General features: G+C 63.0%; 227 protein-coding genes, 3 tRNA genes and 1 riboswitch (2 of these 231 only partly in view). Of the genes, 117 read left to right on the top strand and 113 right to left on the bottom strand.

All coding sequences use genetic code 11. From position 1 onward, the window contains the following. Both ACR0IR_RS11500 and ACR0IR_RS11505 read right to left on the bottom strand, forming a co-directional pair. Nucleotides 1-780 carry the 5' portion of a leucyl aminopeptidase family protein gene (locus ACR0IR_RS11500; RefSeq protein ID WP_170364006.1) on the bottom strand. Its footprint begins 603 nt before the window's first position, so only the first 780 of its 1383 coding nucleotides appear in the window; its start codon is at nt 778-780; its stop codon lies off the left edge, out of view. A 61-nt stretch (nt 781-841) separates the two neighbouring features. After that, nucleotides 842-1231: a hypothetical protein gene (locus ACR0IR_RS11505; RefSeq protein ID WP_170340773.1), complete on the bottom strand. Its 390-nt coding sequence runs from the start codon at nt 1229-1231 to the stop codon at nt 842-844. Nucleotides 1232-1373: 142 nt separating this feature from the next. Between ACR0IR_RS11505 and ACR0IR_RS11510 the strand changes: the two genes are divergently transcribed. The 5 genes from ACR0IR_RS11510 (at nt 1374) to ACR0IR_RS11530 (ending at nt 5819) form a co-directional block, all read left to right on the top strand. Continuing rightward, nucleotides 1374-2024, top strand: a complete 651-nt coding sequence (locus tag ACR0IR_RS11510; protein ID WP_170364007.1) for a carbonic anhydrase — start codon at nt 1374-1376, stop codon at nt 2022-2024. A gap of 61 nt (nt 2025-2085) precedes the next feature. After that, nucleotides 2086-3063: a sodium-dependent bicarbonate transport family permease gene (locus ACR0IR_RS11515; RefSeq protein WP_170340783.1), complete on the top strand. Its 978-nt coding sequence runs from the start codon at nt 2086-2088 to the stop codon at nt 3061-3063. 4 nt (nt 3064-3067) lie between these two features. Further along, on the top strand, nt 3068-3379 hold the full coding sequence (locus tag ACR0IR_RS11520; RefSeq protein WP_093963956.1) for a P-II family nitrogen regulator: 312 nt from the start codon (nt 3068-3070) through the stop codon (nt 3377-3379). A 7-nt stretch (nt 3380-3386) separates the two neighbouring features. Then, a complete protein-coding gene (locus ACR0IR_RS11525; RefSeq protein ID WP_254441565.1) occupies nt 3387-3737 on the top strand; it encodes an SGNH hydrolase domain-containing protein in 351 nt (116 codons plus the stop codon). Nucleotides 3738-3899: 162 nt separating this feature from the next. Further along, nucleotides 3900-5819, top strand: a complete 1920-nt coding sequence (locus ACR0IR_RS11530) for a DUF3604 domain-containing protein (RefSeq protein WP_170364009.1) — start codon at nt 3900-3902, stop codon at nt 5817-5819. A gap of 52 nt (nt 5820-5871) precedes the next feature. On the opposite strand, the gene ACR0IR_RS11535 is transcribed toward ACR0IR_RS11530, so the two are convergent. The 4 genes from ACR0IR_RS11535 to ACR0IR_RS11550 all read right to left on the bottom strand — a co-directional run bounded on the left by ACR0IR_RS11535 (nt 5872) and on the right by ACR0IR_RS11550 (nt 10132). After that, on the bottom strand, nt 5872-6294 hold the full coding sequence (locus ACR0IR_RS11535; protein ID WP_170364010.1) for a hypothetical protein: 423 nt from the start codon (nt 6292-6294) through the stop codon (nt 5872-5874). 487 nt (nt 6295-6781) lie between these two features. Beyond that, a complete protein-coding gene (locus tag ACR0IR_RS11540; RefSeq protein WP_170340798.1) occupies nt 6782-7804 on the bottom strand; it encodes an aspartate-semialdehyde dehydrogenase in 1023 nt (340 codons plus the stop codon). A gap of 103 nt (nt 7805-7907) precedes the next feature. After that, on the bottom strand, nt 7908-8939 hold the full coding sequence (locus tag ACR0IR_RS11545) for a glycosyltransferase family 4 protein (RefSeq protein WP_170364011.1): 1032 nt from the start codon (nt 8937-8939) through the stop codon (nt 7908-7910). Nucleotides 8940-8959: 20 nt separating this feature from the next. Next, complete coding sequence (locus ACR0IR_RS11550; protein WP_170364395.1) at nt 8960-10132, bottom strand: MFS transporter; 1173 nt, start codon at nt 10130-10132, stop codon at nt 8960-8962. 136 nt (nt 10133-10268) lie between these two features. On the opposite strand from ACR0IR_RS11550, the gene ACR0IR_RS11555 reads away from it, so the two are divergent. After that, nucleotides 10269-11411, top strand: coding sequence for a DUF3095 domain-containing protein (locus ACR0IR_RS11555; RefSeq protein ID WP_170364012.1), 1143 nt, complete (start codon nt 10269-10271; stop codon nt 11409-11411). A 7-nt stretch (nt 11412-11418) separates the two neighbouring features. Here ACR0IR_RS11555 and ACR0IR_RS11560 read toward each other — a convergent pair whose 3' ends face one another. Both ACR0IR_RS11560 and ACR0IR_RS11565 read right to left on the bottom strand, forming a co-directional pair. Beyond that, complete coding sequence (locus ACR0IR_RS11560) at nt 11419-12186, bottom strand: HpcH/HpaI aldolase family protein (RefSeq protein WP_170364013.1); 768 nt, start codon at nt 12184-12186, stop codon at nt 11419-11421. Continuing rightward, nucleotides 12186-13619, bottom strand: coding sequence for a pyridoxal phosphate-dependent decarboxylase family protein (locus tag ACR0IR_RS11565; protein ID WP_170364014.1), 1434 nt, complete (start codon nt 13617-13619; stop codon nt 12186-12188). The genes ACR0IR_RS11560 and ACR0IR_RS11565 overlap by 1 nt, the downstream gene beginning before the upstream one ends. Before the next feature lie 776 nt (nt 13620-14395). Between ACR0IR_RS11565 and ACR0IR_RS11570 the strand changes: the two genes are divergently transcribed. Continuing rightward, nucleotides 14396-15094: a fumarylacetoacetate hydrolase family protein gene (locus tag ACR0IR_RS11570; RefSeq protein WP_170364015.1), complete on the top strand. Its 699-nt coding sequence runs from the start codon at nt 14396-14398 to the stop codon at nt 15092-15094. Between the two features lie 24 nt (nt 15095-15118). On the opposite strand, the gene ACR0IR_RS11575 is transcribed toward ACR0IR_RS11570, so the two are convergent. Both ACR0IR_RS11575 and ACR0IR_RS11580 read right to left on the bottom strand, forming a co-directional pair. Next, entirely contained in the window at nt 15119-16363 is a 1245-nt protein-coding gene (locus ACR0IR_RS11575) for a winged helix-turn-helix domain-containing protein (RefSeq protein ID WP_170364016.1), read from the bottom strand. Further along, a complete protein-coding gene (locus ACR0IR_RS11580; protein WP_170342776.1) occupies nt 16338-17363 on the bottom strand; it encodes a LacI family DNA-binding transcriptional regulator in 1026 nt (341 codons plus the stop codon). Before ACR0IR_RS11580 ends, ACR0IR_RS11575 begins: the two co-directional genes overlap by 26 nt. A gap of 114 nt (nt 17364-17477) precedes the next feature. On the opposite strand from ACR0IR_RS11580, the gene ACR0IR_RS11585 reads away from it, so the two are divergent. Continuing rightward, nucleotides 17478-17554: transfer RNA gene (locus tag ACR0IR_RS11585), tRNA-Arg, on the top strand. Between the two features lie 586 nt (nt 17555-18140). On the opposite strand, the gene ACR0IR_RS11590 is transcribed toward ACR0IR_RS11585, so the two are convergent. Continuing rightward, nucleotides 18141-19526 carry a peptidase M16 family protein gene (locus tag ACR0IR_RS11590; RefSeq protein WP_480779113.1) on the bottom strand — a complete coding sequence of 462 codons (1386 nt, stop codon included), beginning with the start codon at nt 19524-19526 and terminating at the stop codon, nt 18141-18143. Between the two features lies 1 nt (nt 19527). Further along, nucleotides 19528-20697, bottom strand: coding sequence for a M16 family metallopeptidase (locus tag ACR0IR_RS11595; protein ID WP_480779114.1), 1170 nt, complete (start codon nt 20695-20697; stop codon nt 19528-19530). 437 nt (nt 20698-21134) lie between these two features. Here ACR0IR_RS11595 and ACR0IR_RS11600 point away from each other — a divergent pair, with 437 nt between their 5' ends. Together ACR0IR_RS11600 and ACR0IR_RS11605 are read left to right on the top strand one after the other, a co-directional pair. Continuing rightward, the gene (locus tag ACR0IR_RS11600; protein ID WP_170364017.1) at nt 21135-22460 is read left to right on the top strand and encodes a sensor histidine kinase; all 1326 of its coding nucleotides are present in this window, start codon (nt 21135-21137) and stop codon (nt 22458-22460) included. Beyond that, nucleotides 22457-23113: a response regulator gene (locus tag ACR0IR_RS11605; RefSeq protein ID WP_093963999.1), complete on the top strand. Its 657-nt coding sequence runs from the start codon at nt 22457-22459 to the stop codon at nt 23111-23113. The genes ACR0IR_RS11600 and ACR0IR_RS11605 overlap by 4 nt, the downstream gene beginning before the upstream one ends. A gap of 61 nt (nt 23114-23174) precedes the next feature. Here ACR0IR_RS11605 and ACR0IR_RS11610 read toward each other — a convergent pair whose 3' ends face one another. The 3 genes from ACR0IR_RS11610 to ACR0IR_RS11620 all read right to left on the bottom strand — a co-directional run bounded on the left by ACR0IR_RS11610 (nt 23175) and on the right by ACR0IR_RS11620 (nt 25494). Continuing rightward, nucleotides 23175-23903 (bottom strand): hypothetical protein, encoded by a 729-nt coding sequence (locus ACR0IR_RS11610; RefSeq protein ID WP_480779115.1) that lies wholly within the window; start codon nt 23901-23903, stop codon nt 23175-23177. Nucleotides 23904-24104: 201 nt separating this feature from the next. After that, entirely contained in the window at nt 24105-25013 is a 909-nt protein-coding gene (locus tag ACR0IR_RS11615) for a c-type cytochrome (RefSeq protein ID WP_170364018.1), read from the bottom strand. 13 nt (nt 25014-25026) lie between these two features. Next, complete coding sequence (locus ACR0IR_RS11620) at nt 25027-25494, bottom strand: c-type cytochrome (RefSeq protein WP_170364019.1); 468 nt, start codon at nt 25492-25494, stop codon at nt 25027-25029. Nucleotides 25495-25580: 86 nt separating this feature from the next. Here ACR0IR_RS11620 and ACR0IR_RS11625 point away from each other — a divergent pair, with 86 nt between their 5' ends. After that, nucleotides 25581-26426, top strand: a complete 846-nt coding sequence (locus ACR0IR_RS11625; protein ID WP_170364020.1) for a LysR family transcriptional regulator — start codon at nt 25581-25583, stop codon at nt 26424-26426. A 2-nt stretch (nt 26427-26428) separates the two neighbouring features. Here the strand turns inward: ACR0IR_RS11625 and urtE are convergent, their stop codons facing one another. The 6 genes from urtE to ACR0IR_RS11655 form a co-directional block, all read right to left on the bottom strand. Further along, on the bottom strand, nt 26429-27136 hold the full coding sequence (gene urtE / locus ACR0IR_RS11630; RefSeq protein WP_170364021.1) for an urea ABC transporter ATP-binding subunit UrtE: 708 nt from the start codon (nt 27134-27136) through the stop codon (nt 26429-26431). Then, nucleotides 27126-27866 (bottom strand): urea ABC transporter ATP-binding protein UrtD, encoded by a 741-nt coding sequence (gene urtD, locus ACR0IR_RS11635; RefSeq protein WP_093964004.1) that lies wholly within the window; start codon nt 27864-27866, stop codon nt 27126-27128. Before urtD ends, urtE begins: the two co-directional genes overlap by 11 nt. Beyond that, nucleotides 27863-29116: an urea ABC transporter permease subunit UrtC gene (urtC, locus tag ACR0IR_RS11640; protein WP_437342613.1), complete on the bottom strand. Its 1254-nt coding sequence runs from the start codon at nt 29114-29116 to the stop codon at nt 27863-27865. The genes urtD and urtC overlap by 4 nt, the downstream gene beginning before the upstream one ends. Nucleotides 29117-29126: 10 nt before the next feature. Beyond that, nucleotides 29127-31082, bottom strand: coding sequence for an urea ABC transporter permease subunit UrtB (gene urtB / locus ACR0IR_RS11645; protein WP_170364022.1), 1956 nt, complete (start codon nt 31080-31082; stop codon nt 29127-29129). A 67-nt stretch (nt 31083-31149) separates the two neighbouring features. After that, nucleotides 31150-32424, bottom strand: coding sequence for an urea ABC transporter substrate-binding protein (gene urtA, locus ACR0IR_RS11650; protein WP_170364023.1), 1275 nt, complete (start codon nt 32422-32424; stop codon nt 31150-31152). 287 nt (nt 32425-32711) lie between these two features. Next, on the bottom strand, nt 32712-33020 hold the full coding sequence (locus tag ACR0IR_RS11655) for a hypothetical protein (protein ID WP_170340832.1): 309 nt from the start codon (nt 33018-33020) through the stop codon (nt 32712-32714). 289 nt (nt 33021-33309) lie between these two features. On the opposite strand from ACR0IR_RS11655, the gene ACR0IR_RS11660 reads away from it, so the two are divergent. Next, entirely contained in the window at nt 33310-34821 is a 1512-nt protein-coding gene (locus tag ACR0IR_RS11660; RefSeq protein WP_170364024.1) for an FAD-binding domain-containing protein, read from the top strand. A 6-nt stretch (nt 34822-34827) separates the two neighbouring features. Continuing rightward, nucleotides 34828-34980 (top strand): DUF2256 domain-containing protein, encoded by a 153-nt coding sequence (locus ACR0IR_RS11665; RefSeq protein WP_217353607.1) that lies wholly within the window; start codon nt 34828-34830, stop codon nt 34978-34980. Here ACR0IR_RS11665 and ACR0IR_RS11670 read toward each other — a convergent pair. The 8 genes from ACR0IR_RS11670 to ACR0IR_RS11705 form a co-directional block, all read right to left on the bottom strand. Beyond that, entirely contained in the window at nt 34977-36521 is a 1545-nt protein-coding gene (locus tag ACR0IR_RS11670; RefSeq protein WP_170364025.1) for a cryptochrome/photolyase family protein, read from the bottom strand. The two genes, ACR0IR_RS11665 and ACR0IR_RS11670, sit on opposite strands and share 4 nt — an antisense overlap. A 135-nt stretch (nt 36522-36656) precedes the next feature. Further along, nucleotides 36657-36732: transfer RNA gene (locus tag ACR0IR_RS11675), tRNA-Thr, on the bottom strand. 196 nt (nt 36733-36928) lie between these two features. After that, nucleotides 36929-38857, bottom strand: a complete 1929-nt coding sequence (gene dxs, locus ACR0IR_RS11680) for a 1-deoxy-D-xylulose-5-phosphate synthase (RefSeq protein WP_170364026.1) — start codon at nt 38855-38857, stop codon at nt 36929-36931. 15 nt (nt 38858-38872) lie between these two features. Continuing rightward, complete coding sequence (locus tag ACR0IR_RS11685) at nt 38873-39739, bottom strand: polyprenyl synthetase family protein (RefSeq protein WP_170364027.1); 867 nt, start codon at nt 39737-39739, stop codon at nt 38873-38875. Further along, a complete protein-coding gene (locus ACR0IR_RS11690) occupies nt 39739-39981 on the bottom strand; it encodes an exodeoxyribonuclease VII small subunit (RefSeq protein ID WP_005979588.1) in 243 nt (80 codons plus the stop codon). The genes ACR0IR_RS11685 and ACR0IR_RS11690 overlap by 1 nt, the downstream gene beginning before the upstream one ends. Next, nucleotides 39978-40904: a histone deacetylase family protein gene (locus ACR0IR_RS11695; RefSeq protein ID WP_170364028.1), complete on the bottom strand. Its 927-nt coding sequence runs from the start codon at nt 40902-40904 to the stop codon at nt 39978-39980. The genes ACR0IR_RS11690 and ACR0IR_RS11695 overlap by 4 nt, the downstream gene beginning before the upstream one ends. A gap of 71 nt (nt 40905-40975) precedes the next feature. Then, nucleotides 40976-41677 (bottom strand): response regulator, encoded by a 702-nt coding sequence (locus tag ACR0IR_RS11700; protein WP_093964013.1) that lies wholly within the window; start codon nt 41675-41677, stop codon nt 40976-40978. Next, entirely contained in the window at nt 41674-42186 is a 513-nt protein-coding gene (locus ACR0IR_RS11705) for a MarR family winged helix-turn-helix transcriptional regulator (RefSeq protein WP_149774163.1), read from the bottom strand. Before ACR0IR_RS11705 ends, ACR0IR_RS11700 begins: the two co-directional genes overlap by 4 nt. Nucleotides 42187-42344: 158 nt before the next feature. Between ACR0IR_RS11705 and ACR0IR_RS11710 the strand changes: the two genes are divergently transcribed. From ACR0IR_RS11710 to ACR0IR_RS11720, 3 genes are all read left to right on the top strand, one after another. After that, a complete protein-coding gene (locus ACR0IR_RS11710) occupies nt 42345-43211 on the top strand; it encodes a branched-chain amino acid aminotransferase (protein ID WP_093964015.1) in 867 nt (288 codons plus the stop codon). A 108-nt stretch (nt 43212-43319) separates the two neighbouring features. Beyond that, complete coding sequence (locus tag ACR0IR_RS11715; RefSeq protein WP_170364029.1) at nt 43320-44270, top strand: AraC family transcriptional regulator; 951 nt, start codon at nt 43320-43322, stop codon at nt 44268-44270. 109 nt (nt 44271-44379) lie between these two features. Beyond that, nucleotides 44380-44745, top strand: coding sequence for a hypothetical protein (locus ACR0IR_RS11720; protein ID WP_170342836.1), 366 nt, complete (start codon nt 44380-44382; stop codon nt 44743-44745). Nucleotides 44746-45142: 397 nt separating this feature from the next. Here the strand turns inward: ACR0IR_RS11720 and cobO are convergent, their stop codons facing one another. The 5 genes from cobO to ACR0IR_RS11745 all read right to left on the bottom strand — a co-directional run bounded on the left by cobO (nt 45143) and on the right by ACR0IR_RS11745 (nt 49060). Next, nucleotides 45143-45742 (bottom strand): cob(I)yrinic acid a,c-diamide adenosyltransferase, encoded by a 600-nt coding sequence (gene cobO / locus ACR0IR_RS11725; RefSeq protein ID WP_170364030.1) that lies wholly within the window; start codon nt 45740-45742, stop codon nt 45143-45145. Between the two features lie 56 nt (nt 45743-45798). Then, the gene (locus ACR0IR_RS11730) at nt 45799-46734 is read right to left on the bottom strand and encodes a DMT family transporter (RefSeq protein ID WP_170364031.1); all 936 of its coding nucleotides are present in this window, start codon (nt 46732-46734) and stop codon (nt 45799-45801) included. 32 nt (nt 46735-46766) lie between these two features. Beyond that, entirely contained in the window at nt 46767-47441 is a 675-nt protein-coding gene (locus tag ACR0IR_RS11735) for an HD domain-containing protein (protein ID WP_170340853.1), read from the bottom strand. After that, the gene (gene aroC / locus ACR0IR_RS11740) at nt 47425-48525 is read right to left on the bottom strand and encodes a chorismate synthase (protein WP_170364032.1); all 1101 of its coding nucleotides are present in this window, start codon (nt 48523-48525) and stop codon (nt 47425-47427) included. The genes ACR0IR_RS11735 and aroC overlap by 17 nt, the downstream gene beginning before the upstream one ends. A gap of 94 nt (nt 48526-48619) precedes the next feature. Next, entirely contained in the window at nt 48620-49060 is a 441-nt protein-coding gene (locus ACR0IR_RS11745) for a 6,7-dimethyl-8-ribityllumazine synthase (RefSeq protein WP_170342850.1), read from the bottom strand. Nucleotides 49061-49177: 117 nt separating this feature from the next. Continuing rightward, nucleotides 49178-49332, bottom strand: a riboswitch (FMN riboswitch). Nucleotides 49333-49386: 54 nt separating this feature from the next. Here ACR0IR_RS11745 and ACR0IR_RS11750 point away from each other — a divergent pair. Further along, the gene (locus ACR0IR_RS11750) at nt 49387-50001 is read left to right on the top strand and encodes an FMN-binding negative transcriptional regulator (RefSeq protein ID WP_170364033.1); all 615 of its coding nucleotides are present in this window, start codon (nt 49387-49389) and stop codon (nt 49999-50001) included. 17 nt (nt 50002-50018) lie between these two features. Here ACR0IR_RS11750 and ACR0IR_RS11755 read toward each other — a convergent pair whose 3' ends face one another. Then, on the bottom strand, nt 50019-50462 hold the full coding sequence (locus ACR0IR_RS11755; protein ID WP_170364034.1) for a c-type cytochrome: 444 nt from the start codon (nt 50460-50462) through the stop codon (nt 50019-50021). A gap of 474 nt (nt 50463-50936) precedes the next feature. On the opposite strand from ACR0IR_RS11755, the gene petA reads away from it, so the two are divergent. The 7 genes from petA to ACR0IR_RS11790 all read left to right on the top strand — a co-directional run bounded on the left by petA (nt 50937) and on the right by ACR0IR_RS11790 (nt 55204). After that, entirely contained in the window at nt 50937-51497 is a 561-nt protein-coding gene (gene petA, locus ACR0IR_RS11760) for a ubiquinol-cytochrome c reductase iron-sulfur subunit (protein ID WP_093964025.1), read from the top strand. 12 nt (nt 51498-51509) lie between these two features. Beyond that, nucleotides 51510-52841 carry a cytochrome b gene (petB, locus tag ACR0IR_RS11765; RefSeq protein ID WP_093964026.1) on the top strand — a complete coding sequence of 444 codons (1332 nt, stop codon included), beginning with the start codon at nt 51510-51512 and terminating at the stop codon, nt 52839-52841. An 18-nt stretch (nt 52842-52859) separates the two neighbouring features. After that, nucleotides 52860-53645: a cytochrome c1 gene (locus ACR0IR_RS11770; protein WP_170361312.1), complete on the top strand. Its 786-nt coding sequence runs from the start codon at nt 52860-52862 to the stop codon at nt 53643-53645. A gap of 207 nt (nt 53646-53852) precedes the next feature. Continuing rightward, complete coding sequence (locus tag ACR0IR_RS11775) at nt 53853-54104, top strand: PepSY domain-containing protein (protein ID WP_170364035.1); 252 nt, start codon at nt 53853-53855, stop codon at nt 54102-54104. A gap of 6 nt (nt 54105-54110) precedes the next feature. Then, nucleotides 54111-54686: a cytochrome b/b6 domain-containing protein gene (locus ACR0IR_RS11780; protein ID WP_170364036.1), complete on the top strand. Its 576-nt coding sequence runs from the start codon at nt 54111-54113 to the stop codon at nt 54684-54686. After that, a complete protein-coding gene (locus ACR0IR_RS11785) occupies nt 54683-54931 on the top strand; it encodes a hypothetical protein (RefSeq protein WP_254441555.1) in 249 nt (82 codons plus the stop codon). The genes ACR0IR_RS11780 and ACR0IR_RS11785 overlap by 4 nt, the downstream gene beginning before the upstream one ends. 33 nt (nt 54932-54964) lie before the next feature. Further along, the gene (locus ACR0IR_RS11790) at nt 54965-55204 is read left to right on the top strand and encodes a helix-turn-helix transcriptional regulator (protein WP_254441556.1); all 240 of its coding nucleotides are present in this window, start codon (nt 54965-54967) and stop codon (nt 55202-55204) included. Nucleotides 55205-55210: 6 nt separating this feature from the next. Here ACR0IR_RS11790 and mtaB read toward each other — a convergent pair whose 3' ends face one another. Both mtaB and dapF read right to left on the bottom strand, forming a co-directional pair. Then, nucleotides 55211-56467, bottom strand: a complete 1257-nt coding sequence (gene mtaB / locus ACR0IR_RS11795) for a tRNA (N(6)-L-threonylcarbamoyladenosine(37)-C(2))-methylthiotransferase MtaB (protein WP_170364037.1) — start codon at nt 56465-56467, stop codon at nt 55211-55213. Next, nucleotides 56464-57306, bottom strand: a complete 843-nt coding sequence (dapF, locus tag ACR0IR_RS11800; RefSeq protein ID WP_170364038.1) for a diaminopimelate epimerase — start codon at nt 57304-57306, stop codon at nt 56464-56466. The genes mtaB and dapF overlap by 4 nt, the downstream gene beginning before the upstream one ends. A 211-nt stretch (nt 57307-57517) precedes the next feature. On the opposite strand from dapF, the gene ACR0IR_RS11805 reads away from it, so the two are divergent. Then, a tRNA-Lys gene (locus ACR0IR_RS11805) sits at nt 57518-57593 on the top strand. A gap of 38 nt (nt 57594-57631) precedes the next feature. Here the strand turns inward: ACR0IR_RS11805 and ACR0IR_RS11810 are convergent. From ACR0IR_RS11810 to ACR0IR_RS11830, 5 genes are read right to left on the bottom strand one after another with little or no spacing between them, the layout of a single operon-like run. Further along, nucleotides 57632-58153 carry a DUF3833 family protein gene (locus ACR0IR_RS11810; protein WP_170364402.1) on the bottom strand — a complete coding sequence of 174 codons (522 nt, stop codon included), beginning with the start codon at nt 58151-58153 and terminating at the stop codon, nt 57632-57634. An 8-nt stretch (nt 58154-58161) separates the two neighbouring features. After that, a complete protein-coding gene (locus ACR0IR_RS11815; RefSeq protein ID WP_170360381.1) occupies nt 58162-58779 on the bottom strand; it encodes a DUF3833 domain-containing protein in 618 nt (205 codons plus the stop codon). Continuing rightward, nucleotides 58776-59999 (bottom strand): MFS transporter, encoded by a 1224-nt coding sequence (locus ACR0IR_RS11820; RefSeq protein WP_170364046.1) that lies wholly within the window; start codon nt 59997-59999, stop codon nt 58776-58778. The genes ACR0IR_RS11815 and ACR0IR_RS11820 overlap by 4 nt, the downstream gene beginning before the upstream one ends. Continuing rightward, complete coding sequence (locus tag ACR0IR_RS11825) at nt 59999-60535, bottom strand: hypothetical protein (RefSeq protein WP_170364047.1); 537 nt, start codon at nt 60533-60535, stop codon at nt 59999-60001. The genes ACR0IR_RS11820 and ACR0IR_RS11825 overlap by 1 nt, the downstream gene beginning before the upstream one ends. Further along, on the bottom strand, nt 60486-61820 hold the full coding sequence (locus ACR0IR_RS11830) for an NAD(P)/FAD-dependent oxidoreductase (RefSeq protein WP_170364048.1): 1335 nt from the start codon (nt 61818-61820) through the stop codon (nt 60486-60488). The genes ACR0IR_RS11825 and ACR0IR_RS11830 overlap by 50 nt, the downstream gene beginning before the upstream one ends. A 239-nt stretch (nt 61821-62059) precedes the next feature. Between ACR0IR_RS11830 and ACR0IR_RS11835 the strand changes: the two genes are divergently transcribed. Further along, complete coding sequence (locus ACR0IR_RS11835) at nt 62060-62785, top strand: SDR family NAD(P)-dependent oxidoreductase (RefSeq protein WP_170364049.1); 726 nt, start codon at nt 62060-62062, stop codon at nt 62783-62785. Nucleotides 62786-62788: 3 nt separating this feature from the next. Here ACR0IR_RS11835 and ACR0IR_RS11840 read toward each other — a convergent pair whose 3' ends face one another. Further along, nucleotides 62789-64441 (bottom strand): Y-family DNA polymerase, encoded by a 1653-nt coding sequence (locus ACR0IR_RS11840; RefSeq protein WP_170364050.1) that lies wholly within the window; start codon nt 64439-64441, stop codon nt 62789-62791. A gap of 67 nt (nt 64442-64508) precedes the next feature. Beyond that, nucleotides 64509-64796: an I78 family peptidase inhibitor gene (locus ACR0IR_RS11845; protein ID WP_170360393.1), complete on the bottom strand. Its 288-nt coding sequence runs from the start codon at nt 64794-64796 to the stop codon at nt 64509-64511. Between the two features lie 130 nt (nt 64797-64926). Here ACR0IR_RS11845 and ACR0IR_RS11850 point away from each other — a divergent pair, with 130 nt between their 5' ends. Then, complete coding sequence (locus tag ACR0IR_RS11850; protein WP_170364051.1) at nt 64927-66039, top strand: S-(hydroxymethyl)glutathione dehydrogenase/class III alcohol dehydrogenase; 1113 nt, start codon at nt 64927-64929, stop codon at nt 66037-66039. A gap of 70 nt (nt 66040-66109) precedes the next feature. Here ACR0IR_RS11850 and ACR0IR_RS11855 read toward each other — a convergent pair whose 3' ends face one another. The 3 genes from ACR0IR_RS11855 to ACR0IR_RS11865 all read right to left on the bottom strand — a co-directional run bounded on the left by ACR0IR_RS11855 (nt 66110) and on the right by ACR0IR_RS11865 (nt 70563). Further along, nucleotides 66110-67063 carry a DMT family transporter gene (locus tag ACR0IR_RS11855; RefSeq protein WP_170364052.1) on the bottom strand — a complete coding sequence of 318 codons (954 nt, stop codon included), beginning with the start codon at nt 67061-67063 and terminating at the stop codon, nt 66110-66112. A 115-nt stretch (nt 67064-67178) separates the two neighbouring features. Further along, a complete protein-coding gene (locus tag ACR0IR_RS11860) occupies nt 67179-67592 on the bottom strand; it encodes a group III truncated hemoglobin (protein ID WP_170364053.1) in 414 nt (137 codons plus the stop codon). Nucleotides 67593-67608: 16 nt separating this feature from the next. Next, nucleotides 67609-70563, bottom strand: a complete 2955-nt coding sequence (locus ACR0IR_RS11865; RefSeq protein ID WP_170364054.1) for an error-prone DNA polymerase — start codon at nt 70561-70563, stop codon at nt 67609-67611. 183 nt (nt 70564-70746) lie between these two features. Between ACR0IR_RS11865 and ACR0IR_RS11870 the strand changes: the two genes are divergently transcribed. Next, nucleotides 70747-71352 (top strand): PIN domain-containing protein, encoded by a 606-nt coding sequence (locus ACR0IR_RS11870; protein WP_170364055.1) that lies wholly within the window; start codon nt 70747-70749, stop codon nt 71350-71352. A gap of 139 nt (nt 71353-71491) precedes the next feature. On the opposite strand, the gene ACR0IR_RS11875 is transcribed toward ACR0IR_RS11870, so the two are convergent. Beyond that, entirely contained in the window at nt 71492-72484 is a 993-nt protein-coding gene (locus ACR0IR_RS11875) for an ABC transporter ATP-binding protein (RefSeq protein WP_170364056.1), read from the bottom strand. Between the two features lie 89 nt (nt 72485-72573). Between ACR0IR_RS11875 and ACR0IR_RS11880 the strand changes: the two genes are divergently transcribed. From ACR0IR_RS11880 to polA, 3 genes are all read left to right on the top strand, one after another. After that, nucleotides 72574-72750, top strand: a complete 177-nt coding sequence (locus ACR0IR_RS11880) for a zinc-finger domain-containing protein (RefSeq protein WP_170364057.1) — start codon at nt 72574-72576, stop codon at nt 72748-72750. Between the two features lie 81 nt (nt 72751-72831). Continuing rightward, complete coding sequence (locus ACR0IR_RS11885) at nt 72832-73302, top strand: hypothetical protein (protein WP_170364058.1); 471 nt, start codon at nt 72832-72834, stop codon at nt 73300-73302. Nucleotides 73303-73372: 70 nt separating this feature from the next. Next, nucleotides 73373-76171 (top strand): DNA polymerase I, encoded by a 2799-nt coding sequence (polA, locus tag ACR0IR_RS11890; RefSeq protein WP_170364059.1) that lies wholly within the window; start codon nt 73373-73375, stop codon nt 76169-76171. Between the two features lie 49 nt (nt 76172-76220). Here polA and ACR0IR_RS11895 read toward each other — a convergent pair whose 3' ends face one another. Both ACR0IR_RS11895 and ACR0IR_RS11900 read right to left on the bottom strand, forming a co-directional pair. Further along, nucleotides 76221-76451, bottom strand: a complete 231-nt coding sequence (locus ACR0IR_RS11895; protein WP_170341832.1) for a DUF2798 domain-containing protein — start codon at nt 76449-76451, stop codon at nt 76221-76223. A gap of 76 nt (nt 76452-76527) precedes the next feature. Beyond that, nucleotides 76528-77280, bottom strand: a complete 753-nt coding sequence (locus ACR0IR_RS11900) for a hydroxypyruvate isomerase family protein (protein WP_170364060.1) — start codon at nt 77278-77280, stop codon at nt 76528-76530. 174 nt (nt 77281-77454) lie between these two features. On the opposite strand from ACR0IR_RS11900, the gene ACR0IR_RS11905 reads away from it, so the two are divergent. Further along, nucleotides 77455-78399, top strand: coding sequence for a DMT family transporter (locus ACR0IR_RS11905; protein WP_170582400.1), 945 nt, complete (start codon nt 77455-77457; stop codon nt 78397-78399). Here ACR0IR_RS11905 and ACR0IR_RS11910 read toward each other — a convergent pair. After that, complete coding sequence (locus tag ACR0IR_RS11910; RefSeq protein ID WP_170364061.1) at nt 78396-78971, bottom strand: DUF1285 domain-containing protein; 576 nt, start codon at nt 78969-78971, stop codon at nt 78396-78398. The genes ACR0IR_RS11905 and ACR0IR_RS11910 overlap by 4 nt on opposite strands. 65 nt (nt 78972-79036) lie before the next feature. On the opposite strand from ACR0IR_RS11910, the gene ACR0IR_RS11915 reads away from it, so the two are divergent. From ACR0IR_RS11915 to ACR0IR_RS11940, 6 genes are all read left to right on the top strand, one after another. After that, nucleotides 79037-80044: an AAA family ATPase gene (locus ACR0IR_RS11915; protein WP_170364062.1), complete on the top strand. Its 1008-nt coding sequence runs from the start codon at nt 79037-79039 to the stop codon at nt 80042-80044. Next, nucleotides 80041-80916 carry a DUF58 domain-containing protein gene (locus ACR0IR_RS11920; protein WP_170364063.1) on the top strand — a complete coding sequence of 292 codons (876 nt, stop codon included), beginning with the start codon at nt 80041-80043 and terminating at the stop codon, nt 80914-80916. Before ACR0IR_RS11915 ends, ACR0IR_RS11920 begins: the two co-directional genes overlap by 4 nt. After that, complete coding sequence (locus tag ACR0IR_RS11925; protein ID WP_170364064.1) at nt 80913-83675, top strand: DUF4159 domain-containing protein; 2763 nt, start codon at nt 80913-80915, stop codon at nt 83673-83675. The genes ACR0IR_RS11920 and ACR0IR_RS11925 overlap by 4 nt, the downstream gene beginning before the upstream one ends. Next, complete coding sequence (locus ACR0IR_RS11930) at nt 83672-85714, top strand: DUF7408 domain-containing protein (RefSeq protein WP_170364065.1); 2043 nt, start codon at nt 83672-83674, stop codon at nt 85712-85714. Before ACR0IR_RS11925 ends, ACR0IR_RS11930 begins: the two co-directional genes overlap by 4 nt. A gap of 72 nt (nt 85715-85786) precedes the next feature. Further along, on the top strand, nt 85787-88000 hold the full coding sequence (locus tag ACR0IR_RS11935) for a response regulator (protein WP_170364066.1): 2214 nt from the start codon (nt 85787-85789) through the stop codon (nt 87998-88000). Nucleotides 88001-88009: 9 nt separating this feature from the next. Beyond that, nucleotides 88010-88471: a VOC family protein gene (locus ACR0IR_RS11940; RefSeq protein WP_170364067.1), complete on the top strand. Its 462-nt coding sequence runs from the start codon at nt 88010-88012 to the stop codon at nt 88469-88471. Here the strand turns inward: ACR0IR_RS11940 and yaaA are convergent. From yaaA to ACR0IR_RS11955, 3 genes are all read right to left on the bottom strand, one after another. Continuing rightward, nucleotides 88462-89232: a peroxide stress protein YaaA gene (yaaA, locus tag ACR0IR_RS11945; protein WP_170364068.1), complete on the bottom strand. Its 771-nt coding sequence runs from the start codon at nt 89230-89232 to the stop codon at nt 88462-88464. The genes ACR0IR_RS11940 and yaaA overlap by 10 nt on opposite strands. A gap of 34 nt (nt 89233-89266) precedes the next feature. Then, nucleotides 89267-91306 (bottom strand): DNA helicase RecQ, encoded by a 2040-nt coding sequence (gene recQ, locus ACR0IR_RS11950; protein WP_170364069.1) that lies wholly within the window; start codon nt 91304-91306, stop codon nt 89267-89269. 76 nt (nt 91307-91382) lie between these two features. Next, nucleotides 91383-91670: a YggT family protein gene (locus ACR0IR_RS11955; protein ID WP_008757771.1), complete on the bottom strand. Its 288-nt coding sequence runs from the start codon at nt 91668-91670 to the stop codon at nt 91383-91385. A gap of 131 nt (nt 91671-91801) precedes the next feature. On the opposite strand from ACR0IR_RS11955, the gene ACR0IR_RS11960 reads away from it, so the two are divergent. The 10 genes from ACR0IR_RS11960 to smpB all read left to right on the top strand — a co-directional run bounded on the left by ACR0IR_RS11960 (nt 91802) and on the right by smpB (nt 99999). Further along, entirely contained in the window at nt 91802-93169 is a 1368-nt protein-coding gene (locus ACR0IR_RS11960) for an MFS transporter (protein ID WP_170364070.1), read from the top strand. Then, on the top strand, nt 93166-94029 hold the full coding sequence (mepA, locus tag ACR0IR_RS11965) for a penicillin-insensitive murein endopeptidase (RefSeq protein WP_170364071.1): 864 nt from the start codon (nt 93166-93168) through the stop codon (nt 94027-94029). Before ACR0IR_RS11960 ends, mepA begins: the two co-directional genes overlap by 4 nt. Beyond that, nucleotides 94002-94886, top strand: a complete 885-nt coding sequence (locus ACR0IR_RS11970) for an esterase-like activity of phytase family protein (protein WP_170364072.1) — start codon at nt 94002-94004, stop codon at nt 94884-94886. The genes mepA and ACR0IR_RS11970 overlap by 28 nt, the downstream gene beginning before the upstream one ends. 91 nt (nt 94887-94977) lie before the next feature. Then, nucleotides 94978-95625 carry a queuosine precursor transporter gene (locus ACR0IR_RS11975; RefSeq protein WP_170360439.1) on the top strand — a complete coding sequence of 216 codons (648 nt, stop codon included), beginning with the start codon at nt 94978-94980 and terminating at the stop codon, nt 95623-95625. A gap of 264 nt (nt 95626-95889) precedes the next feature. Next, entirely contained in the window at nt 95890-96309 is a 420-nt protein-coding gene (gene arfB, locus ACR0IR_RS11980) for an alternative ribosome rescue aminoacyl-tRNA hydrolase ArfB (protein ID WP_005980088.1), read from the top strand. Nucleotides 96310-96369: 60 nt separating this feature from the next. Then, the gene (locus ACR0IR_RS11985) at nt 96370-97116 is read left to right on the top strand and encodes an SDR family oxidoreductase (RefSeq protein WP_170364073.1); all 747 of its coding nucleotides are present in this window, start codon (nt 96370-96372) and stop codon (nt 97114-97116) included. 82 nt (nt 97117-97198) lie between these two features. Continuing rightward, nucleotides 97199-98212, top strand: a complete 1014-nt coding sequence (locus ACR0IR_RS11990) for a P1 family peptidase (RefSeq protein WP_170364074.1) — start codon at nt 97199-97201, stop codon at nt 98210-98212. Between the two features lie 112 nt (nt 98213-98324). After that, the gene (locus tag ACR0IR_RS11995; protein WP_170364075.1) at nt 98325-98738 is read left to right on the top strand and encodes a c-type cytochrome; all 414 of its coding nucleotides are present in this window, start codon (nt 98325-98327) and stop codon (nt 98736-98738) included. A 188-nt stretch (nt 98739-98926) separates the two neighbouring features. Then, nucleotides 98927-99469, top strand: a complete 543-nt coding sequence (gene idi / locus ACR0IR_RS12000; RefSeq protein WP_093964071.1) for an isopentenyl-diphosphate Delta-isomerase — start codon at nt 98927-98929, stop codon at nt 99467-99469. A 47-nt stretch (nt 99470-99516) separates the two neighbouring features. After that, nucleotides 99517-99999, top strand: coding sequence for an SsrA-binding protein SmpB (gene smpB / locus ACR0IR_RS12005; RefSeq protein WP_170364076.1), 483 nt, complete (start codon nt 99517-99519; stop codon nt 99997-99999). A 28-nt stretch (nt 100000-100027) separates the two neighbouring features. On the opposite strand, the gene glpK is transcribed toward smpB, so the two are convergent. The 3 genes from glpK to panB form a co-directional block, all read right to left on the bottom strand. After that, a complete protein-coding gene (gene glpK / locus ACR0IR_RS12010; protein ID WP_170364077.1) occupies nt 100028-101506 on the bottom strand; it encodes a glycerol kinase GlpK in 1479 nt (492 codons plus the stop codon). A gap of 72 nt (nt 101507-101578) precedes the next feature. After that, entirely contained in the window at nt 101579-102430 is an 852-nt protein-coding gene (gene panC / locus ACR0IR_RS12015) for a pantoate--beta-alanine ligase (protein WP_170364078.1), read from the bottom strand. Beyond that, nucleotides 102427-103266, bottom strand: coding sequence for a 3-methyl-2-oxobutanoate hydroxymethyltransferase (gene panB / locus ACR0IR_RS12020; RefSeq protein ID WP_480779116.1), 840 nt, complete (start codon nt 103264-103266; stop codon nt 102427-102429). The genes panC and panB overlap by 4 nt, the downstream gene beginning before the upstream one ends. Before the next feature lie 171 nt (nt 103267-103437). On the opposite strand from panB, the gene ACR0IR_RS12025 reads away from it, so the two are divergent. From ACR0IR_RS12025 to ACR0IR_RS12050, 6 genes are read left to right on the top strand one after another with little or no spacing between them, the layout of a single operon-like run. Next, nucleotides 103438-104925: an ABC transporter substrate-binding protein gene (locus ACR0IR_RS12025; protein ID WP_480779117.1), complete on the top strand. Its 1488-nt coding sequence runs from the start codon at nt 103438-103440 to the stop codon at nt 104923-104925. A gap of 53 nt (nt 104926-104978) precedes the next feature. Continuing rightward, nucleotides 104979-106040 (top strand): ligand-gated ion channel, encoded by a 1062-nt coding sequence (locus ACR0IR_RS12030; RefSeq protein ID WP_170364622.1) that lies wholly within the window; start codon nt 104979-104981, stop codon nt 106038-106040. 49 nt (nt 106041-106089) lie between these two features. Continuing rightward, on the top strand, nt 106090-107037 hold the full coding sequence (locus tag ACR0IR_RS12035) for an ABC transporter permease (protein WP_480779118.1): 948 nt from the start codon (nt 106090-106092) through the stop codon (nt 107035-107037). Next, on the top strand, nt 107034-107849 hold the full coding sequence (locus tag ACR0IR_RS12040; protein ID WP_170364082.1) for an ABC transporter permease: 816 nt from the start codon (nt 107034-107036) through the stop codon (nt 107847-107849). Before ACR0IR_RS12035 ends, ACR0IR_RS12040 begins: the two co-directional genes overlap by 4 nt. After that, nucleotides 107846-109444 carry an ABC transporter ATP-binding protein gene (locus tag ACR0IR_RS12045; RefSeq protein WP_170364083.1) on the top strand — a complete coding sequence of 533 codons (1599 nt, stop codon included), beginning with the start codon at nt 107846-107848 and terminating at the stop codon, nt 109442-109444. Before ACR0IR_RS12040 ends, ACR0IR_RS12045 begins: the two co-directional genes overlap by 4 nt. 34 nt (nt 109445-109478) lie before the next feature. Then, on the top strand, nt 109479-110924 hold the full coding sequence (locus ACR0IR_RS12050; protein ID WP_170364084.1) for an aldehyde dehydrogenase family protein: 1446 nt from the start codon (nt 109479-109481) through the stop codon (nt 110922-110924). A 6-nt stretch (nt 110925-110930) separates the two neighbouring features. Here ACR0IR_RS12050 and pncB read toward each other — a convergent pair whose 3' ends face one another. Continuing rightward, nucleotides 110931-112223, bottom strand: a complete 1293-nt coding sequence (pncB, locus tag ACR0IR_RS12055; protein WP_170364085.1) for a nicotinate phosphoribosyltransferase — start codon at nt 112221-112223, stop codon at nt 110931-110933. A 166-nt stretch (nt 112224-112389) separates the two neighbouring features. Between pncB and ACR0IR_RS12060 the strand changes: the two genes are divergently transcribed. Further along, nucleotides 112390-112923 carry a hypothetical protein gene (locus ACR0IR_RS12060; RefSeq protein ID WP_170364086.1) on the top strand — a complete coding sequence of 178 codons (534 nt, stop codon included), beginning with the start codon at nt 112390-112392 and terminating at the stop codon, nt 112921-112923. Between the two features lie 4 nt (nt 112924-112927). Here ACR0IR_RS12060 and pncA read toward each other — a convergent pair whose 3' ends face one another. Further along, entirely contained in the window at nt 112928-113521 is a 594-nt protein-coding gene (gene pncA / locus ACR0IR_RS12065; protein WP_170364087.1) for a bifunctional nicotinamidase/pyrazinamidase, read from the bottom strand. A gap of 96 nt (nt 113522-113617) precedes the next feature. Here pncA and trhO point away from each other — a divergent pair, with 96 nt between their 5' ends. Both trhO and ACR0IR_RS12075 read left to right on the top strand, forming a co-directional pair. Beyond that, nucleotides 113618-114523: an oxygen-dependent tRNA uridine(34) hydroxylase TrhO gene (gene trhO / locus ACR0IR_RS12070; protein WP_170364088.1), complete on the top strand. Its 906-nt coding sequence runs from the start codon at nt 113618-113620 to the stop codon at nt 114521-114523. An 81-nt stretch (nt 114524-114604) separates the two neighbouring features. Beyond that, complete coding sequence (locus ACR0IR_RS12075) at nt 114605-115123, top strand: potassium channel family protein (RefSeq protein WP_093964086.1); 519 nt, start codon at nt 114605-114607, stop codon at nt 115121-115123. A 19-nt stretch (nt 115124-115142) separates the two neighbouring features. Here ACR0IR_RS12075 and ACR0IR_RS12080 read toward each other — a convergent pair whose 3' ends face one another. Then, nucleotides 115143-115472, bottom strand: a complete 330-nt coding sequence (locus tag ACR0IR_RS12080; protein ID WP_170364089.1) for a hypothetical protein — start codon at nt 115470-115472, stop codon at nt 115143-115145. Between the two features lie 187 nt (nt 115473-115659). Between ACR0IR_RS12080 and betB the strand changes: the two genes are divergently transcribed. The 3 genes from betB to ACR0IR_RS12095 all read left to right on the top strand — a co-directional run bounded on the left by betB (nt 115660) and on the right by ACR0IR_RS12095 (nt 121056). Next, nucleotides 115660-117114, top strand: coding sequence for a betaine-aldehyde dehydrogenase (gene betB, locus ACR0IR_RS12085; protein WP_170364090.1), 1455 nt, complete (start codon nt 115660-115662; stop codon nt 117112-117114). 142 nt (nt 117115-117256) lie between these two features. Beyond that, entirely contained in the window at nt 117257-119701 is a 2445-nt protein-coding gene (locus ACR0IR_RS12090) for a GcvT family protein (RefSeq protein WP_170364091.1), read from the top strand. After that, the gene (locus tag ACR0IR_RS12095) at nt 119698-121056 is read left to right on the top strand and encodes an MmgE/PrpD family protein (protein ID WP_480779119.1); all 1359 of its coding nucleotides are present in this window, start codon (nt 119698-119700) and stop codon (nt 121054-121056) included. Before ACR0IR_RS12090 ends, ACR0IR_RS12095 begins: the two co-directional genes overlap by 4 nt. Here ACR0IR_RS12095 and thpR read toward each other — a convergent pair. From thpR to ACR0IR_RS12125, 6 genes are all read right to left on the bottom strand, one after another. Then, complete coding sequence (gene thpR / locus ACR0IR_RS12100) at nt 121029-121592, bottom strand: RNA 2',3'-cyclic phosphodiesterase (RefSeq protein ID WP_170364093.1); 564 nt, start codon at nt 121590-121592, stop codon at nt 121029-121031. The genes ACR0IR_RS12095 and thpR overlap by 28 nt on opposite strands. Nucleotides 121593-121715: 123 nt before the next feature. Continuing rightward, nucleotides 121716-123860, bottom strand: a complete 2145-nt coding sequence (locus ACR0IR_RS12105) for a hypothetical protein (protein ID WP_170364094.1) — start codon at nt 123858-123860, stop codon at nt 121716-121718. Next, nucleotides 123857-124726 carry a flagellar motor stator protein MotA gene (gene motA, locus ACR0IR_RS12110; RefSeq protein WP_170364095.1) on the bottom strand — a complete coding sequence of 290 codons (870 nt, stop codon included), beginning with the start codon at nt 124724-124726 and terminating at the stop codon, nt 123857-123859. Before motA ends, ACR0IR_RS12105 begins: the two co-directional genes overlap by 4 nt. Nucleotides 124727-124772: 46 nt before the next feature. Beyond that, nucleotides 124773-125354: a MotE family protein gene (locus tag ACR0IR_RS12115; protein ID WP_170364096.1), complete on the bottom strand. Its 582-nt coding sequence runs from the start codon at nt 125352-125354 to the stop codon at nt 124773-124775. Continuing rightward, a complete protein-coding gene (locus ACR0IR_RS12120; protein WP_170364097.1) occupies nt 125354-125908 on the bottom strand; it encodes a hypothetical protein in 555 nt (184 codons plus the stop codon). Before ACR0IR_RS12120 ends, ACR0IR_RS12115 begins: the two co-directional genes overlap by 1 nt. 9 nt (nt 125909-125917) lie before the next feature. Next, nucleotides 125918-126415 (bottom strand): flagellar basal body-associated FliL family protein, encoded by a 498-nt coding sequence (locus tag ACR0IR_RS12125; RefSeq protein WP_480779120.1) that lies wholly within the window; start codon nt 126413-126415, stop codon nt 125918-125920. 119 nt (nt 126416-126534) lie between these two features. On the opposite strand from ACR0IR_RS12125, the gene fliF reads away from it, so the two are divergent. The 4 genes from fliF to fliP are packed head-to-tail and all read left to right on the top strand — an operon-like array spanning nt 126535 to nt 129734. Next, the gene (gene fliF, locus ACR0IR_RS12130; RefSeq protein WP_170364099.1) at nt 126535-128130 is read left to right on the top strand and encodes a flagellar basal-body MS-ring/collar protein FliF; all 1596 of its coding nucleotides are present in this window, start codon (nt 126535-126537) and stop codon (nt 128128-128130) included. Beyond that, entirely contained in the window at nt 128130-128726 is a 597-nt protein-coding gene (locus ACR0IR_RS12135) for a FliH/SctL family protein (protein ID WP_170364100.1), read from the top strand. The genes fliF and ACR0IR_RS12135 overlap by 1 nt, the downstream gene beginning before the upstream one ends. Next, nucleotides 128719-129006 carry a FliM/FliN family flagellar motor switch protein gene (locus ACR0IR_RS12140; protein ID WP_093964097.1) on the top strand — a complete coding sequence of 96 codons (288 nt, stop codon included), beginning with the start codon at nt 128719-128721 and terminating at the stop codon, nt 129004-129006. Before ACR0IR_RS12135 ends, ACR0IR_RS12140 begins: the two co-directional genes overlap by 8 nt. Further along, complete coding sequence (fliP, locus tag ACR0IR_RS12145) at nt 129006-129734, top strand: flagellar type III secretion system pore protein FliP (RefSeq protein WP_437342612.1); 729 nt, start codon at nt 129006-129008, stop codon at nt 129732-129734. Before ACR0IR_RS12140 ends, fliP begins: the two co-directional genes overlap by 1 nt. 17 nt (nt 129735-129751) lie before the next feature. Here the strand turns inward: fliP and ACR0IR_RS12150 are convergent, their stop codons facing one another. Both ACR0IR_RS12150 and ACR0IR_RS12155 read right to left on the bottom strand, forming a co-directional pair. Beyond that, nucleotides 129752-131191, bottom strand: coding sequence for a sensor histidine kinase (locus ACR0IR_RS12150; protein WP_170364102.1), 1440 nt, complete (start codon nt 131189-131191; stop codon nt 129752-129754). Further along, nucleotides 131188-131925, bottom strand: a complete 738-nt coding sequence (locus ACR0IR_RS12155; protein ID WP_170360520.1) for a response regulator transcription factor — start codon at nt 131923-131925, stop codon at nt 131188-131190. The genes ACR0IR_RS12150 and ACR0IR_RS12155 overlap by 4 nt, the downstream gene beginning before the upstream one ends. Nucleotides 131926-132143: 218 nt before the next feature. On the opposite strand from ACR0IR_RS12155, the gene ACR0IR_RS12160 reads away from it, so the two are divergent. Genes ACR0IR_RS12160 through ACR0IR_RS12175 form a run of 4 tightly spaced genes read left to right on the top strand, consistent with a single transcriptional unit; the run spans nt 132144 to nt 136311 of the window. After that, complete coding sequence (locus ACR0IR_RS12160; protein ID WP_170364103.1) at nt 132144-133388, top strand: ABC transporter substrate-binding protein; 1245 nt, start codon at nt 132144-132146, stop codon at nt 133386-133388. A gap of 57 nt (nt 133389-133445) precedes the next feature. After that, on the top strand, nt 133446-134318 hold the full coding sequence (locus ACR0IR_RS12165) for a carbohydrate ABC transporter permease (protein ID WP_170364104.1): 873 nt from the start codon (nt 133446-133448) through the stop codon (nt 134316-134318). Beyond that, nucleotides 134311-135210 carry a carbohydrate ABC transporter permease gene (locus tag ACR0IR_RS12170; protein ID WP_093964103.1) on the top strand — a complete coding sequence of 300 codons (900 nt, stop codon included), beginning with the start codon at nt 134311-134313 and terminating at the stop codon, nt 135208-135210. Before ACR0IR_RS12165 ends, ACR0IR_RS12170 begins: the two co-directional genes overlap by 8 nt. Before the next feature lie 3 nt (nt 135211-135213). Then, the gene (locus ACR0IR_RS12175) at nt 135214-136311 is read left to right on the top strand and encodes an ABC transporter ATP-binding protein (RefSeq protein ID WP_170364105.1); all 1098 of its coding nucleotides are present in this window, start codon (nt 135214-135216) and stop codon (nt 136309-136311) included. A gap of 60 nt (nt 136312-136371) precedes the next feature. Here the strand turns inward: ACR0IR_RS12175 and ACR0IR_RS12180 are convergent, their stop codons facing one another. Together ACR0IR_RS12180 and ACR0IR_RS12185 are read right to left on the bottom strand one after the other, a co-directional pair. Further along, entirely contained in the window at nt 136372-136980 is a 609-nt protein-coding gene (locus ACR0IR_RS12180; RefSeq protein WP_170364106.1) for an MlaC/ttg2D family ABC transporter substrate-binding protein, read from the bottom strand. Next, on the bottom strand, nt 136970-137797 hold the full coding sequence (locus ACR0IR_RS12185) for an MlaA family lipoprotein (protein ID WP_170341043.1): 828 nt from the start codon (nt 137795-137797) through the stop codon (nt 136970-136972). The genes ACR0IR_RS12180 and ACR0IR_RS12185 overlap by 11 nt, the downstream gene beginning before the upstream one ends. Before the next feature lie 296 nt (nt 137798-138093). Between ACR0IR_RS12185 and ACR0IR_RS12190 the strand changes: the two genes are divergently transcribed. The 4 genes from ACR0IR_RS12190 to ACR0IR_RS12205 are packed head-to-tail and all read left to right on the top strand — an operon-like array spanning nt 138094 to nt 140838. After that, the gene (locus tag ACR0IR_RS12190) at nt 138094-138549 is read left to right on the top strand and encodes a RidA family protein (RefSeq protein ID WP_005980179.1); all 456 of its coding nucleotides are present in this window, start codon (nt 138094-138096) and stop codon (nt 138547-138549) included. Continuing rightward, nucleotides 138546-139313: a glycerophosphodiester phosphodiesterase family protein gene (locus tag ACR0IR_RS12195; RefSeq protein WP_170364107.1), complete on the top strand. Its 768-nt coding sequence runs from the start codon at nt 138546-138548 to the stop codon at nt 139311-139313. Before ACR0IR_RS12190 ends, ACR0IR_RS12195 begins: the two co-directional genes overlap by 4 nt. A 47-nt stretch (nt 139314-139360) precedes the next feature. Next, entirely contained in the window at nt 139361-140548 is a 1188-nt protein-coding gene (locus ACR0IR_RS12200; protein ID WP_170364108.1) for a GNAT family N-acetyltransferase, read from the top strand. Further along, a complete protein-coding gene (locus ACR0IR_RS12205) occupies nt 140545-140838 on the top strand; it encodes a 4a-hydroxytetrahydrobiopterin dehydratase (protein WP_170341049.1) in 294 nt (97 codons plus the stop codon). Before ACR0IR_RS12200 ends, ACR0IR_RS12205 begins: the two co-directional genes overlap by 4 nt. Here ACR0IR_RS12205 and ACR0IR_RS12210 read toward each other — a convergent pair. The 4 genes from ACR0IR_RS12210 to ACR0IR_RS12225 all read right to left on the bottom strand — a co-directional run bounded on the left by ACR0IR_RS12210 (nt 140835) and on the right by ACR0IR_RS12225 (nt 142406). Further along, nucleotides 140835-141146, bottom strand: a complete 312-nt coding sequence (locus tag ACR0IR_RS12210; protein WP_170364109.1) for a hypothetical protein — start codon at nt 141144-141146, stop codon at nt 140835-140837. The two genes, ACR0IR_RS12205 and ACR0IR_RS12210, sit on opposite strands and share 4 nt — an antisense overlap. A gap of 49 nt (nt 141147-141195) precedes the next feature. Beyond that, on the bottom strand, nt 141196-141543 hold the full coding sequence (locus ACR0IR_RS12215) for an EF-hand domain-containing protein (RefSeq protein ID WP_170364110.1): 348 nt from the start codon (nt 141541-141543) through the stop codon (nt 141196-141198). Between the two features lie 11 nt (nt 141544-141554). Continuing rightward, on the bottom strand, nt 141555-141800 hold the full coding sequence (locus ACR0IR_RS12220; protein WP_170364111.1) for a glycine zipper 2TM domain-containing protein: 246 nt from the start codon (nt 141798-141800) through the stop codon (nt 141555-141557). 120 nt (nt 141801-141920) lie between these two features. Continuing rightward, nucleotides 141921-142406, bottom strand: a complete 486-nt coding sequence (locus ACR0IR_RS12225; protein ID WP_170360950.1) for a peroxiredoxin — start codon at nt 142404-142406, stop codon at nt 141921-141923. A 99-nt stretch (nt 142407-142505) separates the two neighbouring features. Between ACR0IR_RS12225 and ACR0IR_RS12230 the strand changes: the two genes are divergently transcribed. The 4 genes from ACR0IR_RS12230 to ACR0IR_RS12245 are packed head-to-tail and all read left to right on the top strand — an operon-like array spanning nt 142506 to nt 145108. Beyond that, a complete protein-coding gene (locus ACR0IR_RS12230) occupies nt 142506-143717 on the top strand; it encodes an NAD(P)/FAD-dependent oxidoreductase (protein WP_170364112.1) in 1212 nt (403 codons plus the stop codon). Then, complete coding sequence (gene rsmD, locus ACR0IR_RS12235) at nt 143714-144277, top strand: 16S rRNA (guanine(966)-N(2))-methyltransferase RsmD (RefSeq protein WP_170364113.1); 564 nt, start codon at nt 143714-143716, stop codon at nt 144275-144277. The genes ACR0IR_RS12230 and rsmD overlap by 4 nt, the downstream gene beginning before the upstream one ends. After that, nucleotides 144270-144905, top strand: a complete 636-nt coding sequence (locus ACR0IR_RS12240) for an HAD family hydrolase (protein ID WP_170364114.1) — start codon at nt 144270-144272, stop codon at nt 144903-144905. Before rsmD ends, ACR0IR_RS12240 begins: the two co-directional genes overlap by 8 nt. Nucleotides 144906-144928: 23 nt before the next feature. Beyond that, on the top strand, nt 144929-145108 hold the full coding sequence (locus ACR0IR_RS12245) for a hypothetical protein (protein WP_170360546.1): 180 nt from the start codon (nt 144929-144931) through the stop codon (nt 145106-145108). Here the strand turns inward: ACR0IR_RS12245 and map are convergent. After that, nucleotides 145096-145908, bottom strand: a complete 813-nt coding sequence (gene map, locus ACR0IR_RS12250; protein ID WP_170360548.1) for a type I methionyl aminopeptidase — start codon at nt 145906-145908, stop codon at nt 145096-145098. The genes ACR0IR_RS12245 and map overlap by 13 nt on opposite strands. A 251-nt stretch (nt 145909-146159) precedes the next feature. On the opposite strand from map, the gene ACR0IR_RS12255 reads away from it, so the two are divergent. Further along, complete coding sequence (locus ACR0IR_RS12255) at nt 146160-146555, top strand: RidA family protein (protein WP_254433997.1); 396 nt, start codon at nt 146160-146162, stop codon at nt 146553-146555. 29 nt (nt 146556-146584) lie between these two features. On the opposite strand, the gene sfsA is transcribed toward ACR0IR_RS12255, so the two are convergent. Next, entirely contained in the window at nt 146585-147292 is a 708-nt protein-coding gene (gene sfsA, locus ACR0IR_RS12260) for a DNA/RNA nuclease SfsA (protein WP_170364115.1), read from the bottom strand. 50 nt (nt 147293-147342) lie between these two features. Here sfsA and ACR0IR_RS12265 point away from each other — a divergent pair, with 50 nt between their 5' ends. The 4 genes from ACR0IR_RS12265 to ACR0IR_RS12280 are packed head-to-tail and all read left to right on the top strand — an operon-like array spanning nt 147343 to nt 150253. Next, entirely contained in the window at nt 147343-148065 is a 723-nt protein-coding gene (locus ACR0IR_RS12265) for a competence/damage-inducible protein A (protein WP_170364116.1), read from the top strand. Beyond that, nucleotides 148062-148772, top strand: a complete 711-nt coding sequence (locus ACR0IR_RS12270; RefSeq protein ID WP_170364117.1) for a GNAT family N-acetyltransferase — start codon at nt 148062-148064, stop codon at nt 148770-148772. Before ACR0IR_RS12265 ends, ACR0IR_RS12270 begins: the two co-directional genes overlap by 4 nt. Before the next feature lie 12 nt (nt 148773-148784). Beyond that, complete coding sequence (locus ACR0IR_RS12275; protein WP_170360556.1) at nt 148785-149357, top strand: peroxidase-related enzyme; 573 nt, start codon at nt 148785-148787, stop codon at nt 149355-149357. Next, entirely contained in the window at nt 149354-150253 is a 900-nt protein-coding gene (locus ACR0IR_RS12280) for an OmpA family protein (protein WP_170364118.1), read from the top strand. The genes ACR0IR_RS12275 and ACR0IR_RS12280 overlap by 4 nt, the downstream gene beginning before the upstream one ends. Before the next feature lie 54 nt (nt 150254-150307). On the opposite strand, the gene ACR0IR_RS12285 is transcribed toward ACR0IR_RS12280, so the two are convergent. Next, nucleotides 150308-151213 carry a LysR family transcriptional regulator gene (locus ACR0IR_RS12285; RefSeq protein WP_093964122.1) on the bottom strand — a complete coding sequence of 302 codons (906 nt, stop codon included), beginning with the start codon at nt 151211-151213 and terminating at the stop codon, nt 150308-150310. Between the two features lie 229 nt (nt 151214-151442). Between ACR0IR_RS12285 and ACR0IR_RS12290 the strand changes: the two genes are divergently transcribed. Together ACR0IR_RS12290 and ACR0IR_RS12295 are read left to right on the top strand one after the other, a co-directional pair. Further along, nucleotides 151443-151880 carry a DUF4399 domain-containing protein gene (locus tag ACR0IR_RS12290; protein ID WP_170341071.1) on the top strand — a complete coding sequence of 146 codons (438 nt, stop codon included), beginning with the start codon at nt 151443-151445 and terminating at the stop codon, nt 151878-151880. 125 nt (nt 151881-152005) lie between these two features. After that, entirely contained in the window at nt 152006-152938 is a 933-nt protein-coding gene (locus ACR0IR_RS12295) for a glycosyltransferase family 8 protein (protein ID WP_170364119.1), read from the top strand. Between the two features lie 107 nt (nt 152939-153045). Here ACR0IR_RS12295 and ACR0IR_RS12300 read toward each other — a convergent pair whose 3' ends face one another. Then, nucleotides 153046-155073 (bottom strand): NADPH-dependent 2,4-dienoyl-CoA reductase, encoded by a 2028-nt coding sequence (locus tag ACR0IR_RS12300; RefSeq protein ID WP_170364120.1) that lies wholly within the window; start codon nt 155071-155073, stop codon nt 153046-153048. Between the two features lie 135 nt (nt 155074-155208). Between ACR0IR_RS12300 and ACR0IR_RS12305 the strand changes: the two genes are divergently transcribed. Beyond that, entirely contained in the window at nt 155209-155694 is a 486-nt protein-coding gene (locus tag ACR0IR_RS12305) for an RNA pyrophosphohydrolase (protein WP_170341971.1), read from the top strand. Between the two features lie 35 nt (nt 155695-155729). On the opposite strand, the gene ACR0IR_RS12310 is transcribed toward ACR0IR_RS12305, so the two are convergent. Continuing rightward, entirely contained in the window at nt 155730-156428 is a 699-nt protein-coding gene (locus ACR0IR_RS12310) for a glutathione S-transferase family protein (RefSeq protein ID WP_170364121.1), read from the bottom strand. A gap of 245 nt (nt 156429-156673) precedes the next feature. Between ACR0IR_RS12310 and ACR0IR_RS12315 the strand changes: the two genes are divergently transcribed. Beyond that, a complete protein-coding gene (locus ACR0IR_RS12315; protein ID WP_170364122.1) occupies nt 156674-157939 on the top strand; it encodes a SulP family inorganic anion transporter in 1266 nt (421 codons plus the stop codon). A gap of 15 nt (nt 157940-157954) precedes the next feature. Here ACR0IR_RS12315 and ACR0IR_RS12320 read toward each other — a convergent pair whose 3' ends face one another. From ACR0IR_RS12320 to nth, 5 genes are all read right to left on the bottom strand, one after another. Beyond that, nucleotides 157955-158119: a hypothetical protein gene (locus ACR0IR_RS12320; protein WP_170364123.1), complete on the bottom strand. Its 165-nt coding sequence runs from the start codon at nt 158117-158119 to the stop codon at nt 157955-157957. A gap of 45 nt (nt 158120-158164) precedes the next feature. Next, complete coding sequence (locus ACR0IR_RS12325; protein ID WP_170364124.1) at nt 158165-158464, bottom strand: hypothetical protein; 300 nt, start codon at nt 158462-158464, stop codon at nt 158165-158167. Nucleotides 158465-158490: 26 nt separating this feature from the next. Beyond that, entirely contained in the window at nt 158491-159456 is a 966-nt protein-coding gene (locus ACR0IR_RS12330; RefSeq protein ID WP_170364125.1) for an SH3 domain-containing protein, read from the bottom strand. A gap of 176 nt (nt 159457-159632) precedes the next feature. Beyond that, on the bottom strand, nt 159633-160622 hold the full coding sequence (locus tag ACR0IR_RS12335) for an adenosine kinase (RefSeq protein WP_170364126.1): 990 nt from the start codon (nt 160620-160622) through the stop codon (nt 159633-159635). After that, nucleotides 160619-161263 carry an endonuclease III gene (gene nth / locus ACR0IR_RS12340; protein WP_170360575.1) on the bottom strand — a complete coding sequence of 215 codons (645 nt, stop codon included), beginning with the start codon at nt 161261-161263 and terminating at the stop codon, nt 160619-160621. The genes ACR0IR_RS12335 and nth overlap by 4 nt, the downstream gene beginning before the upstream one ends. A gap of 132 nt (nt 161264-161395) precedes the next feature. Here nth and ACR0IR_RS12345 point away from each other — a divergent pair, with 132 nt between their 5' ends. After that, the gene (locus ACR0IR_RS12345; RefSeq protein ID WP_170364127.1) at nt 161396-162247 is read left to right on the top strand and encodes a bifunctional helix-turn-helix domain-containing protein/methylated-DNA--[protein]-cysteine S-methyltransferase; all 852 of its coding nucleotides are present in this window, start codon (nt 161396-161398) and stop codon (nt 162245-162247) included. Nucleotides 162248-162424: 177 nt separating this feature from the next. Then, a complete protein-coding gene (locus ACR0IR_RS12350) occupies nt 162425-162859 on the top strand; it encodes a glyoxalase superfamily protein (RefSeq protein WP_170364128.1) in 435 nt (144 codons plus the stop codon). Between the two features lie 63 nt (nt 162860-162922). Here the strand turns inward: ACR0IR_RS12350 and ACR0IR_RS12355 are convergent, their stop codons facing one another. Next, entirely contained in the window at nt 162923-164362 is a 1440-nt protein-coding gene (locus ACR0IR_RS12355) for an aldehyde dehydrogenase family protein (RefSeq protein WP_170364129.1), read from the bottom strand. 216 nt (nt 164363-164578) lie between these two features. On the opposite strand from ACR0IR_RS12355, the gene ACR0IR_RS12360 reads away from it, so the two are divergent. Next, entirely contained in the window at nt 164579-165229 is a 651-nt protein-coding gene (locus tag ACR0IR_RS12360; protein ID WP_093964131.1) for a peroxiredoxin, read from the top strand. 54 nt (nt 165230-165283) lie between these two features. Here ACR0IR_RS12360 and ACR0IR_RS12365 read toward each other — a convergent pair whose 3' ends face one another. Continuing rightward, nucleotides 165284-165979: a type 1 glutamine amidotransferase domain-containing protein gene (locus ACR0IR_RS12365; protein WP_170364130.1), complete on the bottom strand. Its 696-nt coding sequence runs from the start codon at nt 165977-165979 to the stop codon at nt 165284-165286. Between the two features lie 133 nt (nt 165980-166112). Between ACR0IR_RS12365 and ACR0IR_RS12370 the strand changes: the two genes are divergently transcribed. Further along, complete coding sequence (locus ACR0IR_RS12370) at nt 166113-167000, top strand: LysR family transcriptional regulator (protein WP_170364131.1); 888 nt, start codon at nt 166113-166115, stop codon at nt 166998-167000. Here ACR0IR_RS12370 and ACR0IR_RS12375 read toward each other — a convergent pair. Further along, nucleotides 166997-167728, bottom strand: coding sequence for a glycosyltransferase family 25 protein (locus tag ACR0IR_RS12375; RefSeq protein WP_254441557.1), 732 nt, complete (start codon nt 167726-167728; stop codon nt 166997-166999). The genes ACR0IR_RS12370 and ACR0IR_RS12375 overlap by 4 nt on opposite strands. A gap of 91 nt (nt 167729-167819) precedes the next feature. After that, a complete protein-coding gene (pnp, locus tag ACR0IR_RS12380) occupies nt 167820-169970 on the bottom strand; it encodes a polyribonucleotide nucleotidyltransferase (RefSeq protein ID WP_170364132.1) in 2151 nt (716 codons plus the stop codon). 611 nt (nt 169971-170581) lie between these two features. Here pnp and ACR0IR_RS12385 point away from each other — a divergent pair. Then, the gene (locus tag ACR0IR_RS12385) at nt 170582-172183 is read left to right on the top strand and encodes a BCCT family transporter (protein WP_170364133.1); all 1602 of its coding nucleotides are present in this window, start codon (nt 170582-170584) and stop codon (nt 172181-172183) included. Between the two features lie 102 nt (nt 172184-172285). Here the strand turns inward: ACR0IR_RS12385 and ACR0IR_RS12390 are convergent, their stop codons facing one another. Beyond that, nucleotides 172286-172609, bottom strand: coding sequence for a potassium channel family protein (locus ACR0IR_RS12390; RefSeq protein WP_170364134.1), 324 nt, complete (start codon nt 172607-172609; stop codon nt 172286-172288). A gap of 42 nt (nt 172610-172651) precedes the next feature. Between ACR0IR_RS12390 and ACR0IR_RS12395 the strand changes: the two genes are divergently transcribed. After that, complete coding sequence (locus ACR0IR_RS12395; protein WP_254441558.1) at nt 172652-174049, top strand: metal-dependent hydrolase family protein; 1398 nt, start codon at nt 172652-172654, stop codon at nt 174047-174049. A 74-nt stretch (nt 174050-174123) separates the two neighbouring features. Here the strand turns inward: ACR0IR_RS12395 and rpsO are convergent, their stop codons facing one another. The 6 genes from rpsO to rbfA form a co-directional block, all read right to left on the bottom strand. Then, nucleotides 174124-174393 (bottom strand): 30S ribosomal protein S15, encoded by a 270-nt coding sequence (gene rpsO / locus ACR0IR_RS12400; RefSeq protein ID WP_005980247.1) that lies wholly within the window; start codon nt 174391-174393, stop codon nt 174124-174126. A gap of 144 nt (nt 174394-174537) precedes the next feature. Continuing rightward, a complete protein-coding gene (locus ACR0IR_RS12405) occupies nt 174538-175557 on the bottom strand; it encodes a calcium-binding protein (RefSeq protein WP_170364135.1) in 1020 nt (339 codons plus the stop codon). Between the two features lie 95 nt (nt 175558-175652). Continuing rightward, on the bottom strand, nt 175653-176162 hold the full coding sequence (locus ACR0IR_RS12410) for a DUF1643 domain-containing protein (RefSeq protein WP_170364136.1): 510 nt from the start codon (nt 176160-176162) through the stop codon (nt 175653-175655). Nucleotides 176163-176184: 22 nt separating this feature from the next. Next, nucleotides 176185-177090 (bottom strand): tRNA pseudouridine(55) synthase TruB, encoded by a 906-nt coding sequence (gene truB / locus ACR0IR_RS12415; protein ID WP_170364137.1) that lies wholly within the window; start codon nt 177088-177090, stop codon nt 176185-176187. 54 nt (nt 177091-177144) lie between these two features. Beyond that, nucleotides 177145-177888, bottom strand: a complete 744-nt coding sequence (locus tag ACR0IR_RS12420) for a phosphodiester glycosidase family protein (RefSeq protein ID WP_367647670.1) — start codon at nt 177886-177888, stop codon at nt 177145-177147. Continuing rightward, nucleotides 177885-178280: a 30S ribosome-binding factor RbfA gene (gene rbfA / locus ACR0IR_RS12425; RefSeq protein WP_093964142.1), complete on the bottom strand. Its 396-nt coding sequence runs from the start codon at nt 178278-178280 to the stop codon at nt 177885-177887. Before rbfA ends, ACR0IR_RS12420 begins: the two co-directional genes overlap by 4 nt. Nucleotides 178281-178372: 92 nt before the next feature. On the opposite strand from rbfA, the gene dapB reads away from it, so the two are divergent. Next, entirely contained in the window at nt 178373-179182 is an 810-nt protein-coding gene (gene dapB, locus ACR0IR_RS12430; RefSeq protein ID WP_170364138.1) for a 4-hydroxy-tetrahydrodipicolinate reductase, read from the top strand. On the opposite strand, the gene tmpB is transcribed toward dapB, so the two are convergent. Beyond that, nucleotides 179179-179769: a (R)-1-hydroxy-2-trimethylaminoethylphosphonate oxygenase gene (tmpB, locus tag ACR0IR_RS12435; RefSeq protein WP_170364139.1), complete on the bottom strand. Its 591-nt coding sequence runs from the start codon at nt 179767-179769 to the stop codon at nt 179179-179181. The two genes, dapB and tmpB, sit on opposite strands and share 4 nt — an antisense overlap. Continuing rightward, the gene (tmpA, locus tag ACR0IR_RS12440) at nt 179766-180902 is read right to left on the bottom strand and encodes a 2-trimethylaminoethylphosphonate dioxygenase (RefSeq protein ID WP_170364140.1); all 1137 of its coding nucleotides are present in this window, start codon (nt 180900-180902) and stop codon (nt 179766-179768) included. The genes tmpB and tmpA overlap by 4 nt, the downstream gene beginning before the upstream one ends. A gap of 98 nt (nt 180903-181000) precedes the next feature. Between tmpA and ACR0IR_RS12445 the strand changes: the two genes are divergently transcribed. Continuing rightward, nucleotides 181001-181861, top strand: a complete 861-nt coding sequence (locus tag ACR0IR_RS12445; RefSeq protein ID WP_170364141.1) for a LysR family transcriptional regulator — start codon at nt 181001-181003, stop codon at nt 181859-181861. A 4-nt stretch (nt 181862-181865) separates the two neighbouring features. Here ACR0IR_RS12445 and ACR0IR_RS12450 read toward each other — a convergent pair whose 3' ends face one another. Beyond that, nucleotides 181866-182048, bottom strand: coding sequence for a DUF1674 domain-containing protein (locus ACR0IR_RS12450; protein ID WP_170364414.1), 183 nt, complete (start codon nt 182046-182048; stop codon nt 181866-181868). 88 nt (nt 182049-182136) lie between these two features. Between ACR0IR_RS12450 and ACR0IR_RS12455 the strand changes: the two genes are divergently transcribed. The 8 genes from ACR0IR_RS12455 to ACR0IR_RS12490 all read left to right on the top strand — a co-directional run bounded on the left by ACR0IR_RS12455 (nt 182137) and on the right by ACR0IR_RS12490 (nt 191321). Continuing rightward, a complete protein-coding gene (locus ACR0IR_RS12455) occupies nt 182137-183396 on the top strand; it encodes an RsmB/NOP family class I SAM-dependent RNA methyltransferase (protein WP_170364142.1) in 1260 nt (419 codons plus the stop codon). An 88-nt stretch (nt 183397-183484) separates the two neighbouring features. Further along, on the top strand, nt 183485-185224 hold the full coding sequence (locus ACR0IR_RS12460) for a heparinase II/III family protein (RefSeq protein ID WP_170364143.1): 1740 nt from the start codon (nt 183485-183487) through the stop codon (nt 185222-185224). A 21-nt stretch (nt 185225-185245) separates the two neighbouring features. Then, nucleotides 185246-186835, top strand: a complete 1590-nt coding sequence (gene purH / locus ACR0IR_RS12465) for a bifunctional phosphoribosylaminoimidazolecarboxamide formyltransferase/IMP cyclohydrolase (RefSeq protein ID WP_170364144.1) — start codon at nt 185246-185248, stop codon at nt 186833-186835. Beyond that, a complete protein-coding gene (gene lspA / locus ACR0IR_RS12470; protein ID WP_170342020.1) occupies nt 186835-187311 on the top strand; it encodes a signal peptidase II in 477 nt (158 codons plus the stop codon). The genes purH and lspA overlap by 1 nt, the downstream gene beginning before the upstream one ends. A gap of 50 nt (nt 187312-187361) precedes the next feature. After that, nucleotides 187362-187877, top strand: a complete 516-nt coding sequence (locus ACR0IR_RS12475) for a DUF3035 domain-containing protein (protein WP_170341119.1) — start codon at nt 187362-187364, stop codon at nt 187875-187877. An 80-nt stretch (nt 187878-187957) separates the two neighbouring features. Beyond that, nucleotides 187958-189298: a M16 family metallopeptidase gene (locus ACR0IR_RS12480; protein WP_170364145.1), complete on the top strand. Its 1341-nt coding sequence runs from the start codon at nt 187958-187960 to the stop codon at nt 189296-189298. Continuing rightward, complete coding sequence (locus ACR0IR_RS12485) at nt 189295-190605, top strand: M16 family metallopeptidase (RefSeq protein ID WP_170364146.1); 1311 nt, start codon at nt 189295-189297, stop codon at nt 190603-190605. The genes ACR0IR_RS12480 and ACR0IR_RS12485 overlap by 4 nt, the downstream gene beginning before the upstream one ends. A gap of 251 nt (nt 190606-190856) precedes the next feature. Continuing rightward, nucleotides 190857-191321 (top strand): cupin domain-containing protein, encoded by a 465-nt coding sequence (locus tag ACR0IR_RS12490; RefSeq protein WP_170364147.1) that lies wholly within the window; start codon nt 190857-190859, stop codon nt 191319-191321. A gap of 42 nt (nt 191322-191363) precedes the next feature. Here the strand turns inward: ACR0IR_RS12490 and ACR0IR_RS12495 are convergent, their stop codons facing one another. The 4 genes from ACR0IR_RS12495 to ACR0IR_RS12510 all read right to left on the bottom strand — a co-directional run bounded on the left by ACR0IR_RS12495 (nt 191364) and on the right by ACR0IR_RS12510 (nt 194942). Beyond that, nucleotides 191364-192380: a DUF2955 domain-containing protein gene (locus ACR0IR_RS12495; protein ID WP_217357110.1), complete on the bottom strand. Its 1017-nt coding sequence runs from the start codon at nt 192378-192380 to the stop codon at nt 191364-191366. Next, nucleotides 192370-193434 carry an HlyD family secretion protein gene (locus tag ACR0IR_RS12500; RefSeq protein WP_170364149.1) on the bottom strand — a complete coding sequence of 355 codons (1065 nt, stop codon included), beginning with the start codon at nt 193432-193434 and terminating at the stop codon, nt 192370-192372. The genes ACR0IR_RS12495 and ACR0IR_RS12500 overlap by 11 nt, the downstream gene beginning before the upstream one ends. Continuing rightward, complete coding sequence (locus ACR0IR_RS12505; protein ID WP_170364150.1) at nt 193431-194510, bottom strand: AI-2E family transporter; 1080 nt, start codon at nt 194508-194510, stop codon at nt 193431-193433. Before ACR0IR_RS12505 ends, ACR0IR_RS12500 begins: the two co-directional genes overlap by 4 nt. 162 nt (nt 194511-194672) lie before the next feature. Beyond that, nucleotides 194673-194942 (bottom strand): potassium channel family protein, encoded by a 270-nt coding sequence (locus ACR0IR_RS12510; protein ID WP_254920200.1) that lies wholly within the window; start codon nt 194940-194942, stop codon nt 194673-194675. A gap of 245 nt (nt 194943-195187) precedes the next feature. On the opposite strand from ACR0IR_RS12510, the gene ACR0IR_RS12515 reads away from it, so the two are divergent. After that, nucleotides 195188-197836 (top strand): AsmA family protein, encoded by a 2649-nt coding sequence (locus ACR0IR_RS12515; protein ID WP_480779121.1) that lies wholly within the window; start codon nt 195188-195190, stop codon nt 197834-197836. Between the two features lie 69 nt (nt 197837-197905). Here the strand turns inward: ACR0IR_RS12515 and ACR0IR_RS12520 are convergent, their stop codons facing one another. From ACR0IR_RS12520 to deoC, 3 genes are read right to left on the bottom strand one after another with little or no spacing between them, the layout of a single operon-like run. Further along, nucleotides 197906-198715 carry an SDR family oxidoreductase gene (locus tag ACR0IR_RS12520; protein ID WP_170364152.1) on the bottom strand — a complete coding sequence of 270 codons (810 nt, stop codon included), beginning with the start codon at nt 198713-198715 and terminating at the stop codon, nt 197906-197908. Between the two features lie 27 nt (nt 198716-198742). Then, a complete protein-coding gene (locus tag ACR0IR_RS12525; protein ID WP_170364153.1) occupies nt 198743-201076 on the bottom strand; it encodes an aldehyde dehydrogenase family protein in 2334 nt (777 codons plus the stop codon). An 11-nt stretch (nt 201077-201087) separates the two neighbouring features. Next, nucleotides 201088-202086 (bottom strand): deoxyribose-phosphate aldolase, encoded by a 999-nt coding sequence (gene deoC, locus ACR0IR_RS12530; protein ID WP_170364154.1) that lies wholly within the window; start codon nt 202084-202086, stop codon nt 201088-201090. 197 nt (nt 202087-202283) lie between these two features. On the opposite strand from deoC, the gene ACR0IR_RS12535 reads away from it, so the two are divergent. From ACR0IR_RS12535 to ACR0IR_RS12560, 6 genes are all read left to right on the top strand, one after another. Then, complete coding sequence (locus ACR0IR_RS12535; RefSeq protein WP_170364155.1) at nt 202284-203237, top strand: metal ABC transporter solute-binding protein, Zn/Mn family; 954 nt, start codon at nt 202284-202286, stop codon at nt 203235-203237. 2 nt (nt 203238-203239) lie between these two features. Continuing rightward, nucleotides 203240-204043, top strand: a complete 804-nt coding sequence (locus ACR0IR_RS12540; RefSeq protein WP_170364156.1) for a metal ABC transporter ATP-binding protein — start codon at nt 203240-203242, stop codon at nt 204041-204043. Between the two features lie 3 nt (nt 204044-204046). Continuing rightward, on the top strand, nt 204047-205252 hold the full coding sequence (locus ACR0IR_RS12545) for a metal ABC transporter permease (RefSeq protein ID WP_170364157.1): 1206 nt from the start codon (nt 204047-204049) through the stop codon (nt 205250-205252). Next, nucleotides 205249-206178 (top strand): metal ABC transporter permease, encoded by a 930-nt coding sequence (locus ACR0IR_RS12550; RefSeq protein WP_170364158.1) that lies wholly within the window; start codon nt 205249-205251, stop codon nt 206176-206178. The genes ACR0IR_RS12545 and ACR0IR_RS12550 overlap by 4 nt, the downstream gene beginning before the upstream one ends. Before the next feature lie 282 nt (nt 206179-206460). Continuing rightward, nucleotides 206461-208317: a DNA mismatch repair endonuclease MutL gene (gene mutL / locus ACR0IR_RS12555; protein ID WP_170364159.1), complete on the top strand. Its 1857-nt coding sequence runs from the start codon at nt 206461-206463 to the stop codon at nt 208315-208317. Between the two features lie 57 nt (nt 208318-208374). After that, nucleotides 208375-209613, top strand: coding sequence for a DNA recombination protein RmuC (locus tag ACR0IR_RS12560; protein WP_170364160.1), 1239 nt, complete (start codon nt 208375-208377; stop codon nt 209611-209613). Nucleotides 209614-209616: 3 nt separating this feature from the next. Here ACR0IR_RS12560 and ACR0IR_RS12565 read toward each other — a convergent pair whose 3' ends face one another. From ACR0IR_RS12565 to ACR0IR_RS12575, 3 genes are read right to left on the bottom strand one after another with little or no spacing between them, the layout of a single operon-like run. Further along, nucleotides 209617-210021 carry a hypothetical protein gene (locus tag ACR0IR_RS12565; protein ID WP_170364161.1) on the bottom strand — a complete coding sequence of 135 codons (405 nt, stop codon included), beginning with the start codon at nt 210019-210021 and terminating at the stop codon, nt 209617-209619. A gap of 56 nt (nt 210022-210077) precedes the next feature. Then, nucleotides 210078-210728, bottom strand: a complete 651-nt coding sequence (locus ACR0IR_RS12570; RefSeq protein WP_170364162.1) for a ChrR family anti-sigma-E factor — start codon at nt 210726-210728, stop codon at nt 210078-210080. Nucleotides 210729-210738: 10 nt separating this feature from the next. Then, nucleotides 210739-211395: a sigma-70 family RNA polymerase sigma factor gene (locus tag ACR0IR_RS12575; RefSeq protein ID WP_170364163.1), complete on the bottom strand. Its 657-nt coding sequence runs from the start codon at nt 211393-211395 to the stop codon at nt 210739-210741. Nucleotides 211396-211545: 150 nt separating this feature from the next. Between ACR0IR_RS12575 and ACR0IR_RS12580 the strand changes: the two genes are divergently transcribed. The 5 genes from ACR0IR_RS12580 (at nt 211546) to ACR0IR_RS12600 (ending at nt 214489) form a co-directional block, all read left to right on the top strand. Then, the gene (locus ACR0IR_RS12580; protein ID WP_170364164.1) at nt 211546-212316 is read left to right on the top strand and encodes a DUF1365 domain-containing protein; all 771 of its coding nucleotides are present in this window, start codon (nt 211546-211548) and stop codon (nt 212314-212316) included. Nucleotides 212317-212403: 87 nt separating this feature from the next. Then, a complete protein-coding gene (locus ACR0IR_RS12585; RefSeq protein ID WP_093964170.1) occupies nt 212404-212721 on the top strand; it encodes a DUF3775 domain-containing protein in 318 nt (105 codons plus the stop codon). Between the two features lie 91 nt (nt 212722-212812). Beyond that, nucleotides 212813-213886 carry a hypothetical protein gene (locus ACR0IR_RS12590; RefSeq protein ID WP_170364165.1) on the top strand — a complete coding sequence of 358 codons (1074 nt, stop codon included), beginning with the start codon at nt 212813-212815 and terminating at the stop codon, nt 213884-213886. 121 nt (nt 213887-214007) lie between these two features. After that, complete coding sequence (locus ACR0IR_RS12595) at nt 214008-214235, top strand: DUF1127 domain-containing protein (protein WP_170364166.1); 228 nt, start codon at nt 214008-214010, stop codon at nt 214233-214235. Nucleotides 214236-214285: 50 nt separating this feature from the next. After that, nucleotides 214286-214489 (top strand): DUF1127 domain-containing protein, encoded by a 204-nt coding sequence (locus ACR0IR_RS12600; RefSeq protein ID WP_093964173.1) that lies wholly within the window; start codon nt 214286-214288, stop codon nt 214487-214489. Nucleotides 214490-214570: 81 nt separating this feature from the next. Here the strand turns inward: ACR0IR_RS12600 and ACR0IR_RS12605 are convergent, their stop codons facing one another. Genes ACR0IR_RS12605 through ACR0IR_RS12620 form a run of 4 tightly spaced genes read right to left on the bottom strand, consistent with a single transcriptional unit; the run spans nt 214571 to nt 218070 of the window. After that, nucleotides 214571-215713: a saccharopine dehydrogenase family protein gene (locus tag ACR0IR_RS12605; RefSeq protein WP_170364167.1), complete on the bottom strand. Its 1143-nt coding sequence runs from the start codon at nt 215711-215713 to the stop codon at nt 214571-214573. A 3-nt stretch (nt 215714-215716) separates the two neighbouring features. After that, complete coding sequence (locus tag ACR0IR_RS12610) at nt 215717-216772, bottom strand: saccharopine dehydrogenase (protein WP_170364168.1); 1056 nt, start codon at nt 216770-216772, stop codon at nt 215717-215719. A 14-nt stretch (nt 216773-216786) separates the two neighbouring features. After that, complete coding sequence (locus tag ACR0IR_RS12615; protein WP_170364169.1) at nt 216787-217401, bottom strand: glutathione S-transferase family protein; 615 nt, start codon at nt 217399-217401, stop codon at nt 216787-216789. A gap of 18 nt (nt 217402-217419) precedes the next feature. Continuing rightward, nucleotides 217420-218070, bottom strand: coding sequence for a histidine phosphatase family protein (locus ACR0IR_RS12620; RefSeq protein ID WP_170364170.1), 651 nt, complete (start codon nt 218068-218070; stop codon nt 217420-217422). Nucleotides 218071-218228: 158 nt separating this feature from the next. On the opposite strand from ACR0IR_RS12620, the gene ACR0IR_RS12625 reads away from it, so the two are divergent. From ACR0IR_RS12625 to gcvP, 4 genes are all read left to right on the top strand, one after another. After that, complete coding sequence (locus tag ACR0IR_RS12625) at nt 218229-219410, top strand: hydantoinase/carbamoylase family amidase (protein ID WP_170364171.1); 1182 nt, start codon at nt 218229-218231, stop codon at nt 219408-219410. Nucleotides 219411-219726: 316 nt separating this feature from the next. Then, the gene (gene gcvT / locus ACR0IR_RS12630; protein WP_170364172.1) at nt 219727-220821 is read left to right on the top strand and encodes a glycine cleavage system aminomethyltransferase GcvT; all 1095 of its coding nucleotides are present in this window, start codon (nt 219727-219729) and stop codon (nt 220819-220821) included. Between the two features lie 18 nt (nt 220822-220839). Beyond that, entirely contained in the window at nt 220840-221205 is a 366-nt protein-coding gene (gene gcvH / locus ACR0IR_RS12635) for a glycine cleavage system protein GcvH (RefSeq protein WP_170360662.1), read from the top strand. Between the two features lie 172 nt (nt 221206-221377). Further along, a complete protein-coding gene (gene gcvP / locus ACR0IR_RS12640) occupies nt 221378-224233 on the top strand; it encodes an aminomethyl-transferring glycine dehydrogenase (protein WP_170364173.1) in 2856 nt (951 codons plus the stop codon). 39 nt (nt 224234-224272) lie between these two features. On the opposite strand, the gene ACR0IR_RS12645 is transcribed toward gcvP, so the two are convergent. After that, nucleotides 224273-224636: the end of a cytochrome-c peroxidase gene (locus tag ACR0IR_RS12645; RefSeq protein WP_170364415.1), read on the bottom strand. The gene runs 878 nt beyond the window's last position; 364 of the gene's 1242 nt are visible here — the last part of the coding sequence; its start codon lies off the right edge, out of view; it ends in the stop codon at nt 224273-224275.

Here is a 224636-nt window from a genome sequence, read left to right on the forward strand (position 1 = left end):
TCCCAGCACGTTCGCCGCGCCGCCCATGTCCTTTTTCATCAACCCCATCGAGGCACCCGGCTTCAGGTTCAGTCCGCCGGTGTCAAAGCAGACGCCCTTGCCGACCAAGGTCAGCTTCGGACCGCTTGTGCCCCAGGTCATCTCGATCAGGCGCGGAGCCTGTTCAGCGGCCCGACCTACCGCGTGGATCATGGGAAAGTTCTGTTCCAACAAGGTGTCGCCAATGGTGACGGCACAACGAGCCCCGTACTCCTGCGCCAGCGTTTCAACGGCGTCTTGCAGGGCCTGAGGTCCCATGTCGGCCGTTGGAGTGTTGACCAGGTCACGGGTGAGTGCTTCGGCATTGGCCATGATCTCAACCCGCGGAGCATTCACACCGTCAGGCGCGACCAATCGGGCCTTCGCGCCGGACTGTTCGGCATATCGGTCGAAACTGTACCCGGTCAGCAACCAGCCCAGGGCTTCGATTTCGGCTCTGTCAGCCGGCAAACCGGACGCAATCCGGTAAGTGCCGTCGGGCAGAACCTCGGCGGCGGCGGCAAGCGGAAAGCGTACCCGAGCGCGTCGGGTGTCGGTTCCATAGCCTGCCAGCGCGAATTGCGGCGCGCCCGTCGGTCCGGGAACCAGCAGAACCTGCCCGATTGCGCCGGTGAATCCGTTTGCGGCCACCCAGGCCTGTGTCTGATCGGGCTGAGACTTCAGCCATGGCTCGAGTCCGTCCTGCGCAAGAACATGCAGATCAATGGCAGGAGCATCGGAAGGTGCAAAAGACAGGGACATGGGCGCCTCGGACTGTTCTGGTGCCGCCTACACTAGCCGCCTGTTGTTCGCCCGCAACCCGTCATATCGAAAGATCCTGTTGATCCCAGACGGCGGTCAGCGACCGCTCGCCCACCCGGATCAGTCGGCTGAGCGTGGCTCCGGTCGCCACTGCATCGCCGGCATCTACCGTCCGGGCCACGTCGCCGGCGACCCGGGCCAGCGCCGTCATGCCGACCTGTTCGGATATTGCGACCAGAGACTTGGCGCATTTGCGCAGCCCCGCCCAGTCGCGTTGACGCCAGAGCCGTTCACAATTCGACAGGCGTACTGCCAGTTCCTCGACCGTTCGGCACAGAACGTCGACCGCGTTCGTGTCACCCAATTGCCGATACAGCCCGTTCAACCGGTCCGGATCCAGGCGCACGGACTCCTTCTGTTCAAGCGTGACGATCTTGTCCACCTCATTCACCCCAATCTTTCTGCCCCCACGGCATCTGCGAACCTGTCACAAAAGACCTTTGCAATTCCTTTCGGCCAATCGGGATAATGTCTCGAATTTTGCTCGAACTTGCGTTAGATCGGCGGTCGAACCGCAAATTTGGGAAAACGCGATGCACCACGCCAAACCTCTGCCGAGCTATCTGGTCAAACGGTACCACGGTTGGAAAGCCACGTCCTATTCCGAGAACCAGGCCTGGTACCGCCGGCTGGCGACCGAGGGGCAGCGTCCGCGTGCGATGGTGATTTCCTGCTGTGACAGCCGGGTCCATGTCACCTCGATTTTCGGGGCCGACCAGGGCGAGTTTTTTATCCACCGCAATATTGCCAACCTGGTGCCGCCCTACGAACCGGATGGCGAGCGCCACGGTACCAGCGCAACCATCGAATATGCGGTGACGGCATTGAAAGTGGCGCATCTGATCGTGCTAGGACATTCGCAATGCGGCGGGGTGCAGGGCTGTATCGACATGTGCAAGGGCGATGCGCCGCAACTGGAAGCCAAAGAGAGTTTTGTCGGACGCTGGATGGACATCCTCAAACCGAAATTCGATCTGGTCTCCGATGTCGAAGATCCCGCGGAACAGGCGCGCCAGTTCGAGCGTCAGGCGGTTGTCGCGTCGCTCGAAAACCTAATGACCTTCCCGTTCGTGGCCGAGGCCGTACAGAACGGCTCGATATCGCTGCACGGCTTGTGGACCGATATCGGCGAAGGTGGTCTGGAGTATTATGACCCGTCAGGAAAAAAATTCCTGCCGGTTTAGTCTTTAAATCGGAGAAACGCACCCTAATTGAACGCTAGTTCAATTAGGGTGCGGTGACTGTATGGAAAACCTGTTGTCTCTGGCGGCCGACAATCTGGTCTCGCCGATCATTCTCAGTTTTGTGCTTGGTCTGTCAGCGGCATTGGCCCGATCGGACCTGACCATTCCCGAGGCCATCGCCAAGGCGATGTCGATCTATCTGCTGTTTGCGATCGGCTTCAAGGGTGGCGTCAGTGTTGCCGCACACGGGATCGACGCCACGCTTGGCTTATCCCTCATTGCAGGTGTCATTCTGTCCGCACTGCTGCCGCTTGTGGCGTTTGGACTTTTGCGTGTGCTGACCAACCTGGACCATGTCAACGCCGGCGCGGTTGCAGCGCATTACGGCTCAATCTCGATCGTCACATTCGTGGCCGGTACGTCGGTGCTGGAAAGTCAGGGCCTGATGTACGAGGGCTACATGGTGGCTGTTGCGGCGGCGATGGAAGCGCCGGCGATCCTGTCCGCTCTGTGGCTGATCTCCCGCGGCGGCGGAGCCCGCCGGATGGACTCGGATCTCTGGCGCGAGATTGCCCTCAATGGTTCGATCGTTCTGCTGGTCGGGTCGTTTGCAATCGGCTGGATCACGGGCGAGGACGGTCTGGCCGAAATCAGCAGCTTCGTGGTCGCACCGTTCAAGGGGGTTCTGTGCCTGTTCCTGCTGGACATGGGTATCGTCGCCGGGCGCGGATTGCGTGCCGGGCGTGGGCTGATCACGATGGGTCTGCTTGGCTTTGGCGTGCTGATGCCCCTGATCGGGGCCGGTGCCGGGTTGGTGGCCGCGCTCCTGTTGGGTCTGTCCACCGGCGGAGCGGTGTTGCTGATGGTGTTGGGCGCCTCCGCCTCGTACATCGCGGTTCCGGCGGCGATGCGCGTGGCCGTGCCCGAGGCGAACCCGTCCATCTATCTGACCCTGTCTTTGGGCGTCACGTTCCCATTCAACCTGGCGCTGGGCCTGCCGATCTACGTCTCGGTCGCCCGGGCCGTTACCGGAGGATAAGACGATGCAGACACATGATGCCAAACGGGTCGAGATCACCATCGAAGCCATCGTGAAATCCCGTCTGACGGATGCTCTGGTCGATCAAGGTGTGACCGGGTTCACGATCCTGCCGGTGCTCGGCGGATCGGGACGATCGGGTGAATGGAGCCGTTCTGGCCAGGTCAGCCGCGCCAGCGGGATGGTTCAGGTCATCTGCATCATTCGCCCCGACCGCTTGGACGGGCTGCTGAGCGCGATCCTTCCCGTACTTGATCGCCATATCGGGGTTGTAAGCGTCACCGATTGCCAGGTTCTGCGGGCCGAGCGCTTCTGACCCGGATCTGTGCGACTATCCGTTCGCCGACATACAGCCGGAGCTTCTTGAGGTGGGTGAGATGCTGCACCAGCTCGAGGGCCGCCACAAGGTCGTCTGGCTGGATCGGATACTTTGCGATGCTGACGGCATGTGCCGCGCCAGCGACGGCTCGACGGCATACTATCGAGATGGTCGCCATCTCTCGAAAGAAGGTTCGCGCGAACTTGGGTGCCGCACCGGTGGATGGTTCCTGTTCGGGGACGAACCTAGTGGGCCAGCCGGCTCTGGCGCAGCGGCGGTCCCTGCGAATGACCGTACCTGCAGCCAGTTTCAACAGAACGCCGACCTGGTCCAGAGAGACTCGAACGGAGAGTGATTCCTCAGCCCTGCATTGGTCTGCCGCCTGCGCGCTGAACCACTGCAGCGCGAGGTCCGGGTTGTGTCGATAGTAAATTTTATTCGTATATCCAAATTCGTGATAGACTGCCGTCATTTCCGGAACCAACCGAATGGAAATGACACACCTGGGAGGGATTTCATGACCAAGTCTTTCGCAATCGTTTCACAACGTCCCTTTTGGACGTTGGCCTGTCTGGCCGCGCTGACCGCCACATCCGTGTCCGCGCAGGAGTTCCAGACCGAGCAGGACAGCACGGACGTCGTATTGGCGCCTGATGATTTCTCTCCCTATGCGGGGCGGAATTTTCCCCAACGGCCGCTGTGGGGAGACTCGCATCTGCATACTTCGGTTTCGGTTGACGCCGGCACGATGACCCGGCTGACCCAGGAACAGGCGTTTCGCTTTGCCCGCGGCGAAGAGGTCACGACAACCCACGGCCTTCGGGCCAAGCTCTCCCGTCCGCTCGATTGGCTGGTCGTCTCGGACCATGCCGAGATGTACGGGCTGATGCCGCAACTGCTGGCCGGAGACGCCGAGGTTCTGGCGACACCCCAGGGCAAGGCCTGGTACGAGGCGCTGACGGCGGGTGACAGCCAGCTTGCGTTTGACACTGCAATGGAGATCGTCGCCTCGTTGTCGGATGACGTCCCGCCCATCGACAACCCGAAGGCCATCAAGCATGCGTGGGAGGCGTACACGGCCCTTGCCGACAGCTTCAACGAGCCGGGAGTCTTTTCAGCCATCATCGGCTATGAATACACCACCGAGGGCGCCAACAACCTGCACCGGAACGTGTTGTTCCGCGATGGGCGCGACCGGGCCAACCAGACCCGCCCGTTCTCGCAATATGACAGCAAGAACCCCGAAGACCTGTGGGCCTTTCTGGCCGAATACGAGGAACGGACAGGTGGCGAGGTCCTGGCCATCGCGCATAACGGCAACCTGTCGAACGGGCGGATGTTCTCTCTGAACGCCTATGATGGATCCGCACTGACCCAGGAGATCGCAAGCCTGCGCGCCCGGTTCGAGCCGCTGTACGAACCGACGCAGATCAAGGGCGACGGTGAGGCGCATCCGTTCCTCAGCCCCGATGACGAGTTCGCAGATTTCGACACATGGGACGCGGCCAATCTGAACGGAACCGAGTTGAAGCAACCCGAGATGCTGGCCGGTGAATACGCGCGCGAGGCGTTGAAGCGCGGGCTCAAGATCGAACAGGAGCTGGGTGTGAACCCGTTCAAGTTCGGGATGGTCGGCGCGACGGATTCGCATACCGGTATGGCAACGGCCCAGGAAGACAACTTTTTCGGCAAACATTCCGGTGTCGAGCCCGGGCCGAACCGTTGGGAACACCTGGTAATCGAAGCACCCGATCCAGAGCTGTCGATCTATGGCTGGAAACAGGCCGCTGGTGGACTGGGTGCGGTCTGGGCGACGGAAAACACCCGCGAGGCGATCTTTGACGCGATGCAGCGCAGGGAGACCTACGCGACCACGGGGTCGCGTATGGGGGTTCGGTTTTTCGGCGGCTATGACTTCACCGATGAGGATGCGGCAAGCCGTGTTCCTGCGGATGCCGGCTACAAAAAAGGCGTACCGATGGGGGGCAACCTGCAGGCGTCTCCCGATGGGCGGGCTCCGAACTTCCTTGTTTTTGCATTGAAGGACCCGATTTCTGGCAACCTGGATCGCATCCAGATCGTCAAGGGCTGGGTCGATGCTGACGGGGCCTTGCAGGAGAAAGTTTACAACGTCGTCTGGGCCGGCGATCGCCAGCTGGACGAGGACGGCAAGCTGCCCGAAGTCGGCAACACCGTCGATGTCGAAAACGCCACCTGGACCAACACGATTGGGGCAAGTGAGTTGATCACCACGTGGCAGGATCCGGATTTCGACCCCAACCTGTCTGCGTTCTACTATGCCCGTGTGATCGAGATCCCGACCCCCCGCTGGACCGCCTACGAGGCCAAACGGTTCGGGATCGAGATGCCGGAATATGTTCCGATGATCACGACCGAACGGGCCTATACGTCGCCGATCTGGTACACCCCGGGATAAACGGTCGTTCCGTGAAGCGAAGCCCCGCCTCGCGCAGGCGGGGCGGTCTTGTTCATTCGGCTGGGTTGGGGTTGCCGGCCACCGGCCTGCGGTTGTCCGCGTCTGTCGCTCCGAAACCGTGACGCAGCAGGATGAACACGAACAGGACCATGGTCAGAACAGCCAGAAGCGATCCGATCTGGGCAAAGGTTTCGCCCCTTTCGGTGATTGCCAGCACGATTCCGGGAACGAGCACCAGCACCGTTGCCACGGACAGCCCATAGTGGAGTTTCGCCAGACCGCTGCGCGCCGCCTCGGGGGTCAGAGCGTAGTAGAATCCGAACACTGCCAGCGCAACGAACCCGATCAGGTTCAGGTGGCCATGTGCCGGAGACAGCGTGTGATCATGGCTGGCGGACATCTGGATACCCCATAACATGCCCAAAACGGCAAATATTGCTGCGGTGGTCAGAAAAAAGATGGGCAATCTGGTCATAACGGTCTCCTTTGAATATTCGATGAGCCGCACGGGGCGTTGAAAGCTGGGTTTGCCGAAAAAAGGCGTGTTCTGACGCGGGCATCCGAACCATGCTGCCCAACCTAGCCCGAACTGTCTGGCAGTGCGGCGTCGAGCACTAAAGGTCAGAAAAACATCGGCCTAGTCAGCGGTTCCAGAGCACGTGGGATCGCGCGGTGTCGAACCCCGGTTCCTGCGACAGGTCAGGTTCTGTTTGGTCAATCATGGCTCGTTCCCCCTCGGCTGAGATTGAAACGAAGGCACCTTCAATGGGCGGAAAAATACCAGCAGCTGTGAAATATGAAAAATTGATTATGTGAATAATAGCTATTCACCTGGCGAATTTACTTTTGCTTGGGCAGAAACTGTGGTGATGCCTGGCGCGCCTTCCTTCTCGCATTGCCGAAAATGAAAAAACCCCGCAGCCCATGCCGCGGGGTTTTAAGGCTTCAGTCTGGTCCGGCTATCAGCCCTTCTTCAGGACCTCGCGGCCCAGCAGCTCGGCGATTTGCACTGCATTCAGGGCCGCGCCTTTGCGCAGGTTGTCCGAGACACACCACAGGTTCAGGCCGTTTTCCACGGTCGAGTCCTGACGGATCCGGCTGATGAAGGTGGCGAAATCGCCGACGCATTCAACCGGCGTGACATAGCCACCGGCCTCGCGCTTGTCGATCACCATCACGCCCGGAGCTTCGCGCAGGATGTCGCGGGCCTCGTCCTCGTCCAGGAATTCCTCGAACTCGATGTTCACCGATTCCGAATGTCCGACAAAAACCGGCACCCGCACACAGGTCGCGGTGACCTTGATCGACGGGTCGACGATCTTCTTGGTCTCGACGACCATCTTCCACTCTTCCTTGGTCGATCCGTCCTCCATGAAGACGTCGATATGCGGAATGACGTTGAAGGCGATCTGCTTCTGGAATTTCTTCGGCGCAACCTCGTTGATCGGGTTGTAGACGGCCTTGGTCTGATCCCAAAGCTCATCCATACCCTCTTTGCCGGCGCCCGACACCGACTGATAGGTCGAGACCACGACGCGCTTGATCTTGGCGCGGTCATGCAGCGGCTTCAGCGCCACTACCATCTGCGCGGTCGAGCAGTTGGGGTTGGCGATGATGTTTTTGTTCTTGTAGTCGTGGATCGCCTGCGGGTTGCACTCGGGCACGATCAGCGGGATCTCGGGGTCGTAGCGATAGAGCGACGAGTTGTCGATCACCACGCAGCCGGCCGCTGCCGCTTTGGGGGCGTAATCCTTGGTCGCGGCGGACCCCACTGCGAACAGCGCCATGTCCCAGCCGGTGAAATCGAAAGTGTCCAGATCCTGGGTCTTGAGTGTCTTGTCGCCAAAGCTGACTTCGGTGCCCAGCGAACGACGGCTTGCCAGAACGGCAATTTCGTCCACGGGGAACTGGCGTTCAGCCAGGATGTTCAGCATTTCGCGGCCCACGTTACCCGTGGCGCCGACGACAACGACGCGATAGCCCATGTCTAGTCTCCTGAATTAAGGACGCGCGTTCATAGCCGCGTTGCAGAAAATAAAAAAGGGCCTTCGCGGCGGAATTGACCGAATGACGCAGTTTTGCGGCGACTCAGGCCTTCAGCAGCTGCTGATAGAGCGCAACGAGTGCCTGCGCCTCGCCGTTGATGTCGAAATTCCGTTCCACATGGGCGCGGGCGGCCCGGCCTGCGCGGGCCAGGGAATCACGGTCCGCCAGCATCTCGGACGCGGCTGCGGCCAGCGCCGGAATGTCGCCGGGCGGCACCACCCGGCCCAGCGCCGGGTCGGTCACGATCTCGGAAAACGCGCCCACATCGGTGGCCACCACGGGCACGCCGCAGGCCATCGCTTCCAGCGGCGTCAGCCCGAACCCCTCCCAGCGTTGGGGGGCGATGAACAGATCCAGCACCTGGTACCATTGGGCGATCTTGTCCACGGTGACCTCGGGCTTGAACAGGATGCGGTCGGAAAGGTCGGCTTGGGCCACCTTGTCCTTCAGTTCGGTCAGGAAAGCGTTGTGTTTCTCGGTCGCGCGGCCCATGACGATGCCATGTACGTCGGGGACCTGCCCGCACAGGTCGATCATCGCATCGACGAAGGCGTCGGTGCCTTTCTGGTGGCGGATGCGGCCATAGCAGCCCAGCAGCAGCCCGTCGGGCAGGCCCATTTGCGTCCGCAGCCCCGCCTTGTCGGCGGGTGGCGTGAAATCCTGCAGGTTGATGCCGTGCATGATCACCTGCGCGTCGCGCTCGAGGTATCCGGCCGTCTTGCGCGAGGTGGCCACCACCGCGTCCATCTTGCCGATCAGCCACTTGGTATAGCCCGTATGCGCCCGCTGCGAGGCGCTGGTGAACAGCAGTTTCAGCCGCAGCCGCAAAAGGTCGCGCAGGATCAGGCCCAGCAGCATCTCGGTGTTGCGGCGGGCGTGCCAGACCCGCAGCGTCTTGCGCGACAGAAAGGGCAGGCGGGCCAACGGGATGTGCGGGATGTCCGAAGGCAGGCCCGGGCCGGTGGCGGCGATGTCGATCCACTGCGCCTGCAACGGCACCAGCCGCGCGATCGTGGCGGTCACGCCGGACAGGCGGCGTTTCAGGTTGGGGGCGATTACAACGGGGTCGTTCACGGCGCGCGCTCCTGCGGGTCTCACTCCATGCTGTCACGGCTGAACAGGTAGATCACGCAGCCGATCGTCAGCGTGACGGCAAAGAAGGCGAATATCGCTGTGTAGGGTGCGGTTGGCCCCATGTCCACCGTCGCCGCATGGACGCGGCCGGTGGCGAATTGCGCCAGCCCCACGCCGCCGATCCCGAACAGGTTCAGCAGGGTCACGCCGCGCCCCACCAGATGCGCCGGGATGAAGGCGCGCCCATGCGCCATGATCACCGGGAAGGATGCCCCCAGAAACCCGATCAGCGCCATCAGTAGAACCGACAGCCAGACGGCCTCGGCGGCCCACAGCCCCAGCAGCCCCAGCGCCAGCACCGCCAGCGCGTTGCCGCCGAAGATCACCCATTTGCGGGTGTTCAGCAGCCGGTCCAGCGGGCCATAGGCAAAGGTGCCCGCGATCATCGCGGCGCCCATGACCAGCGTGGCCTGCCCGATTTGGGTGGCGCTCAGTCCGAACACGTCCAGCAGATAGGGTCCGGCCCACAGCCCCCGCAGAGCGGCCGAGGGCGCATAGGCCACCAGCATCAAGGGCAAAATCGCCCACAAAGCAGGCTCACGCAGCAGGTCCAGAACCGACCCTTTCTGCTCGGACACCACCCGATCGGGGTCTTTGACCGTCACCCAGATGCCCACGGCCACGGCGCCCGAAATCGCCGCCAGCCCCGCCAGCGTCGCGCGCCAGCCCATCAGCTCGACCGCCAGCGCCGTAGGGTACGAGGCGACGAGGTTGCCTACCGACCCCACGCCCAGCATCACCGCGGCCAGCGTCGCGAACTTCGCGGGCGGGTATTCGCGGGCAAAGATGAAATACGAGGCCATCAGAACCGGCGAACACCCGACCCCGATCAACGCCATCGCCACCGCCACATGCAGGGGCGTCGCGGCCAGCGCGAACACCGCGGCCCCACCCGCGCCGCCGATCAGCAGCAGAACCGCCGCCGTCTGCCGCGGGCCAACCCGGTCCAACGCCCAGCCCACTGGGATCTGCATCGCCGCAAAGACCAGAAACCACAGACCCGAGGCCCAGGCCAGATCTTCGGGCGTGGCGCCGATGTCTCGCGCCAGATCGGCGGTCAGAACCGCAAGGAACGCGCGGAAGAACTGGCTGAGGACATAGGCCAGACACAAGATCACCAAACCTGCCTGCATGTCGGTCTCCCTGCCGTCCGCCTTGGTGGGATGCTTGGCACGTCCCGATGCCATGCACAAGCGCGTGTGATATGTTGCAGTATCGGGAAACGCCCCCGCACTACGCTATCATTGCGGCAAGCAAACGGGAGGGACAATGAAGACCGCCGATATCGGATTCTATGACCGCGTACCCATTGCACGCGACTTTCTTGCCCTGTCGGATCCGGAACAATTCACCCCGGTCCCGGATGACTGGATCGTGGGCGTCGCCGATATCGTGGACTCGACCGGCGAAATCGCGCGTGGACGCTACAAGACGGTGAACATGGTGGGCGCGGCGGTGATCTCAGGCATGATCAACGCGCTGAGCGGGCGGGTTTTTCCCTATGTTTTTGGTGGCGACGGCGCCGGATTTGCCATCCCGAAGGAGGATGCCGACGTGGCGCGCGACACCTTGGCTGCGCTGCGCAGTTGGGCGGAAACCGAGTTCGGCATCGCGCTGCGTGCGGCTTTAGTTCCTGTGTCCGACCTGCGCGCGGAGGGGCTCGACTTGCGGGTGGCGCGCTATTCGCCGTCCTCGGGGGTGGATTACGCTATGTTCACGGGTGGCGGACTGGCCTGGGCCGAGGCGCAGATGAAAGCTGGCCGGTACAAGGTTCCGCCCGCCGGGGCCGACGCGCAGCCCGACCTGACGGGACTGTCCTGCCGCTGGTCCAACAGCCCTGCGCGGCATGGGCAGATCGTTTCACTTGTCATCCAGCCCACTGCGCAGGCGACAGAACGCGACTTTGCTGATCTGGCGCAATCAGTTCTGTCCGCCTCCGAGGCTCTGGAGCGCGCGGGCCATCCCGTGCCGGCCGGCGGCCCTCCGATCAAGTGGCCACCTCCGGGGCTTGCACTGGATGCCCATGTCTCGCGCGCTGGGCGCAATCTGACCGTGCGCAAGGCCGCGCTGCTTGTGCAGAACCTGCTGATCTGGCTGCTGTTCAAATCGGGCAAGCGACTGGGCGAGTTCGAGCCGGGCCACTACAAGAACATGGTCAGCCGAAATGCGGATTACCGCAAGTTTGATGACGGGTTGAAGATGACGCTGGATTGCGACGACGAGACCCTGTCGCGCATCGCCCGGACCCTTGAGGATGCGCGCGGACGCGGAAAAATCAGATACGGCATCCATTCCCAGCAAGAGGCGATGATGACCTGCTTCGTGCCCGCCGCCACGCGCGACGATCACGTACATTTCGTCGATGGTGCATCGGGCGGCTATGCGCAGGCCGCCGCCGCAATGCAGGGATGATCCGCCCTCAGTGACGCCATTTCGCGGCCAGCCCGCGGGCGGCCTGAGCCAGCAGCATGACATCGATACCGACCGCCAGGAACTGCGCGCCCATGTCCCGATACGCCTCAACCGCTTCATCATTGGTGCCCAGAATACCGGGCGCCTTGCCCGCTGCCCGGATCCGCTTCAAAGCATCGGCGATGGCGGTGCGGACCTCTGGCACCGTGCTGTCGCCTTTGTAACCCATGTCGGTGGACAGGTCGGCCGGGCCGATGAAAACGCCATCCACGCCCTCGACCTGAAGGATGTCGTCCAGCGCGGCCATGCCCGCAAGGTTTTCCACCTGAACCAGCAAACAGATTTCGGGGTCGGCCGTGGCCACGTAAGCGGGGATCGTGCCGTACATTGTCGCCCGTGTTGCGGCGGCTCCGACACCCCGCACACCTTTGGGCGGGTACTGGCAGGCCCGAACCAGCTCGCGCGCCTGATCCGCGCTTTCGACCATCGGCACCAGAATGGTCTGGGCGCCGGCGTCCAGCACGGTCTTGATCATCCAGGTCTCGCCGATGGGCAGCCGCACCACCGCGTGGGAGCGGCTGTTGGCCAGCGCAATCAGCTGATCGCGGATCGAACGGATGTCATTCGGCGCATGTTCGCCATCGATCACCAGCCAGTCAAAGCCGGCGGTTCCCATGATTTCCGCGGTGATGGCTTCAGCAAAGCTCATCCAGCAGCCGATCTGCATTTCGCCCTGTATCAGAGCCTCTTTGAACGGATTTTTGGGGGCGGGCATCAGCGGTCCTCCTGCGGGGGTGTGGGCAAGGTGCGGGCGATTTCGGTGATCACGTCAAAGGCCATCCGGACGTCCTCCTCGGTGGTCTCGAACTGGCCGGCCTGAAAGCGGATGACGATGTTGCCATCGACTCGGGTCTGGGTCAGATAGATGCGCCCGTCATCGTTGATGGCGTTGACCAGCCGCAGGTTCAGGTCGTCCAGATCCGCGGCGCCGGGTGGCTCATATCGGAAGGTCCACAGGGACCACATGGGCGGGGTGACGATCCGGAAATCCGGCTCGGCCGCCAACCGGTCATGCAGGTCGTGGGACCAGTTGACGTGGTTTCGCAGCCGCGCGCGCAAGCCTTCCAGCCCGTAGGCGCGGATCACGAACCACAGTTTCAGCGCCCGGAACCGGCGGCCCAGCGGCACGGACCATTCCGAGTAGTTGATAATCCCGTCCTTGCCATGCGTTTTGAGGTATTCGGGGCTGATCGCCAACGTCTGCACCAGATCGTCGGGGTTTTTCAGGAAATGCGCGCAGCAGTCGAACTGAACCCCCAACCATTTGTGCGGGTTGAACACGATGCTGTCGGCCTGGTCGATCCCCGGCCAATAGTGGCGGTATTCGGGGCAGATCATCGCCGACCCGGCCCAGGCCGCATCCACATGCGTGTACAGCCCATATTTCTGCGCGACTTTCAGACACTCATCCACCGGATCGGTCGCGCCGGTCCCGGTACCGCCGACGCACATGATCACCCCCGCGGGGTGAAGTCCGGCGTCCAGATCGGCCCGGATCGCGGCCTCGAGCGCGGCGGGGTCCATCCCGCGCCAATCACCCTTGATCGGGACGCGCACTAGGTTGTCCTGCCCGATCCCGGCCACCCAGATGGCGCGGTCGATTGATGTGTGCACCTCGGACGAGCAATAGACGCGCAAGGGTGTCTGCCCAAACAGGCCCTGACGGTTGCCCTGCCAGTTCAGCGCCTTTTCCCGCATGGTCAGAACGGCGGCCAGCGTGGCCGACGAGGCTGAATCCTGGATCACACCGGCAAAGCCTTCGGGCAGGTCCAGCGCCTGCCGCAGCCAGTCCATCATCCGGGTTTCCATCTCGGTCGCCGCGGGCGAGGTCTGCCACAGCATGCATTGCGGCGCGATCGCGCTGGCCAGAAACTCGGCCAGCACCGACGGCGCCGAGGCGTTCGAGTTGAAATAGGCGAAGAAGCGCGGGTGCTGCCAATGGGTGATGCCGGGCATCACGATCCGCTCGAAGTCTTGAAAAATCCCTTCTATCGGTTCGCCTTGCTCCGGCGCCTTCGCGGGAAGCGCGTTCAGCACCTCGCCGGGCTCGGTCCGGGCGCGCACCGGGTGCTGGCCGACGGTTTGGTGATAATGCTGCGTCCACTCGGAAATGCGTTTGCCCCATTCCGAGAATTCATCCCATCTCATCTGCCTTGCCTTCCGCCTTCGCATCTTTCGCGGGCAAGTGATGGCGATGCAGGCGGGCAGGTCAATCAAATTCCGGACGACGATGGCGCTGTGAGGTGGGACCGTGGCGGCCGTTCGGTCCAAATTCGGGCTCTAATAAGGAAAATCGCACCGACTGTGCGGATCGGAGAACCCCGCCGGAGAAACTAGGGGTCGACTCCGGCGGGGTGGCCAGACGGTGTCTGAAGTTATTTGCCTGGCCCGGGGCCGAAGAATCCCTGTGTTGAAGGGCTCCGGCCCTGAATCGGAGAATGTGAGGTGCCCAAATTGCACCCCGACAGCGCAGCCCAAGCACCCAGGGGGATGAGGCCAGAGCAGCGGTTCTCCGAAACCGTAATATTTCCTTGGTATTCGTGACGGTGGCACGCTGATGCACCACGCTTGGTTGGCTGGGCGCGCCGACCGTCTGAGCGAAAATCTAGCGCACCTGACCGCGAAACCAAGTCGCAAAAAGGTGACGCGGCCCGTGGGCCTGTTGCGCTGCCTTCGAATATCTGCCCGATATGTCCGTTCATGATGCGCGGCCTGTGCGGTTTTTCAAACAGGGCGGTTCCAAGATTTCTTAGATTAAAGCCGGATAGTCTGCGCGGATGAAACTGGCTTGCGCCCGGGTCCGCGGCCTTGGCAACTTCGCGCCGAAACGTACAGACGGGCCGGCAATAATCGGCGTGTTTGCCGGGTTGAACGGCGGTGTGTCTCCTTTAGTCTGCGCGGCAATGTGAAAGAAAGGATGCAACATGGCCAAATCTCTGTTTTCCCTGCCGGACGTGGTGCAGATACCAGTGGTTGGAGAGGCCAAAACCTATCCGGTGGGGCGCATCTTCTGCGTGGGTCGGAACTATGCCGCCCATGCGGCCGAGATGGGAAATGAGGTCGACCGTGAAGCGCCGTTCTATTTCACCAAGTCCCCGCAGAACGCCATTCTGACCGGGCAGACCGTGCCTTACCCGCCGGGCACCGAGAATTATCACCACGAAATGGAACTGGCCCTGGCCATCGGTCGCCCGGTGTTTCAGGCGACGTCGCAGCAGGCTTGGGATGCCGTGTTCGGCTATTGCTGCGCTCTGGACATGACCCGGCGCGACCTGCAGATCCGCGAGCGCAACAAGCAGCGCCCTTGGGATCTGGGCAAGGATGTGGAAAATGGCGCGGTTTTCGCGCCGTTGACCCGCGCCGCCGATTGGGCGCCGGCCGATGACACCCGCATCCATCTGAGCGTGAACGGTGAGGTCCGGCAGGACGCCACCCTGTCCGAACTGATCTGGAAGATCGACGAGATCGTCATGCACCTGTCCCGGTTCTATCACCTGCGACCCGGCGACCTGATCCTGACCGGAACGCCCGCCGGTGTCGGCCCGGTTGTCGCCGGAGACGAGCTGACCGGCGGCATCGACGGGTTGGACCCCATCCGCCTGGCCCTCGGGCCGGCGGAATAGTCCCCAAAAAGGATTTTCAGCCACTCAGACCGGCGCGCGAAGCCAGTCTGCGGCAAAAGTGACCCGATCCAGCCCGGCAAAACGGCGCACCCGGTCCAACTCGGCCTCGAGCCGCCGGGTACGGGCGTCCGACCATCTGACCCCACGCTCGGGCCACAGGGCGCGGACCCGCAAGGTGCCTTCGTCGCGATGGGCCTTCATGTCGATCCGTCCGATCAGACGGTCTTTTTCGAGCAGCGGAAAGACGTAGTAGCCATAGGACCGCTTGGCCTCGGGCACGAAGACCTCGATCCGATAGTGGAAGCCGAACAGGCGCTGGGCGCGGTTGCGGTCGCGCAGCATCGGGTCGAACGGGCTGAGCACACGGATACGCCCCGGCGCGGGGGCAGGGTCGGCAGCCTGGTCCGCCAAGCCGGGTCGCGCAAACACGCGGCGCATTCGATCATCAGCGCATTCCACTTCGATTTCCTGCACATCCCCCCGTGTCAGAGCCTGTTTGCACCACTCTTTCGCCTCGGCAGCGGTGACAGTGTCCCAAAAGGCGGCCAGTTCGCCCGAGGTGGCAAAGCCCAGCCGGTCGAGCGCCGCGTTGCACAGCCAGTCCACCGTCGCCTGATGGTCGCACTCCATCACGCCGGGGCACAGATGGGTATCGATCACGCGCTCGGTCAGGTCGTATTGCTTTTGAAACCCTCGGCGCCCCACCACCGTCAGCGCGCCCGAGCGCCAAAGGTATTCCAGCGCCGTTTTTGAGGGGTGCCAGTCCCACCAGCCGCCCGAGCCCTTTTTCTCATCCTGTCCCACATCGGCCGAGCACACCGGGCCGTGGTCGCGGATGTGTCGCAGCACGGTTTCGAACTGCTGCTCGAACCCGTCGCGTCGCCAGTTGCGCCAGCGAGCTCGCAGCATCTCGGCGTCGCGCTGGAAGCGCAGGTGCCAATGCGGATAGAACGCCATCGGGATCACGGCGGCGTCGTGGGTCCAGTGTTCGAACAGGCCGCGGTCGCGCTCGTACAGGCGTTTGAGGTCGTTCGGCCGATAGGACGGGCGGCGCGAGAACAGGATCATGTCATGGGCGCGCGCCACGGTGTTGATGCTGTCGAGCTGCACGAAACCCAGCCGGTGGATCAGATGCAGCAGATCGGGCCCTTTGGCCGGACCTGCGGGCTGTTCCGCCAGCGCATGGCGATCCATGAACAACGCACGGGCGGTTCGGTTGTCGAGTTGTTGCAGCTTGCCCCGTTCAGCGCCGCTTGAGCGTGTCGCCATAGCTGATCTTGGGGGTCAAGGTTATGCGTGTTTCGATCTCGGTATTCGGGTCGGCCAGTTGGGCGGCGATGATTTCCGCGGCCTTGCGACCGATTTCAAGCCGGCAGGCGTCCATGGTGGCCAGCTTGCGCGGCAGACCCTGCAGCAGTTCGACGTTGTTGAATCCCGCAAGGCCGATCTGTCCGGGCACGTCGATGCCCTGCTCAAGCAGGTACAGCAGCCCGCCCGCGCCGATCATGTCGTTGGAATAATACAGGAAATCCAACTCCGGGGAGCGTTCTAGCATGGCTTTGGTCATCTCGCGCCCCTTGGCCAGGGCCGAACCGCCGGAATAGAACTCGCGGTCCTCGATCTCGATCCCGTGCTTGCCCAGAACTTCGGTGAAGCCCTCGAACCGTTTGCGCGCGCGGTGGTCCAGCGGCATCTTGGTCCCCATGAAGCCGATATGCTGATACCCGGCCTTCAGGATCGCCTGCGCCATCTCGCGCCCGGCCCGGCGATGCGAAATGCCCACCATCGCGTCCACAGGCTTGCCGTCCGTATCCATGATCTCGACCACCGGAATGCCCGCCGAATCCAGCATGGCCCGCGCGGCCTCGGTGTGTTCCAGCCCGGCGATGATCACGCCCGACGGACGCCACGAGAGCATCTCGTACAGGACCTTTTCCTCTTTTTCCGGCAGATAGTCGGTGACGCCGACCACGGGCTGCAGCTCGGTATCCTCAAGCACCTGGTTGATGCCGGTCAGCACCTCGGGGAAGACCATGTTCGACAGCGACGGGATGATCACAGCCACCAGGTTAACCCGGCTTGAGGCCAGTGCCCCAGCGATCTTGTTGGGCACGTATCCCAGCTCTTTCGCGGCGGCCAGAACCCGGGTGCGGGTCGCGTCCGACACATCGCCCCGATTGCGCAGGACCCGGCTGACCGTCATTTCCGACACACCGGACGCTTCTGAGACATCACGGAGGGTAAGCGGGCGTTTCGTTTCTGTTGTCACCGGGGATACCTGCATTGTTGTTTCCCTGATGCTAGCGCGAACAGGGCAATCTGTTCAACTGTTGTGCAAAGGTCATGACAAGCTGAAAAAACCCAGCTACAGAAGGCGCCGCGCGGCCCCGTGGCTCAACTGGATAGAGCAGCCCCCTCCTAAGGGGCAGGTTGCAGGTTCGAATCCTGCCGGGGTCGCCAGCAAGTCAGCGCTGGTCGGATTTCGGGTTCGGTTTCACCGCTCAATCGCGATGGCGCGCTTACTTCGTACATGCAGTCCTGGCGATCCTGTTTGCCGTGCATACACTTCTTTTGGTGCAGTCGCCCTGAGAGTTTCTGCCTCTCTCAAATCTGCATTCTGGTGCGGTTTTGGACCAGCCTCGGCTCGTCGTACACTTGGTCTTCCCCGTACATTGCGCGCCACCACAGGTTTTCGGCTGCCATTTTCGGTAGGAATCGTATGAGCGCCACCCCTCTGGGCATGCTCCGCCCGCGAAAGCGCAAGCGGTCTTTCCCTTGATCGTGACGGTTTTTCCTCCCGCACTATTGCACTCTGCTGCCGTTGGGGCCGCACTTCCGGGAAGTGGCGATACCAACACCAAACACAGACCAACGAAAGGTAGTATTTCAAGAACACGCATTGCGTTCTCCTTGCTGCGCGACAGGCAAGTCCAAGCTTACGTGACCGACAGACAATCCCAAAGGGTCAATCCCGCGGTACCCTCGAGACGATGTATCGCGGGGATCATCTGGTCTTTGAAGCACCGCAGCAATGGCCCGCGGACAGTCAGTATTCCGCGTTTGACAGCTTGTTAAGGCAATCCCTGATCGGTGCGCCTTTGGGCAGGGCACAGTACCCGTCCGACCGCATGTCGGCCGACGGGGAAACACCTCCTCCGATCAAGATCACCAGGAACTCCTCAACCGGGGGCAACAGCGTATCGGCGTTCTCAATCGTCTCTTCGGTCGAGACTGTCCGGAATGCCTCAAACAGTGGAAGGGTGATTTCGCCTTCTACGCCGTCAGGATGTTCGTCCAGAAACTGGCGCGCGCCCCAGTCAGGGTCTGTGAAGAATCTGTGATAGTAGGTGCGGTCCAACCGATCTTTCTGGATTTCCAGACTTTCCGGGACAACGCCTCCGTCGCGGACGCCTTGATAGATTTCCATGATCTTGCCGTGGACCTCGGGCCATGCGCTGGCTTCGACGGTCGCGCTCAGCGCGATCACGCCCTTGTTCTTGCCCACGACCACAAAGTCCGAACGTGGATCGTAGGATGCACGCTTGGACTGGCGGATAACCCGAAACATCTCCGAGCCTTGATTGGCGCCGATGTAGTCAACAAGAAGGTTCGAGCCAAGCTGGTCCCGTGCGTTCGAAAACGTCTTTGCATTGGCAAACAGGATCAACATTTCGGATGCGTCGGGGTCGGCGAGATGCACGATACCTTTGGGCAGGGCAAAGGGCGTCTCGTTCGCGCCGGTCCACCCTTCGGCCCATTTGCTCAGGGCGCGCCCCAGCCGGAACCGCGCGCCCGGCAGCGAATTGATCAATCTGACGCTGCGGCGCATTACCTCTTCGTCCTTTGACCTGAGGACGACCTGATCTGGTCGCCCGAACTGAAAGTCGGTCTCGAGGGTTTCTTCGTCCGTGGCGGCAGGGTCGAATTCCACATAATTGGTAATCTCGTTCAACACGTCCGACGGCTGTCTGGTTCTGGTCGAGATAACTGGGCGAAACGCCTCAAGCTCTCGTGCGTACCAGTTTGGTGTGTATCGGGGTTCGAGCAATACGTTCTCGAGGTGCACCAGGACTTCCGGGAAGACGTCGCTTGGCGCCGAGACGGTGAGCGTCAGGTTCTTGCCGCTTCTGCCGATTTTCTGTTCGACACCTTTCAGCTTCAGGAACGAACTGACTTCGTAGGATGAGCGGGTCGAGGTCCCACCTGTCACCACGCTCGCAATGGCGGCGGACATGGCGGCAGTGCGGTCCAGCGTCGGGTGGTCAATCGTCCAAACCAGGGTCAGCGCGGACGTGCCGTTCTCAAGCGAAGAGAGCTCGACCAGTTTCGTTTCGCCTGCAGTCGCAATCAGTTCCGCCTGTGCCCGCTCACCCGGCAGCAAGGTAAGCGCCGCAAAGAGAACTGCGAGAAGCCGGCCCTTGAAAACGCGCATGTCAGTCGGCTTTCTCTGCAAGAACGAAAGATGTCGCCGAGGGCTGCAAGACTTTTTCCGCAAAATCGATAACTTCCTGATCTGTGGTGTTGCTCAGTGTTTCGGCAAAGACCGACGGGCTGATGGGCGGGAATCCGTCCGCGGCGACGTTCTGCAGAAACCACAGAAAGGCCGAAGGACGGCGGGCCATGTTCTGGGACCAGACCACCTCCTTTTGACGGAGCTCATGAATTTCGTATTTGCTGATCGGCTCGTCCAGCAAGCCAGCCAAGGTCTCGGTCAGCAGATCCTTGGCTTCATCCACGCTGAAGCCGGGCATGAGTTGCAGGTCGATCACCAGTTCAACATCGGCATTCTTCGCAAAATACCAGTTGACGCCATGGTTGAGTATCCGCGTGTCCTCGTGGCGCAGGACCTTGGCGATCCGTTCGTTCAGGATCCCGCTTGCGATGAAGAACGCGCCTTGCATGTCGATGCTCGTGGAGCGGTCTTCGAATTCCACGAATTTTGCGAACAGCACGGTGTCGCGTTGCAACCGATCCGACTGCAGGCGCACGACGGACTGTTTCTCGGGATCCGGCTTGTGATTCAACCACGGTTTTTTCGGAGCTACAGATGGTTCGGTGTCGCCAAACACCCGCGCCACCAGTTCTTCGGCCCGGGCTGGGTCAATGTTGCCGGAGACGATCAACGTCACGTTGGACGGCACGTAGTGTTCCTTGTGAAACTGATAGGCCTTCTCGAGGCTCAGCTTGGGCAGATCCTCGACGGTGTTGTCAGCCCGGCCGCGCAAAGTACCGTAGAGGTTTTGAAGTGCCATTCGGCTGAGCCAGCGAAACGGATATTGCCGTTCACGCAGCAAGGTTTCCCGCTGGACGATAGCGACTTCGCTCTCTGCAAATTGCCTGGATACGGATGGCGTGTCCAGAACGGCCCGGGAAAGCCGCAACAACATCTCCGCCTCGGATGGCAGCCCGGAATTCGTGTACACGGTCGCGACATTGTGCGTGGTGGCGTAGATGTCGCGTTCACGCGGTTTTCTGAGAATGGTGGCGTCGGCCGAGAACGCGGCGAGATGCTCGGTCAGATGGGCTGTGCCGGACGGGTCCGGGTCGTCATACGACCCCGAAAGAACAATCAACTGAACATCCACGCGGTCGAAGGTGTCCACTGGAACCACATATGCCGCGTGCAGCCCGCCCTTCTGGGCAAGCGGAATGATGCTCTGAGCCTGAGCGGATCCGGAAAAAACCAAAAAGACGATCGACAAGAAAAATACGGCGGCGCGCATCAAAATCCTTTGAACTATTAGATTTTCGCAGAAACGCCGGTCAACCGACGCTCAACCAAAGGGGTAACGGTTGCGTCAATGCTTGCGGGGCGCGGAGTGTTTTTCAAGTCGTAATAGGCATCGCAAGTCGGGGTGTGCTTCTGGGGCTGCGGGCGGGGCTTGCTGGGGCGAACAACTGGATCACGTCAGACCAAGGTCTGTGGTGCGGTTTTCGATTGTGGGTCATAGTCGGGACCACAATGAGGACGAAAGTTGCTGAGCTGACGATTGGGAATTGGTCGTTGTCGCGAGTTTTTCTTGCGGCAAGCATCCTTGTGATGGGATCTGCAACCGCGATCGTCGGTGTGTGGGTTTCAAATCGAATCCAGAATGCGGTCGTGCAGAACTCGGCCAATTCGGCGGCGCTGTATATGGAAAGCATCGTCTCACCTCTCAGCCAGGAACTGGCGTTGGGTGATCGCCTGTCCGAGCAGGCGAGGCGGGCGCTGGACGAGATATTCATGACCCAGCCGATGCGCGACCGTATCGTCTCGTACAAATTCTGGAAGCAGGGCGGTGTGGTCGTACACGCCTCGGACACAAGCATCATCGGCAACCGTTTCGAGCCGACGGGTGACCTTCAGCGCGCCTGGATCGGCGAAATCTCGGGCTCGTTCGAGGAACTGGATCACGATGAAAGCGCTGCCGAAGCGGCCTTGGGGATACCGCTGCTCGAGGTCTACAGCCCCATTCGTGAACTGTGGTCCGGTGAAATCATTGCCGTGGCCGAGTTCTATGAAAGGGCCGATCAATTGGAGATGGATCTGGCAAAAGCCAGGCGCACAAGCTGGTTGGTGGTCGGTTCCGCCTTTCTGGCAAGCACGGTTGTCCTGTTTTGCATCGTTGCGATTGGGGACAACACCATCCGGCGGCAGGCGCGGCTATTGAAGAAACGGCTGGCAGAAAGCGAAAGGATGGCGGCGCAGAATGCGATGCTGCGGTCGCGGGTGGTCGAGGCCTCGGGCCGGTATGCCGCGCAGACGGACCGGTTCCTGAAGAAACTCGGCGCCGAACTTCATGACGGCCCGGCGCAGTACCTTTCACTTGCCGCCCTTCGGTTGGAGGCAGCGTTTTCGGACAAATCCCCAAAACCGAAGGAGGCCGAGGAAATCCAGCAGTCGCTGCAGAAATCCTTGACCGAAATCCGCGCACTGTCTCGGGGACTGTCCGCACCCGATATCGACAACCTGACCTTGGTGGATGTCGTAAGAAGAGCGGTCGAGGACCACGCGGAGCACAGCCCGTTGCGGCCTGAAATCTCGTTTCATGGCGGTGACACGCCGGATTTGTCGGTGTCTGACAAACTGTGCGTTTTCCGCTTTCTTCAGGAAACACTCTCGAATACCGCGCGATATGCCCCGCAGTCCCGCTGCAGCGTCACCTGCCATGTTCGTGACGATTGCATTGTCATTCAGGTCAAGGACGATGGACCCGGCTTTGATCCTTTGGACGGTACTGTTCTGCGCGATGATGGCGGCCAGGGGCTGCTGGGGCTGCGCGATCGGGTCGAAAGCATCGGCGGCAGGTTTCAGGTCTCGTCCAGTCCCGGTCAGGGCACCACCGTCGAAATGACCCTGTTTCCCAACAAAACGAGCTCACCATGACCAAGACACTTGTCATAGCAGATGATCATCCGATTTTCCGGGATGGGCTGCGGCGGACCTTGGATGAGGCAGAAGGGTTCGAAGTTCTCGCGGCCGGATCCAGCGCCGACGAAGCGGTTGCGCTTGTCGCTCAGCACCAGCCCGACATCGCAATTCTCGATCTCTCGATGCCCGGCGGTGGGATCAACGCGACACGCCGGATCGCCGCAATGGAAAAACCGCCCTGCATCGCGATTCTGACGGTTTCGGAGAACAGCAGCGATGTTGCCGATGCACTAGAGGCCGGAGCGATTGGGTATATTGTCAAAGGCGTAACCGCGAGCGAACTGACCGCCTCCCTGCGCAGCATCGCCGCGGGGGAGGGGTTCGTTTCGCCGGGGCTGGCTTCGCGGGTACTGCTTCAGATCAACAACGACGCAAGCCCTGCGAACAGCAGCGATGTCCTGGATGATCTCACGCATCGCGAAGAGGAGATACTCAGGCGCGTGGCCAAGGGTTTGAGCAATCGCGAGATCGCCGTGGAACTGGATCTTCAGGAAAAGACCGTGAAACACTATATGACGGCGATCCTGTCCAAGCTGCACGCGCGGAACCGGGTCGAGGCCGCGCTTATCGCGCACGACGCGTGGGGCAAGAAAAACAAGCCCGCATAGCCTGTGAACGCCGAAACGGCCTCTCTGACCGAGAGGCCGTCCGGCAAAATGGCGCTGTTCGTTAGTTCGCGACCGATTGCAGCCTCCGGATGTCCGCGGCCGTGGCGGTTCTTTCCACAACGGTCCGGTTGAAGGGGTCTTTCAGCTCGTAGCGCCCGAACTCGATCTCTTCTTTCCAGCCGTTGGCGTAGTTGACTTCGATGTTGTTGCCCTGACGTTCGATCTTCGTGGGGCGGCTTCCGGCCGTACCACCTTGCCCGGATGCGCTTACATTCTTGATCGAAATACCGTTCGCCAGAGAACGAAGCCTCGAGATATCGGCTCCTGTGGCTGGCCGTTCCTCAACGGTCCGATTCTGAGCATTCTTTCTCTCGTATCTGCCGTTTTCGATTTCTTCCTTCGTTCCGTCGGCATAGCGAACTTCGATCCCGTTTGCAGTTGTCTCGACCTTGGTTATGCCGGCCGACCCGGTCGCGGTGCTTCCGGATTGCGAAGATCCCTTTTTGCTGCCGCTGCGACTTGACCGATCGTCGTCATCGTCGTCGTCATCATCCCGATCATCATCGTCGTCGTCATCCCGGTCGTCGTCATCATCGTCCCGATCGTCATCGTCATCATCGTCGTCCCGACCGCTGCCACTTTTGCCTTTGCCGCTTTTGGCAAACGCGTAAGCGGGCTCAAGCTGTAAGCCGCCCTCGGTGCTGAACTTGGGAGTGTATGGCGCCGCCGAAATCAACGTCGCCAGTGCCACAGTGCTGAGAAGTTGTCCCAGTTTCCGGTTCGCAATCATTTCAGCCTCCTTTGCTGTTCGACAAATGTCTGGTTGTCGAAGGCAGGCTAAAGCGGGTTGGATCCGTCCACATCGGGCTTAGGTCTGACGAATTTCCAACCAAACGTCCGAAGGGGGAAGCGAAAAGGCACAAGGTGCCAAGATCACGTCGACTGGCGAACCGCCAAGGCTCGTAGGTTGCCGGGGGATGTGGGCGTCGGCTCAGTCTGTTGTGGCGTCGTTGGCCGGTACCGGAACAACCTTGAGATATGCGGCAATCGCCAACCGGTCCTCATCGGACAGACGGGAAGTGTTCTCGATGACCTCGGCCATCTCTCCGCCGGCACTGTCGTAGTCCGGAGTGAAACCGGACTTCAGGTATTCGGCGATGTCGGCTTCGGACCAATCCAGGTGGTTGGTGGTCAGGCCGGGAATGCGCCCTTTTCCGCTGGGATTTGGCGCACCCGCCAGCCATTGATCCCGGTTCATGCCGCCAAGACCATCTCTGGGTGTGTGGCACTCGGCGCAATGGCCCAAGGCTTCGACCAGGTAGCGCCCGCGCTGCTGCTGCGCATCGAGATCACCGTCCACCACCCACCCTGGTTCAAGGTAGAGAAGCTTCCAGCCGCCCAAGCTTCGCCGGATGTTGAAGGGGAAACCGACCTCATGCGCGCTGCTTTCCTGCGAGGCGGCCGGCAGGGTGCCAAGGAATGCGTGCAGCGACACGACATCCTCCGGCGTCATGTTCGTATAGGTCGTGTAAGGGAAGGCCGGGTAGTAGTGCTGCCCGGCCGGCCCGGTTCCGTAGATCAGGGCATCCGCCAGTTCCAGCGCCGACCATGTCCCAATCCCGGCTTCTGGGTCGCTGGATATGTTCGGAGCTATGAACGTACCGAAATCCGTCTCGAACCGGCGTCCGCCCGCCAGCACCAGCTTTTCCTCACCCTCGGAGTTCGGCGCTGAATGGCACGAGGCGCATCCGGCCGCAAAGAACACGGTCTCGCCCCTGACAAGATCAGGGGCAATACCGTCCAACTCGGCCGGATCGACGTGTTGCGGTCGGGTCAGAACCAGACCGGTCAGCCCGGCCACGACCGCGACGCCCGCGGCAATCGACAGAAGCCGCCGCACCGTCAGGGCCTTGTCAGTTCTTTGGGGCTCTGTAAGCCTTGTGACATGCCGAACAGGCTCCACCCAATGGTCCCATCGCTGCTTTCAGCGCTTCGACATCTTGCCCGGCGGCGGCCTGCATCGCAACCGCGGCTTCAGCCATTGCTTTGCCCTTGGCGCTGACATCCGGGAAGTTCTCCCAGATCGCCGGAAGCGCACGAGAAGATGGGTCGGAGACATTGTCGGACCCGGCTGGCCACATGGCCGACTGATCGATCTGCGTCACGGCAACCAGGTTGTTTGCCGCGCGCGTCGCGGCCTCGGCGTTGTATTCCACCTCGCCCTTGGCCATGCCGCCAAGCGTGCCCAGATTAAACGCATACAGCTGCATGACGGCCTTCCGCGCCTTGACGGCCGGGTTTTCGCTTTCCTGGGCTACGGCCGTGCCAATTACGGCCACAGAAATCAAACTCGCCGCAAGGATTGAGAATTTCTTGATCATGGTATCTCTCCCACATGAATGTGCCGAATGGTAACTTGATCGAAATTTCTTGTAATTGTTTATTTCTCTGCGTTTCTTGTTAACTTATGAACAATCAAAACTGGGATGACATCCGATACGCACTCGCCGTAAGCCGGCACGGCTCGTTGAACGCAGCGGCCACAGCGCTGGGCGTGACCCATGCAACGGTGCTGCGCAGGGTGGCCGCGTTTGAACGACGTCATGGGTGTGTGATCTTTCAAAAGAACCCGTCGGGCTACAGTGCGCTGCCCGAGGCCCGGGCCATTCTTTCGGCCATGGAAAATGTCGAGGATGCGGTGCTTTCGGTCGAACGGGCAATCGTGGGCGCGGACCGTTCGCCGACCGGGCGGGTGCGGATTGCCTCGACCGACAGCCTTTGCCAGCTTGTGCTGCCCGGGATACTAAACCGCATTTCTGCGCTTTATCCGGGTCTGGAGCTGAGTCTGCTGAGCGGGAACAATCACCATGACCTATCGCGGCTGACCGCGGACATTGCCGTGCGTCCATCAATACGCCTGGGCGAAGACTTGGTGGGCGAGCGGGCTGGCGCGTTGGCCTTCGGGGTCTACGACGATGGGTCCTCTAACCGAAAATGGATGCGTTTGGACGGGGCGCTGAGCGGTTCGGTCCCGGCCAGATGGATGGCCGAACATGTGCGGGATGAAGACACCACCATCGGCGCGGACAGTTTCCTTGTGCTCCAGCAGATGGCTGCGACAGGTGTCGGCAAGGCATTTTTGCCGACGTTCATCGGTGATGCGGACCCGCGGTTGCAGCGGGCGCCGGACATGAATCCGGAGATCGAGGTTCCTCTGTGGGTGGCCACGCTTGAAGAGATTGCGCGCACGCCGCGGTTTGCCGTCGTGCAGCGGGCCTTGGTGGAACACCTGCCCGAAGCACTGGGCCGGTAAGGTCAAACCGAAACGGCCGCCCTGAGCTGCTGCTGACCAAGTTCGGATTTTGATCCTTTCAGGAATGGCGACCCGCGTTCCAGCACCAGAAAACTGTCGCCCAGGGAATACGCGAAATCAAAATACTGCTCGACCAGGACGATCGCCATCTCACCTTGATCGCGCAACAGGCGGATGACTTCGCCGATCTGCTTGATGATATTGGGCTGGATGCCCTCGGTTGGTTCATCCAGCAAAAGCAGCCTGGGTTTCGTGATCAAGGCCCGCGCAATTGCGAGCTGCTGCTGCTGACCGCCTGACAGATCACCACCGCGCCGCGACAGGAACTCTTTGAGAATCGGGAACAGTTCGAAGATGTAGTCAGGTATCCTGTGTTCGCTGCGGGGCAGGCAGGCAAAACCGGTTTCCAGGTTCTCGCGGACCGTCAGAAACGGAAAGATTTCTCGTCCTTGCGGAACATAAGCCACACCTTTTCGAGCCAGCTCATAGGATGTGGCCTTGCTGATCTCCTCACCGCCAAGCCGGTATTCACCGCCGCTGCGGGGGTGCGTTCCGGAGATGGCTTTCAACAGGCTGGTCTTGCCGACGCCGTTGGTGCCCATCACGCAGGTGACCTGACCCTGACGCGCGGTGATGTCGATCCCGTTCAGGATCTGGCTGCCGCCGTAGTGCAGGGACAGGTTCGAGATTTCCAGAAGCTCAACGGCCAAGATACACCTCAATCACTTTGTCATTATTGGTGACGTGGTCCAGCGACCCTTCGGCCAGAACCGACCCCTCGTGAAGCACCGTGACCTTGCAGTTCAGGCGGCGGACGAACTCCATGTCATGTTCAACCACCACCACGGCGCGGGATTTTGCGGCCGCGACAAGAATGTCAGTCGTGTGCTCGCGCTCGGCGGGGGTCATTCCGGCGGCCGGCTCATCGACCAGCAGCAACTGCGGATCCTGCGCCAGCAGCATCCCGATCTCAAGCCACTGTTTCTGTCCGTGGCTCAGCTCGCCCGCCTTGCGGTTCAAGGCATTCTGCAGTCCGATTTCCTCGGCCAGGTCAGCGACTTTCTGATGATCGGCCTGTCCGGCCCGGAACCGCAGGACCGCCAGCGGGCCGCGTTTGTTCCTGAGGGCCAGCATCAGGTTCTCGCGAACGCTCTGGTCCTCGAAGACGGTGGGGCGTTGGAACTTTCGGCCGATGCCGGCCTGGGCAATCTGGCTTTCGCTCATCGACAGGAGCGAGACGGATTTGTCGCCCCACAGGACATGGCCGTCATCCGGTTTGGTCTTGCCGGTAATGATGTCCATGAACGTCGTCTTGCCCGCCCCGTTCGGGCCGATGACCGCGCGCATTTCGGCTGGGCCAATCTGGAATGTCAGGTTGTTGATGGCTTTGAATCCGTCAAAGGTTACGGATACGCCGGAGACTTCAAGTAACGTGCTCATTCGTCGGCCTCTTTTTCGCGCAGCGACCCAAGGTCCGGCCCAAGATCGGCGCCGTGGCGGTCCGGGGCGCGCCGTTCGGCAAACCTGTCGATCAGACCGCCGATGCCCCGAGGCGCAAACAGCGTGACCGCGACAAATGACAACCCAAGCAGGATGGTCCACCAGTCGACCCATTGGATCGTGTAGAATCCCAGCGAGATGTCGGGGGCCTGACCACCCGTGAACCAGGTGGACAGCAGAGAAACGAATGCTGCGCCGATCACCGCTCCGTACAGACGGCCCCGTCCGCCGATGGCCACCCAGACGGCCAGGTAGATTGATGCAATGGGCGCGATCTCTGCTGGATTGATGATGCCGGCTTGAGGGTAGTACAGGGCGCCCGCGATGCCGCAGATCACGGCGGTGAAGGTGAAGATGAACAGCTTGTAGGCCTCGACCGAATATCCAAGGAACCGAACCCGGCTTTCGTCGTCCCGGATGGCGCGAATGACCGATCCGAACTTGCCGGACACCATCCAGGCGCAGACCAGATAGCCCAGCCCCAGCGCCAGGGCCGACGCCCAGAAGAACAGGATCGAAACCGTCGATTGCGGCACCGAATCCAGACCCGGCAAATTCTGCAGACCCGACAGGCCGTTGTTCCCGCGCAGCCCGCTGTCATTCTGAAACAGGTACAGGGACAGCGCCAGCGTCATCGCCTGTGTCAGGATCGACAGGTAGACCCCGGTCACGCGGCTGCGGAAGGCGAGCCACCCGAACACAAGGGCCAGCAAGCCGGGCACCAGTACGACCGCGGCCAGTTGCAAGGGCAGCGAATGCGCGACAGCCCAGATCGGTGGGAACTCGGATGCGCCGACGACGCCGAAGATCTGGGTGGCGATTCCGTCAGAAATTTCCTGGGCCGTTGGCGGCAGGGCCGAGGACGCGAGGCTTTCGATCACGATGATCTCGGTCCGCGCATACATCAGCCACATGCCGATGGCGTATCCGCCGATACCGAAGAAGGCCATATGCCCCAGGGACAGGATGCCCGTGTAGCCCCACACCAGGTCCATCGCCAGGGCCGCAAGGCACAGGCAGAGGGTCTTGCCCAATGTCTTGACGAAGCTGGTGGATATCAGGCCGATCCCGAACCCTTCGCCCAGCACTGTTATGGTCGCCGTGAACAGGGCCAGAATGATCAAGAAGATCGCGACCGAGGGATAGCGCAGCACAAATGGCTTTCGCATCGGGCTGGCTGTGGATGTCATGTCAACCATATCACGCTTCCGCCGCCCGACCCTTGAGCGCGATGATGCCGCGCGGCCGGAATTGAATGAACAGGATGATGAACAGGATCATGTAGGTCTGCGCCGCCAGGGTATTTGACGGGTTGAACCATTCGATCCCCTTCTGCAGCGTGCCGACCATCGTGGCCCCCAGCAGCGTCCCCCAGATGTTGCCCACACCGCCCACGACCACTGTCATGAAGCTTTGCACGATATAGTCGGATCCCATCTCGGACGTGACCTTTGCGTAAAGCCCGATTGCCACGCCGGCAATGCCCGCGATGCCCGAGCCAAAGCCGAAGGTCAGCATGTTGATCCGGTCGGGATTGATACCCATCGAGGAAGCCATGCGCGGGTTCTGCGTCACGGCGCGCACCTCAAGCCCCAGCCGGGTCCGGTTCATGACGATGAGGAAAAGCGCGAGGAACAGCAGCGCCAGAACAAAGATCGCGATGCGGATGTAACTGATGGAGACGATATCGTTCAGCACCATCGAACCGTCCAGCCAGGCCGGGGCGGTCAGGGGACGCGCCTGGGTTCCAAAGATGTTCTTGGCCAGTTGCTGCAGCGCGATGGAAACCCCGAAGGTCGCAAGCAGCGTCTCCAGCGGACGGTGATACAGCCAGCGAATGACCAGACGTTCCAGCAGAACACCGGCGCCGAAGGTCACCAGGAATGCGCAGGGAATGGCGACAATGATCGACAGGGTCAGGTCCGGAATGAACAGTTGAACCACATATCCGGTATAGGCGCCCATCATGATGAACTCACCATGCGCCATGTTGATGACGCCCATGACGCCGAAAGTGATGGCAAGGCCGATGGCGGCAAGGAAATAGATCGAGGCGAGCGACAGCGCATCCAGAACCAGATCCGCCGTCTGGTTGAGAGCGACTTGCGTCTCGATATTGTCCAGCACGGCCTGCGCCGCCAGCGCCACCGGCAACGGCGCCGAGGTGTAGACTCGGTAGAACTTGTACTGTTGCACAGCCTCTGCGATGTCGTCCTGCGTCACTAGCGGAGCGGCGAGCCCCTGATCGGCCAGCAGCTGGTATGCCGCTTGTCGTGCCGCATCTTCGTCCAGACTTGCCACCTGTACGCCTGCGACCCTGTCACCGTCGATATTCGAAATCAGGGTCTCTTTGATGGTGCCGTCGTCCACCAGGGCCGGTGCCAACCCGTTCTCAACCAACAGGTCATAGGCCTGTTTCTGTGTCAGTTCGTCCGACCCGGCCTCGATGGTCACAGCGCCATCCGGAACCGTGTCGGACACCTTGATTTCAGATGCAACAAGGGGATTGAGCGTTGCGCGCACGTCAACGCCCAGATCGCCGGCGAAGCTGTCGATTGCAGCCAGCCTTGCGACCGCGTCATCATCAAACCGGATCGTCAACAGACGCTCGAGCCGGTCCTTGCGGGCCCGCAGATCCGCGTCCTGCTCTCCGGCAATGGCGCCGCGCAGGGCGGATAGGTGCGAGGGTTCCGCGTCCCGCTCGATCGCCGTCAGCGCTGCGCTTCGGTTCAGCGGGTCGGGGTCGTTCAATTGAAACTGCACCAGCGCCGAAGCGATCAACCCGCGAATGCCCGAGTTCGGCTTGAGTTGTTTGTAATCCTTTTTGTCGACGACACCGATCTCGGCCCCATCCGAGATATCGAAAACCCGCAAACCGCCATCGGCCTTGGACGCAAAAACGAAAAGGCCCGTATCCCGGTTGAACCACATGTCCTTGGCCTGCCACCGCTCGAGGACGGTTTGTGCCTCGGGCAATCCGCTCTGCGCCAGGGCGTCAATCGCCGGGCCGATCGTCTTGCGAGAGGATTTTTGAATGACCTCCGCATGGGCCTGCAAAAGCTTCTGCACCGGCGCGTCGGAGGATTGGGCTTGCAAAAGACCTGGGGCCACGAACAGCAGCAGGGCAAACAAAGCCCGGCAAATCGAAAGCGTCATTTGGGGAGACCTCGGCATTGGGCCCCGGGGCACAGGTGACGCGCCCCGAGGTGTTCCGGTTCAGATCTTAGTAGTTCGATTTGATCTGCACGCAGCTTTTCGTTTCGGTGTTGTACATACCGCAACCCAGCTCTTTCCAATCCGAGACCAGAACCGCGGATTCGGGCAGGTAGTCCGTCCAGGCATCGCCCGGAACCTCTTCGGTCTGGCTGATGATGTCGAACTGACCGTCTTCCTGGATTTCGCCGATCAGAACCGGCTTGGCGAGGTGGTGGTTCGGCAGCATGATGGCCGTGCCGCCCGTCAGGTTCGGGAATTCCTGGCCGTACATGGCCGCGCGCACGGCATCGACATCCGTCGAGCCCGCCTCGGTTGCGGCGTTCACCCACATGTTGAAGCCGATGTAATGCGCTTCCATCGGATCGTTGGTCACCCGATCTTCGCCCATGCGGGCTTTCCAGGCGGCAACCCAGGCCTCGTTCGCTTCGCTCTCTGCCGACTGGAAGTAGTTCCACGCCGCCAGATGCCCGACAAGGTTGGTTGTGTCCAGACCGGCCAATTCTTCCTCGCCGACCGAGAAGGCAACTACTGGGATGTCATCCGCCGAGATACCTGCGGCGGCCAGTTCCTTGTAGAAGCCCACATTCGCGTCGCCGTTGATGGTCGAGATAACGCCGACTTTCTTGCCGTCCGCGCCCAGCGCAACGACATCCGCCACGATCTTGGACCAGTCGGAATGGCCAAAGGGGGTGTAGTTCACGAAGATGTCCTCTTCGGCGATGCCTTTCTGCTTCAGATAGCTTTCGAGGATGTTGTTCGTCGTGCGCGGATACACGTAGTCGGTGCCCAAAAGGGCGAATTTCTCGACCCCCAGTTCCTCAAGGAAGTAGTCCGTTGCGGGGATCGCCTGCTGGTTCGGTGCGGCACCGGTGTAGAAGACGTTCTTCGAGCTTTCTTCGCCTTCGTACTGAACCGGATAGAACAGCAAACCGTTGAGCTCTTCGATGACCGGCAACACGGATTTGCGGGAGACCGATGTCCAGTTGCCAAAGATCACGTCAACTTCATGAACGGTGAGCAGTTCGCGCGCTTTCTCGGCAAACAGCGGCCAGTCCGAGGCGGGGTCGACAACTACGGCTTCCAGCTCGCAGCCCAGCAGGCCACCAGCTTCGTTCTGCTGTTCGACCAGCATCTCCATCGTGTCTTTCAGCGTGGTCTCGGAGATGGCCATCGTACCGGACAATGAGTGCAGAACGCCCACTTTGATCGGGCAATCGGCCAGTGCGGGCAGGGCGGTTGCGAACAATACAGCAGCAGTAGTGTTGAGTAGTTTGGAGTGCATCAGCGTTTCCTTTTGTGCGATGCGCAGCAGGCTTGTCCGGAACGCCGAAACATCCCATATACCCCCCACGCTTAATTGCGGTGTGCGAGGGCGTCATCAGGTTCCTAGGCCGGGCACCTTCGCACATTTTCCAAGCCGTCTTTCGGCGCACCACATTGCTAGGTCAGCTTTTGCCGGGGCTCAGAGTCCGGTGGCACGAGTTTTTGGATTGATTCAGCGTGTTGCCCAAATTTGCGGCGGTGCCGCATGGTTCGCCCAAAAATGCGGCGCTGCAGCGAAGGGTGGTCTCAGACGCCGCCCAGTATCAGCAGGCTGCACTGATCCAGAAGGTCGCTGGCCGTTTGCCGCGCGGCGCTGGCCGCCGTGATGTCCGAGCCAAAGGTCGCCGTATGGAGCAAGCGCGCATGGGCGTGTTTTGAGTTCACCCGGTGGCTCAGGACCAGTTCGGCCTCCTCTGCCGTCACGGTCGCCTCAAGCAAGGACACGAAACCGCCGCGAAGCAACTCGTAGTCTTGCGCCTTGGGGTCGTTCAGAAGCCAGGCATGCTCCATCTCGGCCGAAAAACGCCCGGCGCAGCCGGCAAACGATTTGACCATGTCGGTTTCAGCATGAAGCAATCCGATGGATGAGAAAGTGCATAGTGCTGAAACGAAAATAGTTTTCAAAGCGCCCATGTTTTAATCATTGCAACCGAAAAAGCGCCCGTCAAGACAGCGGTTTGCAAACTGTCCTGCCCATTTGCCGACAGGCTTCGGTCGCGACGGGTCATGACAGAACCGGTTCCGCGCGGTTTTTGCGTCCCGGCCCTGCCGGGGCGCATTGAACCCGGTTGAGGGCTGGCCGGACCAGACTAGCTATTGCCCAGATTTGGTTCGGAGAACGGTTTTGCAGATCGTCTGGTTCAAGCGGGATCTCAGAGTGCAGGACAATCGTGCCCTGGCTCAGGCGGCACAGCGGGGGGCGCTGGTGCCGCTCTACGTGATTGAACCCGATCTTTGGCGTCAGCCCGACATGTCCGCTCGCCAATGGGCGTTCATCCACGAAACCCTGGTCGAGCTGCGCAGTCAGCTTGCGGAATTGGGCCAGCCTCTGATCGTACGGACGGGCGAGATGCTGTCGGTCCTGGACGATCTTGCGCAGAGTTTCGACCTCACGGCTCTTTGGTCGCATGAAGAAACGGGAAACGACTGGACCTTTCAGCGGGACAAACGCGTGGCGTCCTGGTGCCGAACCCGGGGTATTCCCTGGCACCAGCCGCGCAATCACGGGGTTCGCCGTCGTCTGGCGTCGCGCAATGGCTGGGCCAAAGAGTGGGATCGCTTCATGAGCGAACCGATCACGCCCGCACCCATATTGCGGCCCATCCCGATGGACCCGGGTGGGATCCCGTCCAGCAGGGAACTGGGGTTGCACCCGGACCCATGTCCACGGCGCCAGTCGGGCGGCCACACGGCGGCGTCGGACCGGTTGACTACATTCCTGAGCACGCGCGGCCGGACCTATCGCAGCGCGATGTCCTCACCGCAGCTGGGGGAACACGCGTGTTCGCGCCTGTCCCCGCATCTGGCGTGGGGAACGCTGTCGATGCGCGAGGTGATGCAGTCCACATGGGCGCGGCAAAAAGCGCTGAGCCACACCCCTGACAAACAGTGGCGGGGGGCGATGTCCTCGTTCGAAGGCCGGTTGCATTGGCACTGCCATTTTATCCAGAAACTGGAGGATGACCCCCGGATCGAGTTCCAGAACGTGCATCGCGCCTATGACGGGATCCGTCCCTCGGCCCCGGATTCGCATCGGCTGGAGGCTTGGGCCAATGGCGAGACCGGCCTGCCATTTGTTGACGCATGCATGCGGTACTTGCGGGCAACAGGGTGGCTCAACTTTCGAATGCGCGCGATGGTGATGGCGACGGCCAGCTATCACCTGTGGCTTGACTGGCACGCGCCCGGTGAGGTTCTCGCCCGCCTGTTCTCCGATTACGAACCGGGCATCCACTGGAGCCAGGTGCAGATGCAGGCTGGCACCACAGGTATCAACGCGCTGCGGATCTACAACCCGGTGAAACAGGGCCATGATCAGGACCCGACCGGGACCTTTACCCGCCGTTGGTTGCCGGAATTGGCGGATATCCCGGATCGCCATCTGCAAGAGCCGTGGAAGGCCGAGAATGCAGGTGCCGTGCTGGGCAAACGCTACCCGATGCCCATCGTCGATCACGTCGCGGCGGCCCGGTTCGCCCGGGATCGGATCTGGGCGGTGCGGCGCGGGGACGGATTCCGGGACGAGGCTGCGAAGGTCTTGGCCCGGCATGGCAGCCGCAAAGGGCGCTTGCGGAAAGGAAACAGCCGTGCGACCACCCGCAACCCGGCGCAATTGTCATTGGATCTGGGGGACTAGATGCGGATGCGGAAAAAGTCGGATCTTCCGACGAAAACCTGCGCCACATGCGGGCGTCCTTTCACCTGGCGGCGAAAATGGGCCAAGGTCTGGGACGAGGTCCGCCACTGCTCGCAGCGTTGCCGCCGAGCCCGATCATCTTCGACCGGCCAACGCTAGAGGCTGTCGAGTATCTCGCGCGCGCTGTCGCGGTATTGGGCCTGTTTTTCGGGGTCCATCCGGTCCCAGGTTCGGTAGGCATGGCCCAACCTGGGATTGCCACGCAGCTTGTCGGCGTTGCGTGCTAGGAAATCCCAGTACAGTGGATTGAAAGGGCAGGCATTCGCACCGAACTTGCGTTTCACGTCATAGCGGCAATGCGAACAGTGATCCGACATCTTGTTGATGTAGTTTCCGCTTGCTGCGTAGGGTTTTGACCCAAGCAATCCGCCATCGGCGAATTGGCTCATTCCGATCACGTTGGGGGCCTCGACCCATTCATACGCATCGGCGTAAACCGCCAGGTACCACTCGTGGACTTCGTGCGGATCGACCCCGGCCAGCATCGCGAAATTGCCAGTCACCATCAGGCGCTGGATATGGTGGGCATAGGCGTGGTCGCGCGTCTGCCCGATAGCGGCCGCCATGCAGGCCATTTCCGTTTTGGCCGTCCAGTAGAAATCCGGCAGCTGGCGGGTTGCCCCGAAGTGGTTCCGTTCCGTGTACCCGGGCATGTTCAGCCAATAGAGGCCCCGAACATATTCTCGCCAGCCGATGATCTGACGGATAAAGCCCTCGACCGCATTCAAAGGCGCGCGGCCTTCATAGTAGGCACGCTCGACCTGCCGGCAGATCTCCATCGGCCCCAGCAGACCCGCGTTCAGGTAATGCGACAGGACCGAGTGATAGAGGAACGGTTCTGCCTGTAGCATTGCGTCCTGATGGTCCCCGAACAGAGGCAGAGCGTGTTCCACGAAATGGTCCAGCGCCTCGAGCGCGCCGGCGCGGGTCACCTCGAACCAGAACGGGCGCAGCTGTCCGAAGTTGTCGCCAAACTGGGTTTCGACAAGGCTCAGAACCTCGGTGGTGATGTCATCCGGGTCGGATCGGGGCGGTCGGGGCATAAACAGATCGGCAGTGGCGGGTTTGCGGTTTTCCGCATCAAAGTTCCAGCGCCCGCCTTCGGGTTGGTCGCCGTTCATCAACAGCCCCGTTTTGCGCCGCATCTCGCGATAGAAATATTCCATCCGCAACTGCTTGCGTCCGTCCGCCCAATTGCGGAACTCCTGATGCGTGGCGACAAACCGGTCATCTTCCAGCATATGTAGATCGGTTTGGCTTTGGTCCGCCCACTCCAGCAAGGCGGTTTGCAGCCGATACTCGCCGGGCTCGGTCACCTGAACGTTTGTAATCGACAGATCCGCGATGGCCCGCGCGATCTCGCCTGTGATGGAGCCGGTATTGTCAGGGTGATCCAGCCTGACATAACGGACCTGCCACCCCGCCGCACCGAGCTCATCTGCGAAATGGCGCATTGCCGAAAAGACAAACGCGATCTTCTTTTTGTGATGCGGAACATATCCCGCCTCGTCCGCGACTTCGGCCATCAACACCGTGTCTCGCGCCTTCTCCGCCTGACTCAAGGCGCTTAAGTCTTGGCTCAGTTGGTCGCCCAGCACCAAGATCAGCCGGCTGGGGGAGCGTTCGTTTGTCTGCGTCATTTCCGTCGAGTTAGGGCCGCCACGCGGATGAGCAACCCAAACTTCCGGAAAGGTTGCACGGCAGATAAATTGAAGAACCTAAGCAACAGACGGGAAAACTGGCGGCAAACCACCGAAGTCTGTTCCGAGAAGCTATGGTGCCGCTGAAGGGACTCGAACCCCCGACCCCATCATTACGAATGACGTGCTCTACCAGCTGAGCTACAGCGGCCCATTTTTCGACGCGCACCCGTTCCCGTGGGGGCGCGGTATGCGGTGCGAAGGATCGTTTAAACCGTCCAACCGGCGTAGGCAAGACCGGTTGTTGACCCCGATGTGAGGTTTTGCTGGTGGGCGACTGGCCTTGTTCACCCGTCGTTCGACCCGAGTGCCGCTCTGGCTGAGGGCAGCCGACGATCCGGTCGGGATCAGGCGCGTTTTTCGCCGATTGATGCGATGCCCAGAACGGCAAGCACCTTGGCTTCGATATTTTCAGCGTTCATGCCTGCGACCGCGTACATGTCGGCGGGGCTGGCCTGGTCGATGAAAATGTCCGGCAGCACCATCGAGCGGTATTTTAGGCCGCGATCGAACACGCCCTCATCCGCCAGCAGCTGCGCCACGTGGCTGCCGAACCCGCCGATGGCGCCTTCCTCGATGGTGATCAGCGCCTCGTGGTTGGCGACCAGGTCCAGGATCAGGTCGCGGTCCAGCGGCTTGGCGAACCGGGCGTCGGCGATGGTCGGCGTGATGCCGCGCGCGGCCAAAGATTCGGCGGCCTTCTGTACCTCGGCCAGGCGCGTGCCGAAGGACAGGATCGCCACCCGCGCCCCCGACTGGATCAGGCGGCCCTTGCCGATTTCCAGAACCTGCCCACGTTCGGGCAGATCGACACCCACGCCTTCGCCCCGCGGATAGCGGAATGCGATGGGGCCGTCGTCATAGGCGGCGGCGGTGGCGACCATGTGCACCAGCTCGGCCTCGTCGGCGGCGGCCATCACCACCATGCCCGGCAGGTTGGACAGGTAGGCGATGTCGAACGACCCGGCATGGGTCGCGCCATCAGCACCCACCAGCCCCGCGCGGTCGATGGCAAAGCGCACCGGCAGGCGTTGGATCGCCACGTCGTGCACCACCTGGTCATAGCCGCGCTGCAAAAACGTGGAATACATCGCGCAGAACGGCTTCAGCCCGCCCGCAGCCAGCGCGGCCGAGAAAGTGACCCCGTGCTGCTCGGCAATCGCCACGTCGAAACAGCGCGACGGGTAGCGTTCGGCGAACAGGTTCAGCCCGGTGCCGTCGGGCATCGCCGCGGTCACCGCCACGATCTTGTCGTCGCGGCTGGCCTCGTCCACCAGGGTCTTGCCGAAGACCGAGGTGTAGGATGGCGCGTTCGACGGCGCCTTCTGCTGCTTGCCGGTCACCACGTCGAATTTGGCGGTGGCATGGCCCTTGTCGCGGGCCTGTTCGGCCGGGGCATAGCCCTTGCCCTTTTTGGTCAGCGCGTGGATCAGGATCGGCCCGGTCGCCCGCGCTTTGACCGTGCGCAGCACCGGCAGCAATTGGTCCAGGTCATGCCCGTCGATCGGGCCGACATAGGAGAATCCCAGCTCTTCGAACAGCGTGCCGCCCACCGCCATGCCCTTGAGCATCTCCTTGGCGCGCTTGGCGCCTTCGCGGAACGGTTCGGGCAGCAACGACACCGCACCCTTGGCGGCGGCTTTCAGATCGTGGAACGGCTCTTCGGCATAGATGCGCGACAGGTAGTTCGACAGAGCGCCCACGGGCGGGGCGATGCTCATCTCGTTGTCGTTCAGGATCACGATCAGGCGTTTTTTCAGGTGGCCGGCGTTGTTCATCGCCTCGAAGGCCATGCCGGCCGACATCGACCCGTCGCCGATCACCGCGATCGCGTCGCCCAGCCCCTCGGGCGTGACCCCGCCCAGGTCCCGGGCCACGGCAAAGCCCAGCGCCGCGCTGATCGAGGTCGAGCTGTGCGCCGCGCCGAACGGGTCATAAGGGCTTTCGCTGCGCTTGGTGAACCCGCTGAGGCCGCCTTTCTGGCGCAGGGTGCGGATGCGGTCGCGCCGCTCGGTCAGGATCTTGTGGGGATAGCACTGGTGCCCGACATCCCAGATGATCTTGTCGCGCGGCGTGTCGAACACCGCGTGCAGGGCCAAGGTCAGCTCGACCACGCCCAGCCCCGCGCCCAGATGCCCGCCGGTCACCGATACGGCCGAGATCGCCTCGGCCCGCAACTCGTTTGCCAACTGATGCAGCTGCGCGTCCGAAAACTGCTTGAGATCCGCCGGGCGGTTCACAAGGTCCAGAAGCGGGGTGTTCGGACGGTCTGACATGGCATCCCTTACGGTTCAGCTTTCACGCGCAATAACGAAGCGGGCGGCGTCCTTCAAGGTTTCGGCCCGTGCTCCGTACCCATCCAACGCGGCGCAGGCCTGATCAATCAGCTCGATCGCGCGGGCCTTGGCGGCGTCGAGGCCCAGCAGGGACACGAATGTCGCCTTTCCCGCCTGTGCATCCTTCTGCAACCGTTTGCCCGCCTTTTCGCTGTCACCTTCCACATCAAGAATGTCGTCGGCGATCTGAAAGGCAAGACCCAGCGCACGGGCATATTGGCGCAATGGGGCCGGATCAGTCTCCGACAGAACAGCACCGGCGCACGCCGACCATTCGATCAGCGCCCCGGTCTTGCCGGCCTGAAGATGCGTGATTTCCGGTAGGGTCAAAGGTTGTTCGGCAGTTTCGGCCGCGATGTCCAACGCCTGACCCAGAACCATGCCTTGCGCGCCGCTGGCTTGGGCGAGGGTCAGCGCCAGTTCCGCCCGAACGTCTGAAGATCCGATCTCGGGCCGGGTGCAAAGCTCGAACGCCAGCGCCTGCAAAGCGTCGCCAGCCAGAACCGCGATGCCGTCGTTCCATTGCTTGTGCACGGTCGGACGACCGCGCCGCAGATCGTCATCGTCCATGCAGGGCAGGTCGTCGTGTACCAGGCTGTAGGCGTGCAGCGCCTCGATCCCGGTCGCGGGCCAGATCGCGCAGGTCTCGTCCATCCCGTGCAGCCGGGCGCTTTCCAGCACCAGAAATCCGCGCAGCCGCTTGCCGCCCTGCGTAGCATAGGCCATCGCGCGGGTCACATCGACATCGTCCAGAGCACCCAGAACCAGATCGAACTGCGCCTGGATCAGCGCAGCATCCTGCGCCAGTCTTTCGGAAAACATTACAGACCTTCGACAGGTGTCGTCCCGGTGGGCTGCCCATCGGCATCCAGCGTGATGGCGGCCACTTTCTCCTCGGCGCGCTTCAGCTCGTCCTCGCAGCGTTTCTTCAGCTTGGCGCCGCGCTCGTACAGGGCGATCGACTGGTCCAGCGCTACGTCGCCGCGCTCCAGTTGGCCGACCACGGCCTCCAGCTCTTTCATCGCCTGTTCGAATGTCATCTGTTCAACGGGGGTCTCGGTCATCGGGCTGCCTTCATCAGTTCTTCAACATGGGCGCGTGTGGCCTTGGCCAGTGCGTTCAGATCATACCCGCCTTCCAGAGTCGAGACGATACGGCCCCCACACAGCTCATCGGCGATCCGGCACAGCTGCGCGGTAATCCAGACGAAGTCGTCGGTGGACCAGTTCAGATTGGCCAGCGGATCGTCCTGATGGGCGTCGAATCCGGCAGATATGATGATCAACTCGGGCTTGAACGCGCGCAGCCGGGGAAAGGCTTGCGCTTCGTAGGCCGCGCGCATCTCGGCGCCACGGGTGCCGGGGGCCAGCGGGATGTTCACGATGGTGTCATGCGCCCCGGTTTCATCCGGCCGCCCCGAGCCCGGCCACAGCGGCATCTGCTGGCTGGTGATCACCAGCGCGCGGGCCTCGTCCCACAGCAGATCCTGCGTGCCATTGCCGTGATGCACGTCGAAATCCACCACCACGACCCGATCCAGCCCATGATGATCCAGCGCATGTTTCGCTGCCAGAGCAGCATTGCCGAACAGGCAGAATCCCATGGCGGTTTCCAGTTCGGCGTGATGGCCCGGCGGCCGTATGGCGCAGAACGCATTCGGCGCCTCACCGCCCAGCACCATGTCCACCGCCCGCACAACCGCCCCCGCCGCCCGATAGGCCGCATCGACCGAGCCGGGTGACATGAACGTATCCCCGTCGATCTGCCGGAACCCTTCGGTCGGGCGGCTGTCACGGATTTCACGGATGTAACTCTCGGGATGGATACGCAGCAGATCGTCATCCGCCGCCAGCGGCGCGGTCACCCGCTGCAGGTCCAACGGCTCCAGCGCATGCAGTATATGTTCCAGCCTGGCCACCCGCTCGGGGTGCCCCTCAGGGGTGACATGACCCAGACAGTCGGCATGCGTCAAAACAGCGGTCTTCATGAAACTCCCCCAACTTCATCTGGTCAAAAATATCCTCGCCGAAGGCAAGAAAACGCCGCGCAGCGACAAAATCAATCGGGCGCCAGCATATATCCCGCGCCCCGCACCGTCTGCAGATAGCGCGGCTGCTTGGGGTCCTGCTCGATCTTGCGGCGCAGGCGCGTGATCTGCACGTCCACCGCACGTTCCTGCGCCTGCCCCTTGTCGCGCCCCAGATCCTCGACCAGCTTCGACCGGCTGATCGGCTCGCCCGGCTGAGCCGAGAAGATCTTCATCAACTGGCTTTCCGTGGCGGTCAGCCGCACCGGCTCTTCGCCCTGCCACATCTCGCCGCGTTCGATGTCATAGCGGATCGGCCCCAGATGCAGGATCTTGGCAGCCGTATCCTGCGCCGTGGTTTCCGGCATCCGCCGCAGGATCGCGTTGATCCGCAGCAGCAGTTCCTTGGGCTCGAACGGCTTGGCCAGGTAATCGTCGGCCCCGGCTTCCAACCCGGCGATCCGGTGCTCGGTCTCGCCGCGTGCCGTCAGCAGCAGGATCGGCGTGTCATGCGTCTCGCGCAAGGCTCGGGTCAGGCTGACGCCATCCTCGCCCGGCATCATCACGTCCATCACGATCAGGTCGAAATCCAGCCCTGACAGGACCCGCCGCGCATGGGCGGCATCACGCGCCGCGGTCACCAGAAATCCGCTGCGCATCAAGAATTTCTTGAGCAGATCGCGGATGCGTTCATCGTCATCGACGATCAGAAGATGGGCGTCCACATCGCTCATGAAGTTGAATCCCGCAGTTTCACATAGGCCCGACGCATATCAGCATCCATCATCGCTTCAAGAACTTTGCGGAACCCAGCAACCGCCTCGGGGCCGGCATCTTTGTAGGCCGCGCGCATCCGGGCGCGCTGGGCGTCCGACAGCTGCGCTTCCAGCGCCTTGCCCTTTTCGGTCAGGTACAGGTGGCGTTCGCGCTTGTCGACGGTGCCGACCCGGCTCTCGACCAGGCCGTCGTCGATCAGCGTGCGCAGCACCCGGTTCAGCGACTGCTTGGTCACCCCCAGAATCGCCAGCAGGTTGTTCACCGTGGTGCCCGGCGCACGGTTGATGAAATGGATCGCCCGGTGATGCGCCCGGCCATAGGCCATTTCGCTTAGGATGCGGTCGGGGTCGGCGGTAAAGCCGCGATAGGCGAAGAACATCGCCTCGATCCCCTGCCGAAGCTGTTCATCCGTCAGAAACAACAGGCTTTCTCCGCCAAAGACCGGGGCGGGGCGGATCTCGGACATATCGGGCCTCATTCGTTACACGCCCCGACTTTAAGTCAGCGTTATTGACATTCCAAGGGCGGACAGGTATCGAATCGCAGTTTTTGCGCAATTTTGTGTCCGGGTCGGACCTAAGTGGCGCAACAATCGGAAATATGGCCCGGGTCAGGAGGTTTCGGATGGCGGGATATGACGATCGTGACGGTGTCATCTGGATGGATGGCGAATTTGTGCCCTGGCGCGATGCCAAGGTGCATGTCCTGACCCATGCGATGCACTATGCCAGCTCGGTCTTCGAGGGCGAGCGCGCCTATAACGGCAAGATCTTCAAAAGCCGCGAACATTCCGAGCGGTTGATCAAATCGGCCGAGGCGCTGGACATGCCGATGCCCTACACCGTCGATCAGATCGAGGCGGCCAAGGCCGAAACGCTTGAAAAAAGCGGCCTCAAGGACGCATATGTGCGCGCGCTGGTCTGGCGCGGTTCGGGCGAGGACATGGGCGTGGCCTCGGCGCGCAACCCGGTGCGCATGGCCATCGCGGTCTGGCCCTGGGGCGCCTATTACGGCGACGCCAAGATGCAGGGCGCCAAGCTGGACATCGCTGAATGGAAGCGGCCCAGCCCGGAAACCATCCCGGTCCATGCCAAGGCGGCGGGGCTGTACATGATCTGCACCATCTCCAAGCACAAGGCCGAGGCCAAGGGCTGCTCGGACGCGCTGTTCATGGACTATCGCGGTTATGTGGCCGAGGCGACCGGTGCCAACGTATTCTTCGTCAAGGATGGCGAAGTGCATACACCGCTGGCCGACTGCTTCCTGAACGGCATCACCCGCCAGACGGTGATCCAGATGCTGAAAGACAAAGGCATCACCGTCCACGAACGCCACATCCTGCCCGAGGAGATGGCCGAATTCGAACAGTGCTGGCTGACCGGCACCGCGGCCGAGGTCACGCCGGTGGGCCAGATCGGTGAGTATACCTTCGAGGTCGGCGACCTGACCCGCGAGATCGCCAACGATTACGAACAGCTGGTTCGCAGCTGATCCGACATCCGCTCGGGCGGTGGCCGACCGGCCTTGCCGCCCGTCCTGGGTTTGTTGCAGATCGTCCGCTGCGCTGGACGATCGGGTGCGAATCCGTATCCTTGGCGCATGTTGGACCTGCTCAGCGATATCCTGACGCGCCTGTCTTTGCGGGGCACCCTGTATTTCCGGACCTCGTTCACGCCGCCCTTCGGCGTGCAGGTGCCTGCATTCGAAAACGTCGCCCGGTTTCACTTCGTCCAGCGCGGAGAGCTGAAGGTGCATGTGTCCACCACCGGCGAGACCCTGCGGTTGCGGCAGGGGGATCTGATCCTGATCCCGCACGGGGCCGCGCATGCGCTGCTGTGCAACGAGGTCCGGCCCGTGGATGCTCTGCCGCTGGAGCAGGTCCTGGACCGGGCCGGCTACAAAGGTGACGGTGTGCTGGTCTATGGCGGAGCCGAGCAGGACCGCGACACGCAACTGATCTGCGGGCATTTCTCGTTTGCCGGTCCGGCCGGGCGGCGCGGCACCGGGCATATGCTGATCGACCGCCTGCCGCCCTATATCCTGATCGAGAATTACGGCGAATCCGCCGGGGCCTGGATCGAGGCAACGCTGCGGATGATCGAATCCGAGGTTGCGGGCGCCCGGATCGGCGGGGACCTGATCGCGCTGAAACTGTCCGAGGTTCTGTTCGCCCAGGCGATCCGCGCTTATCTGGAGCATCAAAGCCCGACCGATGCGGCCCTGTCGGGCTTCGCCGATCCACGTATCTCGCGCGCGCTGGGCGCCTTTCACCGGGACCCGGCCCGCGAGTGGAGCGTGGCATCGCTGGCGCGTGAAGCCGGCATGTCGCGCACGACCTTCGCACAGCTGTTCACCCAGAAGATGGGCGCTACGCCCATGCAATACCTGACCGACTGGCGTATGCAGATCGCCTGCCACGGACTGATCGAAAGCCGCTGGAACGTGGCCGACGCGGCGGCTCAGGTCGGCTATGCCTCCGAGGCGGCGTTTTCGCGGGTGTTCAAGAAGCAGATCGGCCTGTCTCCAGCCGCCTACAGGGCGATGCACTGATCCGGCAAACTGGCGGACGATCTGCAAGGTATTCCAAACGATCTGGGCTGCTACGTTCGGGATGGCGAACATATCCTTGATCCGTCCTCAATCAAGGAAAGGAAACATCATGTCTCTGCGTTTCGTTACCCGCACCATTCATGCCTATCTGGACTACCCGGTTGCCCTGGCCCTGATGGGGTTGCCATTTCTTCTGGGACTGGGCGCGTCGAACCCGATTGCGCTGTGGCTCTCGGTGGCCACCGGCGTGGCGGCTTTCATGCTGACGGTGCTGACGGATCATCACCTGGGCGTCTGGCGCGTGCTGCCCTACAGGTTTCACCTGGCCGTCGATCTGCTGGTGGGGCTCACCTTCCTGTTCGCGCCTAGCCTGTTCGGCTTCACCGGTCTGGATGCGGTCTACTACTGGCTGAATGGCGCCGCCGTGGTGGCCGTAATCTCGCTCAGCGCGCCCGACCAGACAGCCACCGCCTGACCCCTTGCTCCGGCCATTCGGCCGGGGCGAATTTTGGTCTTGAAAAGTCCGACAGAAATTGTCAGTTTTAGCCCAACGCCAGATACCCCGGTATCAAGCCTTTGATTCCGAGACGGCCTGCACGCCAAGCCGTACACCCGCGAGGGCGCGCCACCGTCTCGGAAACGATTTCGGAAAGGCCACGCGATGCGCGACCCGATACTTGAACTTCTGTCCAGTTCAGACCTGCCCCTTGGCAGCGGGTGCTGCGCCGATGGCGACCTGATGGCCTACCTGGACTGCAAATGCCAGGACGGATGCCGTGATCGGGCGGCCGGGGTCGCGGACGCCCGGACGGCCACCGTCCCCCGGAAAACACCGGCGGCACCGGCAAGTGGTGCCGCTCCGCGTTGACCGATCAGAAATCGACGCCGCGCTGGGCCTTGATGCCGGCCTGGAACGGGTGCTTCTCCTCGGTCATTTCGGTGACCAGATCGGCATAGTCGCGCAGCGCCTGCGGCGCGTCGCGCCCGGTCAGGAACACGCTGGTCCGGTCCGAGCGGGCCTTCAGCCCCTCGATCACCGCGTCCACCGACAGGTATTCATAGCGCAGGGCGATGTTGATCTCGTCCAGCACCACGAGGTCATAGTCGCCGCTGGCCATCAGGTCGCGCGCCTTGTCGAAGGCGGCGGTGGCGGCGGCGATGTCGCGGTCGCGGTCCTGGGTGTCCCAGGTAAAGCCTTCGCCCATCGTGTGCCACGTGACCAGATCGCGGTCTTCGAAGAACCGCCGCTCGCCGGTCTTCCATTTGCCCTTGATGAACTGCACCACGGCGACCTTCTGGCCCCAGCCCAATGCGCGGATCACCACGCCGAAGGCGGCCGAGGATTTGCCCTTGCCCTTGCCGGTGTTGATCAGCACCAGCCCGCGGCCGGGATCCACGGCCTCGGACACTTTCTTGCGGTGCTGGGCCTGCACCTGTTGCATCTTCTGTTTGTGGTCCTGTGCGTCGCTCATGGCAAAACCTCGTTGATTGTCCGCGCCAACCTAGGCGATGGGCGCGAAAGGTAAAGTCAGGGTTTGTGATCGGTCAGCGACCGCGCCTTGCCGCGTTCCAGACCCAGCTGGTGTTCGCGCCAGATCACCACCGCATTGCCGGCGATCACCAGCGCCGCCCCCAGCAGGATCGCCAGGGTCGGCAGTTCGTCAAACCAGACATAGCCGATGAAGATGGCAAACAGCATCGACGTATAGTCATAGGGCGCCAGCATCGAGGCCTGACCGAACCGGTAGGACGAGGTCACCAGAATCTGCGCGACGCCGCCGATCAGCCCCATCGTGATCAGGATCAGCAGCTGGTTCAGGGCCGGCACGGTCCAGCCCCAGAACACGGTCAAGGCCGACAGCAGCGTGGCGGTCATCGAGAAATAGAAGACGATCGCAGCGGGGTGATCGACCTGCACCAGTTGCCGGATGTGGATCTGCACGAAGCCACGGGCCACGGTCGCGCCCAGCACGCACAGCGCGCCGATCGTGGCGCCGGTGCCCAGATCGGCCGAGCCCAGCCGCGGCCAGATCATGATCAGCACGCCCAAGAGCCCGATCGCCACCGCGCCGATGCGGATCAGGCGGATGCGCTCGCCCAGCAGCAGCGCCGCCAGGATCAGTGTGAAGATCGGAGTGGCATAGCCGATCGCTGTAACCTCGGGCAGGGGCAGCAGGCTGAGTCCGGTGAAGGTCAGGCCCATGGCGGTGGTGCCCAGCACCCCGCGCCAGAAATGGCCCATGGGTTTCCTGACGACAAAGCCCTGCGCCAGTTCCCCGCGCGAGATCAGCCAGGCCACGATCACCGGCACCGCGAAAAGCGAACGGAAAAACACCATTTGGCCTGGCGGGAAATCCGCCGACAGCGCCTTGACCAGCGCCGACATCGCCGTGAACAGGAACAGCGCGCTGAGTTTCAGCGTCACGGCCAGCACGGGGCGATGAGAGGTCAGGGATTGGGCCATCGGCGCGACCCTGCGCCTTTGCGCGGCAAAGATCAACGGGTCGGATTGGGGCGTGTCCAGCTGTCGGGCAGCGGGCTGCCGATCTCTTCGGCAAATTCGGTCAGAAACCGGATCATGCGCCGGACCCGTTGCTGAGCGATCTGCCGTCCGGCTTCGGTCAGCATGTCGTCGGGCAGGGCCAGCAGCTTCACCTTCCAGTGGTCGATGGAATAGTGCAGATCGTCCAGCGGCCGGTGCGATGCGAACGGATCGGCCGGATCATAGAGCGTCCGCCCCAAAGCGCCGGACACCGAGAAATTCCGTGCGATCCCGATGGCGCCCAGCGCATCCAATCGGTCGGCATCGCGCAGGATGCGCGCCTCGGGCGTCTCGGGCGGGATGTTGGCGGAAAAACTGTGCGCCTCGATCGCGTGGCGGGTGGCGGCGATCTGGGCATCGCTCAGGCCCAGGTCTCGCAGAACAGGCTCGGACTCCTCGGCCGACCGGCGCGAGGCCAGGTGTCGGTCGGGGTCGTTCTTGGGCAGGTTTACCAGATCGTGCAGATAGCAGGCCGCCAGCAGCACGGTCCTGTCGGTTTGCGCATCGGCGATGGCGCGGGCATTGACCCAGACACGGTCCAGATGGGCCAGGTCATGGGCCGGGTCGGTGATCATCCGCTGCGCGACGACCGCGCGTAGGCGGTCGCGCAGCTCAGCCAATCCGTCCACGGTTCTCACCGATCTGGCCCCGATGCAGCAGCAGGTGGTCCAGGATCACGCAGGCCATCATCGCCTCGCCCACCGGCACGGCGCGGATGCCGACGCAGGGGTCGTGGCGGCCCTTGGTGATGATCTCGGTCTCTTCGCCCGATTTGGTGATGGTCTTGCGCGTGGTCAGGATCGATGAGGTCGGTTTGACTGCAAAACGCACCACGATGTCCTGCCCGGTCGAGATACCGCCCAGAATGCCGCCTGCATGGTTCGAGCTGTATTGCGGGCCGTTCTGGCCCATGAAAATCTCGTCGGCATTGGCCTCGCCGGTCAGTTCGGCGGCGGCCATGCCTTCGCCAATCTCGACGCCCTTGACCGCGTTGATCGACATCATCGCCGCGGCCAGATCGGTGTCGAGCTTGCCATAGACCGGCGCGCCGAGGCCCGCTGGAACGCCGCGCGCCACCACTTCGACCACCGCGCCGACCGAGTTGCCGGATTTGCGCAGGTCATCGAGATAGGCCGCCCAGTCCTCGGCGGCTTGTGCATCCGGGGTCCAGAACGGGTTCTGTTCGATCTGCGCCCAGTCAAAGTTGGTGCGGTCGATCCGGTGCGGGCCGATCTGGGTCATGTAGCCGGTGATCTGCACGTTGGGCGCGATCTGCTTGATCGCCTCGCGCGCCAGCCCGCCCGCGGCCACCCGCGCCGCCGTTTCCCGGGCCGAGCTGCGCCCGCCGCCGCGATAGTCGCGGATGCCGTATTTCTGCCAATAGGTGATGTCGGCATGACCGGGGCGGAACTTTTCCATGATGTCCCCGTAATCCTTCGAGCGTTGATCGGTGTTCTCGATCATCAGCTGGACGGGGGTGCCGGTGGTCTGTCCCTCGAACACGCCCGAAAGGATCTTCACCTGATCAGGCTCGCGCCGCTGGGTGGTGAACTTGTTCTGCCCCGGTTTGCGCTTGTCCAGCCAGTGCTGGATCATGCCCTCGTCGATTGGGACGCCGGGCGGGCAGCCATCCACCGTGGCGCCCAGCGCGGGGCCGTGGCTTTCACCCCAGGTGGTGACGCGGAAAAGGTGTCCAAAGCTGTTCATCGACATGGGGCGTGCTCCTTTGAGGGTCGTGATTAACGGCGAGAGCCTGCCGCCTCAAGCGGATTTGCGGTTGAGACATCGCCGCCCCAACCCAGTGTGCTTAGGCAGCACGGGTCAGTGCCGCGCGGGTTTCGACGATTTTCAGCGCCGCCCGGGCCGCCTCGCGCCCCTTTTCCACGAAATGCGCGCGGTAGATGGCGTTGTGATGGTCGGTTTCCTGGTACTGGTGCGGCGTCAGCGACACCGACAGGACCGGCACGCCGGTTTCCAGCCCCGCGCGCATCAGCCCGTCAACGACGGCCTGCGCCACGAAATCGTGCCGGTAGATGCCGCCATCGACGACAAAGGCCGCGCAGGCCACGGCGGCATAGCGGCCCGTCCGGGCCAGGTCGCGGGCCAGCAGGGGCATTTCAAACGCGCCCGGCACGTCGAACACATCGACCTGATCGGCGGGGATCAGCTCCAGAAAACCGTCCAGCGCGCGGTCGACGATATCGGCATGCCAGTTGGCTTTGACGAAAGCATAGCGGGTGTGTGTCATCGTGATCTCCTTTCAGCTTGGTGGCCTGCTGGCGGGTGCGAACGGTTTCGCTGCCAGCGCGGCATGACACGTCACCCAAGGCGATCACGGACAGACGCGCCCTTGGCGGGGCGCGCTGCTCGTTCTCTTTCATCCGGACTTTAACCGTCGGCTCTGGCCTCTCACCAGATCTGCTGACACTCTGCCGGTTGGATGACAGAGCCGCTCGCGGGCTGGCGGGCCTGGGCCCGCATACCGCCGGTGGGGAATTCCGCCCCGCCCTGAGAACGGCGCGACCTTGCCAAGCGTGCGCGCGATCTGCAAGACCTGTCTGCAGGAGGACGGCAATGCACCCCAACCCAGCCTTTCGCGCCGAGGACCGCGCGCGCCATGTGGAGTTTGCCCGCAGCCGGGGATTCGGCGTACTGGCGCTGTCGGTCAACGGCCCGCCATTGATCAGCCATGTGCCCTTTCTGCTGTCCGAGGATGGCGCGGTGGCCGAACTGCATCTGGTGCGTTCGAACCCGATCGTGCGGGCGCTGGCCAACCCGCAGGAGGCGCGGATCGCGGTTCAGGGGCCCGACGGCTATGTCTCGCCCGATTGGTACGGGGTCGCGGATCAGGTGCCCACATGGAACTATGTGGCGGTCCACCTGACAGGCCGGCTGGAATTGCAGCCCCAGGACCGGCTGCGCGATCTTCTGGATCGGCAATCGGCCTTTTTTGAGCAGCGGCTGCAACCCAAACCGCCCTGGCGCGCCGATAAGATGGACCCGGCGGCGCTGGAGCGCATGATGCGCATGATCGTGCCCTGCCGCATGCAGATCACCCAGATCGACGGCACCTGGAAACTGAACCAGAACAAGCCCGAGGCGGCGCGACTGGCCGCGGCCGAGAATGTCGAGCAGTCCGGGATCGGCACCGAGCTTGGTCAACTGGCCGCCCTGATGCGGGACAGTTGACCGGCGCCGGGTTGGGTTCAGTCGGTGAACGTGGCCAGATAGGCGGCGATATCCTCGGCACCTGTCTTCAGCTTGACGCTCATGTTCGGGCGGGCGGTCTCGTCCTTCAGGAAGTCCTGGATGAACCCGATCGGGTCGCGGGCGTAGGCGGCGATGTTTTCCTGCGTCCAGACCAGGCCGTTTTCACCGGCGCGGATCATGTCATCGGTGAACATGCCGATGGGCAGCCGTTCGCTGCCGTTCAGATAGTCGTTTTCGGTTCCGGCGGCCCTGCCGACCACACCATAGAGATTCGGGCCGGTGATGCCGCCTTTGATCAGAACCTCGCCATCCTTGATGATGGCGTGACAGGACGAGCAGCGGTTGTAGAGTTTCTCGCCGCGCGCGGCGTCGCCTTCGGCGGCGGCGTGGTGTGCGGCGGTGAACGCGAGCAGCAGAATGGAATTTTTAAACAAAGTCATTTGGGTCCTCATTCAGGTCGGTCGCGCGCCCGCCGCCTTTGCTTGAAAAACCCCGGGGTCGCAACCGGGAAATTCATCGCAACGCAACCGAAAAAAATGATTTTAAAATAGATGTTTACATGGTTTTCCCGGTCCCGGAGCCGCGCGGTCCGGTCGCTGTCGTATATGCCTCGCGCTGGGTACCCGAGTGAACAGGTGCTCGGCCGGGCCACGGGCGATAGCCGTGGCGAAGGGTCAGAGAATCACCTGCGAAGTGATTCGCGCCTTCGAACGGCGTTTTTCGCAACACCCGAGGAAGTTCTTGAAAAATGACCCCTTCATTGTGACATGAATGCCCAGATGCGGCGTAGTGCGCGCCTATGACCGCTGGACGAACCGATTTCCGCCAGCTAGATACCCGCGATGAGACGCCGCTTTGATGCGGTGCTGATGCATGTTTGCCCGTAGCCGGGCGCTGGAATCGGAGAAAACCTCGTGTCCCACGCAGAAGACCACGAAGGCACCCGCAGAGATTTCCTCTACTACGCCGCCGGCGGCGCAGGTGTCGTTGCAACGGGAGCCGCCGTGTGGCCCCTGGTCAACCAAATGAACCCCTCGGCAGACGTTCAGGCGCTGTCCTCGATCCGCGTGGATGTCAGCGGCGTCGAGATCGGCACCCAGATCACGGTCAAGTGGCTGGGCAAGCCCGTCTTCATTCGTCGCCGTACCGAAGAAGAGATCAACTGGGGCCGCGAAGTGCCGCTGGAGGATCTGCCGGATCAGAACGACCGGAACGAAAACAAGCCGAACCTGCCCGCGACCGACGAAAACCGGACGCTGGACGAAGCCGGCGAATGGCTGGTGATGATGGGCGTCTGCACCCATCTGGGCTGTGTTCCTCTGGGCGACGGCGCCGGTGATTTCCACGGGTGGTTCTGCCCGTGCCACGGATCGCACTACGATACGGCGGGCCGTATCCGCAAAGGTCCCGCTCCGGAAAACCTGCATATCCCGGTCGCCGAGTTCCTCGACGAAACCACCATCAAGCTGGGTTAAGGAGACGCGCTCATGTCCGGTATCCCGCACGATCACTATGAACCGAAGACCAACGGCGAGAAGTGGCTGAACAGCCGTCTGCCCATTGTCGGTCTTCTATACGACACTTTGATGATCCCCACCCCGAAGAACCTGAACTGGATGTGGATCTGGGGCATCGTCCTGACCTTCTGCCTGGCGTTGCAAATCGTCACCGGCATCGTTCTGGTGATGCACTATACCCCGCATGTCGATCTGGCCTTTGCCAGCGTCGAGCACATCATGCGCAACGTAAATGGCGGCTACATGCTGCGGTATCTGCACATGAACGGCGCGTCGCTGTTCTTCGTGGCGGTCTATATCCACATCTTCCGCGGTCTGTTCTACGGATCGTACAAGGCGCCGCGCGAAGTGACCTGGATCATCGGCATGCTGATCTACCTGATGATGATGGGCACCGCCTTCATGGGCTATGTTCTGCCTTGGGGTCAGATGTCCTTCTGGGGCGCCACCGTGATCACCGGCCTGTTCGGCGCGATCCCCTTCGTGGGCGAAGCGATCCAGACCTGGCTGCTGGGCGGACCGGCCGTCGACAACGCGACGCTGAACCGCTTCTTCTCGCTGCACTATCTGCTGCCCTTCATCATCGCAGGGCTGGTCATCGTGCATATCTGGGCCTTCCACACCACCGGCAACAACAACCCCACGGGTGTTGAAGTTCGCCGCACGTCGAAAGCCGAGGCCGAGAAAGACACGCTGCCGTTCTGGCCCTATTTCGTGATCAAGGACCTGTTCGCGCTGGCCGTCATCCTGGTCGTGTTCTGGGCAATCGTCGGCTTCATGCCGAACTACCTGGGTCACCCGGACAACTACATCGAAGCCAACCCGCTGGTCACGCCCGCGCACATCGTGCCCGAATGGTACTTCCTGCCGTTCTACGCGATCCTGCGTGCCTTCACTAGCGAAGTCTGGGTCGTGCAGTTCGCCAGCTTCATCACCGGCGGCATCATCGACGCCAAGTTCTTTGGTGTTCTGGCGATGTTCGGTGCAATCCTGGCAATGGCGCTGGCGCCGTGGCTGGACACTTCGACCGTGCGTTCGGGCAAGTACCGCCCGATGTTCAAATGGTGGTTCTACCTTCTGGTCATCGACTTCTTTGCCCTGATGTGGCTGGGTGCGATGCCGGCGGAAGAGCCCTATGCGACCTTCTCGCTGATCGCGTCCGCCTACTGGTTCGCCTATTTCTTCGTGATCCTGCCGATCCTGGGTGTCATCGAAAAGCCCGATGCCCAGCCGGAAACCATCGAAGAAGACTTCAACGCGCATTATGGCAAGGCTGACGCCGACGCCACGCCGGCCGAGTAAGAAGAGGGACCGGAAACCATGTTCAAGAAACTTGCAATCGGTGCCGCGTTTGCCATCGCCCTTGCTCCTGCTGCGGTATCCGCGGCCGGAGGCGGCGAGCAGCATATCGAGGACTTCGACTTCTCGTTCGAAGGGCCCTTTGGCGCTTACGATCAGAACCAGCTTCAGCGCGGCCTGCAGATCTATACCGAGGTTTGCGCGGCCTGCCACGGTCTGAAATATGTACCGCTGCGCGACCTCACGGCGCTGGGCTACTCGGAAGAAGAAGTCATCGCTTATGCCGCCGGCTCGTTCGAGGTGTTCGATCCCGAGCTGGACGATTTCCGCCCGGCTAGGCCGACCGATCACTTCCCGGCCAACGATGCCGTGGGCGCACCTGACCTGAGCCTGATGGCCAAGGCACGTGCAGGCTTCCACGGCCCCTACGGTCTGGGGATCAACCAGCTGGTCAAAGGCATGGGTGGCGCTGAATACATCGCCTCGCTGCTGGACGGCTATACTGGCAAGGAAAAAGAAGAGGCCGGCACGATCCTGTACGAAAACACCGCCTTCCCGGGCGGCTGGATTTCGATGGGCCCGCCGTTGTCTGACGAACAGGTCGAGTTTGCCGACGGACACGAAAACACCGTCGAGGCCATGTCCCAGGACGTCGCAGCGTTCCTGATGTGGGCCGCCGAACCGAAAATGATGGATCGCAAGGCCTCGGGCTTTGTTGGGGTTCTGTTCCTGACCATCATGTCGGTGCTTCTCTACCTGGTGAACAAACGTCTGTGGGCGCCGGTCAAAGGTAAAAAGTCGGTCTGACCTGAAGGTCACCTGCAAAAGCAAGACAACCCCGCGCATGGCGCGGGGTTTTTTCTTTTTGGGGTCGGAAACTCGCCGAACCTAGCATCAGCACGGGCTTATTCACGGCATTTAAGCGGAATGCGCATGGCGCCGGCGGGGTCGGCTGCGCAGGTTTTCGACAGCGTCAGGCGGTCTGACGCAGGATCGAAACCGAGGAGACCCGACATGAAACTACCCATACTTGCAGCCGCGTTGCTTGTGGCCACTCCGGTTCTGGCTCTGGACTTGGTGCCGGATACGGAACTGGGCAAGACAGAGACCGAGGTGCGCGCCGCTCTGACCGAGCTTGGCTATGACGTGCGCAAGATCGAAATGGAGGACGGTGAAATCGAGGCCTATGTCGTGAAAGACGGACAGATGGCCGAGGTCTATGTGGACCCCGCGTCCGGCAAGATCCAAAAGATCGAGGACAAGTGACTGGCAATGTCCGAGTCCATCCAGCACCAGGGCGGGCGCGAGGGCGCCCGCACCATCCGGGTCTGGGACCCGTTGGTCCGCCTGATCCACTGGTCGGTGGTTCTGGGCATTGTGCTCAACGCCGCTGTGACCGACCCCGAGGGGCTGCTGCATGAATATGTCGGTTATGCCGTGCTCGGGCTGGTTCTGCTGCGCTTGGCCTGGGGCGTCCTTGGGCCGGCACCGGCCAGGTTCTCGGCATTTCCGTTCAGCCCGAATGCTGCGGTCCGACATGTGCGTGACACCGTCCGGGGCGACCGGTCGGTTCACCTGTCGCACAATCCTCTGGGCGCGCTGATGGTCTACAACATCTGGATGACGTTGGGCTTCATCTGCGCCACAGGCATCATGATAGGTACCGCGGCCTTCTTCGGGCTGAGCTGGGTCGAGGATGCGCACGAGCTGGCGTTCAACTGGCTGATCCTCAGCGTTCTTCTGCACGTGCTTGGCGTGCTTTTGAACCAACGTCGAACCGGTGTCGCTCTGGTCAAAGCCATGGTATCAGGAGACAAGAATATTCCTGATGGCTGGTCGACCAAATGATCAAATGGATCACCGAAAACCTGCGGTCCGGCGATGCGGATGCACGCCGGGCCGTTCTGATGGCGGCGATGATCGTGGTTCAGGGTCTATGCGCCGCATTCTACATGGGCGACGCCATTCTGGACCTCGATGGCAGCGAGCCCCTGGCACATCTCGTTTTGGAATCCCTGGTCGCGACCGTCCTTTGCCTTGGCGTCCTGTTCTTCATGCTCGAGCTGCGCCGATTGCTGGCGCGAATGGACTAGGCAAAACAAGGACTGCGCGCGGCGCAGGGAGAAATGAGCGCCGTGATCGACACTTTCTTTACCCGCTGGGGCCTGACCAGCGCCGAGCGCGAAGTGGGCCTGTTGATCCTCAAGGGCGTCGACAATGAGAATATCGCCCGGATCCGAGGCCGCGCCGTGGGTACCGTTCGCGCGCAATCGGCTTCGATCTATGGAAAAGCCGGCGTGGACGGGCGCGCTCAACTGATCAGCGTTTTCATGGAAGAGCTTCTGGCGACTGACGGGCCGGCCTGAGAGACGTCAGGCCACCAGCTGCTGATCGCGAACCCCGGTGATGGCGGCAGTCACGATCTGCCCTTCGGGTTGCGCGTTCGCAAATGTCACTTCGGTGAACTGCTCGGTCCGGCCCATGTGAGGATTCTCCATCAGAATGTGATGGGTCTTGCCCAGTTGGGCCGCCAGGTGCCTGGCTACCTGCGCATCACCCGCCTCACGCAGCCTGGCCGCACGTTCCTTTATGACCTTGCCGTTGACCTGCTGCGGAATGCGCGCCGCCGGCGTGCCTTCTCGCTTGGAATAGGGAAAGACGTGCAGCCAGGTCAGGTCGCAGTCGCTCACCAGTTTCAGCGAGTTCTCGAAATGCGCCTCGGTTTCCGTCGGAAAGCCCGCGATGATGTCGGCGCCAAAGGTGATCTCGGGGCGCAGCTTTCGGGCCTCTTCGGTGAAGCGGATGGCGTCGTCGCGCAGGTGGCGGCGCTTCATCCGTTTCAGGATCAGATCGTCACCATGCTGCAGCGACAGGTGCAGATGCGGCATCAGGCGCGACTCGGTCGCGATGGCCTGCATCAGGTTCTCGTCCACCTCGATCGAATCGATCGAGCTGATGCGCAGGCGCGGCAGGTCGGGCACCAGTTTCAGGATGCGCATGACCAGATCGCCCAGCTTGGGGCTTGCCGGCAGGTCGGCGCCCCATGAGGTCAGGTCGACCCCGGTCAGCACGACCTCGTTGTAGCCCCGGTCCACCAGCCGCTTGATCTGGTCCACCACCACGCCCGCCGGGACGCTGCGCGAGTTGCCGCGGCCATAGGGGATGATGCAGAAGGTGCAGCGATGATCACAGCCGTTCTGGACCTGCACATAGGCGCGCGAGCGGGTGCCGAATCCGTCAATCAGGTGGCCGGCGGTTTCGGTGACCGACATGATGTCATCGACCTGAACCGTCTCGGTCTCGCCGATGAAATCGGCGGCCATGCCCTTCCATGTCTCGGGGCGCATTTTTTCGGTGTTGCCGATCACCGCATCGACCTCGTCCATCTCGGCAAAGGTTTGAGGTTCGGTTTGGGCGGCGCAGCCGGTGACGATCAGCCGGGCGTTGGGGTTTTCGCGGCGCAGCTTGCGAATCTCCTGCCGGGCCTTGCGCACGGCCTCGGCGGTGACGGCGCAGGTGTTCACGATCACCGCATCCGTCAGCCCGGCCTGCTGCGACAGCTCTTTCATCGCCTCGGTCTCATAGGCGTTGAGCCGGCAGCCCAGCGTGGTGAATTTCGGCGGGTTCATCCCAGCGTCCTCAGGAAATCGGGCGTCAGCGTGCCCGAGAAGACATGGCAGGTGGGGCCGGTCATCCAGACGCCGTCCTCGCGCCAGTCGATCCAGATGGTGCCGCCGTCCAACTCGATCCGCACCTTGCGCCCGGTCAGGCCGCGCCGCGCCGCGGCCACGGCGGTGGCGCAGGACGACGAGCCCGAGGCCAGCGTGATGCCCACGCCGCGTTCCCAGACGCGCATACGGATGTGATCCGGCCCGATGATCTGGGCGACCTGCACATTGGTGCGCTGGGGATAGAGCGGGTGATGCTCATAGCGGGCGCCGAACTCTGCCAGAGGAATCGCCTCGGCGTCTTCGACGAAGAAGGTGCAATGCGGGTTGCCCATGCCGGTAGCCACCGGTCCGCCTTCAATCGGCAGTTCCAGCGTATCCACCTCTTCGGCCAACGGAATATCGGCCCACTCCAGCTGCGGGTGCCCCATGTTGACCGAGGTCAGCCCGTCGCCCGCGTCCCGCGCCTGCAGCGTGCCGTGGCTGGTGGTCAGCGTCAATTCGGACTTGCCGCTTTCCTGCATCAGGAACCGTGCTATGCAACGGGTGGCGTTGCCGCACGTGGCCGAGATCGACCCATCAGCATTGTAGAACACCAGATGTGCATCCGATTCGCCGTTTTCGATGACGGCCAGCTGATCGAATCCGACCCCGAACTGCCGGTGTCCGATCCCGCGCGCCAGCGCCGGCGTGATCTGCACTGGATGCGCGCGCGCGTCGACAATGACGAAGTCATTGCCAAGCCCGTGCATCTTCATGAAGGGCAAACCGGTGTCGGATCGTTGCTGCATGGCGGGCATATAGCCTTGCCGCAGACATGAATCCAGCCCGGCGCGAAGATTCCTGAAAAAAGGGGTTGACCCCCCGCCGCCTCAACCCTAATTAGGCCGCCTATCGGGACGCCGGGAACATAATGATTTCAGGCGGAACGCGGTGCGAAAAAGGGCTTGTACCCGGTCGGGAAAATGCCTTAGACAGCGCCACGGATCGCAACGATCCGATGAAAAGAGTGGGCCGTTAGCTCAGTTGGTAGAGCAACTGACTTTTAATCAGTGGGTCGCAGGTTCGAATCCTGCACGGCTCACCACTTTTTCCAAAGACTGACCAAGATGCCGCGCCGCGCGGTTACTTCTTTTCGAAGAACAGCACGACTTCGCCCAGCCGGATGCCAAAGCGCGAGACATAGGCGCGGTTCAGCAGTCGGTCGTCGTCCAGCAGCCACATCCAGTCGTCGAAATCGACGCGCATCGTGCCGTCCTTCACCGGCAGGTCGATGCGGTACTTCCAGTTGAACGTGTCGCCGCGCTCGGTTCCTGACGCGGTGCCCAAAACGCCGGGTGCGGTGCCGGTCCATGTATCCTCGCCGGTTTTGGTCAGGGTCCAGATGCGCTGTTCGGTGGCGCCGTCGTCATAGACGAAGTCTTCGACCAAAGTCAGGGTCTGGCCATCCCATGTCCCGTTGATGTCTACCGTGAACCGGCGGGGGATATTGCCCAGAACGTCCTGGAACTGCCCATAGGCCACGGTGTGGCCCTCAAAGAACTCTTCGAGGTTCAGCTGGCGGTCCGACAGGAAAGTGGTCGGAACTTTCGGTTTGAAGGCACAGGCCGCTGTCAGCAGCAGGCACGCGAAGGCCAGTCGTTTCATGAGTCGGGTCATTGCAGAGCCCTCGGGTCGGCGGTTCGGTCATGACCGTTTGCGCCGGGCACATGCGCCGTCTTTTCCGGCGGGGCGGGGCGCATCGTGGCGACCAACTCGGCCACCTTCAGGCCGAACTTGCGCATTTCCGAGCGGTTCATGATCGCCCCGCTCTCGGTCAGGTACATCCAGTCGGTGACGTCCAGGGTATGGCCTCCGGCGTCTTCGGGCAGAACGATGCGATAGGTCAGCTTGACCGTCGCGCCCGAGATCACACCGCGGCCTTCGCCGACGATGTCGTCGGCGGTTGCGGTAAAGCTGTTGCCTGTGCCCATGGTCAGGTACCATTTGCGGGTCATCTGCTTGCCGTTCGAATAAGTGAAATACTCAGTCAGGGTGCCGGAATTGCCGTTCCATTCCCCGATCATGCGCGCCACGAAGCTGTTCGACATCTTGCCGGTCGGGCCGTAGATCAGGCCTTCGGACAGGATTTCCCCGTTCAGATTGTCTTTCAACGAGAAGTCGGGGCCGGTTCCGGCATAGTCCGACGGCGATTGCGCACGAAAGCTGAGAAGGCGGGTTTTGACCGCGATCAGGGCCAATACGGCCAGTGCGGCAATCAGAAGGAATGTCATTTTGCGGGTACCTCTGTAGGCAACGTCAGGACCATTCCGAACGCGCCGAGTTTCAGGATGCAGGGCAGCACGGCATAAGCCAGGTTGAGCGTTTCCAACGCCTGCGCCGAATTTGTCTGACCGGGCACGAAGCCGCTGCGTTCCAGCAGCGGAAGGGTGAAGAATGCGGCCAATGCCAACCCCAGTTTGCCGGCGAAAGACCAGATACCGAAGGCCGCCGAGGCATTCAGCCCCGCGCGTGTCAGCACCACCGAGAACATGGCCGGCAGAACCACCATGTCCGCCCCCAGCGCCGCCCCCGACGCCAGGCAGATCACCGCGAACCCGGCCAGGTTGCCGGGCGCCAGCATGGCCGCGCCGACAAAGCCCAAAATGGCCAGCGGCATCGCGATGATCAGAGTCTGTTTCGGGCCGATCCGGTTGCTGAGCCGCGCCCAGAGCGGCACTGTGGCACCGGCGCTGAGGAAGAACAGGATCAGCAGCGGCCCGGCCTTGCCCGGCAATTGCAGCCGGTCTTCGACGAAGAACAGGAACAGGGTAGAGGTGATTGCAACCGGCAAGCTGTTGACCAGCGCCAGCGCCAACAGACGCAGGGCCCCGGCCTGACCCAGCCCGTCGAACGACAGCCCCTGCCCGGTGACGGGCGCGCGCCGCCAGATCGGCAATGTCAGCACCATGGTGACCAGCGCCAGCGCGCCCAGAAACAGCCCGAATGTCGGATAGCCCTGCGCGCCCGCGCCCAAGGCGACGAACAGCGCCGGTGCGCTGGCGGCAAGGACCACGCCGGCCAGTTGCCCGCCCTCACGAAAGGCGGCGAGGGTCATCAACTCGCGCGGGGTGGCCTGTTTCGCCAGCGTCGCGCTGCGACCATAAAGCAGGATCGTGCCCAGGCTGTAGGCGGAAAACAGCAGGATCAGGATCGTCACGAGGGCGCCGACGCTCGCCCCCTGTGGCAGTGAGAACAACAGCGGAAAACCCACTGCCAGACCCCCTGCGGCCAAGACGGCAAAGCCCATCTGCCCGCCGGGCCAGCGGTCAATGGCCCAACCGATCAGCGGGTCTTGCACCAGATCCACCAGTCGGATCAGCAGCAGAACCGTACCGATCACGCCCAGGCCGATCCCGAGGTTCACCGCCGCAAAGCGCGGCAGGTGGATGTAGAGCGGGATACCCGCCGCAGCAAGCATCAGCGCATAGAGGCTGACACGCGGATACAGCATCACTGACCCCGCAGCTGTCGCGTAAAGGCGGCGGACCGGGTGTTGTTTCCCAGAAAGATCGACATGAAACTGCGCTTGATCCCCGGATAGGACAGGGTGCAGGTCTTGCGACCGTTGCGCCAGAACTCGATCGCGTTGGGGCCTTTGGTGACGGCCAGATAGCTGTCACCGGCGCCGACCGCCTGATAGCAGGTTTTCAACTGCGCCTCGATCGGGGCGCTGTTGCCCTGCCGGGCCATCTCGTCCAGCGTGGATTCGATCAGCGCCTTCTGCTTCAACGATTTCCGATAGGTCAGCTTCAGGCCGAAATCCTGCGACCAGCTGAGCGGGCCGCCGCCTTTGGTGAACAGCTGCGCGTCGTAGATCGGCAGACCGAGGAACCGGAAGGTGGCGGTGCCACGCAGCTCGGCATCGGGCAGCACGTTGGTGACGGGCGTGGCCGCCAGCCCGGCAGGGGCCAGCAGAACCAGGCTCAGGATCGCTGCGTTACGGGCTGGCCGTAACCGGGACAGCGACGCTTGGATCAGGTATCGCATTTTCAGCTCCGATGGTTTGCGGATCGCCGTTCAACAGCCCGACCACATGCATCGCGCTGGCGATTCCGTCTTCGTGGAACCCGTGCCGGTTGTAGGCGCCGGCGAACCAGGTCCGGTTGCGGCCCTGCATTTCCCGGATCTGGCCCTGCGCTTTCAGCGCGGCCTTGTCGAACACCGGATGGGCAAATTCCACCTCGTCATAGATCTTGTCGGGCGCGATGTCGGAGGACGGGTTCAGGGTGACGAACAGGGGGTCGCTTTCGGGGATGTTCTGCAACCGGTTCATCCAGTAGGTCACGCCCACGTTGCCCGCCTGCGAGCGGTAGGTCCAGCTGGACCAGCAGGCGCGGCGGCGCGGCATCTGGCTGGGGTCGCAGTGCAGAACCGCGCGGTTCGGCTGATAGCGGATCGCGCCCAGGGCCGCGGTCTCGTCGGCGGTGGCGTTCTGGCCCAGAATGGCCAGCGACTGGTCGGAATGGGTGGCCAGAATGATCTCGTCGTATTGATCCGAGCGCCCCTGCGCCTGAACGGTCACGCCCAAGGCGTCGCGTTCGACGCTCGAGACCGGTGCGCCCAGGCGGATGTCGCAACCCCGGCCGCGCAGAGCGGATTCGATCCGGCGGACATACTCGATGCTGCCACCCTTTACGGTCCACCACTGGTGCTGGGCGCCGCGTTTGCTGGACAGCAAGGCGTGGTTGCGGAAGAACTGCACCAGCGACCGTGCCGGGAACTGATCAACGAACTCTACCGGCGTGGACCAGATCGCGCCGCACATCGGCATCAGGTAATTGTTGCGGAACCAGTGGCCCAGCCGCATCTGGTCAACCAGTTCACCAATCGTGGTGTCATCATCCCGAGCGGCCTCGGGCGCTTCTTTGCCAAAGCGCAGGATGTCGGCGATCATCTTGTAATAGGAGGGCCGCACGAGGTTGCGCTTCTGCGCGGTGATCGTGCGCAGATTGTTCAGGCCATATTCGATGCGACCATTGTCGATGGTGGCGCCAAAGCTCATCTCGCTTTTGATGACCGGCACGTCCAGTTCACCGAACAGCTTGGTTAGGTAGGGGTAAGTGGCATAGTTGAAGACGATGAACCCGGTATCGACCGGTTGATCACCATTGCGGCCGGCCATCACCGTGCGGGCATGTCCGCCCAGACGGGGTTCGGCCTCGTACAGGGTGACGTCGTGGCTCTCTGACAGGTAATAAGCCGCTGATAATCCTGAGATGCCTGCGCCTACAATTGCGATTTTTTTCCGTACGCCCCGGGTTTCGTCGAACATGCCATCCTCTTTATGCGACATTTTACAATAAGATACGCAGGGTAGGCCGTAGCGGATCAAATCCGGGCCATGTTTTTCCCTGTTTCCCGCTGATCGGCCGGCAGTGCGTCAGGATTGCATCAATCGCGGCTGCTGGTGATCCGGGGCCTGCCCGTCCGCGTAATGAAAGGTGTTATGATCGAGACAACCCAACCCAAGACCGCGGCTGTTCACGCGTCGGCACATGTGAACCGCGCGGCATGAGCAGTTTTGACGGAAAAACCTATTGGATCATCGGCGCCAGCGAAGGTCTGGGCCGGGCGCTGGCCGAAGGCTTGAGCGGTCAGGGCGCGCACCTTGTGCTGTCCGCACGCAATGCCGAGCGGCTTGAGCAGATCTGCGCCGCGCTGCCTCATGCCCGCGCAGTCCCGCTGGACGTGACCGATCTGGCGCAGGTGCGCCGCGCCGTCGCCGATATCGGCCCGGTCGATGGTCTGGTCTACAACGCCGGGGCCTATGAGCCGATGCGCGCGCAGGACTGGAAGACCGAAGCCGCGCTGGCCATCAGCGACGTGAACTATTCAGGCGCGCTGCGGGTTCTGGGGGAAACCGTGCCGGCCATGGTGAAGGCGGGGCGTGGCGACATTACCCTGATCGGGTCGCTGGCGGGCTATCACGGACTGCCTGCGGCGATCGGGTACGGGTCCAGCAAGGCGGCGCTGATCTCGCTGGCCGAAACGATGCGGCATGACCTGGCCGGAACCGGGGTGACGGTGCGCATCGTCAATCCGGGGTTCATCAAGACCCGGCTGACCGACAAGAACAGCTTCAAGATGCCGATGCTGATGGAGCCCGAAGACGCCGCGCAGCGCGTGCTGCGCGCAATGGCGCGCCGGCGCTTCCGTACCGACTTTCCGGCGCCGTTTTCGTGGGTCATCCGGCTGATCGACTACCTTCCGGATCTTCTGGTCTATCGTGGAAAATAGACTCTAACCAAAGCGTCCCTGACAGAACCAGCCCGCCGACATGGTGCCGCCATGGCCGTAGAACAGCCATAGCCGCTCGCCCTGTTCGGTCACCACCACCCAGTAATCGCGCACGCCGCTGCGCCAGTTGGGGTCGTCCAGCCACCATTCCGGGGCGATCCGCTCCGGGCCGGTGGCCTGCGCCAGGTGCCAGTCGCGCCCGCGCCAGCGGAAATTGGCGGGCACATCCGGGCGGTCGGGGGCCATCACCGGGTCGGGCCGCCACATCAGCAGGGGGCGCGGGCGCGGCGGGGCGGGCCAGTCGCGCGCCGGTTCCGACCAGGCCGCCGCCAGCGTCTGTGCGGTTTTCTCGGGGATGTGCGAGGCCGCCGGGTGCTGCCGCGTGATCGCCTCGAGCCCCACCCGCGCGCCCAGCTTTCCGATCAGATCGTCCAGCGCCGTGTTCCCTTCCAGCCGGTTGCGCACGGCGCGGCTGGCCTCGGCATGGCCGGTCAGGGTGCGGGCATGCACCGGCTCGGTCTGCACCGCCGCAAGGCGCAGCATGTCGATGCCATAGCCCGCGTCGATCTGGTCGATTTTCATCTCTAACAAAGGGCGAATGCGGTGTTTGTCATGGCTCGGCCGGGCCAGCCCGATCTCGATGATCTCGGCCGCCTGATCGGTGCGGTGCGCCTCGAGCCGCAGGGTCCGCGCCCCGCGCGCCTTTTCTTCCAGCCGCGCGCACAGGGTCGGCAGCATCCGGTCGATGGCGGCCATCACGTCCTCGGCCAGACCGATCGGGTTGGGCAGGGTCATCCGCACCGCAAAGTGATGCGGGGGCCGCGCGGGCGAGACCGGCTCGGGCGCGCTGCCCATCGCCTGATCCAGCCGCAGCACCAGCCCGCGCCCGAACCGGCGGGCCAAACCGGCACGCGGCTGGCCCAGCAGATCGCCGATCCGCCGCAGGCCCAGCCGGTTCAGCTGCGCCACGGTCTGGTCGTCCAGCCGCAGCGCCGCGATGGGCAGGGGGGCAAGCGCGCCATAGGCCTGCCCCGGCGGCGCGATCCGGGCCCCGCCGCCCGCGGCCACCACCTGCGGCGCGGCACCGCCCTTGGTCCAGTGCCGCCGCTTGCCGGCGCGGGCGCGGGTGGCGCGGGCCTCTTGGGAAATGGCGTCGCCATTGCGGTCCGAGGTGGCCTCTTGCCCGGCATAACGCGCCAGCGCCCAGGCCGCGCCCAGCGTGTCGGCGATGCCCATCTGCACGCTCAGCCCCATGTCGGCGCAGTCGGTCTCGATCACGTCCAGCAGCGCCTCTTCCCCGCCGAACAGATGGGCGCAACCCGACAGATCGACGATCAGGCCATCGGGCGCCTCTTCGGCGACCCAGGGACTGAACTTGCCCGCCCAGCGGCGCAGCGCGGTCAGAAAAGCGGCCTCGGCTGGAGCGTTGCGGGGGCGAGTGACAAGGGCCGCGCACATGGCATGGGCATCGCGCACCGGCTGGCCCACGCGCAGACCGGCGGCCTGTGCATCAGTGTTCAGCGAGGTGATGACCTGCATGTTCGACTGTTCGGCCACCACCGCCAGCGGGCCAGAGTGCAGGCCCCGCGCGGCGCGGATCAGCCGTTCGGCCCCCAGACGGGGAAACCACAACGAGAGTATTCGGCGTTTGGGCATCGGGCAGACATCAAAATGTTCTCATTTTGTTCTTATCTGAGAATCATACCCCGAGTCGAGTCCGCCCTTATCCGCAGGTCAGCCGCTGAATGACCCCGGCTCCGTTCACATAGACGTTCAGCCGGTCGATGCGGTAATCCTGCGTGGCGATGTCATCAGGGCCCAGAACGCGGCTCCGTTCCGGCAGGCTGGCCTGAATGGTCGAGACCGGTTGCCCAACGGACTGGGCAAAGGGTTCGCCCTTGCAGAAGGCCAGATCCACCGGGGCGGCATCCAGCTCGGCAGAGCCCGGTTCGGGCAGGTCGGTTTCGGCGCAGGCGGCCAGGACGATCAGGATCGGGATGAACCGGTACATTGGCGCTCCTCTTTTCGGCAATGTCGTTTCTGAAATATCAAAAGCTTACAGAGACTGCCATGAAAGCGCAGTTGAAAACACCCTGTATTTGACGCAGGGTCGGGTCAAACAAGACAGGGAGACAAGCAACATGCGAACCCGTGCCGCCGTCGCCGTTCAGGCGGGCAAGCCCTTGGAAGTGATGGACGTGAACCTCGAAGGCCCCAAGGCGGGCGAGGTTCTGGTCGAGATCAAGGCCACCGGCATCTGCCATACCGACGAATTCACCCTGTCGGGCGCCGACCCCGAAGGCCTGTTTCCGGCCATTCTGGGCCACGAGGGCGCGGGCGTCGTGGTCGAGGTCGGCCCCGGCGTGACCAGCCTGAAGCCGGGCGATCACGTGATCCCGCTCTACACCCCCGAATGCCGCGAGTGCGAATACTGCCTGCACCCCAAGACCAACCTGTGCCAGGCCATCCGCGAGACGCAGGGCAAGGGTTTGATGCCCGACGGCACCTCGCGTTTCTCGACGCTGGATGGGGATCCGATCCTGCATTACATGGGATGCTCGACTTTCTCGAACCACACGGTTCTGCCCGAGATTGCACTGGCCAAGGTGCGCGAGGACGCGCCGTTCGACAAGATCTGCTATATCGGCTGTGGTGTTACCACCGGCATCGGCGCGGTGATCAACACCGCCAAAGTCGAGATCGGCAGCCGCGCCATCGTGTTCGGCCTGGGCGGCATCGGACTGAACGTGATTCAGGGCCTGCGTCTGGCCGGGGCCGATCAGATCGTCGGCGTTGACCTGAACCCCGCCAAGGTCGAAATGGCCAAAAAATTCGGCATGACCGATTTCGTGAACCCGTCCGAGGTCGAGGGCGATCTTGTCCCCTATCTGGTGAACCTGACAAAGGGCGGAGCGGATTACACCTTTGACGCCACCGGCAACGTGCAGGTGATGCGCGCGGCGCTGGAATCGGCGCACAAGGGCTGGGGCGAATCGATCATCATCGGCGTGGCGCCTGCGGGGGCCGAGATCTCGACCCGTCCGTTCCAGCTGGTCACCGGTCGGTCGTGGCGCGGCACCGCTTTTGGAGGCGCGCGTGGCCGGACGGACGTGCCCAAGATCGTCGACTGGTACATGGAAGGAAAGATCGAGATTGATCCGATGATCACCCACACCATGGGTCTGGACGACATCAACACCGGCTTCGACCTCATGCACAAGGGCGAAAGCATCCGGTCGGTGGTGGTTTACTGAGGCTTGGGTCACCTTGACAAAAATGGGACGGCGCAGTCGATCTGCGCCGTTTTTTTTGTGGCGGCCCAGCTCAAGACTGGTCGGTGTTGGACTTCGGTCTTGCTGATGCGCCCGTGTCTACGCGTGGCGAACGCACACGTAGAACTGGTTTGTTCGTGGACACGTCTGCCCGGCTTTCGCGCCAGACAACAAAGATGCCCGATGCGATGATGATCGCGGCCCCCACAGCCACCCATTTGTCGGGCTTTTCCCCAAAGAACACCGCGCCGAAAATCGTGGCCCAGATGATCTGGCTGTACTGGCTGGGCGCGACCACGCCGGCGGGCGCCGCGCGATAGGCCAGGATGATCAGGTGCTGGGCGATCACCGAGAACACGCCGACCAAGGCCATCATCGCCAGATGGATCAGCGAAGGCGGCTGATAGACCGCCGGTTGCGCAAGGCTCATGACCGCGATCGCCAGCAGCATCGGATATAGGATCAGCACGGCCGAGCGTTCCTCGTTTCCGATCTTGCGCACTAGCACGGATGCGAAGGCGCTGCAGAACGCGGCCGTCAGGGCGGCAAGGTGGCCCAGGGTGATCTCGGTCGCGCCGGGCCGCAGGACGATCAGCACCCCGATCAGACCCACGCCCACCGCGGCCCAGCGTTGGGCGCGCACGACCTCGCCCAGTATCGGGATCGACAGGACGGTGACGATCAGCGGAAAGGAAAACAGCAGCGAATAGACCTCGGCCAGGGGCAGGACCGAAAAGGCGTAGAAGGCACAGGACATCCCCGTGACCATCAGCCCCGAGCGCAGCATGACCAACCATGGATGGCGGGGCAGGAAGTTTCCGGTGGCCTTGTCCGCCAGAATCGTGACCGCCATCGGCACAAAGGAAAACAGCGTGGCGAAAAAGATGATCTGCAGCACGGAATAGGTGCCGCCCAGCGTCTTGATCAGTGCGTCATGGGTGGCAAAGACGGCAAACCCGAGAAAGGCAAAGCCAAGTCCCTGCAGGGTCGAGTTCTGTGTGCTCATCTGGCTGGTCTCGGGCGGTTGGATGCTGTGGCAGGTGTCTGAGGTCTGATTAGACCCAATCGGCAGAGTCGGATAGTCCAAACTTTACCGCTAACATCCCCGCGGGGCCGGCCGTTCAGCGCAGGATCGGCGGAGCCCCGGCCGGTTGGCGGGCGGCCGCGACACCGGCCTGCATCCCCGCGCCGATGCGGCGGGCCATCGCCACCCAAGGCGTGGCCGTTTCCGGGGGCAGGGTGCTGTGGGCGACCTCTTCGAACAGGTCCAGCCAATGGGCGAACATCTCGGGTTTCACGTCCGGGCGCTCGATATGCACGCGCTGCGGATTGCCGCTGTAGCCGCGCTCAAACAGGATGGCGTTGCGCCAGAAGGCGGCGATCCGGTCCTCATGCGCGGGCCAGTCGGTGACGTGGCGGTTGAAGATCGGGCCCAGCACGGCGTCCTGCCGGACGCGGGCGTAGAACGCGGTGACCTGCGCCCGGATCTGGTCGGGCGTGGCGGGAAAACGTGGGGGCAGCACGGGCCGGGACATGGTCGGGACTTTCGATTCAGGCTCTGTTCCGGGCAGATACCGCGTTTTCCGACCCGGATGCAGGGGCGGAATTGTCGCGCTGCCCCGGCGTCAGCAGGTGCCGCAACAGGGCCACCGGGTGTGCCCGCAGGCTCAGGCGGGTGGCGACGTAATCCTCGACCACCTGTTCACCCAGCGACATCTGCGGCAGATGGGCGGCGGGTTCGTCCAGCGCCTCGCCTTCCAGATCCTGCGCGAACAGGGGCAGGGGTTTGGCGGTGGCGATCGCCTTGGCCTGCCACAGCGCCTCGCGCCGGGTCAGGCCGCAGGCGGCAAAGGCATCGGCCTCGGCCAGACGCTCGATCACCGAGGGGCCAAGGCCCGCGCGGCGCCAGACGTCGTCAACCTGGTGGTAGCCGTTGCCGCGCGCGGCGGTCAGCCAACTGGCGTCCTCTTCGCTCAGGCCCTTGATCTGGCGAAAGCCCAGCCGCAGGGCCAGCCCGCCATGGCCGTCTGGCTCCATCACGTTGTCCCAGAAGCTGGCATTGATGCAGACCGGACGCACTTGCACGCCATGCTCGCGCGCATCGCGCACGATCTGGGCGGGGGCATAGAACCCCATTGGTTGCGAATTCAGCAGCGCGCAGGCAAAAATCCCCGGATGGTGGCACTTGATCCAGGCGCTGGCATAGACCAGCAGCGCAAAGCTGGCCGCATGGCTTTCGGGGAAGCCGTAGGAGCCGAACCCCTCGATCTGCGAGAAACAGCGCTCGGCAAATTCGGCGTCATAGCCGTTGCGCTGCATCCCGCGCAGGAACAGGGTGCGGAATTCGCTGACATTGCCGTGCTTCTTGAAGGTCGCCAGCGACCGCCGCAGCCGGTCGGCCTGTTCGGGGGTGAAGCCCGCGCCGACGATGGCGATCTGCATCGCCTGTTCCTGAAACAGCGGCACGCCCAGCGTCTTGCCCAGCACCTCGCCCAGCGCGTCCGAGGGGAAGCTGACCTCCTCCTCGCCGTTCCGACGCCGGATATAGGGATGCACCATGTCGCCCTGGATGGGGCCGGGGCGAATGATGGCGACCTCGATCACCAGATCATAGAAATTGCGCGGCCGCATCCGGGGCAGGAAGTTCATCTGAGCACGTGATTCCACCTGGAACACGCCCACCGAATCCGCGCGGCACAGCATGTCATAGACCGCCGGGTCCTCGGGCGGCAGGGTGGCGAGCGTGTAACTCGTCTGATGGTGCTGGGCGATCAGGTCGAAGGCCTTGCGGATGCAGGTCAGCATGCCAAGGCTCAGGACATCGACCTTGAGGATGCCCAGACTGTCGATGTCGTCCTTGTCCCAGCAGATGACCGTGCGGTCCTCCATCGTGGCGTTCTCGATGGGCACCAGCTCGTCCAGACGGCCCTCGGTGATGATGAACCCGCCCACATGCTGGGACAGGTGGCGGGGGAAGCCGTTGATCTGATGCACCAGTGTCAGAGTCTGTTTCAGGCGGCGGTCCTCGGGGTCGAGGCCGATTTCGCGCATCCGTTCCGCCTCGAGCCCCGCGGTCGAGAAGAACCCCCACAGCTGCGAGGACAGGGCGGAAATCGTGTCTTCGGTCAGGCCCATGGCGCGGCCCACCTCGCGGATGGCGCGCTTGCCGCGATAGTGGATCACCGTGGCGCACAGCCCCGCGCGGTGGCGGCCATAGCGTTCATAAATGTGCTGGATCACCTCTTCGCGGCGCTCATGTTCGAAATCGACGTCGATGTCGGGCGGCTCGTCCCGCGCCTCGGAGACGAAGCGTTCGAACACCATGGTGCCCATCTCGGGGCTGACCGAGGTGACGCCCAGGCAATAGCAGACCACCGAATTGGCGGCCGAGCCGCGCCCCTGACACAGGATCCCGCGGCCGCGGGCAAACTGCACGATGTCGCGGACGGTCAGGAAATAGGGTTCGTATTTCAGCTTGCCGATCAGGGTCAGCTCATGCGCCAGCATCGCCTTGACCTTTTCAGGGGCGCCGGCGGGATAGCGCCATTTTAACCCTTCATGCGCCAGCCGATGCAGGCGCTGGGTGGGGGTTTCGGTGCCGCTGACCTCGCTGGGGTATTCATAGCGCAGCTCGTCCAGCGAGAAGGTGAGTTCCTGGCTGAGCGCATACGCGCGGGCCACGGCGCCTTCGTGCCCCTTGAAGATGCGCAGCATCTCGGCCTCGGACCGCAGGCGCTGTTCGCCATTGGCCAGCGCGTGACGGCCCAGGTCGTCCACCTTGCGGCGCAGGCGGATCGCGGTCAGCACATCGGCCAGCCGGCGGCGCGAGCCGTGATGCATCATCGGCGCGGCGCTGGCGATGGTGGGCAGGCCCAGATGGCCTGATTCAGTCTCTAACAAATGAAAAAATGCTGCATCTGCACCGTCATAGCGAGGATGCATCAGCAGGTGCATGCGCCCGGCAAAGCGGCGCGTCAGCTGTTGCGCCTGTGTCCGCCATCCGCTCGCGCCGCCGGTCGGACGGCCCGCCTGTGGCCAGAGCAGCAGGTGGAGGCCGTCGGAAAACTCCAACAGGTCGGACAGGTGCAGGATGCAGTCGCCCTTGGCCGCGCGCAGCCGTCCGGTGGACAGGAGGCGGCACAGGCTGGCCCAGCCCTGCCGGTTGAGGGGCAGGGCGGTGACTGGCGGGGCATCGGCAAAGAGCAGCCGCGCCGCCGGGATCAGGCGCGGCACCGCATGCACCGGGAACGAGGGCGGTTTCGGGATGTGATCGGGGCAGGGCGGGCCGATGGGCGTGTTCTGCTCCTCCCACGCGCGGCGTTCACGGACCTTGCGGGCGATCTCGCGCGCCTGGGTGTGGGCGCGGACGATGCCCGCCACCGAGTTGTCATCGGCGATGGCGATGGCGGGCAGGCCCAGGGTGACGGCGCGCTCCATGTACTCCTCGGGGTGCGAGGCCCCGGTGAGGAAGGTGAAGTTCGACGTGATCGACAGCTCGGCATACATGGCGAGTCGTCATTATATTCTTGTTTTGTTCTTTTTCGAGTCCTTGTCTGCATTGTGCGGGAATTGGGTTGTCGATTCAGGTGCGGTGAAGTTCTGGTTCGAGCCCACAGCGGATAAAGGTGCTTCGTATTGACCTTATCCAGTAATCTGTATTTGATTCGATCTCGAATTGGAGCACGGCCTTTGAAAAAAAACTTTATCCTGATCGACTTCGAAAATGTTCAGCCGAAGAACCTTGAACTCCTCAGTGGGCATGACTGCAAGTTGATTGTATTCGTTGGCGCTAACCAAAAGAGTGTACCTTTTGACTTCGCAAAAGCACTTCAAAGCTTAGGAGAAAGTGCTGGTTATAAGAAGATAACGGGTAACGGCTCAAATGCCTTAGACTTCCATATCGCTTTTTATTTGGGAGAACTCGCGGCCAACAATGCCGATGCATACTTTCATATTATTTCTCGTGACAAGGGCTTCGACCCTTTGATTGCACATTTGCGACAAAGGAAGATCCTTGCTCTCCGTCATATTGACATATCCGAAATCCCATTCGTCAAAATCTCGAACGCAAGTTCGTTAGATCAAAAAATTGATGCGATTGTTGACAGTTTGCAGTCTAGAGGAACTTCGCGTCCAAGGAAGATCAAAACCCTAAAAGGAACGGTGAATGCCCTTTTTCGAAAGACCTTGGAACACGAAGAACTAGAAACGCTAGTTGGCGAGTTAATAAGACGTGGTCATGTTGTCTGCTCTGACCAGTCAGTCAGCTACGGCCCCCGTATAGTCCGACACTGACCTGCATCTCGGCTGGGAATTGCGTGTTCTGGATGACCGCTTGGCTCGCAATGCCGCCACTCAAGGACGGCACGGCGAATGGACTTATGATGTTCGGAAAAAACCTCATCTGCCCAAACCAAAGTGGCACGGGGCATGGTCACAGCTTGACCCGGTGCAGGCCCCGGCGCGGCTGGTCCTGATCGTCGGCCGGGGGATCCTCGGTGCGCGAGGAGGTGAGGGCCAGGAACACGTCCTCGAGATCGGCCTCTTCGGTGCGCACGTCGCGGATGCGGATGCCGGCCTGACGGACCGCCTCGAGCACCTGCTCGGCGCTGGTTTCCGGGCTGCGGTAGTGCAGCGCCAGGCTGCCGTCGTCGCGCAGGCTGGCCTGAACGCCGGGGGCGGTGGGCAAGGCGGTCACGGCGGCCTCGGGGGTGATGACCATGGTCCGGCCGTCCATGCGGCCCAGCAGGTTGGCGGTGCTGTCCTGCGCCACCTTCTCGCCGTGGTTGATGATGGCGATCTCGTCGCACATCTCCTGCGCTTCTTCCAGATAGTGGGTCGTCAGGATGATGGTCATGCCCTGCTGGTTCAGCTTGCGCACATTGGCCCACAGCATCTGGCGCAGTTCGATGTCCACGCCGGCGGTGGGTTCGTCCAGCACCAGGATTTTCGGGTGGTGCACCAGCGCCTTGGCCAGCAGCAGCCGCCGCCGCATCCCGCCCGACAGCGTGCGGGCATAGGCCTCGGCCTTGTCGCTGAGGCCCACCATTTCGAGGATCTCGTCGCTGCGGCGTTGCGATTTCGGCACGCCATAAAGCCCCGCCTGCACTTCGAGCGCGCCACGGGGGGTGAAGAACGGATCGAGGTTCAGCTCTTGAGGCATCACCCCGATGGCGGCGCGGGCCTGGCGCGGGTTGCGGTCCTGGTCATAGCCCCAGATCGTCACCTGGCCTGCGGTCTTAATCACCAGCCCCGCCAGAATGTTGATCAGGGTCGATTTGCCGGCCCCGTTCGGCCCCAGCAGGCCAAAGACCGATCCGCGCGGGATCTCCAGATCGATGCCCTTCAGCGCATGTTTCTCGGGCTGGCCCTTGCCGCCGCGATAGGTTTTGCGCAGGCCGCGAAGGCTGATCGCTGCATCGGTCATTGCTGGCTCTTGCCCCCGGTTTCTTGATCGCTCATAAACGCACCTAATGCATGCCCGCGAGGCCGACAACCAGTGAAGGATCGCACGCCGTGACAATCGAAGCTCCGGAAACCAAGATCGTCGAGACAAGCCGTGTCGCCTGTGATGGTGGCGAGGGCGCGCTGGGCCATCCGCGCGTCTGGTTGCAGATCCCCGAGGATCAGGGCTGGGTCGAGTGCCCCTATTGCGATTGCAAGTATGTTCTGAAGGACGCACAGCGACACTGATTGCCCGCCCAACCGCAGTCCGCCCAAATCTCGCCGCGATTTTCGCCTAGTGCGTTGGTGTGACCAACGTGGGTGCGAATGATGACCGATATGACTGCTGCTGATACCGGCAATCCGGTTTTTGGATGGGCCGGCTTTTGTCTTGCGGCACTGGCCCTGTTCGCAGCCCTGTTCGTGTTCTGGGCTGGGCCGTTTGCACCGCAGCAATCCTCCGGCGTGACGCTGGGAGAACTGGCCGCCGAGTTGGGAAAATCGACCCTGCGGGCCGCGGCGGGGATGGAGCAGCCCGCGCCGGTCGCGCCCACCCGCGATCTGGATGACTTTCTGCAGATCGGCGTCGCCATGCTGGGCGGGCTGGCGATCGTCGTCTCGGTCGTCGGCATCCTGCAGCACGAAAAACGCCGCCCGGCCATCGCCGGTGTGGTCATCGGAACGGGTGCGATCCTGTTCCAGTTTTTCGCGATGGCGTTTTTCGCGTTTCTCGGCGCGCTGGTCATCATGTCGCTGCTGAACAGTTTCTCGGATGTTTTCAGCGGCCTGTTTGGCGGCTAGGGCGCGTTCCTGACTGGTCACCCGGCTGCCCCTGTGGCAGAACCGTCCCTGACCGACAGGGAGAGCGCGCATGAGCAAATTCGGAAAAGGCTGCCATCTGCATCTGATCGACGGATCGGCCTTCATCTTTCGCGCCTATCACGCCCTTCCGCCGCTGACGCGGAAGTCGGACGGGCTGCCGATTGGCGCCGTTTCGGGCTTTTGCAACATGCTGCAGCGTTACGTGGATGGCGACCACGGCCCCGATGCGCCGACCCATCTGGCGGTGATCTTCGACAAGGGCTCGCACACCTTCCGCAATGACATGTACGACCTCTACAAGGCCAACCGCGAGGCGATGCCCGAGGACCTGCGCCCACAGATCCCGCTGACCCGGCAGGCGACCGAGGCCTTCAACATCGCCTGCAAAGAGCTGGAGGGGTACGAGGCCGACGACATCATCGCCACGCTGGCCTGCCAGGCGCGCCAGGCCGGGGGGCGGGTAACCATCGTCAGTTCCGACAAGGACCTGATGCAGCTGGTGGGCGACGGTGTCGAGATGCTGGATGCCATGAAGAACAAGCGCATCGACCGCGAGGGGGTGTTCGAGAAATTCGGCGTCTATCCTGAGCGTGTCGTCGATGTGCAGGCGCTGGCCGGTGACAGCGTCGACAACGTGCCGGGTGCGCCGGGGATCGGGATCAAGACGGCGGCGCTGCTGATCAACGAGTTCGGCGATCTGGAGACTCTTCTGGATCGCGCCGAGGAGATCAAGCAGCCCAAGCGCCGCGAAACCCTTATCGAGAAACGAGATCAGATCGAGTTGTCGAAAAGGCTGGTGCAGCTGGATTGCGAGACACCGCTGGATTTCACGCTGGATGATCTGGAGCTGCGCGACCCCGATCCGGACAAGCTGATGGAGTTTCTGGCCGAGATGGAGTTCCGCACTCTGACCAAGCGGATCGCGGACAAGCTGGGGGTCGAACCGCCGGTGATCGCGGATACTCCGGCGCCGGCGGCAGATGAGCCGCAGGCCGAGGACATTCCGTTCGATGCCAGCAAATACGCATGCGTGCGCGACGCGGCCGCGCTGCGGAAATGGATCGATCAGGCCTATGAGCGCGGTTGGCTGGCCGTGGACACCGAGACCACGGGCCTAAACGAAATGATCGCCGATCTGGTCGGCATCTCGCTGTGCATCGAGCCGGGCGAGGCCTGTTATATCCCGCTGACCCACCGCGACGGGGCCAGCGACGACCTGTTCGGCTCGGACGCGCTGGCCGAGGGGCAGATGCCGCTGGACGAAGCGCTGGCGATGCTGAAACCGGTGCTCGAGGATCCGTCGATCCTGAAGATCGGGCAGAACATGAAATACGACGCCAAGATCTTTGCGCGCTACGGCGTGGATGTGGCCCCGATCGACGACACTATGCTGATGTCCTATGCCATGCATGCGGGCGAGCATGGGCACGGCATGGACACCCTGTCCGAACGCTATCTGGGCCACACGCCGATCCCGATCAAACCGCTGCTGGGCTCGGGCAAATCGGCGATCACCTTCGACAAGGTGCCGATCGACGAGGCGACCGCCTATGCCGCCGAGGATGCCGACATTACCCTGCGCCTGTGGAAGCTGTTCAAGCCGCAGTTGCACCGGGCTCAGGTGACCACCGTCTATGAAACGCTTGAACGCCCCCTTGTGCCGGTTCTGGCCGAGATGGAGATGCATGGCATCAAGGTCGATCGCGATGTGCTGAGCCGCATGTCGAACGCCTTTGCCCAGAAAATGGCCGGGTTAGAGGCTGAAATCCACGAGCTGGCCGGAGAAACCTTCAACGTCGGCTCGCCCGCGCAGTTGGGCGAGATCCTGTTCGACAAGATGGGTCTTGAGGGCGGCAAGAAGGGCAAGACCGGAAAGTATTCGACCGGCGCCGACGTGCTGGAAGATCTGGCGACCGAGCATGAACTGCCGCGCCGGGTGCTGGACTGGCGGCAGCTGTCCAAGCTGAAATCGACCTATACCGACGCGCTGCAGACCCATATCAACCCCGATACGGGCCGGGTGCATACGTCTTATGCCATCACCGGGGCGAACACGGGGCGTCTGGCCTCGACCGACCCCAACCTGCAGAACATCCCAGTGCGCACAGAGGAGGGCCGCCGCATCCGCGAGGCCTTCATTGCCGAGCCGGGCAACGTGCTGGTGTCGCTCGACTATTCACAGATCGAGCTGCGTATTCTGGCCCATATCGCCGATATTCCGGCCCTGAAGCAGGCCTTTGCCGATGGGCTGGACATCCACGCCATGACCGCCTCGGAAATGTTCGACGTGCCGCTGGACGAGATGACGCCCGAGATCCGCCGCAAGGCCAAGGCGATCAATTTCGGCGTGATCTACGGCATTTCGGGTTTTGGTCTTGCGCGCAACCTGCGCATTCCGCGGGCCGAGGCGCAGGGCTTCATCGACCGCTATTTCGAGCGCTTCCCCGGCATCCGGCGCTATATGGACGACACCATCGCCTTTGCCAAAGAGCATGGCTATGTGCAGACCCTGTTCGGTCGCAAGATCCACACGACAGAGATCAACGCCAAGGGTCCGCATGCGGGGTTTGCCCGCCGCGCGGCGATCAACGCACCGATCCAGGGCACGGCGGCGGACGTGATCCGGCGGGCGATGGTGCGGATGCCCGAGGCGATCGACGGGCTGCCGGCCAAGATGCTGCTGCAGGTGCATGACGAACTGCTGTTCGAAGTGGCCGAGGACGCGGTGGAAAAGACCATCGAGATTGCGCGCGACGTGATGGAGAACGCGCCCGATCCGGCGGTGAAGCTGGACGTGAAACTGACGGTGGATGCGGGCAAAGGCGCCAACTGGGCCGAGGCGCATTAGGCAAGCGCCGTGCCGCTCATCAGGCCCGGCGGGCCATCTTCGCGGCAGGTCAGGCCTCGGGCCTGACTAACAGCGCGACCAGCCGACGGGTCAACGGTGCCATGACCAGAACCACAGCAAACGCCACCGGCCAGCTGATGCTCCACGCGCCCATCCAGCTGACAAAGGTCTCGGGGCCCAGCCCGATCTCTTTGACCGTTGCGATGCAGGTCACGATGCAGGACATCAGCCCCGACAGGATCAATCCGAACAGGACGGGGGCAAATCGGGCGGGGATCATGCGGCTGTTCCTCTGCTGAGTTGCTGTTTCGTATGCGATATCCAAGATGTGATTTCCAGTGCGCAGGTGCACAGGCCTATCGCATCCAGTGCAGAGAGGCGTCGGTGCGCCGCGTCGAGGGCGTGTATTCGGCGCTGACCCAGCCGTCATAGCCGCTGTCGTCGATCGCTGCGAACAGGGCGGGGAAATCGGTCTCGTCCCGGCCGGGTTCCGACCGGTCGGGGGCCGACCCGATCTGAACATGTACGATCCGGCCGCGGAATCTGTCCCAGACGGCCTGTGCATCGCCATGGATCATCCGGGCATGAAAGCTGTCGAATTGCAGGCCCACATTCGGACGGTCGATCCGGTCCAGGCACGCGGCGGCCAGATCATAGTCATTCAGGAAGTATCCGGGCTGCGAGACGGGGTTCAGCGGTTCGATCGTGAACTGCTGATGCGGTGCAAAATCCGCGGCCCATTGCAGGTTGCGTACGAAACAGTCCTGCGCGTCCGCCCCCGAGGCATAGCCCGCCATCACGTGGATCAAACCGGGCTTCAGCGCCTCGGCATAGCGCAGGACGCGGCGGATGTCGGACTGGAACCGCCCTTCGCCCCTCGGAACAGCCGCATAGCCCGGCTGGCCGCCGGTATAGTTGGGCGGCGGCGCGTTGATCAGCACCAAGTCCAGATCGTTGGTCATCAATGCGCGGCGGGTTTCCTTGGCCGCCAGGTCATAGGGAAACAGGATCTCGACTGCCTTGAACCCGGCATCCGCGGCCGCCTTGAACCGGTCGAGATAGGGCAGCTCGGCAAAGAGCAGCGAGATATTGGCGGCAAATCGGGGCATTGTCCTCTCGGTCCGATGGCGTGCTGACCTTAGTCGCGGGCGGCGCGCAGAGAAAGGGTTTGAAAACGACAATATGTCGAAAATCGGCCAGACCGTCGCGGGCCGAATGTGAAGGGTCGGGGTATTGCAGCGAATCATTTTCGTGGCGCTGCACCAACAAAAGGATTGAAACCGATGGCGATGAGTCCGGACCCCGTTCGCGGGCCTAGTTTCGCTGTGCCCGGTGCGCGGCAATCCGCCTTGTCCGGAAACGGGTTGGCGGTGGCGTCGATGCTGGCCTGGGCGGCCGGATTCCCGGCGGCCGAAATCCTGCTGCAGACCTGGCCGCCGGTTGCCTTGCTGGCTGCGCGGCTGATGCTGGCGGTGGCCGTGATGATCCCGATCTGGCTGTGGATCGATGGCGCAGATGCGGTGCTGCGGGCGCGTTGGGCCCATGCGATGAGAGTGGGCGGGTTTGGCCTTGGATTGGGCATGTTCCTGATCATCCTCGCGCAGAAACTGACCGATCCCGTAACCGTTGCCATCATCGCGTCCTGCGCGCCCTTGATTGCGACACTGCTCGAGTTGGCTGCGGGAACGCGCAGATTGCGGTGGAACTTCGCGCTGGGGGTTGCCGTTTCGATCATAGGCGGCCTGATCGCAACCAGCGCGGTGGCGCCGGCCCAGCTGGGACTGGGCGCGCTTTGCGCCATCGCCTCGACCGCGCTGTTCTGCTGGGCCAGCATGGCGACCGCGCGGGACTTCCCGGACCTCAGCCAAACCGGACGTACCACGATCACGCTGATCGGCGGCACGTTCATGGCCGGCGCGCTGTTCTATCTGTCGAGCGTCCTCGGGTTCGAAGTCTGGCCATCGTCGCCGATCGACCCGCAGCAGGCAGGAATGCTGGCGATCTACGCCGTGATCTCTCTCGGCCTCAGCCAGGTTCTGTTCATCGCTTCGATCGGCCGGCTGGGTGTTGCTCTGGCGTCATTCCACATCAATGTGGCCCCGTTCTACGTGATGCTCATCATGGTGGTTCTGGGTTCGGAGTGGAACTGGACCCGGGCGCTGGGCGCCGGAGTCGTGGCGCTGGCGGTTGTCCTTGCGCAAGACCGTCCTGCACGACGGGTTGCCTAAGGCGTTTCCTCGGCGCGACCCAAGACAAAGAACTGCCCGCCGGACCAGACCCCGACCTGCCCGGCGCGTTCCGTCGCAATGTCCACAAGGCGGTAGAAACTCTTGCGGTCGATCCGCGCCTCGAGGTTCGATCGCACCAATATATAGGGTCTGGGTTCGTTTGTTTCCGGGTCGATGGCCACCCGTATCGGGTGATCCGGACCCGCCGACACCGTATCGCCGACATGGGTGGTAAAGGTCAGAACCTGATCCTCGTCCGCGCCGGTCCGGTCGAAATCGACCGCCACAAACGGCGCGTCTTCGACCCTGATGCCGACCTTCTCGACCGGGGTGACCAGAAAATAGGCGTCCCCTTCTTTCTTAAGAATTGAGGAAAAAAGCTTCACAAGCTCGAACCGGGTGATGGGCGACCCTAGGTAATACCAGGTGCCATCGCGCGCGATGCGCATGTCCAGATCGCCGCAGAACGGAGGATTCCAGCTGTCGACAGGGGGCAGACCCCGCGGTTTGGCCGCCTTGACCGAGGCCGCCAGACCCTCAGGGGACGGTTTCACAGGATTTTGTCCGCTCATTGTTTTTGCCATTTCCTCTCAGCGCGATACACTTCAACCATAATAAGTCCACGGAAGGGAAAGTCATGACCGAACCTGCCGACCTCGTCTCCGAGATCGAAGCGCTGGAAGAGAAACTGCAACAGGCCAAATCCTCGATCACCCGCCGCTTCATCGGGCAGGAGAGGGTCGTCGACCTGACGCTGACGGCGCTGCTGTGTGGCGGTCATGCCCTGCTGATCGGGCTGCCGGGCCTGGGCAAGACGCGGCTGGTAGAAACCCTGTCGACCGTCATGGGCCTGCATGGCAACCGCATCCAGTTCACACCCGACCTGATGCCGGCCGACATTTTGGGGTCCGAGGTTCTGGACACCGCCGAGGATGGCAGCCGCAATTTCCGATTCATTCCCGGCCCGATCTTCTGTGAACTCTTGATGGCGGACGAGATCAACCGCGCCAGTCCGCGCACCCAGTCGGCGCTGCTGCAGGCGATGCAGGAACGCACGGTGACCGTCGCGGGCGAGGATCGCGCGCTGGGCGTGCCGTTCCACGTGCTTGCCACCCAGAACCCGATTGAACAGGAGGGCACCTATCCGCTGCCCGAGGCCCAGCTGGACCGTTTCCTGGTGCAGGTCGACGTGAACTATCCCGACCGCCAGACCGAGCGTGACATCCTGCTGGCCACCACCGGCGTGGCCGAGGAAGAGGCGCACCAGATCTTCACCAAGGAAGAATTGCTGGCCGCGCAGGTTCTGCTGCGCCGGATGCCGGTGGGCGAGTCGGTTGTTGAACTGATCCTCGATCTGGTGCGCGCGTTCCGCCCCGAAGAACCTGGCGTGTCCGAGCGCGTGTCCGAGACCGTCGCCTGGGGCCCCGGCCCGCGCGCGGCGCAGGCGCTGATGATGACGGTGCGGGCGCGGGCGATGCTGCAGGGCAGGCTGGCTCCCAATGCCGAAGACGTGCTGGACATGGCGCGCCCTGTGCTCAGCCACCGGATGGCGCTGAACTTCGCCGCGCGGGCGCGCGGTGACAGCCTGCCCGACCTGATCGAAACCACCGCGGCCGGGCTTGTCCGGGCTGAGGCGGCGGCGTGAACGCGGCCCGCACCCTTCGCGAAAGATCCGAGGCCGAGGCGTCCCGGCTGCCGCCGCTGCTGGCGCGGGCCGAACACCTGGCCAGAACCGTGCTGCTGGGCGATCACGGCCGGCGGCGTTCGGGGTTGGGCGATGATTTCTGGCAATATCGACCGGCCCAGATCGGCGACAGCCGGCGGATGATCGACCATCGGCGCTCGGCCCGCGGCGATCAGCAATATGTGCGCGAACGCGAATGGCAGATCGCGCAGTCGATCATGCTGTGGGTCGATCAGGGCGCCTCGATGCGCTTTGCGTCCGATAAATCCCTGCCCACGAAGGCCGACCGGGCGCGTTTGCTGGGGCTGGCCACGGCGATCCTGCTGGTGCGCGGGGGCGAGCGTGTGGGCCTGACCGGCACCACCCTGCCGCCCCGGCGCGGCAATGCCCAGATCATCCGGCTGGCGCAGGCCTTGTCCGAAGATACCGAGGCCGATTATGCCCCGCCCGAGCACCGCGCCATGATTCCCCATGCCCGCGCCGTGTTCATCTCTGACTTCCTCGGCCCGCTGGACGAGGTCGAACTGGCCCTGACCAAGGCTGCCGACCGCGGCGTGCGCGGTGTGCTACTGCAGGTCCTGGACCCGGGTGAGGAGAGCTTCCCCTATCGCGGGCGCACCATCTTCGAAAGCGTCGGCGGGACGGTCCGGCACGAGACACTGAAGGCCGGCGACCTGCGCGAGCGCTATCTGGCGCGGCTGGCGCGGCGCAAGGATGACCTGACGCGCCTGTGCCGCGTCACCGGCTGGCAGCTGGGCCTGCACCATACGGGCGACAGCGCGCAGGCGGCTCTGTTGTGGCTCTATCGTGCCCTGGACGGAGGGGCGCGATGACGGTTCTGGCGGGCATCGGCTTTACCGCACCATGGGTGCTGCTGGGTCTTCTGACCCTGCCGATCCTGTGGCTGATCCTGCGCGCCGTGCCGCCCGCGCCGATCCGCCGGCTGTTCCCGGCGGTGACCCTCTTGCTGGGCCTGAAGGACGACGAGAGTGTATCCGACCGCACCCCGTGGTGGCTGCTGCTGCTGCGGATGCTGGCGGCAGCGGCGATCATCATTGGTCTGGCCGGCCCGGTGCTGAACCCGTCGCGCGACCAAACCGGATCGGGGCCGCTGCTGCTGGTGCTGGATGCCAGCTGGGCCGGGGCCACGCGCTGGCCCGCCACGCTGGAGCAGATCGACGCGCAGCTGACCGAAGCCGGGCGGGCCGGGCGCCCGGTGTCCATTCTGCGACTGACCGAGCCGGAACCGCCGGTTTTCCAGGCCGCCGAAGCCTGGCGCAACCGCCTGCCCGGGCTGGTTCCGCAGCCGTGGCAGCCGGACGCGGCGCAGATCGAACAGGCGCTGGCCGACCTGTCGGCGGTCGAGGGCGGGTTCGACACGCACTGGTTCACCGACAAGCTGGACTATCCGGGCCGTGAAACCCTGCTGTCTGCACTTCAGGCGCGGGGCGCGGTCACGGTCTATCGCGCGGCGGCGCCGATCCTGGCGCTGCGGCCGGCCACCTATCAGGACGGGGCGATCCGGCTGACCGCGGTGCGCGCCACACCCGGTCCGGCGCGGACCGTCACCATCAATGCGCAGGGGCGCGACCCGGCGGGCGTGATGCGCCTGCTGCAATCGGTCGAGGTCAGCTTCGAAAGCGGTGCGACCCAAGCACAGGCCGATCTGGCGTTGCCGTCCGAACTGCGCGCCCGCATCACTCGGTTCGAGCTGCAGGGCCAGCGGTCGGCCGGGGCGGTGTCGCTGACCGATGACAGCCTGCGCCGGCGCGAGGTCGCCCTGATCGCCGGAACCGTCAATCGCGAGGGGCTGGAGCTGTTGTCGCCGCTGCACTACCTGACGCAGGTACTGATCCCCACCGCCGATTTCGTCGAGGGCGGGCTGACCGAGGTTCTGCCCGCCAACCCGGATGTGATCGTGCTGGCCGATGTGGCCAAGCTGACCCCCAGCGAACAGGCCGGTTTGGTCGAATGGGTCGAACAGGGCGGGCTGTTGCTGCGCTTTGCCGGTCCGCACATGGCAGGCAGCGATCTGGGCCGCGATGCCGAAGACACGTTGCTGCCGGTGCGGCTGCGCAGCGGTGGCCGCTCGGTCGGCGGCGCGATGAGCTGGGGCGAAGCCAAGGGGCTGGCGCCTTTCCAGGAAGGCTCGCCCTTTTACGGGTTGCGCATTCCAGACGACGTGACCGTCAGCACCCAGGTGATGGCGCAGCCCGACCCGAACCTGGCCGACCGGGTGATCGCCGCGCTGTCGGATGGCACCCCGCTGGTGACGCGCAAGCCACTGGGCCTGGGTCAGGTGGTGCTGTTCCACGTCACCGCCGATGCCGAATGGTCGACTCTGCCGCTGTCGGGCCTGTTCGTCGAAATGCTGGACCGGCTGGCCGTGGCCTCGGCCGCCAAGACGCGGCAGGTCGAACAGCTGCAAGGCACCACGTGGGAGCCGATTCAGGTGATGGACGGGTTCGGAACCCTGTCTGATGCGGGCAATCTGGCCGGTGTCGATGGCCCTGCGCTGATATCCGGCGCCCTTGGCCCCGACCTGCGCCCGGGTCTGTATGAAAGCGGCAAGCAGAAACTGGCCCTGAACGTGCTCACCGAGGACAGCACGCTGCGCCCGATAAGTTGGCCTGCGGATGTGCCGATCAAGGGGCAGGAGGTCAGTGCCGAGACGCCGATCGGGGGTCTGCTGCTGAGCCTGGCCCTGATCCTGCTGGCGGTTGACGTCGTGGCCTCGCTGGCGCTGTCGGGGCGTCTGGGGCTGGCGCGGGCGGCGGCGGTCGCGCTGGGTGCGGTTCTGATCGCACCGCAGGCGCATGCGCAGACGCCCGAGGAGACTGAATTCGCCCTGCAGGCGACCAAGGAATTGGTGCTGGCCCATGTACTGACCGGCAATGCCCAGATTGACGACGTCGCCCATGCCGGGTTGCGCGGCCTGTCGCAAACTCTGTTTTATCGCACGTCCGTCGAACCGGCCGAGCCTATGGGTGTGGACCTTGAACGTGATGAACTGGCCTTCTTCCCGTTGCTCTACTGGCCGATCACGCCGGATCAGCCCCAGCCTTCGGCCGAAGCTTATGCCAAGCTGAATGGCTATCTGCGGTCGGGCGGGATGATCCTGTTTGACACGCGGGACGCCAACATCGCCGGGTTTGGCGCCTCGAGCCCCAATGGCCGCAAGCTGCAGCAACTGGCTGCTCCGCTGAATATCCCTGCGTTGGAGCCTGTTCCGCGCGATCACGTCCTGACCCGCGCGTTCTACCTGTTGCAGGATTTCCCCGGCCGCTTTGCCGGAACCGAGGTCTGGGTCGAGGCCGCGCCCCTGGACGCCGAACAGATCGAAGGCATGCCCTTCCGCAACCTCAACGACAATGTCACCCCGGTGGTGATCGGTGGCAACGACTGGGCCGGGGCCTGGGCAATCGACCGGAACGGGCAGGCGCTGCTGCCGGTCGGGCGCGGCTATGCCGGAGAACGCCAGCGCGAGCTGGCCAACCGGTTCGGCGTCAACCTGGTCATGCACGTGCTGACCGGGAACTACAAATCCGATCAGGTGCACGTGCCTGCTCTGCTTGACAGGTTGGGCCAATGACCGGTTCCGTCATCTTTGACCCGCTGATCCCGTGGACTGTGCTGGTGGTCATCGGTTCGATCGCTTTGGCCGCGACGGTTCTGGCGCTGTGGCGCGGGCTGTCAGGTTGGGCGTTGCGCGGACTGGCCGCGCTGGTGCTGTTGGCAGCCTTGTCCGGCCCGGTCTACCAGATCGAGGACCGCGCCCCGCTGACCGACATCGTGTTGATGATCGAGGATGAAAGCGCCAGCCAGACCCTGTCGGACCGCGCCGAACAGACCGCGCAGACCGCCGAGGCCCTGGCCGCCGAGATCGAGGCCCGCGACAACACCGAACTGCGCCGCATCAACGTGGGCGACGGCGACGGAGACGAAGGTACCCAGGTGATGGCGGCGCTGAATGCCGCGCTGGCCGAGGAACCGCGCGCCCGGATCGCCGGAATTCTGGTCCTGTCGGACGGCCTCGTGCATGACGTCGATCAGGCCCCCGACCTGCCCGCGCCGATGCACCTGTTGCAGACCGGTCGCGCGCAGGACTGGGACCGCCGCCTGATCGTGCGTAATGCGCCGGCCTTTGCCATCATCGACGAGCCCGTCACTCTGACCTTGCGGGTCGAAGACAGTGGCGCGGTGCCCGCCGGTCCGGCGTCCGCCCCGCTCGAGATTGCGGTGGACGGGGGCGAGCCGCAGCAATTCAGTATCCCGATCGGTGTGGATGTCGAGCTGCCGGTGACCCTGCCCCATGGCGGACGCAACGTCATCCAGTTCACGGTTCCGCAGGCCGACGGCGAACTGACCGACCGCAACAACACCGCCTTGATCCAGATGAACGGCGTGCGCGACCGGCTTCGGGTTCTGTTGGTTTCGGGCGAGCCGCATCCGGGCGGGCGAACCTGGCGCAATCTGCTGAAATCCGACAGCTCGGTCGATCTGGTGCATTTCACCATCCTGCGCCCACCCGAGAAACAGGACGGGGTTCCGGTGGACGAACTGTCGCTGATCGCATTCCCCACGCGCGAGCTGTTTCTGGAGAAGATCAACGATTTCGACCTGATCATCTTTGACCGCTACAAGCGGCGCGGCATCCTGCCCGCGATCTATCTGGACAACGTGACCAACTACATCAATGACGGCGGTGCGGTGCTGATTGCGGCCGGGCCTGACTTTGCCACCGCCGACAGCATCTTCCGCTCGCCCCTGTCTGCGATCCTGCCGGCGCAACCCTCGGCCCGGGTCATCGAAGAACGCTACGTGCCCACGGTGACAGACCTGGGCCAGCGTCATCCGGTGACCGCCGATCTGGGTGAGATGGGCGACTGGGGCGCATGGCTGCGGCAGATCGACGTGAAACAGCGCTCGGGTGAATTGTTGATGACCGGCGTCGACGACCGTCCGCTGCTGGTGCTGGACCGTGTGGGGGAAGGGCGCGTGGCGTTGCTGGCCTCGGACCACGCCTGGCTGTGGAGCCGTGGCTACGAGGGCGGTGGCCCGCAGTTGGAACTGCTGCGCCGCCTTGCCCACTGGATGATGAAAGAGCCCGAGCTTGAAGAAGAGGCGCTGTGGGCAGAGGCCAACGGGCAGTCAATGCGCATCATCCGCCAGACCCTGAACGAAGAGGTGGGCCCCGTCACGGTCACCCGACCCAATGGCGACACGCTTGAAGTGCCCTTGCGCGAATTGTCCCCCGGTCGGTTCGAGGCGCAGTATTTCGGCCCTGAAATTGGGCTTTATCGCCTGCAGGAAGGTGAGCTGTCCTCGGTCATCGGCCTTGGCCCTGCGGCGCCGCGGGAATTCGAACGCACCATCGCAACAGCCGAAATCCTTGAACCGGTCATGGCCGGGATGCGCGGCGGGGTGATCCGGGTCGAGGACGGGCTGCCGGCAATCCGCAACGTGCGCGCCGGGCGTCCTGCGGCCGGGCGTGGCTGGATCGGTCTGACCCCGCGCGAGGCATATGAAACCCGTGACGTGACCCAGGCCGGACTGTTGCCTCCCTGGCTGGTGCTGCTGCTGGCGGGTGGCTTCCTGCTGGCGGGCTGGCTGCGCGAAGGACGGCGCTGACCGGCCTTTGGTCTTAAACAGATTTTCACGGTCTGCGGGAATGCTGATCCCGAACCGACCGGGAAGATGACCATGAGTCTTGCAGAAAAACTGGCACAGGAACGGCGGGCGCGTCTGGCCGCCGAACGCATGCTTGCACTTAAGCAAAGTGAACTGTCCGAGGCCAATCGCAAGCTGGGCGAATATGCGATGGCCCTGACCAAACGTATCGGCGAGACCGAGGCCGAGGTCGAAACCGTGCGTGGCGAGAATGAAAAGGTCAAATCGGACCTGACCGTTGCAAATGCCAAGATCGAAGTGGCCGAACGCCGCCTCTGGCACTCGATCCAGACGATCCAGGACGGTTTCGCCTTCTTCGACGGCAGTGATCGGTTGATCAGCGCAAATACGGCCTATCTGAGCGTATTCGAAGGACTGGACGAGGTCGCGCCGGGGATTTCATACCCCCGCATTCTTGATCTGCTGACCACAGAGGGCATCATCGATATCGGGTCGGAACCGGCCGAGGCGTGGAAAACTCGCATGATGCGCCGCTGGACCCGGATCAACCCGCCGCCCGAAGTGATCCAGCTGTGGAATGGGCAATATATCAAGCTGATCGACCAGCGCGGCCAGGGTGGCGATGTGGTCAGTCTGGCCCTGAACATCACGGCCTCGATCCAGCATGAGGCGCAACTGCAGGCCGCGCGCGAAAAGGCCGAGGCCGCCAACCGGGCCAAGTCGGCTTTCCTTGCCAATATGAGCCATGAGATCCGGACCCCGATGAACGGCATCGTCGGGATGACCGACCTGCTGTCGGAAACCCCTCTGAATGAGGAGCAGAGGCTTTGTTTCGAGACGATCCGAAATTCGGGGGACGCGCTGCTGGTCATCATCAATGACGTTCTGGACTATTCCAAGATCGAAGCGGACAAGCTTGTGCTGCATCCCGAGGATTTCGATCTTGAACGTTGCATTCTCGAAGTTGCGATGCTGCTGCAGCCCACGGTGCGCGACAAGGGGCTGACCTTGCTGGTCGACTATGACCTGTTCCTGCCGACGCTGTTCGTGGGCGATCCAGGCCGGGTGCGTCAGGTGCTGACCAATCTGGTGGGCAACGCGGTCAAATTCACCGCCCATGGCCATGTTCTGATCCGGGTCACCGGAGTACCCCATGCCGATCAGAAGACCTGCGACATCCATATTGCGATCGAAGACACCGGAATCGGCATCGAAGCGGACAAGATCGAGCACATCTTTGGCGAGTTCAATCAGGTTGAAAACGAAAAGACCCGCGCCTTTGACGGCACTGGCCTTGGTCTGGCCATCACCAAACGCCTGATTACCTTGATGGGTGGCTCGATCTGGGTCGAGAGCGAGGCCGGCAAGGGATCGTGCTTTGGGTTCCGCATCACGCTGCCCACCGTCAAAGGCCCTCAACCGGCTCCGCCTGCCTTGGCGGACAGGCTGAAACATGTCCTCGTGGTCGAGGATCTGGCGGTCAATCGGGCCATTCTGAACAAGCAGCTGCGGCGTTTGGGGGCCGAGGTGACGGTTTGCGCCACAGGCACCGAAGCGCTGAGGGCGGTGGAAGCGTCGATCGACCTGATCCTTTGCGATCACGATCTGCCTGACATGGACGGGCTGGATTTGGCGGAAACTCTGCGCAAGCGAGGCTGGTCCGACGTTCCGATCGTGCTGATGTCCGCAAACCCGGCCATCGTGCACGCCGATCCGAACCATCGGCTGATACAAGGGGTGGTTCAGAAACCGATCCCACGGGCCGAGCTGTTCTCGCGGCTTCAGGCGCTGGGCGCCGCTGTGTTGCCTGCGCCTGTTTCCCCGCCCTGCCGCGCGGAGCCGGCCCAATCGTCCGGCGGAAACACGAAGCTGCGCAAGATGCGGGTTCTGGCCGCCGAGGACAATCGCACCAACCAGTTGATCCTGAGCAAGATGACCAAGGATCTGAACATAGACCTCAAGCTGGTGGCCAACGGGCTTGAGGCTGTTGAAGCCTTTTCGGAATTCGCGCCGGACCTGATCCTCATGGACATCTCGATGCCCAAGATGGACGGAAAGCAGGCCACGGGTGAGATCCGTAGACGCGAAATCGGCACAGGGCAGCATGTGCCGATCGTGGCGCCGACCGCTCATGCCTTGGCGGGTGACGAGCACAGCATCCTAGCGGCCGGGCTGGATCACTACCTGACGAAACCGCTTCAGAAGAAGCTGATTTGCGAGATGATCCAGTCCAACTGCCCGACGGATGCGCAACCCGTCATTGTCGCGCCGGCCGGTGCGGTCTAGGCTGTCGCTATGTCACAGGAACGAGGTTTTCGCCCCCGCGCTTTGGGTGAAATAGCAATACGCTGCGCCGACATGGCAGCGATGGTCGATTTCTATGAAAACGTCATCGGGCTGACCCGCCTGCATGGCGGTCATGACAGCGCCATCACATTCTTTCGGATTGCGGAAGGGTTCGAAGGACACACACAAGTTCTGGCGCTGTTTCATCATGGGGCAGCGCCGCGGCCGGGTTTGCACCCCACCGGTGCCGACAAACCCATGACCGGGGCGCAATCGTCGCTGCACCATATCGCCTTGTCTCTTCCCTTTGCGGAACAAGAGGCCGTCATGCGCTGGTATGATCAAATCGGCCAGCCCTATCGCGTCGAACGGTTCGGCTGGATCGGTTGGCGCGGCGTGTTTACCACGGACCCTGAGGGCAACACGGTCGAACTGGTAGCGTATGATGCCTCGATGCTGGATCAGGCCTGATAGGGTCGCACGAATACCGGTTTGTCCGGTTCCGACAACTCAGACCGATACACATAGCCGCCGGTGTCGAAATCCCGCAGGTCCGCAGGGTCGGTCAGCCGGTGCTGGATGATGTACCGCGCCATTGAGCCGCGGGCCTTTTTGGCGAAGAAGCTGACAGTCTTTGGCGTGCCGTCCTTGTCCTCCATGAAGACCGGGGTGATGACCCGCAGTTTCAGCGCCTTGGGGGTCACCGCGCCGAAATATTCCTGGCTGGCGCAGTTCACCAGCGTACCGGTGCCGATCTCGTCGGCCTGCGCATTCAGCGCCTTGCTCAGCTGGTCGCGCCAATAGTCGTACAAGGACGTGCCGCGTCGGGTTTTCAACCTGCTGCCCATTTCCAGCCGATAGGGCTGAATGGCGTCCAGCGGGCGCAGTAGGCCATAAAGCCCCGACAGGATACGCAGATGATCCTGCGCCCAGGCCAGTTCCTCGGCGTCCAGCGAAGCGGCCTCGAGCCCCTGATAGGTGTCGCCGGCAAAGGCCAGCGCGGCCGGCCGGGTGGCTTCGGGCTGTGGTGCCTCGGCGAAGGCGCGGAACCGGTCGCGGTTCAGCCGGGCCAAATCGTCGCTGAGGCTCATCAGCTTTTTCAGATCCCCCAGCGTCAGGTTGCGCGCGGTTTTCGCCAGCCGGATCGCGTCGTCCTGAAAATCGGGCCGGGTCGGCGCCACGTCTCGCTCTGCCCAGTCCAGCCGCTTGGCCGGAGAGATCACCACCAGCATGTCTGCCCCCTTGTTCGTGCCTGCCCGTCGATACCTAGCCCGCTGCGCGCAGCACGTCCAGAAAGGCGGCCGCGAAACGTTCGGCGCGGCGGTCGCCCAGCACCTGTTCCAGAGTGCGCGCGTCGTTCGGGCGCATCTGCGCCACCTTGGCCAGTTGCGCGGCGGAACAGCTCAGCGGTTTGTCGATCCCGTCCGGTCCTCGGGCCAACTGCGCCTGCACCTCGAGCAGACGGTCGTAGATATTTCCCTGTTCGCGCCCGGCCAGCTTGCGGCGCGCCGGGTGGGCCGCCTGCGCCTCGCCCGCGATCACCTCAAGGAAGGTATCGCCGTATCGGTCCAGCTTTTTCGCGCCCACGCCGCCGATCCGGGCCATCTCGTCCAGGGTCATGGGGCGTTTTTCCGCCATCTCGATCAGCGTGCGATCGGGGAAGATGACATAGGCGGGCACGCGGGCGGCCTCGGCCAGCGCTCGGCGTTTGGCCTTGAGCGCCGACAGCAGGGGCGCGTCCTCTTCCGAGACCATCATCTTGACTGCGGGCCGGCGGGTGGCCTTGCGCAGCGTGTCCTTGCGGAGGGTGATCTGCGCCTCGCCCTTCAGGATCGGCTTGGAGGCCTCGGTCATGCGCAGGGCGCCGTGGCGTTCGGGGTCGGGGCGCACCAGGTCGTGGCCCATCATCTGCCGGAAGATCGCCTGCCATTGCGGGCGCGACCAGTCCTTGCCGATGCCGTAGGTGGGCAATTCGTCATGCCGCCGGGCGCGGATCTTGTCGGTGTCATTGCCCAGCAGAATGTCGATCAGGTGGCCCGAGCCGAACCATTCCTCGGTGCGCAGGATTGCCGAAAGGGCCATGCGCACAGGCGTGGTGCCGTCGAACAGCTCGGGCGGGCTGTCGCACAGGTCGCATTTGCCGCAGGGCTGGGTCTGTTCCCCGAAATAGCCCAGCAGGGTCTGGCGGCGGCAGTGCAGCGCCTCGGCCAGACCCAGCAGCGCGTTCAGGCGGGCATGGTCGGCGGCGCGGCGTTCGGGCGGGGCCAACCCCTCGTCGATCTGGCTGCGGCGCAGGCGGATGTCGTCGGGGCCGAACAGGGTCAGGGTCTCGGCCGGCCCACCGTCTCGGCCGGCGCGGCCGATTTCCTGGTAATAGGCCTCGATCGACTTCGGCAGGTCCGCATGGGCGACCCAGCGGATGTCGGGCTTGTCGATGCCCATGCCGAAGGCCACCGTGGCCACCACGATCAGCCCGTCCTCGCGCGCGAAGCGGGTTTCGACGATGCGGCGGTCCTCGGCCTCCATCCCGCCGTGATAGTGGCAGGCGCTGTGGCCCTGTTCGCGCAGGGCCTGCGCCAGCACTTCGGTCTTGTTGCGGGTGCCGCAATAGACGATGCCCGACTGGCCCCGGCGGGCGTCGGCGAAATCCAGGATCTGCTTGCGCGGGCTGTCCTTGGCGGCAAAGGCCAGGTGGATGTTCGGCCGGTCGAACCCGCGCAGGAATTTGCGCGGGGGCGTGCCGTCGAACAGTTTCTCGACGATTTCGTCCTGGGTTTCCGCATCCGCCGTAGCGGTGAAGGCGGCCAAGGGCACGTTCAGCGCGCGCCGCAGCTCTCCGATCCGCAGATAGTCGGGGCGGAAATCATGGCCCCACTGGCTGACGCAATGGGCCTCGTCCACGGCGATCAGGCTGACATTGATCCGTCGCAGCATCCCCAGCGCCGAGCCCGCCGCCAGCCGTTCGGGCGCCATGTAGAGCAGTTTCAGCCGCCCGGCCTCGAGCGCCTCCCACACGGCGTCGGTTTCCTCGGGCGTGTTGCCCGAGGTCAGCGCACCAGCCTCGACCCCGGCCTCTTGCAGCCCCCTCACCTGGTCGCGCATCAGGGCGATCAGCGGCGAAATCACCACCGTGACCCCGTCGCGCAGCAGGGCAGGCAGTTGAAAACACAGAGATTTGCCGCCCCCGGTGGGCATGATCGCCAGCACGTTCTCGCCGGCGGTCACGGCATCGACGATCTCTTCCTGCCCGGGGCGGAAGTCATCGAATCCAAAGACATCTCGCAGCAGAGGCGCGGCGTCGAACATGTGCGGGGGTGCCCTGTTTCAAGATTTGACTGCTCTTGAACGGACAATCACACAGTCGGAATCAGGGAACAAGAGGTCAGTAGAAATAGACCGCGTTGTTGATGAGGACGATCCGCAGCGCATAGACGCCGATCAGCACCACCAGCGGCGTCAGGTCCAGACCGCCCATGTTGGGCAGAATGCGGCGGATCGGGCCGTAGATCGGCTCGAGCAGGCGGTTCAGGCCGTACCAAATCTGGGCGACCAGCTGTTGATGCAGGTTCAGGACCTGGAAGTTGATCAGCCAGCTCATGATCACATGGGCCAGGATGATGAACCAGACGATGTCCAGGATCAGCAGCAGGATTTGGATCAGCGACAGCATGGGCACCTCGTTTTCCGTACGGCCTGAGACCTAAGTGCCCAAGTGGCATTAGGCAAGCCCGCAGTCACAGAACGCTTGCGAAATGCCCCAAAGGCCCGTCTTATGAAATCAAAAGCAGGCAAGGGGCAGACATGGCAGAGATTTCCAAGCGCAGGCGCATCTGGGGCTGGTGGTTCTTCGACTGGGCCAGCCAGCCGTATCACACCCTGTTGGTGACCTTTGTCTTTGGCCCGTATTTCGCCGGTGTTGCGGCTGAATATTACGCAACCGCCGGGATGGATGCCGAAGCTGCCGCCGCGCAGGCGCAGACGGTCTGGGCCAACTGCCTGACGATCACCGGTCTGATCATCGCTTTCGGCGCGCCGCTCTTGGGGGCGATGGCCGATGTCTCGGGGCGGCGCATCCCGTGGATCTTTGCCTTTTCGGTGATGTATGCCGTGGGCTCCGCGGCGCTGTGGTTCACGCTGCCGGACGGGTCGAACATGTGGCTGATGCTGTCGGCCTTCGGTCTGGGCTTCGTGGGGGCCGAATACGCGCTGATCTTCATCAACTCGCAACTGCCCGATCTGGGGGACGACAATGAGGTGGGCGAGATCTCGGGCTCGGGCTTTGCCTTCGGCTATTTCGGCGGGCTGATTTCCTTGGCGATCATGCTGGCGCTGTTCGTCGAGCAGCCCAACGGGAAGACGCTGATCGGGATGGAGCCGCTGTTCGGTCTGGACGCCGGCACGCGCGAAGGCACGCGTTTCGTGGGGCCGTTCACCGCCGGGTGGTTCATCCTGTTCATGGTCCCGTATTTCCTGTGGGTGCGCGACGATCCCGCCGCCGACAAAAAGGGCAGCGTATCCGAGGCGCTGAGTCTGCTGGGCAAATCCGTGGCTGCCTTGCGGCACCGGGTCAGCCTTGCCAGCTATCTGGGGTCATCGATGTTCTACCGGGACGCCCTGAACGGGCTGTACAGTTTCGGCGGCGTCTATGCGCGGCTGGTGTTGGAATGGGACCTGATCAAGATTGGCGTCTTCGGCATCATCAGCGTGCTGGCTTCGGCGGTCTTCGCCTGGGTCGGCGGAAAGCTGGACCGGAAATTCGGCCCCAAGCCGGTGATCCTGACCGCGATCTGGGTTCTGATCCTGGTCTGCACCACCATCGTGTCGATGGACCGGACGCAGATCTTCGGCATCGCCCTGCCCCAAGGGTCGGGCCTGCCGGACATGGTGTTCTTTGGCTGCGGCATCCTGATCGGTGGGATGGGGGGCATTCTGCAATCGGCCAGCCGTTCGTTGATGGTGCGCCACACCGACCCGGCCGCCCCGGTCGAGAGCTTTGGCCTCTATGGTCTGTCGGGCCGCGCCACCGCTTTTGCCGCGCCTTTGCTGATCGGAATTGCAACAACCGCGACCGGCAGCGCTCGGTTGGGGGTGTCTCCGATCGTCGGGTTGTTTATTCTGGGATTGTTCCTAATGCGCTGGGTCAAACCGGAAGGGGATCAGAGCAGATGATTTCATTACGTTTTTTGGTATTTTTGGCAGGAATTGCGCTGGCCGGGGCGGCTGGGGCCCAACCGCTGGCCAAGCAGTTGTTCGGGGCTCAGAAGGACAGTTCGCAACAAAAACCGGCCGCTTTCGGCAGTTATTCGCGCGGATGCGCCGCCGGATCGGTGCAACTGCCCGAGACCGGACCCACCTGGCAGGCGATGCGTCTGTCGCGCAACCGCAACTGGGGCCACCCGCAGTCCATCGACTTCGTGCAGGACCTCAGCCGTTTTGCGGCAAAGCAACCGGGGTGGAACGGGCTTTACATCGGGGATATCAGCCAGCCGCGGGGCGGGCCTATGACCTCGGGCCACCGCAGCCACCAGCTTGGCTTGGACATCGACATCTGGATGCTGCCCGGTGACAACATGCGCCTGTCGCGCAAGGCGCGCGAGAACATCTCGTCGATCTCCTTGCGGCGCTCGAACGGCGCCTATGTGAACGGCAACTGGACGAAACAGCACCACGCCATCCTGCGCGAGGCGGCCAAGGACAAACGCGTGGCCCGCATCTTCGTGTTTCCGGGCGCCAAGGTGCAGATGTGCAAGGAAGAGAAGGGCAACCGTGCCTATCTGCGCAAGATCCGGCCCTGGTGGGGGCATCATTATCACTTCCACGTCCGGCTGAACTGCCCGCGCGGCTCGCGCGGGTGCGTCAATCAGGATCCGCCGCCCAAGGGTGACGGCTGCGCCGAGGCCGAACAGTGGGTGCGCAACATCCTGAACCCGCCGCCGCCCGACCCCAACGCGCCGCCTCCGAAGAAACGTCGTGAGTATGTTCTGGCGGATCTGCCCCAGCAATGCGCCGCCGTCTTGCAGTCCAACTGATCGCCAGCCTGTTTCTGGCCGGTTCCGCCTGGGCGGTCGAAGTCAAATCGGCCGAATATCTGGGCAGCTTTGCATGGCGCGCCGGCCATGACTGGTTCGGCGGGTTTTCCGCCATCCATGTCTCGGATGACGGGCAGCGCGCATGGGTGCTGAGCGACCGCTCCACCCTGGCATCGGTCCGCATCGAGCGGGATGGCGATGAGATTGTCGGCATCCGTATTGTTGACCACTGGCCGGTTCTGTCCAGCCGGGGACGGATCATGCCCGGCAGCTCGGGTGACTCCGAGGGGCTGGCGCTGGCGCCGGATGGCAGCTTCTACATCTCGTTCGAAGGCGTGCATCGCGTGGCCCGTTATGCCGCGCCCGGTGCCCATGCGCAGGTGCTGCCGCGCCCCAAGGCCTTTGACGCGCTCGACCAGAATGGTTCGTTCGAGGGGCTGGCCATCGACGCGCATGGCCGCCTGTACACGTTGCCCGAGAGAAGCCGCACGGCAAATGGCGACATTCCGGTCTATCGCTGGAACGGGCGCGCCTGGTCCACGCCCTTCGTCCTGGCGCAGCGGGACGGTTTTCTGCCCGTAGCGGCCGATTTCGGCCCGGACGGGCGGTTCTACGTGCTGGAACGCGCGGTCTCGCTGACCGGGTTCCGGTCGCGTCTGCGTCGGTGGCGGATCGCGGGTGATACACCTGCGGCCGAGGAAATCCTGTTCCAGACCGGAACCGGAACCCATGACAATCTCGAGGGGCTGTCGGTCTGGCGCGACGGGCAGGGGCGGTTGCGGGCCACGATGATCTCGGACGACAACTTTCTGGCGCTGCAGCGTACCGAACTGGTCGAGTATCTGCTGCCGGATTGACACGGGCCGATCCCGGGTCTAGAAGCGCGGCTTGCCTTGGGACGGTCCCTTGGCCAAGTCGCCGCTACCTTGTCAAAACGGGCATCAGAACATGCAACGCAACTTTATCCCCGGCATTCTTGCCATGGCCGCCATCGTCGTGGCCTCGAACATCCTGGTCCAGTTCCTGATCTTTGATGGGCTGTTGACCTGGGGTGCCTTCACCTACCCGCTGGCCTTTCTGGTCACCGACATCATGAACCGCGTCTATGGCGTGGGCCCGGCCCGCAAGGTCGTCTTCGCGGGCTTCGTCACCGGCGTGATCTGCTCGCTGATCGGCAGCCAGATCATGCTGCAGGGCGACGGCTTCACCTACGTCGCCGTGCCGCTGCGCATCGCCGTGGCTTCGGGAACGGCGTTCCTGATCGCGCAGCTGACCGACGTCACCGTGTTCAACGCCATGCGTGAAGGCCGCTGGTGGCGCGCGCCGCTGGTATCCACCCTGGTCGGATCGGCGCTGGATACCGCGATCTTCTTCACCATCGCCTTCTCGGCCTCGGTGACCTTCTTCGGCGCCGATGCGGATGCGGCCATCAACTGGGCGTGGGAGCCTGTGCCCTTCATGCTGTCGGGCCCCGAGGCGCCCCTGTGGGTGACGCTGGCCTTTGCCGACTGGCTGGTGAAGCTGTCGCTGGCCTTGGTCGCACTGATCCCCTTCAAGGTGATCGTCGCGCGATTGACCGCTGCACAGCCTGCTTAAAAAAAGTGCTTTGAGAATGGCGCATCTTGTGTCACGCTTCTTTTCAACCGCAACAGATAGAAAAGGAGGTGATCCAGTGTCGAGAAAGAGATTGGAGAGAGGTGTCGGAACAACCGGGGGGACCGCCTGCTAGGGCAGCCCTTGGCGGAGCGCGCGCTCCGGCTGGTCGATTGATCTAACCGACCCGACCTCCTGAACTTTCGAAGGGCCGTCCCGCCGGGGCGGCCCTTTCTGTTTCCGGGTGGCGCCTGTAAGGTCGCGCCCATGTTGCGCATCACCGACGATATCACCCTGCACGATTGGGAAATGACCGAGAGCTTCATCCGCGCCTCGGGTCCCGGTGGGCAGAACGTGAACAAGGTCTCGACCGCGGTCGAGCTGCGCTTCGAGGCGGCGCGCTCGCCCTCGCTGCCTGATCCGGTCAAGGCACGGCTGAAACGGCTGGCCGGGCGGCGCTGGACCAAGGATGGCGCGATCATCATCCAATGCGACGAGACCCGCAGCCAGGCCCGCAACCGCGAGATCGCCCGCGCCCGTCTGGCCGAGCTGATCGGCAAGGCGCTGGTCAAACCCAAGCGGCGGATCGCGACGAAACCCACCTATGGCTCGGTCAAGCGCCGGCTGGCGGCGAAAAAGGCCCGGTCCGACGTCAAGGCGCTGCGCGGCAAGGTGGCGGAAGATTGATCTGGCATCTTTCCCTGCCGTTGCTAGTCTGACCGCGACAAGCGGCAGGGAGGCAAGGCCATGAGGCTGGAGGGAAAAACCGCAATCGTGACCGGCGGCGCATCCGGGTTCGGGGCCGGGATCGTACAGAAATTCCTGTCCGAGGGCGCACGGGTGATGATCGCCGACATCAACGGGGATGCCGCGCGTCACATGGCGGCAACGCTGGGCCCTCTGGCCGACTACTGCCAAGTGGATGTCTCCGACGGCGACTCGGTCCAGGCGATGGCGGATGCGGTGCTGGGACACTACGACCATCTCGACATTCTGGTGAACAATGCCGGTGTGACCCACCTGCCGACGCCGCTGGAGGAGGTCAGCGAAGAAGATTTCGACCGCGTCTATCGCGTGAACATGAAGTCGGTCTTTCTGACTGCGCGGGCGCTGGTGCCACATATGAAAGCGCGCGGGTCGGGGGCGATCCTGAACGTCGCCTCGACCGCTGGATTGTCGCCGCGCCCGAACCTGAACTGGTACAACGCCTCCAAGGGCTGGATGATCACCGCAACCAAGACCATGGCGGTCGAACTGGCCCCGTCCGGTGTGCGCGTGAATGCGATCTGCCCGGTGGCGGGGGAAACGCCCCTGCTGAAATCCTTCATGGGCGAGGACACGCCCGAAATCCGCGCCAAGTTCCTGTCGACCATCCCGTTGGGCCGGTTCTCGACCCCGCAAGACATGGGCAACGCCGCCTGTTTCCTGTGCTCGGACGAGGCCAGCATGATCACCGGCACCGCGCTCGAGGTGGACGGGGGCCGCTGCATCTGACCGCCCCTTCATCTGGCCCAAAATATCCCCGCCGGAGGCAGCGCGCACCAGCCCGCTTTCCCGCAGCAAAGGACAAACCCAAATGACCCCCGGACCCAGAAACCTGATCACCGACGTGCCCGGCCTGCTGGTGGGCAACGCACAGGACGCGGCTCTGAAATCAGGTGTCACCGTCCTGACCGGAGATCAGCCCCTGCGGGCCTCGGTGCATGTGATGGGGGGCGCCCCGGGCACGCGCGAGACCGATCTTCTGGCCGCCGACAAGACGGTCGACCGGGTGGATGCGATCGTTCTTTCGGGTGGCTCGGCCTACGGGCTGGATGCCTGCTCGGGCGTGATGGACGCGCTGCATGCACAGGGACGTGGGTTTCAGGTGGGGCCGGCTGTGGTGCCGATCGTACCCGGGGCGATTCTGTTCGACCTGCTGAACGGCGGCGACAAGGCGTGGGGTGAAAACCCGTACCGCGCCTTGGGCCGGGCCGCATTTGACGCCGCGGCGGAGACGTTCGATCTGGGCAGCGCCGGGGCCGGAACCGGCGCGCTGACGGCCATGTGCAAGGGCGGGCTGGGCTCTGCCTCGGCGGCGTTGCCTGGCGGCGTGACCGTGGGTGCGCTGGTTGCGGCCAACCCGCTGGGCAGCGTCACCACTCCGGGCGACCGGCATTTCTGGGCCGCCCCGTTCGAGATCGGGGCCGAGTTTGGCGGGCTGGAGCCGGATGCGGCGTCCGGTCTGGGGGACCCCGCGCCCAGCCGCAAGGCCCGGGCGATGGGCCATCCCCCGCCCGACAAGGCCAACACGACCATCGCCATCGTCGCCACCGATGCCGCCCTGACCAAACCGCAATGCCAGCGCATGGCGGTGGCCGCCCATGACGGGATCGCCCGCGCCATCCTGCCCGCCCACACGCCGGGCGATGGCGACCTGGTGTTCGGCGTCAGCACGGGACGGATCCCTTCGGCCGAGGCCGATCTGGCCCTGCTGGGTCACGCCGCGGCTCTGTGCCTGACCCGTGCCATCGCACGCGCGGTCTACCATGCGAAACCGGCGCCAGGCGACCTGTTGCCGTGCTGGTCGGATCTGCAAAATACGCCTTGAAAATATACCTTTTCGGCTGCGTCAGGTCGCCGCCGCGCGTCAAATTGCGCATTGACTCTGCGTGCGTTTGATACTGGTTAAAGGGCAGCCAATTCATATCGGAGCAACGCCAATGAAACGTATCATCGCGACTGCCATCGTCGGCCTGCTGGCTGTGCCGGCCCTGGCCGAAGGCGACGCCGAAGCCGGCGCCAAGACCTTCAACAAGTGCAAGTCCTGCCACATGATCGCAACGCCCGACGGCGAAGCCATCGTCAAGGGCGGCAAAACCGGGCCGAACCTCTACGGCATTGCAGGCCGTACCGCCGGCACCGAGGAAGGCTTCAAATACGGCGACAGCCTGGTCGCGGCCGGCGAAAAAGGTCTGGTCTGGGACGAAGAAAGCTTTGTCGCCTATGTTCAGGACCCCAAGGCGTTCCTGAAAGACTACCTGGGTGAAACCTCGGCCAAGTCGAAGATGACCTTCAAGCTGAAAAAGGGTGGCGAGGACGTCTTTGCCTATCTGCAGAGCGTTTCGGCCGAATAAGCCGCACTTGCCAAAAAATCGGAACAAGTACAAAAGGCCGCAGCCCTGCGGCCTTTCGTGCGCTTGATTGAAGCGTCGATCATCGCCAGTTTTGTCGCAGACCAAAAAACACTGCGCCCAACCCGCCCGAGCATCGCGCACAGTCGCCGATGCCGCCAGACCGACGCAGTCACATCAGGAGAGGACAGATGGGAATCATGATCCCGGCTTGGGTTCATGGCGAGCTGACACCCGTGGACAAGCTGGAAGCCCACGAAAAGGGGCTCAAGCACAAGGCGGTCTCGGTCTTCGTCGTGCGGGGCACCGAGATTCTGATGCAGCGCCGCGCGCTGGGCAAATATCACACGCCCGGCCTGTGGGCGAATACCTGCTGCACCCATCCCGACTGGGACGAAAACTCCTCGGACTGCGCCGTGCGCCGCCTGCGCGAGGAGTTGGGCATTACCGGGCTGTATCCTGAATACCGGCACCGGCTGGAATATCACGCGGATGTCGGCAACGGCATGGTCGAAAACGAGGTCGTGGACGTGTTCCTGGCGCATGTACGCGGGCCGCTGAAGATCGAACCCAACCCCGATGAGGTGATGGAGATCCGCTGGATCGACTACCACGATCTGCTGGCCGAAGTGCGCCGTCACCCCGAACGGTTCACCCCGTGGCTGAAGATCTACCTGCACAACCACGCCGACACGATCTTTGGCCCCGACCTGATCATCTCGGCCAAATCCTGACGCGCCCATCTTGCAAGGGCTGACGAAGCCGCATACATCACGGCGTCATGGCCAAGCAGAAGCAGAAGACAGACCCCAACTACAAGGTGATCGCCGAAAACCGGCGGGCCCGCTTCGATTACGCGATCGAAGAGGATCTCGAGTGCGGCATCGTGCTGGAAGGGTCCGAGGTCAAGTCTCTGCGCGCGGGCGGGGCGAACATCGCCGAAAGCTATGCCGCGGTCGAGGATGGCGAACTGTGGCTGATCAACAGCTACATCGCGCCATACGAGCAGGCCAAGGCGTTCAAGCATGACGAGCGCCGCCGGCGCAAGCTGCTGGTGTCCCGCAAAGAGCTGTCGAACCTGTGGGCCGCCACGCAGCGCAAGGGCATGACCTTGGTGCCGCTGGTGCTGTATTTCAACCACAAGGGCCGGGCCAAGCTGAAGATCGGCATCGCCAAGGGCAAGAAGATCCACGACAAGCGCGAAACCCAGGCCAAGCGCGACTGGTCGCGCCAGAAACAGCGCCTGTTGAAGGATCACAGCTGACCCGGGCTGCGCCGTGGGTCAGGATGGATCAGAACGCCATGGTGGCCTGCACCGCCCGTTTCCAGCGCGCATAGGCCGCCTCGCGTTCAGCCTCGGGCAGGATCGGTTCGAACCGTTGGTCCAGCGCCCAGGTGTCGGCAAATCCGGCCTGATCGGGATAGACCCCGGCCTTCATCCCCGCCAGCCAGGCAGCGCCCAGCGCCGTGGTTTCCTGCATCACCGGCCGGTCGACCGGCGCGCCCAGAATGTCCGACAGACCCTGCATCGCCCAGTCGGACGCGCTCATCCCGCCATCGACCCGCAGGATCACGTCGGCCTCGGCGCCCCAGTCGCCCTGCATCGCGTGCCACAGGTCGCGGGTCTGGAAGGCGATGCTTTCCAACGTGGCCCGCGCGATCTCGGCCCGGCCCGAGTTGCGGGTCAGACCGAACATGGCGCCGCGGCAGTCGGGCTTCCAATAGGGCGCGCCCAGCCCGGTGAAGGCGGGCACCAGCACCACATGCTGGTTGGGGTCCGCCTGCGCCGCCAGCTCGCCGCTTTGAGGGGCCGAGTCGATGATCTTGAGCGCGTCGCGCAGCCACTGCACCGCCGCGCCCGCGATGAAGATCGAGCCTTCCAGCGCATAGGTCCGCTGACCGTCCAGCTGATAGGCGATGGTGGTCAGCAGGCGGTTTTTCGACTCCACCGGCTGCGTGCCGGTGTTCAGCAGCGCGAAACAGCCCGTGCCATAGGTGGATTTCATCATCCCAGGCTGGAAACAGGCCTGCCCGATCGTGGCGGCCTGCTGGTCGCCGGCCACGCCCAGAATCGGGATCGTCCCGCCGAACAGGCCGGTCTGGCCGAAATCGGCCGCGCAGTCGCGCACCTCGGGCAGCATCGACAGCGGCACGTCCAGAAGATCGCAGATCTCGGCGCTCCAGTTGCCCTTGTGGATGTCGAACAGCAGGGTGCGCGCGGCGTTGGTGGCGTCGGTGGCGTGGACCTGGCCCTCGGTCAGGCGCCAGATCAGGAAGCTGTCGATGGTGCCGAACAGCAGCTCGCCCGCCTCGGCCCGGTGGCGCGCGCCGGGTACGGTGTCGAGTATCCACTTGACCTTGGTGCCCGAGAAATACGGGTCGAGCAGCAGGCCGGTCTGGGCGGTCACGTCATCCTCGCAGCCCGCGTCGCGGAACCGCTGGCAGATCTCGGCGGTGCGGCGGTCCTGCCAGACGATGGCATTGTGGATGGCCTTGCCGGTCGTCTTGTCCCAGACCACGGTGGTTTCGCGCTGGTTGGTGATGCCGATCCCGGCGATCTGGTCGGCCGAGGCGCCGACCTCGTTCATCACCTGCCGGCAGACGTTCAGGACACTGTCCCAGATTTCCTCGGGGTCGTGCTCGACCCAGCCTTCCTGCGGGAAATACTGGGTGAATTCCTGCTGTGCAGTGCCCACGCGCTGCATCTGCGCGTCGAACAGGATCGCGCGCGAGGACGTGGTGCCCTGATCGATTGCCAGAATATAGGTCATGCCCGTGCTCCCCCCGGTTTTCATTTTCAGGGGACATTAGGCGATTGGTCGGGGCCGTTCCAGACCCCAGTTTCAGGCCACCGGCACGTCGATATTGTCGATCAGGCGCACGCCCTCCAGCCAAGCGGTGGCGAACAGGCGCGCGGGGCGGGTGGCGGCGGTCAGCGGCGCAAGCGTTTCGGCGCACCGCAGGTCGATATATTCCACCTCGGAAAAGCCCGCCGCCACCAGCGTGTCGCGAGCCGGCCCCATCAGATCCGCGAATGCGGCCCCCTGCGCCAGTTGCCCGGCCATGTCCTGCATCACCGCATGCATCCGCGCCCCGGTCACCAGCCCCTGGTCCGACAGGCGCTGATTGCGCGAGGACATCGCCAGCCCCGAGGGCTCGCGCACGGTGGGGCAGCCGATCACCTCGATCGGGATGTCCAGATCGCGGGCCATGCGGCGCACGACCATCAACTGCTGATAGTCCTTTTCGCCGAAATAGGCTCGGTCCGCCTGCGTCTGCAGGAACAGTTTTGCCACGACGGTTGCCACGCCGTCGAAATGTCCGGGGCGGAATTCGCCCTCCATCACGTCGGTCAGCCCGGCGACGGAAACGGTGGTGGCGAACCCGTCTGGATAGATCTGGTCCGAGTCGGGAACATAGATCGCATCGACCCCCATCGGCGCCAGCTTGGCCGCGTCGTCCTGCTCGGTGCGGGGGTACTTGGCCAGATCCTCGGGATTGTTGAACTGTTTGGGGTTGACGAAGATCGTCACGATAACCCGGTCGCAATCGGCCCGCGCCGCCTGTGCCAGCGACAGGTGACCCTGATGCAGCGCGCCCATGGTGGGCACCACGCCGATGGTCTCGCCCGCCCGGCGCCAGGCCTGGGTCTTGGCGCGCAGCTCCGAAAGGGTGCGCAGGATGGGCGCGGTCATGCCTTGCCCCCCTTGGCAGGGGCCTGATCGGCAAACACATGCTCGGCCGTGGGGAAGGTGCGGGCGCGCACCTCGGCGGCGTATTCGGCCATGGCGGCCTCGGCCAGCGGGCCCAGATCGGCATAGCGTTTGACGAATTTCGGTTTGAAGGCCGTGAAAAAGCCCAGCATGTCGTCGACCACCAGGATCTGCCCGTCACAGCCCGCCGAGGCCCCGATGCCGATGGTGGGGATGGGCACCTCGGCGGTGATCCGGTCGGCCAGACCCTGCGGAACCTTCTCGAGCACGACGGAAAACGCCCCGGCCTCGGCCACGGCGCGGGCGTCGGCCAGCACCGCATCGGCCTGTTCGTCGCGGCCCTGCACCTTATAGCCGCCCAGCGTGTTGATCGATTGCGGCGTCAGACCCACATGCGCCATCACCGGGATGCCGCGCTTGACCAGAAAGCGGATCGTCTCGGCCATCTCGACCCCGCCCTCCAGCTTGACCGCGCCGGCGCCGGTCTCGGCCATCAGCCGGGCCGCGTTGCGGAAGGCCTGCGCAGGGCTTTCTTCATAGCTGGCAAAGGGCATGTCGATGACCATCATCGCCGTCTCCAGCCCGCGCGCCACGGCCTGCCCGTGCAAGATCATCATCTCCATCGTCACGCCCAGGGTCGAGCTCAGCCCATGCAGCACCATGCCGACACTGTCGCCCACCAGGACGAAGTCGCAATGGGGGTCCATCAGCCGGGCCATCGGCGTGGTATAGGCGGTCAGGCTGACCAGCGGATCGTCCCCTTTGCGGGCGCGGATATCCTCGGCATTCGGGGCTGTCTTGCGGGCGGTGGCGCTCATGCTCGCTCCTCGCGGGGTTCATGTTGCAGCGCGGCATAGCAGATCGGCAGGGGCCAGAGAAACCCCGGTTGCGCGAACATTTCCTTGAATGACCCAAGGTTTGCAGGGACATTGATTCCGTCTGGGCCGCGTCATCCGCCGCCCATCCGCACATTCTGGGAGGGAATTTACATGACCAAGCCGTTCTTTCGCACCTTTGCCGGCGCCATGGCGCTGGGCGTGGGGCTTCTCGCCTCGCAGGCCATGGCCCGGTCGGACATCACAATCGCCATGCAGCTGGAGCCGCCGCATCTGGACCCGACCAGCGCCGCCGCACAAGCCATCGATTCGGTCGTCTACACCAACGTGTTCGAAGGGCTGACCCGGTTCATGGGCGATGGCTCGGTCGTGCCGGGGCTGGCCGAAAGCTGGGAGATTTCCGAGGACGGAAAGGTCTATACCTTCACGCTGCACGATGGCGTCACCTTTCACGATGGCACCACGATGGATGCCGAGGACGTGAAGTTCAGCCTCGACCGCGCCACCGCCGAGGACAGCGCCAATGCGCAGAAGGCCCTGTTCGCCGGGATCGAAAGCGTTGAGGTCGTGGACCCGCTGACCGTCAGAATCACTCTGGCGGAACCCAACGGCAATTTTCTGTTCAACCTGGCCTGGGGCGACGCGGTGATCGTGGCGCCCGAAAGCATCGAGGGCATCAAGACCAACCCGGTGGGCACCGGTGCCTACAAGTTCGCCGAATGGGTCCAGGGCGACCGCATCACCTTGGAGCGCAACCCGGACTACTGGGGCGATCAACCCGCGCTGGAGAAAGCCACGTTCAAGTTCATCTCGGACCCCACCGCCGCCTTCGCCGCGATGATGGCCGGGGACGTGGACGTGTTCGACAATTTCCCCGCCCCCGAGAACCTGCCGCAGTTCGAGGCCGACCCGCGATTCCAGGTGCTCGTCGGTTCGACCGAGGGCGAGACCATTCTGGCGACCAACAACAAGAAGCCGCCCTTTGACGACGTGCAGGTGCGGCAGGCGCTGGCCCATGCGATCGACCGTCAAGCGATTATCGACGGCGCGATGTTCGGCTATGGCACGCCGATCGGCACGCATTTCGCACCGCACAACCCGGCCTATGTCGATCTGACCGGCAATTCGGCGCATGACCCGGACAAGGCCCGCGCCCTGCTGGCCGAGGCCGGGTTCGCAGACGGGTTCGAAACTACGCTGCACCTGCCGCCGCCCTCCTACGCCCGCCGCGGGGGCGAGATCGTGGCCGCGCAGCTGGCCGAGGTCGGGATCAAGGCCGAGATCATCAACGTGGAATGGGCGCAGTGGCTGGAAACCGTGTTCAAGGGCAAGGATTTCGCCCTGACCATCGTCAGCCATACCGAGCCGATGGACATCGGCATCTATGCCCGGCCGGATTACTACTTCCAATATGACAACCCGGACTTCCAGGCCCTGATGGCGACGCTGAACGCCACCACCGACCCCGATGAACGCACCCGCCTTATGGGTGAGGCGCAGCGCATGATCGCCGAGGATTACGTCAACGCCTATCTGTTCCAACTTGCCAAACTGGGCGTGGCCAAGGCCGGGGTTAAGGGCCTGTGGGAAAACGCGCCCACGGCGGCCATCGACCTGACCGCGATCAGCTGGGCGGAATGAGCCTTGCGGGTCCGCACTGCGGACCTGTTTCCCCAGATTAGGGTCTGTTTCAGATGACACGTTGCCTTGTTTCGGTGTTTTTCTTCATGGTCGCCCTGGCCCTGTCGGGGCCCTCGGGCGCGCAGGGGTTGTTTCAGGATGGCCACAGCGCGCTGTTGGGCACCCCGGAAAACCCGGTCGAGGTCGGCGTCGGCATCAAGATCGACCAGATCACCTCGGTCGATCAGAAGGCCGAGAATTATGGCGCCGTGGTCGTGCTGCGCTTTGAATGGAGCGATCCGGCCCTGGCATTCGATCCGGATGAGCTGGGCCGCGATTTCCGCGTATTCGATCCGCCGGCCTTCGTACGCCATGCGGCCGCACGGGATGCGGTGGTTCCCGCCTTTGTCATCCACAACCAGCAGTCCAACCGCTGGGTGCACGAATCCGCGGCCGCCCTGCGCTATGATGGGCATGTGACGTTTGTCGAGAAATCCTCGCTGACGCTGCAGGCGCCGCATTTCAACTTCCTCAGGTTCCCCTTCGACACGCAGGAGTTCCATTTCGAGGTCGTCTCGGTCTTTCCGTCCGACTTCGTGCATTACTACGCGCTGGACCAGTTTTCGGGGCTGGGCGACACGCTGGGCGAAGAGGAGTGGATTCTGGGCAATGCCCGTATGCTGGCCTCGACCACGACCGGCCTGTCGGGCAATGAAAGCGATCAGGTGTCGCTGGTCTTTCAGGGCAAGCGCCACCTGACCTATTATGTCATTCGGGTGTTCCTGCCGATGCTGGTGCTGGTTTTGGTCGGCTGGGCGCTGTTCTTTCTGGACGAATACCGCAAGCGGATCGACATCGCCGGGGCCAACCTGCTGGTCTTTGTCGCCTTCAACTGGGCGATCTCGGCCGATCTGCCCAAGCTGGGCTATCTGACCTTTCTGGATTTCATCCTGCAATGCATGTTCCTGATGACCGGGGCGCTGGTGGTGTTCAACGTGATGCTGCGGCGGCTCAAGGTCTCGGGGCGCGAGGACACGGCGCGCAAGCTGGACAACTATGCGATCAAGTGGATCTATCCGCTGGGCTATGCCGCGATCGTGGGCTACGCGGTCTGGGCGTTTCTGATGCAGTCCTGACGCGCTGTGCCGCTGGACCGGCGGCCAATCCCGGCCTAACGTGGCGGCAATGCTCCGATATGCGCTCAAACGTCTGATTTCGCTGGCACTCAGCCTGGCCGTCGCTTCGGTGGTCATCTTCACGGTGATCGAGGTGGCGCCGGGGGATCCGGCCTCGTTCATGCTGGGGGTGAACGCCCAGCCCGAAACGCTGGCCGCCCTGCGCGCCGAACTGGGCTTGGACGTGTCACGGCCGCAGCGCTACCTGAACTGGGTCAGCGGTATGCTGGCCGGAGATTTCGGCACGTCGTACACCTATCGCACGCCGGTGGCGCAGATGGTGGCCGACCGGCTGTGGGTGTCGCTGCCGCTGGCGCTCTATGCGCTGACACTGTCGACGCTGATCGCCTTTCCGGTCGGTATCTACGCCGCCGCGCGTCGGGGGAAACCGGGCGATCTGGCGGTAATGGGGGCCACGCAGCTGGGCATCGCGGTGCCGAATTTCTGGTTTGCGATGATGCTGGTGCTGATCTTCGCCATCAACCTGCGCTGGTTCAACGCGGGCGGGTTCGCGGGGTGGGACAACGGCCTGTGGGCCGGGCTGCACTCGCTGACCTTGCCGGCGATTGCGCTGGCTCTGCCACAGGCGGCGATTCTGTCGCGGGTCATGCGCTCGGCACTGCTGGACATTCTGGGTGAGGATTTTATGCGCACCGCCCGCGCCAAGGGCCTGTCGCGCCGTCAAGCGCTGTGGCGGCACGGGGTGCGCAACGCGCTGATCCCGGTGTTGACCATCATCGGGCTGCAGTTTTCCTTCCTGCTGGCCGGATCGATCATCATAGAGCAGGTCTTCTATCTGCCCGGGTTGGGGCGGCTGGTGTTCCAGGCGATCTCGGCGCGGGACCTGATCGTGGTGGAGTCGGTGGTGATGCTGCTGGTCTTTGCGGTCATCACGGTGAATTTCCTGGTCGATCTGGCCTATGCCGCGGTCGACCCCCGGTTGCGGAGCCGCACATGAGCCGGTCTCTGATTCTGGGGGCGGGGCTGTCCTCGGTGGTGGTGCTGATGGCGCTGCTGTCCTTCGTCTGGACACCCTATGACCACGCCGCGCTGAACATCCCCGACAAATTGCAGCCGCCCAATGCGCAGCACTGGTTCGGTACCGATCATTTCGGGCGCGACATGTTCTCGATGATCATGGTGGGTGCGCGCACCTCGATCGCCGTTGCGTTGGTGGCTGTGGGCATCGGCATGGGGTTCGGCGTGCCGCTGGGGCTGACGGCCGCGGCGCGCAAGGGGTCGTGGCTGGACGAGCTGATCATGCGCGGCAACGATCTGGTCTTTGCCTTCCCCTCGCTGGTGATTGCCATCCTGATCACCGCCGTCTTCGGCCCCGGTGCGGTGAACGCGATCATCGCCATCGGCATCTTCAACATCCCCGTCTTCGCCCGTATCACCCGCGGCGCGGCCCTGTCCCTGTGGGAGCGCGAGTTCATCCTGGCCGCCCGTGTGGCGGGCAAGGGCGCGGCGCGGATTTCGGCCGAGCACATCCTGCCCAACGTCGCCAATTTGCTGATCGTGCAGGGCACCATCCAGTTCAGCCTTGGTATTCTGGCCGAAGCGGGGCTGTCCTATGTCGGCCTCGGTGCGCAGCCACCCACGCCCAGCTGGGGCCGGATGCTGGCGGATGCGCAGACGATGGTCAGTTTTGCCCCGCATTTGGCTCTGATTCCGGGGCTGGCGATCATCGTGACGGTGCTGGGGCTGAACCTGCTGGGCGACGGGCTGCGCGATTGGCTTGACCCTCGCATCCGGGTGGCCCGCGCATGAGCCTGCTGGAAATCCATAACCTGTCGCTGTCGATCCACGGGGTCCCTGTTCTGGACCAGGTCAGCCTGTCCATCGACCCCGGGCAGATCGTGGCCGTCACCGGTGAGAGCGGCTCGGGCAAGTCGATGTCGGCACTGGCGGTGATGCAGTTGCTGCCCGCAGGGGCCGTGGCCAGCGGCTCGGTCCGCCTTGACGGGCACGAGGTTCTGAATAGCCCCGAGGACGAGATGTGCCGCCTGCGCGGCGCGGCCGTCGGGATGGTGTTCCAGGAGCCGATGACGGCGCTCAACCCTGTGAAGACCATCGGTGATCAGGTGATGGAGACCATCCTGATCCACAAGGCCATGCCCCCCGACGCCGCCCGCGCGCGCGCCCAAGAGGTTCTGACCCGCGTCGGCCTGCCGCCCGACCGCTTTCCCCTGTCGCGCTATCCGCACGAACTGTCGGGCGGGCAGCGACAGCGGGTGGTGATCGCCATGGCCATCGCCCTGCGCCCTCGGCTGCTGATCGCGGACGAGCCGACGACGGCGCTGGACGTGACCACGCAGGCGCAGATCCTCGATCTGCTGCAGGGGCTGGTTACCGAATACGGCATGGGCCTGCTGATGATCACCCACGATCTGGCGGTGGTGACCGACATGGCCGACCGGATCGTGGTGATGCAGAAGGGGCGCGTGGTCGAAACCGGGCCGACAAACCACCTGCTGCGCCACATGCAGCATCCCTATACGCGGATGCTGTTTCAGGCCTCGGGCCACCGGGTCGCATTGCCTGCGCCGCCCGCGCCCGCGCCGCTGCTCGAGGTTCGCAACGTGGTGCGCGACTATCGCCTGCCGCGCACGCGGTTGTTTGAAAAGCCGGGTCATCACCGGGCCGTGGACCACGTCAGTTTCACGCTGAACCGGGGCGAACGCCTTGGACTTGTGGGCGAGTCCGGCTGCGGAAAATCGACCCTAACACGGGCGATTTTGGGGCTTGAGAAGGTTCAGGGCGGGCAGATCCTGCTGGGCGGCCTGCCAGTGTTCACCGGTCGCAAACCCAATCTGGCCGTGCGCCGCAAGATGCAGGTGGTGTTCCAGGACCCGTTCGGCAGCTTCAACCCCCGCCACCGTGTCGCCCGCCTGATCACCGAGCCTTTTCACCTGCTGGGAACGCCGCCCACCGGGTCCGAACGGCAGCATCGGATCGCCGAGATGCTGACCGCCGTAGGCCTCTCGCCGGACGATGCGGGGAAATACATCCACGAATTCTCGGGCGGGCAGCGCCAGCGCATCGCCATCGCCCGCGCCCTGATCATCCGGCCCGAGCTGATCCTGTTCGACGAAGCCGTCTCGGCACTCGACGTGTCCGTGCGGGCGCAGATCCTCGACCTGCTGGCCGAGCTGTGTGCGGCCTATGACCTGACCTACCTGTTCATCAGCCATGACCTGAGCGTGGTGCGCACCATCACCGACCGGGTGATGGTGATGCAAGCAGGCCGGATCGTCGAGCAGGGCGAGACCGAGCGCGTGTTCGCGGACCCGCAGCACCCCTATACGCAATCCCTGATCCAAGCCGTGCCGAAATTGCCCGAGATCGGGCAGGGCGCAGCATGAAATCCCATTGTTAGAGCCTATTTTGGAGGCAGATATGCTAAATCCCATCTGGTTTGACCCCACCCTGTGCCTGATCGGCGGCGATTGGGTCGCAACCGACGACACGCTTGATCTGACCAACCCGTCCGACGGCACGCCGCTGTGCCGGATTGCGCGCGGTGGGGCGCCGCAGATCGATGCCGCCGTGCAGGCCGCGCAGGCGGCGCTGGACGGTGACTGGGGCAGGACGACCGCGCTGGAGCGGGGCCGCATCCTGACCCGGCTGGGGCAGTTGGTGCGGGACAGGACCGAAGAGCTTGCGCTGCTCGAAGCGTTGGACGTTGGCAAACCGCTGACCCAGGCGCGCGCCGACGCACTGGCGTTGGCGCGGTATTGCGAATTCTACGGCGGTGCGGCGGACAAGGTGATGGGTCAGACCATCCCCTATCTGGACGGCTACACCGTCTATACCCTGCGCGAGCCGCATGGCGTGACCGGCCATATCGTGCCGTGGAACTACCCGATGCAGATCATCGGCCGCTCGGTCGGGGCGGCGCTGGCCATGGGCAATGCCTGCGTTCTGAAACCGGCCGAAGAGGCCTGTCTGACAGCACTGGCCTTTGCCCATCTGGCCACCGAGGCCGGCCTGCCGCCGGGGGCGCTGAACGTGGTGTCCGGCATCGGGTCCGAGGCGGGCGCGGCCCTGTCGGCGCATCCGGGTGTGCATCATATCTCGTTCACCGGGTCCGTGGCGACGGGCGCGCTGGTGCAGCAGGCGGCCGGGGCCAACGTGGTGCCGGTGACGCTGGAACTGGGCGGAAAATCTCCGCAACTGGTGTTCGATGATGCCGATCTGGAGGCCGCGTTGCCGTTTCTGGTGAATGCGGGCATCCAGAACGCGGGTCAGACCTGCTCGGCCGGGTCGCGCGTTCTGGTGCAGCGCGGGGTCTATGCCGAGGTCAAGGCGCGCATGGCCGCCGCCTATGCCGACCTGACCGTCGGACCTGCGACCGAGGATCTGCGCGTCGGGCCGCTGATCTCGGACCGGCAGAAGCGGATCGTAACCGGCTTTCTGGCGCAGGGGGCTGATCTTGAGATCGCAGCACAGGGCCGGATCGTGGATCACGCGCCGACGGGCGGGGCCTATGTGCGCCCGACGGTGTTTGGGGACGTGCCGCCCGATCATCCGCTGGCGCAGAAGGAAATCTTTGGCCCCGTCCAGGTTTTGATCCCCTTCGACACCGAGGAACAGGCCATTCAAATCGCCAACGGCACCGACTATGGGCTGGTGGCCGGGGTCTGGACGTGGGACGGCGCGCGGCAGATGCGGCTGGCCAAACGGTTGCGCGCGGGGCAGGTGTTCATCAACAACTACGGCGCGGGCGGCGGGGTCGAGCTGCCGTTCGGCGGGGTCGGAAAATCGGGCCATGGCCGCGAAAAGGGGTTCGAGGCGCTGTACGGTTTTTCCCAGTTGAAAACCGTGGCCGCCCATCACGGCTGAGCCGGGCTAGACGATCACTTCGATCGCTTCTTGTTCCCCTACGCCAAAGACGCGCTTGTAGCGCTCGATCTCGTCTTTCGGCCCCATCGCCTTTTCGGGGTTGTCCGAAAGTTTCACCGTCGGACGCCCATTGGCCGAGACCGCCTTGCACACTAGCGAGAACGGCGCCAGCGCATCCCCCGGCACCAGCCCGCGGAAATCGTTGGTCAGCAATGTGCCCCACCCGAACGAGACCTTCACCCGGCCCGCGAATTGGCCATGCAATTCGCGGATCTTGTCCACATCGAGCCCGTCCGAGAATATGATCCGCTTCTGGCTGGGATCCTCGCCGCGCGATTTCCACCAGTCGATGGCGATCTCGGCGCCCTTGGCCGGATCGCCGCTGTCGATGCGGATGCCGGTCCATCCGGCCAGCCAGTCGGGCGCGCGGTCCAGAAACCCCTTGGTGCCATAGGTGTCGGGCAGGATGATCCGCAGGTTGCCGTCATGTTCGTCATGCCAGTCGCTCAGCACGTCATAGGGCGCGCGGGCCAGTTCTTCGTCGGTTTCGGCCAGCGCCGAATAGACCATCGGCAGTTCATGTGCATTGGTGCCGATCGCCTCGACCTCGCGCCGCATGGCGATCAGGCAGTTCGACGTGCCGGTAAACGCTGGGCCCAGCCCTTCGATCATCGCCTGCACGCACCAGTCCTGCCACAGGAAGGAATGCCGCCGCCGGGTTCCGAAATCTGCGATGCCCAAACCGGGAATGCCGCGCAGCGTTTCGATCTTTTCCCAGACACGGGTCATGGCGCGGGCATAGAGAACCTGAAGTTCGAACCGGCGCATGTCGTTCAAAACCGCGCGCGAGCGCAGCTCCATCAGCACCGCCAGCGCCGGGATTTCCCACAGCATGACCTCGTGCCATTTGCCTTCGAATGTCAGCTCGTACTGATCGCCGCGGCGTTCGAGGTGATAGGGCGGCAGGCGCAGATTCTCGAACCATTCCATGAAATCGGGGCGGAACATCTGGCGTTTGCCGTAGAATGTATTGCCTCGCAGCCAGGTGCTTTCACCCCGGCTGAGGCTGAGCGAGCGGATGTGATCCAGCTGTTCGCGCAGTTCGCCCTCGTCGATCAGCTTGGCCAGCGGGACGTGATTCGAGCGGTTGATCAAGGAAAACTCGACCGTTGTTTGAGGTCGGTTTCGAAACACTGACTGGCACATCAGCAGTTTGTAGAAGTCTGTGTCGATCAAAGATCGGACAATCGGGTCGATCTTCCATTTGTGATTGTAGACACGGGTCGCGATGTCGACCATGGGGAACTCCTGCCATTTCCGTTGTTAGATCAATCAGGGCGGTGAATGGCAAGAGGCGCGGATTTGGTAACAATGCCAAGGACAGGCCATAATGCGGGCATAATGTCTGTTCTTTTCGCGGTCTAGTTAGATGGTGGGATGGTACGAGAAGGTAGTAGTTGGCTGAATGGTTCTGGCTTACGACTTTGATATTGTAACGATTGCGAAAGATGGGGGTGATTGCGGTTCGGCGACTGCGGCAGACTCGAAAACCGCAACCGTCTACGCGCGGTTTCGCGACGTAAAGACGGCCGATGCACTTAGGGGAGCGTCACCGCAGCTGCGCCAGATGTTCGTGGATGCCGGGTTCATTCTGGACAGCCACGGCAATAGTGATCCACGTGGCTTCTATCCGGCCGAAGACGCCGAGGCCCGCGAAAAAGTCTTGCGTCGGCTGTTTGCAAATATTCGGGCAACGGGATTGCGCGGCCAGTATTGCGGTGAATTCTATCTGCACGGCTTTCTGCGCCATGTCCGCAGCGCGCAACCCAGTGTCGATATCAAACGCCGCGATCCGGTGCGCCGCCCGCAACCGGCCACACCCGCGCCCGCAAAACCTGACCGAAGAACCGTGCCGGGGCGCATTGGCTTCGCCCTTGGCCTTGCGGTTATCGTGTTCGTCCTGCTGAAATACCTGGCTGCGGCCGGAGCGACGCCCTGAACCGCTAGGCCAGCGTAACACCCGCGTCGCGCATGGCCTGCTCCGCCGCTGCGAGCGATCCATCCAGATCGATTGCGCGGCAAACGTCGGTTCTGACGGTCACGTCAAAGCCCAGCCGGGCCGCATCCACTGCCGAATAATGCACGCAGAAATCGGTCGCCAGGCCCACCAGCGTCAACCGGTCGATCCCGCGCGTGCGCAGATAGCCTTCCAGCCCGGTGGGCGTGGTGTGGTCGTTTTCGAAGAAGGCCGAATAGCTGTCGATCGCGCTGCGGAAGCCCTTGCGCAGGATCAGGTCGGCATCGGTGCGCAGGTCGGGGCGGAATTCGGCGCCGGGCGCGCCCTGAACGCAATGGTCGGGCCACAGGACCTGCGGGCCATAGGGCATCTCGACCAGATCATAAGGTGCCTTGCCCGGATGGGAGGACGCGAACGAGGAATGACCCGCCGGGTGCCAGTCCTGCGTCAGGATCACCGCATCGAAATCGGGCATCATGGCATTGATCGGGGCGATGATTTCATCCCCGTTGGGAACTGCCAGCGCGCCGCCAGGGCAGAAGTCGTTCTGGACATCAATCACAATCAGGGCATGGGTCATGGCGGCCTCCTTTGCGTGCCCTATCGGTAGGCGGGCGGGCGGGGGTCGTCAATGCGGTGTCTTGCGTTGCGGGGGGCCGCGCATTAGATCGCGGCCATGTACACGATCGCCGCACTGTATCACTTCACCCATTTTGCCGACCCGGACGCCCTGCGCGCGCCGCTGCTGGAGCTGTGCCGCGCGGAGTCGGTCAAGGGCACGCTGCTGCTGGCGCATGAGGGCATCAACGGCACCATCGCCGGCCCACGCGCCGGGATCGACGCGGTGCTGGCGCATATCCGGGCGCTGCCGGGTTGTGCCGATCTGGAATGGAAAGAAGCCACCGCCAGCCAGCCGCCTTTTGGCAAGATGAAGGTGCGCCTGAAGAAAGAGATCGTGACCATGGGCCAGCCGGATGTCGATCCGCGCGCCCGCACCGGCCATTATGTCGAGCCGCAGGACTGGAACGACTTGATCCGCTCGGACGATGTGGTGGTGATCGACACGCGCAACGACTATGAGGTATCGATCGGCACATTCGACGGCGCAATCGACCCTAGAACGGCCAGTTTTCGCGATTTTCCCACCTGGTGGGAGCAGAACAAGCACCGATTCCACAACAAGCGCGTCGCCATGTTCTGCACCGGAGGCATCCGCTGCGAGAAATCCACCAACTATTTGCTTGGGCAGGGGGTCGAGGATGTGTACCACCTGAAAGGCGGCATCCTGCGCTATCTTGAGGAGGTCCCGCCTGAGGACAGCACCTGGAAGGGCGAATGCTTCGTGTTCGACAATCGCGTCTCGGTCGGGCACGGGCTGGTCGAGGGGCCGCACCAGCTGTGTCATGGCTGCCGCCGCCCGATCCTGCCTCAGGACAGGGACCGCCCCGAATACGAGCATGGCGTGTCCTGCCACCAGTGCATCCACGAGACGTCCGAGGCCGACAAGGCGCGGTTCCGCGAACGGCAGAAACAGATCACGCTGGCACGGGCGCGGGGCGAAGAGCATATCGGCGGCCAATAGCTTCGAATCCCGCAAAAAAGCTTGCGATGATGCGCCCGGCGTTAAAATATGGCCGGTACCCGTGCTTGGGGAGGGGGGACGATGGCGCATGATCCAACCACATTGCAGGATTGGAAGCCCACGCTGATCGCAGCGATGGGCCTTGTCATGCTCAGTGCTCTGGCTTGGTACATTCTTTCACACCTGACCGAATCCGCCGCCGGCGACACAATCGGAGCCGCGGCCACCATCGGGTTGGCGATTTGGCTTTTCTCGCAGACCTGGTACTACATGGCGCTTGTGCGCTCGCCCAAGCGGCAGTTGCTGCTGATGGGAATTTCCTTCATCCAGGTCGTGCCGTTTCTGTTCGCTGCAGTCTACGGGTCATACGGGTACTACGATCTGTGCGTTGAAGGCGCCCGCGGTCCGGCGGATGTCCTGTATTTCTCGTATGTTACCTTCACGACGGTTGGTTTTGGTGACTTGCGGCCAGTTGGTGTGTGCCGCGCCCTTGCCGTGGCTGAGGCGATTACCGGCTATATTCTACTGGGCCTGTTCGTGGCAGCGGCCGTGGGGCTGTATGGTCGGTCGCATCGTCATCGCCATGACAAAGACGCCTGAGCCCGCCGGCCACATTTCTTCACTTGTTCCGATCAATCCATTGCGACATCGCACGTTTGTCGCGGAAGCACTCGCTGGGGATCGGGCGGCGTTTTGTGCGCGAGATCCACTCGGCAAAGGCCACCTGTTTACCCGTCGGGTAGTCGGCAAAGGGGGAGGGATCGTGCGGCTTGTGCGCCGAAATCCAATCGGACATGGATCGCCGGTCGCGCTGCGCCTCGACCGGGATCTCCAGAGCGGACTGCTGGGCGATCGCGCGCGCATAGCGCATCTGACGGTCCGTGACGGGCAGAATGTGGTAGTCGTTGGTCGGCCCCATCGGGGCGGTTTTGCGCAAAGACTGTTCCATCTGGTGATCCTCCGATCATGTAGAACAGAAATGGAACATTAACCATTTTTTTCAAGAGGGCCCCTTTTTTTGTTGGCAAGAATTCGCCCAAAGCAGTGCTTTATTGACTGATCAATCAATAATCATTACCTGCGGATGAAACCGACCGGCACCGGTTCCCCGGGGCCAGAGTAAAAAAGGATCCGCGATGAAAGTTCAGCCCAAGGCCAGCCACTTTATTGATGGCGAATATGTCGAAGACACCGCAGGCAACCCGATCGACGTGATCTATCCAGCTACGGGCGAGGTCATCGCCCGCTTGCATTCGGCGACGCCGCAGATCATCGAACAGGCTCTAACAAGCGCAAAGCGCGCGCAAAAGGCCTGGGCGGCGATGACCGGGACCGAGCGCGGCCGCGTCCTGCGCCGCGCCGCCGACATCATGCGCGAGCGCAACCGCGAGCTGTCGATCCTGGAAACCCATGACACCGGCAAGCCGTTGCAGGAAACGCTGGTGGCCGATGCGACCTCGGGCGCGGATGCGTTGGAATATTTCGGCGGGCTGGCCGGGTCCCTGACCGGTGAGCACATCCCGCTGGGTGGCGGCGATTTCGTCTATACCATCCGCGAGGCGCTGGGCGTCTGCGTCGGCATCGGCGCGTGGAACTACCCCACCCAGATCGCCTGCTGGAAGGGCGCCCCGGCGTTGGCCTGCGGCAATGCGATGGTGTTCAAACCCTCGGAAACCACGCCCCTGTCGGCGCTGAAAGTGGCCGAGATCCTGATCGAGGCTGGCGCTCCCAAGGGTATCTACAACGTGGTTCAGGGCTATGGCGATGTGGGCGCCGCGCTGGTCACCGACCCGCGCGTGGCCAAGGTGTCGCTGACAGGTTCTGTGCCCACGGGCCGCAAGGTCTATGCCGCCGCGGCCGAAGGCATGAAACACGTCACGATGGAACTGGGCGGCAAGTCGCCCCTGATCGTGTTCGACGGTGCCGATATCGAAAACGCCGTCTCGGGCGCGATCCTGGGCAATTTCTATTCCTCGGGCCAGGTCTGTTCCAACGGCACGCGGGTCTTTGTGCAGAAGGGCATCAAAGAGGCCTTCCTGGCCCGTCTGACCGCACGCCTTGCCAAGGTGAAGATCGGCGACCCGATGGATGAGGCCGTGAACTTCGGCCCGATGGTCAGCGAAAACCAGATGAACATCGTTCTGGGCTATATCGAAAATGGCAAGACCGAAGGCGCGCGGCTGGTCCATGGCGGCACGCGGCTGGATCGCCCGGGCTTCTACCTTGAACCCACGGTCTTTGCCGACGTGACCGACGACATGACCATCGCCCGCGAGGAGATCTTTGGCCCCGTCATGTCGGTGCTGGATTTCGAAACCGAGGGCGAGGTGATGGCCCGCGCCAACGCCACCGAATTCGGCCTGGCCGCCGGCGTCTTCACCAACGACCTGACCCGCGCCCATCGCGTGGTGGCCGGGTTCGAGGCGGGCACCTGCTACATCAACACCTACAACCTGGCCCCGGTCGAGGCGCCGTTCGGCGGGTCGAAAATGTCAGGTGTCGGACGCGAGAACTCGAAGCTGGCGATCAACCACTATTCGGAAATGAAAACCGTCTATGTTTCGATGAACGACGTCGAGGCACCCTACTAGACGATCCCGAACCGGGATTCCGGCCCAACTTGCCCTGTTCCCGACATTTGGGGTCGGGAACAGAGCATACGGTGTCCGCACGCTGTGGCTGACTTCTGAGGCAGAGGGGTGACGCGCCCCCGCCATTCAGGAGAAAAGCCCAATGAGAACCCATGCGCAGGCCGTCGTGATCGGAGGGGGCCTTGTCGGTTGTTCGATCCTCTACCATCTTGCCAAGCTGGGCTGGACCGACGTGATCCTGCTGGAGCGGGACGAGCTGACCAGCGGTTCAACGTGGCACGCGGCGGCCAACATCCACGGGCTGCACGACAACAACAACGTCACGCGCATCCAGCACTACACGATGAACCTGTACAAGCAGCTGGAGCAGGAAACCGGGCAGGGCTGCGGGGTGTTCCAGCCGGGATCGCTGTATCTCGCCCAGACCGAAGCGCGCGAGCACCAGCTGCGCCTGCAGGAGGCCAAGGCGCGGTTCTATGGCCTGAATTTCCATGAGGTCAGCCGCGAACAGGCGATGGAGCTGCACCCGCTGGCGCAGTTCGATGACATTCGCTGCATCATGTATGAACCCGACGGCGGCAACGTGGACCCCTCGGGCGTGACCCATGCCTATGCCGCCGGAGCGCGCGCGCTGGGGGCCGAGATTCAACGGTTTTGCCCCGTAATAGGGACTGAACAGCAGCTCGACGGCTCGTGGATCGTGCGCACGGAAAAGGGCGACATCCACACGCAATGGGTGGTCAACGCCGCCGGGTTGTGGGGGCGTGAGGTGGCCGCACTGGCGGGACTGGAACTGCCGCTGCAACCGACCGAGCATCAGTATTTCGTAACCGAGGCGATTGACGAGGTCGCCGCCCTTGGCCGCCGTCTGCCGTCGATCGCCGACCGCGACGGCGAGTATTACTTCCGGCAGGAAGGCAACGGGTTGCTGATCGGCGCCTACGAGAAAGACATGCGTTTCTGGGCCGAAGACGGCACGCCGCTGGATTTCGCCCATGACCTGTTTCCCGACGATCTGGACCGGATCATGGAGAACGTGATCCGCGCGACCGAACGTGTGCCGGTGGCCGCGACCGCAGGTGTGAAACGGGTGATCAACGGCCCGATGATCTGGTCTCCGGATTCCAACGCCATCTGGGGTCCAGTGCCCGAACTGCGCAACTATTTCTGCTGCACCGGCATCATCCCCGGATTCTCGCAATCGGGCGGGCTGGGGCTGTTGGCCGCGCAATGGATGATCGAGGGCGAGCCGCAATACGACATGTTCGCCTGGGATCTGGCGCGGTTCGGCGACTGGGCCGACAAGAACTTCACCAAGGCGCGGGTCGCCGACCAGTATTCCCACCGCTTCGCCATCCATTTCCCGAACGAGGAACGCAGCGCCGGCCGCCCCGCCCGCGTGCGCCCCGCCTATGAGATGCAGAAACAGTTGGGCGCGGTCTTCGGCCTCAACTGCGGCTGGGAACACCCGCTGTGGTTCGCCGACCGGCCCGGAATGGTCGAAACCAACGGCTTCACCCGCCAGAACTGGTTCGAACCGGTGGGGCAAGAGGCCCGGATGCTGCGTGAAAGTGTGGGCGTGATCGACATTTCGAACTTTGCCAATTACGTCGTCAAGGGGCCGGGCGCGCATGACTGGCTCGACCGGCTGGTGGCCAACCGCGTGCCGACCGAGGTGGGGCGGTCTTGCCTGACCCCGCTGATTTCCGTGCGTGGCGGCGTGGCCGGCGATTTCACCATCACCAAGACGGCCCAAGACGAATACATGATGATTGGTTCGGGTATGGCCGAACGCTATCACCAACGGTTCTTCAACATGGTGGACCTGCCCGAGGGCACCACCTTCGAAGTTGCCACCAACCGCATCGCGGGCTTCAACATCGCTGGCCCGAAATCGCGCGAGGCCTTGCAACGGCTGACCAACGCCGACCTGTCGAATGAGGCGTTCCGCTTCATGCGCTCGGCCACGATCGAGGTTGCCGGGGTCACCTGCCTTGCCATCCGCGTCAGCTTCACCGGCGATCTGGGGTGGGAGCTGCACTGCGCCGAAAGTGATCAGATCAGACTCTATACAGCGCTTCTGGACGCGGCCCGCGCCTGCGGTGGCGGGCCGGTCGGCAGCCGGGCTCTGGGCGCGTTGCGGATCGAAAAAGGCTATGGCTCATGGGGGCGCGAGTATTCTCAGGAGTACTGGCCGCACGAGGTCGGTCTGGATGGGTTGATCAAGCCAGACAAGGATTTCCTGCACAAGGAGGCTTGGCTGGCGATCAAGGACAATCCCGCGCGCGAGGTGCTGTCGATCTTCGAGGTTGATGTCACCCACGATGCCGATGCCAGCGGAGGCGAGCCGATCTTCACCCCCGATGGGACGCCCGTAGGGCGCGTCACTTCGGGCGCCTATGGCTATACGGTCGGCAAGTCGCTGGCCATTGGTTATGCCAACCCAGCCGTGGCTCAGCCGGGTGACGAGGTGCATGTCTTCATCCTGGGCAAGCCGCACAGGGCGCGGATCCTGCATGCGCCTCCGTTCGACCCCAAGGGCCTGCGCCTGCGTGACCAAAAACCGGCGATGGAGGGTGCCAAGTGACCGAAACCTTCGCCCGCGTTGCCGAGTTTGTTCTGAACCGCCCGGCGGACCAGATGCCCGACAGCGCGCGCGAAGCGGCGGCCCTCATGCTGCTGGATACTTTGGGCATCGTGATCGCCTCGACCCCGATGGAGGCCGGCGTGATCGCCCGCGATACTGCCGCATTGCTGTACGGATCGACCGATCCTGCGTTCTCGGCGCGGATGCTGTGCGATGGGCGCCGGGTCAGTCTGGCAGGCGCGGCCTACGCGGCGGCGACTCAGACCGATAATCTCGACGGTCACGACGGCTACAACCCGACCAAGGGGCATATCGGCGTGGTGGTCGTGCCCGCGCTGTGCGCATTGGCCGAACACTGCCCTGACCTGTCCGGACCCGATGCGCTGGCTGCCGTTATCACCGGGTACGAAATTGCGGGCCGCGCCGGGATCGCGCTGCACGCCACCGTCACCGACTATCACACCTCGGGGGCGTGGAACGCACTGGGCGTGGTTGCCATGGCGGCCCGCTTGCGGGGCCATTCACCGGACCAGTTGCGCCAAGGCCTTGGCATTGCCGAATATCACGGCCCCCGCAGCCAGATGATGCGCGAAATTGCCAACCCGACCATGCTGCATGACGGTTCGGGCTGGGGCGCGCTGGTGGGCATGTCGGCGGCAATTCTGGCCGAGCGCGGCTTTACCGACGCCCCCGCCATCACCATCGAGGAGGACCGCGCCGCACCCTATTGGCAGGACCTCGGCACGTTTTGGCAGATGGAACATCAATATGTGAAACCCTATCCGATCTGCCGCTGGGCCCATGCCGCCATCGACGGGCTGCGCACGGTGATGAACTCGCACGGTCTGACCCATCACCAGATCGCCCGTGTCGAGATCCACAGTTTTCACGAAGCGGTTCAACTGTATTCGGGGATGCCCGAGACGACGTCGCAGGCGCAATACTCGCTGCCATTTGCTGTCTCGACTTTTGCGGTACACGGGCGGATCGGGGTCGAGCACATCGGCGGCGATGGATTGTCCGATCCGATGGTCGCCGATTTCCTGAGCCGCATCACCGTATCCGAGTCGGACCGCCATAATTCCCGCTTTCCCGCCGGGCGCTGGGCCGACGTTCAGGTAACGACGCAAGACGGTCGCGTTTTCCGCTCGGGCGACATCCATGCCGGGGGCGGGCCTGAGTCTCCGATGTCGCGACAGGACGTCATCGACAAGTTTGTCGAGTTTTCTTCTCCGGAAATCGGAGAGTCTGCTGCCAAGAATCTGAGCAGGGCGGTTTTGAACCTTACCGATCCCGGCACCCGGTTTAGTGACATGGTGCAGCCTCTCTACCGGTCGGCGAAGTCGTCAGCCTGACCGGACCAACCTTGCAGCTGCAGAGGATAGGTCGACAGCGTTTCATATCGTGCCCCGTCCGGCCGAAGTGTCGAAGAGTTGAGGTTGAACTGGGTCACCACCATGGTGTCTTGGGGAACTGGGATATGCAAAAAGGCCTTGTTTAGAGACGATTCAATACCCCGAACTATGGTGATATGCGGTCGAAAGCGGCGGCGTTGCAGCTTCAGCCCGGCCCGCCTAATGCACTGCAGGACGCTTTCATGCAGGTGCAGGAGTTCAGGATCGGGCTCTACCACCATGTGCAGCGAGTTTCCGAAACTGCCCAGCCCGGACAGTCTGATGGAAAAGGCCGGGCGCTTCAGCGCTTCGAGGTGATCATTTAATTCGATCAAGGCGTTTCGGGTCTGGTCGCCCAGGAAAGCCAGCGTCAGATGAAGGTTTTCAGCAGGCAAACTTCGACCGCAATGTGCTGCGCGCGCGACGTCGGCGCATATCTGGGCGATTTCGGAAGATACGGGAATGGCGACAAAACACCGAATGAGCGCTTCGGACATCCGTTGCCCCTGACCTGGATAAGGTTGAATTTGCGGGGCAGTCTGGCGGTGCTTGCTCTTTCAGACAAGCGCATGCTCTCAATGCGAGGCGCACAAGTCGGCTGTTCGTCGCGCGGATCCTGACTATTCCAATTCAGTTGTCACGTTCAGCAATTCGACTATCTTCTGCCGCGTGTCGGCGCTGGCCTCAAGCAGCTGTTCAGCGTCAGAAATCGGCTTGTCCGGTTCTCGCTGTACTGGCGCACGCAGGGCCGAGCTCAGATCTATGACCTGCCCCAGCGTGGTGTCCTTCGCCCCAACTTCTTCCAAGTTGAACCCCGCCCACCATGACAGGCGCGCCGCGGAATCCTCATCCCCTATGTCCCGCCAAGCCTCAACGGCGGCCGTGTAATTGCCCATATCGGTCAGGGCTTGTGCCCGCAGCCTTTCAGCGACATCGGAGGGATCCTCGGCCAATTCGCGCAGGGCCAGATCCGGTCGGTTTTCCAGCAGCGCGGCCCGGGCCCGAAGGATGGCGCGGTCGCGCCTGCGTGTCCCATCCGAACCTGCATCAGTCAAGTCTCGGGCTTGCTTGGCAAAGCCGAGGTCCGCAAAACGCTTGGCAAGCAACAGCGAAGTCTCGGTCGAATTAAACTCTAGTTCATATGGTTTCAGAGTACTTGAATACAGCAGAAAGGTCAGATCATCGGCGCGCGCTGCTGCCAGCTGCAAGATACGATTGCGCGTGCCGGTCCAGGTCTCGTCTCCGCGATGGGCATCAAGGATATTGAAGGCCGCAGAAAACTCGCTGCCAAGGGCAAGCGCCAGGGCGTGACCGCGGGCCATGACCGGGCCCAATTCAGAATTGCGCAGTTCGATCGCGTAGCCCGAGATCAGATCGATTTGCCGTCGCGAAACGGCCCCACCCTCTGCCCACTTCTTTTCAACGAGCCGGGCCAGGGCAAGCGGGGCTTCCAAATCCGAGCTTGGGTTGTCGATGACGTCGTTCAACAAAACGTCGCTGGTGTCCGCATCTCCCTCAGCGGCAGCAACAGTTGCCTGCGCGAGTGTCGCCTCGGGGTGTTGCAGAGTTTGGACGCGATCCACCGAACGCAGTACCCGCCGGGCGGCCTCAAGCTGGCCGGAGTTGACGAATATCTCGGCCAGCCGGGGGCCAAGGATCCGGCGTAGATGCTCAGGAAGCCTCAGGTACGCCTGTTCCATCCGTTCCTGCTGCGCATCATCCTGCAACTGGCCATCCGCCATCGCGGCCCACATGGCAACCGCGCCGTCGCAGCGTTGCAACCCCCGCAGTTTGTTAGGCTCTGATACGGGCTGATCATCAATTATTTGCGCGACCGCTCGAACCCATTCCTGTTCCGGCGATGCATCTTCCATCAACTGCAGAACCTGAATGGCCTCTGAACCGAAACCCCAGTGTGCCAACAGCTTTGCGAGCTTGAGCGCGATGGATCTGTCGACCCTGTCGAACTCCAGGAACAGCCCTGCACGCAGCTCAGCCACCTGATGCGCAAAGGGTCGACCGTCAGACCAGGTGTCGAACCCCAATTCGGCATCCGAAATACAGGCTGGCAGCGACTCCAGAGGTTGCAGAGGTGGCTCTCCCAGTTTGCCCAACTCGTCAAGGATCGAGCTTACCTGGATATGGGCAGGCAGATCCCGCGCGATGTCTGGAAGCGCTTCCGGCACCGAAGCACGCGGACCCGGAGGTGTGACGTTCAGGTCGACAAGCTCGCGATCCGCGCCTTGCAACAGACGGGTCGAAAGGCGCTGCTGCAGGCCATCGCGATCCAGTTGCAGAAGGGGGGCAACCAATTCAATTGATGGGGCTTCGGCCTGTGGACGACGTTTGGAAGTCTGCTCTGGGATCATGATCGATGGAATGTCCAGACTTGGCGGAGGCAAGGCTTTTTGCGCCGCTATGTCCACAACGATCATCGTATCCTTGTACAAAAAAGCGGTCGCGGCGCAGTCACAGCCGAAGTCCAGCTCAAGCGGTGCGCCGGGATCGGCCTGCGATATCGCCTCAAGCCGGCCTGCGGACAATCGTGCAAAGACCGATCCGGTCTTGAATTCCACGTCGTCCAATTCGACCGCCAGGCGCGCACCGTTTTTCCGGTGGGCGAGGCTCCAGTTGGTGCCCGCAGGAACGCTGAGAACAAGCCGCGTGAAGCCGTCATGTTCGCCGGACCGCACCGGAACATCCTTTGCCAGCACTCCAGTTGCCGATGCGCTCAGGCCAAGGGTCAGGAGCAAAACCCGGATCATGCTGCTGCCTGCTTGATCTCTTTCAAGGCTTCTTCCAATTCGGTGAAGCCGGGGCGATTGTGGGTCGGCGTGTTCTGGCGACCAACCTCGATACACATTGCGGGGTTGTGATTGTGCAAGTTGGCAACCAGAACTTCCCGGATCAGTTGATAGAAGTGATTGTCTTCCTCCACGACCGCTTTCAGCTTTCCGGCGAAGGGGCCGACCAGCCCGTAGGCCAGAAAGACGCCCAGGAAAGTCCCGACAAGGGCACCACCGATCAACTTGCCCAAGACCTCGGGCGGTTGGTCGATCGAGCCCATGGTCTTGATCACGCCCAGAACGGCCGCGACGATCCCCAGTGCCGGCAACCCGTCCGCCACGGTTTGCAGGGCGTGGCTGGAATGCATGGCATGGTGGAAATTGGCATCCATCCGCTTTTCCAGAACCTCTTCAACCTGATGTGGATCGTCATAGTTCATCGCCGCCGACCGCATGGTGTCGCAAATCAGGTCGACCGCCTCTTTGTCCGCCTGTATCTTGGGGAAGGCCGCAAAAATGGCCGAGTTTTCATGGTCTTCGATATGCTGCTCGAGCTCGACCGGATTTGAACGGGCAAGCCGGATCAGCGAGAACAGAAGGCACAGCAGATCGCGGTAGTCTTCGGGCTTCCATTTCGGGCCTTTGAAAACCTTGCCCAGATCCTTGATCGTGTGTTTGACCGCCGACAGGTCATTGCTGATCAGAAAAGCGCCGATGGCGGCCCCGCCGATCATCATCATCTCGAACGGCAGAGATTTGAGGATGATCGCCATCTTGCCGCCGGCGGCGAGGTAGCCGCCGAACACCATTACGAAAATAAAGACGATTCCAAGAATTCCGATCATGTGGACTCTCCGGCAGAGCGGTCTTTGAGGGTGGGGCTCATGGCGGCTACTCAGTGGGGGCGTTGGCGTTGCGTCCGGCCATTACGACACTGATGGTATAGGCGGCCTCGGGGCTGAGACCTGCCATCACACCCGCAGCAGCCTCAGGCGGCATACGCGACAGGAAACCGGCCGCAAAAACCGGATCCATCGTTTCGAAAAGCGCCGCGGCGTCCTTGGGCTTCATGTTCTGATAGACATCGGTCAGACGGGTGAGGTCGGATTCAGCCGCCTTGTCCGCCACGGCCAATGTCTCGCGCAGCGAAGCCTCGGCCTCTTGCAAATCAGAGAGGCGCGTCGCAATGGCCTCGTTTGCAATCTCCAGGGCACGCTCCCTGTCGCGCAGCGCGCTCTCACGCTGTTTGACGGCTGCTTCCCGACGCAGCAATTCGGTCAGCAAGGCTTGCATGTCCGGTTTTTCGTCCGATCCGGCGCTGTGTGCCGAGACTTCCGAGGGGTCAGACCCCCTTGCCAAAGCCGGCCCAGCCTCCAGCCCCAGCCGTATGATGGCGGAACTGATCATCAAGGCTGAAATGAGGGTCAGAACGCCACCACGTGGTCGATGCTGTGCAGGTTGCAGGCTACGCATCAGGATCGGGCCTCGCTACCTTGCGCCTTGTGCCTGAAGAACATTACGCCTTTGGGAATCGGGCCCGGATCCTCTGCGGAGTCGTTGGTGGATTTGACCTCGGCTTCCAGCTTGGATGGCTTTGGTTCCACAGCCGCAGGCTCGGCGGGTTGCTCGGGTGCTTGAGACCGGGATTCCTCTTTCAGCGAGACCGGTTCCGCCTCGAGAGGTGACGGCTTTTTGGTTTCGGCCGAGGAATTTGCAGGCTCTTCAGCCGCGGGTTTGTCCTCAGGGATCACGTCGTGCATCGACGCCATGATCAACTCAAGCCGCTGTGCGACTGACTCGGCGCGCTCGGTCAGATCCTGCAGTTTGTGTCCGGACTGGTCAGATGCAGCACGCGCGGAATCCAGGGATTTTTTCAGTTCTTCCGCCTGTGCGGACAGCACGGAAACCGCGCCACCGACACCCCGCTCCAGGTCCGTGAACCGCCTGAGGCGTCGGGCCAGAACAAAACAGTACAACCCGGCCCCCAAGGCGCCGGCGACCAGCAAAATGTCCGAGATCAGTTCCAATTTCGCCTCCTAGTTCAATACGAATTCCGTGACCAGAACGTCACGTACCCGACCTTCGCCAACGACGATGCCGATGCGTCGCAGCAGGTGCCCGCGGATGCGAACCAGAGCCAGCGAGTCTTCGAGGTCGGACAGGTTGATGGCCCGGAGATAGCCGTTCATCACGTCCATGATGCGGGGAATCATCTTTTCCACCTCGGCCTCGTGACCGGCGACCACCTCAAGTTGCGCGTGGAATTTCAGATGGCGCGAATCGCCGGAATTCACGGACACGATCACGGGCGGCAGGTCGACGAACCCGACATCCGGCAACGCATCGATTGCATCTCCGGCGTCCGCGTTTTCCGCTGTTTTCCCCTCGGCCTCTGGGGCTTTGCCCAAAAGCCCGGACGCGGTCACATAGTACCCGCCCGCAGCACCCAGCAGCGCCAGAACCGCGCCAATCATCAGTCCCTTTTTGCCCGACTTCTTCGGGCCTTCTGCCTCATCCACGGTCGCGTCTGTCATGGCGTCCTCATTCTTGCGTTCGGCACCCGTCATAACCCCGCAGGGACTAACCGATTGTTAAGGGCAATCGTTCAAACAGGGCACGAGCCGCACAGAATGTCGGCGAGTCGGAGGTGAGCGTGCAGCAGATCGGAACTGTCTGGGCAAGTTTGGGCAGGCGCAAACAAATCATCGTGGCGGGGGCGGCTGTCGTCGTGTTCCTGAGTGTCCTGGCGATGTCGCGGTTGGTGACATCTCCGTCCATGACACTCCTCTATGCGGGGCTGGAAAGCGGGGCAGCGGGGGATATCGTCCGGGCCCTGGATCAACGCGGGGTCACCTACGAGATTCGTGGCGGCTCAATCTATGTTCCGGGCTCGCAACGCGACGAGTTGCGCATGACCCTGGCAAGCGAGGGTCTGCCTGCAAATGGCAACCGGGGTTATGAACTGCTGGATACGCTGAGTGGATTCGGTACGACCTCGCAGATGTTCGACGCTGCCTATTGGCGCGCGAAGGAGGGTGAACTGGCGCGAACCATCGTCAGCAGCCCTCATGTAGGGCAGGCGCGGGTTCACATTGCCAGCGGGTCCACAAGCCCGTTCCAGCCAAGCGTTTCGCCAACCGCTTCGGTCTATCTGGTGCCATCCGGGGCCAAGATCACGGTTGAGCAGGCCAAGGCGATCCGTTTTCTGGTGGCCTCCGCCGTGACCGGCCTCGCGCCCGAGGATGTTGCGGTGATCGATTCCAACGGTGCGGTGATCGGCCCGCAAGAGACGGCGGTTGCCGCCGACACTGCCGATGACAAGGCCAAGGTCCTGCGCGACCGCGTCCTGCGGCTGGTCGAGGCACGCGTCGGACCCGGCAATGCGGTGGTCGAAGTCAGCGTCGACACGGTCACCGAGACCGAATCCATAAGAGAGCGGCGGTTCGACCCCAAGGGCCGCGTCGCAATCAGCACCGATGTCGAGGAACGGTCGGATACCTCCCGCAATCAGTCGTCTGATGTGACGGTCGCGTCCAATCTGCCGGACGGGGATGGCAATGGCGGCGATGAATCGAATTCTTCAGCCACGCAAACCCGGGAGCGGATCAACTATGAGGTTTCAGAGACCGAGCTTGAAGTTCTGCGGGTGCCGGGGGCCATCAAACGCCTGACGGTTGCCGTGCTGGTCAACGGAATCCGCACAACGGACGCCACCGGTGCCGAGGTTTTTGAACCGATGGCACAGCCGGAACTGGACGCTCTGGAAGGGCTTGTCGCCTCGGCCGTGGGCTTCGATGCGGATCGCGGGGATGTCATCACGCTGAAATCCCTGGAACTGCCCAATGTCGAACCGCAGGGAACACTGGCGACCGCTTCGGTCTGGCAAAGCATCCATCTGGATACGATGTCGCTGATACAGATGGCAGTGTTGGCCATCGTATCGCTGGTCATGGGGCTGTTCGTGATCCGGCCGATCCTGACCGGTTCGGCCGCAGTGCCAGCCTTGCCGCCTGCCGCAGCCTCCGCCGAGGGCGGCGCGCCATATCTTGTCGGTGAAATCTCAGATGCTGATGGACAGGAATTCAGCGCTCTCACTGGCCAGGGTGAAAACGGAGGCTCTGTGCCTGCGATTGGGTCCACGGCAAGCGAAGATGCAGTCGGCCGTCTGCGCGCCATGATCGGGGACAAACAGGAAGAGACGGTCGAAATTCTGCGGAGCTGGCTGGAAGAAAACGAGGATAAGGTGTGATGTCGATCGCCCACCTGCTCGAGGATTTCACGGCTCAGGCTGACGGCGCGAATCTGCGGTTGCTGGACGAAGAAGCTTTGGAGGAAGAGCGGCTCGCCGCTTTCGAACGCGGATATGGTGCCGGGTGGGAGGATGCGTTGCAGGCCCAAGCCCAAGATCGCGCTGCGCTGACCGAGGATATGCGGGCAGCCTTCTCCGACATGTCCTTCACCTACCAGGAAGCTCTGACCCGGATGACCCTGTCGCTTGAACCGATGTTCAGCGCTCTGGTTCAGACCGTACTTCCCCAGGCGTTGGATCGGGGGCTTGCCGCCCGCGTGATCGAGCAGTTGAGCGAAATGGCCAATGCGCAGGTTGCACAACCGATCCTTCTGTTGGTTCCACCCGGTGTTGAAGGGGATGTCGAGGCGTTGTTGCCCGTCGACATCACGCCCCTCCCCAAGGTCGTCGCGGACCCCGAGTTGCTGCCGGGTCAGGCGCGGTTGCAGGTCGGAACCGCCCGGTCCGAGGTTGATTGCACCGCGCTGCTGGACGCGATCGCCGCCGCTTTCGACGCATATGTTTTTGAGGCAAAAGAGGCTTTGTCAAATGAGTGACGCACCTGCATCCAAACCTGAAAGACCCAATCCGTTCGAAGCCGTTCCCATCGAGGTGACGGTTTCCGTCGGTCGGGCGCGCCCCCTGATACGCGACCTGTTGAGCATGGGTGAGAACGCCGTTCTGACCTTGGACAAACGGGTCGAAGATCCGGTGGATCTGTATGTCGGCGACCAATTGGTCGCCCGTGGTCTGCTCGAGGAAATGGAGGGGGACAATGCCGGTCAATTGGCGGTGCGTCTGACCGAGATTTCGGATTTCCAGAACGGACTTGGATGATGCGCCGGGCGGTCTGGTGTGCATTGGCGATCCTTGTGCTGACACCAGCACTGGCATCGGCACAGGAGTTGTCGCTGTCGTTGGGCGACGGCGGATCCATATCGGCGCGAACCATTCAGTTGATCCTGCTGATCACGGTGCTCAGCCTGGCACCAGGCCTTGCGATCATGGTGACCTGTTTTCCATTTCTGGTCACGGTACTGGCCATTCTGCGGCAGGGAATTGGGTTGCAACAGTCCCCGCCCAACATGCTGATCGTCAGCCTGGCGCTGTTTCTGACCTACTTCATCATGGAGCCGGTCTTTACCCAGGCTTGGGACACCGGGATCCGACCGATGGTCGAAGAAACACTTGCGGTAGAGCCTGCATTGGAACGTGCCATGGTGCCGTTCCGCGAGTTCATGGTGGCGCGGCTGGATGGTGACACGTTTCGGGCCATGGCGGCCTTGCGCCCCGACACCGCGTCGATGCAGCTGTCGCCGGAGGCGCCACTGTCGGTTCTCATGCCGTCGTTCATGCTGTCCGAGGTTGCCCGCGCGTTCCAGATCGGATTCCTGATATTTCTACCGTTTCTGATCATCGATCTTGTAGTGGCCGCGGTACTCATGTCGATGGGGATGATGATGGTGCCGCCCGCCACGGTTTCGCTGCCGTTCAAACTGGCGTTTTTCGTGATTGCAGATGGGTGGTCCCTGATCGCCAGTGCCTTGGTGCGAAGCTATTCCTAGCCTGCGTGTGGACGGTCTCAGCGCCGGATTTGCAGCCGTGCCCGCAGACCCTGATCACCCGCTTCAAAGCGCAGCGAGCCGCCATGCTGCTCTGCCACGGTTGCAACGATTGTCAGGCCCAGCCCGAACCCGTCGGACGACCCGATGTTCGAACCGCGCCGGAACGGGGCCATCAGCGCTTCGATGTCCGAGACGGACAAGTTGGTTCCCTTGTCTTCGACGACAATCGTGGCGGTTTCCGCGTCGGTTTCCAGTTCAACCGTTGCGTGGCGCCCGTATTTCAGCGCGTTGTCGATCAGGTTCGTCAACGCCCGTTTCAATGAGATCGGTCGCGCCATGACAAGGATGCGGCGGGTTTCCGGAAGCGAGCCATGCCCGCGCCGCGACATGAAGAGCGACGCCGCGCCCTCCACCTCGACCGGGGCGACCTGTTTCAGGGTCACAGGCAGATCCATGTCCTGATAGTCGGCAACCAGCGACTCGACCAGTGAGGTGAGGGAGATTTGGCGCGGGTCCTCGATGCTCAGTTCCGAGCGGGTGTAGGTCAACACGCTTTCGATCATGCCCGTCATCTGGTCGACATCGGACTCCAGCTTCTCTCGCAATTCGGCGTCCGGAATCAGCGCCGCGCGCAGACGCACGCGGGCCGCTGGCGTCCCAAGGTCGTGGCTGACGCCGGACAGGACCGTGGCACGCTTTTCCAGCTGTGCGCGTTCGTCCTCCAGGTGCGTATTGACCGCCGATACGATGTCGCGCAGTTCGGCCGGCCCGGACATGTCGTAGCTGTCCGGACCCCCGCTGCGCCGGCGGTCACGCAGCGACTGGGAGAACCGCGAAAAGCTGTCTGTCACATTGCCGACCGATGTCAGAATGATCGCAAGTGCCAAGACGGCCAGAAAGATCGCGGGCAGGCGCAGGTCGGTCGGGGCCGCATCGCACCCCCAGACCTGCGTACCGTCGATCTTCTGCCAGGCGCCCTGACCGAACCGGGCCACCAGAATGGGTTCGCTGCAATAGGTAGCCAGCAGGCGTGTCAGGTTGCCCATCTTCTGCGGCTCGGTCTGGTCGCTGCCTGACACGATGTCGGATACCGGATAGACCAGCCGGTCGGACAAGACCGCAAGCGTCAGGTTCCGCCCGCTGAGCGGCGCGGAGCTGTCGGTCAGAATGGACAGGTTGGTCAGAAACCGGCGTCCTGCAAGGTCGGGCAACTGCTCGAATTCACCCGCATCGGCCAGACTTGCGGCCTCGGGCGGCAGTGGCGTGATCAACACGTCGGGATGCGAGGCGCGACCTGTGCGCAGATCTTCGTAGACCGAGAACCCGGCAACATAGGCCCGGGTCAGATAGGCGTCCCAGTTGCGAACGGATGAAAACCACAGTCCTGCCGCCAGCAGCCCGGCAGCAAACGCACCCAGGCTCCAGGCCCAACCCAGATCCCGCAGGCGCAGGGTCATGCCTCCTGTTCCACGGTGACCTCGCAGGCGAAGACATAGCCGACACCGCGGGCCGTGCGCAGCATCTGCGGATCTTTGGGGTTGGCCTCGATTTTGGAGCGCAGCCGCCCCACCAGAACGTCGATGGCCCGACCCTGCGCTTCGGGCTTGTCACCGGTGCCGGTCACGTCCAGCGCGGCGGCGATCTCGTCGCGGGTCAGCGGAATGTGCGGGTTGGCCAGCAGCACCTTGAGCAACGCGGTTTCGCGCTGCGACAGCGACACCTGGTACCCGTCCGGGGCATGCACCTCGTCGCGTTTGCCGTCATAGACCCATCCGCCAAAGCGGAACGTGCGGATCCGCCGGCGATAGGCCAGCGATGGCGTGCGCCGCGCGCGCTGCATCACCGCGCGCACACGCGCCAGCAGCAGTTGCGGGTTGAACGGCTTGGCGATGTAGTCGTCGGCGCCCACCTCGTACCCGGCCATGCGCTGATGATCGGCAGAAAGGGCCGACACGAAGATGATCGGCACGTCCTGCTCGCGGCGCAGCCGGGCGCAGATCTCGACCCCGTTCTCGTCACCCAGCATCACGTCCAGAAGGATCAGGTCGATGCGGCCTGACTTCAGGTGTGCCTGCACCTCGCGCTCGGTGGCCGCTGGCAGGGCAATGAACCCGTTCTGGTGAAAGAACTGGGTCAACATCGACCGGATTTCCGGATCGTCATCCACAACCAGCAGACGTGGAATGCTCACGCTGTTCCTCCCCGATTTCCCCCTCGACGCTGCCCTCAATTGTAACGGACTGCAACAGATTCAAGGTCAACGTAACACGCTGTAACAAAAGGCGGGAAAATTTGCAGCCCGCGCCGGATACATGGGAAATTTGTCATTGCCAGACGGCAAGCGGCTGCCGGTAATGTCCCGCATCGCTGCCCCGCGGCAGCAAACAAGGATCTGGGAGGATACCAAACATGAAACGTTTCGCACTCGCCACGGCGTCGTCGCTGGCCGTTCTGGCTGGCACGTCGGTGATGGCCGAACCGCAGGCCGAAGTTCTTCACTGGTGGACGTCGGGCGGCGAGGCCAAGTCGGTCGCCGTTCTGCAGGAAGAGTTCGCGGCCAATGGCGGCACCTGGACGGATATGCCCGTTGCAGGCGGCGGCGGAGACGCGGCGATGACCGCGCTGCGCGCCCGCGTTCTGGCCGGCAACGCGCCGACCGCCGTTCAGCTGAAAGGCCCGGCGATCCAGGAATGGTACGAAGAGGGTGTTCTGGCGGACATTTCGAACGTTGCCGAGGCCGAGGGCTGGGCCGAAGTCCTGCCCGCCTCGATCGCGGCGCACATGCAGTGCGAAGGCACCTGGTGTGCCGCACCGGTCAACGTGCACCGTATCGACTGGATCTGGGCAAATGCCGACATCCTGGCCGCCAATGACATCGAGATGCCGACCACCTGGGAAGAGTTCAACGCCGCTGCCGAGAAGCTGCAGGCCGCAGGTATCATCCCGCTGGCCCACGGTGGTCAGGCCTGGCAAGACGCAACCGTCTTCGAAGCAGTTGCGCTGGGCATCGGTGGACCCGAGTTCTTCAAGAAGGCCTTTGTCGATCTGGACCCCGAGACTCTGACCTCGGACACGATGGTTCAGATTTTTGACCAGATGCGCACCCTGCGCGGGTTCGTTGATGAGAACTTCTCGGGCCGCGACTGGAACCTGGCCACCGCCATGGTCATGAACGGTGAGGCCGCCTTCCAGATCATGGGTGACTGGGCGAAGGGCGAATTCCTGGCCGCCGGCAAAGTCCCCGGCGAAGACTTCCTGTGTGCCTCGACCCCCGGTGACGGCTATCTGTACAACGTCGACAGCTTTGCCATGTTCGACGTGGACGGCGACGACAAGCGCGCCGGTCAGGAGCTGCTCGCCAAGCTGATCGTGGCCCCCAAGTTCCAGGAAGTGTTCAACCTGAACAAGGGTTCGATTCCGGCGCGGACCGACGTCGCACTGGACAAGTTCGACATCTGCGCCAAGATCTCGGCCGAAGACATGGGCGCTTCGTCCGCCAATGGCTCGCTGCTGCCGTCCTACGCGCATGGCATGGCGCTGCGCGGTGCGCAGGCTGGTGCGATCACCGACGTCGTGACCGCGCATTTCAACTCGGATATGTCCTCGGCTGACGCAGTTCAGCAACTGGCGGACGCGGTGGCAAACAGCTACTGATCCAACACGCTCTGCCCCCTATACTGCGGGGCAGAGCATCTTTCCCCGGAGGAAAAAATGTCCGAATGGCTGGAAAACCACCTTCCAAAGGTGGTGCTGGCACCGTCGTTCATCGCCGTATTGATCTTTGTCTACGGATTTATCGGATGGACCGCCTGGGTGTCGCTGACCCGATCGAAACTGCTGCCGAAATACGAGATCAAGGGCTTCATCCAATATGACCGCCTGTTTGACTCGCCCCGCTGGGACACGGCGATCAACAACCTTTACGTCTTTGGCGCGCTGTTCATCGTGATCGCGATGGTGCTGGGCCTGCTGCTGGCGATCCTGCTGGATCAGAAGATCCGCGTCGAAGGCGCGATCCGTACGATCTATCTCTACCCGATGGCGCTGTCGATGATCGTGACCGGCACCGCGTGGAAGTGGATCCTGAACCCGGGTCTGGGTATCGAGGCCATGGTCCAGGGCTGGGGCTTTCCGAATTTCAAGTTCGACTGGCTGGTGAACCCGGACTACGCGATCTACACGATCGTCATCGCCGCGATATGGCAGAGCTCGGGTTTTGTCATGGCGCTGTTCCTGGCCGGACTGCGCTCGGTGGATGGTGAGATCATCAAGGCCGCGCAGGTCGATGGCATCCCCATTTGGCGGATCTATACGGCAATCATCATTCCGTCGATGGCTCCGATCTTCCTGTCGGCCTTCATCGTGTTGGCGCACCTTGCGATTAAGAGCTTTGACCTTGTCATTGCCCTGACAGGCGGTGGTCCGGGTTACGCAACCGATTTGCCCGCAACATACATGTACGCGATGGCGTTTTCGCGCGGCGATATCGGCCAGGCGGCGGCGTCCGCGATGATCATGATGCTGGTCGTCTTTGCCATCGTGGTTCCTTACCTCTACTCAGAACTGAGGGCGAAAAATGACTGATCTGTCGATGCCCCAAACCCGAACCCGCAGCCAGAGCGCCACGGGCAAGATTGCCCTGCGTTGGTTGCTGTATGTCCTGCTTGGTCTTTTTGCGCTCTACTACCTGATGCCGCTTTTCGTGATGTTGACCACATCGCTCAAAAGCCTCGAGGAGATTCGTACGGGATCGCTGATCTCGCTGCCGCGCGAGGTGAGTCTGGATGCCTGGAAAACCGCCTGGTCAGGCGCCTGCACCGGTATCCAGTGCGAAGGCCTGCGGCCCTATTTCTGGAACTCGGTCCTGATTGCGGTCCCTGCCGTGGCAATCTCAACCCTTCTGGGGGCGTTGAACGGATTTGTCGTCGCACAGTGGCGTTTCAAAGGGGCCAACATCATCTTTTCCCTGATGCTGTTCGGTTGCTTCATCCCATTCCAGGTGGTCCTGCTGCCGATGGCGCGTCTGTTGGGCCTGATGGGGATTGCCGGAACCATTCCGGGCCTGATCTTCGTCCACGTGATCTATGGGCTGGGCTTCACCACGCTGTTCTTCCGCAACTACTACGTCACCATCCCGGCCGAGCTGACCAAAGCGGCGCGGGTGGATGGTGCCGGGTTCTTTCGGATCTTCTGGTCGATCTTCCTGCCGCTGTCGCTGCCCATCATCGTGGTGACCGTGATTTGGCAGTTCACCCAGATCTGGAATGACTTTCTGTTCGGCGTTTCGTTCAGCCAGGCGGGCACACAGCCCGTGACCGTGGCGCTCAACAACATCGTCAACTCAACCACCGGCGTCAAAGAGTACAACGTCGACATGGCCGCCGCGATCATCGCGGGGCTGCCGACGCTGCTCGTCTATGTCGTTGCCGGTAAGTATTTCATCCGCGGCCTGACCGCCGGTTCCGTGAAGGGATAACCCATGGCTCCCATCCTCGATATCAAAAACCTGTACAAGAATTACGGCGCAACCGAGATTCTGAAGGACATCAACATCTCGATCGAACCGGGCGACTTCCTGGTGCTGGTCGGCCCTTCGGGCTGTGGCAAGTCGACCCTGCTGAACTGCATCGCCGGGCTCGAGCCGATCTCGGGCGGGACGCTGTCGATCGGAGGCAAGGACATGACCCATGTCAGCCCCAAAGACCGCGACATCGCGATGGTGTTCCAGTCCTACGCCCTGTACCCGACCATGTCGGTGGCCAAGAACATCACCTTTGGCATGAAGGTGCGCGGGGTCGATCAGACGACACAGGACGCCAAGCTGAAAGAGGTCGCCGCGCTTCTGCAGATCGAGCCGTTGCTGAACCGCCGCCCCAGCCAATTGTCGGGTGGCCAGCGTCAGCGTGTGGCAATGGGCCGGGCGCTGGTGCGCGACCCCAAGCTGTTCCTGTTCGACGAGCCGCTGTCGAACCTGGATGCCAAGCTGCGGGTCGAGATGCGGACCGAGATCAAAAAGCTGCATCAGACGCTGGATGCCTCGATCGTCTATGTGACCCATGACCAGATCGAAGCGATGACCCTGGCCACCAAGATCGTGGTGCTGAAGGGCGGCGTGGTGCAGCAGATCGGCACCCCGGCCGAGATCTACAATCGCCCCGCCAACCTGTTCGTGGCCGATTTCATGGGCTCGCCGGCGATGAACCTGATCCCGGCGCGGGTCCAGCGCAACGGGACCGGCACGCAGGTTGCCATTGCGCGGGATGGGGCTGACCCGATCGTGCTGACGGATACGCGCGATCTGGACCTGCCCGAAGAGGTGATCCTGGGCCTGCGCCCCGAGGACATCGCTGAATCCGGGTTCCGCGCTGGTGCCGGTGTGCAAGAGGCCGCCTGCCTGGTCGATATGGTCGAACCGGCCGGTGCCGATACCTACGTCGTGTCGGAACTGGGCGGCAAACAGGTCACCGCGCGCCTGCATGCCGAGACCAGCGCCAGGGCCGGTCAGATGCTGAACCTGGCCTTTGATATGAGCAAAGTGTCCTATTTTGCGAAAGCGACAGGCGAACGCCTGAACTGAGCCACGAAAAACGCCGCGCAGGGATCCTGCGCGGCGTCATCACTACTCTGACCGGTTGGTTCAGCCGGTCTTTTTCAGGTCATTGATCAACTGATCCAGGTTGCCCTTGCGCGCATCCAGCATGGCGCCGATCTCGGTCCGCTCTGTCAGCAGCAGGTTCACGCCTTCGATGAACATGTTGTAGAACTTGTCGCGACCCGACTTGTCCGACACCAGGAAGGTCACCTCGAACGGCGCTTCGCCGCGCAGCTTGACGCTGCTGCGAACCTCGTAGCCGGCCTTGATCTTGCGGGCATTCTTGACGGTGACCTCACCCCCGATAAACTCGCGGAAGCGTCGACCATATTTGCGCGAGATGTACCCTTGGAAAGCCTTGGTGAATTCGCGCATCTGCGCATTGCTGGCGCTGCGGGCGTCGGCGCCCAGCGCATAGCGCGCCATGATCGGAACGTCGGCATACTGCACGAAGATCTTTTCGAAATCGCGCAGCATGGCGCTTTCGGATTTGCCCGACTCGATCACGCGCGTGATGTCGGAAACGACGCTGTTGACCAGTTGTGTCGCGCTGGCCTCGGTCAACGCCAGGGTCTGCTGCGGAAGGCCAGCCACGGCCAGCCCGGCCAGGGCGGTGGCGGCAAAGGTACGGCGGTTCATGGCGTTATTCAGCATAGGGGTCCTCATATGGGTCCTCGTAAGGGTCAAGGTATGGGTCCCTGACCGGGTCGGTGCCGGTATCGGCGTAGGGATCGGAATACAGACCCAGATAGGCATCCTCATCGTCCCTTGCCAGTTCGAACCGGCGGTTTTGCAAATAGATCAGGCGGGCCTGAGCGTAACTGTCTGCGCTTTCATAGAGAATCGAGTCGACCGTGTCCGAGAATCTGCCCCGATCGCCCATCCGCCGTACCACCTCGGCATAGACGCCCAGGTTGTCGGCCGGTCGCGTCGGCGAGAAGTTGATCGGGTTCGAGAACAGGTTGACCACAACGCCGACCGCATCCCGGGTCGTCGAGGGGCCGTAGAACGGCAGTTCGACATAAGCACCTTCGCCGAAGCCCCAGACATGAAGCGTTTCGCCGAAATCGGTATCAACCGGCGGCAGGTTCAACTCATCCGCCGGTTTGGACAGACCGAACCCGCCCACTGTTGAGTTGATCACGAACCGCAGCAGGGCGTTGCCCGATTGTTTCAGATTGCCCTGCAGCAGATAGTCGACGGCCTGTCCGGGCAACGAGATGTTTTCAGCGAAGTTATTGAAGCTGGTGACCATCGGGTCGGGTACGATTTTCACATAGCCCTTCGAGGCCGGGCGGAACAGGAACCGGTCGACGCCCAGGTTGAACTTGTGAATGCCGCGATTTGCGTTTTCGTAGGGGTCGAAGACCTCGCCGCGGGCCGCTGCGTCCTGGGGTTGCGACGCGCAGGCCGACAGAACCGCGAACAGCGACACTGCGACGATGTGCTTGAAACGGATCCGGTTGGACACGGTCTTGGTTACTCCCGATCGTCCGGATGTAATCCAGCCGGACACTCAATCAATATGTTTTCTCGTTGGCACAACGGACCAATTCAACGGCACATAGTCGTTTCGCACCCGAAAGGAAACTCCTAGCGTTTAACCCGCGCGCCGGACCCGGGTAAAGTGGCCTGCATTCAACACATCCGCATGAGTGGAGACCTGCCCAAATCGAGGGCAAATGCGAAACTGCCGGTTTCCGGCTTTCCGTGGGCGGTGTTCCCGGTTAGCGTCCGCCCGAGTCACATGAAATTGAGGACAATCACATGAGCATCGCAGCCAAACTGGAATCCCTGGGCGTGACCTTGCCGGACGCCCCCGCACCGGCAGCCAACTACGTCCCGTTCGTGCGGGTGGGCAACATCGTCTATGTGTCGGGTCAGATCTCGAAGGACGATGCGTTGATCACCGGCAAGCTGGGCGCCGATATGGATGTCGCTGCCGGTGCGGCGGCGGCGCGGGTCTGTGCCATCAACCTGCTGGCCCAGGTCAAGGCGGCCTGTGGTGGTGACATCGACAAGCTGGTGCGGGTGATCAAGCTGACCGGATTCGTGAACTCGACCGCCGATTTCACCGACCAGCCGCAAGTGATCAACGGCGCATCGGACTTCCTGGTCGAGGCGCTGGGCGATGCGGGCCGCCATTCGCGCTCGGCCGTCAGCGCCGCGTCGCTGCCTTTGGGCGTGGCCGTCGAGATCGAAGGGATTTTCGAGATCCAATGACACCACCTCTGCCTCGTGTGTTCATGGGCGCGCCGATCGCGCATCGGGCGCTGCATGACATTCGCCAGAACCGCCCGGAAAACAGCCGGGCGGCCATCCGGGCCGCCATTGCTGCGGGCTACGGGATCGAGATTGACCTGCAGCTGACGTCGGACGGCCATGCCATGGTGTTCCACGATTATGACATGGCGCGTCTGACCGGGCGGTCCGGCGCAATCCAGCAGATCACCCGGGCCGAGGCCGCGGACCTTCCGCTGCTGCACGGGGACGAGGGTATCCCTTCGCTTGAGGAAGTACTGCAACTGGTGGCGGGCCGCGTGCCGTTGCTGATCGAGTTCAAGGATCAGCACGGTGCGATGGGGCCTGTGGACGGGCGGCTGGAGCAAGACGCGGTCGCGCTGCTCAAGTCCTATGACGGTCCGGTCGCGCTGATGTCGTTCAACCCCAACTCGGTGGCCGAGCTGGCCCGGCTTGCGCCGGAAATTCCGCGTGGATTGACGACCTGTTCCTACAAGCCCGAAGTCGAGCATCTACCGGCCGAGGTCTGCGACCACCTGCGCGACATCCCCGATTTCGATCGGGTTGGCGCTAGCTTCATCAGCCACGAGGTGCAGGACCTGTCCCGCCCTCGCGTGGCCGAGTTGAAGGCCCAAGGTGTGCCGATCCTGTGCTGGACGGTGCGCTCGGCCGAACAGGAGGCCGAGGCGCGCAAGGTGGCCGACAACGTGACCTTCGAGAACTATCTGGCCGCCATTCCGGGTTGAACCCGGCTGCCGGCGTCACAGATAGTTCAGGGGACGCAGGAGGGCACATGGACCAGTCACAGATCGAGATACGGGTTCTGTCGGCGCTGGATCAGATCCCGGCGGCCGAATGGGACAGTTGCGCCTGCCCCGAGGCCGCCGACGGCACCCGCCCGCTGGACCCGTTCACCACGCATCGGTTCCTGCGCGCGCTGGAAGACAGCGGCTCGGTCGGGCGGGGCACCGGCTGGCAGCCGCAATACCTGACCGCCTATCTGGACGGCCTGCTGATCGGGGCCGCGCCGATGTATGCCAAGTCGCACAGCCAGGGCGAGTACATCTTCGATCACAGCTGGGCCCATGCCTATGAAAACGCGGGCGGGCGGTATTACCCGAAATTGCAGATCGCGGTGCCCTTCACCCCGGCCACCGGGCGGCGGTTTCTGACACGGCCCGGCTATGACGGGATCGCCATGTCGGCGCTGGTGCAGGGGGCGGTGCAACTGGCCGCCGACAATCGCCTGTCGTCGCTGCACGTCACCTTCTGCACCCAGGACGAGGCGCTGGCCGGGCAGCAGATGGGCCTGCTGGCGCGCGACTCGCAGCAGTTTCACTGGCTGAACGACGACTATGCCGATTTTGAAGCCTTTCTGACCGCGCTGTCCTCGCGCAAGCGAAAGAACATCCGCAAGGAACGGGCGCAGGCCAATGCCTTTGACGGCGAGATCCGCACCCTGACCGGCGCCGATCTGCGGCCCGAATACTGGGACGCGTTCTGGGAGTTCTATCAGGACACCGGCGCACGCAAGTGGGGCTCGCCCTATCTGACGCGGCAATTCTTTGACATCGTTCACGAAACCATGGCCGATGACGTGGCGCTGGTGCTGGCCGAGCGGGGCGGATACCCGATCGCGGGGGCGCTGAACTTCATCGGGCGCAAGACCTTGTTCGGGCGCTATTGGGGCTGCAACGAATATCACCCCTGCCTGCATTTCGAACTGTGCTACTATAGGGCGATCGACTTTGCCATCGCGCATGGTCTTGACCGCGTCGAAGCCGGCGCGCAGGGAGAACACAAGCTGGCGCGGGGTTATCTGCCCACGCGCACGCACAGCCTGCACTGGATCGCCGATCCCGGCTTTGCGGACGCCGTCGCGCGGTATCTCGAGGCCGAGGCCCGCGCGGTGGGGGAAGAGATCGAAATTCTGACGGATTACGGCCCGTTCAGAAAAGCCAACCCGGAGGAACAGCAATGAGCGAACTTCTGTCGACCGAGACCCGTGGCCCGCTGCTGGATCCGCTGTTCAAGAACGGCTGGACCATGGTCAAGGATCGTGACGCGATCACCAAGACCTTCATCTTCGACGATTTTGTCGATGCGTTCGGCTGGATGACCAAAGTGTCGATCTTTGCGGAAAAATGGAACCACCATCCCGAATGGTCCAACGTCTACCGCACGGTCGAGGTGGTGCTGACCACTCATGACGTAGGCGGCCTGTCGTCTCAGGACGCCAAGCTTGCGCGCAAGATGGACAGCCTGCTTTAGCCGCGGTCGCCCCGCGACCCCATGCCCCCAGCCAGCATCGCTACCTCGCCCAGACGGCGGAACTCGGCCGGGGTCACGGTACCATCTCTCACGTCGATATCGCGCGGGATCCCGGCGGTGCGGTTGCCCATCATCCGTACGCTGCGCGCCGCCGGATTGATGTCCAGACAGCGCGTCTGATAGCAGGTCAGACCAGCCGTATTGATCTGAATGCGCGCTTGCCCGTCCGGCCCGGTCACGACCGGCGCCTGCGGGACGTCGCACGCTGCCAGCAGAACGACCGCGCCAAGCCAATAAAATACTCTCATGCCTGCGCTCCTGTTGGTCTCAGGGTCAGCCGTGCCGGGGCGCCGGGCCTCAATCCAACTGACCGTTCCGGTCTTTGTCCGCAGACAGGAAATCGTCATTCATCTGCGAGTCATACTCTGACCGAGAGATAGAGTTGTCGCGATTGCGGTCAATCTTCTGAAACATCTTGAGATCCATGAACGGCTTGGCCTCGTCCAGACCGAGCGTGCCGTTCTTGTCATCGTCCATTTCCTGATAGGCGTAATCCGAAAAGGCATCGAATTCGTCGCGCGACAGGAAACCGTCGTTGTTGGCGTCGATCGCGTTCAATTCGCGCTCATTCAGTTCGGCCACGCTGTCTGCGGCGGCAGGTGCCGCCATCATCAGGGCCGTCATCAGTAGAACCGAGTGTTTCATCCTGGCGCTCCTCAGCATGCGAATCTCTGGCCTTCGACCCCGCCGGCCACGGCACCGGCTGCGGTCAGAATATTTTTGCCCGACCCACCGCCGAACTGGTTGCCGATGGCGCCGCCGATCAACGCGCCGCCCAGGGTGCCGCCAAGACAGGCGATTTCGTGCTGGCGCGCAGCCTGTTGCTGCGGTGTTGGCGCAGGCCCGCACGCGGTCAACAGCCCCGCGCCGCCCAAAGTAATGACTGCTAGAAATCTTTTCATGAATGAGCTCCCGGTTCCCATGCAGGAACACTGGCACATTCAGAGGGTGCGGGCCAAGTTAATTGGCCTTCATCCAACGTGACCTGTGGCATGGCCCCGGTGCGCACCGGGGCCGTCCTGTCAGATGACTTCGAGCAAGCCTTCGCCAGCCGAAATCTCGCAGGCGCCGGGGCTTTCCTCCAGGTTCAGCGCCACGACCTTGCCGTCTTCGACCAGCATCGCATAGCGCTTGGAGCGCGCGATCAGGCCGGCTGGCGGGGCGTCGAAATCCATGCCGATCGCCTTGGTGAATTCCGAGGCCGGATCGGCCAGCATGGTCAGTCCGGCCGCAGTTGCGCCCGTGGCCTCGCCCCAGGCCTTCATCACGAAGGGGTCGTTGACCGACACGCAGATGATCTCGTCCACGCCTTTGGCCGCAAACTGGTCCTTGGTGCGCATGAAGCTGGGCACATGGGCCGAGTGGCAGGTGGGGGTGAACGCGCCGGGCACGGCAAAGATCACCACCTTGCGGCCCTTGACCTTGCTGGAGACCCGCACCTCTTCCGGTCCGTCAGCGCCCATCTGGATCAGGGTTGCTTCGGGCAGGGTGTCGCCGGTTGAAATCATCTTCATGCTCCTGTCGATTGAAATTGCAAACTCGCTCCTTGCCGCAATATAGGTGGGCGGGTGGCACAAGCCACGGGAAATTGACAGGGGGCGGACCAGATGAGCCATATCGTCGTGATCGGAGCCGGGCAGGCGGGGTCATCACTGGTGGCCGGGCTGCGCAAAGGCGGGTTTGACGGGGCGATCACCCTGATCGGGGCGGAACCCGTGCTGCCCTATCAGCGCCCGCCGCTGTCCAAGGCCTATCTGCTGGGCGAGATGGAGCTTGAACGGCTCTACCTGCGCCCCGAAAGTTTCTATGCCGAGAACGATATCACCCTGCGTCTGGGCCAGCAGGTGGGCGCGATCGACCCGGCGGCCAAGACCGTGACCATAAGCGGTGAGGTGATATCCTACGACCAGCTTGCCCTGACCACCGGCTCGCATCCGCGCCGCCTGCCTGCCGCGATCGGCGGAGACCTGGCGGCCGTGCATGTGGTGCGCACGCTGGCCGATGTGGACGCGATGGCCCCCGCCGTCACCCAAGGCGCGCGGGCGCTGATCGTGGGCGGCGGTTATATCGGGCTCGAGGCCGCGGCGGTCTGCGCCAAACGCGGCGTGCAGGTGACGCTGGTCGAGATGGCTGACCGCATCCTGCAGCGTGTCGCGGCCCCCGAGACCAGCGACTATTTCCGCGCACTGCACAGCGCGCATGGCGTGGACATCCGCGAAGGCGTAGGGCTGGACCGGATCACCGGCGAGAATGGCAAGGTCACCGGCGCGGTGCTGGGCGACGGGACCGAACTCGAGGTCGATTTCGTGGTGGTCGGCGTGGGCATCGCTCCGGCCACCGAACTGGCCGAAGCGGCCGGGCTTGCCATCGAAAACGGTATCAAAACCGATGTGCAGGGCCGCACCTCTGCCGCCGATATCTGGGCGGCGGGCGACTGCGCCTCGTTCCCCTACAAGGGCCGACGCATCCGGTTGGAAAGCGTGCCCAATGCCATCGACCAGGCCGAGGTGCTGGCGCAGAACATGCTGGGCGCGGGCAAGGATTACGTGGCCACGCCCTGGTTCTGGTCGGACCAGTACGACGTGAAGCTGCAGATCGCCGGGCTGAACACCGGCTACGACCGGGTCGTAACCCGTCCGGGCGAGGGAGCGACCACCTCGTTCTGGTATTACCAGGGCGATCAGCTGCTGGCCGTGGATGCGATGAACGACCCGCGCGCCTATATGGTCGGCAAGCGCCTGATCGACGCAGGGAAAACCGCGGATCCGGCGGTGGTGGCCGACCCCGCAGCGGATCTGAAACCGCTGCTCAAGGCGTGAGGATCATCGCCGGAGATTTCCGGGGCAGGGCGCTGGCCTCGGTCGGCAAGGGGGATGCGGGCGCGCATCTGCGCCCCACCACCGACCGGGTGCGCGAAAGCCTGTTCAACGTGCTGAACCACCTGATCGATTTCGGCGGGCTGCGGGTGCTGGACCTGTTCGCCGGCACCGGCGCGCTGGGCCTCGAGGCGCTGTCGCGTGGAGCCGGGCATGTGACCTTCGTCGATGACGGGCGCGTGGCGCAGGGTCTGATCCGCAAGAATATCGACCTGACCCGCAGCGCCGACCGCACCGCCCTGATCCGCCGCGACGCGACACGGCTAGGCGACAATCCCGGCGCGCCGTTCGACCTGATCTTCCTCGACCCGCCCTATGGCAAGGAAATGGGGCAAAAGGCGCTGGCGGCGGCGCTGAAGGGCGGCTGGCTGGCCGAGGGCGCGCTGGTGGTCTGGGAAGAGAACGCCCCGATGGCCCCGCCCGAAGGCTTCACGCTGCACGATGCGCGCAAATACGGCGACACCCATATCTCGCTGATGTGGCGGGACGTAACGCATGCATGATCTGGTAATCTTTGATTGCGACGGTGTGCTGGTCGACAGTGAAACGATCTCCAATCAAGTGATGGTCGACAACCTGGCCGGGTATGGGCTGAACCTGTCGCTGCAAGACTGCATGTCCATGTTCGTGGGCGGCACCATGTCGGGCGTCCGGGACACGGCGCGCAAGATGGGCGCTGACCTGCCCGATGACTGGACCGAGCAGATCTATGCGCAGATCTATGATGTGCTGCGCGCGGGTGTTCCCGTGATTCCGGGAATCCCCGAGTTGCTGCGCCATCTGGACGAACAGCGCACTCCATTCTGTGTGGCCTCGAACGGGCGTCGCGAGAAGATGCAGATCACCCTGGGCCAGAACGGGCTGTGGGACAGGTTCCAGGGTGCGATCTTCTCGGCCCATGAGGTCGGCAGCGCCAAGCCCGAGCCGGGGTTGTTCCAGACCGCGGCCCGACATTTCGGTGCGAAGTCGCCCGTCGTCATCGAGGACAGTGCGAACGGTGTGACCGCCGCGATCCGGGCCCGGATGAGGTGCCTTGCCTATGCGCCGCACGATGACGGCGCGCGCCTGGCCGGGCTCGGGGCTGAAGTCATCCGTGACATGAAGGACGCGCCGCGGCTTTTGGGTCATTGACCGGCCTGTGCTAGACTGCGGTTATGGACCGCGCACTTTCACGCCCACTCTGGCCCGCCCGGTTCGAGGCGCAGGCCACCTCAGGACCCGAGCCACGGCCTCGGCCCGCACCCGTCTTCATTCAGGACGCGGTGACGTCATGGGGCCCGGACACCCTGCTGCTGAAGCTTCTGCGCGATCAGGCCGCCGATCAGGAGGAATAGGTCGGGTGGAACTTGCCGCCCGGTGACAGGGTAAAGATCTCGACCCCGTCCGCTGTCACACCCACCGAATGCTCGAACTGCGCCGACAGCGACTTGTCGCGGGTCACGGCGGTCCAGTCATCGGCCAGCGTCTTGGTCTCGGGGCGGCCCAAATTCACCATCGGCTCGATGGTGAAGAACATGCCTTCTTCCAGAACCGCGCCGGTGCCCGGGCGGCCATAGTGCAGCACGTTGGGCGGCGCGTGGAACACGCGGCCAAGCCCGTGCCCGCAGAAATCGCGCACCACGCTCATGCGGTGGGCTTCGACATAAGACTGGATCGCGTGGCCAATGTCACCGAAGGTGTTGCCCGGCTTGACCATCTCAATGCCTTTGAACAGGGCGTCGTGGGTCACCTGGATCAGCCGCTCGGCCTTGCGCGGCAGCTTTCCGGCCACGTACATGCGCGACGTGTCGCCGAACCAGCCGTCGACGATCACGGTCACGTCGATATTCAGGATGTCGCCATCCTTGAGCTTCTTGTCCCCGGGAATCCCGTGGCAGACCACGTGGTTCACGCTGATGCAGCTGGCGTGCTGATAGCCTTTGTAACCGATGGTGGCCGATTTCGCGCCGGCGTCCTCGACCATCTGGGTGATGATCCGGTCGATCTCGCCCGTGGTCTGGCCGGGAAAGACATGCTCGGCAATGTCATCGAGGATGCGCGCCGCCAGAGCCCCTGCCGCGTGCATGCCGGCAAAGTCAGCCTGTTCGTAGATGCGGATACCGTCCTTCGTCAGACGGCCACGATGCTCTTTCATTCGTGCGGGGCTCCAAAAAATTCTGCGCAGCATCCCTTCTAAGCTGCTTGTGCAGAAAGTACCAGAGGGCGCAGGGTCGCGGGTGCCCGCCCTGATCTGAATTTGGATGCGGGGGGCGAAACGTCAAGGGACGTTGCCGCGTTTTGCGCGGGTGGTCCGGCCTGGCGTCAAAAGGCCTCGACCGATGCCCGGATTTGAGGCCAAATGAATGTACAGAGACTCATTTGGTCGGGAAGAGAGGAGCCGGATGAATGTCGCAGAAACGGGAACTGATATCGAATGGAAACCCCATGGAGGCGGTCGTCGGCTTCAGCCGCGCCGTTCGCGTAGGGAATTTCATCGCGGTCGGGGGGACCGCCCCGGTCGATGCGCAAGGTAAGACAGTCGGGATCGGGGACGTCTATTTGCAGACCAAGCAGTGCTTTGAGATCATCAAGGATGCGCTGGAGCGTGCCGGATCGGGTTTGCAGGACATCGTTCGAACCCGCGTGATCTTGACCGATATCGACAATTGGAAGCAGGCGATCGAGGCCCGCAAGCTGTACTGTCTGGACGCTCGACCCGTGGACACGATCATGGCGATCAACCGGTTCGTAAATCCCGAATGGCTGGTTGAAATCGAGGTCGACGCCGTCGTCCCCGATTGAATCGCCATCCGGCGGAAATCGACCGGCGTTCAGTCGCTGGAGATCGTCGCCTGCGGCTGAACCCAGACGCCATCCGGTGAAATGCGCGTACCACAGACCACGTGTTCAACCCCATTGGCCCGGGCAGTCGCAAACGCTGCCGCATAGGCCGGGTCGATATCGGCGGCCAACGCAAATTTGCGGCAATCCGTGCGCTGAACAAGGTAGAGCATGATGGCCCGGTGTCCTTGCGCCGCCATTTCGGCCAGTTCCCCCAGATGCTTGGTGCCCCGTGCGGTGACGCTGTCGGGAAACTCGGCCAGCCCCGGTTCGCGCGACAGGGTCACGCTTTTGACCTCGACATAGGCGTCGGGCAGCCCGGGTTGCGAAAGCAAAAAGTCGATGCGGCTGTTCTGGCCGTATCTGACCTCGGGCCGCACGGTTTCATAGGCGGCAAATGCGGGGATCTCCCGGGCTTGGAGCGCAGCGCGCAAGGCCCGGTTGGGCACCGAAGTATCGACCCCGGTGAAATGGCCGTTTTCATGATCGACCAGCCGCCAGCCGTATTTGAGCTTTTTCTTCGGGTCTTCATTAGGCTCAAGCCAGATCTTTTCGCCCGGTTCGGCCAGACCCATCATCGAACCCGGATTGGCGCAATGGGCCGTCACCTCGCGCCCGTCCTCAAGCCTGCAGTCGGCCAGAAAGCGTTTATAGCGGCGGATCAGGCGGGCGGGCACAAGAGGGGTTTGAAAGCGCATGGTTCCGGGCCTATACCTGCCGCAAAGGTCGATCAAGAGGAGAGCGTGCCATGCCCAACCCAACCGCTGCAATGCAGGTGATCGGGGATGAAATCCTGTCCGGCCGAACCCGCGACGCCAACATGCATTATCTGGCGCAGGAGCTGACCAAACACGGCATCGATCTGAAAGAGGTCCGCATCGTCAGCGACGAGGCACCGGCGATCGAGGCCGCCGTCACGGCGCTGTCGCAGGGCTATGACCATGTGTTCACCAGCGGGGGCATCGGCCCGACCCATGACGACATCACCGCCGATTGCATCGCCCGCGCGTTCGGGGCGCATATCGATGTGCGCGACGATGCCCGCGCCCTGCTGCAGGCGCATTACGACCAATCGGGGCTGGAGCTGAACGAAGCGCGCCTGCGCATGGCGCGCATCCCTGACGGGGCAACGCTGATCGACAACCCGGTTTCCACCGCGCCAGGGTTCACGCTGGGTAATGTCCATGTGATGGCCGGCGTCCCATTGGTGTTCCAGGCGATGGTGGCCAGTGTGCTGCCCACCCTGACCGGAGGAAAACCGCTGTTGTCGCAGACCTTGCGGGTCAACCGGGGAGAAGGCGACATCGCGGCGACCCTGGCCGCCGTGGCCGAGGAATTCAGCGACGTTTCGATCGGCTGTTACCCGTTCCAGATCAACGGCGTCTTCGGGGCCAACGTGGTTGTTCGGGGCACTGACGGGTCGCGTATCGATGCGGTCACGACGCGACTGGCCAAGGAGCTTGGCCTGTGACGGTAGACTGGGCGGCAGTGGTCGACGGCACCTGGCCCGCCGCACGGTATGAGCAATTGGGTCCGTTTCTGCTGCGCGAAGGGCAGGGCGGTGGATCACGCGTATCGGCGGCCAGCCGTACCGGCCCGGTCACAGCGACCGACATCGAGGCGGCCGAGGCGGTCCTGCTTGCGATGGGCCAAAAGCGCATCTTCTGCCTGCGCCGCCACGACGCGGACCTGGACGAAATACTGGCGCAACGCGGATACGAGGTCCTGGACCCGGTCAACATCTATGCCTGCCCGGTCTCACAGCTGACGGACCAGCCGGTCCCACCGGTCACGGTGTTCTGCCTGTGGGAGCCGTTGGCAATCATGCGCGAAATCTGGGCCCAAGGTGGCATCGGGCCTGCCCGGCTGGCCGTGATGGAACGGGCAACAGGTCCGAAAACCGGACTGTTGCTGCGTCACCGCGATCAACCGGCCGGCACCGCTTATGTCGCCATACATGATGGTATCGCCATGCTGCACGCGCTTGAGATCGTACCCGCCCACCGACGGCAGGGGCTGGGCCAATGGGCAATGCGCGCCGCGGCCTTTTGGGCGCTGGACAATGGCGCGCATACCCTTAGCGTGATCTGCACCAAGGCCAATACCGGCGCCAACGCGCTCTACCACTCTCTGGGGATGGAGCGCGTCGGAGAGTATCACTATCGCCAGCTGGTCTGAGAGGAGACAGACGTGACCGATCGAGACATGCCCACCGCGCTTGACCTGCCAATGGTGGATCCGCTGCCGCCCGAGACGCAGAAATACTTCGATATCTGCGTCGAGAAGCTGGGCATGGTCCCGAACGTACTGAAGGCAAACGCCTTTGACATCGACAAGCTGAACGCGTTCACGGGCATGTACAATGACTTGATGCTGGCGGACAGCGGGCTCAGCAAGCTGGAACGTGAGATGATCGCGGTCGTGGTTTCGTCGATCAATCGGTGCTTCTATTGCCTGGTGGCCCATGGTGCCGCCGTGCGGCAGCTGTCAGGTGATCCCAAGCTGGGTGAAATGCTGGTGATGAACTACCGTGTGGCGCCGCTGGATGCCCGCCAGCGCGCAATGTTGGACTTCGCCGCAAAGATGACCACCGCCAGCGCCGAGATCGAGGAACCGGACCGCCAGCGCCTGCGCGATGCGGGGTTCACCGACCGCGACATCTGGGACATCGCAAATGTTGCGGGCTTCTTCAACATGTCCAACCGGGTCGCCAGTGCCACGGCGATGGTGCCCAATGACGAGTATCACGCGCAGTTTCGATGACCCGATTTGCTGTCCTTCTTTTCTGTCTGATCGCGGGTCCAGTGGCGGCGCAGGACCTGTCGCTGCCTGCGAGCGCGCGACAAATCAGCCAGCGCGTCAGCCCGCTGGACAGCTACCAATTGCCGACCGGCCCGTTTGCAGACAACGCCGTTCCCGCGCGCACGGTCGAAGGCCGGATCGAGCGCACCACATGGCGGTTGCAGGCCGGTTCCAGCACGACGCTGCAGATCCTCGACCCGCTGCGGGATCAGCTCAGGGCGCAGGGTTTCGAGATCACTTTTGAATGTGAGGCCCGCACTTGCGGTGGGTTCGACTTCCGCTTTGGAACCGAGGTGGTGCCGACGCCCGACATGTATGTCGCAATCAATGACTATCGATTTCTGTCAGCCACTCGTGGAGCCGAAGCCCTGACCTTGCTGATCAGCCGAAACCCGCCCGACGGGTATGTGCAGATGATCCGCGTCACTCCGAAGGGTCAGACCCCACCGCCGCTGGTGGTCGAGGAAACGGTGATTGGCGGCGACGGGCTGGTTGCCAGCCTGGTACGGGATGGACACGTGATACTCGGCGATCTCAGCTTTGAGACGGGTGAGGTCGCCTTGGGGGCCGGGCCGTTCGAGTCGCTGGGCCTGCTGGCTGGCTACCTGGCCGAGACCCCCGGCGCGCGGCTGGCGCTGGTTGGGCACACCGACGACACCGGCGACCTGCAGGCCAATATCGAGGTCAGCACACGCCGCGCTCAGGCTGTCCGTGCGCGATTGATCGAGGCACATGGAGTGGCCGAAGACCGCGTGCAGGCGCAGGGCGTCGGCTACCTCGCCCCGATCGTTTCGAACGCAACCCCGGATGGGCGCGAACAGAACCGCCGGGTCGAGGCTGTTCTGCTGTTGAACTGACCATAAAAAAGCCCGCGCAAACTGCGCGGGCCGGTCAGTCTTCACTGGGAGGTCTTACCAATCCATCGGACCTTTTTCGGCAAAGGACTCGACAAGGAAATCAATGAACGCCCGCACCTTGGGCTGGGTGAACCGGCCCGGCGGGTACACCGCATAGACGCCCTGAACCTCGTCCGGCAACGATGGCATCGCGTCGACCACCTGGCCGGATTTCAGCGCGTCCGCGTAAAGATAGCTGGGCAGATAAGCGATTCCGAGGCCCGAGATCGCCGCATTCAACAGGGATTGTCCGTCGTTCACGCTCAGCCAACCGGCCGTGCGCACCTGCCTCTTTTCGCCCGAGGGCGCAGTCAACTTCCAGACGTTGCCCGAGGACTGGCTGGAGTAATGCAGCAGCTTGTGTTCGTTGAGGTCATCGATCTTTGCCGGGCGCCCGAACTTCTCGATATAGCTGGGGGCCGCAACCATGCGTTTGACCGTTTCGGTCAGCTTGCGCGCGCGCAGGGTGCTGTCTTCCAGTTCGCCGATACGCACGGCCACGTCGAACCCTTCGGAAATCAGTTCGACATAGCGATTGTTCAAGACCATGTTCACGGTGATGTCGGGATAGGCCGCCAGGAAACCCGAAAGAACGGGTGACAGGTGGTTCACCCCGAAATCAGTGGCCACACTGATGCGCAGCAGACCCGAAGGCGCCGATTGCATCGACGTCACCAGCGCGTCGGCTTCGCCTGCATCATTCAGCACGCGGCGTGCGCGGTCGTAATAGGCCAGCCCGATCTCGGTCGGCGACACGCGGCGCGTCGTGCGGTTCAGCAAACGCGCGCCCAAGCGGGCCTCCAAGCTCGACACGTGCTTTGACACGGCTGATTTGGAAATGCCCATCTTTTTGGCCGCGTCGGTGAAACCACCTTGGTCCACCACGTTGGCGAAGGCCTCCATTTCTGTCAGTCGGTCCATTCTCGTTCCCCAGGTCGTCTGTTCGTTGACCGACCATCGCCTCCAATCTGGGCGGAAACTAGGCAGACATGGGATAATATCAGGGTTTTGAATCGGATCGTTTGCGCTTCGGAAACGCGGAAACAGTGGTTTCCCTCCTGCATCCGCCCCCTGTTTGCGTGTTCTTTTCTGGTAATTTCTCGCAACGTGCTAAAGTCAGAATGGCATTTTTGTGACCAGGGAGGAGATCATGAAAGCCATTCTAGCAACTATTTTTTGCCTGTTTGCCCCCTTGGCCTGGGCCGGAGGGGAGACGCCATCGAACCCGGACGCCGAGGTCTATTTCGTCAACCTGTCGGACGGCGACACGGTAACGTCGCCGGTGACGGTGGTCTTTGGCCTCCGCGGTATGGGCGTTGCGCCAGCCGGGACCGAAAAGGAAAACACCGGCCATCACCATTTGCTGATCGATCGCCCCCCATTGGGTCAGGGTGAGGACGGGGCCGACGAATTGGCCTATGGACTGCCGGCTGATGACAACCACCTGCACTTTGGCGGTGGTCAGACCGAAGTCACGTTGGAGCTTGCCCCCGGGACGCACACGTTGCAACTGGTCCTGGGCGATGCGGGTCATGTGCCTCACGCGACGCCGATCGTTTCCGAGGTGATAACGATCACCGTGGAGTAACCCGTACCGACCAACCGCAGCGCCGGGACCAACCCGCCGACAGCGGCGGGACGGTTTCGGTTTGATTGCATGTGCTTGCCTAGCCTATACACGATCCCGATCAGGGGCGGAGCCATGGTATTTGAATGAACGTTGTTTTTGGGGTCGACCGGAACTTTCTGTATCCCGCATTGCTGTCGGCCTATTCCGTGGTCAAGAACGCCAGCCGGCCTGTTGACGTTACCATTTTCGGTCAGGATTTCACCGCACAGGACATCGCAGCCGTCGAACAGCTGGACCGCGCCGTCGATAACGGCACGGTCCGCTACCGGGAGTTCCAGTCCGAGTCGCTCGGCCGATTTTCAGAGTTCAAGACGAAATACCCGAAAATCACGCTGCTGCCGTTGTTTCTGCCAGACTTCTTTTCGGGCCGGTGTCTGTTCATTGACGCCGACACTCTTGTGCTGGGCGATGTCTGCGAGTTGCAGGATCTCGACATGAATGGCCACGGGATCGGGGCCTGTGTCGACATGGGATTGGTCACCTTGGGCGAAGGCCACTTTCTGCGCCCATCCCTTCAGAGTGTTCTGAGGCCGGGGCACGAACACCAAAAGTCGGTGACGCGCGTTTTGCGCAGCATCCGGTTGGGCTTTCTGCCCGGCGAGAACTACTTCAACGCGGGCATCCTTCTGATGGATTGCGAAGCGATCCGGAATTCACCCGCGGGCAAGGAGCTGGGCGATTTCGACAAGCTGATCCCGCATATCCACGACCTGCCCGAGCAGGATCGGATGAACCAGATTTTTGCGGGTCAGTGGCTCAGACTCCATCAGCAATGGAACACGCGGCCGCAGATTTGGTACGACGCGCACAGTCCGAAATTCCGGCATACCTCTGCCGAATTTCGAGACCAACTGAAACAGGCAAGCCGAAACCCGAAGATGTGGCACTATATCGGGGGCAAGAAGCCCTGGCGCGCGAAGCCAGCGTCACAAATTCTTCTGCGCCGCGCCTTTCGGGACTACCAGGAATACCTGGCACTGTTCGAGGACGAGACAGGTCTGACTTTTTCCGTTTAAGGCGGGGAATTGGCTCAACTCTCAAAAAAGCCACCCGGGCATCGTTCGGGTGGCTTTCTTTTGTCTGGGTGTTCTCGCCTTGGGGCAGTGGACGGAACGGGTCTTCCCTAAAGTGCAGCGGCCAGCCGCGTGCCCTGGTTGATCGCCCGCTTGGCATCCAGTTCCGCGGCCACATCCGCGCCGCCGATCACATGCGGGGTGATCCCGCGTTCGATCAGTGCATCGGCCAACGACCGCTCGGGCACCTGTCCGGCACAAAGGACAATCGTTTCGGCTTTGATAACCGTCGGGTCCGCGCGCTCTTCTCCGAATGAGACATGCAGCCCCTCGTCGTCGATGCGCTCGTAGTTCACGCCGCCCACGAAGTTCACGTCCTTCATCTTCAGCGTCGCGCGGTGGATCCAGCCGGTGGTCTTGCCCAGCCCCTTGCCATGCGACTGCTTCTTGCGTTGAAGCAGCGTGACCTGCCGCTTGGGCGCCTCGGGCTGCGGGCCTTCGGGCGCCAGGCCCGAGCGGTGTTGTTCAGGGTCGGCGACGCCCCATTCCTTCATCCACAAGGGCAGGTCGGTGGTGGGCGAGTGGCCTTCCTCGAGCAGGTATTCCGACACGTCGAAGCCGATGCCGCCGGCGCCGATCACGGCCACCGATTTGCCCACCGGGGCCTTGTCGCGCAGCACGTCGATATAGTTCACGACATTGTCGCGGTCCTTGCCGGGGATCTGCGGGTCGCGCGGGTTGACGCCGGTGGCGATCACCACCTCGTCGAAACCGGTCAGATCGTCGGCGCCAACCGCGCGGCCCAGTTCCACAGTGACGCCCAGCGTGTCCAGCATGGTGCGATACCAGTCCACCAAGCCCCAGAACTCTTCCTTGCCCGGCACCTGCTTGGCCATGTTCAGCTGGCCGCCGATCTCGTCGGCCTTGTCGAACACGGTCACGTCATGGCCGCGTTCAGCCGCCGTCATCGCGGTGGACAGGCCCGCCGGACCCGCGCCCACGATGGCCACGCGCTTGGGCGCGGCGGCCTTTTCGATCACCAGCTCGGTCTCGTGGCAGGCGCGCGGGTTTACCAGGCAGGAGGTCAACTTGCCGCTGAAGGTGTGATCCAGGCAGGCCTGGTTGCAGGCGATGCAGGGCGCGATCTTGGCCGATTCACCAGCCATCGCCTTGGCCACGAAATCCGCATCCGCCAGCATCGGCCGCGCCAGCGAGACCATGTCGGCACAGCCGGTCGACAGCACTTCTTCGGCCACTTCGGGCGTGTTGATCCGGTTCGAGGTGATGACCGGAATCCCCACCTTGCCCATCAGCTTCTTCGTCACCCAGGCAAAGGCCGCGCGCGGGACGCTGGTGGCGATTGTGGGAATCCGCGCCTCGTGCCAGCCGATGCCAGTGTTGATGATCGTCGCCCCGGCCTTCTCGACCGCTTGCGCCAGTTGCACCACCTCTTCATGGGTCGAGCCATTGGGCACAAGGTCGATCATCGACAGGCGGTAGATGATGATGAAATCGGTGCCCACCGCCTCGCGGGTGCGGCGCACGATTTCCAGCGGCAGGCGCATCCGGTTCTCATAGGACCCGCCCCAGCGGTCGGTGCGCTTGTTGGTATGGGTCACCAGGAACTGGTTGATGAAATACCCCTCGGACCCCATGATCTCGACCCCGTCATAGCCCGCCTTCTGGGCCAGCACGGCGGCGTTAACGATGTCACTGATCTGCTTCTCGATGCCCTCTTCGTCCAACTCGTTGGGGGGGAAGGGCGAGATCGGCGATTTCACTGGGCTGGGGGCCACGCATTTCGGCCCATAGGCATAGCGGCCCGCATGCAGGATCTGCATGGCGATCTTGCCGCCCGCCTGATGCACCCGGTCGGTGACGACGGAATGATTGGCCACATCCTTGTCGCTGGCCATCATCGCAGCGCCGGGCAGGACCGAGCCTTCGAGGTTCGGCCCGATGCCGCCCGTCACCATCAGCGCCACGCCACCGCGTGCGCGCGAGGCATAGAATTCGGCCACCCGGTTCCAGTCGCCGGTTTCCTCCAGCCCGGTATGCATCGAGCCCATCAGGACCCGGTTCTTCAACGTGGTAAAGCCCAGATCCAGCGGGGCCAGCAGGTTCGGGTACGCAGTCATCTTGAAACTCTCCCTCAATTCGGGGCCGACAATCGCGCCGCACCGCGCCGGTGTCACGCGAAACCTGACGTCACCCCCTTTGCCGCCGCTTTGCCAGTTGCTACAGCTTGGCCAACCACATCACGAGGCCCGCCCATGACCCCAGAACAGATCGCCAAACTGCCCTACCGCCCCTGCGTGGGCCTGATGCTGATGAACGATCAGGGCCAGATCTTCGTCGGCCAGCGCAACGACCGGTTCGAGGACGCCTGGCAGATGCCCCAGGGCGGCGTGGACGAGGGTGAATCTCCGCGCGCGGCGGCCCTGCGCGAATTGCAGGAGGAAATCGGCGTCACCCCCGACCTCGTGGAAATCGTGGCCGAGACCGACGGCTGGCTGCCCTATGACCTGCCGCACGACATCGTGCCCCACATCTGGAAGGGCCGTTATCGTGGGCAGGAGCAGAAATGGTTCCTGCTGCGGTTCCTGGGGACCGACGACCAGATCGACATTCAGACCGACCACCCCGAGTTCACCCGCTGGAAATGGCAGGACCCGGAACGGTTGATCGCCGAGATCGTGCCCTTCAAGCGCGAGGTCTACGAGCGCGTCATGGAGGCTTTTCGTGGGTATCTGCGCTAAATCGGGCCGCCGCAACTCCGCTCCGGCGTCCCGGCTCAGGCATTCTGTTTTGCGTAGACAGGCGTGCCGTCGGGCTCATAGCCTATGACGCCCGGCTCCCACCACCAGATCGGGTTTGCCTTGAAACTGTCGCGCGCATCCAGCCGGTCGAGCAGAGCCGAAACCTTGCCGTACCTGTCCAGCTCCAGATCCAACCCAAGCGGCCGGGCCTGCACGAAACGCACATGGGCGGCCAGAAAGATGTCCTGCATCGACAGGTAGCCCGGCACGAATCCGTCCTCGCCGGTCAGCCGGTCCTCCAGCCATCCCAGGATGTGGCTCAGCTTCTCGGCCGACCGCTGCAGATGCGCGTTCCGGTCCACGCTGACGCCGGACCATTTCATTTGCGAGATGGTCGTGGCCGCGTTTCCGAAGGTCTGGATGGTCGAGAACACCAGCTTGTCCTGCCACTGCGCGTCCCCGGGCCGATAGGCAAAGGGCGCCAGCTTGGGCGCAGCCTCCGGCCTGTCCGGATAGGTCGCCAGCAGGTATTCGACGATGGTGCCGCTTTCCCACAGCACAAGATCGCCATCCCAGAATGTCGGCACCTGCAATGTCGGAGTTGCCTGCGCGCGTTGCTCGGCGCTGGGCGTGGTGATCTCCTCTCGCCTTTCGAAATCCAGCGAAAGCTCGTCCAGAACGATCCTGACCGCCCGTGCAAATGGCGATCCCGTCGTGAACAGCATTGCTCTCATGACAGCCTCCCATTTTTTGATGCCGAGAGCATAGCGACGTTCGGGCCAAGCCCGCCAGAAAAATCGGCGGGTCGCCTGCCTGAAAGCCAGTGTCAAGACACACTGTTTCGTCGGTGGTTCCCGGGTGGACCGCGCGCATCGACTGCGCACACCTGCCGCACTTGACCCGGTGCATAAATCGGCGCAAATCTGGCGCGTTTCCCGGGCCGCGCAGCAGTAGCGGCCTTTTGCGGATGGTGGATTTCATGCGCCAGCCAAAGATTCTGACGACGCTCAAAACCTATGACATGGCTCAGTTTACGGCGGATCTGATCGCCGGGATTTCGGTTGCCATGGTGGCCCTGCCGCTGAGCCTGGCGATCGCCATCGCCTCGGGCGCGGACCCGGCGCAGGGGTTGGTCACGGCCATCGTCGCGGGGTTCGTCATTTCGGCGCTGGGGGGCAGCCGGGTCCAGATCGGAGGCCCGACCGGCGCCTTCATCGTGGTGGTGTTCGGCGTGATTGCCGAACACGGATATGACGGGTTGGTCATGGCCACCTTCATGGCGGGGTTCATCCTGCTGATCGCGGGTTATTTCCGGGCCGGGCGATTGATCTCATTCGTGCCCGAGGCCGTTGTCAACGGCTTTACCATCGGCATCGCCGTCATCATCGCCACCAGCCAGATCAAGGATTTCTTCGGCCTGTCGATTCAAAATCTGCCCGCCGAATTTCTTGAGAAAGTACCCGCGCTATGGGACGCGCGCGACACGCTGAACCTGCCGGCCACGGGAATCGCCCTGCTGGCGGCCGTTCTGATCGTGGCCTTTCGCCGGATCGCGCCACGATTTCCGGGGCTGATCATTGCGGTGGGCGTTGCTTCGGCGCTGGTCGCGTTGATGGGGCTGGGGGTCGACACGATTCATTCGCGGTTCGGTGATCTGCCCTCGACCCTGCCTGTGCCCCAGCTGCCCGACCTCTCGCTGTCGCGCTTTGTCGAGCTGTTCCCCTCGGCGGTCGTGATCGCCTTTCTGGCGGGGGTGGAATCGCTGCTTTCGGCCATGGTCGCCGACCGGATGATCGGTGGGCAGCACAGTCCCAACGCCGAGTTGACGGCGCAGGGTGCGGCCAACATCGCCTCGGCCCTGTTCGGAGGGTTGCCGGCCACCGGGGCCATCGCGCGCACGGCGACGAACGTCAAGGCGGGCGGCAAGACGCCGGTTGCGGGCATCATCCACGCGCTGACGATCCTGCTGATCATGCTGGTTGCGGCCCCGGCGGCGGGCTATCTGGCCATGCCGGCATTGGCCGCGCTGCTGATGATCACGGCCTGGAACATGAGCGAGCCGCACAAATGGGGCGAATACGCCCGCGCCCGACCCAGCGACCGGGCGCTGCTGGTTCTGACCATGGTGCTGACCGTCTTCATCGACCTGACGGTGGCCATCGGCGTCGGCGTGGCCATCGGCCTTGCCCTGCGGCTCAGCCGGCGCGAGTCGGTCCAGACGGACTGGACGACGCCCGACCGGTGACCAGCAAGCCGGGTATTATACCGGCCAGATCAGGTTGAACAGAAAGACGACCACTGCCACGGTGACGACCATACGCCAGTCAAACCGTTTGCCGTCGTTCCAGCCCGCCTTGCGGAAGACCCACATGACCACAAACACGATCAGGCCGGTCACCACGGCGTGCATCAGATCATAGTGCATTGCTGGCTCCCGTCTTGCCCGTCAGTCCGATCCTGAAATGCGGCGTCACAAGGTGCCTTCGTTGGTCAGCGATTCGATCCCGGCGGTTGATCCATCGGTGTACGCGATGCATTGCCAGGGTGCGCGATCCGGTCCGACGCCGACGCGAACCAGAGTTCCGGCCTCTGAGAACTCGGACCCAAGGAGTACAACGTCGGGGTTGTTGGTGGTCGCGGTCACATCACGCAAACAGGCTTGCTCGGCCGCGGTCGGGGCCGCGGACGTGGCCGCACCGCCGTTGTCATCCATGCAGGCACTCAAGGCTGTTGCGGCGCCAATCGCCACGATCGCTGACAGGTGTTTCATTTTGTCCTCCCGTTTTGGTCGCAATTTCATTCGACGCCGATGATCAAGTAGTAAGTTAAATTTGCATCTGTGCGGTTGATCACCTCGATCACGTGATCTCCGGATTGCCAAAGCTGCCCACGGTATTCCTTGTCGCTGGAAATCTGGTCCAGCAGGAACGAACCGTCAGGATTGAATATCTGGTAAGAGATCGGCTGGCCCTGTGGCGCCACACGCACATACAGAAACTGATCCGCGCTGGCGCCCACCAGGTAGCGGCGCGATTCGCCGGGGGCCAGGGCCGCGGTCAATTCGGAGCCGGTGGAACCGGGGGCAAATTGCACCCGCTCAGAGCCATTTTCTGAGGATTGTCCGACGGTTGCCCCACCGGACCCCTCGATCAGGTAATCGCCGGCCGCCCAACCTTCGATGCCGGGATCGGCCAAGGTTGCGACGCGGCACCAGCGGAGGCCCTCTGCCATGCGGCAACCCAGATTGCGCAGGTTCTGCCCGTTCGTCAGGCGTGTTACCACCGCAGCACCCGCCGATGAGCTCGCGCGCAGGTTCAGCGAACCGCCGCCTGCCACGTTGACCTGGTAGAAATCAGGTCCGCCTGCCAACCCGTCAGCAAAGTCTGATTGGATCACGTCACCGGTTTCCCCGGTGACCGAAATATCCAGGGTGAAGTCCGAACTTTCACCTCGTCGTGCTGCCGCGCGATACTGGAACACGACGACAGTGTATTCGCCGGATACCGGCAAGGCGCCGGACCAGGTGTTCAACGGATCGGTGAATTCGCCGATGACCATGGCCTCGTCCCCCGGACCGTTGCCGGGCGCGTAGATATTGAAATAGGTCGCAGGATTCGAAGCGCTGAGCGCGACGCGCATGGTCTGCCCAGCCTCCGCGCCGACGCGATACGACACCGCATCCCGGCCCGCGACGGCGTCGCGAATCGAAGTACCGGTGGTTCCAGCAGGAAACTGGACATTGACCGTGCGATCGGCCGCCATGGCCGGACCGGTCAACCCAAGGATCAATGCGAACGTCGCCAGCAACCGTTGGGTGACCATGTGTTCCCCGCCCCAGCTTCCAAACCCTTCGGCGGAAGGCTAACCCATTGCCCGCTTATTTTCCATTTTTATCGTGGAAGGGTCTCGGTTGCGTTCATGCGCGCGGGTGGGCCGTGTCAAATCAACCCTTCGCCCCGCAGCAGTTCCAGCATGTTCGCCTCGGGGCGCGGGCCGATATGGCTGATTACTTCTCGGGCGCAGACGTTGCCTATTCTGGCGCAGGTCTCCATGTCGCGGCCCGTCGCCATGCCGAAGAGGAAGCCGGCAGCGAACTGGTCGCCCGCGCCGGTGGCGTCCACCGGCACCACTTTCTCGACCGGTACATCGATGCGCGCGCCGTCGTGCAGAACCGTCACCCCGTCGCCCGAGCGGGTGCAGACCACCAGCGGGCAGATCGCGGCGGTCTTGGCCAGCGCCTCTTCCAGGTCGTCGGTCTCGAACAGGGATTTGATCTCGGCCTCGTTGCCGATCACGAAATCCAGCTCGTGTTCGATCAGCAGCAGGAAATCGGTGCGGTGACGCTCGACGCAGAATGGGTCGGAGATGGCGATGCCGGTCTTGCCGCCGCCGTTGCGGCAGTCGCGCGCGGCCTCGAGGAAGGCGGTCTTGCCCTTTTCCTTGTCGAACAGATACCCCTCGAGGAACATGATCTGGCTGTTGCCCGCCACCTCGGCCGGTACGTCCGTCGAGGACAGTTCCGAGGAAATCCCCAGATAGGTGTTCATCGACCGTTCGCCATCGGGCGAGACGAAGATCATCGAGCGCGAGGTCGGCAGCTCGCCCCCCGGCACCGGCGGGTTCACGAAATCCACGCCGTCTTCGTTCATCGCATCGGCATAGAACCGGCCCAGCGCATCATCATGCACCCGCCCGATAAAGGCCGCATCCAGACCCAGCGCACCCGCGCCCGCGATGGTGTTGGCCACCGACCCGCCCGGCGTCTGCACCCGGTTTTCCATGGCCGCATACAGCACCTCGCCGCGTTCCCGCTCGATCAGCTGCATGATGCCCTTCTCGATCCCCATCATCTCGAGAAAGCTGTCGTCGGCCTGGGAGATGACGTCCACAACGGCGTTGCCGATGCCGGTCAGGTGATAGGTTTTCATAGGGTCTTGTCCTCGAATTGGCACAGGTCGCGGATCAGGCAGGTGCCGCATTGCGGCTTGCGCGCCTTGCAGTGGTACCGGCCGTGCAAGATCAGCCAGTGATGGGCGTGAAGCTGAAAGTCCACGGGGATATTGTCTTCGATGGCGCGTTCCACGGCATCCACATCCTTGCCAGGGCAGATACCCGTGCGGTTGCCGACGCGAAAGATATGGGTGTCGACCGCCTGCGCCGGGTATCGCCACCACATGTTCAGAACGACGTTTGCGGTCTTGCGCCCCACGCCCGGCAGCGACTGCAGCGCCGCGCGCGAGTTGGGCACCTCGCCGCCGTAGTCCTCGACCAGGATGCGCGACATCTTGATGACGTTCTTGGCCTTCTGGCGGAACAGGCCGATGGTCTTGATGTGCTCGATCAGCCCCTCTTCGCCTAGGTCGAGCATCTTCTGCGGTGTGTCCGCGATCTTGAACAGCGCGCGGGTGGCCTTGTTGACGCCCGCATCGGTCGCCTGCGCCGACAGCGCCACGGCGACGACCAGCGTGTACACGTTCACATGCTCAAGCTCGCCCTTGGGTTCGGGGTCGGCTTGCTGGAACCGGGTAAAGATCTCGCGGATCGTGTGATAATCAAGCTGCTTTGCCATCCGGGCCTTAATGCCGCCCGCGGTGCCGGGTGACAAGCCCAAAGCCCGCTGCACCGGCAATGCGCAAGTTTCGGGTCGCACGGTCGGGCCCAGCGCGGCTAGGATGGGACAAGCCACAGCAAGGTGAATGCCATGAACGTCCAGACATCCGAATCCGGTTACCACTACAACGTGATGCGGCGCGCGATCGATCTGATCGACCAGGGCGGTGAGTCGCTGTCGCTGGAAGAGCTGGCCCGCCAGATGGACATGAGCCCCGCCCATTTCCAGCGCCTGTTCTCGCGCTGGACGGGCGTGTCGCCGAAACGCTACCAGCAGTACCTGACGCTGGGCCATGCCAAGGCGCTGCTGCGCGAGCGGTTCACCACGCTGGAGACCGCGCACAGCGTCGGTCTGTCCGGCAGCGGCCGCCTGCACGACCTGTTCCTGAAATGGGAGGCGATGAGCCCCGGCGAATATGCCCGCAAGGGGGCCGGGCTGACCATCTATTGGGGCTGGTTCGAAAGCCCCTTTGGCCCGGCGTTGGTGATGGGCACGGCCAAGGGCATCTGCGGCATGGCCTTTGCCGCCGAGACCGGCGAAGAGGCCGCGATGCAGGACATGCTGTCGCGCTGGCCCCTGGCGGAATACGTCGAGGATCCGATGCGCCTGCGCCCGTGGGTCCTGTCGGCATTTGGCGCGGCCAGCGACCGGCTGGAGCCGACGCCGCTGTACCTGATCGGCTCACCCTTGCAGATCAAGGTGTGGGAGGCGCTGATGCAGATCCCCTCGGGCCAGGTGACGACCTATTCCCAGATCGCGCAGGCCGTGGGCACGCCGCAGGCGGTGCGGGCAGTGGGCACGGCGGTGGGCCGCAACCCGGTCAGTTGGCTGATCCCGTGCCACCGCGCGCTGCGCAAATCGGGGGGCCTGGGCGGCTATCACTGGGGGTTGCCCGTCAAACGCGCCATGCTGGCCTACGAGGCGGCGCAGGCCGATGCCTGATTGACTTGGGGTCTCGCGCCTGCCAAAAGGCGCGCAGGTTCGGGTCTCCTGCCGCTCGCGGCCCTTTGGCTTTGGTGAAACCCGGTTCAAACCACATCTGTTGCCCTTTCCCGGCGCGCGGATGGCAAGGCGAGCCCCGTCCAATACTCGCGCCCGTTTCTGGAAACGAGGCAAGACATGACACAGATCCGAACCATCGCCCCCGTGGGCGAGCTGAAAGTGCAGGCCAAACGCCTGCGCGAGAAACTGCGTGGTGCCGGCGTGGCCCTGAGCCATGCGCAATCGCTTGAGATGATCGCCCATCAGCATGGCGCACGCGACTGGAATACGATGCACGCGATGGCCGGAAACCGGCTGCACCTGAAGGTCGGAGACCGCGTGCAGGGCACCTATCTGGGCCAGCCCTTCACAGGGGAAATCCGCGGCCTGACGATGCTGGGCGACGGCGCGCAGCGGCGGATCACCCTGCAGTTCGACACCCCGGTCGACGTGGTGACCTTTGACAGCTTTTCGGCCTTTCGCCAGCGCGTCAGCGGTCAGATAGGCTGGGACGGTCGGTCAGCCCGCCATACGTCGAACGGCGAACCGCAGCTGGTGGTACGCCCGGCCTGACGAAAACGGGGCAAGGTGCCTGCCCGCGCCTTGCCCCGCATTTTGAACGTTCCTGTGCCGGGGTTATTCCGGGGTCCAGCCGCTGACGGCCTTGACCTCCAAAAAGTCCTCCAGCCCCCAGACACCGCCTTCGCGCCCGTTGCCGGACTGTTTCATGCCGCCAAAGGGCGACCCGGCGGCGCGCGACTGGCCGTTCATCTCGACCATGCCCGAGCGCAGTTTGCGCGCCATGCGGTTGGCGCGGGCGCCGTCCTGCGTCTGGACATAGTTGGTCAGGCCATAGGGCGTGTCATTGGCGATCTCGATGGCCTCTTCCTCGGTATCGAAGGGGATCATGGTCAGGACCGGGCCAAAGATCTCCTCGCGCGCGATGGTCATCTGGTTGTTGGCGTCGGCAAACACGGTGGGGCGCACGAAATAGCCTTTGTTGAACCCTTCAGGGCGACCGGGACCGCCGGCGACCAGGCGCGCACCCTCGTCGATGCCTTTCGTGATCAGGGCCTGGATCTTGGTCCATTGCAGCTCGTTCACGACGGGGCCGATATGGCGGCCTTCCTGCATCGCCGGGCCCACGGTGACCTTATTGGCGACCTCGGCCGCGGTTTCCACGGCTTGATCATAGATCGGGCGCTGCACCAGCATCCGGCTGGGCGCGTTGCAGCTCTGGCCGGTGTTGTTCATCATGTGCAGCACGCCGCGCTTGACCGCCTTGTCATCGGCATCGGCAAAGATCACGTTGGCGCCCTTGCCGCCCAGTTCCAGATGCACCTTCTTGAGCGTGTCGGCGGCGTTCTTGGAAATCGCCGTGCCCGCACGGGTCGAGCCGGTGAAGCTGACCATGTCGACGTCCGGATGCCCCGACAGTTGCGAACCCACGCCCACGCCGTCGCCGTTCACCAGGTTGAAGACACCCGGCGGGAAGCCCGCCTCGTGCATCATCTCGGCAAAGATCATCGCGTTCAGCGGGCTTTGCTCGGACGGTTTCAGAACCATGGTGCAGCCCGCGATCGCCGCCGCGCCCACCTTGAGCGTGATCTGGTTCATCGGCCAGTTCCACGGGGTGATCAGCGCGGCAACGCCGACCGCCTCGTAGATGATCCGATCATTGGGGGCGTGGTCGCCCAGGGGGCGCTCGAACTGGAAATTCTTGGCTGCTCGAATGAAATTCTTCAGGTGCCATATCCCGGCGCCCACCTGCTGGGTGCGCGACATGTCGATCGGTGCGCCCATCTCCATCGACATCGCCTGCGCGAGGTCTTCGGCACGGGTGGGGTAGATCTCGATCAGCTTTTCCACCAGCGCGATGCGCTCTTCGACCGGCGTGGCCATCCAGCCCGGCAGCGCCGCCTTGGCCGCCGCCACGGCCGCGTCGGTATCGGCCTGACCGCCCAAAGAAATCACCGTGCAGGGCTCCTCGGTCGAGGGGTCGATCACATGGAAATCACTGGCTTGGCTGGGGGCGACCCACTGGCCGTTGATGTAAAAGTCGCGTTTCTCGATCATGGCGTGTCCTCTTGATCCGCATTCATTCGACCGCGCGGTCGGTTTTCCCGGGCACTCTGTCACTGCGGCCCCCTTGGGGCAAGGCAATTCTGGAAATTTGATCAAATTATTGATCGCACGTTTTTTGCCGCTGTACCACATCAATGGTTTAACCTGAGGGCAAAGTGATTAGGTTTGCACCAACCGACTCGGTTTTCACAGGAAAGGAGATGCATCATGGGTTTGCGCATCAACGATACCGTCCCCAATTTCACCGCTGAAACGGACCAGGGCACCATCCAGTTCCACGACTGGATCGGCGACAGCTGGGCGATCCTGTTCTCGCACCCCAAGGATTTCACTCCGGTCTGCACCACCGAGTTCTCGGCCGTGGCGCAGTTGAACGACGAATGGGCCAAGCGCAACACCAAGGTGATCGGTGTTTCGGTCGATGGGGTCGAGGACCACAAGAAGTGGAAGAAAGACATCGAGGCCTATGGCAAGGCCAACCCTGGCTTTCCGATCATCGCCGATGACGGACTGGCAGTGTCCAAGGCCTTCGACATGCTGCCGGCCGAGGCGTATCTGCCCGACGGCCGCACCCCGGCAGACAGCGCCACGGTGCGCTCGGTCTTCATCATCGGGCCGGACAAGCAGCTGAAACTGTCGATGACCTATCCGATGACCGTGGGCCGAAACTTTGCCGAGATCCTGCGCGCGCTGGACGGCCTGCAAATGAGCGCCAAGGGCGTGGCTACCCCGGCCAACTGGGTGCCGGGCGAAGACGTAATCATCCCGCCGTCGGTTTCGAATGACGAAGCCAAGGAGAAGTTCGGCGAGTTCGAGACGATCTTCCCCTATCTGCGCAAGACCAAAGCGCCGAGCTGACGCAAAGAAGGGGCGGGGCGCATCACGCCCCGCCCTGTTCCGCATTGAACGTCCTCAGGCCTCAAACGCCTCAAGCACTTTCCTCGCAACCGCAGCGGACGAAGCCGGGTTCTGCCCGGTGATCAGTTTGCCGTCCTGCACCGCGTGAGGTTGGAACGGCTCCACCTTGCTGAACTGCGCACCCCGGTCCTTCATCGTATCCTCGACCAGCAAAGGCACGATATCCGTCAGGCCGACGGCGTCTTCTTCTTCATTCGTGAAGCCGGTGACGGTACGACCCTTGACCAGCGGCGACCCGTCCGCGGCCTTGGTGTGCGCCAGAACGATCGGGGCGTGACACACGGCGCTGACCGGTTTCCCGGCCGACCAGAACGCCTCGATCAGATCAATCGATTTCTCATCCGACACCAGGTCCCACAGCGGCCCATGCCCACCGGGATAGAAAATCGCGTCATAGTCCTGGGCGTTCACTTCGGACAGTTTGACCGTGTTGGCCAATGCTGCCGTCGCTTCGGGGTCGGCCTCGAACCGGCGGGTTTCGTCGGTCTGGCTGTCGGGTGCGCTGCTTTTGGGGTCCAGCGGCGGCTGCCCGCCTTTGGGCGAGGCCAGCGTCAGTTCGGCCCTGGCATCCTTGAACACGTAATACGGAGCGGCCAACTCCTCGAGCCAGAACCCGGTCTTTTCTCCGGTGTCGCCCAGCTGGTCATGCGATGTCAGGACGATCAGAATTTTCTTTGCAGTCGAAGCCATGTGTTTTCTCCTAGTTCGGCCGGTTCGCCCGGCCCGTGTCTTGTGTGATCGGGATATATGTCTGTTGCCGCTTGTTGATTAGTGCCGGGTTTGGCAAAGCATTATTGCTGACATGTAACAATGAGGCTGCGAGATGGCGCTGTGGGATGGGTTGGAAGAATTCCTGATGGTGGTCGAGACGGGGGGCTTCACTGCTGCGGCCCGGCGGCTTGGGGTTTCGGCCAGCCATGTCTCGCGTCAGGTCGCCCGGCTTGAGGATCGTTTGGGCGTCAAGCTTTTGGCGCGTTCGACCCGCGTGGTGCGCCTGACCGACGCCGGACGCGACTATCACGCGCGGGTGGCCGGGCTTGTGGCGGGTCTGGAAGAGGCGAACCAGTCAGCGGCAGGGGATCGGGCCCAGATCGCGGGGCGCATTCGCGTGTCGGCCGCCGGTCCGTTTGCGGAACAGTTCGTGGCACCGGCATTGGCCCGGTTTGCAAGCCTGCACCCCAAGCTCTCGGTTACGATCGACTTCAATTCGCGCCTTCTGAACCTGACCGAAGAAGGCTTCGACTTTGCCATCCGCTATGGCCAGTTGACGGAGAGCGGGCTGATCGCGCGGCGGCTGGCGACCCGACGGATGGTCTGCGTTGCCGCGCGCGGCTATCTCGACCGGCACGGAAGGCCAACCCATCCGGCCGACCTGCGGCATCATCAGTGCCTGATCACCAACAATGACCGGTGGGTATTCCGCGACCCCGGCTCGGGCGACCCGATCGAGGTTCGGGTGCATGGCCGGTGGCAGGTCAACAACCCGCACGCCGTTCTTTCTGCCGCGCGGCAAGGTCTGGGGGTCATGTACGCGCCCGAGATTTTTTTGGGCGCGAAACGCCCCCCTGAGCTAGAGCCGATACTGCAGGGGTACGAAGACCCAAGCCGTGCGAGTTGGATCGTCTATCCTGAGCGTCGTCATCTGCCGCTGCGGGTGCGCCGAGCGATGGATTTCCTGGTCGAGGAACTGGGCGACGCGGTGCCCGACTAGCCAGGGCGCTGCGGATGCAGGCGCAGTTGCGCGCGATAGGCGGCGCGCTTGAATTCGCGGGTCAGCTTGTCGGTCAAAGGCGGTTTCGTCTGGATCGTCGAGCCGCCGATTTCACGGGCCACTTCCTGGTTGCCGCTGCCCAACAGCGCGTGGACGGGCTGGCCCGTGATCCAGTGCATCTGCAGGAACGTGTCCACCGGGCGGTCAATGTGGTCGGTGGCCGCCAGCAGTCGTTCCGCCGCCTTCCGGCCCACCACCTGACAGACACATTGCAACCCTATGACCTTGGGCAGGATCAGACGAAGGCCGTCGCGCTCAGCTAGGGTCTGGGCTGCGGTTTCGCGCTGCTTGACCGGGATGCGGATATAGTGGTCAAGGGTCGCGATCGGTCGCAACAGATCCAGTGCAGCGTTCATCCGGTCGGGATCGATGCGCAGATCATCCTCGGCGGTGATAGCCAGGTCGATCCCCTCGTCGACCATCTTGCGCCAGATCCGACGGTGGCTTTCGAAGACGCCGATCTCGGCCGGGCGCAGCGCGAAGGGGTAGTGCGGGCGGTGCAGGTTGCCCGGATGCAGCGTGACCCCGGCAATCTGCGCCGGATCGCGCCCATTGACCGCTTCGATCAGCTCGGCACTGGGCAGGTCGGCGCAGAGCTGCTCGGCATTGGGGCGGCGCGCGGTGCTGGAGGACATATGGATGATGAAGGATCGCATGGTGTCGTGCATAGAACAGGGCTGCGGCCCGGGAAAGGCCCCGGGAAAACAAAAAGACCCCGGCCGGAACCGGGGTCTTGGATTTCGCAAAGGGTAGGGCGGGTTATTCCGCGCCTTCCTCCTTCTTTTCTTTCTTCTCGGGCACGATCTCTTCGCCGGTTTCCTGATCGACGCATTTCATCGACAGGCGGACCTTGCCGCGATCGTCGAAGCCCAAGAGCTTGACCTTCACTTCCTGGCCTTCCTTCAGAACGTCCGAAGGGTGGTTCAGGCGACGGTTTTCGATCTGGGACACGTGGACCAGACCGTCACGTTTGCCGAAGAAGTTCACGAAGGCGCCGAAATCCACGATCTTCACGACTTTACCGGTGTAGACCTGACCTTCTTCCGGCTCGGCCACGATCGAGTGGATCATCTCGTAGGCTTTCTTGATCGACTCACCATCGGGCGATGCGATCTTGATGATGCCGTCATCGTTGATGTCGACCTTGGCGCCGCTGGTTTCCACGATCTCGCGGATCACCTTGCCGCCCGAGCCGATCACTTCGCGGATCTTGTCGGTTGGGATCTGCATGGTCTCGATGCGCGGTGCGTGGATCGAGAACTCGGCAGTCTCGCTCAGCGCCTTGCTCATCTCGTTCAGGATGTGCAGGCGGCCGTCCTTGGCCTGAGCCAGGGCTTTCTCCATGATCTCGGGCGTGATGCCGGCGACCTTGATGTCCATTTGCAGCGAGGTGATGCCGTTTTCGGTACCCGCTACCTTGAAGTCCATGTCGCCCAGGTGGTCTTCGTCACCCAGGATGTCGGTCAGAACGGCATAGTCGCCGTCGTCTTCCAGGATCAGACCCATGGCCACACCGGCCACCGGAGCTTTGAGCGGAACACCCGCATCCATCATCGACAGCGAACCGCCGCAGACCGATGCCATCGAGGACGAGCCGTTCGACTCGGTGATCTCGGACACCACGCGGATGGTGTAGGGGAAATCAGTCGGAGCCGGCAGAACCGCCTGCAGGGCGCGCCATGCCAGTTTGCCGTGGCCGATTTCGCGGCGACCGGGCGAACCGACGCGGCCCACTTCGCCGACCGAGTAGGGCGGGAAGTTGTAGTGCAGCAGGAAGTTCGATTTGAAGTTGCCGTGCAGCGCGTCGATGAACTGCTCGTCGTCGCCGGTGCCCAGCGTGGTCACGGCCAGCGCCTGGGTTTCACCACGGGTGAACAGGGCCGAACCATGGGTCCGCGGCAGCAGGCCGGTTTCGGCCACGATCGGGCGCACGTCGGTGGTCGAACGACCGTCGATCCGCTTGCCGCCCTTCACCACGTCGCCGCGCAGGATGCTGGCTTCGAGCTTTTTCATCGCCGAACCCAGGTTCGAGTCCTCAAGCTGCTCTTCGGTCAGAGCGGCCTTGATGGCCTCGCGCGCGGCGGCGACAGCTGCGGTGCGCTCTTGCTTGTCGGTGATTGCGAATGCGGCACGCATCTGCTCTTCACCGGCAGCTTTCACGGCAGCGTACAGCTCCGAGTAGTCGGGGGCCTCGAAGGCAAAGGGCTCTTTCGCGGCGTCTTCGGCCAGCGAGATGATCAGGTCGATCACCGGCTGGATCTGTTCGTGCGCGAAGGTCACGGCACCCAGCATCTCGGCTTCGGTCAGCTCGTAGGCTTCCGACTCCACCATCATCACGGCGTCTTTGGTGCCGGCAACAACCAGATCCAGACGCTGTTCAGGGTTCAGGCGCAGGTCCTGCATGTCGTCGACGGTCGGGTTCAGGACGTACTCGCCATCCACGAAACCAACGCGGGCACCGGCGATCGGTCCGCGGAAGGGCGCGCCAGAGATGGTCAGGGCCGCCGATGCGGCGATCATCGCCACGATGTCGGGGTCGTTGACCAGATCGTGGCTCAGCACGGTGCACATCACCAGAACTTCGTTCTTGAACCCGTCAACGAACAGCGGGCGGATCGGACGGTCGATCAGGCGCGCGGTCAGCGTCTCTTTCTCGGTCGGACGGGCCTCGCGCTTGAAGAAGCCACCCGGCACCTTGCCGGCGGCATAGTATTTTTCCTGATAGTGCACGGTCAGCGGGAAAAAGTCCTGACCGGGCTTCTGTTCCCGGGCAAAGGTCACGTTGGCCATGACGCTGGTCTCGCCCAGCGTGGCAATCACGCTGCCGTCAGCCTGACGGGCAACCTTGCCGGTTTCCAGTGTGAGCGTTTCCTCGCCCCACTGCATCGATTTCTTCGTTACATCAAACATATGCGTATCCTAGATGGGAGCACTCCCGCCCCTGCGGGTCTCCCGTTTTGCGTGGCGGCCCCATTGCCGCCGACCCCAATTTATCTTCCATTCGAGTGCCGGGGTCAGGGCACAACGTCTCAGATACCGCGCGCATACATGAGATTGCGTCGGATTGAAAGGGATAAGGCCGCAGAAGGCACACGGTCCTGCATCCGTCGTGGTTCGCCTTTGCGTCAGCCGACACCGCGAACGTTCCGATGCGTCAGCCCGCATAGCATCTGGCGTGCGCCCGCTCGCAAACAGGACCATCGCTCGTCATCGAGGATATCCAGATCGGAAATCGGTGCGGCCGAGGCTGGAGAGAAACTCCGGGCTGCGACGGTGGTAGGAAAGCCGCGAAACTAATGCGACCCCGTCCTCTCGACCTCGGTCAGGTTATCGCCGGCCATGCGCAGACATATTCCCGTAGGCGAATGCATTTTGTGAAAAAGTGATTGCAGTGTAGCCTCTTACCACGGAACCCGCGGTCCAGACGACGAAAAGGCGCCAAGGGGGTAAGACTACTCACTGTCGTCCGAAGGCCGAATACCTTGGCGTTTGCATTTCGCGCGAACGAAAGGGACGGCCACATGTCTCAGACCAAGAAAATGCTGGATCCGGATCCGCGGATCTATGATTTCGAAACGGAATACGAGCTGGGGCAGGACAATGTTCGCCCATTCGGGCTGGATATTCACAACCCGGTTTTTCTCATCTCAAGCATCCTGATCTTTGCCTTCGTGCTGATCGCTCTGGCCAATCAAGAGGCCGCAGCGACGTTCTTCGGTTGGCTGCGGCCGTGGCTGACCAGCACCTTCGACTGGTTTCTCGTCTTGTCCGTGGATGCAATCACGCTGTTCTGCCTGGCCCTGATCGTTCTGCCGGTGGGCAAAGTGCGCATCGGCGGCAAAGACGCCAAGCCCGATTACTCCTACGCGGGCTGGATTGCGATGATGTTCGCGGCCGGGATCGGCATCGGATTGCTGTTTTTTGGCGTGTTAGAGCCGGTCTACTACAATTTCGCCGAGGATGGCGGCGCCCGTCCTTTGGGCATCGACATCGCGGTGCCGGGCAATGAATACATTGGTGTAGTCGGTACCATCCACCACTGGGGGCTGGAGGGCTGGGCGGTCTACGCCGCCGTGGGCCTGAGCCTTGCGATCTTCAGCTACAATCTCGGCCTGCCATTGACCCTGCGCTCGGCCTTCTATCCGTTGCTGGGCGAGCGTGTCTGGGGTTGGTGGGGCCATGCGATCGACACGCTGGCGGTGTTTGCCACCCTGTTCGGCCTGACCACATCGCTGGGGCTGGGCGCGCAACAGGTTGCCGCCGGTCTCTACGAGGTGTTCGGCATAGAACCCAGTCCAACCGTCGTCGTCCTGCTGATCATCGGTATCACAATGATCGCGCTGGGCTCGGTGCTGATGGGCATGGACGCGGGTGTGAAGCGGCTCAGCGAGATCAACATGATCATGGCCGTGGGCCTGTTCCTGTTCGTGATCGCAGTGACCGGGATCGGCACGGCGATCTCGCGCTATTTCAGCGTGATGACCGATTACGTCAGGCTGCTGCCGGCTTTGTCGAACCCGTTCGGGCGCGAAGACACCAGCTTCTTCCACGGATGGACAACCTTCTACTGGGCCTGGTGGATCGCGTGGTCGCCTTTCGTGGGCATGTTCATCGCCCGCATCTCCAAGGGGCGCACGGTGCGTGAATTCGTGATCTGCGCGCTGCTGGCGCCGACGGCGGTCTGTGCGCTGTGGATGTCCACCTTCGGTGGCGCGGCCATCGACATGCTGAACGCAGGCGGCGCCGAGGGCGTCAAGGCCACGGTGATCGACAGCTATGCCCCCGAGGGCGCGCTGTTCGGCTTCCTGAAAGAGCTTCCGCTCTACGGCATCGTGGCTCCGATCGCGCTGATTTTGATCGTGGTCTTCTTTGTCACCTCGTCCGACTCGGGGTCTCTGGTGATCGATACGATCACCGCAGGCGGCAAGATGGACGCCCCGGTGGTGCAGCGTGTGTTCTGGTGCACGCTGGAAGGCTTGGTCGCGATCGCGCTGCTGCTGGGTGGCGGGCTTGCCGCACTGCAAGGGGCGGCGGTGTCAACCGGCATCCCGTTCACGCTGGTGGTGCTGATCATGTGCTACTGCCTGTGGCTGGCGCTGAAGTCTGAGCGCGCCAAGATCTGAGCCGCCCTCGACGGTCAATGAACGCCCGCCAACTGGCGGGCGTTCTTTCGGTTAATCCGGGCCCAGTCATAGTTCCAAAGGTTTGACCCGGGTCGGAAGTCTCTATTCAGGATCTCGCAACAAAGCCTTCGCAAATTGAATGAACATTGCGATGAACACGCCGACCCCAACGAAAATGTAGATCACGGTGAAGACCTTGCCGATCTTGGTCGCCGGGGAAAGATCGCCGAACCCGACCGTCGATAATGTGGTTGCGCTGAAATACAGCGCGTCCACCCAATGCCAGCCCTCGACGCTGCTGTAGAACAACGTGCCGGACAGAAGAATAAGCATACATAGCAGCAAACCGCCCCGAAAATGCGGATCATCCCACGATCGGACGATCGCCTTGAGCAGACGGTAGGCATTTAGGATCAGAGCTATCATTCTATACGCCTTTGGGCTGTTTCGAGGATACGTTCAGGATGCATGTTTTTGATTGAAATTCCGCATGTACAAATCGGATTATTTGCTAAGATGGCGGTGTTTGACAGGAGATACTTCATGCGTATTCATCTTTTGGTGGCGCTGCTTGCCGCCACCGCGGTTTCCGCGCAGCAAGACCCGGCTCAGACCCTGATCACCAATGTGCATGTATTTGATGGCGTCAACGACGGGCGCATCGAAAACGCGAATGTTCTGATCGAGGACAACCTGATTGCGGCTGTGTCGACAGACCCGATCTCGGCCGAAGGAGCAACGGTGATCGACGGCGGTGGACGCACCCTGATCCCGGGTCTGATCGATGTACACTGGCACACGACATATGCGTATACCCCAGCAACCGTCTTGATCTTCAATCAAGGCGATATGTCGGAAGTGGCCATTCGTTCGATGACAGGGGCAAAGGAAACCCTGATGCGCGGCTTCACAACAGTGCGCGATCCCGGCGGCAATCCATTTGCAATCAAGAGACTGATCGATTCCGGCGAATACCCCGGGCACCGCATTCTGCCTTCGGGGCCGTTCATGAGCCAAACATCGGGTCATGCCGATTTCCACAGTTTGTTGGAAAACCCAAGAAACTCGACTTCCGAGTTGAGTTATTGGGAAAAGAACATGATGGCGATGGTGGCCGATGGGGTCCCCGAGGTTCGCAAAAGGACCCGCGAGATTCTCAAGTACGGTGCCTCCCAAGTCAAAATAACCACGGGCGGTGGCGTATCCTCACAGTATGATCCGCTGGATGTGAGCGAATACTCTGTTGATGAGATCGAAGCGGTCGTCGAAGAAGCTGCGAACTTCAATACTTACGTACTGGCCCATGTAATGACGGACCGCGGGATTCGCACCTCAGTCGAAGCCGGCGTCATGAGCATCGAGCATGGTTTCTTCGCGTCTCGTGAAACGCTCGAGCTCATGAAAGAAAAAGGGGCATGGCTAAGCCCCCAGACCATGAAAGAAGAGGACATGGTCTGGGACAGCCCGGTCAGCGCGGCAAAATACAAGCAGGTCACAGATGCCGTTGCGAACCTGTACCCGATGGCCAAAGAGGTGGGGGTGAACCTGGCCTTTGGGACCGACCAGCTTCTGGACGCCTCCAAGGCGTATCAACAAAGCCTTTATCTGGTGCGATTGGGCGAATGGTTCACCCCGTATGAAGTGTTGAAAATCGCCACTTCTGAAAACGCCCGGTTGCTGGAACTGAGCGGCCCCCGGCACCCGTATCAAGACGGCCCGCTGGGGGTCATCAAAGAGGGTGCCTATGCCGACCTGATCCTCGTCGACGGCAATCCGCTTGAAAACCTTGAGTTGGTTGGGAATCCGGGCGAGTACTTCGACCTGATCATGAAAGACGGTGTGGTCTACAAGAACACGCTGGACTGATCATCACGCTCCTCTGACAAAAAACGCCCGCCATATGGCGGGCGTCTCGAATTTGAAAGCGGTGTAGTCCGCGCTTAGCGGCGGATGCCCAGCTTTTTGATCAGGTCCTGGTAGCGCGCTTCTTCCTTGCCCTTCAGGTAGTCCAGCAGCTTGCGGCGCTGGGCGACCATCTTCAGAAGACCACGGCGGCCGTGGTTGTCTTTCTTGTGGGTCTTGAAGTGCTCGGTCAGGGTGTTGATGCGCGAGGTCAGGATAGCAACCTGGACTTCCGGCGAACCGGTGTCGCCGTCCTTGGTTGCGAATTCTTTCATTACGCGTGCTTTTTCTTCAGCAGTGATCGACATCGGGGTCTCCTTCGAAGGTTAGAGTTGATGGCGCAGGCCGGGATGTCGTCCAGCACAGGCCCATGGAGAAAACCGCACCGATTCCGATGCGGATGGGCGCGTATAGGCGCAATTGGAATAAATGGCAAAGGGATTCTGCGTATCTCAGCCCTTGGGGCTGGTCAGGGTCGGGTCCAGACCCGGAGTCAGTTGAATATCCTCGGGCCCAAGACCTTGGGCGCCGAACAGATAGACCACCTCACGCCCGTTGACCAGAACGCGCGTCAGATCGGCGTTGTCCGCGTCTTGTTCGATCCCGATTTCGGGCGCGTCAGGGCCGTTCCATTCGATCAGCAGCTTGTCTTCTCCGGGGGTGAAGTCCACGACGCTGACTTCCTTCCCGGTGCCCGTTCCATCGATGGCGATCTGGTCCGCTCCCTGACCGCCGGTGACGACATCTCCGGCACCTGTCAGGATCGTGTCGTCCCCCGCCCCGCCGTTCAGAAAATCGCTGGCGGGCGTCTCGCCATCGTCCCGGCCGGTCAGAGTGTCGTCGCCATCACCGCCGAACAGCGTGTCTGCCCCTGCGCCGCCGGCGAGCATGTCTTCGCCGTCGCCGCCTTGCAGCGCGTCTTCGCCCTCACCCCCGGCAAGGTCATCGTTGCCCTGACCGCCGTACAGATCGTCATCGCCTTCGCCACCAACCAACTGGTCGTCGCCGGCATGGCCGAACAATATGTCGTCACCGGCATCCCCCGAGAGGTCATCGTGACCGTTGCCACCGTGCAGAACATCATTGCCAGTGTTTCCGTTTAGCGTGTCATCCCCGTCAGCGCCGAACAACGTATCATTTCCGGCGCCACCATCGATAATGTCATCGCCGTCATAGCCGTTGATCTGATCGTTGCCCTCGACCCCGCTCAGATTGTCCACGCCCGATCCGCCGGCGATGACCAGGTTTCCGTCTACGTCCGAAAGTATGGTTCCGGTGGACGCATCCTCGGCCTCGGCCGGGTCTTCGAAAGAATCGTCAATCTCAAGCAAATTTCCTTCGGGAATGTCTTCGACGGCATCTTCTTCGATGACATCGTCGTTGTCCTCGTCCTCATCCCCCGAGAATACGTCGCTGATCGCGTATGCTGCGCCGCCCATTGCGGCCAGGCCGAACAATCCGAGCAGAAACATGGGAACCCTCCGAAAGCGTGCCGCCCCGAGTGTGAAATATCCCATGTCGCCAGAGGGTTGGTCAAAGCCAACCTGAGTCTGTGGTTAACCCTTTGTCACCGGTTCCACGGTTCGGGTTGCTGGGTGTACGCGATGTAGAGCGGATGCTTGGGGTGGCCTGCCTTGCTGAGCCCCAGGTGGAACAGCGGCTGGCCGGTGCCGCGCAACAGGCGCTCGACCGTCGGGCCGCGATCCAGATGCGCGCCATGGGTGCCCCAGGCGGCGATCACCTGATCGGCCCAGTCCACGCCGGCCAGGATGGCAGCGTCGTTCTCGGGCCCCACCGGATCGGCCGCGGCGCGCATCTTGCGCGGGTCGGTGTCGCGCCAGGCAAAGATGTTGGTCACCTGGAACGCCCCGAACCCCAAGGCCCGCGCGCGCCGCTCGCAACGCTCGACGGTCGGGTCATTCTGCACCTCGGTCGCGGTCGAGGGATTCAGCATCACGAACAGCGCTCGGCGCCCGGCCGGATCCCAGATGCGGGTCAGGCTGTAGCGATAGCGTTCGCAGTCGGAATAGACGGCTGTCGAGGGCGCGTCGCCCTTGGTGTGGGACCGGGTGATCATGCGCCTTCGCTTAGCACGGGACCTAACCGGCGAACACCCGGCTGGGGTGCAGTTCACCGGATTTGTAGATCCCCACCGCCACGGCCTTGCCGTCGAACGAGGCCCAAGCCTCGTCGCCGTATTCCACGTCGCCGGCCAGAACCATGCCGGGGTTGCCGTTGCGCAGGCGGGTGGCGCCTTCGGGTGTGCATTTCAACTCGGGCAGGTCGGCCAGACCTTCTTCCAGCGGGCGTAGGTAGTCATCCAGCGCCGGGGTTTTCGCCATCTCGTCGATCTGCTCGATGCTCAGCCCGTCCTCCGCCTCGAATGGGCCGGACCAGATCCGGCGCAGTTCCTTGACGTGGCCGTAACAGCCCAACGCCTCACCCAGGTCGCGTGCGATCGAGCGGACATAGCCGCCCTTGCCGCAGGTCATTTCCAGCACGACATGGTCGGGATCGGGGCGGTCGACCAGCACCAGTTCCTCGACCCACAAGGGCCGGGCGGCCAGTTCGACATCCTCGCCGTCGCGGGCCAGCGTGTAGGCGCGCTGGCCGTCGATCTTGACCGCCGAGAACTTGGGCGGCACCTGCATGATCTCGCCCACGAAGGGCAGCAGGGCCTGCTTGATCTCGTCATCGGTGGGGCGCAGGTCGCTTTCCGCGATCACTTCGCCCTCGGCATCGTCGGTATTGGTGGCCTGGCCCAGACGCACGGTAAAGGTATAGGCCTTGAGCGCATCGGTGATGTAGGGAACGGTCTTGGTGGCCTCGCCCAAAGCGACGGCCAGAACGCCGGTGGCTTCGGGGTCGAGCGTGCCGGCATGGCCCGCCTTCCTGGCATCCAGCGCCCAGCGGACCTTGTTGACCACCGCGGTCGAGGTCATGCCTGCCGGCTTGTCGACCACCAGCCAACCGGAAATGTCACGACCCTTGCGTTTGCGTCCCATGATGCACCTAGAATTCTGCTGAGGCGCGCGACCTAGCGGATCGGTCCGGCGCTGTCAATTTGCCGGGATATCCTCGACCACGCCGACGATCGGCCCCAGCGAGAATCCCACGTCCGACCGGTTCGCCGCCCGGTCATACATGCGCGAGATGTTGCCGTCGAAAAACAGCGCGTTGGGCGTGTTCAGCACGTCGCGGAACAGGCGGCCGAATTCATGGAAGGTGACGTAATCCTCGGAAATCACGAATACCGCACGGCTGCCATCGGCGCTGGTACCCACCCCGTTGCGCACATAGCGCGACGTCGAATCCTCGAGAAACCGTGGATGCAGTTCGCCGTCGATCACCAGCATCGGGCCGGATTGGGTGGCAAAGCGGCACTCGGGCTTGCGCTCAAGATAGTCCAGCGTCTCGAACACGTCGGCGCGGCCTTCGCGGATGCAGAACACCCCGTTGGGCAGCAGGCCGAAATTGCCGGGGCCGGGGTTGGGAATCACGCGCATGAGTTCCTGCCCGTCTTCGACATAGTGGCCCACGGGCGAGCGGTCCTCGTGATACATGCCGGCATTCATCGCAAAGCTCAGGCGTTGGCCCGCATCGGCCAGTTCCTCGTTCACCGACGAGAAATGGCCCAGCACTTGGCCCGCGTCGTCATACAGGAACAGGCGCAGGTCCTCGGTGGTGGCGTCGACCTCGCACACGGTATAGCGGCGGTCTTCGTGGGCCACACGCTCGCACGTCACCGCGCCGGCCTGTCCGGCCCAGAGCAATGCGATCAAAGCGGCGGTCCTGCGGATCACTCGTCCAGATCCCGGCGCACGGCGTCCTGTTCGAACATCCGGCGCGTGTCGTCCATGCGGTCGAACGTTTCGTCCAGCCGGAAGCGTAGGTCGGGGGCGAATTTCAGGCCGACCTTCTTGCCGACCATGCGGCGCAGCTCGCCTTTGTTGCGGGCCAGCAGCTCGATCACGGTGTCCTGCCCCTTGCCGCCCAACGGCAACACATAGGCGGTGGCGATCTTGAGATCGGGCGAGGTGCGCACTTCGCCCACGGTGATCGACAGGCGGTTCAGGTCGGGGTCGTGCACGTCGCCGCGCGCCAGCACCTCGGACAGGGTGCGGCGGATCAGTTCGCCGACGCGAAGCTGCCGTTGCGAGGGGCCGGGGCCGTCGTGGAATTTGTTCTTAGCCATGTCCCCGATCTAAGCGCAAAGCGGGGCTTTGCCAAGCGGCCCCGAACCGGGTAGGAGGCTTTGAGCCGAATTTCAGAAGAAGGACCAGCGCAATGACGCATATTCCGGGAATCGTCGTGACCGGGGCTTCGGGCCGGATGGGGCAGATGCTGATCAAGACCATCACCGACAGCGATCAGGCGCGGCTGGTCGGCGCGGTCGAGCGCACGGGCCATGACTGGATCGCTCAGGACGTGGGCACCGCGATGGGCGGCCAGCCGCTGGGCGTGACCGTCACCGACGATCCGCTCGAGGCCTTTGCCCAGGCCCAGGCGGTGATCGACTTCACCGCGCCCGAGGCGACGCTGGAGTTCGCCGCGCTGGCGGCGCAGGCGCGCTGTGTGCATGTGATCGGCACCACCGGCATGAGCGACGAACAGATCGCCGCGCTGGAACCTGCCGCGCGCCATGCGGTGATCGTGCGGGCGGGCAACATGAGCCTGGGCGTGAACCTGCTGGTGCAGCTGACCAAGAAGGTCGCCGCCGCGCTGGACGAGGATTTCGATATCGAGGTGATCGAGGCGCATCACCATCACAAGGTCGATGCGCCCTCGGGCACGGCGCTGATGCTGGGCGAGGCCGCGGCCGAGGGGCGGGGCGTGCAACTGGCCGATGTCGCCGACCGGGGCCGCGACGGGATCACCGGCGCCCGGCAGCGGGGCCATATCGGGTTCCACGCCATCCGCGGTGGCGACATCGTTGGCGAACACGACGTGCTGTTCGCCGCACCGGGCGAGCGGATCGTGCTGCGCCACGAGGCGACCGACCGGGCGATCTTTGCCCGAGGCGCGCTGAAGGCGGCGCTGTGGGGGCAGGGCAAGGCCCCCGGCCAATATGACATGGTGGATGTGCTGGGGCTTTAACCCTCGCCCAGATGCCGGTCGACCATGCGCTGAACCATCGGCGCGAAATGGTTGAAGCCGGGGGTGTCCATGTCGGGCCGTTTGCCTGCCTCGTCCAGATACCGGACCTGGATGATTTCCTTCAGGTTCGGGTTGGCCTCGAATGCGGTGACTTCCTCGGCACTCATCGGGCCGCCCTGCAGTTCCAGCGTATGGACCGAGGCCGCCGACAGGCGGTTGAAATACTCGGGCCTGGTTGCACACAGGTACCGCTTGGCCGCGACGTGATAGCGGCAGCAATCGGTGATGACCGACGGAAAGAACCGCTCCAGCACCTCGGCGCCGGCGTCCTCGTGGTGGCGATCCTCGGTGTCGTCGGGGTGGTAGGTGCCGAATTCCGAGGTGAAATGCCCGATATCGTGCAGCAGGGCGCCCACGATGATCTCTTCGGGCATGCCGTTCTGCTCGGCGATGGTGGCGCCCTGCAGCATGTGCTGGGCCATGGTGACCGGCTCGCCCAGGTATTCCTCGCCTCCGCGCCGGTCGAAGATATCGGCGATGAAGGCCACGATGTTGTCGCGGGTCAGGGTCTGGAAATCGGGTTTCATTCCGCCGCCTCCGGTTGCGCCATCCGCATCGCGGCTAGGGTCGACAGCAGCCCGTCCTTGTCGGCATAGCATCCCTGCAGCCAGCGCGACCCGGCACCCGAATATCCCAGACGCGCATGCAGGACGCGGGTGTTGTCGACGATGAAGCTCTCGCCCGGTTCCAGCTTGAACGCCACGCCCATGGCCGGGTCGTCGATGATCTCGCCCAAACGGCGGTAGGCGGCATAATAGGCCTCCATCCGGTCGAAGGGCACATCCACGAACGGGGCCGAGGACCGGTTATTGAAGCGGATGCCGATCAATTCGCCATCGGGCGACAGCTCGATCATCGGGCGGCGCGCGCGCAGGCATACCCCGTCCGAACCGCGGTATTCGAACCGCGCGGGATAGCCGGCCAGCAGGGCAAAGCCTTCGGGGTTTTCTTCGCGCAGGCGCTGGGCCGCGCGAAAGCCGTCGACCACGATCGACTCCCCGCCCTCGGCGCTGTTTTCCAGGCAATAGAGGATCTGCAGCGTGGGCACCGGATCGCGATAGGGGTTGTCGGTATGCGCCTGCAGGCCAAGGCCGGTATAGGCCAGGTTGGTCGGGTTCACCTCGGTCCGCACCTCGAAATAGGGGCCATAGTTGGTCTCGCGCACATAGCCGAACAGGTCGGCGACCTTCAGCAGCGAACCGGGCTCGGTCGGGCCGCCGGTCAGCTTGGCAAAGCCGTATTCGGCGACCGCCGCCAGCCAGTCGCGCTTGGCGGTGGGGTTTTCGTGCACATGCGTCCAGTTGCCGGCCGGGGCCGAGAACCCGCCGTCCCAGGTGGTGATGCCGGGCGACAGCCAGCCCATCTGGCGGGTCTGGTCCCGGTCATAGACATGCGCGGCCAACCAGTTTGCGGGAAAGGTGACGGTCTTGTCTTCGGGGGCGAAGGTCACCTGCAGGTCGCCGCCCGCCACCTCGGCCGCCTGGATCGCGATCCCCGCCGGAATGTCGCCGATCGTGATCAGACGCTGGCCGTTGCCGGGGTCGCGCGTCTGCGGGTCCAGCGCATTGTCGCGCAGCCAGATGGCGTGGAAACGGGCGCGGGTGCCGTCTTCGAACTCAACCGAAACGACCGCCGGGTCATGGGTGGCGTGGCGCAGCATGGGGCTCTCCTGTTCAGCGCGGGCTTTGATTGAGGAGATACGCGGGATATGGCATTACGACAATTAAGGCTTGTTCCATCTGAGAGTTGGAAAATCTAATGAGCAAGAAAAAGGTCGGCCTGCCCCCGCTGGACTGGCTGCGCGTGTTCGAGGCGGCCGGGCGGCTGGGCGGATTTTCGGCCGCGGCGCGCGAGTTCGGCCTGACCCAGGCGGCAGTCAGCCAGCGCATCGCCAATCTGGAATCCTGGCTGGGCCGGTCCCTGTTCGTGCGCGAAGCGCGCGGCGTGTCGCTGACGGTCGAGGGCGAAAGCTATCTGCCGCTGGTGCAGGACAGCCTGCGGGCGTTGGAACGCAACACCGAGGATCTGTTCGGCACCGCCCCGCGCGCGTTGCGGGTGGCCGGGCTGTCTTCGCATATCCAGGCACTCGTGCTGCCCAGCCTGGGGGCCTTTCGCGCCCTGCGGCCCGAGGTGCAGGTCACCACGGATTCGGTGGCGCGGCGGTCCTCGCTGGAGGACGAGCGGACCTGGCTTCAGATCCGCTATGGGCGCGGCAGCTGGCCGGGGCGCACCGCCGACCTGATCGCGCCCGAGGTTCTGACCCCGATGGCGGCGCCGGGCGTCAGCTGGCGCGCGCCGGTGATCGACCTACGCGGCGAACGGCCCGGCTGGCAGGACTGGATGCAGAAGACGGGCGACACGGATCTGCCACGCACCGGTCTGAGCTTTGATTCGATGGAACACGCCCTTGGCGCGGCGCGGCAGGGGCTGGGGGTCGCCTTGGGGTCGGTCGCTCTGGCCTCGGCAGATCTGGCCTCGGGCCGTCTGATCCGGCTGGGGCGTCCCGATTTGAAAACCCGCGACGGATACTGGCTGACCTGGCCGCGGGACCGGGCGCAGTCGAAAAAGCAGCAGGCCCTGATCAGCGATTTCCTGCAGGCCCTGCGCGCGGCGGTCTGAGCGGTCAGAAATCGATCGCGATGCCCTTCTTCTCCCAATCGCCATAGCGCGCGGGATCGAGGCCGTCGCGTCCGCCCAGCTCCTTGGGCAGGGGTTTGGCCTCGGCTTCGGCCTTGCGCCGGCGCTCTTCGGCCTCGGCCAAGGCGCGCTGGGCGGCGGGCGGCAGGTCTGTGCGGTCGTCGCTCATGACATCGGGTTCCTTTCCGTGCATGGCCTTGATATACGCCCTCGTCCGCTGATGGCAATGCGGGCGAAAACCTTGCAAAGGCGGTTTCATGACCAACACCCCGACGGCGGCGCGGCGCAGCGCCATCTATCTGCTGGATCAGATCCTAGGCGAGGGGCGCTTGCTGTCCGAATGCCTGGCGGCCGGGGCGCTGGACCGCCTGGCCCCCGAAGACCGCGCCAGGGCGCAGCGCTTGACGCTGGAGACCCTGCGCGGGCTTGAACGCGCAGACCGCCTGCTGGAGGGGCATCTGCGGCGCGCACCGGCGCTGACCGTCCAAAACGCGCTGCGTCTGGGAACGGTCGAACTGTGCCAGGGCGAGGCTGCGCATGGTGTCGTGAACGCGATGGTCGAGATCATCGGCCGCTCGCGCAAGCACGGGCGACTCAAGGGGCTGGTCAACGCGGTTCTGCGCAAGATCGCCGCCGAAGGCCCCGAGGCCTGGCCCAAGATGCGGGTGCCGCGCCTGCCGGACTGGCTGCGCGAGCCGCTGATCGCGGCTTGGGGCGCGGAGGCGGTCAAGGGCATGGAGCAGGCCCATTTCGCCGGCGCGCCGCTGGACCTGACGCCAAAACCCGGCGCAACGATCCCCATGGGCACCGAACTGCCGACCGGCTCGGTGCGGGTTGCTGACGCGGGGCAGGTCTCGGCCCTGCCGGGCTATGCGGCCGGAGACTGGTGGGTGCAGGATGCCGCCGCCGCCTTGCCAGCGCGGATTCTGACGCCCCGTCCGGGCGAGCGGGTTCTGGATATGTGCGCCGCGCCCGGCGGCAAGACGCTGCAACTGGCGGCGGCGGGGGCTGAGGTCACCGCGCTGGACATTTCCGAGGCCCGGCTGGCGCGGGTGCGGGAAAACCTCGAACGGACCGGTCTGTCGGCCCGGGTGGTCTCCGGCGACGCGCTGGACCATCAGGGCCAGTACGACGCGGTCCTGCTGGACGCGCCCTGTTCGGCGACCGGCACCATCCGGCGGCACCCGGATCTGCCCTTTGCCAAGGACGGCTCCGAATTCGGCGGCCTGATCGCGTTGCAGGCCCGGATGCTGGCCCATGCCTGGACCCTGCTGAAACCCGGCGGGCGACTGGTCTATTGCACCTGCTCGCTGCTGCCCGACGAAGGCGAAGTGCAGATCGAAGAGGCTCTGCCGCTCCATCCCGACATGCAGGTGGACCGCGCGGCGTTGCAGGTGCCCGGCGTTCAGCCCGGCTGGCTGACCGAGGAAGGCGGGCTGCGCCTGCGTCCCGATTTTTGGGCCGATCTGGGCGGAATGGACGGGTTTTATATCGCCTGCCTGAACAAATCGGCCTGACCGGTCGCTTTTCGATGACTTGACGAACCGGCCCGGCTATCGTTGGTTCAAACGCCAGCAGAGCGGCAGGGGCAGAGCAACACACGTCATGTCGAATTCGGACACCATGGCCAACCGATGGGTGCGGTTTCAGAACCGTCTCTACGCGCGCCTCAGCCAGCGCCGGAAACCCGTCAGCGGCTTTGTCGGTCAGCCCGAGCCGCGCACCGTCGGTTCATTTGCGCGCGGGCGGCAACTGGTGGCGGGAAATCTCTTGTTTGCCGGTTACCTTGTCGAAGCCCCGGACACGGGCTTGTGGGAGGTCGTGGCCCCCAACGCCGCATTCGATGCTGAACGCCACGGGTTTGCCTGGCTGGACGATCTGGCCGCGGTGGGTGATGCCGCGGCACGGGAAAAGGCGCAACGCTGGGTCTGGGGCTGGATCGAAACCCACGGCAAGGGGCAGGGTCCGGGCTGGGCTCCGGACCTGACCGGACGCCGCCTGATCCGCTGGATCAATCACGCGCTGTTCCTGCTGCGCGGTATGGACGAGGCCCATAGCCGCCTGTTTTTCCGGTCTCTGTCACAACAGACCTGGTTCCTGTCCAAACGCTGGCACGCGGCGACACCGGGGCTGCCCCGTTTCGAGGCGCTGGCCGGCCTGGTTCAGGCCGGTTTGGCGCTGGAGGGGATGGAAGACATCTCGGACCCGGCCGTTCGGGCTTTGGCGCGGGAATGCGAGGCTCAGATCGACGCCCAAGGCGGCATTCCCACGCGGAATCCGGAGGAACTGCTCGAGGTCTTTACCCTACTGGCCTGGACATCCGCCGCGCTCAGCGAAGTGGGGCGCGGCACGCCCGCCGCTCAGACGGCAGCAATCAAACGGATTGCCCCGACCCTGCGCAGCCTGCGTCATGCCGATGGCGGGCTGGCCCGGTTCCACGGCGGTGGCCGCGGCGTGGAAGGCCGGTTGGAACAGGCGCTGGCCCAAAGCGGGGTCAAGCCCAAACCCGTCAAAGGCCTGACCATGGGCTATGCCCGTCTGGCCGCCGCCCGCACCACGGTGATCATCGACGCAGCACCCCCGGCCAAAGGGGCGGCCTCATACATGGCGCACGCCTCGACGCTGGCTTTCGAGCTGACCTCGGGTCGTCGGCCATTGATCGTCAACTGCGGTTCGGGCGAAAGCTTCGGGTTGGAGTGGCGCCGGGCCGGGCGGGCCACGCCTTCGCACTCGACCCTTTGCCTGGATGGATACTCCAGCGCCCGGTTGGCTGCCCCGACCAAGGGAACCGCGAACGAAGCGCTGGTGGATGGCACGAGCGAGGTGCCGGTAGAGTTCGAGGATTCGTTCGAAGGCGCGCGCGTGATGGCGGGCCATGATGGGTACGCCAAGGTGTTCGGACTTACCCATGCCCGTACGATTGAGCTGCGCTTTGACGGGCGCGAGGTAACAGGTGAAGACATCCTTCTGACGGCCACCGACAAGGCAAAACGCCAGTTCGACCGGGCGGTTGACGCATCTAAGCTGTCAGGTATCGGTTTTGACATCCGGTTTCACCTGCATCCGGACGTGGACGCAGCGCTGGATCTGGGGGGGTCTGCGGTGTCGATGGCGCTCAAAAGCGGCGAGATCTGGGTTTTTCGCCATGACGGCGCCGGAAAATTGTCTCTTGAGCCAAGCGTTTATCTGGAAAAAGGCCGTCTGAAGCCCCGCGCGACAAAACAGATCGTTCTATCCGGCCGCGCAATCGAGTATGCGACGCGCATCCGGTGGACGCTGAGCAAGGCGCAGGATACAGCCTATGCCGTGCGCGACGTGCACCGGGACGAGCCCGATTTCGACTGAGCCAAAAGGATCTTTGGACCCATGACCGACCTTCACCCCGTGCGCCGCGCGTTGCTTTCCGTTTCCGACAAGACCGGATTGATCGATCTGGGCAAGGCCCTGGCCGACCGCGGGGTCGAGCTGCTGTCGACCGGCGGCACCGCCAAGGCGCTGCGTGATGCGGGGCTTGTGGTCAAGGATGTCAGCGAGGTCACGGGGTTCCCCGAGATGATGGATGGCCGGGTCAAGACGCTGCACCCGATGGTGCATGGCGGCCTGCTGGCGCTGCGCGACAATGACGCCCATGTGGCGGCGATGCAGGAGCATGGCATCGGCCCGATCGACCTGCTTGTGGTCAACCTCTACCCGTTCGAGGAAACGGTGGCCAAAGGCGCGGGCTATGACGAATGCATCGAAAACATCGACATCGGCGGCCCCGCGATGATCCGCGCCGCGGCCAAGAACCACACCTTCGTCAACGTGGTGGTGGATGTCGAAGACTACTCGGCCCTGCTGGATCAGCTCGAGGAAAACTACGGCAAGACGTCGCTGGGCTTCCGCCAGTGGCTGGCGCAGAAGGCCTATGCCCGCACCGGAGCCTATGACGCCGCCGTGTCCAGCTGGCTGGCAGATGCACTGCAAATCGACACCCCCAAGCGCCGCGTGTTCGCCGGCGAGCTGAAACAGCCCCTGCGCTATGGCGAGAACAGCCACCAGCAGGCGGCGTTCTATGTCGATGGCTCGGGCCGTCCCGGTGTCGCCACCGCCGTGCAGCATCAGGGCAAGGAACTGAGCTACAACAACATCAACGACACCGACGCCGCCTTTGAACTGGTAGCCGAGTTCGACCCGCGCGACAGCGCCGCCTGCGCCATCATCAAACATGCCAACCCTTGCGGCGTTGCAACGGGCGCCACGTTGCTTGAGGCATACAAAGCCGCATTCGACTGCGACCGGACCTCGGCCTTTGGCGGGATCGTGGCGCTGAACCGGCCGTTGGACGCGGAAACCGCGCGCGAAATCACCGGCATCTTCACCGAAGTGGTGATCGCCCCCGGCGCCACCGACGAGGCCAAGTCGATCTTTGCCGCCAAGAAGAACCTGCGCCTGCTGACCACCGAAGCGCTGCCCGACGTGCGCGCCGGCGGCAAGACCGTGCGCCAGGTGGCCGGCGGGCTGCTGGTGCAGGACAAGGACAACGGGCATATCGAGATGGATGACCTGAAGGTCGTGACCAAGCTGGCCCCCACGCCCGAGCAGATGCGCGATCTGCTGTTTGCCTGGAAAGTGGCCAAGCACGTCAAGTCGAACGCCATCGTCTACGTCAAGAACGAGGCCACGGTAGGCGTCGGCGCCGGCCAGATGAGCCGGGTGGATTCCGCCCTGATCGCCGCCAAGAAGGCCGAGCGCATGGCCGAAAGCCTGGGCCTGCCCGAACCGCTGACCATCGGGTCGGCCGTAGCCTCGGACGCGTTCTTTCCCTTCCCCGACGGGCTGATGGAGGCCGCCGCCGCAGGCGCGACCTGCGTGATCCAGCCGGGCGGGTCGATGCGCGATGACGAGGTGATCGCCGCCGCCGACGAAGCCGGTCTGGCCATGGTGTTCACCGGCATGCGGCATTTCCGTCACTGATGCGGGTCCGAGTTCTGCTCTGGGCCGGGCTGGCCGCATTTGTGATCGACCAGCTCAGCAAGTACCTGGTGGTCCACGTGTTGCGCGTGGCCGACCGGCCCGGCGGCATCGACGTACTGCCGCCGCTGCTGACCTTTCGCTACGGCGAGAACCGCGGCATCAATTTTGGCCTGTTCCAGGGCAATTCCGAAGCTGCGCGCTGGTTTCTCATCGCTATTTCGCTGGCCATCAGCATCGGCGTTTTCGTCTGGCTCTGGCGCACGGCCGCATCGCGGCGGATGCTGGTTTTCGGCGGATTGCTGATTGGCGGAGCGTTGGGGAACGTGGTTGACCGGGTGCTGTATGGATATGTTCTGGATTTCCTGAACATGTCCTGCTGTGGCATCAACAACCCGTTCGTCTTCAACCTCGCCGACGTGTTCATTTTCGCGGGTGCCCTCGGGTTGGTGCTGTTCGAAGGCAAAAAGCCCTCGTGACGCGCCGGATGTTATGCGATAAAAGCGCCTGAAACAGGCTGGAGACCAAGATGCGGATGCCGCGCGCCATTATTGCTCTGACACTTGCTGCTGCGGTCGCAGGATGTTCCGATATCGGCCTGCGCCATCTCGAAGCGCCAGGGCCCGGGCCTGACGAGTTTTCGGTCATGCCGGTCAAGCCACTGACCCAGCCCAAAGATTATGCGTTCCTGCCCGCGCCGACGCCGGGTGGCGCGAACCTGACCGACCCGAACCCGAATGCCGATGCCGTGGCTGCGTTGGGTGGCAATCCCGGGGCGCTGAACCCCGGCACTGGTATTCCGTCGTCGGACGGGGCGCTGGTGACGGCTTCCAGCCGCTATGGCGTTTCCCCCAACACCCGCCAGGTTCTGGCGCAGGAAGATGCGGATTTCCGCAAGCGTCAAAGCCGGTGGACGCGGTTGCGCCTGTTCAAGGTGGACCGCTATTCGCAGGTCTACAAGCGCAATTCCATCGATCCCCAGGTGCAGACCGAAGCTTTGCGCAGACAGGGCGTGGAAACACCCTCGTCGCCGCCGGATGAATAATTCTTAACTTTCCGTCATCGCTCTTGAACCCGTTCGGCGTCACCGTAGTTTGAACACCGTAACGAAACGGAGGATGCCCCATGGCTCGGGCCTTGGCGTTTTGCGCCGCTTTGATGACCGCAACCCCGGTTTTGGCCGAAACCGGGCACGAGGCCGTCACCACCTTTACTCTGGACAACGGCATGGATGTCGTCGTGGTCGAAGATCACCGCGCGCCCGTGGTTCAGCACATGGTCTGGTATCGGGCCGGATCGGCGGACGAGCCGATCGGGTCGTCAGGTGTGGCGCATTTCCTCGAGCATCTTCTGTTCAAGGCCACCGATACGATGGAGGCGGGCGAGCTTTCGGCCACCGTTGCGGCCAATGGCGGCAACGACAACGCCTTCACCTCGTATGACTACACGGCCTATTTCCAGCGTGTCGCGGCCGACCGGCTGGAGTTGATGATGAAGATGGAGGCCGACCGGATGCGCAACATCCGGCTGACCGAGAGCGACATCGCCACCGAGCGCGACGTGATCCTGGAGGAACGCAACCAGCGTACCGAGAACAACCCCCGCGCCCTGTTCGGCGAACAGATGAGCGCGGCGCAGTATCTCAACCACCGTTACGGCGTTCCGGTGATCGGCTGGAAGCACGAGATGGAGACATTGGACATGGAGGACGCGCTGTCCTTCTACCAGACCTATTACGCGCCCAACAATGCGATCCTCGTGGTGACCGGCGATGTGGACCCGGACGTGGTCAAAGCCTTGGCCGACACCTATTATGGCGTGATCCCCGCCAACCCGGACCTGCCTGAACGGGTCCGATCGCAGGAACCGCCTCAGACCGCCGAGCGGCGGCTGACCTTCAAGGATGCGCGGGTGTCGCAACCATATGTTCAGCGCAGCTACCTCGCGCCCGAGCGTGATGCCGGTGCGCAGGAAAAGGCTGCGGCGTTGTTCCTGCTGGCCGAACTGCTGGGCGGCAGCACCACGTCCTACCTGAACGAGAAACTGCAGCTTGAGCAGCAGCTGGCTGTTTATGCCGGGGCATTTTATCGTGGGGTGTCGCTGGATGACACGACCTTTGACCTGATCGTTGTTCCGGCTGAAGGCGTGTCGCTGCAAGAGGCCGAGGATGCGATGGATCAGGCGGTGGCCGATTTCATCGCCGAAGGCGTCAACCCGGAGGATCTGGACCGGATCAAGATGCAGCTGCGCGCCGCACAGGTCTATGCCCGAGACAATGTCGATGGAATCGGCAATCGCTATGGTCGGGCGCTGACCAGCGGCCTGACGGTCGAGGACGTGCAGGCCTGGCCCGACATCTTGCAGGCCGTCACCGGCGACGAAATAATCGCCGCCGCGCGCGAGGTGCTTCAGCCCGAAGCGTCGGTCACCGGCTGGCTGATGCGTGATGACGAGGTGACCCAATGATCCGTTTCCTTGCCCCCTTGATCGGCCTGCTGATCGCGCTGCCTGCCTGGGCCGAGATCAAGATTCAAGAGGTCACCTCGCCCGGCGGCATCCGGGCCTGGCTGGTCGAGGATCACTCGATCCCGTTCACTGCGCTGGAACTGCGGTTCCGCGGGGGCACGTCACTGGACGATCCCGACAAACGCGGTGCGGTCTATTTGATGAGCGGCCTCCTCGAAGAAGGCGCGGGCGACATGGATTCCCGCACCTATGCGCGGGCGCTGGAATCTCTGGCCGCGTCGATCGGATACAGGGCCACGGATGACAGTGTTGCGATCTCGGCCCAGTTCCTGACTGAAAACCGGGACGACGCCGTTGAGCTGCTGCGCACCACCATCCAGCAACCGCGCTTTGATCAGGACGCGATCGACCGGGTTCGGGCGCAGGTCCTGTCCGGGCTGCGCTCGGAACAGACCGACCCCAATGACATCGCGGGTGAGACATTCGCCAAAATGGCCTATGGCGATCATCCGTATGGATCCAACGGCAAAGGCTCGATCGACAGCGTATCGGCCCTGACCCGTGACGATATCATCGACGCATACAAAGGCGTCTTCGCCAAGGACCGTCTGTATGTGGGCGCAGTGGGCGACATCACACCCCAAGAGTTGGGTGCGTTGCTGGACAATCTGTTGTCGGACCTTCCCGAAACGGGCAAACCGATTCCCGGGAATGCCGAGGTAACGATCCCCGGTGGCGTCACGGTGGTCGAGTTCGACACGCCGCAATCAGTGGCGCTGTTCGGCCAGAAGGGCATCGACCGCGACGATCCGGATTTCTTTGCGGCCTACATCCTGAACCACATCATCGGCGGCGGCGGCTTTGAAAGCCGCCTGATGCAGGAAGTGCGCGAAAAACGCGGTCTGACCTATGGCGTCGGGACCTATCTGGTGCCCAAGGATCTGGCCTCGGTCTATCTGGGGTCGGTATCCTCGGCCAATGACCGGATCGGGCAGGCTATCGAGGTAATTCGCGACGAATGGCGGCGCGCCGCGACCGAAGGTGTAACCCAGAAAGAGCTGGACGACGCCAAGACCTATCTGACCGGCGCCTATCCGTTGCGCTTTGACGGCAATGCCCAGATCGCGGGCATCATGGTGGGCATGCAGATGGAAGATCTGCCGATCGACTACATCGCGACGCGAAACGACAAGGTGAACGCGGTGACGCTGGACGAGGTGAACCGCGTCGCGGCCGAGTTGCTGGACCCGGACGGGCTGCATTTCGTGGTTGTGGGCAAACCCGAGGGGCTTGAGACCACGAACTGACTCGAAGGGCCGGCAGTCAGCAGGCCTTTTGCCGAACTCCCGACGAGCGGTCATTCAGCGCCGCTCGCCCCGGGTCCCTTGAACCGGAAGCGTCCGCAACCTCTGGATCGTCCGCGTATCCGGCATCTGTTCCGTAAAACCGGTACGGTATTCACGGTCATGCGGGTCCGCCGTCGGGCTTGTTTCACTTGATGGACAAATGTCATCATGAAGCGGAACTATTTTCGCGGGTAAGGAAGGAGGGGTCCTTGATGCTCTATCAGTTCTGGCATTCGAAGTTGACCGACCCTCCCATCCACGTCCCGGCGATTGGACTGCAGTTGTTTGTCCGGATACCGCACGACACCACCGACGAGAATATCTCGGTCATAGAGACAATCAACGAACCGGGCTTTGGCCCGCCCCTGCACCGTCACCCGCAAACTGAGATCTTTCGCGTTTTGGACGGGCGGTATCTCTATGAGTGCGATGGAAAGCGTTTTGTTGCAGAAACAGGCGACGTCGTAACGATCCCCGGGGGCGCCGCGCATGCGTTTCGCAATCTTTCCGACGGGCCAGCGCGGCAACTGGTCATGATACTGCCATCCTTCGACACGGTCGCCTTTTTCAACGGGCTGGGAGACATCATGGCAGACGGAGTTCCCGACCGGGAGGTGCTGAACGCATTCTCCGAGAAATGGCAGATCGAGTTTCTGGGACCGCCCCTGCAGCTTTGAAGTCGGTCCAATTTGCCTCGGGCGCCAAAGTTGGCGGCTGCGTCAAGCATTCACCGGGGTCTCGCGTTTCTTTTCCGGCCAGAACTCGTCCACGACCACGTAGGCTATGATGACGAACAGGGCCGCGCTTGCGACTTGCAGAACGCGTGTGATGCTTTTGACATCGGCCTCGTCCGAAAACGGTGAAATCGACCCGCCGTAGACAATCAGGACCGTCGTCAGGGCCGATCCGGCGGCGGCGGCCAGCGGGATCTGGGACTTGCCGAGCGCGCCCAGCGTCACGCAGGCGAAAAAGCACAGCAGGATCGGTGTGAGAATGACCGGCGCGATGACGTTGACTTCGTAGCAGATGATGGACGCTGCTGCGCCGAGCAGGTTTGCCGTCAGCATCGCCTTGGCCACGGCTTTGCCGGCGGCAGGCATCGCAGCGAGCTGCTGGCTGAGAAGAGCCACAAAGAACAGAACCAGCAGGGCAGACGCCCCAGACACAAAAAATGCCAGGGCGAAAGGAACCGTGACAAGCGACATTCTGACGATGCGCCGATGCTTGTCAAAATCAGCGGCGGATGCGGCTTTGGCCTGCGTGGCGTTCTGGGGGGCGGCTGGAATCAGCGTGAACATCAGCGTCGATACGAAACCGGCAAACAACAGATTCAGCGGGATCCAGAATACAAGCACCAGCGCCAGATCCGGAGATTGCAGAACGAGGCTAGGGATCATCAGCGCCCCCATCAGGGCGATGACGCCCGGCAGGACACCGGCACCAGACACGGACCATATGAAGGACAGGATTATCCCGATCGCCACCAGTATTAGAAACACGACCGGATAGGGCGCGAAAACCGATGAAAGCAGGAAAGAAACGAACATCAACGCAATCGAGAAGATGAACAGTTTCGCAAACGCGGCCAGCGGTAATGCGGTAGGTGCCTGAAGGAAGAGCGCGGTGAACACCGCGCCAACAACCGCCAATGGCCACCCAAGGAAAAGCCCCAGGGAAAAGACGGCGGTCACACCCAGTGCAAGTCTGTAAACGGCGTTTCTGTCCTCAGTACGCATAAGAAAAGATCGAAACCAAACGAATGTATGTCCGGCCGACCGCGTTCAGTATCCCGTTGTCGCTGAGGTACATGATGACATCCGCCTGACCGTTCAACTGAAACCTGAGGTCGTCTTCCGCGCTTCCGGCCTCGTAGCCCGGCAGTATGATGCGCACGGGAAACCGTTCAGGTTCGCGCAGAAAGCCTTTGGTGCTCGGCGGGCTTGCCAATTGTCCGGGTGTGTCGCCGCCACTCAGCGAGACCGCCGCGCTGAAGCTTTCGATTTTGCCCGGTATGATCTGACCGGGGTGCATATCCAGCACGACATCCACCGGAGACCCGACGGTGGCGCGCCCCAGATTGTTCTCGGTGAAATACGCCTCGATCCACACGTCCGTCGCATCAAGAAACGTCAGCAGATCCTGGCCGGACCGGGCGTATGTGCCGGGTGCAATCAACAAGTTGGATATGACGCCCGTAGCCGGCGCGCGCAGTTCGGTCCATTCCAGATTGAGCTCGGCTTCGGCCAAAGCCGCCAAGGCACGTTGGATTTTGGGATTCTCATTCCCTTCGTCCCCAAGCCTTTGCTTGGCCTTCTCCAGATCTGCTTTGGCGTTTTCATAGTTCGCCTCGGACTCGGCCAGCTGGCCTCGGGCATCGTCAGCTTTCGAGATGGCAATCAGCCCTTTCTTCTCGAGCGCGAAGACCCGCTCCGTCTGAATGCGCATCGTATCCAGATCGCTCTGCGCGCGGGCCAACTTGGCTTGCGCCGCACTTACCTCGGCCGAGGACGCACCCACCTCCTGAGTGGCCGCCTCAAGGTCGGCCTGGGCTCTGTCGCGATCAATTTCGTAGGGTCTCGGGTCGATCCGAACCAGCAGATCGCCGGCCGAGACGACCTGCCCGTTTTCCACCAATACCTCGATCACGGTTCCCGTGACCTGCGGAACGATTTGGGTCGCCACGGCCTTTACCCGTGCGTTCCCGGTGAACGGCGTCTTGCGGTCGGCAACCAGATACCAGGTGAGGAAGATGAGAATGACGGCCAGTGTCGTCCAGATCGTCTTCCTCATTTTGCGGCTCCCTCGGCGGTGTCATCGGTCGTTGTTGAGGCGTCGATCCAGACCTTGAATAACTCGTAGAAGACGGCGAACAAGACCGGACCCATGAAGATGCCGATCAGGCCATAGGCCATCATCCCGCCCAGAACCCCGATGAGAATCACGAGCATCGGTGTCTCCAGGCCTTTTGAGATGAAAACCGGCCGCAAGAAGCTGTCCATTATGCTGACGGGAATGGCCAGAACGGTGAAGATCAGCGCCGCTCCGCCGGACATGGAACTCCATGCATAGATGACCAACGGCAGAAGAACGAGGCCGGGGCCGATCTGGATGATCGAGAGGATCAGGCAGATGAACGCCAGCGTAGCGGCCGAGGATATCCCGAACAGCGCCAACAAGACCCAGACAACAACGGCCTGAATGGCGGCAACCCCGATTACTCCCTTGGTGACGTTCCGGATCGTGGCCCCAGCCAGAGTGACGAATTCGCCGCCGCGTGGCGCAAAGACGCGGTTGGCAAAGCGCTGAAGGCCCTGCACCAGATCCGGTCCGGGGCTGAACAGGGCGCCCATGATCAACACCGACAGCGCAAGGCCGAGAAGCCCGATTCCGATCCCCAGGACTTTGCCAAAGAGCGATTTGGTGATCTCGAGGATTTGCGGGCCGTATTTTGCAAGCGCACCATCCAAGTTCCGTTCAAACATGCCCCAGGCATCGGCAAGCTTGGCACCGACCAGAGGCAGATCCTTCAGGCCTTCCGGCGCCGGAGGTATCTTCAACTCGCCCTTGTCAGCCTGCTCGGCAAACTCGGACCCCAGTTCCGCGGCCCCAGATACTGCCGTTGCAACCGGCCCCAATGTGAGAACCAGACCCAGCAAAACCAGGATCGTCGTTGCCAGCTTCTTCCGTCCCCCCAGCTTGGACTGAAGCCAATCGAAGGCCGGATAAAGCGCAACGCAAAGAATTGTGGCCCAGATGACCACGCTTGCAAGCGGGGCGACCATGACCAAGGCGCTGTAGAGAAACAGCCCGAGAAACAGCAACCTTATCGCAAGGTCGACAATCTTTGCGTCCTGAGTCTTTTCCATTCCATCCCCGTGGTATGTTTTTCCGTATGTTACACTCAAAAAAGTAAATATGTATATTTTTTGAGCTTTAAGGGGATGCCCGGCAGTGCGGTGGTTGACTCAGCCCCGAAATGCAAGCGGATCCCGGGGCGCAAAGCACGCCGTAGTTCACCTTGCCAGAGCCTATTTTTGCGGGGTCTCGTCGTCTTGGGACAGGATCGTGTCGGCCACGGTCGTGGCGGCGGTGACGAAGATACCCAGACCCACGATTATGTACGCCATCGTAAAGATCTTGCCCGCAGCGGTTTCAGGAGAAAAGTCGCCAAAACCCACTGTCGAGATCGTCACTACGGAAAAATAGACGGAGTCCAACCAGCTCCACCCCTCGACAAAATGGTAGAACACTGACGCCCAAAGGATCATTCCGACGGTGAAGGCGAGTATGCCTTTCACTCTGCCGTCCTTGAAAGCGACACCTATCCCACGCGTTATTCTGGTCAGTGAATTCATCATGCCCTCATTCGCAAAAGAATTCACGTATAGCAGTAATTGGATGATTGTGTGAATCCAAAGGGTGAGTTGGCCAGGGCAATGGCGATTTCGTGGCCAGAGAAGGCGTGCGAAACATGTATTCCATTAACATGATGGATAATTGCTCTAGGGTAATCACATGCTGAATCGGGACGCTGAGGGATAACGTGCGAATAATTGTCAAAAGTGTCTTGATCTGTTGCGTTGCCGCGCTTGTGGTTTTTGCCGCGGCTTGGCTGTTTCTGTCGTCCGCTTTGTTTTCGTCGGTGCGGACCAGTTTCGTTGAGAACCTGATCTCAAAGAAGCTGGGCCAGCAGGTCTTGATTGAGGATGAGGTGCGTTTGGGCCTTGGCCGTCAGTTGCAGGTTTCAGCAGCTGGAATGTTTCTGCCCGCTACGCCCAAAGCCGAGGCGGATCTGGCGGCGATCGATCAGATCGAGTTCGAAGTATCTGCACGGGACCTGTGGAACAGCAAGCTGTCGGTGAGCAATCTTTCAGTGTCGGGAGTTCATCTGAACCTGATCACAGACGAAGAAGGCGTGACCAACTGGCAGTCCTTTTCGCGCACCGGGGCCGAAACCGACAAGATTTCGGAGCGCCCGCCCCAGCCTTTGGCCGGAATTTTGACGGATCGCACGATCGACCTGAAGGATGTCACCGTACTCTATCAGAACGACCTGAACGGCATTGGACTGGACTTGCGGCTTCCAGAACTGGTTTTGCAGCGCGATGCCGAAACCGATGTTGCCTCGGCGGTCGGAGCGGGGTCGCTCAACGGTCAGAGTTTTGACCTGAAGGGCACGTTCCCGCCCCAGGACCCGTTCCAAGTGGCATTGAGCTTTGATCAGATTTCGGTCGAAGCCCAACAGATTCCTGTGGAGACCGGCCTTCAGGTCAAGACGACCCTCGAGGTCGATCAGTTGGGTCAACTGCTCGATGTCCTGCAACTCAACCGCGTGTTGGAGGGTTCGGGCAGTGTTGGTGCAACATTCAAGCTGGCAGATGGCGTCGCACGGATTGATGACCTGTCTGTTCTGGCCGAGCTGGATGGTGGCCAAAGCCTTTCCGTCACCGGACAAATTGGGGAATTAGGCAATCAGGAAGATGTTTCTTTGACGACCCGCATTCGCCTGTATCCAGAGGATGCCGAGCCGGCTCCGGCTGCCTCGCGGTATGACCTCAAGCTTATCGCTGTGGATATGGTCATCGACAGTGTCCCGGGACAGGTCCCGCAACGGCAGATGGTCATCAAGACGAACGGTTTCACCTTGGACACCTCTGGTGAGGGCCCGCCGCCGATCAAATTCTCCGAGCTTGCCAGAACGCCCGAAGGCGCCCTGAGCGTGGGCAACATCAATTTGAGGATCGGAAACCCCGCCGATCCGTTTATCATTCTGACCGGTTCGGTCGAGGATGCGTTGCAGTTGCAGGGCGTATCCGCCGAAGGTTTGATTGATATTCCGGCAAGCAGTCTGATCTCGCCCGAACTGTTGGGCCCCGATGACCAGCTTGGCAGGTTTTCGGGAAACTTTCATTTGGACGGAAACATCGAACAGCTTGCTTTGACCAATCTGGATGGTCAGACAAGCGAAACCGAGGTCTGGAACCTGGAGGTGCACGGGTCCGTAGAAAATGTCCTCAAGTTCGAGAATCTGGATCTGGCGATCGACGTGGATGTTCCGTCGGGCGCGGACCTTCTGAAGGCCTTGTCGCTGGAGCCGGTGGACACCGGGCGGGCCCATCTTGAAATCGACCTGGTAAGTGAAGGCACCGATTGGAATGCCAATGCCAATGTCGAGGTTTCCGAGTCGGTCTTGAAAATCGCGGCGGATCTTGATGATGCAACAAGCGATCCCGTGCTGCAGGGGTCGATCGAGAGCGATCTGATAAAAATCGATCAAATCCGGACCATCGTTCAGGCGGCCGCCCAACTGCGCAAGATAGGTGGTTCACCGCCGGAGCAGGAAGATGCCGAGAAAGGCGACGGTGACACTAGTCCGTTGAGGGATGTGACTCTCAAACCCATCGGGCGGGCCATTTTGTTGTCGGGTGTGAATGTAGATGTCGACATAGACCTGCGTCACATTGAGGGCGCCAAGGGCATCAGCAGCCTGCAGAGCGAACTGACCCTGGACGAAAACGAGCTACGGGCCGGACCTCTGAAGTTTGAATACGGAGGTGGTCATTTCGACGTCAGCGGGCAAATGGATCTTTCGAATGAGGCACATCTGCTGACCCTGACCGGAAAGGCGGGCGGATGGCAGTTGGATGACCTTCTGCAAAACCTGAACTTCAAGAAAGGCGCCAGCGGCACGGTGTACGCAGATTTCTCGGTTACGGGGGGCACGGATACCGTCAAGCAATTCGTCGGCAGCATGAGTGGCAATGCCACGGTTTCAATGCGCGACGGTTCGATCGAAACCCAGCTTCTGGATCTGGCCGGGCTGGGTATTCTTCCGTGGGTATTTACCAAGGAAAAACAGAAAGTGGCGCCAATCGTGTGCCTGCGCGCGCCGATCAGCATTTCCAACGGAAAAATCGAGACGAAACAGACGACGCTGGAAACAGATCATGTTCAGGTCGTTGTCTTTGGCGCTGTCGACCTGACGGACAAGGTGTTGGACCTTAACATCCAGCCAAGAAAGATTGGCGAGCCACTTGCGCGCAGCCCGTGGCCAGTGACACTGAGGGGAGCGCTCGCTGAGCCCAAGGTCAAAGTTAAGGATGGTCCGAAAAGGCTGAAGCGGTCGGATGGTGCAGACCAGATGCCTGCACAAAGAAAGCTCTGCATCCCGGATATCCTGCAGTTGCAGTAGGGGCGGTTTGCCAAGCGGCCACGGCCCTGCCTGTGTTCGGCAAGGCCGGCCAAGCCTGTCGGACGCGGATCACCCCTTTTTCATGCTGCGCAGCATCTGCCCCATCATCTGGCCGAACTGACCCGAGCCGCGCTGATACAGCGCCCCGTCCACGGCCAGAACCGTACCGCTGACATAGCTGGCCATGTCCGAGGCCAGGAACAGACAGGCGTTGGCCACGTCCTGAGGCGTGCCCCAGCGGCCCAGCGGCACGTCTCGGCGCAGCTGCTCGCCCGCGTCGGGGGTGGGGGCCAGACGCTTGGCGCCCTCGGTGCCCTCGATGAAACCCGGCACCACCGAGTTCACCCGGATGCCTTCCACGCCCCATTCCATCGACAGGGTGCGGGTGATCTGATCGACACCCGCCTTGGCCGCGCAGACATGGGCCTGGCCCTCGTAGGGCAGGTAAGATTGCGGGGCCGAAATGTTGATGATGTTGCCGCCGGGCCGTTTCAGATAGGGATAGGCGCCTTTCAGCACATGCACAGTACCCATCAGGTCGATCTCGACCACGGTGCGGAAAGCGTTGACCGACATCTCCGCCATCAGCGCCGGGAAGTTGCCCGCCGCCCCCGAAACCAGCACGTCGAAATCACCGAGTTTCGCGTGGAACTGTTCCAGCCCCGCCGCGACCGCTTCGGCGTCGCGCACGTCGAAGGCCGCGCCGATGGCCTCGGCCGCGCCGGCCGCCTTCAGCGCGGCGATGGTGTCGTCCACCTTCTCCTGCGAGCGGCTGGCCACGGCCAGTTTGGCGCCCGAGGCCGCGAAGGCCTCGGCGATGCCCCGATTGATACCGCTGGTCCCGCCGATGACGATGACCGTCTTTCCTGCAAAGTCCATGTAGAGCCTCCCGCTTTGGAAGGGGCCCTACTCGCCGTAGGGCACCCAGATGTTCTTGATCTCGGTCGCAGCCTGCAGGAAGCGGCGGGTGTGGTCCATGCCCCAATCGATTGCCGTCGCGTTATTGACCCAGGTCCGTTTCAGGTTCCCGGCCGAGACGACCTCGATCTGCGCTGACAGGTCCGACGACGAGAAGGACCAGACCGCATCCACGTTCAGATGCGAGGCCAGCGGTTTGGCCAGTTCCTCATGACTGCCGGTCAGGATGTTGACCACGCCTGCGGGCACGTCCGAGGTGTCCAGTACCTGATAGAAATCGGTGGCCGCCAGCGGATAGGGCTCGGACGCCACCAGAACCACCCGGTTGCCCATCGCGATCGCCGGCGCCATGGCCGAGACCAGACCCAGCAGCGGCGCCTCATCAGCGCAAAGCGCGCCGATCACGCCAACCGGTTCCTTCATTGCAATCGCCACGCCCCGGATAGGAACGCCATGCACCTGGCCGTCATACTTGTCGGCCCAGGCGGCTGCAGTGAACAGGCGCTGGATTGCGGCGTCGACTTCTTTCGCGCCGTCCTTGCGGCCGGTCATTGCGTCGATGCGATGCGCGAACTCGTCGGCGCGGGCCGAGAGGTTCTCGCCGATGTAATACAGAATCTGCGCGCGCAGATGGCCGGTTGTTTTCGACCAGCCCGCCGCGCCTGCCGCGGCCTCGACCGCGTTGCGCACGTCCTTGCGGTTGGCCAGACCCACATGGCCCAACAGCCCCGCCTTGCCCCAGACCGCGCGGGAATAGCCGCCATCAGGCCGGGCCTGCTTGCCGCCGACATAGAGCTTGGCGGTACGGTCGATTGGGTCAACCGGGCCGCCTTCGCCCACGACGGGTTCGATTTTCGCCAGCGGCTTGGTCTTGCCCTTGGGCTTGGTATAGGCACTCAGCCCTTCCCAGCCACCTTCGCGGCCAAAACCGCTTTCGCGCACGCCGCCAAAGCCCGCGGCCGCGTCGAACAGGTTGGTGGCATTGACCCAGACCACGCCCGCGACCAGCTTGGGCGCGATGTCCAGCGCAAGGTTGACGTTCTCGGTCCAGACCGTGGCCGCCAGTCCGTAGCGGGTGTTGTTGGCCAGCTCGACCGCCTCGGCCGGGGTACGGAAGGTCGACGAGACCAGAACCGGGCCGAATATCTCCTCCTGCATCAGCGGGTCCGAGGTCTCGAGTCCGGTGATCAGCGTTGGCGGGTAGTAGCAGCCGTTCGCGGGCAACTCACAGGCGGGTTGGTAAACCTGGCCTACCGCGTTGCCCTCGACCATCGACTTGATGGTCTGCAGCTGCACCGGGTCCACCACGGCGCCCACGTCGATGCATTTGTCCAGCGGGTTGCCGATGCGCAGCGTGTCCATGCGGGCGCGCAGCTTGGCATAGAACCGCTCGGCGATGCCCTCCTGCACCAGCAGGCGCGAGCCCGCGCAGCAGACCTGACCCTGGTTGAACCAGATCGCATCGACCAGACCTTCGATGGCTGAGTCGATGTCGGCATCGTCAAAGACGATATAGGGCGACTTGCCGCCCAGCTCGAGCGTCAGGGACTTGCCCGACCCGGCGGTGGCCTCGCGGATACGGCGCCCCACGATCGTCGAGCCGGTAAAGGCGATCTTGTCCACGTCTGCCTTCACGATCATCTCGCCCACCGCGCCGTCGCCGGTGACGATGTTGACCACGCCCTTGGGCAGACCGGCCTGCATGCAGATATCGGCAAACAGCAGCGCCGTCAGCGAGGTGTATTCGGCCGGCTTCAGAACAACCGTGTTGCCCATGGCCAGCGCCGGGGCCACCTTCCACGCCAGCATCAGCAGCGGGAAGTTCCACGGAATGATCTGGCCGCAGACCCCCAGCGCCTGCGCGTCGGGAAGCTCGGTTTCCATCAGCTGGGCCATGCCCGCGTGATAGTAGAAATGCCGCTGCACCAAAGGAATGTCGATGTCGCGCGATTCCCGGATTGGCTTGCCGTTGTCCAGCGTTTCCAGCACCGCGAACACGCGGGCGTGTTTCTGGATCAGCCGCGCGATGGCATAGAGGTAGCGGGCGCGGGCCGGGCCGCCCAGCTTTTCCCATTTGGGTTGCGCCTTGCGGGCTGCGGCGACGGCGGCGTCCACATCGGCCTGCGTGGCCTGGGTCAGCTTGGCCAGAACCTCGCCGGTGGCCGGGTTGCGGCTTTCAAACCCTTTGCCGGGCTTGGTGAAGGCGCCGTCGATGAAATGGCCGAACTTGTCGCCCTGATCGACCAGCCATGCCAGGGCCTCGGCGGCACTTTCCGGGGCGGGTCCGTATTCCATGGTCTCGAAAATCTCTTTGACTGTCATTGTTCCTGTCCTCAGCCCATCGGGTGCCGGTAACCGGCCGAGTATGCTCCGGTGACGAAATGTTCCAACTGCCGCTCGATATCGCCCAGCAGCGACGACGCGCCGAACCGGAACAGGTCGGGTTGCAGCCAGCGGTCGCCCAGCTCGTCCTTGATCAGCGACAGGTAAACCAGCGCGTCCTTGGCCTTGGAGATCCCGCCCGCGGGCTTGTAGCCCACGCGATAGCCGGTGCGGTCATAATAGTCGCGGATGGCGCGGATCATCACCAGCGACACGGGCAGGGTGGCGTTGACGCTTTCCTTGCCGGTCGAGGTCTTGATGAAATCGGCCCCGGCCATCATGCAGACCAGCGAGGCACGCGCCACGTTGCGCAGGCTGCCCAGCTCACCCGTGGCCAGAATGGCCTTTACATGCGCCTCGCCGCAGGCGGCGCGAAACGCCTTCATCTCGTCATACAGCGCCTGCCAGTTGCCCTGCAGCACATGGCGGCGCGAGATCACGATGTCGATCTCCTCGGCCCCGGCCTTCACGCTTTCCTCGATCTCGGCCACGCGCAGGTGAAAGGGCGACAGGCCCGCCGGAAAGCCCGTGGACACGGCTGCGACCGGAATGCCGGTGCCCTTCAGCGCATCCACCGCCGTTTCGATCATGTCGTGATAGACGCAGACCGCGCCGGTGGTGATCGGCGGCATGTCCAGCGCCCTCAGCAGGGCGGGGGACACCGGCTGCCGGGCCTTGGCGCACAGGCGGCGCACGCGGCCCTCGGTGTCATCGCCCGACAGGGTGGTCAGGTCGATCATGGTGATCGCCTTCAGCAGCCAGGCGGCCTGATGCTCTTTCTTGACCGACCGGCGCCCGGGCAGGGTCGCGGCCCGGCGCTCGATGGCCGAGGTGTTGGCCTGCACGGCGCGCACCCAGTCGAGGTCCAGATCCATGCCAGGGTTTCGGGGCTCGGTCACTTGCGGCAGATGCGCGGTGCGCACGGGGCTTTCTGAGCTCTGCGTATCCATTGTCACGTCCTTTGGGAGGTTTGCGCCAAAATCGCACGGGAAACGGCCAAAGGAAAGGCAAACTGGACGCCTTTGGTCACTTTTTTGACCAAATGGACAAATCCGGCTTTTTCTTGCGAGTAATTCGCAACACGGTTGACTTAGTTGCGAATGGTTCGCATATTCATTCTCAACTGGTACTCGGAACGAGGTCACATATGATTCGCCGCAGTTTTCTTTTTGCCCTTGCTCTTGGTGCCGCGCTGCCCTTGGCGGCGTGGGCCGAGGCGCCGCTGAAGGTCGTGGCGACGACCGGAATGATTGCGGACGCCGTGCAGCAGGTCGGCGGTGATCAGGTCGAAGTCAAAGGGCTGATGGGGCCCGGAGTCGACCCGCACGGTTATCGCCAGACCCGCAGCGATATCGTTGCCGCGACAAGGGCCGACCTGGTCTTGTGGCACGGCTTGTATCTTGAGGCGCAGATGGAGGACTTCTTCCACGACCTCGGGCGCAAACGCAAAGTCGTTGCCGTGGCGGATGCCATCGACAAGTCTAAACTGCGTGCACATGCCGACTATGCCGACAAATACGATCCGCATGTGTGGATGAGCCCGGTTCTGTGGAAAGACGTCGTGGTCGAGGTGCAAAAGGCGCTGACCGACGTGCGGCCGGACTCCGCCGCTTATTTCGCCGCCAACGCCCAGCGTTTTCTGGCTGGAATCGACCAGTTGGACGCTTATGGGAAAAAGGTGCTGACCCAGGTACCCGAAGACAACCGGGTGCTGGTCACTGCCCATGACGCCTTTGCCTATTTCGGCGAGGAATTCGGGTTCGAAGTGTTGGGGATACAGGGTATCTCGACCCAGTCCGAGGCGGGGCTGAACCGGATCGGAGAATTGGTCAACACTTTGGTCGCGCGCAACCTGACCGCCGTCTTCGTTGAAAGCTCGGTCTCGGATCGGTCGATGCGGGCGTTGATCGAGGGTGCGGCGGCAAAGGGTCATACCGTCTCGGTCGGGGGTGAGTTGTATTCGGACGCCATGGGCGAGCCGGGCACCTATGAGGGCACCTATATCGGGATGCTGGATCACAACATCACGGTCATTGCACGGGGCCTGGGTGCGGATGTGCCCGAACGCGGCATGTCCGGCAAGCTGTCGGCGGGGCTCTGACCATGTTGGAGCTTGCGGCTGGCAAATCGTCATCAAACGGGGACCTGACGGTGCAGGACAGCCCGCTCGTGATCCGGGGGATGACGGTATCCTACGGTCAGAAACCGGCCATTTTCTCGGTAGATATGACGGTGCAACCCGGGGCCATGACGGCCATCATCGGACCGAACGGCGCTGGCAAATCGACGTTGCTCAAGGCGGCGCTGGGTATCGTCAAGCCGCTGTCGGGCCAGGTGCTGGTGTTCGGCAAGGCGTTGGACCGGCAGCGGGCCCGTATCGCCTATGTTCCGCAACGCGCCAGCGTCGATTGGGACTTCCCGACGCGGGTCATCGACGTGGTCCTGATGGGCTTGTCACGGGAACTGGGCTTGCTGGGCCGGGTCCGGATGCGACACATGGCCCACGCGATGGAGTGTCTGCATCGGGTCGGGATGCATGAGTTTGCGGATCGCCAGATCGGCCAGCTTTCGGGTGGTCAGCAGCAACGGGTGTTCCTGGCGCGCGCACTCGCCCAGGATGCCGATCTGTACCTGCTGGATGAACCGTTTGCCGGGGTCGATGCCGCCACCGAAAAAGCCATCATCTCGGTCCTCAAATCCCTAAAGGAAGCCGGCAAGACGGTGGTCGTGGTCCACCATGACCTTGCTACGGTCACGGATTATTTCGACCACGTGTTCCTGATCAATACCCGCAAGGTCGCCGAGGGCCCGGTGGAGCAGGCCTTTACCGCCGAGACTCTTCAGGCCGCGTACGGGGGGCGGCTTGCCACCGCCCAGATCGACCAGATCTCGGGCACTGCGGGCTGACACATGCTGTGGGACGCTCTGACCCTGCAATTGGGGTACAACGCCACCTTGGTTGCCATCGGGGCCACGCTGCTGGGGTTTTCGGCTGGCGTGACAGGCACCTTCCTGTTTCTGCGCAAGCGGGCGCTGGTCAGTGACGCCATCAGCCACGCGACCCTTCCCGGCGTCTGCATCGCCTTCATGGTTTTGGTGGCGCTGGGCGGAACCGGGCGAAACCTGATCGGACTGCTGTCCGGCTCCGCGATTTCGGCCGCCGTGGGTCTGTTGTGCATGAACTGGCTGATCCGCCGCACCCGTCTGGCCGAGGACGCGGCGATCGGGGCGGTCCTGTCGGTCTTCTTCGGCTTTGGTATCGTACTGCTGACAATCATCCAGACCATGGGGGTGGGCCGACAGGCCGGGCTTGAGGGGTTCTTGCTGGGCTCGACGGCCGGGATGCTGTGGTCTGATGCTCTGATCATCGCGATCGGCGGCGCTGCAACGCTGCTGCTCGTCATGATCATCCGCCGCCCCATGATGATGGTGGCGTTCGATTCCGAATATGCGGCCGCCTTGGGGCTGCCAGTGCATCGCATCGACCTTGCGATGATGGGGCTTGTCATGGCGGTCACGGTTGTCGGGCTGAAGATCGTCGGATTGATCCTGATCGTGGCTTTGCTGATCATACCCGCGGTCACGGCGCGGTTCTGGTCGGACCGGTCCGATCATGTGGTGGTGTTGTCGGGGGTCATTGGTGGGTTGTCGGGCTATCTGGGTGCGGCGGTGTCCGCCTCGGCGCCCAACTTGCCGACGGGACCGATCATCGTCCTGTTCAGCTTTGGCTTTTTTGTCGTATCGCTGTTTCTGGCTCCGGTGCGTGGCGTGTTGGCCGCGATCGTGCGGCATCTGCGGTTCCAGCGGCGGGTTCACATCCGACAGGGGTTGCTGGCGCTTGCACAAGGCCAGAACATCTATGAGACCTACACACTGCGCCTGCTGCGTCAGGCCGGACTTGCCCGGCCCGACGGGGTGGCTACGGATGCCGGCAGAGCGCAGGCGGCCAAGGCGCTGCGCGACGAGAAACGTTGGGAAATCGTACGTGCCGACAATGCGCACGAGGCAGCTGCTGCCCTGTATGACGGGTTACGCGACATCGAAACGGTTCTGACCCGGGACCAGATCGACGACATTGACCGCCGCATTGGCGGACCACGGGAGGTTCGCCAATGAGCGGTGAAGAGTTTGTTCCCCTATCCTTGACCCCGCTGCTGATCGGGACTTTCGCGGCCATCGCCTGCGCCTTGCCCGGAAATTTCCTCGTGCTCCGAAAACAGGCACTGATCGGCGACGCCATCAGCCATGTGGTTCTGCCCGGAATCGTCGTGGCCTTTCTTGTCACCGGCGCGATCTCGACCTGGCCGATGATGCTGGGCGCCGCGGGCGCGGCGGTTGTCGCCGTTGTGCTGATCGAGACCATCCGGAGGCTGGGCCAGATCGAACCGGGCGCCGCAATGGGCGTCGTGTTCACCACCATGTTCGCCGGAGGGGTGCTGTTGTTGGAGCAGACCGACACTTCGAGCGTTCATCTGGATGTCGAACACGCACTCTATGGCAGCCTGGAAAGCCTGATCTGGCTTGACGCGACTGGCTGGTCCTCGCTGCTGGATCCGGTCGCGCTGGCCGGCCTGCCACCCGAGCTTGCTCGGATCGCCCTGACCCTGGTGGGTGTCAGCCTGTTCGTCTGGCTGTTCTGGCGGCCGCTCAAGATCTCGACCTTCGACGAAGGCTTTGCCCGGACGATCGGAATTCGAACCGGGGCGCTGGGAATGGCGCTGGTGATTTCGGCGGCGATTGCAGCCGTGGCCGCGTTTGATGCCGTCGGCTCGATCATCGTGATCGCGATGTTCATCTGCCCGCCGGCCGCCGCCCGGATGATGACCGACCGGCTTGAGACCCAGATTGCCTGGAGTGTTGTCTTCGCCATCCTGTCCGCCGTGTCCGGCTATGTCCTGGCTGGATATGGCCCGCTGTGGTTGGGCGGATCGGACGCCGTCAGTGCGGCCGGGATGATCGCCACCATGTCCGGCCTGATTCTGGCTGTCGCGGCCGTGTTTGGCCCCTGCCGGATGCGCGCAGCGGCGCCGGGTCCGGGCTGATCCGGCGTGTTCCCGCCACTGGTTCGGGTCGGTGATCGGCCAAACTTTGCCCACCAAACGGGGCAAGCGAACCTTAAGCAGATTTGTCCAACGCACCGTGTTAGACACCGCGCCATTACACAGTTAATGACCACCACTCACCACGGATCGTCCGGGCAATCGTGAAACTCTTGGCAACCAATTCGGGTTGCGCATCTCTATTGGCCGGGCGATCCGACCCCCTAGACCGAAGCAGCGTAAACCGGTGGCAGAATCGCGTGCGTTTGTGCTAGGTCTAGCGGTATGGCGCAGGCAAACCCCAATATCAGCGAAAATCGCCCCGTGATCCGGCAGCTCGACGAGGCCGCGATCAACCGCATCGCGGCCGGTGAAGTGGTCGAACGCCCCGCTTCCGCCGTCAAGGAACTGGTGGAAAACGCGATCGACGCAGGCGCGACCCGGATCGCCATCGACATCGCCGACGGCGGCAAAACCTTGATTCGCGTCACCGACGACGGGTGCGGCATCGCGCCCGAGGATCTGCCGCTGGCCCTGTCGCGCCACGCGACCTCCAAGATCGACGGGTCGGACCTGCTCAACATCCACACCTTCGGGTTCCGGGGCGAGGCGCTGCCCTCGCTTGGCGCGGTGGGGCGTCTGACCATCACCAGCCGCGCGCCGGGGACCGAGGCGGCCCAGATCCGCGTGGCTGGCGGCAAGATGGAGCCGGTGAAGCCCGCCGCCCTGCGCGCCGGCACCGTGGTCGAGCTGCGCGACCTGTTCTATGCCACGCCCGCGCGACTGAAATTCATGCGCACCGACCGGGCCGAGGCGCAGGCGATCTCGGACACGGTCAAGCGGCTGGCCATGGCGGAACCCTCCATCACCTTCACCCTGCGCGATGTCTCGGGCGGGGGCGAGGGGCGCGTGGTGTTCCGCGCCGACCGTGAGAATGGAGACCTGTTCGACGCGCTGCACGCCCGGCTGGCCCGCATTCTGGGGCGCGAGTTTGCCGAGAATGCCTTGCAGATCGACGCCACCCGCGAGGGGATCCGGCTGTATGGCTATGCCGCGCTGCCGACCTATTCGCGCGGCGCGGCGGTGGCGCAATTCCTGTTCGTCAACGGCCGACCGGTGCGCGACAAGATGCTGACCGGGGCGCTGCGGGCGGCCTATTTCGATTTCCTTAGTCGTGACCGGCACCCGGCGGCGGCGCTGTTCATCGACTGCGAGCCCACCTTGGTGGATGTGAACGTGCACCCCGCGAAATCCGAGGTGCGGTTCCGCGATCCCGGCGTGGCGCGCGGGCTGATCGTCTCGAGCCTGCGTCACGCGCTGGCCGAGGCGGGGCACCGCGCCTCGACCACCGTGGCCAACGCAACGCTGGGCGCGATGCGGCCCGAACCGGCCCCGGCGGAGCCCGCGCGGGTCTATCAGATGGACCGGCCGTCACCCGCGGCACGGGCCGTGGCCTATCAGGCGCAGGCGCCCGGCTTTGCCGATCTGGCCAATGCCTACAGCGGCAGCGTGGTCGAGCCAGTGGCCGAACCCGAGCAGCCCGACCAGACCCCGCCCGAGCATCTGCCCCTGGGGGCCGCACGCGGGCAGGTGCATGAAAACTACATCATCGCCCAGACCGCAGACGGAATGGTGATCGTGGACCAGCACGCCGCGCATGAACGGCTGGTCTATGAGAAACTCAAGAAGCAGATGGCCGAGAACGGCGTGGCCGCGCAGGCGCTGCTGATCCCCGAGATCGTCGAACTGTCCGAGGGCGACTGCGCCCGCCTGCTCGCGGTGGCCGATGACCTGTCGCGCCTGGGCCTGACCATCGAGCCCTTCGGCGGCGGCGCGGTGGCGGTGCGCGAAACCCCGGCCATTCTGGGCGAGGTCAGCGCGCGGGCGATGATCCTGGATATTCTGGACGAGCTGGCCGATCAGGGCGAAAGCCAGACGGTGCAGGCGCGGATCGAGGCGATCCTCAGCCGGGTGGCGTGCCATGGCTCGGTCCGCTCGGGCCGCCGGATGCGCGCCGAAGAGATGAACGCCCTGCTGCGCGAGATGGAGGCCACGCCCCATTCCGGCCAGTGCAACCACGGGCGGCCCACTTACGTTGAGCTGAAGCTGAGCGATATCGAACGGTTGTTCGGCCGCAGTTGATCCGGCCGCCGATCGGCGGTAGAAAAGAAGAAACAAAACAAGAACGCGCAGGTTGAGATGATCGAGATTGCAGGCACCCGATATTCGCTGGAAGACCCCATGGTGGCGGCCGCCCTGATCGGGGCGGGGGTGGTTCTGCTGATCCTCGTCCTGCTGTTTCTGGCCCTTCGCGCGGCCAACCGCTCGGCCCGGATGGCCGAGCCGCTGGCGCAGCAGCTGGCCTATCTGGGCCAGCATGTGCAGCAGTTGGGGCAGGGGCAGGAGCAATTGCGCGGCGGGTTGCAGCATGTCTCGGACACGCAGGCCAATGCGCAGGTGCAGGTGATCCAGACGGTCGAGGCGCGGCTGTCGGCGGTGCAGCAGCACATGAACGACCGGCTGGCCGACAACGCCATGAAATCCGCCCGCGCGCTGGCCGAGATGCAGGAGCGGATGAAGGAAACCCTGCATGGGTCTTCGAAACAGACAGCGACCTCGCTGACCCAGTTGCAGGAACGGCTGGCCGCCATCGACAAGGCGCAGGACAACATCACCAAACTGTCGGGCGACGTGCTGTCGCTGCAGGACATCCTGTCAAACAAGCAGACCCGCGGCGCCTTCGGCGAGATCCAGTTGAACGACATCGTGTCCAAGGCGCTGCCCTCGGACAGCTATGTGCTGCAGGCGACCCTGTCGAACGGCAGACGCGCCGACTGCCTGATCCGCCTGCCCAACCCGCCGGGGCCCATCGTGATCGACAGCAAGTTCCCGCTGGAGGCCTATGAGGCGCTGGTGGGCGCGGGCAATGACATGGAGTTGAAGGCGGCGGTGCAGATGTTCCGCAGCACGGTGCGCAAGCACATCACCGACATCTCGACCAAGTACATCCTGGACGGTGAAACCGCCGACGGGGCGCTGATGTTCCTGCCCTCCGAGGCGGTCTATGCCGAACTGCACGCCAAGTTCCCCGAACTGGTGCAGGAGAGTTTCTCGAAACGGGTCTGGATCGTCTCGCCGACCACTTGCATGGCCACGTTGAATACGATGCGGGCGATCCTCAAGGACGCGAGGATGCGCGAACAGGCGGGCGCGATCCGCAAGGAACTGGGCCTGCTGCACAAGGATGTCGAGCGTCTGGGCGACCGGGTGGCCAATCTCGACCGGCATTTCGGGCAGGCGGCCAAGGATATCTCGGAAATCAAGATCAGCGCCGAAAAGGCCGGCAGGCGCGCGCAGCGGCTGGACAATTTCGATTTCGAGGAACTGGCCCCCGAGGACCGCGCCAACGTGGTGCCGCTGGGCAAGTCCGAGGGCTGAGACCTACTGGATCGACAGGTCCAGATTGTAGCCGACGGTCTTGCCGGTATCCCGGTCATTGCCCATCAAGTAGACGCGGATGGTATAGTCTCCGTCCTCGGGCAGGGTGATCCGGGCGGTATTGCCGTTGACCGAGCCATTGTAGATCGCAACCCCGTCGCTGCCCGGTGGCAGGATGTTGAAATAGACTACGCCGCTGCCATTGGTATCGCTGACCTGAAGCTCGGCGAACAGTTCCTGCCCGCCTTTCGCACCCAGCACGTAGTCGAAATATTCATCACCGGTAATGGTGCCGTTAACCATGGTACCGAAGTTTCCAGTTTGGAACTTCACCTCGGCCGTCCTTTGGGCCAAGGCCGGCACGGCCACAACGGCAATGAACAGGGCTGCCAGAGCTTGTTTCAACATTCTGCATATCCTCACGGTGATTCCCGGCTCCAAGCCTAGCACAACCGAGGGACCGTTCAGATTCGCAGGAAGGGCTGCACCAACCGTGGGATCAGGCTGTTGAACTTCAGCGGAGCGTCGGTCACCGCCAGGCAGATGCAATCCTCGGACATGTCGGCCACGGGCGTGTGTTCCAGGTCCTCATCTGCAATCTCGACATCGCCGCGGGCGAAATGATCCACCTCGTCGGAAAACGCGCCTTGCAGAACCATGGTCAGTTCCATGCCCTTGTGGCCGTGGTCCGGTACCGCCGCACCGGCCGGAATGAACAACAGGCGCGCCGTAGCATCGCGCGAGGTTGGCAGAATGGCCTGCTTGACGCCCATGCCAATCGGCTTCCAGCGGATGCTGTGCACATCGCCGCCGACGTAATCTTGCAACGGTGCCGGCAGCACGTCGCATTTCGCGCGCGCGGGCTTTGGGGTCGGCGCACCCTGCGCGATCAGAGCCATTGTCGCTGACAGGGCATCTGCGGACAAAGGCGCGGCTTCGACCTGGTCCTCAAGCATGTGTCCGCCCACCGCGTCGTAACTCTCGGCGCGGGCGCGACAATGGTCGCACAGGGACAGGTGGGTCGCGACCATCAGGTCGAACGCTTCGGGCAGTGTGCCCGAGGCGTAGGCCATCAGCAGGTCGTCCGTCAGGTGATGTTTGATCTCGTTGCTCATCTCTATCATCTCAGTTCATCGCGTGGCGCAAGCGGTCCAGCGCCAGCCGTATTCTCGATTTGATGGTGCCCAACGGAAGCCCGGTCTGCGAGGCGATCTCGCGATGGCTCAGGTCACCAAAATATGCCTTCTCTATCAGTTCCCGCTGTGCCTCGGGCAATTGCAGCAGGGCCGTCTTCAGTTGCGCCGTTTCCTGTTGCAGCGCGATTACGTCTTCCTGTTCGGGTTCCGCTTCGGGACCCCATGTCAGTTCTTCCGGTTCAGGACGCCGCTGTTTGCGAATGGCGTCGATGCGTTTGTTCCGCGCGATCGTAAAGACCCATGTCGCCACGGTAGCCCGAGACGGATCAAACAGATGCGCCTTGTGCCACAACGTGGCCATGACTTCTTGCGCGCACTCCTCGGCCAACGTCGTGTCCGATCCCGACCGGATCAGAAACGCTTTGACCCGAGGGGCAAAGTGCTGGAACAGCTCGGCAAACGCCGCCTGATCCTGCGACTGCCGGATGCGTTGGACGTGGGACACCCACTCGCATCTTGCCGCGCCATTATTCTTCGTACCGTTCACCGACGATCCCTTGGTTCGTTTCGTGCCGCGCCCCGCCGATCGCGCCGCCGGGGCGGTCGCGACATCGTCCGGAACAACGGTGTCCATCTCGGTAAACATAACTGTATTACGCTGCCGCACCCAAGTCGGATCACGCCTGCCCGAGATTTTTGATCCGGTCGCGCGTTTTTTTCGTATCATGATTATGGATGTTCGCTGAAAAACCCAGCCGATCCAGAATGTTGACCGCTAGAAAAGATCAGTCCGACCATGCCAGAAATCGACTTCGTTCCGGCCCATACCTTTCACGGAAGGAAAGGTGCTATCGAGAACGCCTTTCGCTACTCGGTCGACTACATCCTGCTGGATCCCGAACAGGCGGCGGAAACGCCCGCGTTGTTTTCGGTGGATAAACCCAACCTCACCGGCTGGCGGACCCGCGATCATGGAGGTGTGCCTGGCGATGGTCGGGGTGCCCCGTGGCTCCGCGACAGTCTGCGGGCGATGCAAATCCCCCAACCCGCGCAGGTTCTGTTGCTGACCCAACCCCGGGTGCTGGGCCACGTATTCAACCCGGTCAGTTTCTGGTTTTGCCTGAATGACGCAGGCGCACTGTTTGCCGTGGTGGCCGAGGTCACCAACACTCATGGAACGCGGCACAGCTATGTCTGCCACAAGCCGGGGTTTGACGTGATCGCTCCCTCTGACCGGATTTGCGCGACCAAAGTGATGCATGTCTCGCCGTTTCAAAAGATCGAGGGCACTTACACTTTCCGGTTCGACCTGCGCCCGGATCGGGTCGGGGTTTGGATCGACTACGGCCGCGACGGGGGCGGTTTGATTGCCACGCTCACGGGCATCCGGCAACCTCTCACCAATGGCGCGATCCTTCGTTCGCTGCTGCGACGCCCGTTTGGCGCGCGGCGGGCGGTTGCATTGATCCACTGGCAGGCACTGAAACTGTGGGTCAAGAAGGCCACCTTCCGACCGTTCCGCACCGCACCGGTGCCATCTCACCCCGTCTCGCGCCCGCACGAGTGACGATCTGCAGTTTGCGCAAGATCAAGGACGCAGGCGCTGTGCAATGGTTGAGATGGACTCCAATTGCGGACAGAGGAGTTGAAACCAATGCTGGAAATCTCGCCAACCAAAGTCGCCCAGGTCGCCATGATGGGCCGCGAACTGGATCGCGCCGAGGGCGAGCTGCGGGCTTTTATCGATCGCATGGACGAGGACGAGCAAGCCGAGTTGGTGGCGATCATGTGGATTGGACGTGAAAGCTTTTTCCCGGACGACCTCAGCGAGGCGATCGCTACGGCCAAGGCCGAGGCCTCGACGCCATGCGCCGATTACCTCATCGGCACGCCGCATCTGTCGGATCACCTTGAGAACGGGTTGGACGCGCTGGGCATCTCGGCCGAAGATGTCGAGAACGACCTGATGTAGACTTGGTCGCCCGCACGGTGTTTCTGCGCTATGCTCCGGGGCAGAGGGCGCCATGTATGGTGCAGCGCCCGGTCCACAGCAGGGGCGCCAGATGCCGCGTATGTTGAAGACGATATTGGTGTTGGCCCTTATGTCCGTTCCGGCGTGGCCGCAGCGTCCGGCGCTGGCCTGCACCGTTTGTCTGGCACTTCCCGAAAACTCTCTGGCCGACCGGTTGTTGTCTGCTTCGGTCATCGTTCTGGCCGCGCCCGCGCCCGACGACCCGTTCCGCTATGCACCCGTCGGGTTGCTGAAAGGCAGTTGGGACGAGGTTGCGGACCTCCCCCAGATACCGTTTCTGGTGGACAGCAGCACGCGGAATGCTCTGCGGGCCGATCCTGACCGGGTGGTCCTGATGATCTATGGCCCAGGCCGCCGGGACAAGGCCGGGCGCGCCTTTGATCAGTCCTGGACCAAGGGATTTCTGATGACGCCGCAGCGGGCCGATTTTGTTGCCGAGGTACAGGCGCAAGGCCAAGGCTGGCGGTTGGACGGATCCCGATCCGCCGAGCGCGCCGCGTTTTTCGCGGCCTATCTGAATTCCGGAGACCGGTTGTTGCGGAACACCGCTCTCATCGAACTCCACCGGGCACCCTATGCGTCTGTGCGCGGCCTGCGCGACGCTGCTGCAACCCCGGATCTTCTGCGCGATTTGCGGAGCCTGAATCGCGTAGCCTATGCCCCGGCAACGATCCGGCTGCTGGGCCTGCAATCTGATCCGGCCGCGGCAGAGGCGGTGCGCGCGGTCTATCCAAAGGCGGTCGCCACCGGAGGGTTCAACCTGCGCGAATGGGCGCTTGCCGGTATCGAAATCGACGGCGACCAAGCCCTGAGTACGATCGAGGAGGCTCTGACCGCCAGCCCGCTTTCCCCACAGGATCGACGGGCGATCATCGCGGCGCTGATCGACGGCGGCGATGCGATGCCGGAACACCGCGGGAAGATCCTGGATATCTTTGCCGGCGAGATTGCGCACGACCAAAGCACGGCCGGGCAGATCGCCCTGGCCACGCGCGATTGGGGGGATGACACGCTTGCACCTGCGCTGCGGGCGCTTCTGGCTGACCCGCAGATCGACCCCGCCACCGCCTTCGCCATCCGGGTGGCCCTGCCATCCGGTCAGTGACCCCGCCCATCCTGACGTTAGGTTAACAAAGCTTAATCCGTTGGTCCGGAACCGTTAACGCGGCGTCCTTTTATCTGATGACAGTACTGCAATGCAGTTCGGATTTCAGGAGGACAAACCAATGGCAACCGCACAAACCACACAGTCGAACCACAGCCTGTTTCATGACCTTTTTGCAAAATACGCCGAGGCCAAGACCGAACGGTTTCGGAAGCAGATCTTTGCGAAGACGGTCCGTGACCTCGAACGCCTGAGCGACCAGCAGCTGCACGATATCGGCATCAGCCGCTCAGACATTCCCCAAACGGCCTATCAGAGCATCTATCAGCGGGCCGCGTTGACGCAGTAACCGGGGCCGCGCCCCAACAGGACACCGGCCAAACTGGGAGGAAACAGCCGATGCTCGACACAATGCAACCGACTCAACAACCCTGCCCATCCGCCAGCGCGCTGCTTCTGTTCGACCGCGCCATGCGCATCCGGGCGGTCAAGGATGACATCGTACGCGCGGCGCAACATTTGAGTGGTCTGGATGACCGGCAGCTGTCCGAGCTTGGCATCAACCGCAGCGATCTTGAGGAAACGATCGAGCGCTACATCTGAACCACAAGCGCCAATCCAAAGGTTGGTGAAAACACCAGTAAAAAGCCATTCCGGTGCGTCCGGAATGGCTTTTTGGTTGGGTCAGGCCAGGTGGTCGACCACCTGCAGGTGCTGTGCCAGCTTGTCGATCTCGGCCATCCAGCTCTGAACCAGTTTCGGATCGCTGGGCGCGGCATGGACGCCGGCGGGGATGGCGCGGTTCAGCACCGCCTCGACCGCAAGCGAGACCGGGATCGACACCAGACGCGCCATCGCGCTGCCGCGTGCGTCGCCCCAGGCGTCCATCACATAGGTCTTGTGCCAGACCGGTACGCCGTCCTTCTCGGCCTTCAGGCCGACGCAGAGCACGACGCGGTCGGGCTCGCCCTCCTCATAGGCGTTCTCGGCCCAGAACTGGTCGGACATTTCCTTGAGCCTGGCATCGCCCTCGGGGCCTTCCAGCGTTTCGATTTCGCGGAACACGTCCGACCACGCATCCGACCAGCCGTTCAGCCGCAGAGTGCCGCGGACGAATTCCTTGACCGGCCAGTGCCCCTCGAAATGGTACTGCTGCATGAAGGGGATCGAGTCGCGGTTGGGATAGACCTCGAAGCTTTCGGGCGTGGGCAGCGGCGCGACATAGGTGCTGATCGCGTCCCAGGGCCGGGCCACGTCCAGCGGGGCATAGTCGCGGATCGACCGCGAGGGCGAGCGCAGCGCCTTGAGCACGCCCAGGGGCGACCAGCTGAACTTGTAGCGGAACGGGTTGGGGTTCTTGGGGATGCCGCCGCAATAGGAAATGAAGCTGAGGTGGTTTTCCGGGTCGAAGGCGTCGGACGCGCGGTAGTCATCGACCAGCGCATGGGCCATCAGGTGGTCGATGCCGGGGTCCAGCCCGACCTCGTTGACCAGCGCGACGCCGGCTTCGCGGGCCTTGTCGTCCAGCGCGCGCATCTCGGGCGCGATATACGAGGACGAGACGAAATTCGCGCCCTTCTCGATCGCCAGTTCCGCCAGCGGCACGTGCCAGTCGCCCGGCAGCATCGAGACGATCACGTCGCCCTTTTCCAGCACCGCGCCCAGCGCGTCGATGTCGAAGGTCCGAATGTCGTCGGTCAGATCGCCGACCTCGGCGCGAGCCTTGTCGACGGTCCGGTTCCAGACGGTGACCTTGTGGCCGGCCTCGATCAGGCGGCGCAGGCCAGGGATGGCCGACAGGCCGGTGCCACACCAGTGAATCGTCATGGCTCAGATCCTTTCGATATGGGATTTGAAGGTGTCCTCGTCCCGCGCCCAAACGCCCGAGGTCAGGTCTGTCAGGGTCAGCAACGAGGGCAGAAGCTGCGCGGCGTAGTCTTCCGAGCTTTCGACCGGCAGCATCGAGGGCAGGTTGTCGATGGCCATCACGTCCAGCACAGGGTCGGTGGCCACGCGCAGGGCGGGTTCTTCCCAGGTTGTGGCGCGGTCATAGACCGGCACCGGGTTGTAGTCGCTGTCGGGGTCGCAGGCCACGTCGCCGATGGCGGTCAGCTGGCGCGGGGCATTCAGCGCCTCGCGCGGGACAAAGACCGGGGTGCCGGGGCGCGCGAAGATGCAGTTGAGGAAGATGTCGTGTGCAAGGATCTCCGGGAACGGCCCGCCATCGGCGGTTTCGGCCATGTCCCACTTGGTCACCTCGACCCCCATGGCCTCGCACAGGTCGGACGCGCCGGTGCCGACGCGGCCCAATGCGCCGATGACGATGGCGCGGGGGCGGGGGGCGCCGGTGGCGTCCAGCTCGGCCAGAAGTTCGGCGTTCAGTGCGTCCTTGCCGGGATAGACGCCGACGGGGCCGCAGATCTCGCCGCGCTGCTGCGCCGCCCAGGTCTTGAGCGTCACCGCCGCGCCCGCGTAGCCCGCCCAATAGCCGAAGGCCGCGACCCGCCGTCCGTTCTCGTCCACCAGGTATTCCAGGTCATACAGCGTGCCGCCGCCGGCCTTGAACCGTTCCAGCAGCTTGCGGCCCGAATGCTGACCCTTGAAGGCATGGCCGAACATGATGTGGCGGTGCGGCAAGGGCGTGCCGTCCTCGGGCAGTTCCTTGAGGCCGAAGATGATCGCGTCCAGCGGCGCCTCCGGCCACGAGTTCTCCGGCGCGATTTCGCAACCCGCCGCGCGGTAGCCGTCGATCGGGATGGCGCGGACATGGCTTTCCTCGACCGTCACGCGGATGCCGGCCGCGATCAGTTGCGCCGCGCCCTCGGGCGTCAGGCCCACCCGTTCCTCGTTCGGGCGTTGTTCAGCCCGGACCCAGAGATGTGTCATGCGATGTCCTTTTGTCAGAGCATTCCGGCGGCCCGTACCGCCTGAACCGAGGGTCGGGCCTCCATCGCCGCGCGGAAGGCCTGGATCTTGGGAAAGGCCGTGACATCGACCCCGTCACCTTCCAACCAGCTGCAAACCACGTAGAGATAGGCGTCGGCCAGCGAGAATGCCTCGCCCAAAACAAACGGGCCGCGCAGCCCGTTGGACGAGATGTAAGCGCAGGACTCGGTCATCGTTTGGGCCACCTTGCCTTTCATGTCCTGCCAGCTGGACTCCTGATCCGCCCAACGGTGACCGCGCATCTTGTGCGCATGGTTCACATGCATGGTCGAAGCCAGGTAGTACATCACCTCGCGCATCCGCGCGGCCAGGACCGGATCGTCCGGAACAAGCCCGGCCTTCGGGGCCTTGGCTGCGATGTATTCAAGCAGAGCGCCGGTTTCCGTCAGAATGCCACCATCGACCACCAGAGCGGGAACGCGACCCTTGGGGTTGATCTGCTTGTAAGCCGCCGTCGTCTGCTCGCCCGCAGCGAAGTCCAGCTTGATCGCCTCATAGTCCAGACCGGCTTCCTCAAGCGCGATGACGACGGCGATCGAGATAGTGCGGGGTGCGTAGTAGATCTGCATCTGGGACCTCCGATCCGGTTACAGGTGGGTCTGGGCGAAATGCCGGTCCGGCGCTTCCAGATGCGGAACCGCGTTGAAAAGAACCGGGCTCAGGTCCGCTCCGATCGGGTGCAGACGATGCAATGAGGTGTTCATGATGGCAAGGGCTACGCGCGCCATCGCCGGGATGTCCAGCCCCATCGCCTGCCGCACCACCATCGAGATCAACCCACCCGAGGTCACCACGATGGCCGGCCCGTCGCCGTCATGGATTTCGCGCAGAGCGTCCGAGACGCGGGTCTCGAACTGCTCGAAGGTTTCGGGCGCGTTCCGAATGTCGCCGTTGGCCCAGGCCTTGAAGGTCAGCGGCAGGTGCTGAACGAAGCCTTCGCGGTCCGTCGGGATCGTCACGCCGTGCTGTTCCTCGAACAGTTGCGCAAGGGTGAAATACTCGATTTCATTCAGACGTGCATCACGGACGGGTTCCGGCAGACCCATGCTTGCCGCCGTTTCCACATGCCGGGTCAGGGTGCCGCAAAACACCCGTGGATAATGGGCTTTGGTCTCGCGCAGATGGGCCCCAAGCCAGCGCGCCTGCTGATGCCCAAGCTCGCTGAGCTTGTCATAACTGTGTTCGTCCCGTGCGGTGGTGTTGGCCTGCCCGTGGCGTACCAATGTGATGTATGACATGTCGGTCCCTCTTGGCCCGAAGTCTTAGGGCAGCTTGCACGCAGGGGCCAGAGGTGTTCGGCCGGTTGCCGTCAAAAAACCGGGACAGGCTGCAACCGGGCTTGCGGGCGGACGGCTCGGCGATAGAGTTGCGGCAAGCGACAAGAAAGGACAGCGCAATGGCCGTGAATGCGCAGAGGTTTCTGGATGATCTGCACAAGCTGCGGGAATTCGGAGCTGCGGGGGTTGGTAAAGGCGTCGTGCGCCCGGCATATTCAGACGCGGACATTGCGGCGCGGCGATGGCTGGCCGACCGGTTTCAGGAGGCCGGGCTGCAACCGCATTTTGATCCGGTCGGAAACCTGTTCGGTCTGGCATCCGCGCCGTCGCTTTTGATGGGGTCACATTCAGACAGCCAGCCCGAGGGCGGTTGGCTGGATGGCGCGCTGGGCGTAATCGCGGCGTTGGAGCTGGCTCGCTCCAGCCAGCGCCCGATCTCGGTGGTCAGCTTTCAGGATGAGGAGGGCCGGTTCGGCGTCACGACCGGATCAGCCATCTGGTCCGGCAAGTTGCCCTTTGCGCAGGCCGACGACCTGACCGACCACGCGGGCATACGGTTCGGTGACGCGCGCGCTCGGATGCAAAGTCTGACGCAGGATCTTGTGAACCCCGCCCAATTCACCGGGTTCATCGAAATGCATATCGAGCAGGGTCCGATTCTGGATGCCAACGCCGAGGCCATCGGTGTGGTCTCGGACATCGTGGGTATTCGCGACATGGTCATCGAGTTTTCCGGCCAGCAGAACCACGCCGGCACGACGCCGATGCACCTGCGCCGAGACGCGTTCCAGGCTCTGACGATCTTCAATGGCCTGATCAACGAGCGGTTCCGCAACGTGGTGACCCCGCAGACGGTCTGGACGATCGGTCATGTTGAGCTGTCTCCGAATGCCTCGTCAATCGTTCCTGGCCGGGTCCGTTTCTCGATGCAGTGGCGCGATCAGGAGACGGATCGTCTGGCCCGAATGGAAAGCATCATTCGTACGACCGCCCAAGAGGTGAGTGAATCCATCGGGGGCGATGCGCAGTTCGGGCCAATGTTGGGCATCGAACCGGTTGAGATGGATCCAACCCTCCGGCGGTCGCTGGAACACGGAGCCCAGACCGTCGCGCCCGGCAACTGGCGGGTCATGCCATCCGGGGCCTTGCACGATGCGTCGAACGTGGCAGCCTTGATGCCGGTCGGAATGCTGTTCGTGCCATCCATCAACGGTATCAGTCATGACTTCGCGGAGGATACCGCCGAGGCCGATCTGGTGACGGGGTTGAAGGCCTTGGAGGCGGCACTTGCCGATCGCTGAAGTACGGGGCCGCCGACCGTGTATATTGCAATTTCAGCTGTTGCGTAACGGAAAAAAGTTTCCTATACGACACAAAGCTGCAGCATGCAGATGTATACTCCTTGTCCATGAGCGATTTAGGCCGTGATGAATACCTGCGATCTGAAGTCGGACGGAACACCGCCAGCCGTGAAGTTGCCGGTACCGGAAAATGCATGTCGACCAGCCAGAATTCCACTGACTCGATCCGGAAAGGCTGCCGTGGCATGGTATTCCCAGCCATGTGCTTTTGGATCCAGTCCATCGCGCCACTTTTGCCAAAAGAAAGAACACTGACATGCCTGGAATGAAGCGCACGCCGTTGTATGACCTTCATGTTGAGTTGGGAGGCAAGCTGGTTGATTTTGCGGGCTGGGAGATGCCCGTTCAGTATCCTTTGGGAATCATGGGCGAGCACAAGCAATGCCGCGAGAAGGCGGCGCTGTTCGATGTGAGCCACATGGGTCAGGTGATACTGCGGGGCGAGAATGTGGGCGAGAAGCTCGAGGCGCTGTGCCCGCAGGCTTTTACGACGCTGCCCGAGGGCAAGGCGCGCTACGGGTTCTTCACCAACGCGGACGGCGGGATCATGGACGACCTGATCGTGTCGAACGCGGGCGATCATTTCTTCGTGGTGGTGAACGCGGCGCTGCGCGATCAGGACATTCCGCACATGCGCGCGCACTTGGACGGGGTCGAGGTGACCGAGATCTTCGACCGCGCGCTGGTGGCGGTTCAGGGCCCGAAAGCCGAGGACGTGGTGGGCGCACTGTGCCCGGCGGCCCGCGATCTGAAGTTCATGGAAACCACCGTTGCCCAGATCGACGGAGTCGAATGCCGGATCTCGCGACTGGGTTACACGGGCGAGGACGGCTATGAGATCTCGATCCCCGAGGACAAGGCGATCGAGGTCACCCGCGCCCTGCTGGCGCATGAGGATTGTGAACCTGCGGGCCTGGGCGCGCGCGACAGCCTGCGGCTGGAGGCGGGTCTGTGCCTCTATGGCAATGACATCGACCAGAGCACCTCGCCGATCGAGGCCAACCTGGCCTGGGCGATCCAGAAGCGGCGCAAGGAAGAGGGCGGCTTTCCCGGCGCGGCCCGCATCCAGCGCGCACTGGCCGAAGGTCCCGCGCGCAAGCTGGTGGGGATCAAACCCGAAGGCCGCGCCCCGGCGCGACAGGGGGTCGAGGTGCAGGATCTTCAGGGCAACACGATCGGTCAGATCACCTCGGGCGGGTTCGGCCCGACAGTCGGCGGACCGGTTGCGATGGGTTACGTCGCCGCCGGCCACACCGAGCCGGGCGAGAAGGTGAATCTGATCATCCGGGGCAAGGCGCAGCCGGCGCGGATCGTGGCGCTGCCCTTCGTCAAACAGAATTACAAGCGTTGAAGTCAGGAGAGAGACAGCATGGCAACCTATTATTCCGAAGAACATGAATGGCTGACGGTCGAGGGCGACACGGCCACGCTGGGCATCACCAAGCACGCGGCCGAGCAGCTGGGCGAGGTGGTGTTCGTCGAGCAGCAGGACGTGGGTGAAGAGTTTGCGAAGGACGGCGAGATCGGGGTGATCGAATCCGTCAAGGCGGCCTCCGAGATCTATGCCCCGGTCGATGGCGAGATCCTCGAGGTGAACGAGGCGCTGGCCGACAATCCGGGCGCGCTGAACGAGGATCCCGAGGGCGAGGCGTGGATCTACAAGATCAAGATCACCGATGCCGCGCAGTTGGAAGATCTGATGGACGAGGCCGGCTACAAGGCGTTCATCGGCTAAACCCACGGGGTCCCGGCCTGGGGCTCCATCGTTTTGACTTGTGCCGCCGAATTTGGGCTCCGCCCGTTCGGGCCTGAAACTGTCCACCAGACAGTTCCCGGGACGGCCCCTACTCCCCGCCGGAGGCTTCCTCAGTCTCCGTCGGGCCTGACCTATCCATGGGAGCGCTGCAATGGCCTTCAAACTGACCGACTACGAAGCCTATGACTTTGCCAACCGTCGCCATATCGGTCCCAGCCCGACCGAGATGCGCGACATGCTGAAAGTGATCGGCTTCAAGACGCTGGACGATCTGATCGACGCCACCGTCCCCCCGGCGATCCGGCAGAAAGAGCCGCTGGACTGGGGCCCGGCGATGACGGAACGCGACGCGCTCTATCACATGAAGAAGGTGGCGGGAAAGAACAAGGTTCTGACCTCGCTGATCGGTCAGGGCTATTACGGCACCACCACCCCGGCGCCGATCCTGCGCAACATCCTGGAGAACCCGGCCTGGTACACCGCCTACACGCCCTATCAGCCCGAGATCAGCCAGGGCCGGCTCGAAGCGCTGCTGAACTTCCAGACCATGGTCAGCGACCTGACCGGGCTGGACGTGGCCAACGCCTCGCTGCTGGACGAGGCGACCGCGGCGGCCGAGGCGATGGCGATGGCCAAGCGTGGCGGGCGCTCCAAGGCCAACAACGCGGCCTTCTTCGTGGACCGCAACTGCCACCCGCAGACCATCGCGGTGATCAAGACCCGGGCCGAGCCCCTGGGCATCGACGTCAAGGTCGCCGACCCTGACGAGCTGGACGCGGGCGCGGTGTTCGGCGCGATCTTCCAGTATCCGGGCACCTATGGCCATGTGCGCGACTTCACATCGGAAATCGCGGCGCTGCATGAACACAACGCCATCGCCATCGTGGCCGCCGACATCCTGTCGCTGGCGCTGCTGAAATCCCCGGGCGAGATGGGGGCCGACATCGCCGTGGGCTCGACCCAGCGCTTCGGCGTGCCGATGGGCTATGGCGGCCCGCACGCCGCCTACATGGCCACCACCGACAAGCTCAAGCGCGCGATGCCGGGCCGGATCATCGGCGTCAGCATCGACAGCCGCGGCAACAAGGCCTATCGCCTGGCGCTGCAGACCCGCGAACAGCACATCCGCCGCGAGAAGGCCAATTCGAACGTTTGCACCGCGCAGGCGCTGCTGGCGGTGATCGCCTCGATGTATGCCGTGTACCACGGCCCCGACGGGATCAAGGCCATCGCGCAGTCGGTGCACCGCAAGACCTCGCGCCTGGCCGCGGGCCTGGAAGAACACGGCTTCAAGGTCGAGCCCGAGGTGTTCTTCGACACGATCACGGTCGAGGTCGGCCCGCTGCAGAAGACCGTCATGGAGGCGGCGGTGGCGCGTGGTGTCAACCTGCGCAAGGTGGGCGAGACCCGCGTCGGCATCAGCCTGGATGAACAGACCCGCGCCGAGACCATCGAGGCGGTCTGGGGCGCCTTCGGCATCGACAAGAAGGACGACAGCTCGAACAAGCAGTACCGCCTGCCGGACTATGCGCTGCGCGAGACGCCTTATCTGACCCATCCGATCTTCCACAAGAACCGGGCCGAGGCCGAGATGACCCGCTACATGCGCCGTCTGGCCGACCGCGACCTGGCGCTTGATCGGGCGATGATCCCGCTGGGCAGCTGTACCATGAAGCTGAACGCCACGATCGAGATGATCCCGGTCACCTGGCCCGAGTTCGCCAACATGCACCCGTTCGTGCCGGAAGATCAGGCGCAGGGCTATCACGAGATGATCGCCGATCTGAACGACAAGCTGTGCCAGATCACCGGCTATGACGCGATCAGCCAGCAGCCCAACTCGGGCGCGCAGGGCGAATATGCGGGCCTGCTGACGATCCGCAACTATCACATCGCCAACGGGCAGGGGCACCGCAACGTTTGCCTGATCCCGACCTCGGCGCATGGGACCAACCCGGCTTCGGCGCAGATGGTCGGATGGCAGGTGGTGCCGGTGAAGGCGGACGCGAAGGGCAACATCGATCTGACCGACTTCCGCGAGAAGGCCGAGAAACACTCGGATAACCTGGCCGGCTGCATGATCACTTACCCCTCGACCCACGGCGTTTTCGAGGAAACCGTGCAGGAGGTCTGCCAGATCACCCATGACCACGGCGGGCAGGTCTATATCGACGGGGCCAACATGAACGCCATGGTGGGTCTGTCGCGCCCCGGCGACATCGGCGGCGATGTCAGCCACCTGAACCTGCACAAAACCTTCTGCATTCCGCATGGCGGCGGCGGCCCCGGCATGGGCCCGATCGGCGTCAAGGCGCATCTAGCCGAGCACCTGCCGGGCCACCCTGAATACGGGACCGCCGTGGGTCCGGTTTCGGCGGCGCCCTTCGGCTCGCCCTCGATCCTGCCGGTCAGCTGGGCCTATGTCCTGCTGATGGGCGGCGCGGGTCTGACCCAGGCGACCAAAGTGGCGATCCTGAACGCCAACTACATCGCCGCACGTCTGCAGGAGGCCTATCCGATCCTCTACACCTCCGAGACCGGTCGTGTGGCGCATGAATGCATCCTCGACACCCGCCCGCTGGCCGAGGCCGGCAACATCACCGTCGACGACGTGGCCAAGCGGCTGATCGACAGCGGCTTCCACGCGCCGACCATGTCTTGGCCGGTGGCCGGCACGCTGATGGTCGAGCCGACGGAATCCGAGCCCAAGGACGAGCTGGACCGCTTCTGCGACGCCATGCTGTCGATCCGCGCCGAGGCGCAGGATGTCATCGACGGCAAGATCGACGCCGAGAACAACCCACTGAAGAACGCCCCCCACACGGTTCGCGATCTGGTGGGCGAGTGGGACCGGCCCTACACCCGCGAACAGGCCTGCTTCCCGCCGGGATCGATGGGCGTCGACAAATACTGGTCGCCCGTCAACCGCGTCGACAACGCGTACGGAGACCGGAACCTCGTCTGCACATGCCCGCCCATGGAAGCTTACGAAGAAGCCGCCGAATAAAAACACCGAAACCCCCGCCCGATCCGGCGGGGGTTTTTCTCAGGGCTTGAAGTCCGCGGGCACGCCAAAGGGCGGCGTCTCCACGCTCGTCCCGGTCAGGGCGTGCAGGAACGCCACCAGTTGCGCGATTTCACCGTCGCTCAGGTCAACTGGCGTGATGTCGACCTTGGCGCGTTGGCGTGCCATCTCGAACTGGTCCTGCCAGACGATGAAATCGGCCTGTTCCAGCCACGGCACCCGGGGCAGCGCGGCCTGATCGGTTGTCCAGCGTGACAGGCTGGTTGCCGGGTTCAGGTGGTGACGGGTGATCCCTTCGAGGTCGGGAAAGGCGCCGTTGTGGCCATATGGTGCGGTCAGCGCCACGTTGCGCAGCATCGGCGTGCGGAACCGGTAGGCGTCCTCC

The sequence above is a fragment of the Ruegeria sp. CF2 genome, assembly GCF_056537385.1.

Coding starts and splice junctions, on each gene's coding strand:
- ACR0IR_RS11510 (WP_170364007.1), top strand. CDS start 1,374: ATGCACCACGCCAAACCTCTGCCGAGCTATCTGGTCAAACGGTACCAC.
- ACR0IR_RS11515 (WP_170340783.1), top strand. CDS start 2,086: ATGGAAAACCTGTTGTCTCTGGCGGCCGACAATCTGGTCTCGCCGATC.
- ACR0IR_RS11520 (WP_093963956.1), top strand. CDS start 3,068: ATGCAGACACATGATGCCAAACGGGTCGAGATCACCATCGAAGCCATC.
- ACR0IR_RS11530 (WP_170364009.1), top strand. CDS start 3,900: ATGACCAAGTCTTTCGCAATCGTTTCACAACGTCCCTTTTGGACGTTG.
- ACR0IR_RS11535 (WP_170364010.1), bottom strand. CDS start 6,294: ATGACCAGATTGCCCATCTTTTTTCTGACCACCGCAGCAATATTTGCC.
- ACR0IR_RS11540 (WP_170340798.1), bottom strand. CDS start 7,804: ATGGGCTATCGCGTCGTTGTCGTCGGCGCCACGGGTAACGTGGGCCGC.
- ACR0IR_RS11550 (WP_170364395.1), bottom strand. CDS start 10,132: ATGCAGGCAGGTTTGGTGATCTTGTGTCTGGCCTATGTCCTCAGCCAG.
- ACR0IR_RS11555 (WP_170364012.1), top strand. CDS start 10,269: ATGAAGACCGCCGATATCGGATTCTATGACCGCGTACCCATTGCACGC.
- ACR0IR_RS11560 (WP_170364013.1), bottom strand. CDS start 12,186: ATGCCCGCCCCCAAAAATCCGTTCAAAGAGGCTCTGATACAGGGCGAA.
- ACR0IR_RS11565 (WP_170364014.1), bottom strand. CDS start 13,619: ATGAGATGGGATGAATTCTCGGAATGGGGCAAACGCATTTCCGAGTGG.
- ACR0IR_RS11570 (WP_170364015.1), top strand. CDS start 14,396: ATGGCCAAATCTCTGTTTTCCCTGCCGGACGTGGTGCAGATACCAGTG.
- ACR0IR_RS11575 (WP_170364016.1), bottom strand. CDS start 16,363: ATGGCGACACGCTCAAGCGGCGCTGAACGGGGCAAGCTGCAACAACTC.
- ACR0IR_RS11590 (WP_480779113.1), bottom strand. CDS start 19,526: ATGCGCGTTTTCAAGGGCCGGCTTCTCGCAGTTCTCTTTGCGGCGCTT.
- ACR0IR_RS11600 (WP_170364017.1), top strand. CDS start 21,135: ATGGGATCTGCAACCGCGATCGTCGGTGTGTGGGTTTCAAATCGAATC.
- ACR0IR_RS11605 (WP_093963999.1), top strand. CDS start 22,457: ATGACCAAGACACTTGTCATAGCAGATGATCATCCGATTTTCCGGGAT.
- ACR0IR_RS11610 (WP_480779115.1), bottom strand. CDS start 23,903: ATGATTGCGAACCGGAAACTGGGACAACTTCTCAGCACTGTGGCACTG.
- ACR0IR_RS11620 (WP_170364019.1), bottom strand. CDS start 25,494: ATGATCAAGAAATTCTCAATCCTTGCGGCGAGTTTGATTTCTGTGGCC.
- ACR0IR_RS11625 (WP_170364020.1), top strand. CDS start 25,581: ATGAACAATCAAAACTGGGATGACATCCGATACGCACTCGCCGTAAGC.
- urtD (WP_093964004.1), bottom strand. CDS start 27,866: ATGAGCACGTTACTTGAAGTCTCCGGCGTATCCGTAACCTTTGACGGA.
- urtC (WP_437342613.1), bottom strand. CDS start 29,116: ATGACATCCACAGCCAGCCCGATGCGAAAGCCATTTGTGCTGCGCTAT.
- urtB (WP_170364022.1), bottom strand. CDS start 31,082: ATGACGCTTTCGATTTGCCGGGCTTTGTTTGCCCTGCTGCTGTTCGTG.
- urtA (WP_170364023.1), bottom strand. CDS start 32,424: ATGCACTCCAAACTACTCAACACTACTGCTGCTGTATTGTTCGCAACC.
- ACR0IR_RS11655 (WP_170340832.1), bottom strand. CDS start 33,020: ATGGTCAAATCGTTTGCCGGCTGCGCCGGGCGTTTTTCGGCCGAGATG.
- ACR0IR_RS11665 (WP_217353607.1), top strand. CDS start 34,828: ATGCGGAAAAAGTCGGATCTTCCGACGAAAACCTGCGCCACATGCGGG.
- ACR0IR_RS11670 (WP_170364025.1), bottom strand. CDS start 36,521: ATGACGCAGACAAACGAACGCTCCCCCAGCCGGCTGATCTTGGTGCTG.
- dxs (WP_170364026.1), bottom strand. CDS start 38,857: ATGTCAGACCGTCCGAACACCCCGCTTCTGGACCTTGTGAACCGCCCG.
- ACR0IR_RS11685 (WP_170364027.1), bottom strand. CDS start 39,739: ATGTTTTCCGAAAGACTGGCGCAGGATGCTGCGCTGATCCAGGCGCAG.
- ACR0IR_RS11690 (WP_005979588.1), bottom strand. CDS start 39,981: ATGACCGAGACCCCCGTTGAACAGATGACATTCGAACAGGCGATGAAA.
- ACR0IR_RS11695 (WP_170364028.1), bottom strand. CDS start 40,904: ATGAAGACCGCTGTTTTGACGCATGCCGACTGTCTGGGTCATGTCACC.
- ACR0IR_RS11700 (WP_093964013.1), bottom strand. CDS start 41,677: ATGAGCGATGTGGACGCCCATCTTCTGATCGTCGATGACGATGAACGC.
- ACR0IR_RS11705 (WP_149774163.1), bottom strand. CDS start 42,186: ATGTCCGAGATCCGCCCCGCCCCGGTCTTTGGCGGAGAAAGCCTGTTG.
- ACR0IR_RS11710 (WP_093964015.1), top strand. CDS start 42,345: ATGGCGGGATATGACGATCGTGACGGTGTCATCTGGATGGATGGCGAA.
- ACR0IR_RS11715 (WP_170364029.1), top strand. CDS start 43,320: ATGTTGGACCTGCTCAGCGATATCCTGACGCGCCTGTCTTTGCGGGGC.
- ACR0IR_RS11720 (WP_170342836.1), top strand. CDS start 44,380: ATGTCTCTGCGTTTCGTTACCCGCACCATTCATGCCTATCTGGACTAC.
- cobO (WP_170364030.1), bottom strand. CDS start 45,742: ATGAGCGACGCACAGGACCACAAACAGAAGATGCAACAGGTGCAGGCC.
- ACR0IR_RS11730 (WP_170364031.1), bottom strand. CDS start 46,734: ATGGCCCAATCCCTGACCTCTCATCGCCCCGTGCTGGCCGTGACGCTG.
- aroC (WP_170364032.1), bottom strand. CDS start 48,525: ATGTCGATGAACAGCTTTGGACACCTTTTCCGCGTCACCACCTGGGGT.
- ACR0IR_RS11745 (WP_170342850.1), bottom strand. CDS start 49,060: ATGACACACACCCGCTATGCTTTCGTCAAAGCCAACTGGCATGCCGAT.
- ACR0IR_RS11750 (WP_170364033.1), top strand. CDS start 49,387: ATGCACCCCAACCCAGCCTTTCGCGCCGAGGACCGCGCGCGCCATGTG.
- ACR0IR_RS11755 (WP_170364034.1), bottom strand. CDS start 50,462: ATGACTTTGTTTAAAAATTCCATTCTGCTGCTCGCGTTCACCGCCGCA.
- petB (WP_093964026.1), top strand. CDS start 51,510: ATGTCCGGTATCCCGCACGATCACTATGAACCGAAGACCAACGGCGAG.
- ACR0IR_RS11770 (WP_170361312.1), top strand. CDS start 52,860: ATGTTCAAGAAACTTGCAATCGGTGCCGCGTTTGCCATCGCCCTTGCT.
- ACR0IR_RS11775 (WP_170364035.1), top strand. CDS start 53,853: ATGAAACTACCCATACTTGCAGCCGCGTTGCTTGTGGCCACTCCGGTT.
- ACR0IR_RS11780 (WP_170364036.1), top strand. CDS start 54,111: ATGTCCGAGTCCATCCAGCACCAGGGCGGGCGCGAGGGCGCCCGCACC.
- ACR0IR_RS11785 (WP_254441555.1), top strand. CDS start 54,683: ATGATCAAATGGATCACCGAAAACCTGCGGTCCGGCGATGCGGATGCA.
- ACR0IR_RS11790 (WP_254441556.1), top strand. CDS start 54,965: ATGAGCGCCGTGATCGACACTTTCTTTACCCGCTGGGGCCTGACCAGC.
- mtaB (WP_170364037.1), bottom strand. CDS start 56,467: ATGAACCCGCCGAAATTCACCACGCTGGGCTGCCGGCTCAACGCCTAT.
- dapF (WP_170364038.1), bottom strand. CDS start 57,306: ATGCCCGCCATGCAGCAACGATCCGACACCGGTTTGCCCTTCATGAAG.
- ACR0IR_RS11810 (WP_170364402.1), bottom strand. CDS start 58,153: ATGAAACGACTGGCCTTCGCGTGCCTGCTGCTGACAGCGGCCTGTGCC.
- ACR0IR_RS11815 (WP_170360381.1), bottom strand. CDS start 58,779: ATGACATTCCTTCTGATTGCCGCACTGGCCGTATTGGCCCTGATCGCG.
- ACR0IR_RS11820 (WP_170364046.1), bottom strand. CDS start 59,999: ATGCTGTATCCGCGTGTCAGCCTCTATGCGCTGATGCTTGCTGCGGCG.
- ACR0IR_RS11825 (WP_170364047.1), bottom strand. CDS start 60,535: ATGCGATACCTGATCCAAGCGTCGCTGTCCCGGTTACGGCCAGCCCGT.
- ACR0IR_RS11830 (WP_170364048.1), bottom strand. CDS start 61,820: ATGTTCGACGAAACCCGGGGCGTACGGAAAAAAATCGCAATTGTAGGC.
- ACR0IR_RS11835 (WP_170364049.1), top strand. CDS start 62,060: ATGAGCAGTTTTGACGGAAAAACCTATTGGATCATCGGCGCCAGCGAA.
- ACR0IR_RS11840 (WP_170364050.1), bottom strand. CDS start 64,441: ATGCCCAAACGCCGAATACTCTCGTTGTGGTTTCCCCGTCTGGGGGCC.
- ACR0IR_RS11845 (WP_170360393.1), bottom strand. CDS start 64,796: ATGTACCGGTTCATCCCGATCCTGATCGTCCTGGCCGCCTGCGCCGAA.
- ACR0IR_RS11850 (WP_170364051.1), top strand. CDS start 64,927: ATGCGAACCCGTGCCGCCGTCGCCGTTCAGGCGGGCAAGCCCTTGGAA.
- ACR0IR_RS11855 (WP_170364052.1), bottom strand. CDS start 67,063: ATGAGCACACAGAACTCGACCCTGCAGGGACTTGGCTTTGCCTTTCTC.
- ACR0IR_RS11860 (WP_170364053.1), bottom strand. CDS start 67,592: ATGTCCCGGCCCGTGCTGCCCCCACGTTTTCCCGCCACGCCCGACCAG.
- ACR0IR_RS11865 (WP_170364054.1), bottom strand. CDS start 70,563: ATGTATGCCGAGCTGTCGATCACGTCGAACTTCACCTTCCTCACCGGG.
- ACR0IR_RS11875 (WP_170364056.1), bottom strand. CDS start 72,484: ATGACCGATGCAGCGATCAGCCTTCGCGGCCTGCGCAAAACCTATCGC.
- ACR0IR_RS11885 (WP_170364058.1), top strand. CDS start 72,832: ATGACCGATATGACTGCTGCTGATACCGGCAATCCGGTTTTTGGATGG.
- polA (WP_170364059.1), top strand. CDS start 73,373: ATGAGCAAATTCGGAAAAGGCTGCCATCTGCATCTGATCGACGGATCG.
- ACR0IR_RS11895 (WP_170341832.1), bottom strand. CDS start 76,451: ATGATCCCCGCCCGATTTGCCCCCGTCCTGTTCGGATTGATCCTGTCG.
- ACR0IR_RS11900 (WP_170364060.1), bottom strand. CDS start 77,280: ATGCCCCGATTTGCCGCCAATATCTCGCTGCTCTTTGCCGAGCTGCCC.
- ACR0IR_RS11905 (WP_170582400.1), top strand. CDS start 77,455: ATGGCGATGAGTCCGGACCCCGTTCGCGGGCCTAGTTTCGCTGTGCCC.
- ACR0IR_RS11910 (WP_170364061.1), bottom strand. CDS start 78,971: ATGAGCGGACAAAATCCTGTGAAACCGTCCCCTGAGGGTCTGGCGGCC.
- ACR0IR_RS11915 (WP_170364062.1), top strand. CDS start 79,037: ATGACCGAACCTGCCGACCTCGTCTCCGAGATCGAAGCGCTGGAAGAG.
- ACR0IR_RS11925 (WP_170364064.1), top strand. CDS start 80,913: ATGACGGTTCTGGCGGGCATCGGCTTTACCGCACCATGGGTGCTGCTG.
- ACR0IR_RS11930 (WP_170364065.1), top strand. CDS start 83,672: ATGACCGGTTCCGTCATCTTTGACCCGCTGATCCCGTGGACTGTGCTG.
- ACR0IR_RS11935 (WP_170364066.1), top strand. CDS start 85,787: ATGAGTCTTGCAGAAAAACTGGCACAGGAACGGCGGGCGCGTCTGGCC.
- ACR0IR_RS11940 (WP_170364067.1), top strand. CDS start 88,010: ATGTCACAGGAACGAGGTTTTCGCCCCCGCGCTTTGGGTGAAATAGCA.
- yaaA (WP_170364068.1), bottom strand. CDS start 89,232: ATGCTGGTGGTGATCTCTCCGGCCAAGCGGCTGGACTGGGCAGAGCGA.
- recQ (WP_170364069.1), bottom strand. CDS start 91,306: ATGTTCGACGCCGCGCCTCTGCTGCGAGATGTCTTTGGATTCGATGAC.
- ACR0IR_RS11955 (WP_008757771.1), bottom strand. CDS start 91,670: ATGCTGTCGCTGATCCAAATCCTGCTGCTGATCCTGGACATCGTCTGG.
- ACR0IR_RS11960 (WP_170364070.1), top strand. CDS start 91,802: ATGGCAGAGATTTCCAAGCGCAGGCGCATCTGGGGCTGGTGGTTCTTC.
- mepA (WP_170364071.1), top strand. CDS start 93,166: ATGATTTCATTACGTTTTTTGGTATTTTTGGCAGGAATTGCGCTGGCC.
- ACR0IR_RS11970 (WP_170364072.1), top strand. CDS start 94,002: ATGCGCCGCCGTCTTGCAGTCCAACTGATCGCCAGCCTGTTTCTGGCC.
- ACR0IR_RS11975 (WP_170360439.1), top strand. CDS start 94,978: ATGCAACGCAACTTTATCCCCGGCATTCTTGCCATGGCCGCCATCGTC.
- arfB (WP_005980088.1), top strand. CDS start 95,890: ATGTTGCGCATCACCGACGATATCACCCTGCACGATTGGGAAATGACC.
- ACR0IR_RS11985 (WP_170364073.1), top strand. CDS start 96,370: ATGAGGCTGGAGGGAAAAACCGCAATCGTGACCGGCGGCGCATCCGGG.
- ACR0IR_RS11990 (WP_170364074.1), top strand. CDS start 97,199: ATGACCCCCGGACCCAGAAACCTGATCACCGACGTGCCCGGCCTGCTG.
- ACR0IR_RS11995 (WP_170364075.1), top strand. CDS start 98,325: ATGAAACGTATCATCGCGACTGCCATCGTCGGCCTGCTGGCTGTGCCG.
- idi (WP_093964071.1), top strand. CDS start 98,927: ATGGGAATCATGATCCCGGCTTGGGTTCATGGCGAGCTGACACCCGTG.
- smpB (WP_170364076.1), top strand. CDS start 99,517: ATGGCCAAGCAGAAGCAGAAGACAGACCCCAACTACAAGGTGATCGCC.
- glpK (WP_170364077.1), bottom strand. CDS start 101,506: ATGACCTATATTCTGGCAATCGATCAGGGCACCACGTCCTCGCGCGCG.
- panC (WP_170364078.1), bottom strand. CDS start 102,430: ATGACCGCGCCCATCCTGCGCACCCTTTCGGAGCTGCGCGCCAAGACC.
- panB (WP_480779116.1), bottom strand. CDS start 103,266: ATGAGCGCCACCGCCCGCAAGACAGCCCCGAATGCCGAGGATATCCGC.
- ACR0IR_RS12025 (WP_480779117.1), top strand. CDS start 103,438: ATGACCAAGCCGTTCTTTCGCACCTTTGCCGGCGCCATGGCGCTGGGC.
- ACR0IR_RS12030 (WP_170364622.1), top strand. CDS start 104,979: ATGACACGTTGCCTTGTTTCGGTGTTTTTCTTCATGGTCGCCCTGGCC.
- ACR0IR_RS12035 (WP_480779118.1), top strand. CDS start 106,090: ATGCTCCGATATGCGCTCAAACGTCTGATTTCGCTGGCACTCAGCCTG.
- ACR0IR_RS12040 (WP_170364082.1), top strand. CDS start 107,034: ATGAGCCGGTCTCTGATTCTGGGGGCGGGGCTGTCCTCGGTGGTGGTG.
- ACR0IR_RS12045 (WP_170364083.1), top strand. CDS start 107,846: ATGAGCCTGCTGGAAATCCATAACCTGTCGCTGTCGATCCACGGGGTC.
- ACR0IR_RS12050 (WP_170364084.1), top strand. CDS start 109,479: ATGCTAAATCCCATCTGGTTTGACCCCACCCTGTGCCTGATCGGCGGC.
- pncB (WP_170364085.1), bottom strand. CDS start 112,223: ATGGTCGACATCGCGACCCGTGTCTACAATCACAAATGGAAGATCGAC.
- ACR0IR_RS12060 (WP_170364086.1), top strand. CDS start 112,390: ATGGTTCTGGCTTACGACTTTGATATTGTAACGATTGCGAAAGATGGG.
- pncA (WP_170364087.1), bottom strand. CDS start 113,521: ATGACCCATGCCCTGATTGTGATTGATGTCCAGAACGACTTCTGCCCT.
- trhO (WP_170364088.1), top strand. CDS start 113,618: ATGTACACGATCGCCGCACTGTATCACTTCACCCATTTTGCCGACCCG.
- ACR0IR_RS12075 (WP_093964086.1), top strand. CDS start 114,605: ATGGCGCATGATCCAACCACATTGCAGGATTGGAAGCCCACGCTGATC.
- ACR0IR_RS12080 (WP_170364089.1), bottom strand. CDS start 115,472: ATGGAACAGTCTTTGCGCAAAACCGCCCCGATGGGGCCGACCAACGAC.
- betB (WP_170364090.1), top strand. CDS start 115,660: ATGAAAGTTCAGCCCAAGGCCAGCCACTTTATTGATGGCGAATATGTC.
- ACR0IR_RS12090 (WP_170364091.1), top strand. CDS start 117,257: ATGAGAACCCATGCGCAGGCCGTCGTGATCGGAGGGGGCCTTGTCGGT.
- thpR (WP_170364093.1), bottom strand. CDS start 121,592: ATGTCCGAAGCGCTCATTCGGTGTTTTGTCGCCATTCCCGTATCTTCC.
- ACR0IR_RS12105 (WP_170364094.1), bottom strand. CDS start 123,860: ATGATCCGGGTTTTGCTCCTGACCCTTGGCCTGAGCGCATCGGCAACT.
- motA (WP_170364095.1), bottom strand. CDS start 124,726: ATGATCGGAATTCTTGGAATCGTCTTTATTTTCGTAATGGTGTTCGGC.
- ACR0IR_RS12115 (WP_170364096.1), bottom strand. CDS start 125,354: ATGCGTAGCCTGCAACCTGCACAGCATCGACCACGTGGTGGCGTTCTG.
- ACR0IR_RS12125 (WP_480779120.1), bottom strand. CDS start 126,415: ATGACAGACGCGACCGTGGATGAGGCAGAAGGCCCGAAGAAGTCGGGC.
- ACR0IR_RS12135 (WP_170364100.1), top strand. CDS start 128,130: ATGTCGATCGCCCACCTGCTCGAGGATTTCACGGCTCAGGCTGACGGC.
- ACR0IR_RS12140 (WP_093964097.1), top strand. CDS start 128,719: ATGAGTGACGCACCTGCATCCAAACCTGAAAGACCCAATCCGTTCGAA.
- fliP (WP_437342612.1), top strand. CDS start 129,006: ATGCGCCGGGCGGTCTGGTGTGCATTGGCGATCCTTGTGCTGACACCA.
- ACR0IR_RS12150 (WP_170364102.1), bottom strand. CDS start 131,191: ATGACCCTGCGCCTGCGGGATCTGGGTTGGGCCTGGAGCCTGGGTGCG.
- ACR0IR_RS12160 (WP_170364103.1), top strand. CDS start 132,144: ATGAAACGTTTCGCACTCGCCACGGCGTCGTCGCTGGCCGTTCTGGCT.
- ACR0IR_RS12165 (WP_170364104.1), top strand. CDS start 133,446: ATGTCCGAATGGCTGGAAAACCACCTTCCAAAGGTGGTGCTGGCACCG.
- ACR0IR_RS12170 (WP_093964103.1), top strand. CDS start 134,311: ATGACTGATCTGTCGATGCCCCAAACCCGAACCCGCAGCCAGAGCGCC.
- ACR0IR_RS12175 (WP_170364105.1), top strand. CDS start 135,214: ATGGCTCCCATCCTCGATATCAAAAACCTGTACAAGAATTACGGCGCA.
- ACR0IR_RS12180 (WP_170364106.1), bottom strand. CDS start 136,980: ATGCTGAATAACGCCATGAACCGCCGTACCTTTGCCGCCACCGCCCTG.
- ACR0IR_RS12190 (WP_005980179.1), top strand. CDS start 138,094: ATGAGCATCGCAGCCAAACTGGAATCCCTGGGCGTGACCTTGCCGGAC.
- ACR0IR_RS12195 (WP_170364107.1), top strand. CDS start 138,546: ATGACACCACCTCTGCCTCGTGTGTTCATGGGCGCGCCGATCGCGCAT.
- ACR0IR_RS12200 (WP_170364108.1), top strand. CDS start 139,361: ATGGACCAGTCACAGATCGAGATACGGGTTCTGTCGGCGCTGGATCAG.
- ACR0IR_RS12205 (WP_170341049.1), top strand. CDS start 140,545: ATGAGCGAACTTCTGTCGACCGAGACCCGTGGCCCGCTGCTGGATCCG.
- ACR0IR_RS12210 (WP_170364109.1), bottom strand. CDS start 141,146: ATGAGAGTATTTTATTGGCTTGGCGCGGTCGTTCTGCTGGCAGCGTGC.
- ACR0IR_RS12215 (WP_170364110.1), bottom strand. CDS start 141,543: ATGAAACACTCGGTTCTACTGATGACGGCCCTGATGATGGCGGCACCT.
- ACR0IR_RS12220 (WP_170364111.1), bottom strand. CDS start 141,800: ATGAAAAGATTTCTAGCAGTCATTACTTTGGGCGGCGCGGGGCTGTTG.
- ACR0IR_RS12225 (WP_170360950.1), bottom strand. CDS start 142,406: ATGATTTCAACCGGCGACACCCTGCCCGAAGCAACCCTGATCCAGATG.
- ACR0IR_RS12230 (WP_170364112.1), top strand. CDS start 142,506: ATGAGCCATATCGTCGTGATCGGAGCCGGGCAGGCGGGGTCATCACTG.
- ACR0IR_RS12240 (WP_170364114.1), top strand. CDS start 144,270: ATGCATGATCTGGTAATCTTTGATTGCGACGGTGTGCTGGTCGACAGT.
- ACR0IR_RS12245 (WP_170360546.1), top strand. CDS start 144,929: ATGGACCGCGCACTTTCACGCCCACTCTGGCCCGCCCGGTTCGAGGCG.
- map (WP_170360548.1), bottom strand. CDS start 145,908: ATGAAAGAGCATCGTGGCCGTCTGACGAAGGACGGTATCCGCATCTAC.
- ACR0IR_RS12255 (WP_254433997.1), top strand. CDS start 146,160: ATGTCGCAGAAACGGGAACTGATATCGAATGGAAACCCCATGGAGGCG.
- sfsA (WP_170364115.1), bottom strand. CDS start 147,292: ATGCGCTTTCAAACCCCTCTTGTGCCCGCCCGCCTGATCCGCCGCTAT.
- ACR0IR_RS12265 (WP_170364116.1), top strand. CDS start 147,343: ATGCCCAACCCAACCGCTGCAATGCAGGTGATCGGGGATGAAATCCTG.
- ACR0IR_RS12280 (WP_170364118.1), top strand. CDS start 149,354: ATGACCCGATTTGCTGTCCTTCTTTTCTGTCTGATCGCGGGTCCAGTG.
- ACR0IR_RS12285 (WP_093964122.1), bottom strand. CDS start 151,213: ATGGACCGACTGACAGAAATGGAGGCCTTCGCCAACGTGGTGGACCAA.
- ACR0IR_RS12290 (WP_170341071.1), top strand. CDS start 151,443: ATGAAAGCCATTCTAGCAACTATTTTTTGCCTGTTTGCCCCCTTGGCC.
- ACR0IR_RS12295 (WP_170364119.1), top strand. CDS start 152,006: ATGAACGTTGTTTTTGGGGTCGACCGGAACTTTCTGTATCCCGCATTG.
- ACR0IR_RS12300 (WP_170364120.1), bottom strand. CDS start 155,073: ATGACTGCGTACCCGAACCTGCTGGCCCCGCTGGATCTGGGCTTTACC.
- ACR0IR_RS12305 (WP_170341971.1), top strand. CDS start 155,209: ATGACCCCAGAACAGATCGCCAAACTGCCCTACCGCCCCTGCGTGGGC.
- ACR0IR_RS12310 (WP_170364121.1), bottom strand. CDS start 156,428: ATGAGAGCAATGCTGTTCACGACGGGATCGCCATTTGCACGGGCGGTC.
- ACR0IR_RS12315 (WP_170364122.1), top strand. CDS start 156,674: ATGCGCCAGCCAAAGATTCTGACGACGCTCAAAACCTATGACATGGCT.
- ACR0IR_RS12320 (WP_170364123.1), bottom strand. CDS start 158,119: ATGCACTATGATCTGATGCACGCCGTGGTGACCGGCCTGATCGTGTTT.
- ACR0IR_RS12325 (WP_170364124.1), bottom strand. CDS start 158,464: ATGAAACACCTGTCAGCGATCGTGGCGATTGGCGCCGCAACAGCCTTG.
- ACR0IR_RS12330 (WP_170364125.1), bottom strand. CDS start 159,456: ATGGCGGCCGATCGCACGGTCAATGTCCAGTTTCCTGCTGGAACCACC.
- ACR0IR_RS12335 (WP_170364126.1), bottom strand. CDS start 160,622: ATGAAAACCTATCACCTGACCGGCATCGGCAACGCCGTTGTGGACGTC.
- nth (WP_170360575.1), bottom strand. CDS start 161,263: ATGGCAAAGCAGCTTGATTATCACACGATCCGCGAGATCTTTACCCGG.
- ACR0IR_RS12345 (WP_170364127.1), top strand. CDS start 161,396: ATGAACGTCCAGACATCCGAATCCGGTTACCACTACAACGTGATGCGG.
- ACR0IR_RS12350 (WP_170364128.1), top strand. CDS start 162,425: ATGACACAGATCCGAACCATCGCCCCCGTGGGCGAGCTGAAAGTGCAG.
- ACR0IR_RS12355 (WP_170364129.1), bottom strand. CDS start 164,362: ATGATCGAGAAACGCGACTTTTACATCAACGGCCAGTGGGTCGCCCCC.
- ACR0IR_RS12360 (WP_093964131.1), top strand. CDS start 164,579: ATGGGTTTGCGCATCAACGATACCGTCCCCAATTTCACCGCTGAAACG.
- ACR0IR_RS12365 (WP_170364130.1), bottom strand. CDS start 165,979: ATGGCTTCGACTGCAAAGAAAATTCTGATCGTCCTGACATCGCATGAC.
- ACR0IR_RS12370 (WP_170364131.1), top strand. CDS start 166,113: ATGGCGCTGTGGGATGGGTTGGAAGAATTCCTGATGGTGGTCGAGACG.
- ACR0IR_RS12375 (WP_254441557.1), bottom strand. CDS start 167,728: ATGCACGACACCATGCGATCCTTCATCATCCATATGTCCTCCAGCACC.
- pnp (WP_170364132.1), bottom strand. CDS start 169,970: ATGTTTGATGTAACGAAGAAATCGATGCAGTGGGGCGAGGAAACGCTC.
- ACR0IR_RS12385 (WP_170364133.1), top strand. CDS start 170,582: ATGTCTCAGACCAAGAAAATGCTGGATCCGGATCCGCGGATCTATGAT.
- ACR0IR_RS12390 (WP_170364134.1), bottom strand. CDS start 172,609: ATGATAGCTCTGATCCTAAATGCCTACCGTCTGCTCAAGGCGATCGTC.
- ACR0IR_RS12395 (WP_254441558.1), top strand. CDS start 172,652: ATGTTTTTGATTGAAATTCCGCATGTACAAATCGGATTATTTGCTAAG.
- rpsO (WP_005980247.1), bottom strand. CDS start 174,393: ATGTCGATCACTGCTGAAGAAAAAGCACGCGTAATGAAAGAATTCGCA.
- ACR0IR_RS12405 (WP_170364135.1), bottom strand. CDS start 175,557: ATGTTTCTGCTCGGATTGTTCGGCCTGGCCGCAATGGGCGGCGCAGCA.
- ACR0IR_RS12410 (WP_170364136.1), bottom strand. CDS start 176,162: ATGATCACCCGGTCCCACACCAAGGGCGACGCGCCCTCGACAGCCGTC.
- truB (WP_170364137.1), bottom strand. CDS start 177,090: ATGGGACGCAAACGCAAGGGTCGTGACATTTCCGGTTGGCTGGTGGTC.
- rbfA (WP_093964142.1), bottom strand. CDS start 178,280: ATGGCTAAGAACAAATTCCACGACGGCCCCGGCCCCTCGCAACGGCAG.
- dapB (WP_170364138.1), top strand. CDS start 178,373: ATGACGCATATTCCGGGAATCGTCGTGACCGGGGCTTCGGGCCGGATG.
- tmpB (WP_170364139.1), bottom strand. CDS start 179,769: ATGAAACCCGATTTCCAGACCCTGACCCGCGACAACATCGTGGCCTTC.
- tmpA (WP_170364140.1), bottom strand. CDS start 180,902: ATGCTGCGCCACGCCACCCATGACCCGGCGGTCGTTTCGGTTGAGTTC.
- ACR0IR_RS12445 (WP_170364141.1), top strand. CDS start 181,001: ATGAGCAAGAAAAAGGTCGGCCTGCCCCCGCTGGACTGGCTGCGCGTG.
- ACR0IR_RS12450 (WP_170364414.1), bottom strand. CDS start 182,048: ATGAGCGACGACCGCACAGACCTGCCGCCCGCCGCCCAGCGCGCCTTG.
- ACR0IR_RS12455 (WP_170364142.1), top strand. CDS start 182,137: ATGACCAACACCCCGACGGCGGCGCGGCGCAGCGCCATCTATCTGCTG.
- ACR0IR_RS12460 (WP_170364143.1), top strand. CDS start 183,485: ATGTCGAATTCGGACACCATGGCCAACCGATGGGTGCGGTTTCAGAAC.
- purH (WP_170364144.1), top strand. CDS start 185,246: ATGACCGACCTTCACCCCGTGCGCCGCGCGTTGCTTTCCGTTTCCGAC.
- lspA (WP_170342020.1), top strand. CDS start 186,835: ATGCGGGTCCGAGTTCTGCTCTGGGCCGGGCTGGCCGCATTTGTGATC.
- ACR0IR_RS12475 (WP_170341119.1), top strand. CDS start 187,362: ATGCGGATGCCGCGCGCCATTATTGCTCTGACACTTGCTGCTGCGGTC.
- ACR0IR_RS12480 (WP_170364145.1), top strand. CDS start 187,958: ATGGCTCGGGCCTTGGCGTTTTGCGCCGCTTTGATGACCGCAACCCCG.
- ACR0IR_RS12485 (WP_170364146.1), top strand. CDS start 189,295: ATGATCCGTTTCCTTGCCCCCTTGATCGGCCTGCTGATCGCGCTGCCT.
- ACR0IR_RS12490 (WP_170364147.1), top strand. CDS start 190,857: ATGCTCTATCAGTTCTGGCATTCGAAGTTGACCGACCCTCCCATCCAC.
- ACR0IR_RS12495 (WP_217357110.1), bottom strand. CDS start 192,380: ATGCGTACTGAGGACAGAAACGCCGTTTACAGACTTGCACTGGGTGTG.
- ACR0IR_RS12500 (WP_170364149.1), bottom strand. CDS start 193,434: ATGAGGAAGACGATCTGGACGACACTGGCCGTCATTCTCATCTTCCTC.
- ACR0IR_RS12505 (WP_170364150.1), bottom strand. CDS start 194,510: ATGGAAAAGACTCAGGACGCAAAGATTGTCGACCTTGCGATAAGGTTG.
- ACR0IR_RS12520 (WP_170364152.1), bottom strand. CDS start 198,715: ATGGACTTTGCAGGAAAGACGGTCATCGTCATCGGCGGGACCAGCGGT.
- ACR0IR_RS12525 (WP_170364153.1), bottom strand. CDS start 201,076: ATGACAGTCAAAGAGATTTTCGAGACCATGGAATACGGACCCGCCCCG.
- deoC (WP_170364154.1), bottom strand. CDS start 202,086: ATGGATACGCAGAGCTCAGAAAGCCCCGTGCGCACCGCGCATCTGCCG.
- ACR0IR_RS12535 (WP_170364155.1), top strand. CDS start 202,284: ATGATTCGCCGCAGTTTTCTTTTTGCCCTTGCTCTTGGTGCCGCGCTG.
- ACR0IR_RS12540 (WP_170364156.1), top strand. CDS start 203,240: ATGTTGGAGCTTGCGGCTGGCAAATCGTCATCAAACGGGGACCTGACG.
- ACR0IR_RS12545 (WP_170364157.1), top strand. CDS start 204,047: ATGCTGTGGGACGCTCTGACCCTGCAATTGGGGTACAACGCCACCTTG.
- ACR0IR_RS12550 (WP_170364158.1), top strand. CDS start 205,249: ATGAGCGGTGAAGAGTTTGTTCCCCTATCCTTGACCCCGCTGCTGATC.
- mutL (WP_170364159.1), top strand. CDS start 206,461: ATGGCGCAGGCAAACCCCAATATCAGCGAAAATCGCCCCGTGATCCGG.
- ACR0IR_RS12560 (WP_170364160.1), top strand. CDS start 208,375: ATGATCGAGATTGCAGGCACCCGATATTCGCTGGAAGACCCCATGGTG.
- ACR0IR_RS12565 (WP_170364161.1), bottom strand. CDS start 210,021: ATGTTGAAACAAGCTCTGGCAGCCCTGTTCATTGCCGTTGTGGCCGTG.
- ACR0IR_RS12570 (WP_170364162.1), bottom strand. CDS start 210,728: ATGAGCAACGAGATCAAACATCACCTGACGGACGACCTGCTGATGGCC.
- ACR0IR_RS12575 (WP_170364163.1), bottom strand. CDS start 211,395: ATGTTTACCGAGATGGACACCGTTGTTCCGGACGATGTCGCGACCGCC.
- ACR0IR_RS12580 (WP_170364164.1), top strand. CDS start 211,546: ATGCCAGAAATCGACTTCGTTCCGGCCCATACCTTTCACGGAAGGAAA.
- ACR0IR_RS12585 (WP_093964170.1), top strand. CDS start 212,404: ATGCTGGAAATCTCGCCAACCAAAGTCGCCCAGGTCGCCATGATGGGC.
- ACR0IR_RS12590 (WP_170364165.1), top strand. CDS start 212,813: ATGCCGCGTATGTTGAAGACGATATTGGTGTTGGCCCTTATGTCCGTT.
- ACR0IR_RS12595 (WP_170364166.1), top strand. CDS start 214,008: ATGGCAACCGCACAAACCACACAGTCGAACCACAGCCTGTTTCATGAC.
- ACR0IR_RS12600 (WP_093964173.1), top strand. CDS start 214,286: ATGCTCGACACAATGCAACCGACTCAACAACCCTGCCCATCCGCCAGC.
- ACR0IR_RS12605 (WP_170364167.1), bottom strand. CDS start 215,713: ATGACGATTCACTGGTGTGGCACCGGCCTGTCGGCCATCCCTGGCCTG.
- ACR0IR_RS12610 (WP_170364168.1), bottom strand. CDS start 216,772: ATGACACATCTCTGGGTCCGGGCTGAACAACGCCCGAACGAGGAACGG.
- ACR0IR_RS12615 (WP_170364169.1), bottom strand. CDS start 217,401: ATGCAGATCTACTACGCACCCCGCACTATCTCGATCGCCGTCGTCATC.
- ACR0IR_RS12620 (WP_170364170.1), bottom strand. CDS start 218,070: ATGTCATACATCACATTGGTACGCCACGGGCAGGCCAACACCACCGCA.
- ACR0IR_RS12625 (WP_170364171.1), top strand. CDS start 218,229: ATGGCCGTGAATGCGCAGAGGTTTCTGGATGATCTGCACAAGCTGCGG.
- gcvT (WP_170364172.1), top strand. CDS start 219,727: ATGCCTGGAATGAAGCGCACGCCGTTGTATGACCTTCATGTTGAGTTG.
- gcvH (WP_170360662.1), top strand. CDS start 220,840: ATGGCAACCTATTATTCCGAAGAACATGAATGGCTGACGGTCGAGGGC.
- gcvP (WP_170364173.1), top strand. CDS start 221,378: ATGGCCTTCAAACTGACCGACTACGAAGCCTATGACTTTGCCAACCGT.